The organism is Streptomyces triculaminicus (assembly GCF_017349075.1).
Taxonomy (GTDB): Bacteria; Actinomycetota; Actinomycetes; order Streptomycetales; family Streptomycetaceae; genus Streptomyces; species Streptomyces triculaminicus.
The window spans coordinates 285,625-509,380 of sequence record NZ_JAFMOF010000005.1 but is presented as its reverse complement, the minus strand read 5'-3'; the positions used below and the strand labels follow the sequence as shown (position 1 = coordinate 509,380).

General features: G+C 72.7%; 215 protein-coding genes, 4 tRNA genes, 1 other RNA gene and 9 pseudogenes (2 of these 229 running past the window's edge). 128 read left to right on the top strand and 101 right to left on the bottom strand.

Annotated features, from left to right (window positions below; all coding sequences use genetic code 11):
* Positions 1-255: pseudogene (locus J1792_RS30715) on the bottom strand (NADH-ubiquinone oxidoreductase-F iron-sulfur binding region domain-containing protein) (it extends 1,256 nt beyond the left edge of the window).
* A gap of 1,017 nt (positions 256-1,272) precedes the next feature.
* Here J1792_RS30715 and leuS point away from each other — a divergent pair.
* From leuS to J1792_RS34715, 6 genes and pseudogenes are all read left to right on the top strand, one after another.
* Positions 1,273-4,155 carry a leucine--tRNA ligase gene (gene leuS, locus J1792_RS30710; RefSeq protein ID WP_086570330.1) on the top strand — a complete coding sequence of 961 codons (2,883 nt, stop codon included), beginning with the start codon at positions 1,273-1,275 and terminating at the stop codon, positions 4,153-4,155.
* Between the two features lie 123 nt (positions 4,156-4,278).
* Positions 4,279-5,028 carry a hypothetical protein gene (locus tag J1792_RS30705; protein WP_086570332.1) on the top strand — a complete coding sequence of 250 codons (750 nt, stop codon included), beginning with the start codon at positions 4,279-4,281 and terminating at the stop codon, positions 5,026-5,028.
* A gap of 174 nt (positions 5,029-5,202) precedes the next feature.
* Positions 5,203-6,048 carry a DegV family protein gene (locus J1792_RS30700; protein ID WP_086570334.1) on the top strand — a complete coding sequence of 282 codons (846 nt, stop codon included), beginning with the start codon at positions 5,203-5,205 and terminating at the stop codon, positions 6,046-6,048.
* A gap of 201 nt (positions 6,049-6,249) precedes the next feature.
* Positions 6,250-7,041: a ComEA family DNA-binding protein gene (locus J1792_RS30695; protein WP_307843129.1), complete on the top strand. Its 792-nt coding sequence runs from the start codon at positions 6,250-6,252 to the stop codon at positions 7,039-7,041.
* The gene (locus tag J1792_RS30690; RefSeq protein WP_207248641.1) at positions 7,038-9,770 is read left to right on the top strand and encodes a ComEC/Rec2 family competence protein; all 2,733 of its coding nucleotides are present in this window, start codon (positions 7,038-7,040) and stop codon (positions 9,768-9,770) included. The genes J1792_RS30695 and J1792_RS30690 overlap by 4 nt, the downstream gene beginning before the upstream one ends.
* A pseudogene (locus J1792_RS34715) lies at positions 9,659-10,333 on the top strand (arylamine N-acetyltransferase family protein); the annotation flags it as partial. The gene J1792_RS30690 and the pseudogene J1792_RS34715, both read left to right, overlap by 112 nt.
* Before the next feature lie 86 nt (positions 10,334-10,419).
* Here J1792_RS34715 and J1792_RS30685 read toward each other — a convergent pair.
* Positions 10,420-10,695, bottom strand: a complete 276-nt coding sequence (locus J1792_RS30685) for a hypothetical protein (RefSeq protein ID WP_086570339.1) — start codon at positions 10,693-10,695, stop codon at positions 10,420-10,422.
* Between the two features lie 86 nt (positions 10,696-10,781).
* Between J1792_RS30685 and holA the strand changes: the two genes are divergently transcribed.
* Positions 10,782-11,768, top strand: a complete 987-nt coding sequence (gene holA / locus J1792_RS30680) for a DNA polymerase III subunit delta (RefSeq protein WP_086570348.1) — start codon at positions 10,782-10,784, stop codon at positions 11,766-11,768.
* A 284-nt stretch (positions 11,769-12,052) separates the two neighbouring features.
* On the opposite strand, the gene rpsT is transcribed toward holA, so the two are convergent.
* Positions 12,053-12,319: a 30S ribosomal protein S20 gene (gene rpsT / locus J1792_RS30675; protein ID WP_086570341.1), complete on the bottom strand. Its 267-nt coding sequence runs from the start codon at positions 12,317-12,319 to the stop codon at positions 12,053-12,055.
* Positions 12,320-12,528: 209 nt separating this feature from the next.
* On the opposite strand from rpsT, the gene lepA reads away from it, so the two are divergent.
* The 5 genes and pseudogenes from lepA to J1792_RS30650 all read left to right on the top strand — a co-directional run bounded on the left by lepA (position 12,529) and on the right by J1792_RS30650 (position 20,594).
* Entirely contained in the window at positions 12,529-14,397 is a 1,869-nt protein-coding gene (gene lepA / locus J1792_RS30670) for a translation elongation factor 4 (protein WP_086570343.1), read from the top strand.
* 256 nt (positions 14,398-14,653) lie between these two features.
* Complete coding sequence (locus tag J1792_RS30665; RefSeq protein ID WP_086570344.1) at positions 14,654-16,543, top strand: AMP-dependent synthetase/ligase; 1,890 nt, start codon at positions 14,654-14,656, stop codon at positions 16,541-16,543.
* A gap of 350 nt (positions 16,544-16,893) precedes the next feature.
* A pseudogene (locus J1792_RS30660) lies at positions 16,894-18,649 on the top strand (SpoIIE family protein phosphatase).
* Between the two features lie 53 nt (positions 18,650-18,702).
* Positions 18,703-19,935 carry a radical SAM family heme chaperone HemW gene (gene hemW, locus J1792_RS30655; RefSeq protein ID WP_207248640.1) on the top strand — a complete coding sequence of 411 codons (1,233 nt, stop codon included), beginning with the start codon at positions 18,703-18,705 and terminating at the stop codon, positions 19,933-19,935.
* Positions 19,936-20,036: 101 nt separating this feature from the next.
* Positions 20,037-20,594, top strand: a complete 558-nt coding sequence (locus tag J1792_RS30650; protein ID WP_207248639.1) for a Uma2 family endonuclease — start codon at positions 20,037-20,039, stop codon at positions 20,592-20,594.
* Here J1792_RS30650 and J1792_RS30645 read toward each other — a convergent pair.
* Together J1792_RS30645 and J1792_RS30640 are read right to left on the bottom strand one after the other, a co-directional pair.
* Positions 20,591-21,418: a DUF3097 domain-containing protein gene (locus J1792_RS30645; RefSeq protein ID WP_086571579.1), complete on the bottom strand. Its 828-nt coding sequence runs from the start codon at positions 21,416-21,418 to the stop codon at positions 20,591-20,593. The two genes, J1792_RS30650 and J1792_RS30645, sit on opposite strands and share 4 nt — an antisense overlap.
* 15 nt (positions 21,419-21,433) lie before the next feature.
* Complete coding sequence (locus J1792_RS30640; RefSeq protein ID WP_207248638.1) at positions 21,434-22,183, bottom strand: MBL fold metallo-hydrolase; 750 nt, start codon at positions 22,181-22,183, stop codon at positions 21,434-21,436.
* A 275-nt stretch (positions 22,184-22,458) separates the two neighbouring features.
* Here J1792_RS30640 and hrcA point away from each other — a divergent pair, with 275 nt between their 5' ends.
* The 10 genes from hrcA to J1792_RS34705 all read left to right on the top strand — a co-directional run bounded on the left by hrcA (position 22,459) and on the right by J1792_RS34705 (position 33,814).
* Positions 22,459-23,475 carry a heat-inducible transcriptional repressor HrcA gene (hrcA, locus tag J1792_RS30635; protein ID WP_086571577.1) on the top strand — a complete coding sequence of 339 codons (1,017 nt, stop codon included), beginning with the start codon at positions 22,459-22,461 and terminating at the stop codon, positions 23,473-23,475.
* Positions 23,475-24,614 carry a molecular chaperone DnaJ gene (gene dnaJ, locus J1792_RS30630; protein WP_086571571.1) on the top strand — a complete coding sequence of 380 codons (1,140 nt, stop codon included), beginning with the start codon at positions 23,475-23,477 and terminating at the stop codon, positions 24,612-24,614. The genes hrcA and dnaJ overlap by 1 nt, the downstream gene beginning before the upstream one ends.
* A gap of 159 nt (positions 24,615-24,773) precedes the next feature.
* Positions 24,774-25,868: a nitronate monooxygenase gene (locus J1792_RS30625; RefSeq protein ID WP_086571569.1), complete on the top strand. Its 1,095-nt coding sequence runs from the start codon at positions 24,774-24,776 to the stop codon at positions 25,866-25,868.
* 94 nt (positions 25,869-25,962) lie between these two features.
* A complete protein-coding gene (locus J1792_RS30620) occupies positions 25,963-26,712 on the top strand; it encodes a 16S rRNA (uracil(1498)-N(3))-methyltransferase (protein WP_086571567.1) in 750 nt (249 codons plus the stop codon).
* 75 nt (positions 26,713-26,787) lie between these two features.
* Positions 26,788-27,555, top strand: coding sequence for a helix-turn-helix transcriptional regulator (locus J1792_RS34710; protein WP_086571565.1), 768 nt, complete (start codon positions 26,788-26,790; stop codon positions 27,553-27,555).
* Between the two features lie 127 nt (positions 27,556-27,682).
* Positions 27,683-28,507 carry a helix-turn-helix transcriptional regulator gene (locus J1792_RS30610; RefSeq protein WP_207248637.1) on the top strand — a complete coding sequence of 275 codons (825 nt, stop codon included), beginning with the start codon at positions 27,683-27,685 and terminating at the stop codon, positions 28,505-28,507.
* 252 nt (positions 28,508-28,759) lie between these two features.
* Positions 28,760-32,392: a DUF6531 domain-containing protein gene (locus tag J1792_RS30605; RefSeq protein ID WP_207248636.1), complete on the top strand. Its 3,633-nt coding sequence runs from the start codon at positions 28,760-28,762 to the stop codon at positions 32,390-32,392.
* Entirely contained in the window at positions 32,389-32,625 is a 237-nt protein-coding gene (locus tag J1792_RS30600; RefSeq protein ID WP_143587716.1) for a hypothetical protein, read from the top strand. Before J1792_RS30605 ends, J1792_RS30600 begins: the two co-directional genes overlap by 4 nt.
* Positions 32,626-32,810: 185 nt before the next feature.
* Entirely contained in the window at positions 32,811-32,933 is a 123-nt protein-coding gene (locus J1792_RS35200; protein ID WP_278186455.1) for a hypothetical protein, read from the top strand.
* Positions 32,934-32,950: 17 nt separating this feature from the next.
* Positions 32,951-33,814 carry a hypothetical protein gene (locus J1792_RS34705; RefSeq protein ID WP_242646819.1) on the top strand — a complete coding sequence of 288 codons (864 nt, stop codon included), beginning with the start codon at positions 32,951-32,953 and terminating at the stop codon, positions 33,812-33,814.
* 55 nt (positions 33,815-33,869) lie between these two features.
* On the opposite strand, the gene J1792_RS30590 is transcribed toward J1792_RS34705, so the two are convergent.
* On the bottom strand, positions 33,870-34,754 hold the full coding sequence (locus J1792_RS30590; RefSeq protein WP_207248635.1) for an MBL fold metallo-hydrolase: 885 nt from the start codon (positions 34,752-34,754) through the stop codon (positions 33,870-33,872).
* A gap of 132 nt (positions 34,755-34,886) precedes the next feature.
* Between J1792_RS30590 and J1792_RS30585 the strand changes: the two genes are divergently transcribed.
* Positions 34,887-35,315, top strand: a complete 429-nt coding sequence (locus J1792_RS30585; protein WP_086572916.1) for a MarR family winged helix-turn-helix transcriptional regulator — start codon at positions 34,887-34,889, stop codon at positions 35,313-35,315.
* Between the two features lie 58 nt (positions 35,316-35,373).
* On the opposite strand, the gene J1792_RS30580 is transcribed toward J1792_RS30585, so the two are convergent.
* On the bottom strand, positions 35,374-35,646 hold the full coding sequence (locus J1792_RS30580) for an RNA recognition motif domain-containing protein (protein ID WP_207248634.1): 273 nt from the start codon (positions 35,644-35,646) through the stop codon (positions 35,374-35,376).
* A gap of 180 nt (positions 35,647-35,826) precedes the next feature.
* On the opposite strand from J1792_RS30580, the gene J1792_RS30575 reads away from it, so the two are divergent.
* On the top strand, positions 35,827-36,135 hold the full coding sequence (locus tag J1792_RS30575) for a cupin domain-containing protein (protein ID WP_242705051.1): 309 nt from the start codon (positions 35,827-35,829) through the stop codon (positions 36,133-36,135).
* Between the two features lie 29 nt (positions 36,136-36,164).
* Here the strand turns inward: J1792_RS30575 and J1792_RS30570 are convergent, their stop codons facing one another.
* The gene (locus tag J1792_RS30570) at positions 36,165-36,881 is read right to left on the bottom strand and encodes a TetR/AcrR family transcriptional regulator (protein ID WP_086572913.1); all 717 of its coding nucleotides are present in this window, start codon (positions 36,879-36,881) and stop codon (positions 36,165-36,167) included.
* Positions 36,882-37,030: 149 nt separating this feature from the next.
* Here J1792_RS30570 and J1792_RS30565 point away from each other — a divergent pair, with 149 nt between their 5' ends.
* A complete protein-coding gene (locus J1792_RS30565) occupies positions 37,031-37,732 on the top strand; it encodes an NAD(P)-dependent oxidoreductase (protein ID WP_207248633.1) in 702 nt (233 codons plus the stop codon).
* 775 nt (positions 37,733-38,507) lie between these two features.
* Here J1792_RS30565 and J1792_RS30560 read toward each other — a convergent pair.
* Entirely contained in the window at positions 38,508-38,972 is a 465-nt protein-coding gene (locus tag J1792_RS30560; RefSeq protein WP_242646818.1) for an MBL fold metallo-hydrolase, read from the bottom strand.
* 271 nt (positions 38,973-39,243) lie between these two features.
* Between J1792_RS30560 and J1792_RS34700 the strand changes: the two genes are divergently transcribed.
* Positions 39,244-39,666 (top strand): winged helix-turn-helix transcriptional regulator, encoded by a 423-nt coding sequence (locus tag J1792_RS34700; protein WP_086573849.1) that lies wholly within the window; start codon positions 39,244-39,246, stop codon positions 39,664-39,666.
* 39 nt (positions 39,667-39,705) lie between these two features.
* Entirely contained in the window at positions 39,706-40,134 is a 429-nt protein-coding gene (locus J1792_RS30550) for a GNAT family N-acetyltransferase (protein WP_207248632.1), read from the top strand.
* Between the two features lie 88 nt (positions 40,135-40,222).
* On the opposite strand, the gene J1792_RS30545 is transcribed toward J1792_RS30550, so the two are convergent.
* Together J1792_RS30545 and J1792_RS30540 are read right to left on the bottom strand one after the other, a co-directional pair.
* A complete protein-coding gene (locus J1792_RS30545) occupies positions 40,223-40,405 on the bottom strand; it encodes a hypothetical protein (protein WP_207248631.1) in 183 nt (60 codons plus the stop codon).
* 109 nt (positions 40,406-40,514) lie between these two features.
* On the bottom strand, positions 40,515-41,252 hold the full coding sequence (locus J1792_RS30540; RefSeq protein ID WP_086573836.1) for a hypothetical protein: 738 nt from the start codon (positions 41,250-41,252) through the stop codon (positions 40,515-40,517).
* A gap of 415 nt (positions 41,253-41,667) precedes the next feature.
* On the opposite strand from J1792_RS30540, the gene J1792_RS30535 reads away from it, so the two are divergent.
* The gene (locus J1792_RS30535) at positions 41,668-41,886 is read left to right on the top strand and encodes a hypothetical protein (protein ID WP_086573837.1); all 219 of its coding nucleotides are present in this window, start codon (positions 41,668-41,670) and stop codon (positions 41,884-41,886) included.
* A 9-nt stretch (positions 41,887-41,895) separates the two neighbouring features.
* Here J1792_RS30535 and J1792_RS30530 read toward each other — a convergent pair whose 3' ends face one another.
* A complete protein-coding gene (locus tag J1792_RS30530) occupies positions 41,896-42,168 on the bottom strand; it encodes a DUF397 domain-containing protein (RefSeq protein WP_086573839.1) in 273 nt (90 codons plus the stop codon).
* An 11-nt stretch (positions 42,169-42,179) separates the two neighbouring features.
* Complete coding sequence (locus tag J1792_RS30525) at positions 42,180-43,031, bottom strand: helix-turn-helix domain-containing protein (protein ID WP_207248630.1); 852 nt, start codon at positions 43,029-43,031, stop codon at positions 42,180-42,182.
* A 149-nt stretch (positions 43,032-43,180) separates the two neighbouring features.
* On the opposite strand from J1792_RS30525, the gene J1792_RS30520 reads away from it, so the two are divergent.
* Both J1792_RS30520 and J1792_RS30515 read left to right on the top strand, forming a co-directional pair.
* A complete protein-coding gene (locus tag J1792_RS30520; protein ID WP_107431196.1) occupies positions 43,181-43,747 on the top strand; it encodes an ATP-binding protein in 567 nt (188 codons plus the stop codon).
* Complete coding sequence (locus J1792_RS30515) at positions 43,744-43,944, top strand: DUF6255 family natural product biosynthesis protein (protein ID WP_143587823.1); 201 nt, start codon at positions 43,744-43,746, stop codon at positions 43,942-43,944. The genes J1792_RS30520 and J1792_RS30515 overlap by 4 nt, the downstream gene beginning before the upstream one ends.
* On the opposite strand, the gene J1792_RS35530 is transcribed toward J1792_RS30515, so the two are convergent.
* The 5 genes and pseudogenes from J1792_RS35530 to J1792_RS30490 form a co-directional block, all read right to left on the bottom strand.
* Entirely contained in the window at positions 43,922-45,100 is a 1,179-nt protein-coding gene (locus tag J1792_RS35530) for a DUF1266 domain-containing protein (protein ID WP_143587824.1), read from the bottom strand. The genes J1792_RS30515 and J1792_RS35530 overlap by 23 nt on opposite strands.
* 32 nt (positions 45,101-45,132) lie before the next feature.
* Positions 45,133-47,565 (bottom strand): galactose oxidase early set domain-containing protein, encoded by a 2,433-nt coding sequence (locus J1792_RS30505; RefSeq protein ID WP_207248629.1) that lies wholly within the window; start codon positions 47,563-47,565, stop codon positions 45,133-45,135.
* 4 nt (positions 47,566-47,569) lie between these two features.
* A pseudogene (locus J1792_RS30500) lies at positions 47,570-48,121 on the bottom strand (GtrA family protein); the annotation flags it as partial.
* A gap of 77 nt (positions 48,122-48,198) precedes the next feature.
* Positions 48,199-49,821 (bottom strand): ArnT family glycosyltransferase, encoded by a 1,623-nt coding sequence (locus J1792_RS30495; protein WP_207248628.1) that lies wholly within the window; start codon positions 49,819-49,821, stop codon positions 48,199-48,201.
* Positions 49,818-51,074: a glycosyltransferase gene (locus J1792_RS30490; RefSeq protein ID WP_207248627.1), complete on the bottom strand. Its 1,257-nt coding sequence runs from the start codon at positions 51,072-51,074 to the stop codon at positions 49,818-49,820. Before J1792_RS30490 ends, J1792_RS30495 begins: the two co-directional genes overlap by 4 nt.
* Positions 51,075-51,315: 241 nt before the next feature.
* On the opposite strand from J1792_RS30490, the gene J1792_RS30485 reads away from it, so the two are divergent.
* The 4 genes from J1792_RS30485 (at position 51,316) to J1792_RS30470 (ending at position 54,163) form a co-directional block, all read left to right on the top strand.
* Positions 51,316-51,867, top strand: a complete 552-nt coding sequence (locus J1792_RS30485; protein WP_086572817.1) for a hypothetical protein — start codon at positions 51,316-51,318, stop codon at positions 51,865-51,867.
* Between the two features lie 80 nt (positions 51,868-51,947).
* Positions 51,948-52,304, top strand: coding sequence for a histidine triad nucleotide-binding protein (locus J1792_RS30480; RefSeq protein ID WP_086572819.1), 357 nt, complete (start codon positions 51,948-51,950; stop codon positions 52,302-52,304).
* A gap of 4 nt (positions 52,305-52,308) precedes the next feature.
* Complete coding sequence (locus J1792_RS30475) at positions 52,309-53,217, top strand: ribonuclease Z (protein ID WP_086572820.1); 909 nt, start codon at positions 52,309-52,311, stop codon at positions 53,215-53,217.
* A 67-nt stretch (positions 53,218-53,284) separates the two neighbouring features.
* Positions 53,285-54,163: a hypothetical protein gene (locus J1792_RS30470; protein ID WP_207248626.1), complete on the top strand. Its 879-nt coding sequence runs from the start codon at positions 53,285-53,287 to the stop codon at positions 54,161-54,163.
* A gap of 48 nt (positions 54,164-54,211) precedes the next feature.
* Here J1792_RS30470 and J1792_RS30465 read toward each other — a convergent pair whose 3' ends face one another.
* On the bottom strand, positions 54,212-55,012 hold the full coding sequence (locus J1792_RS30465; RefSeq protein WP_207248625.1) for an HAD family acid phosphatase: 801 nt from the start codon (positions 55,010-55,012) through the stop codon (positions 54,212-54,214).
* 151 nt (positions 55,013-55,163) lie between these two features.
* On the opposite strand from J1792_RS30465, the gene J1792_RS30460 reads away from it, so the two are divergent.
* Positions 55,164-56,249 (top strand): S-(hydroxymethyl)mycothiol dehydrogenase, encoded by a 1,086-nt coding sequence (locus J1792_RS30460; protein ID WP_207248624.1) that lies wholly within the window; start codon positions 55,164-55,166, stop codon positions 56,247-56,249.
* Between the two features lie 37 nt (positions 56,250-56,286).
* On the opposite strand, the gene J1792_RS36005 is transcribed toward J1792_RS30460, so the two are convergent.
* Positions 56,287-56,577, bottom strand: coding sequence for a DUF6255 family natural product biosynthesis protein (locus J1792_RS36005; RefSeq protein WP_372446206.1), 291 nt, complete (start codon positions 56,575-56,577; stop codon positions 56,287-56,289).
* Entirely contained in the window at positions 56,577-56,903 is a 327-nt protein-coding gene (locus tag J1792_RS30455) for a hypothetical protein (RefSeq protein WP_207248711.1), read from the bottom strand. Before J1792_RS30455 ends, J1792_RS36005 begins: the two co-directional genes overlap by 1 nt.
* Before the next feature lie 155 nt (positions 56,904-57,058).
* Here J1792_RS30455 and J1792_RS30450 point away from each other — a divergent pair, with 155 nt between their 5' ends.
* The 3 genes from J1792_RS30450 (at position 57,059) to cyaB (ending at position 58,753) form a co-directional block, all read left to right on the top strand.
* A complete protein-coding gene (locus J1792_RS30450; protein ID WP_307843128.1) occupies positions 57,059-57,838 on the top strand; it encodes a helix-turn-helix domain-containing protein in 780 nt (259 codons plus the stop codon).
* Positions 57,835-58,029 (top strand): DUF397 domain-containing protein, encoded by a 195-nt coding sequence (locus tag J1792_RS30445; protein WP_207248622.1) that lies wholly within the window; start codon positions 57,835-57,837, stop codon positions 58,027-58,029. The genes J1792_RS30450 and J1792_RS30445 overlap by 4 nt, the downstream gene beginning before the upstream one ends.
* Before the next feature lie 151 nt (positions 58,030-58,180).
* On the top strand, positions 58,181-58,753 hold the full coding sequence (gene cyaB / locus J1792_RS30440) for a class IV adenylate cyclase (RefSeq protein WP_207248621.1): 573 nt from the start codon (positions 58,181-58,183) through the stop codon (positions 58,751-58,753).
* A 3-nt stretch (positions 58,754-58,756) separates the two neighbouring features.
* Here the strand turns inward: cyaB and J1792_RS30435 are convergent, their stop codons facing one another.
* From J1792_RS30435 to J1792_RS30415, 5 genes are all read right to left on the bottom strand, one after another.
* Complete coding sequence (locus J1792_RS30435) at positions 58,757-59,164, bottom strand: DoxX family protein (protein ID WP_207248620.1); 408 nt, start codon at positions 59,162-59,164, stop codon at positions 58,757-58,759.
* Positions 59,165-59,223: 59 nt separating this feature from the next.
* Positions 59,224-60,525 carry a hemolysin family protein gene (locus J1792_RS30430; RefSeq protein ID WP_086572828.1) on the bottom strand — a complete coding sequence of 434 codons (1,302 nt, stop codon included), beginning with the start codon at positions 60,523-60,525 and terminating at the stop codon, positions 59,224-59,226.
* Positions 60,522-61,019 (bottom strand): rRNA maturation RNase YbeY, encoded by a 498-nt coding sequence (gene ybeY, locus J1792_RS30425; protein WP_086572829.1) that lies wholly within the window; start codon positions 61,017-61,019, stop codon positions 60,522-60,524. The genes J1792_RS30430 and ybeY overlap by 4 nt, the downstream gene beginning before the upstream one ends.
* A gap of 12 nt (positions 61,020-61,031) precedes the next feature.
* Entirely contained in the window at positions 61,032-62,024 is a 993-nt protein-coding gene (locus J1792_RS30420; RefSeq protein WP_086572831.1) for a PhoH family protein, read from the bottom strand.
* A gap of 105 nt (positions 62,025-62,129) precedes the next feature.
* Positions 62,130-63,299 (bottom strand): carbohydrate kinase family protein, encoded by a 1,170-nt coding sequence (locus J1792_RS30415; RefSeq protein ID WP_207248619.1) that lies wholly within the window; start codon positions 63,297-63,299, stop codon positions 62,130-62,132.
* Positions 63,300-63,376: 77 nt separating this feature from the next.
* Between J1792_RS30415 and J1792_RS30410 the strand changes: the two genes are divergently transcribed.
* Positions 63,377-64,723, top strand: a complete 1,347-nt coding sequence (locus J1792_RS30410) for a 6-phospho-beta-glucosidase (RefSeq protein ID WP_207248618.1) — start codon at positions 63,377-63,379, stop codon at positions 64,721-64,723.
* An 86-nt stretch (positions 64,724-64,809) separates the two neighbouring features.
* On the opposite strand, the gene J1792_RS30405 is transcribed toward J1792_RS30410, so the two are convergent.
* Positions 64,810-66,264, bottom strand: a complete 1,455-nt coding sequence (locus J1792_RS30405; RefSeq protein WP_207248617.1) for an MFS transporter — start codon at positions 66,262-66,264, stop codon at positions 64,810-64,812.
* 153 nt (positions 66,265-66,417) lie between these two features.
* Here J1792_RS30405 and J1792_RS30400 point away from each other — a divergent pair, with 153 nt between their 5' ends.
* The 4 genes from J1792_RS30400 (at position 66,418) to era (ending at position 69,051) form a co-directional block, all read left to right on the top strand.
* Positions 66,418-67,251, top strand: a complete 834-nt coding sequence (locus J1792_RS30400) for a helix-turn-helix transcriptional regulator (RefSeq protein WP_086572864.1) — start codon at positions 66,418-66,420, stop codon at positions 67,249-67,251.
* Positions 67,252-67,299: 48 nt separating this feature from the next.
* Positions 67,300-67,647, top strand: a complete 348-nt coding sequence (locus J1792_RS30395) for a cytidine deaminase-like protein (protein ID WP_207248616.1) — start codon at positions 67,300-67,302, stop codon at positions 67,645-67,647.
* Between the two features lie 3 nt (positions 67,648-67,650).
* Positions 67,651-68,037, top strand: coding sequence for a hypothetical protein (locus J1792_RS30390; RefSeq protein ID WP_207248615.1), 387 nt, complete (start codon positions 67,651-67,653; stop codon positions 68,035-68,037).
* A 72-nt stretch (positions 68,038-68,109) separates the two neighbouring features.
* Positions 68,110-69,051 carry a GTPase Era gene (gene era, locus J1792_RS30385; RefSeq protein ID WP_086572838.1) on the top strand — a complete coding sequence of 314 codons (942 nt, stop codon included), beginning with the start codon at positions 68,110-68,112 and terminating at the stop codon, positions 69,049-69,051.
* A gap of 3 nt (positions 69,052-69,054) precedes the next feature.
* Here era and J1792_RS30380 read toward each other — a convergent pair whose 3' ends face one another.
* A complete protein-coding gene (locus J1792_RS30380; RefSeq protein ID WP_086572840.1) occupies positions 69,055-69,321 on the bottom strand; it encodes a protealysin inhibitor emfourin in 267 nt (88 codons plus the stop codon).
* 39 nt (positions 69,322-69,360) lie between these two features.
* Positions 69,361-70,434 (bottom strand): M4 family metallopeptidase, encoded by a 1,074-nt coding sequence (locus J1792_RS30375; protein WP_207248614.1) that lies wholly within the window; start codon positions 70,432-70,434, stop codon positions 69,361-69,363.
* Positions 70,435-70,721: 287 nt separating this feature from the next.
* Here J1792_RS30375 and leuA point away from each other — a divergent pair, with 287 nt between their 5' ends.
* The 6 genes from leuA (at position 70,722) to J1792_RS30345 (ending at position 76,712) form a co-directional block, all read left to right on the top strand.
* On the top strand, positions 70,722-72,491 hold the full coding sequence (gene leuA, locus J1792_RS30370) for a 2-isopropylmalate synthase (protein WP_086572843.1): 1,770 nt from the start codon (positions 70,722-70,724) through the stop codon (positions 72,489-72,491).
* A 199-nt stretch (positions 72,492-72,690) separates the two neighbouring features.
* Positions 72,691-73,416: a tellurite resistance TerB family protein gene (locus J1792_RS30365; RefSeq protein WP_086572845.1), complete on the top strand. Its 726-nt coding sequence runs from the start codon at positions 72,691-72,693 to the stop codon at positions 73,414-73,416.
* Positions 73,417-73,580: 164 nt separating this feature from the next.
* The gene (locus tag J1792_RS30360; protein ID WP_207248613.1) at positions 73,581-74,216 is read left to right on the top strand and encodes a DUF4956 domain-containing protein; all 636 of its coding nucleotides are present in this window, start codon (positions 73,581-73,583) and stop codon (positions 74,214-74,216) included.
* Complete coding sequence (locus tag J1792_RS30355) at positions 74,213-75,043, top strand: polyphosphate polymerase domain-containing protein (RefSeq protein WP_207248612.1); 831 nt, start codon at positions 74,213-74,215, stop codon at positions 75,041-75,043. The genes J1792_RS30360 and J1792_RS30355 overlap by 4 nt, the downstream gene beginning before the upstream one ends.
* A gap of 50 nt (positions 75,044-75,093) precedes the next feature.
* Positions 75,094-75,843, top strand: coding sequence for a DNA repair protein RecO (gene recO, locus J1792_RS30350; protein ID WP_086572849.1), 750 nt, complete (start codon positions 75,094-75,096; stop codon positions 75,841-75,843).
* Between the two features lie 38 nt (positions 75,844-75,881).
* Entirely contained in the window at positions 75,882-76,712 is an 831-nt protein-coding gene (locus J1792_RS30345) for an isoprenyl transferase (RefSeq protein WP_086572851.1), read from the top strand.
* A gap of 82 nt (positions 76,713-76,794) precedes the next feature.
* Here J1792_RS30345 and J1792_RS30340 read toward each other — a convergent pair whose 3' ends face one another.
* The 4 genes from J1792_RS30340 to J1792_RS30325 form a co-directional block, all read right to left on the bottom strand.
* Positions 76,795-77,214, bottom strand: coding sequence for a Fur family transcriptional regulator (locus J1792_RS30340; protein WP_086572852.1), 420 nt, complete (start codon positions 77,212-77,214; stop codon positions 76,795-76,797).
* 84 nt (positions 77,215-77,298) lie between these two features.
* Positions 77,299-78,198, bottom strand: coding sequence for a metal ABC transporter permease (locus J1792_RS30335; protein WP_086572854.1), 900 nt, complete (start codon positions 78,196-78,198; stop codon positions 77,299-77,301).
* Positions 78,198-78,965 carry a metal ABC transporter ATP-binding protein gene (locus J1792_RS30330; RefSeq protein WP_207248699.1) on the bottom strand — a complete coding sequence of 256 codons (768 nt, stop codon included), beginning with the start codon at positions 78,963-78,965 and terminating at the stop codon, positions 78,198-78,200. The genes J1792_RS30335 and J1792_RS30330 overlap by 1 nt, the downstream gene beginning before the upstream one ends.
* A gap of 35 nt (positions 78,966-79,000) precedes the next feature.
* On the bottom strand, positions 79,001-80,005 hold the full coding sequence (locus J1792_RS30325) for a metal ABC transporter substrate-binding protein (protein WP_242646816.1): 1,005 nt from the start codon (positions 80,003-80,005) through the stop codon (positions 79,001-79,003).
* Between the two features lie 164 nt (positions 80,006-80,169).
* On the opposite strand from J1792_RS30325, the gene J1792_RS30320 reads away from it, so the two are divergent.
* The 3 genes from J1792_RS30320 (at position 80,170) to J1792_RS30310 (ending at position 83,559) form a co-directional block, all read left to right on the top strand.
* Positions 80,170-81,552 (top strand): glycine--tRNA ligase, encoded by a 1,383-nt coding sequence (locus J1792_RS30320; RefSeq protein ID WP_086572856.1) that lies wholly within the window; start codon positions 80,170-80,172, stop codon positions 81,550-81,552.
* A gap of 166 nt (positions 81,553-81,718) precedes the next feature.
* Complete coding sequence (locus J1792_RS30315) at positions 81,719-82,927, top strand: sensor histidine kinase (RefSeq protein WP_086572857.1); 1,209 nt, start codon at positions 81,719-81,721, stop codon at positions 82,925-82,927.
* Complete coding sequence (locus J1792_RS30310) at positions 82,915-83,559, top strand: response regulator transcription factor (protein ID WP_086572858.1); 645 nt, start codon at positions 82,915-82,917, stop codon at positions 83,557-83,559. The genes J1792_RS30315 and J1792_RS30310 overlap by 13 nt, the downstream gene beginning before the upstream one ends.
* A gap of 38 nt (positions 83,560-83,597) precedes the next feature.
* Here the strand turns inward: J1792_RS30310 and J1792_RS30305 are convergent, their stop codons facing one another.
* The 3 genes from J1792_RS30305 to J1792_RS30295 form a co-directional block, all read right to left on the bottom strand.
* A complete protein-coding gene (locus J1792_RS30305) occupies positions 83,598-84,179 on the bottom strand; it encodes a TetR/AcrR family transcriptional regulator (RefSeq protein ID WP_086572859.1) in 582 nt (193 codons plus the stop codon).
* A gap of 118 nt (positions 84,180-84,297) precedes the next feature.
* Positions 84,298-85,302 (bottom strand): aldo/keto reductase, encoded by a 1,005-nt coding sequence (locus J1792_RS30300; RefSeq protein WP_207248611.1) that lies wholly within the window; start codon positions 85,300-85,302, stop codon positions 84,298-84,300.
* A 129-nt stretch (positions 85,303-85,431) separates the two neighbouring features.
* Complete coding sequence (locus tag J1792_RS30295; protein WP_372446205.1) at positions 85,432-86,901, bottom strand: MFS transporter; 1,470 nt, start codon at positions 86,899-86,901, stop codon at positions 85,432-85,434.
* A 128-nt stretch (positions 86,902-87,029) separates the two neighbouring features.
* Between J1792_RS30295 and J1792_RS30290 the strand changes: the two genes are divergently transcribed.
* The 4 genes from J1792_RS30290 to J1792_RS30275 all read left to right on the top strand — a co-directional run bounded on the left by J1792_RS30290 (position 87,030) and on the right by J1792_RS30275 (position 93,780).
* Positions 87,030-87,920 carry a helix-turn-helix transcriptional regulator gene (locus J1792_RS30290; RefSeq protein ID WP_086571149.1) on the top strand — a complete coding sequence of 297 codons (891 nt, stop codon included), beginning with the start codon at positions 87,030-87,032 and terminating at the stop codon, positions 87,918-87,920.
* A 151-nt stretch (positions 87,921-88,071) separates the two neighbouring features.
* Entirely contained in the window at positions 88,072-89,202 is a 1,131-nt protein-coding gene (dusB, locus tag J1792_RS30285) for a tRNA dihydrouridine synthase DusB (RefSeq protein ID WP_086571151.1), read from the top strand.
* A gap of 384 nt (positions 89,203-89,586) precedes the next feature.
* Positions 89,587-92,304 carry a pyruvate, phosphate dikinase gene (gene ppdK, locus J1792_RS30280; protein WP_086571153.1) on the top strand — a complete coding sequence of 906 codons (2,718 nt, stop codon included), beginning with the start codon at positions 89,587-89,589 and terminating at the stop codon, positions 92,302-92,304.
* 444 nt (positions 92,305-92,748) lie between these two features.
* A complete protein-coding gene (locus J1792_RS30275) occupies positions 92,749-93,780 on the top strand; it encodes an ArsR/SmtB family transcription factor (protein WP_086571193.1) in 1,032 nt (343 codons plus the stop codon).
* A 12-nt stretch (positions 93,781-93,792) separates the two neighbouring features.
* Here J1792_RS30275 and J1792_RS30270 read toward each other — a convergent pair whose 3' ends face one another.
* The gene (locus J1792_RS30270) at positions 93,793-95,679 is read right to left on the bottom strand and encodes an APC family permease (RefSeq protein ID WP_179198939.1); all 1,887 of its coding nucleotides are present in this window, start codon (positions 95,677-95,679) and stop codon (positions 93,793-93,795) included.
* A 275-nt stretch (positions 95,680-95,954) separates the two neighbouring features.
* Here J1792_RS30270 and J1792_RS30265 point away from each other — a divergent pair, with 275 nt between their 5' ends.
* Positions 95,955-96,536, top strand: coding sequence for a hypothetical protein (locus J1792_RS30265; RefSeq protein WP_242646815.1), 582 nt, complete (start codon positions 95,955-95,957; stop codon positions 96,534-96,536).
* Here the strand turns inward: J1792_RS30265 and J1792_RS30260 are convergent.
* Complete coding sequence (locus J1792_RS30260; RefSeq protein WP_086571158.1) at positions 96,533-97,447, bottom strand: oxidoreductase; 915 nt, start codon at positions 97,445-97,447, stop codon at positions 96,533-96,535. The two genes, J1792_RS30265 and J1792_RS30260, sit on opposite strands and share 4 nt — an antisense overlap.
* A 117-nt stretch (positions 97,448-97,564) precedes the next feature.
* Between J1792_RS30260 and J1792_RS30255 the strand changes: the two genes are divergently transcribed.
* The 3 genes from J1792_RS30255 to J1792_RS30245 all read left to right on the top strand — a co-directional run bounded on the left by J1792_RS30255 (position 97,565) and on the right by J1792_RS30245 (position 100,209).
* Positions 97,565-98,233 (top strand): maleylpyruvate isomerase mycothiol-dependent enzyme family protein, encoded by a 669-nt coding sequence (locus J1792_RS30255; RefSeq protein ID WP_207248609.1) that lies wholly within the window; start codon positions 97,565-97,567, stop codon positions 98,231-98,233.
* Between the two features lie 90 nt (positions 98,234-98,323).
* Positions 98,324-99,106 carry a sulfite exporter TauE/SafE family protein gene (locus J1792_RS30250; RefSeq protein ID WP_086571197.1) on the top strand — a complete coding sequence of 261 codons (783 nt, stop codon included), beginning with the start codon at positions 98,324-98,326 and terminating at the stop codon, positions 99,104-99,106.
* 164 nt (positions 99,107-99,270) lie between these two features.
* The gene (locus J1792_RS30245; RefSeq protein WP_242705053.1) at positions 99,271-100,209 is read left to right on the top strand and encodes a trypsin-like serine peptidase; all 939 of its coding nucleotides are present in this window, start codon (positions 99,271-99,273) and stop codon (positions 100,207-100,209) included.
* Between the two features lie 43 nt (positions 100,210-100,252).
* On the opposite strand, the gene J1792_RS30240 is transcribed toward J1792_RS30245, so the two are convergent.
* Complete coding sequence (locus tag J1792_RS30240; RefSeq protein ID WP_086571162.1) at positions 100,253-100,951, bottom strand: SanA/YdcF family protein; 699 nt, start codon at positions 100,949-100,951, stop codon at positions 100,253-100,255.
* Positions 100,952-101,055: 104 nt separating this feature from the next.
* Between J1792_RS30240 and J1792_RS30235 the strand changes: the two genes are divergently transcribed.
* From J1792_RS30235 to J1792_RS30215, 5 genes are all read left to right on the top strand, one after another.
* Positions 101,056-102,396, top strand: a complete 1,341-nt coding sequence (locus tag J1792_RS30235; RefSeq protein ID WP_086571164.1) for a deoxyguanosinetriphosphate triphosphohydrolase — start codon at positions 101,056-101,058, stop codon at positions 102,394-102,396.
* A gap of 158 nt (positions 102,397-102,554) precedes the next feature.
* Positions 102,555-103,820 (top strand): NAD(P)/FAD-dependent oxidoreductase, encoded by a 1,266-nt coding sequence (locus tag J1792_RS30230; RefSeq protein WP_086571166.1) that lies wholly within the window; start codon positions 102,555-102,557, stop codon positions 103,818-103,820.
* Entirely contained in the window at positions 103,817-104,311 is a 495-nt protein-coding gene (locus tag J1792_RS30225; protein ID WP_179198940.1) for a GNAT family N-acetyltransferase, read from the top strand. Before J1792_RS30230 ends, J1792_RS30225 begins: the two co-directional genes overlap by 4 nt.
* A 9-nt stretch (positions 104,312-104,320) precedes the next feature.
* A complete protein-coding gene (dnaG, locus tag J1792_RS30220; protein WP_086571169.1) occupies positions 104,321-106,231 on the top strand; it encodes a DNA primase in 1,911 nt (636 codons plus the stop codon).
* A 244-nt stretch (positions 106,232-106,475) separates the two neighbouring features.
* Complete coding sequence (locus J1792_RS30215; protein WP_372446201.1) at positions 106,476-107,579, top strand: RNA polymerase sigma factor; 1,104 nt, start codon at positions 106,476-106,478, stop codon at positions 107,577-107,579.
* Between the two features lie 53 nt (positions 107,580-107,632).
* Here J1792_RS30215 and J1792_RS30210 read toward each other — a convergent pair whose 3' ends face one another.
* Both J1792_RS30210 and J1792_RS30205 read right to left on the bottom strand, forming a co-directional pair.
* Positions 107,633-109,069, bottom strand: coding sequence for an FGGY family carbohydrate kinase (locus J1792_RS30210; RefSeq protein WP_207248608.1), 1,437 nt, complete (start codon positions 109,067-109,069; stop codon positions 107,633-107,635).
* Positions 109,070-109,111: 42 nt separating this feature from the next.
* Entirely contained in the window at positions 109,112-109,399 is a 288-nt protein-coding gene (locus J1792_RS30205) for a hypothetical protein (RefSeq protein WP_086571173.1), read from the bottom strand.
* Positions 109,400-109,623: 224 nt separating this feature from the next.
* On the opposite strand from J1792_RS30205, the gene J1792_RS30200 reads away from it, so the two are divergent.
* The 3 genes from J1792_RS30200 to J1792_RS30190 all read left to right on the top strand — a co-directional run bounded on the left by J1792_RS30200 (position 109,624) and on the right by J1792_RS30190 (position 110,025).
* Positions 109,624-109,696, top strand: a tRNA-Asn gene (locus tag J1792_RS30200).
* Between the two features lie 5 nt (positions 109,697-109,701).
* A tRNA-Asn gene (locus J1792_RS30195) sits at positions 109,702-109,774 on the top strand.
* Between the two features lie 177 nt (positions 109,775-109,951).
* Positions 109,952-110,025 (top strand) — tRNA-Ile (locus J1792_RS30190).
* A 97-nt stretch (positions 110,026-110,122) separates the two neighbouring features.
* On the opposite strand, the gene J1792_RS30185 is transcribed toward J1792_RS30190, so the two are convergent.
* A complete protein-coding gene (locus tag J1792_RS30185; RefSeq protein ID WP_372446200.1) occupies positions 110,123-111,898 on the bottom strand; it encodes an ABC transporter ATP-binding protein in 1,776 nt (591 codons plus the stop codon).
* Between the two features lie 3 nt (positions 111,899-111,901).
* On the opposite strand from J1792_RS30185, the gene J1792_RS30180 reads away from it, so the two are divergent.
* From J1792_RS30180 to J1792_RS30160, 5 genes are all read left to right on the top strand, one after another.
* The gene (locus J1792_RS30180; RefSeq protein ID WP_278251530.1) at positions 111,902-112,069 is read left to right on the top strand and encodes a hypothetical protein; all 168 of its coding nucleotides are present in this window, start codon (positions 111,902-111,904) and stop codon (positions 112,067-112,069) included.
* Positions 112,066-113,514, top strand: coding sequence for an MATE family efflux transporter (locus tag J1792_RS30175; protein WP_086571174.1), 1,449 nt, complete (start codon positions 112,066-112,068; stop codon positions 113,512-113,514). Before J1792_RS30180 ends, J1792_RS30175 begins: the two co-directional genes overlap by 4 nt.
* 79 nt (positions 113,515-113,593) lie before the next feature.
* Positions 113,594-114,001 (top strand): thioredoxin, encoded by a 408-nt coding sequence (trxA, locus tag J1792_RS30170; RefSeq protein ID WP_086571176.1) that lies wholly within the window; start codon positions 113,594-113,596, stop codon positions 113,999-114,001.
* Positions 113,994-114,605, top strand: a complete 612-nt coding sequence (locus tag J1792_RS30165) for a histidine phosphatase family protein (protein WP_086571177.1) — start codon at positions 113,994-113,996, stop codon at positions 114,603-114,605. Before trxA ends, J1792_RS30165 begins: the two co-directional genes overlap by 8 nt.
* Before the next feature lie 79 nt (positions 114,606-114,684).
* The gene (locus J1792_RS30160; protein WP_086571179.1) at positions 114,685-115,110 is read left to right on the top strand and encodes an OsmC family protein; all 426 of its coding nucleotides are present in this window, start codon (positions 114,685-114,687) and stop codon (positions 115,108-115,110) included.
* Positions 115,111-115,146: 36 nt separating this feature from the next.
* Here the strand turns inward: J1792_RS30160 and J1792_RS30155 are convergent, their stop codons facing one another.
* The gene (locus J1792_RS30155; protein ID WP_207248606.1) at positions 115,147-115,722 is read right to left on the bottom strand and encodes a class F sortase; all 576 of its coding nucleotides are present in this window, start codon (positions 115,720-115,722) and stop codon (positions 115,147-115,149) included.
* A 104-nt stretch (positions 115,723-115,826) separates the two neighbouring features.
* Positions 115,827-116,423, bottom strand: a complete 597-nt coding sequence (locus tag J1792_RS30150) for a hypothetical protein (RefSeq protein WP_086571183.1) — start codon at positions 116,421-116,423, stop codon at positions 115,827-115,829.
* 184 nt (positions 116,424-116,607) lie between these two features.
* Between J1792_RS30150 and J1792_RS30145 the strand changes: the two genes are divergently transcribed.
* The gene (locus J1792_RS30145; protein ID WP_086571185.1) at positions 116,608-117,123 is read left to right on the top strand and encodes an isochorismatase family protein; all 516 of its coding nucleotides are present in this window, start codon (positions 116,608-116,610) and stop codon (positions 117,121-117,123) included.
* A 33-nt stretch (positions 117,124-117,156) separates the two neighbouring features.
* On the opposite strand, the gene J1792_RS30140 is transcribed toward J1792_RS30145, so the two are convergent.
* Entirely contained in the window at positions 117,157-117,606 is a 450-nt protein-coding gene (locus J1792_RS30140) for a MarR family winged helix-turn-helix transcriptional regulator (RefSeq protein ID WP_086571187.1), read from the bottom strand.
* Positions 117,607-117,695: 89 nt separating this feature from the next.
* On the opposite strand from J1792_RS30140, the gene J1792_RS30135 reads away from it, so the two are divergent.
* Together J1792_RS30135 and J1792_RS30130 are read left to right on the top strand one after the other, a co-directional pair.
* On the top strand, positions 117,696-118,727 hold the full coding sequence (locus J1792_RS30135; protein WP_207248605.1) for an NADP-dependent oxidoreductase: 1,032 nt from the start codon (positions 117,696-117,698) through the stop codon (positions 118,725-118,727).
* A 103-nt stretch (positions 118,728-118,830) separates the two neighbouring features.
* A complete protein-coding gene (locus J1792_RS30130) occupies positions 118,831-119,628 on the top strand; it encodes an EI24 domain-containing protein (protein WP_086571191.1) in 798 nt (265 codons plus the stop codon).
* Positions 119,629-119,635: 7 nt separating this feature from the next.
* On the opposite strand, the gene J1792_RS30125 is transcribed toward J1792_RS30130, so the two are convergent.
* Positions 119,636-120,355 (bottom strand): carbon-nitrogen hydrolase family protein, encoded by a 720-nt coding sequence (locus J1792_RS30125; protein WP_207248604.1) that lies wholly within the window; start codon positions 120,353-120,355, stop codon positions 119,636-119,638.
* Positions 120,356-120,359: 4 nt separating this feature from the next.
* A complete protein-coding gene (locus J1792_RS30120) occupies positions 120,360-121,655 on the bottom strand; it encodes a pyroglutamyl-peptidase I (RefSeq protein WP_207248603.1) in 1,296 nt (431 codons plus the stop codon).
* Positions 121,656-121,744: 89 nt separating this feature from the next.
* Between J1792_RS30120 and J1792_RS30115 the strand changes: the two genes are divergently transcribed.
* On the top strand, positions 121,745-122,548 hold the full coding sequence (locus J1792_RS30115) for an MgtC/SapB family protein (protein WP_207248602.1): 804 nt from the start codon (positions 121,745-121,747) through the stop codon (positions 122,546-122,548).
* A gap of 242 nt (positions 122,549-122,790) precedes the next feature.
* On the opposite strand, the gene J1792_RS30110 is transcribed toward J1792_RS30115, so the two are convergent.
* Positions 122,791-123,678, bottom strand: a complete 888-nt coding sequence (locus J1792_RS30110; protein ID WP_207248601.1) for an SGNH/GDSL hydrolase family protein — start codon at positions 123,676-123,678, stop codon at positions 122,791-122,793.
* A 315-nt stretch (positions 123,679-123,993) separates the two neighbouring features.
* On the opposite strand from J1792_RS30110, the gene J1792_RS30105 reads away from it, so the two are divergent.
* Positions 123,994-124,488 (top strand): DUF3145 domain-containing protein, encoded by a 495-nt coding sequence (locus tag J1792_RS30105; protein ID WP_207248600.1) that lies wholly within the window; start codon positions 123,994-123,996, stop codon positions 124,486-124,488.
* 63 nt (positions 124,489-124,551) lie between these two features.
* Positions 124,552-125,457 carry an NAD(P)-dependent oxidoreductase gene (locus J1792_RS30100; protein WP_086568843.1) on the top strand — a complete coding sequence of 302 codons (906 nt, stop codon included), beginning with the start codon at positions 124,552-124,554 and terminating at the stop codon, positions 125,455-125,457.
* Positions 125,458-125,546: 89 nt separating this feature from the next.
* Here the strand turns inward: J1792_RS30100 and fabF are convergent, their stop codons facing one another.
* The 5 genes from fabF to J1792_RS30075 all read right to left on the bottom strand — a co-directional run bounded on the left by fabF (position 125,547) and on the right by J1792_RS30075 (position 130,465).
* The gene (fabF, locus tag J1792_RS30095) at positions 125,547-126,809 is read right to left on the bottom strand and encodes a beta-ketoacyl-ACP synthase II (RefSeq protein WP_086568845.1); all 1,263 of its coding nucleotides are present in this window, start codon (positions 126,807-126,809) and stop codon (positions 125,547-125,549) included.
* Between the two features lie 64 nt (positions 126,810-126,873).
* Entirely contained in the window at positions 126,874-127,122 is a 249-nt protein-coding gene (locus J1792_RS30090) for an acyl carrier protein (protein ID WP_086568847.1), read from the bottom strand.
* A 100-nt stretch (positions 127,123-127,222) separates the two neighbouring features.
* Positions 127,223-128,227 (bottom strand): ketoacyl-ACP synthase III, encoded by a 1,005-nt coding sequence (locus J1792_RS30085; RefSeq protein WP_086568849.1) that lies wholly within the window; start codon positions 128,225-128,227, stop codon positions 127,223-127,225.
* 13 nt (positions 128,228-128,240) lie between these two features.
* Positions 128,241-129,197 (bottom strand): ACP S-malonyltransferase, encoded by a 957-nt coding sequence (locus J1792_RS30080; protein WP_086568850.1) that lies wholly within the window; start codon positions 129,195-129,197, stop codon positions 128,241-128,243.
* A gap of 92 nt (positions 129,198-129,289) precedes the next feature.
* Positions 129,290-130,465 carry a PucR family transcriptional regulator gene (locus J1792_RS30075; protein ID WP_086568900.1) on the bottom strand — a complete coding sequence of 392 codons (1,176 nt, stop codon included), beginning with the start codon at positions 130,463-130,465 and terminating at the stop codon, positions 129,290-129,292.
* Positions 130,466-130,548: 83 nt separating this feature from the next.
* On the opposite strand from J1792_RS30075, the gene J1792_RS30070 reads away from it, so the two are divergent.
* On the top strand, positions 130,549-131,220 hold the full coding sequence (locus tag J1792_RS30070) for a pirin family protein (RefSeq protein ID WP_086568852.1): 672 nt from the start codon (positions 130,549-130,551) through the stop codon (positions 131,218-131,220).
* On the opposite strand, the gene J1792_RS30065 is transcribed toward J1792_RS30070, so the two are convergent.
* A complete protein-coding gene (locus tag J1792_RS30065; RefSeq protein ID WP_086568853.1) occupies positions 131,221-132,039 on the bottom strand; it encodes a serine hydrolase domain-containing protein in 819 nt (272 codons plus the stop codon). It abuts the gene before it with no gap.
* 119 nt (positions 132,040-132,158) lie between these two features.
* Between J1792_RS30065 and J1792_RS30060 the strand changes: the two genes are divergently transcribed.
* Both J1792_RS30060 and J1792_RS30055 read left to right on the top strand, forming a co-directional pair.
* Positions 132,159-132,608 (top strand): MerR family transcriptional regulator, encoded by a 450-nt coding sequence (locus J1792_RS30060; RefSeq protein WP_242646902.1) that lies wholly within the window; start codon positions 132,159-132,161, stop codon positions 132,606-132,608.
* 5 nt (positions 132,609-132,613) lie between these two features.
* Positions 132,614-133,630 (top strand): aldo/keto reductase, encoded by a 1,017-nt coding sequence (locus J1792_RS30055; RefSeq protein WP_086568856.1) that lies wholly within the window; start codon positions 132,614-132,616, stop codon positions 133,628-133,630.
* 24 nt (positions 133,631-133,654) lie between these two features.
* Here the strand turns inward: J1792_RS30055 and J1792_RS30050 are convergent, their stop codons facing one another.
* The 5 genes from J1792_RS30050 to J1792_RS30030 all read right to left on the bottom strand — a co-directional run bounded on the left by J1792_RS30050 (position 133,655) and on the right by J1792_RS30030 (position 138,592).
* Positions 133,655-134,326: a response regulator gene (locus tag J1792_RS30050; RefSeq protein WP_086568858.1), complete on the bottom strand. Its 672-nt coding sequence runs from the start codon at positions 134,324-134,326 to the stop codon at positions 133,655-133,657.
* Entirely contained in the window at positions 134,323-135,603 is a 1,281-nt protein-coding gene (locus tag J1792_RS30045; RefSeq protein WP_207248599.1) for a sensor histidine kinase, read from the bottom strand. The genes J1792_RS30050 and J1792_RS30045 overlap by 4 nt, the downstream gene beginning before the upstream one ends.
* Positions 135,604-135,692: 89 nt before the next feature.
* Complete coding sequence (locus J1792_RS30040) at positions 135,693-136,553, bottom strand: DUF4429 domain-containing protein (protein ID WP_086568902.1); 861 nt, start codon at positions 136,551-136,553, stop codon at positions 135,693-135,695.
* A 56-nt stretch (positions 136,554-136,609) separates the two neighbouring features.
* Positions 136,610-137,854, bottom strand: coding sequence for an alpha/beta hydrolase (locus tag J1792_RS30035; protein ID WP_179198850.1), 1,245 nt, complete (start codon positions 137,852-137,854; stop codon positions 136,610-136,612).
* 99 nt (positions 137,855-137,953) lie between these two features.
* On the bottom strand, positions 137,954-138,592 hold the full coding sequence (locus J1792_RS30030; protein WP_086568861.1) for a TetR/AcrR family transcriptional regulator: 639 nt from the start codon (positions 138,590-138,592) through the stop codon (positions 137,954-137,956).
* A 113-nt stretch (positions 138,593-138,705) separates the two neighbouring features.
* On the opposite strand from J1792_RS30030, the gene J1792_RS30025 reads away from it, so the two are divergent.
* Both J1792_RS30025 and J1792_RS30020 read left to right on the top strand, forming a co-directional pair.
* Complete coding sequence (locus tag J1792_RS30025; protein ID WP_086568863.1) at positions 138,706-140,298, top strand: DHA2 family efflux MFS transporter permease subunit; 1,593 nt, start codon at positions 138,706-138,708, stop codon at positions 140,296-140,298.
* 151 nt (positions 140,299-140,449) lie between these two features.
* Positions 140,450-140,854: a peptidase inhibitor family I36 protein gene (locus J1792_RS30020; RefSeq protein ID WP_086568865.1), complete on the top strand. Its 405-nt coding sequence runs from the start codon at positions 140,450-140,452 to the stop codon at positions 140,852-140,854.
* A 126-nt stretch (positions 140,855-140,980) separates the two neighbouring features.
* Here the strand turns inward: J1792_RS30020 and aceE are convergent, their stop codons facing one another.
* The gene (gene aceE / locus J1792_RS30015) at positions 140,981-143,713 is read right to left on the bottom strand and encodes a pyruvate dehydrogenase (acetyl-transferring), homodimeric type (protein WP_086568866.1); all 2,733 of its coding nucleotides are present in this window, start codon (positions 143,711-143,713) and stop codon (positions 140,981-140,983) included.
* Positions 143,714-144,197: 484 nt separating this feature from the next.
* On the opposite strand from aceE, the gene J1792_RS30010 reads away from it, so the two are divergent.
* From J1792_RS30010 to J1792_RS29985, 6 genes are all read left to right on the top strand, one after another.
* Positions 144,198-144,620, top strand: a complete 423-nt coding sequence (locus J1792_RS30010) for a DUF3052 domain-containing protein (RefSeq protein ID WP_086568869.1) — start codon at positions 144,198-144,200, stop codon at positions 144,618-144,620.
* Between the two features lie 179 nt (positions 144,621-144,799).
* Entirely contained in the window at positions 144,800-145,258 is a 459-nt protein-coding gene (locus tag J1792_RS30005; protein ID WP_086568871.1) for a peroxiredoxin, read from the top strand.
* Between the two features lie 171 nt (positions 145,259-145,429).
* Entirely contained in the window at positions 145,430-146,005 is a 576-nt protein-coding gene (locus tag J1792_RS30000; RefSeq protein WP_086568873.1) for a TerD family protein, read from the top strand.
* 165 nt (positions 146,006-146,170) lie between these two features.
* Positions 146,171-146,746 (top strand): TerD family protein, encoded by a 576-nt coding sequence (locus tag J1792_RS29995; RefSeq protein ID WP_086568875.1) that lies wholly within the window; start codon positions 146,171-146,173, stop codon positions 146,744-146,746.
* 47 nt (positions 146,747-146,793) lie between these two features.
* Positions 146,794-147,933: a DUF475 domain-containing protein gene (locus tag J1792_RS29990; protein WP_086568877.1), complete on the top strand. Its 1,140-nt coding sequence runs from the start codon at positions 146,794-146,796 to the stop codon at positions 147,931-147,933.
* 100 nt (positions 147,934-148,033) lie between these two features.
* Positions 148,034-148,786, top strand: a complete 753-nt coding sequence (locus J1792_RS29985; RefSeq protein WP_086568879.1) for a TerD family protein — start codon at positions 148,034-148,036, stop codon at positions 148,784-148,786.
* 103 nt (positions 148,787-148,889) lie between these two features.
* Here J1792_RS29985 and J1792_RS29980 read toward each other — a convergent pair.
* Positions 148,890-149,797 (bottom strand): annotated as a pseudogene (locus J1792_RS29980) (TerD family protein).
* A 206-nt stretch (positions 149,798-150,003) separates the two neighbouring features.
* On the opposite strand from J1792_RS29980, the gene J1792_RS29975 reads away from it, so the two are divergent.
* The 4 genes from J1792_RS29975 to J1792_RS29960 all read left to right on the top strand — a co-directional run bounded on the left by J1792_RS29975 (position 150,004) and on the right by J1792_RS29960 (position 155,183).
* Complete coding sequence (locus J1792_RS29975) at positions 150,004-151,167, top strand: HpcH/HpaI aldolase/citrate lyase family protein (protein WP_086568883.1); 1,164 nt, start codon at positions 150,004-150,006, stop codon at positions 151,165-151,167.
* Positions 151,164-153,617 carry a phosphoribosyltransferase gene (locus J1792_RS29970; RefSeq protein WP_086568885.1) on the top strand — a complete coding sequence of 818 codons (2,454 nt, stop codon included), beginning with the start codon at positions 151,164-151,166 and terminating at the stop codon, positions 153,615-153,617. Before J1792_RS29975 ends, J1792_RS29970 begins: the two co-directional genes overlap by 4 nt.
* Before the next feature lie 77 nt (positions 153,618-153,694).
* Complete coding sequence (locus J1792_RS29965; protein WP_242646897.1) at positions 153,695-154,447, top strand: HAD family hydrolase; 753 nt, start codon at positions 153,695-153,697, stop codon at positions 154,445-154,447.
* 70 nt (positions 154,448-154,517) lie between these two features.
* Positions 154,518-155,183 carry an O-methyltransferase gene (locus tag J1792_RS29960; protein ID WP_086568887.1) on the top strand — a complete coding sequence of 222 codons (666 nt, stop codon included), beginning with the start codon at positions 154,518-154,520 and terminating at the stop codon, positions 155,181-155,183.
* Between the two features lie 31 nt (positions 155,184-155,214).
* On the opposite strand, the gene J1792_RS29955 is transcribed toward J1792_RS29960, so the two are convergent.
* Positions 155,215-156,618 (bottom strand): coiled-coil domain-containing protein, encoded by a 1,404-nt coding sequence (locus J1792_RS29955; protein ID WP_242646812.1) that lies wholly within the window; start codon positions 156,616-156,618, stop codon positions 155,215-155,217.
* Positions 156,619-156,652: 34 nt separating this feature from the next.
* Complete coding sequence (locus tag J1792_RS29950) at positions 156,653-157,429, bottom strand: DUF4097 family beta strand repeat-containing protein (protein WP_207248598.1); 777 nt, start codon at positions 157,427-157,429, stop codon at positions 156,653-156,655.
* Positions 157,430-157,620: 191 nt separating this feature from the next.
* Here J1792_RS29950 and J1792_RS29945 point away from each other — a divergent pair.
* A tRNA-Val gene (locus J1792_RS29945) sits at positions 157,621-157,695 on the top strand.
* A gap of 126 nt (positions 157,696-157,821) precedes the next feature.
* Here J1792_RS29945 and J1792_RS29940 read toward each other — a convergent pair.
* From J1792_RS29940 to J1792_RS29925, 4 genes are all read right to left on the bottom strand, one after another.
* Positions 157,822-158,028: a hypothetical protein gene (locus J1792_RS29940; RefSeq protein WP_086568892.1), complete on the bottom strand. Its 207-nt coding sequence runs from the start codon at positions 158,026-158,028 to the stop codon at positions 157,822-157,824.
* A gap of 147 nt (positions 158,029-158,175) precedes the next feature.
* On the bottom strand, positions 158,176-158,562 hold the full coding sequence (locus J1792_RS29935) for a VOC family protein (RefSeq protein ID WP_086568894.1): 387 nt from the start codon (positions 158,560-158,562) through the stop codon (positions 158,176-158,178).
* A 57-nt stretch (positions 158,563-158,619) separates the two neighbouring features.
* Entirely contained in the window at positions 158,620-159,201 is a 582-nt protein-coding gene (locus J1792_RS29930) for a TMEM165/GDT1 family protein (protein ID WP_086568896.1), read from the bottom strand.
* Positions 159,202-159,409: 208 nt separating this feature from the next.
* Positions 159,410-160,132 (bottom strand): ABC transporter permease, encoded by a 723-nt coding sequence (locus J1792_RS29925; protein ID WP_086568909.1) that lies wholly within the window; start codon positions 160,130-160,132, stop codon positions 159,410-159,412.
* Between the two features lie 394 nt (positions 160,133-160,526).
* On the opposite strand from J1792_RS29925, the gene J1792_RS29920 reads away from it, so the two are divergent.
* From J1792_RS29920 to J1792_RS29910, 3 genes are all read left to right on the top strand, one after another.
* Positions 160,527-161,195, top strand: a complete 669-nt coding sequence (locus J1792_RS29920; RefSeq protein ID WP_207248597.1) for an HNH endonuclease family protein — start codon at positions 160,527-160,529, stop codon at positions 161,193-161,195.
* A gap of 297 nt (positions 161,196-161,492) precedes the next feature.
* Complete coding sequence (locus J1792_RS29915) at positions 161,493-161,873, top strand: DoxX family protein (protein WP_207248696.1); 381 nt, start codon at positions 161,493-161,495, stop codon at positions 161,871-161,873.
* Positions 161,874-162,043: 170 nt separating this feature from the next.
* Entirely contained in the window at positions 162,044-162,694 is a 651-nt protein-coding gene (locus tag J1792_RS29910) for a DedA family protein (protein WP_086572204.1), read from the top strand.
* Positions 162,695-162,842: 148 nt separating this feature from the next.
* On the opposite strand, the gene snpA is transcribed toward J1792_RS29910, so the two are convergent.
* Positions 162,843-163,505 carry a snapalysin gene (snpA, locus tag J1792_RS29905; RefSeq protein WP_207248596.1) on the bottom strand — a complete coding sequence of 221 codons (663 nt, stop codon included), beginning with the start codon at positions 163,503-163,505 and terminating at the stop codon, positions 162,843-162,845.
* 240 nt (positions 163,506-163,745) lie between these two features.
* Between snpA and J1792_RS29900 the strand changes: the two genes are divergently transcribed.
* Entirely contained in the window at positions 163,746-164,729 is a 984-nt protein-coding gene (locus J1792_RS29900; protein WP_086572208.1) for a LysR family transcriptional regulator, read from the top strand.
* Positions 164,730-164,783: 54 nt separating this feature from the next.
* Here the strand turns inward: J1792_RS29900 and J1792_RS29895 are convergent, their stop codons facing one another.
* On the bottom strand, positions 164,784-165,467 hold the full coding sequence (locus J1792_RS29895; protein WP_086572210.1) for a hypothetical protein: 684 nt from the start codon (positions 165,465-165,467) through the stop codon (positions 164,784-164,786).
* A gap of 140 nt (positions 165,468-165,607) precedes the next feature.
* Here J1792_RS29895 and J1792_RS29890 point away from each other — a divergent pair, with 140 nt between their 5' ends.
* Entirely contained in the window at positions 165,608-167,131 is a 1,524-nt protein-coding gene (locus J1792_RS29890; RefSeq protein WP_086572212.1) for a glycoside hydrolase domain-containing protein, read from the top strand.
* A gap of 5 nt (positions 167,132-167,136) precedes the next feature.
* Positions 167,137-167,832: a hypothetical protein gene (locus J1792_RS29885; protein ID WP_086572226.1), complete on the top strand. Its 696-nt coding sequence runs from the start codon at positions 167,137-167,139 to the stop codon at positions 167,830-167,832.
* On the opposite strand, the gene J1792_RS29880 is transcribed toward J1792_RS29885, so the two are convergent.
* Positions 167,821-168,468: a hypothetical protein gene (locus J1792_RS29880; RefSeq protein WP_207248595.1), complete on the bottom strand. Its 648-nt coding sequence runs from the start codon at positions 168,466-168,468 to the stop codon at positions 167,821-167,823. The genes J1792_RS29885 and J1792_RS29880 overlap by 12 nt on opposite strands.
* Positions 168,469-168,825: 357 nt before the next feature.
* On the opposite strand from J1792_RS29880, the gene J1792_RS29875 reads away from it, so the two are divergent.
* A complete protein-coding gene (locus J1792_RS29875) occupies positions 168,826-169,323 on the top strand; it encodes a GNAT family N-acetyltransferase (RefSeq protein WP_242705055.1) in 498 nt (165 codons plus the stop codon).
* Positions 169,324-169,370: 47 nt separating this feature from the next.
* Here J1792_RS29875 and J1792_RS36000 read toward each other — a convergent pair whose 3' ends face one another.
* Both J1792_RS36000 and J1792_RS29870 read right to left on the bottom strand, forming a co-directional pair.
* Positions 169,371-169,616 carry a DUF6255 family natural product biosynthesis protein gene (locus J1792_RS36000; RefSeq protein ID WP_372446204.1) on the bottom strand — a complete coding sequence of 82 codons (246 nt, stop codon included), beginning with the start codon at positions 169,614-169,616 and terminating at the stop codon, positions 169,371-169,373.
* Positions 169,617-169,654: 38 nt separating this feature from the next.
* Complete coding sequence (locus J1792_RS29870) at positions 169,655-169,828, bottom strand: hypothetical protein (protein WP_179198985.1); 174 nt, start codon at positions 169,826-169,828, stop codon at positions 169,655-169,657.
* 203 nt (positions 169,829-170,031) lie between these two features.
* Here J1792_RS29870 and J1792_RS29865 point away from each other — a divergent pair, with 203 nt between their 5' ends.
* The 3 genes from J1792_RS29865 (at position 170,032) to J1792_RS29855 (ending at position 172,650) form a co-directional block, all read left to right on the top strand.
* Positions 170,032-170,340, top strand: coding sequence for a putative quinol monooxygenase (locus tag J1792_RS29865; protein ID WP_242705056.1), 309 nt, complete (start codon positions 170,032-170,034; stop codon positions 170,338-170,340).
* A gap of 8 nt (positions 170,341-170,348) precedes the next feature.
* On the top strand, positions 170,349-171,584 hold the full coding sequence (locus tag J1792_RS29860) for a helix-turn-helix domain-containing protein (protein WP_207248594.1): 1,236 nt from the start codon (positions 170,349-170,351) through the stop codon (positions 171,582-171,584).
* A gap of 208 nt (positions 171,585-171,792) precedes the next feature.
* Positions 171,793-172,650, top strand: a complete 858-nt coding sequence (locus J1792_RS29855) for an oxidoreductase (RefSeq protein WP_086572217.1) — start codon at positions 171,793-171,795, stop codon at positions 172,648-172,650.
* Positions 172,651-172,663: 13 nt separating this feature from the next.
* On the opposite strand, the gene J1792_RS35525 is transcribed toward J1792_RS29855, so the two are convergent.
* Positions 172,664-172,933, bottom strand: a complete 270-nt coding sequence (locus J1792_RS35525) for a GNAT family N-acetyltransferase (protein ID WP_086572219.1) — start codon at positions 172,931-172,933, stop codon at positions 172,664-172,666.
* A gap of 30 nt (positions 172,934-172,963) precedes the next feature.
* Positions 172,964-173,263, bottom strand: coding sequence for a hypothetical protein (locus J1792_RS35520; protein WP_086572221.1), 300 nt, complete (start codon positions 173,261-173,263; stop codon positions 172,964-172,966).
* A gap of 106 nt (positions 173,264-173,369) precedes the next feature.
* Between J1792_RS35520 and J1792_RS29845 the strand changes: the two genes are divergently transcribed.
* Entirely contained in the window at positions 173,370-173,735 is a 366-nt protein-coding gene (locus J1792_RS29845) for a cupin domain-containing protein (RefSeq protein WP_086572230.1), read from the top strand.
* A gap of 80 nt (positions 173,736-173,815) precedes the next feature.
* Here the strand turns inward: J1792_RS29845 and J1792_RS29840 are convergent, their stop codons facing one another.
* Positions 173,816-174,478 (bottom strand): HAD-IA family hydrolase, encoded by a 663-nt coding sequence (locus J1792_RS29840; RefSeq protein WP_207248593.1) that lies wholly within the window; start codon positions 174,476-174,478, stop codon positions 173,816-173,818.
* A gap of 313 nt (positions 174,479-174,791) precedes the next feature.
* Here J1792_RS29840 and J1792_RS29835 point away from each other — a divergent pair, with 313 nt between their 5' ends.
* A complete protein-coding gene (locus J1792_RS29835; RefSeq protein WP_207248592.1) occupies positions 174,792-176,870 on the top strand; it encodes an MFS transporter in 2,079 nt (692 codons plus the stop codon).
* A gap of 232 nt (positions 176,871-177,102) precedes the next feature.
* Here J1792_RS29835 and J1792_RS29830 read toward each other — a convergent pair whose 3' ends face one another.
* Together J1792_RS29830 and J1792_RS29825 are read right to left on the bottom strand one after the other, a co-directional pair.
* Positions 177,103-177,621, bottom strand: a complete 519-nt coding sequence (locus J1792_RS29830; RefSeq protein ID WP_207248591.1) for a GNAT family N-acetyltransferase — start codon at positions 177,619-177,621, stop codon at positions 177,103-177,105.
* A gap of 53 nt (positions 177,622-177,674) precedes the next feature.
* Positions 177,675-178,001 (bottom strand): antibiotic biosynthesis monooxygenase family protein, encoded by a 327-nt coding sequence (locus tag J1792_RS29825; protein WP_207248590.1) that lies wholly within the window; start codon positions 177,999-178,001, stop codon positions 177,675-177,677.
* Between the two features lie 301 nt (positions 178,002-178,302).
* Here J1792_RS29825 and J1792_RS29820 point away from each other — a divergent pair, with 301 nt between their 5' ends.
* On the top strand, positions 178,303-180,282 hold the full coding sequence (locus J1792_RS29820; RefSeq protein WP_372446199.1) for a bifunctional glycosyltransferase 87/phosphatase PAP2 family protein: 1,980 nt from the start codon (positions 178,303-178,305) through the stop codon (positions 180,280-180,282).
* Here the strand turns inward: J1792_RS29820 and J1792_RS29815 are convergent.
* The 4 genes from J1792_RS29815 to J1792_RS29800 form a co-directional block, all read right to left on the bottom strand.
* A complete protein-coding gene (locus J1792_RS29815) occupies positions 180,272-180,964 on the bottom strand; it encodes a hypothetical protein (protein WP_207248589.1) in 693 nt (230 codons plus the stop codon). The genes J1792_RS29820 and J1792_RS29815 overlap by 11 nt on opposite strands.
* Positions 180,961-181,431 carry a DUF6114 domain-containing protein gene (locus J1792_RS29810; protein WP_307843127.1) on the bottom strand — a complete coding sequence of 157 codons (471 nt, stop codon included), beginning with the start codon at positions 181,429-181,431 and terminating at the stop codon, positions 180,961-180,963. The genes J1792_RS29815 and J1792_RS29810 overlap by 4 nt, the downstream gene beginning before the upstream one ends.
* A gap of 1 nt (position 181,432) precedes the next feature.
* Positions 181,433-182,053 (bottom strand): DUF6230 family protein, encoded by a 621-nt coding sequence (locus tag J1792_RS29805; RefSeq protein ID WP_086571754.1) that lies wholly within the window; start codon positions 182,051-182,053, stop codon positions 181,433-181,435.
* Positions 182,054-182,259: 206 nt separating this feature from the next.
* Complete coding sequence (locus tag J1792_RS29800) at positions 182,260-183,498, bottom strand: cytochrome P450 (protein WP_086571774.1); 1,239 nt, start codon at positions 183,496-183,498, stop codon at positions 182,260-182,262.
* A 255-nt stretch (positions 183,499-183,753) separates the two neighbouring features.
* Here J1792_RS29800 and J1792_RS29795 point away from each other — a divergent pair, with 255 nt between their 5' ends.
* Positions 183,754-184,923: a steroid 3-ketoacyl-CoA thiolase gene (locus J1792_RS29795; protein ID WP_086571756.1), complete on the top strand. Its 1,170-nt coding sequence runs from the start codon at positions 183,754-183,756 to the stop codon at positions 184,921-184,923.
* Between the two features lie 51 nt (positions 184,924-184,974).
* Here the strand turns inward: J1792_RS29795 and J1792_RS29790 are convergent, their stop codons facing one another.
* The 5 genes and pseudogenes from J1792_RS29790 to J1792_RS29770 all read right to left on the bottom strand — a co-directional run bounded on the left by J1792_RS29790 (position 184,975) and on the right by J1792_RS29770 (position 190,597).
* Positions 184,975-185,859, bottom strand: coding sequence for an ECF transporter S component (locus J1792_RS29790; protein WP_242705479.1), 885 nt, complete (start codon positions 185,857-185,859; stop codon positions 184,975-184,977).
* Complete coding sequence (locus J1792_RS29785) at positions 185,856-187,478, bottom strand: ABC transporter ATP-binding protein (protein ID WP_086571759.1); 1,623 nt, start codon at positions 187,476-187,478, stop codon at positions 185,856-185,858. The genes J1792_RS29790 and J1792_RS29785 overlap by 4 nt, the downstream gene beginning before the upstream one ends.
* Before the next feature lie 97 nt (positions 187,479-187,575).
* Positions 187,576-188,661, bottom strand: a pseudogene (locus tag J1792_RS29780) (CbiQ family ECF transporter T component); the annotation flags it as partial.
* A complete protein-coding gene (locus J1792_RS29775) occupies positions 188,658-189,347 on the bottom strand; it encodes an SCO2322 family protein (protein WP_086571763.1) in 690 nt (229 codons plus the stop codon). The pseudogene J1792_RS29780 and the gene J1792_RS29775, both read right to left, overlap by 4 nt.
* Complete coding sequence (locus J1792_RS29770; RefSeq protein WP_086571764.1) at positions 189,344-190,597, bottom strand: SCO2321 family membrane protein; 1,254 nt, start codon at positions 190,595-190,597, stop codon at positions 189,344-189,346. The genes J1792_RS29775 and J1792_RS29770 overlap by 4 nt, the downstream gene beginning before the upstream one ends.
* 228 nt (positions 190,598-190,825) lie before the next feature.
* Between J1792_RS29770 and J1792_RS29765 the strand changes: the two genes are divergently transcribed.
* From J1792_RS29765 to J1792_RS34685, 6 genes and pseudogenes are all read left to right on the top strand, one after another.
* The gene (locus J1792_RS29765) at positions 190,826-192,286 is read left to right on the top strand and encodes an aldehyde dehydrogenase (RefSeq protein WP_086571766.1); all 1,461 of its coding nucleotides are present in this window, start codon (positions 190,826-190,828) and stop codon (positions 192,284-192,286) included.
* Positions 192,287-192,412: 126 nt separating this feature from the next.
* Positions 192,413-195,055: a class III lanthionine synthetase LanKC gene (lanKC, locus tag J1792_RS29760; protein WP_086571768.1), complete on the top strand. Its 2,643-nt coding sequence runs from the start codon at positions 192,413-192,415 to the stop codon at positions 195,053-195,055.
* Positions 195,056-195,099: 44 nt separating this feature from the next.
* On the top strand, positions 195,100-195,225 hold the full coding sequence (locus tag J1792_RS29755; RefSeq protein WP_086571770.1) for a SapB/AmfS family lanthipeptide: 126 nt from the start codon (positions 195,100-195,102) through the stop codon (positions 195,223-195,225).
* 106 nt (positions 195,226-195,331) lie between these two features.
* A complete protein-coding gene (locus J1792_RS29750) occupies positions 195,332-197,050 on the top strand; it encodes an ATP-binding cassette domain-containing protein (RefSeq protein WP_086571772.1) in 1,719 nt (572 codons plus the stop codon).
* Positions 197,051-197,102: 52 nt separating this feature from the next.
* A complete protein-coding gene (locus J1792_RS34690; protein ID WP_242646810.1) occupies positions 197,103-198,152 on the top strand; it encodes an ABC transporter ATP-binding protein in 1,050 nt (349 codons plus the stop codon).
* A pseudogene (locus J1792_RS34685) lies at positions 198,134-198,502 on the top strand (ATP-binding cassette domain-containing protein); the annotation flags it as partial. The gene J1792_RS34690 and the pseudogene J1792_RS34685, both read left to right, overlap by 19 nt.
* 267 nt (positions 198,503-198,769) lie before the next feature.
* Here the strand turns inward: J1792_RS34685 and J1792_RS29740 are convergent.
* Together J1792_RS29740 and J1792_RS29735 are read right to left on the bottom strand one after the other, a co-directional pair.
* Complete coding sequence (locus tag J1792_RS29740; RefSeq protein WP_207248588.1) at positions 198,770-199,387, bottom strand: response regulator transcription factor; 618 nt, start codon at positions 199,385-199,387, stop codon at positions 198,770-198,772.
* Between the two features lie 200 nt (positions 199,388-199,587).
* Positions 199,588-200,253 carry a TetR family transcriptional regulator gene (locus J1792_RS29735; RefSeq protein WP_086574868.1) on the bottom strand — a complete coding sequence of 222 codons (666 nt, stop codon included), beginning with the start codon at positions 200,251-200,253 and terminating at the stop codon, positions 199,588-199,590.
* A 229-nt stretch (positions 200,254-200,482) separates the two neighbouring features.
* Between J1792_RS29735 and J1792_RS29730 the strand changes: the two genes are divergently transcribed.
* From J1792_RS29730 to J1792_RS29715, 4 genes are all read left to right on the top strand, one after another.
* Positions 200,483-201,853 (top strand): glycosyltransferase family 4 protein, encoded by a 1,371-nt coding sequence (locus J1792_RS29730; RefSeq protein WP_207248587.1) that lies wholly within the window; start codon positions 200,483-200,485, stop codon positions 201,851-201,853.
* A 106-nt stretch (positions 201,854-201,959) separates the two neighbouring features.
* A complete protein-coding gene (locus tag J1792_RS29725; RefSeq protein ID WP_086574864.1) occupies positions 201,960-202,694 on the top strand; it encodes a class I SAM-dependent methyltransferase in 735 nt (244 codons plus the stop codon).
* Positions 202,691-203,818 (top strand): prenyltransferase/squalene oxidase repeat-containing protein, encoded by a 1,128-nt coding sequence (locus J1792_RS29720; RefSeq protein ID WP_207248586.1) that lies wholly within the window; start codon positions 202,691-202,693, stop codon positions 203,816-203,818. The genes J1792_RS29725 and J1792_RS29720 overlap by 4 nt, the downstream gene beginning before the upstream one ends.
* A gap of 119 nt (positions 203,819-203,937) precedes the next feature.
* Positions 203,938-204,726 carry a maleylpyruvate isomerase family mycothiol-dependent enzyme gene (locus J1792_RS29715; protein WP_207248585.1) on the top strand — a complete coding sequence of 263 codons (789 nt, stop codon included), beginning with the start codon at positions 203,938-203,940 and terminating at the stop codon, positions 204,724-204,726.
* 21 nt (positions 204,727-204,747) lie between these two features.
* On the opposite strand, the gene J1792_RS29710 is transcribed toward J1792_RS29715, so the two are convergent.
* From J1792_RS29710 to J1792_RS29685, 6 genes and pseudogenes are all read right to left on the bottom strand, one after another.
* On the bottom strand, positions 204,748-205,758 hold the full coding sequence (locus tag J1792_RS29710; protein WP_207248584.1) for an LLM class F420-dependent oxidoreductase: 1,011 nt from the start codon (positions 205,756-205,758) through the stop codon (positions 204,748-204,750).
* A 158-nt stretch (positions 205,759-205,916) separates the two neighbouring features.
* Positions 205,917-206,790, bottom strand: a pseudogene (locus J1792_RS29705) (DUF5336 domain-containing protein).
* A 172-nt stretch (positions 206,791-206,962) separates the two neighbouring features.
* Positions 206,963-207,913, bottom strand: coding sequence for an N-acetylmuramoyl-L-alanine amidase (locus J1792_RS29700; RefSeq protein ID WP_443742781.1), 951 nt, complete (start codon positions 207,911-207,913; stop codon positions 206,963-206,965).
* 23 nt (positions 207,914-207,936) lie between these two features.
* Positions 207,937-208,581 (bottom strand): class I SAM-dependent methyltransferase, encoded by a 645-nt coding sequence (locus tag J1792_RS29695; RefSeq protein WP_207248583.1) that lies wholly within the window; start codon positions 208,579-208,581, stop codon positions 207,937-207,939.
* A gap of 128 nt (positions 208,582-208,709) precedes the next feature.
* Positions 208,710-209,315, bottom strand: a complete 606-nt coding sequence (locus J1792_RS29690) for a response regulator transcription factor (RefSeq protein WP_086569120.1) — start codon at positions 209,313-209,315, stop codon at positions 208,710-208,712.
* Entirely contained in the window at positions 209,312-210,505 is a 1,194-nt protein-coding gene (locus J1792_RS29685) for a sensor histidine kinase (protein ID WP_086569106.1), read from the bottom strand. The genes J1792_RS29690 and J1792_RS29685 overlap by 4 nt, the downstream gene beginning before the upstream one ends.
* Before the next feature lie 152 nt (positions 210,506-210,657).
* On the opposite strand from J1792_RS29685, the gene J1792_RS29680 reads away from it, so the two are divergent.
* From J1792_RS29680 to J1792_RS29670, 3 genes are read left to right on the top strand one after another with little or no spacing between them, the layout of a single operon-like run.
* Positions 210,658-211,533 (top strand): MaoC/PaaZ C-terminal domain-containing protein, encoded by an 876-nt coding sequence (locus J1792_RS29680; RefSeq protein ID WP_086569107.1) that lies wholly within the window; start codon positions 210,658-210,660, stop codon positions 211,531-211,533.
* A gap of 32 nt (positions 211,534-211,565) precedes the next feature.
* Positions 211,566-212,651 (top strand): Zn-dependent alcohol dehydrogenase, encoded by a 1,086-nt coding sequence (locus J1792_RS29675; RefSeq protein ID WP_086569109.1) that lies wholly within the window; start codon positions 211,566-211,568, stop codon positions 212,649-212,651.
* Positions 212,648-213,625, top strand: coding sequence for a 3-oxoacyl-ACP reductase (locus tag J1792_RS29670; RefSeq protein ID WP_207248582.1), 978 nt, complete (start codon positions 212,648-212,650; stop codon positions 213,623-213,625). The genes J1792_RS29675 and J1792_RS29670 overlap by 4 nt, the downstream gene beginning before the upstream one ends.
* 31 nt (positions 213,626-213,656) lie before the next feature.
* Here the strand turns inward: J1792_RS29670 and J1792_RS29665 are convergent, their stop codons facing one another.
* Positions 213,657-213,812 (bottom strand): hypothetical protein, encoded by a 156-nt coding sequence (locus tag J1792_RS29665; protein WP_179198861.1) that lies wholly within the window; start codon positions 213,810-213,812, stop codon positions 213,657-213,659.
* Positions 213,813-214,047: 235 nt separating this feature from the next.
* The gene (locus J1792_RS29660) at positions 214,048-215,154 is read right to left on the bottom strand and encodes a hypothetical protein (RefSeq protein ID WP_086569111.1); all 1,107 of its coding nucleotides are present in this window, start codon (positions 215,152-215,154) and stop codon (positions 214,048-214,050) included.
* A 327-nt stretch (positions 215,155-215,481) separates the two neighbouring features.
* Here J1792_RS29660 and J1792_RS29655 point away from each other — a divergent pair, with 327 nt between their 5' ends.
* The 4 genes from J1792_RS29655 to J1792_RS29640 all read left to right on the top strand — a co-directional run bounded on the left by J1792_RS29655 (position 215,482) and on the right by J1792_RS29640 (position 219,389).
* Positions 215,482-216,519, top strand: a complete 1,038-nt coding sequence (locus J1792_RS29655) for an ABC transporter substrate-binding protein (protein ID WP_207248581.1) — start codon at positions 215,482-215,484, stop codon at positions 216,517-216,519.
* Positions 216,520-216,619: 100 nt separating this feature from the next.
* Positions 216,620-217,462 (top strand): Nif3-like dinuclear metal center hexameric protein, encoded by an 843-nt coding sequence (locus tag J1792_RS29650; protein WP_086569115.1) that lies wholly within the window; start codon positions 216,620-216,622, stop codon positions 217,460-217,462.
* Between the two features lie 13 nt (positions 217,463-217,475).
* Positions 217,476-218,219: a zinc ribbon domain-containing protein gene (locus J1792_RS35515; protein WP_086569117.1), complete on the top strand. Its 744-nt coding sequence runs from the start codon at positions 217,476-217,478 to the stop codon at positions 218,217-218,219.
* 6 nt (positions 218,220-218,225) lie between these two features.
* Positions 218,226-219,389: a bifunctional RNase H/acid phosphatase gene (locus J1792_RS29640; RefSeq protein WP_086569118.1), complete on the top strand. Its 1,164-nt coding sequence runs from the start codon at positions 218,226-218,228 to the stop codon at positions 219,387-219,389.
* A 110-nt stretch (positions 219,390-219,499) separates the two neighbouring features.
* On the opposite strand, the gene J1792_RS34670 is transcribed toward J1792_RS29640, so the two are convergent.
* Both J1792_RS34670 and yaaA read right to left on the bottom strand, forming a co-directional pair.
* Positions 219,500-219,808 carry a hypothetical protein gene (locus tag J1792_RS34670; RefSeq protein WP_242646807.1) on the bottom strand — a complete coding sequence of 103 codons (309 nt, stop codon included), beginning with the start codon at positions 219,806-219,808 and terminating at the stop codon, positions 219,500-219,502.
* Between the two features lie 322 nt (positions 219,809-220,130).
* On the bottom strand, positions 220,131-220,931 hold the full coding sequence (gene yaaA, locus J1792_RS29630) for a peroxide stress protein YaaA (RefSeq protein ID WP_086569122.1): 801 nt from the start codon (positions 220,929-220,931) through the stop codon (positions 220,131-220,133).
* Between the two features lie 173 nt (positions 220,932-221,104).
* Here yaaA and J1792_RS29625 point away from each other — a divergent pair.
* Positions 221,105-222,571 (top strand): annotated as a pseudogene (locus J1792_RS29625) (RNB domain-containing ribonuclease).
* A gap of 29 nt (positions 222,572-222,600) precedes the next feature.
* Positions 222,601-223,010, top strand: an RNA gene (rnpB, locus tag J1792_RS29620) — RNase P RNA component class A.
* 99 nt (positions 223,011-223,109) lie between these two features.
* Here rnpB and J1792_RS29615 read toward each other — a convergent pair.
* The 3 genes from J1792_RS29615 to J1792_RS29605 form a co-directional block, all read right to left on the bottom strand.
* On the bottom strand, positions 223,110-223,265 hold the full coding sequence (locus tag J1792_RS29615) for a hypothetical protein (RefSeq protein ID WP_179199173.1): 156 nt from the start codon (positions 223,263-223,265) through the stop codon (positions 223,110-223,112).
* Positions 223,266-223,458: 193 nt separating this feature from the next.
* Positions 223,459-223,716: a type II toxin-antitoxin system RelE family toxin gene (locus tag J1792_RS29610; RefSeq protein ID WP_086575473.1), complete on the bottom strand. Its 258-nt coding sequence runs from the start codon at positions 223,714-223,716 to the stop codon at positions 223,459-223,461.
* Positions 223,713-223,756, bottom strand: partial view of a hypothetical protein gene (locus tag J1792_RS29605; RefSeq protein WP_086575475.1) — the end only. It continues 277 nt past the right edge of the window; 44 of the gene's 321 nt are visible here — the last part of the coding sequence; its start codon lies off the right edge, out of view — the gene reads right to left on this strand; its stop codon occupies positions 223,713-223,715. Before J1792_RS29605 ends, J1792_RS29610 begins: the two co-directional genes overlap by 4 nt.

Genomic DNA, 223,756 nt, shown 5'->3' with positions numbered 1-223,756 from the left:
CACCACGGCGGGCCGCTCCCCGCGCCGCCGGGCCGCCGTGCCCGTCGCGCGCAGCTTGCGGGCGAAGGGGAAGCCCGCGCCGCCGCGTCCCCGCAGGGCGACGGCCTCGGCCAGCCGGGTCAGCTCGTCCTCGGTGAGCCGGGGCGCCGTGCCGTGCACCGCCAGATGGGCCCGGCGGTCCAGCCGTTCGGCCGTCTCGAAGCCGGCCGTCAGGCGGGGCAGCCCGAGGGTGAGGACATGGGGCAGCTCGGGCAGGGAGCGGTCATGAGGGCCGTCCGGAGGTGATCCCGGCCCGCTCGGCGTCCGGGATCCGGGCGCCGGGGCGGCCCCCGGGTACGGGCAGGGGGCGGGGCGGGGGCTCCTTGCCCGCCGCGTGCGCCCCTGCCGGGCGCGGACGCACTGGGGGAGGCGCAGAAAGGACCGCAAGGGCCTGCGGGCCCGCCGTATCAGCAGCGCCGCGGCCACCGCGGCGAGGCTCAGCGCGTAGCACGCGGTGACCCAACCGGCGGCCGGGCGGCCCGCGTTCAGCCCGTGCAGGACGGCGGCGCACCAGGCGGCGTACGCGCAGCCGTGCAGCGCGTGCCAGCGCCGGGCGGCGCGAGCGTGCCCGGCGAAGACGCTGCGCAGGGTGCCGGTCGCGGCGGCCAGCACCATCAGGTGGGCGGCGAGCGAGCCCAGCCCGACGAGACCGCCGGCTCCCCGCACCCCGCCGGCGAACGGCAGCAGGGCGGCGAGGACGGTGGCGTGCGCCTCGGCGGTCTTGACGGTGATGTGCACGAGCAGGAAGCCGAGCGCGCCGACGGCGGTGGCCCGGTGCACGGCCTGGGCGAGCAGCCGGCCGCGCGGCCCGAGCACCGTGCGGCCGGTGGCGACGAGCCCCCAGACGACGGTCGCGGTGAGGGAGACCAGGGTCAGCACGCCCGCCGTCTGGTCGGTGAAGCGTTGGAGGTCCATGCTCCGGCACGCTAGGCAGCTGTTCGAGTGCCGCGGTCCGGTTCGCGCAACCCCGGTGCGCGGCGGTGCCCCGCTGCTAGCGTCTGCAGGGCCCCTGCCTCTGTGCGGTACCTTCCGCCGCTGCGGTAATCTGACCCCATGCGTGCCGTACGCCTCCTGCTTAGCGAGCCGCGCTGATCAGCACCGACCGGTGACGTCCGGTCGGCATCGGCGCGGCTGTCCCCTCCTGTGCGAGGGGCTTTTTCATTTCTGAAGGACTCAGAAATCCGGAATATCGCAGCGCAGGCAGAGACGACGATCGATGGAGCTTAGAGGACGATGAGCGAGACCCCCACCGCCGCCGAGGTGGCCGCACCGCACCGCTACACGGCCGCTCTGGCCGCCGACATCGAGGCGCGCTGGCAGGACGTCTGGGACGCCGAGGGCACGTACGAGGCGCCCAACCCCAGCGGTGAGCTCGAGGGCGACGCCGAGGTCGTCGCCCGGCCCAAGAAGTTCGTCATGGACATGTTCCCGTACCCCTCGGGTGCGGGCCTCCACGTCGGCCACCCGCTGGGCTACATCGCCACCGACGTCTACGCGCGCTACCACCGCATGACGGGCCACAACGTCCTGCACACCCTCGGCTTCGACGCCTTCGGCCTGCCCGCCGAGCAGTACGCCGTGCAGACCGGCACCCACCCCCGGGTGTCCACCGAGGCCAACATCGACAACATGAAGGCGCAGCTGCGCCGTCTGGGCCTGGGCCACGACAAGCGCCGGTCGTTCGCCACGATCGACCCCGAGTACTACAAGTGGACCCAGTGGATCTTCCTGCAGATCTTCAACTCCTGGTACGACCAGGACGCGAAGAAGGCCCGGCCGATCAGTGAGCTGATCGCCCAGTTCGAGAGCGGGCAGCGCGAGGTTCCGGGCACGCGCGCGTGGAGCGAGCTGACCTCCGCCGAGCGCGAGGAGATCCTGGGCGGCCACCGCCTGGCCTACGCCTCCGACTCGCCCGTCAACTGGTGCCCCGGCCTGGGCACCGTGCTGGCCAACGAGGAGGTCACCTCCGACGGCCGGTCCGAGCGCGGCAACTTCCCCGTCTTCAAGTCCAAGCTGCGCCAGTGGAACATGCGCATCACCGCCTACGCGGACCGCCTGCTCGACGACCTGGACGCCCTGGACTGGCCCGAGGCCATCAAGCTGCAGCAGCGCAACTGGATCGGCCGCAGCGAGGGCGCCCGCGTCGACTTCGCCATCGACGGGCACCCCGACGCCAAGGCCACCGTCTTCACCACCCGCCAGGACACCCTCTTCGGCGCGACCTACCTGGTCCTGGCGCCCGAGCACCCGCTGGTCGTCACCGAGGACCACGGCGTCGTCCCCGCCGCCTGGCCCGAGGGCACCCACGAGGACTGGACGGGCGGCCACGCCACCCCCGCCGAGGCCGTCGCCGCCTACCGCAAGGAGGCCGCCGCCAAGTCCGACGTCGAGCGGCAGGCCGACGCCAAGGAGAAGACCGGCGTCTTCACCGGCGCGTACGCCGTCAACCCGGTCAGCGGCGAGAAGCTCCCCGTCTTCGTCGCCGACTACGTCCTGATGGGCTACGGCACCGGCGCCATCATGGCCGTCCCCGCCCACGACAGCCGCGACTTCGCCTTCGCGCGCGCCTTCGACCTGCCGATGCGCTGCGTCGTCCGGCCGTCCGACGAGCGCGGCACCGACCCGGCCGAGTGGGCGGACTCGTTCGACTCGTACGACGCCGAGATCATCAACTCGTCCGGCGAGGGCGTCTCCCTGGACGGCCTGCCGGTCCCCGAGGCCAAGACCCGCATGGCCGAGTGGCTGACCGAGCGCGGCATCGGCGAGGCGACCGTCAACTTCCGCCTGCGCGACTGGCTGTTCAGCCGCCAGCGCTACTGGGGCGAGCCCTTCCCGATCGTCTACGACGAGGACGGCGTCGCCCACGCGCTGCCGGAGTCGATGCTCCCGCTGGAGCTGCCCGAGGTCGAGGACTACTCGCCGCGCACCTTCGAGCCCAACGACGCCGACACCTCCCCCGAGACCCCCCTGTCCCGCAACGAGGACTGGGTCAACGTGGAGCTGGACCTCGGCGACGGCCCCAAGACGTACCGACGCGAGACCAACACCATGCCCAACTGGGCCGGCTCCTGCTGGTACGAGCTGCGCTACCTGGACCCGCACAACGGCGAGCGGCTGGTATCCGCCGACGCCGAGCGGTACTGGATGGGCCCGCGCGAGGGGCAGCCGCACGGCGGCGTCGACCTGTACGTCGGCGGTGCCGAGCACGCCGTGCTGCACCTGCTGTACGCCCGCTTCTGGTCGAAGATCCTCTTCGACCTGGGCCACGTCTCCTCCGCCGAGCCGTTCCACAAGCTCTACAACCAGGGCATGATCCAGGCGTTCGTCTACCGCGACGCCCGCGGCATCGCGGTGCCCGCCGCCGAGGTCGAGGAGCGCGAGGGCGCGTACTACTACCAGGGCGAGAAGGTCAGCCGGCTGCTCGGCAAGATGGGCAAGTCCCTGAAGAACGCCGTCACGCCGGACGAGATCTGCTCCGAGTACGGCGCCGACACGCTGCGCCTGTACGAGATGGCCATGGGCCCGCTGGACGTCTCCCGCCCCTGGGACACCCGCGCGGTCATCGGCCAGTACCGCCTGCTGCAGCGCCTGTGGCGCAACGTGGTCGACGAGAACACCGGCGAGGTCACGGTCGTCGACGCCGAGGCCGACGAGGCGACGCTGCGTGCCCTGCACAAGGCCATCGACGGCATTGGCCAGGACATGGCGAACCTGCGCTTCAACACCGCCATCGCCAAGGTCACCGAGCTGAACAACTTCGTGACCAAGCTGCGCGAGGTGCCGCGCGCGGTCGCCGAGCAGATGGTGCTGCTGGTCGCCCCGCTGGCCCCGCACATCGCCGAGGAGCTGTGGCGCAAGCTCGGCCACACCGACTCGGTCGTCCACCGCGACTTCCCCGTCGCCGACCCCGCGTACCTGGTCGACGAGAGCGTGACCTGCGTCGTCCAGATCAAGGGCAAGGTCAAGGCACGCCTGGAGGTCGCCCCGTCGATCTCCGACGAGGAGCTGGAGAAGGTCGCGCTGGCCGACCCGGCGGTCGTCGCCGCGCTGGGCGGCGCCGGCATCCGCAAGGTCATCGTCCGGGCGCCGAAGCTGGTGAACATCGTCCCCGCGTGACGCGCTAGGGGTTTGTCCCTACGGGCAGGTTGAGGGTTCCACAGGAACCCTCAACCTGCCCGCTTGCGTTTACGGTGGAGAGAGACGGGCGCCGCCCCGCTGACGACCTGTTGAGGAGCGCATATGGAAGCCGCCGCCGCGATCATCGCCGTGATCTGTGCGCTTGTCGTCGCGTTCGCGGTGATCGCCATGGTCAGGGCGGTACGGGCGGTCAAGCGCGGCGTGGACCGCACGGTCACGCAGGCGCGGCGCACGGTCGAGGACACCCGCCTCAAGGCCCGGCAGTACACGGCCCCCGGCGCGGCGGGCGAGGTCGCCCAGCTGCGCCTGTCGCTGCGCACGTCGATGCGCGCCACCCAGGAGGTGCTGCGGTCCGGGATGGCGGACGACTCCTCCCTGTCGGAGTCCATGGCCCTCTTCGAGCGGCTCAGCGCCCACGGCCGCGAGCTGGAGGAGGACCTGCGGAAGCTGGAGACCGAGCCCGACCGCGACCGCGTCGCCGCCCGCCTGCCGGACCTGCGCGAGCGCACGGAGCGCATCACGCACTCGGCCGACTCGCTGCGCTGGGCCGCCCAGGACCGGGCGCGGCAGTTCGCCGACGACGACCTGACGCTGCTGAGCGAGCAGATCCGCATGGAGGCGGGGGCGCTGCGGCACTGGGAGGACGAGGACGAGGCGGCGTCGCCGGAGCCGCAGCCCGGGGCGAAGCCGCAGGCGCGGGCGACGGACCGGGCCGCCACGGGCGCGCCGGGGGCGGGTCAGGGCTCCGGACCGGGCGTCGGTCCGGAGCGCCCGGCGATCAACGGCCGGAATGACCGCTGGCAGGCGGGGTACTCGTGGCAGAAGACGAAGCGGCCGGAGAGCACTGCCTGACGGGCGCGGCGGGTCGGGTGCGTCGTGGGCGCCGCGTGGTGGTCCACGCGTGGTGGTCCATGGGTGGCGGCCCCCCCCGTGTCGTGGTCCACGGGTGGCGGCCCGGCCGGAAACGGATCATGAGATTCCGGCTCGCACTGCCGTCCGCGCTGCACGGGAGGTAACCTCCGGGGCATGTCCCGCCATGTCGCGATCATCACCGATTCCACGGCCTACCTGCCGCAGCAGGAGATGGAGCGGCACGGCATCACGGCCGTGCCGCTGACGGTCGTCCTGGGCGACGAGGCGCTCGAGGAGGGCACCGAGGTCTCGGCCCGGTCGGTCGCCCAGGCCCTCCAGAAACGCAAGCCGGTGACCACCTCCCGCCCCGGCCCCGACGTCTTCGCCGCCGCCTACCGCGCCGCCGCCGCGTCAGGGGCGGAGGGCATCGTCTCGCTCCACCTGTCCGCCGAGCTCTCCGGCACCTACGACGCGGCCGTCCTCGCGGCACGCGAGGCGCCCGTGCCGGTCCGTGTCGTGGACACGGGCATGGTCGCGATGGCCCTCGGCTTCTGCGCCCTGGCCGCCGCCGAGACCGCCCGGGCGGGCGGCACCCTCGACGAGGTGGTCGCCGCCGCCGAGAAGCGCGCGCACGGCACGGCCGCCTACTTCTACGTCGACACCCTCGACTACCTGCGGCGCGGCGGCCGGATCGGCGCCGCGCGGGCCCTGCTGGGCTCGGCGCTCGCCGTCAAGCCGCTGCTCCAGCTGGACAGTGGCCGTATCGAGCCGCGCGAGAAGGTGCGCACGGCCTCGAAGGCGATCGCACGCCTGGAGGAGATCGCCACGGAGCGGGCGGGTGTCGCCCCCGTCGACGTCGCCGTCCACCACCTGGCCGCGCCCGAGCGGGCCGCCCTGCTGGCGGAGCGGCTGCGGGAGCGGGTGCCGGGGCTGGTGGACCTGCACGTCAGCGAGGTGGGCGCGGTCATCGGGGCGCACACGGGGCCCGGTCTGCTGGGCGTGGTGGTCTCGGCGCGGTAGGTCGCGGGGACAGTTTGCCGAGACGGTCTGCCGAGGGGTTTTGCTTGGGTTTGCCGCCTGGTCGGTCCCTCGGCGGGGTGACGGAGTTTTCCACAACCGGCCGGTTATCCACGGAAATCGAGGCGCTCCGGCGGGGGTGGGCGAACGCGGCTACCGTCGCATGCCATGACAGCTCCATCACTCTCCGTTACGAGCCCTGTCGTGACCGACTCCTTCGCGGCGGACCTCGGTTCGCTGCGTGACCGCGCCTCGGCTCCCGCGCCGGCGGCCGGCGCGCCCCGGCTGCCGGGGCGTTGGCGGATGGCGCTGGCGGAGCGGCTGCCGGTGTGGGTGCAGGTGCGGTGCGGCATCGAGCCGCGCACGCTCGCGGCCCTCACGGTCGTGCTGGTGGCGGCGGCGGTCCTCGCCGCGTACCACTTCTGGGCCGGGCGCCCGCAGACGGTGCGGCCGCCCGAGCGCGAGACACCGGCCATGACGGTACCGGCCGCTGACAGGCCTGCCCCTGCCCTGCCCGGCCCCTCGGCGGGTGCGTCGTCCGGCGCCGCCGCGCGGGAGGTGGTCGTCGACGTGGCGGGGAAGGTGCCGCACCCCGGTGTCCGGCGCCTGCCGGCCGGCTCCCGGGTCGCCGACGCACTGGCGGCGGCCGGGGGAGCGCGGCCGGGGGCGGACACGACCGGGCTCAACAGGGCGCGGCTGCTCATGGACGGCGAGCAGATCCTGGTGGGAGCCACCGCTCCCGGGCAGCCGGCCGCACCCCCGGCCCCTCCCGGGGCCCCGGCGGGCGCCGGCGCGGCCGCCGGCGGCCCGCTGAGCCTGAACTCCGCGACGCTCGAACAGCTCGACGGCCTGCCCGGCGTCGGCCCCGTCCTGGCCCAGCACATCCTCGACTACCGCACCCGGCACGGCGGTTTCCGCTCGGTGGCCGACCTGCGCCACGTCGACGGCATCGGCGCCCGCCGCTTCACCGACCTCAAGCCCCTGGTCCAGCCATGACCGGTCCGGCCATGTCCGGGGAAGCGGCGGCGGCGCGCCGGGAGGGTCCGGCGGACCTGCGGCTGGCCGGGCCCGCGCTCGCCGCGTGGGCGGCGGCAGCCGCCGCCCTGACGGCGGACGGAAGGACGGTCACCGTCGGCTGCGCGGCCGCCGTGCTCGCGGCCTGCCTGCTCCTGGCGGCCGTGCGCGGGGGCATGGCGGTGGTGGTCGCGGCCGCGTTGCTGTGCGGGGCGGCCGGTGCGGCCGTCGGGGCGCTGGAGGGTGCCGACACGCGCCGGGGGCCGCTGCCGGAGCTGGCCCGGCGGTACGCCCGGGTGACCCTCGAGGTGACGGTCACCGGCGACCCACCGGCCGTCCGGCCGCACGTGCGCGGGGCGGTCCGCGACCGGCCCGCCGTGGCGGTGGAGGCCGAGGCGACCCGCGTCGTCACCGGGGACGGTCCGGCGGCTCCGGCGGCGACCGCCGTCCGGACACCCGTGCTGCTGATCGCCCGTCAGTCCTGGGCGGGGCTGCTGCCGTCCACCCGTGTGCGGGCCGAGGGGAAGCTGGCCCCGCCGTCCCGGACGGGCGACCGCGTCGCGGCCGTCCTGCGCGTCGGGGACGACCAGGAGCGGCCCCACGTGATCGGCGGACCCACACGCCTGCAGCGCGCGGCGGCCCGGCTGCGGACCGGCCTGCGCGAGGCCACCGACGGCCTTGCGCCGGACGCCCGGGCGCTGCTGCCCGGACTCGTCGTCGGCGACACCTCCCGCGTGCCCCCGGACCTCGAAGCGGCCTTCCGGGCCACGGACCTGACGCACCTTCTCGCCGTGAGCGGGGGCAACTTCACCGTGCTCCTCGCGCTGCTCACCGGGCCCGCGCACCTCGCCTCGCGGGCCGAGCGGCGAGGGCTCGCCGGGCGGCTGGGCGTTCCGCTGCGGCTCACGGCGCTGCTGGGCGGCGGGCTGGCGCTGGGCTTCGTGGTGGTGTGCCGCCCCGAGCCGAGCGTGCTGCGCGCCGCCGCCTGCGGCCTGATCACGCTGCTGGCCATCGGCACGGGCCGGCGCCGGAGCCTGCTGCCCGCGCTGGCGGCGGCCGTCCTGCTGCTGGTGCTCTGGGATCCGTGGCTGGCCCGCAGTTACGGATTCCTGCTGTCCGTTCTGGCCACCGGCGCCCTGCTGACGCTCTCCCCGCGCTGGAGCGCCGCCCTGCGGCGGCGCGGGGTACCGCCCCGGATCGCGGAGGCCCTCGCGGCGGCGGGCGCGGCGCAGGCCGTGTGCGCGCCGGTGATCGTCGTGCTGGCGGCGCGGGTGAGCCTGGTGGCGGTGCCGTGCAATCTCCTCGCCGAGCCCGCGGTCGCGCCCGCCACGGTGCTGGGCTTCGCCGCCCTCGCCCTCGCGCCCGTGGCGATGCCCCTCGCCGAAGGCCTGGCCTGGGCGGCCGGATGGCCCGCGGCCTGGACGGCGGCGGTGGCCCGTGCGGGGGCGGGGCTGCCCGGCGCCGAGCTCGGCTGGCCCACGGGGCCGGCCGGCGGGCTGCTGCTGGCCGCGGTGACGGTGGCCGGGGTGTTCGCCGGGCGCCGTCTGCTCCGCGGCCCTTGGTCCCGCGCCGCCTGCGTCCTGCTTCTGCTGCTGGCGCTCGTCCGCCCGGCCCCGCTGACCCGGGTCGTCACGGGCTGGCCGCCGCCCGACTGGCGGCTGGTGGCGTGCGACGTGGGCCAGGGCGACGCGCTGGCCCTCGCGGCGGGGCCGGGCGCCGCCGTGGTCGTCGACGCCGGCCCCGAGCCGCGGGCCGTGGATCGCTGCCTGCGGGAGCTGGGGGTGGCGAGAGTGCCGCTGCTCCTGCTCACCCACTTCCACGCGGACCACGTCGACGGCCTGCCCGGGGTGCTGCGCGGCAGGGCGGTCGGGGCGATCGAGACGACGCCGTTCGACCGGCCGGCGGGGCAGGCCGCGTTCGTACGCCGAGAGGCCCGGCGGGCGGGGATCCCGGTGACCGAGGCCGTGCCGGGGGAGCGGCGGCGCCTGGGCGAGCTGTCGTGGGAGGTGCTCTGGCCGCCGCCCGCCGGGACGTCGGCCGTCGCGGAGGAGGGGCCCAACGACGCCAGCGTCGCCCTTCTCGTCCGCGCGGCGGGCCTGACGCTGCTCCTGCTGGGCGACCTCGAACCGCCCGCCCAGCGCGAGTTGCGCGAAGCCCGCCCCGACCTGCCGCCCGTGGACGTCCTCAAGGTGGCCCACCACGGCTCCGCCTACCAGGACCCGGAGCTGCTCAGCGGGCCGCGCCCCCGCCTGGCCGTGATCTCGGTGGGCGCCGGCAATCCCTACGGTCACCCGGCGGCCCGCACGCTGGCCGCGCTCAGGGCGCGGGGCGCGGTGGTGCTGCGCACGGACACCGACGGCCCGGTCGCGGTGACGGACGCAGCGGTGGCCGTCACCCGGGGCCGGGGCCGTGGGCGTAGGACCTGGGCCCGATGCCAAGGCCGCCCGCCGTGCGGGATAAATGATCTATGGATTCCACTGGCGTTGACGCCTACCTCCGCCGTATCGACACCACCCGCCCGGCCGCCCCCGATGCCCGGGCCCTGCGGGAGCTGCAGTTCCGCCACCTTGTCGCAGTGCCGTTCGAGAACCTGTCGGTCCACCGGGGGGAGGAGATCACGCTCGAGAGCGCGGCACTGGTCGACAAGATCGTGCGGGACGGACGCGGCGGCTTCTGCTACGAGCTCAACGGCGCGTTCGCGCACCTGCTGACGGCGCTCGGCTACCGGGTGAGCCTGCTGGCGGGGCGGGTGGCGGGGCCCGACGGCTCGTTCGGCATCCCGTACGACCACCTGGCCCTGCGGGTGGAAGCCGAGGGGGAGGCGGAGCCGTTCCTGGTGGACGTCGGCTTCGGCCGCAACAGCCACCACCCGCTGGTCCTGACGGGACGCGGGGAGCAGAGCGACCCGGCGGGCGTGTTCACGATCGCCGAGACGGAGGGAGGAGAACTGGACGTCATCAAGGACGGAGCGGTGCAGTACCGCCTGGAGCAGCGGCCCCGCCTGCTGCGGGACTTCGAGAGCGGATGCTGGTGGCACCGCACCTCGCCGAAGTCCCCGTTCACCCAGTCGCTGGTGTGCTCGCGGCTCACCGAGGACGGCGGCCGGATATCGATCAGCGGCCGAACGCTCCTGACCACCGGGGCGGATGGGCGGACGGAGCGCCGGGAGATGCCGGAGGACGAGGTCGTGGCCGCCTACCGGACGCACTTCGGGTTCGCCCTGGACCGGGCACCCCAGGTGCGCCAGGGATGGGTGGCGGCGCCGGGCCGGTGAGCCGCGTAAGGCCCGGGCCCTGGGGATGACTCAGCGGCTCAGGCTGCGGGTCACCCCGTCGGCCACCCCGTCGGCCACTCCGCGGGTCACTCCACCTCGAGCCAGCCCTCGTACTCCTCGGCCAGCTCGCGCAGGGCGGCGACGTCCAGCTTGCCGTCGGGGTCCTCGAGGACGACCAGCCACTGGGCGTCCTCGGCGTCGTCCTCGCCGGCGAGTGCCTCGCGCACGAGCTGGGGCTCCTGGGGCAGGCCGAAGCGCTGTCCGGCCTCCTCCGCCACCTCTTCGGCGGCGTCGCGGTCGGGGAGCACCAGCAGGTGCCGTACGGAGTCGGAGGTGTCGGGGAAGGAGGAAGCGCTGCTCACCCGCTCATTGTGCGATATGTGCCGGCGGCCGGGAGGAGGGGTCGGCGGGGAAGGGAGTGTCAGCGGGGCGTGGGATGCTGGACGCGATGGCCAGGAAGACTGCAACCGACGACCTGCTCGCCCCCGTCACGCTCGCCGTGGGACAGGAGGACCTCCTCCTCGACCGCGCCGTGCAGGAGGTGGTGGCGGCGGCCCGCGCGGCCGACGCCGACACCGACGTCCGTGACCTCACCTCCGACGCGCTCCAGCCCGGCACGCTCGCCGAGCTGACGAGCCCGTCGCTGTTCGCCGAGCGCAAGGTCGTGATCGTCCGTAACTCCCAGGACCTGTCCGCGGACACGGTCAAGGACGTCAAGGGCTACCTCGGCGCCCCCGCCGAGGAGATCACGCTCGTCCTGCTGCACGCCGGCGGCGCCAAGGGCAAGGGCCTGCTGGACGCGGCCCGCAAGGCGGGCGCCCGGGAGGTCGCCTGCCCGAAGATGACCAAGCCGGCCGACCGCCTGGCGTTCGTCCGGCAGGAGTTCCGGGCCACCGGTCGCTCCGCCACGCCGGAGGCCTGCCAGTCGCTGGTCGACGCGATCGGCAGCGACCTGCGCGAGCTGGCGAGCGCCTGCGCGCAGCTGGTCGCCGACATCGAGGGCACCATCGACGAGTCCGTCGTCGCCCGTTACTACACGGGCCGCGCCGAGGCGTCGAGCTTCACCGTCGCCGACCGTGCGGTGGAGGGCCGGGCGGCCGAGGCCCTGGAGGCCCTGCGCTGGGCCATGTCCACCGGCGTCGCGCCCGTGCTCATCACCAGCGCCCTGGCCCAGGGAGTCCGCTCCATCGGCAAGCTGGCCTCCGCCCCGCGCGGCGCCCGCCCCGGCGATCTGGCCCGTGAGCTCGGCATGCCGCCCTGGAAGATCGACCGGGTGCGGCAGCAGATGCGGGGATGGACCGCGGACGGCGTGGCCGCGGCGCTCACGGCGGTCGCCGAGGCGGACGCGGGCGTCAAGGGCGGCGGGGACGATCCGGAGTACGCCCTGGAGAAGGCCGTGGTCGCGGTGGCCCGAGCGGCTCGTAGCCGCGCCTGACCCGAGGCCGCGCCTGGGGCTGCGCCGGGACCGCGTCGATCTTGGGGGCTGAGTCGGCCTTCGGGTCCTCAGCCCCGCCCCCCTGCCCGTAAAAGCCCGAAGGCCCCGGCCGCCCTTGGGGAAAGGGCGGCCGGGGCCTTCGTAATCGTTCAGACGAGCCCAAGGGCTCACACCGCACCCGCGTGGCGAACGACCAGGCGCGGCGGGGTGCCGGGAACGGAGCGGTAGAGGGGCCGCTTCAGTCCGTTCCGGCGGGGGGCCGGGGCTCACGCCCCGGAAAGGCTTCAGCCCTGGAGGGCGGCAACCTGCTTGGCCAGCGCCGACTTCTTGTTGGCGGCAGCGTTCTTGTGCAGGACACCCTTGCTGGCGGCCTTGTCGAGCTTCTTGCCGGCGAAGGCGACGGCGGCGGTGGCCTTGACGGCGTCACCGGCGACGATGGCCTCGCGGGCCGCACGGACGGCGGTCTTGACCGAGGACTTGACGGCCTTGTTACGCAGGCGCGCCTTCTCGTTGGTCTTGATCCGCTTCATCTGGGACTTGATGTTCGCCACGAAAAGAGCCTTTTCAGGTTCGTTGGATTTCGATGTGTGTGCCGTATGCGTGTGAGAGGCACGACAGGCACAGTGGACCAGGCTACCAGTACGCCCTCCGGCCTCCCAAACCGGACCGTGGCCGCCGGTCATGGGACCATGGGGGAGTCGTATACCCGACTCCCGCCGAGACCAGCGTTCAAACGCCGAAGTCACCGAATGGATCCTGCGTGCCCGCGACCCCTACCAACGTGCCGGAGCCGAGCCGTACCGACCCGGCTCTGATCCGTAACTTCTGCATCATCGCGCACATCGACCATGGCAAGTCGACGCTCGCCGACCGGATGCTCCAGCTGACCGGCGTGGTCGACCAGCGACAGATGCGCGCGCAGTACCTCGACCGGATGGACATCGAGCGCGAGCGCGGCATCACGATCAAGTCCCAGGCGGTCCGTCTGCCCTGGGCGCCCACCGAGGGCGAGGCCGAGGGCACGACCCACATCCTCAACATGATCGACACGCCGGGCCACGTGGACTTCACCTACGAGGTCTCGCGTTCCCTCGCCGCGTGCGAGGGCTGCATCCTCCTCGTGGACGCCGCCCAGGGCATCGAGGCCCAGACCCTCGCCAACCTCTACCTGGCGATGGAGAACGACCTCACGATCATCCCGGTCCTCAACAAGATCGACCTGCCGGCCGCCCAGCCCGAGAAGTTCGCCGCCGAGCTGGCCAACCTCGTCGGCTGCGAGCCCGAGGACGTCCTGCGGGTCTCCGCGAAGACCGGCATGGGCGTCGAGGCGCTGCTGGACAAGGTCATCCGCGAGGTCCCGGCGCCCGTCGGCGTCAAGGACGCCCCGGCCCGCGCGATGATCTTCGACTCCGTCTACGACTCCTACCGCGGCGTGGTCACCTACGTCCGAGTCATCGACGGTGAGCTCAAGAAGCGTGAGCGCATCAAGATGATGTCGACCGGCGCCACCCACGAGCTGCTGGAGATCGGCACCAACTCGCCCGAGATGACCCCGGCCGACGGCCTCGGCGTCGGCGAGGTGGGCTACATCATCACCGGTGTGAAGGACGTCCGTCAGTCCAAGGTCGGTGACACGATCACCTCCCAGCAGAACGGCGCCACCGAGGCCCTGGGCGGCTACAAGGACCCGAAGCCCATGGTCTTCTCGGGCCTGTACCCGCTGGACGGCTCGGACTACCCGGAGCTGCGCGAGGCCCTCGACAAGCTCCAGCTCAACGACGCCGCCCTGGTCTACGAGCCGGAGACCTCGGCCGCCCTCGGCTTCGGCTTCCGCGTCGGCTTCCTCGGCCTCCTCCACCTCGACGTGGTCCGCGAGCGGCTCGAGCGCGAGTTCGGCCTGGACCTCATCGCCACCGCGCCCAACGTGGTCTACAACGTGCGGATGGAGGACGGCGCCGAGTTCGTCGTCACCAACCCGAGCGAGTTCCCCGAGGGCAAGATCGCCGAGGTGCACGAGCCGGTCGTCAAGGCGACCGTCCTCGCGCCCACCGAGTTCGTCGGCGCGATCATGGAGCTCTGCCAGTCCCGCCGCGGCACCATGATGGGCATGGACTACCTCTCCGAGGACCGGGTCGAGCTGCGCTACACCCTTCCCCTCGCGGAGATCGTCTTCGACTTCTTCGACCAGCTGAAGTCCAAGACCCGCGGCTACGCCTCCCTCGACTACGAGCCCACCGGCGAGCAGACCGCCGACCTGGTCAAGGTCGACATCCTGCTGCACGGCGACAAGGTCGACGCCTTCTCCGCGATCACGCACAAGGACAAGGCGTACGCCTACGGCGTGCGGCTGGTCGCCAAGCTGCGCGAGCTCATCCCCCGGCAGAACTTCGAGGTGCCGATCCAGGCCGCCATCGGCTCCCGGGTCATCGCCCGTGAGACGGTCCGCGCCATCCGCAAGGACGTCCTCGCCAAGTGCTACGGCGGTGACATCTCCCGTAAGCGGAAGCTGCTGGAGAAGCAGAAGGAAGGCAAGAAGCGGATGAAGATGGTCGGCAGCGTGGAGGTGCCGCAGGAGGCCTTCATCGCGGTGCTGTCCAGCGACGAGAGCGGCGAGAAGAGCAAGAAGTAGCCCTCGCCCGCGTGAGCCGCGAATGACGAAGCGGTTGACGAGGAAGTGCCCGTCCCCGGGAGGGGGCGGGCACTTTTCGTATCCGGTTTCGTATCCGGCTTCGCGCCTGCTGGAAAGGATGTTTCCGGCGTGGTGGGGCGCAGGGCGCACAACCGTTCACGGGGCACTTACGCAAAAGGCTCTTCGGCTCTAGTCTGATCTCTGCTCAAAGGTTACTCGCGAGTCACCAGCAACGAAGCGGGCCCCGGAGGATGCCGTGACCGACACACAGATTTTGATCGAGAGCCGGCCGCCCTCCGTGGCGAACCTCCTCGTCGAGCGGGTCGAGGCGACACCTGACGCGGAGGCCTACCGCCGCCCCGTGCCGCCCGCCTCCGGTCAGGGCCCGGACGACTGGGCCTCGGTCACCTGGCGCGAGGCCGGCGACCGGATCTTCGCGATCGCCGCCGGTCTGATCGACCTCGGCATACTCCCGCAGGAGCGGGTCGCGCTCGCCTCCGCCACCCGCCTCGAGTGGATCTTCGCGGACCTCGGCATCATGTGTTCCGGCGCCGCCACCACTCCGGTCTACCCCAGCACCAACGCCGACGAGACCGCGTTCATGCTGTCCGACGCCGAGTGCCGCATCCTCATCGCCGAGGACGCCGCCCAGCTCGCCAAGGCCCGCCTGCGCCGCTCCGAGCTGCCCGGCCTCGAGCACGTCGTGGTCGTCGAGGCCGCCGACGCGGTGGCGGCCGAGGGCGACCCGGAGGGCTGGGTGCTCTCCCTCGCCGAGCTCGAGAAGCGCGGCGCCGCCCTCCTCGAGCGCGACCCCGGCGCCGTCCGCGCGCGCATCGACGCGCTGCGCCGGGAAGACCTCGCCACGCTCATCTACACCTCCGGCACCACCGGCCGCCCCAAGGGCGTACGGCTGCGCCACGACGCCTGGTCGTACATGGGCCGTGCCATCGAGGCCACCCAGCTGATGCGCTCCGACGACCTGCAGTACCTGTGGCTGCCGCTCGCGCACGTCTTCGGCAAGGTGCTGACGGCCGGCGGCATCACCGTCGGCCACGTCACCGCCGTGGACGGGCGGGTCGACAAGATCGTGGAGAACCTGCAGGTCGTCCGGCCCACCCTGATGGCGTCCGTGCCCCGCATCTTCGAGAAGGTCTACAACGGCGTCGCCGCCAAGGCCCGGGAGGCCGGCGGGGCCAAGTACAAGATCTTCCGCTGGGCCGCCGAGGTCGCCCGCGAGTACGCCAAGGCCTCGCAGGACAGCTACCGCCGCACCGGCAACAGGACCGTGCCCTTCGCGCTCGCCGCCAAGCACCGCGTGGCCGACGCGCTCGTCTACACCAAGATCCGCGACGCCTTCGGCGGCCGGCTGCGCGCCAGCGTCTCCGGCGCCTCCGCCCTCGCCCCCGACATCGGCTACTTCTTCTCCGGCGCCGGCATCCACATCCTCGAGGGCTACGGCCTCACCGAGACCAGCGCCGCCAACTTCGTCAACCCCGGCGAGGCCTACCGCACCGGTACGGTCGGCAGGCCGCTGCCCGGCACCGAGGTCCGCATCGCCGACGACGGCGAGATCCTGCTGCGCAGCCCCGGCGTCATGGAGGGCTACCACGGCCAGCCCGAGAAGACCGCCGAAGTCCTCGAGTCCGACGGCTGGTTCCACACCGGCGACATCGGCGAGCTGTCCCCGGACGGCTACCTGCGCATCACCGACCGCAAGAAGGACCTGATCAAGACCTCCGGCGGCAAGTACGTGGCGCCCGCCGAGATCGAGGGCCGGTTCAAGGCCGTATGCCCCTACGTCTCCAACGTCCTGGTGCACGGCGCCGACCGCAACTTCTGTTCGGCGCTCATCGCCCTGGACGGCCCGTCGATCCTCGACTGGGCCAAGGAGCACGGCATGGCGGGCCGGTCGTACGCCGAGGTGGTCGCCGCCAAGGAGACCGAGGAGCTCATCGAGGGCTATGTGCGGCAGCTCAACGAGGGGCTGCAGCGCTGGCAGACGATCAAGAAGTTCCGGCTGCTGCCGCGCGACCTGGACATCGAGCACGGCGAGCTCACGCCCAGCCTCAAGCTCAAGCGGCCCGTGGTCGAGCGCGAGTACAAGGACCTGATCGAGGAGATGTACGAGGGCGCGCGCGAGGCGTGAGCGCTTTGCGCGCGTAGCGTCGCGCGTATCTCCGCTCGTATCTTCGCGTGCATCTCCGCCCGTATCTCCCCTCGTATCTCCGCTCCTCTCCACTCGTACGGCTCACTTGCCCAACTCGGCGCACCTGAGCCCAGTTGGTCTGTCACTCTGTCGGTGGTGAATTCCGCACTATGCCGTAAGCGGTCAGGAGCACCACCGTGAGGACATCACCAAGCGGCGGTAAGGATCAGGCGGTTGCCCGTGCGCCCGCCTGCGGAACGAACGCGGCCGCTGGGCCGCACGACAAGGGGCCGCCGCCCGGCACCGGGCCGGGCGCGGCGGGCGAGGGCCCGCCGACGGCCCGTACCAGCCTGCCCGGCGACGCCCGCGCGCCATCGGCCGCACGCCGCTTCGTGCGCAGCGTCCTCGCCGGCTGGAACGCCCACGACATGGTCACCGATGATGCGACGCTGCTGGTCAGCGAGCTGGTGACCAATGCCGTGGTGCACGCGGGGACGTCCGTGGACCTCGAGTGCCGGCTGGATCCCGCCCGGGGCGGCAATCTCGTCGTGGAGGTCACCGACCACCACCCCGCCCGCGAGTTCCGCGCCCGCCCGCGCCGGGGGAGGGGCGAGCGCGAGGGGGCCGCGCACGGCGGCCGGGGGCTGCGGCTCGTCGCCGAACTGGCCGAGACGTGGGGCACGGCCTACCGCCGCACCGACAAGACGGTCTGGTTCCACCTGCCCACCTGCCCGGGGGAGGACGCCTCTGGAGCCCCTGGCGTCCCTGGCGCCCTCGGCATCCCCGGTGCCCTCGCCACCCCGCTCCGCGACCCGGCCCTGCCGGACGTCCTGGGCGCCGCCGAGGTCCTCGCCCCCGGCCCGTCCCCCGCACCGCCCGCCCGCCGCGCCGCCGAGCGCGGCCACCACCGCGCCCTGTCCTTCCTCGCCGAGGCGTCCGAACTGCTGGCCGGGCAGTTCGACGAGGACATGGTCGCCTCCCTCGCCGCCCAGCTCGCCGTCCCGCGCCTGGCCGACTGGTGCGCCGTGTGGCTCGACACCGACGGCTCTCCCGGCGCCGTCCGCCCCGCCCCGCGCCTGTCCTGCGTCTGGCACGCCCGCGAACACCGTGTCGACCCCCTCCGCCTCGCCCTGCTGCGCACCCCGCCCCGCCCTGCCCGCCGCGGGCCGGGCCGTCCCCTGGCCGTACGGGCCCGACGGCGGCACGGCCCTGGCCTGCCGGCTGGTCGCGGGCGGCCGCGGCGTCGGCACCCTTCTGCTGGGCCGCGCCGGGCCGTCCGCCGTGGCCGGCGACGTCTCCGCTCTCGCCGAGGACTTCGCCCGGCGCGTGGCCCGCGCCCTCGCCTCCGCCCGCCAGTACACCCGGCAGGCCACCATCAGCCGCATTCTCCAGCGCGGCCTGCTGCCCCGGGGCGTCGCGGTGATCCCCGGCGTCGAGGCGGCCGTCGTCTACGAACCCCGGGGCGACGCCTCCGCCGGCGGCGACTTCTACGACGTCTTCGCGGCCGGCGACGGCCGCTGGTGCTTCGCCCTCGGCGACGTCTGCGGCAGCGGCCCCGAGGCCGCCGTGACCACCGGCCTCGTCCGTCCCTGGCTGCGGCTCCTGGCGAAGGAGGGGTACGGCGTCGCCGGCGTCCTCGACCGCCTCAACCGCATGCTGGGCGAGGAGGCGGCCGAGGCGGAGGCCGGCACCGGGCCGCGCTTCCTGTCCCTGCTCTACGGGGAGCTCGTCCCCCACCGCGGCGGCGTGCGCTGCACGCTCGCCAGCGCCGGGCATCCGCTGCCGCTGCTCCTGCGCCCCGACGGCTCGGTACGGCCCGTGGCCGCGCCCCAGATGCTGCTGGGCGTCGTCGAGGAGGTCGGCTACGGCAGCGAGACCTTCGACCTGGCGGCCGGGGAGACGCTGCTGTGCGTCACGGACGGCGTCACCGAGCGCAAGTCCGGGGGCCGCCTGCTCGACGACGGCGACGGCCTGGCCGCCGTCCTCGCCGACTGCGCTGGCCTGAGCGCGGAGCAGGTCGCCGCCCGCGTCCGCCACGCCGTGCACGGCTTCGCGCCGGGCCCGCCCGACGACGACATGGCGCTGCTGGTGCTGCGGGCGGAGTGACCGCTTGGTGCGAGGGCGCGGAGCAATCCGGCGCGTGCTGGACAATGGAACGCATGCCTTCCGTACTGCCCGATGGTGAACCCATGCCCGAGGACGGGGCACTGCCCCGCCACGCCCTCGACGGCTCCGGGCAGCGACCCCTCGGCTTCTACCTGCACGTTCCCTACTGCGCCACCCGCTGCGGCTACTGCGACTTCAACACCTACACCGCGAGCGAGCTGCGCGGCTCCGGCGGCGCCCTCGCCTCCCGCGACAACTACGCGGAGACGGTCGCCGAGGAGATCCGGCTGGCCCGCAAGGTGCTCGGCGACGACCCGCGCCCGGTCGAGACGGTCTTCGTGGGCGGCGGCACCCCCACCCTGCTGCCCGCCGCCGACCTGGGCCGGATGATCGCCACCATCCGCGACGAGTTCGGGCTCGCCGAGGACGCCGAGGTGAGCACCGAGGCCAACCCCGAGTCCGTCGACCCCCGCTACCTGGAAGAACTGCGGGCCGCGGGCTTCAACCGGGTCTCCTTCGGCATGCAGAGCGCCCGCCAGCACGTCCTGAAGATCCTCGACCGTACGCACACCCCGGGCCGCCCCGAGGCCTGCGTGGCCGAGGCCCGCGCGGCGGGCTTCGAACACGTCAACCTCGACCTGATCTACGGCACCCCGGGCGAGAGCGACGACGACTGGCGGGCCTCGCTGGACGCCGTGCTCGGCGCCGCCCCCGACCACGTCTCCGCGTACGCCCTGATCGTCGAGGAGGGCACGCAGCTCGCGCGGCGCATCCGGCGCGGCGAGGTGCCGATGACGGACGACGACGCGCACGCGGACCGCTATCTGATCGCCGAGGAGACGCTCTCGGCGGCGGGATTCTCCTGGTACGAGGTCTCGAACTGGGCCACGAGCGAGGCAGGCCGCTGCCGCCACAACGAGCTCTACTGGCGCGGCGCCGACTGGTGGGGCGCGGGGCCCGGCGCGCACTCCCACGTGGGGGGCGTGCGGTGGTGGAACGTCAAGCATCCGGGCGCGTATGCGCAGGCTCTGAGCGAGGGACGCTCGCCGGGGGCCGGGCGTGAGGTCCTCTCCGAGGAGGACCGGCGGGTCGAGCGGATTCTTCTCGAGCTGCGGCTCGAGGAGGGGTGTCCGCTGGCGCTGCTGAAGCCGGCCGGGGCGGCGGCTGCCGCGCGCGCCCTTGCGGACGGGTTGCTGCGGGCGGAGGCGTACGAGCAGGGGCGGGCGGCCCTCACTCTGCGGGGTCGCCTGCTGGCGGATGCGGTGGTCCGCGACCTGGTGGACTGATTACCTGTTCGAGTGAACACGCGCGCATAGACTGTGAGCCTGCCTACGCTCTTCATAGGCTGCCGCCAAATGCACTGCGGCGGATGTGGAGGGCCACGGAGATGACCGCTGTGGATGACCGGACGAAGATCGAGTTCTTCGAGAATCTTGAGGTTCCCGAAGGCTGGCGGGTCGAGCTGCTGCGGGGGGACATCGTGATGATGGCGAGCCCTGACCGAATCCATAACTGGATCGTTCAGGACGTCCAGGACCAGATCCCTCGTGACCGTTGGGACCGGCTCCAGACTCAAGACGTCGACATTCCGGGCGAACCGAGCGAGCCTGTGCCGGACCTGGTCGTGTACGAGCGCGGCATCATCACAGGGCCGGGACGCCTCATCCCCGCACCTGCCGTCACGCTGCTGCTCGAGGTCGTGTCCAGAACCAGCGCAAGCCGTGACTACACGGACAAGAGGTCGATCTATGCGGCCGGCCAGGTGCCCGCCTACCTGATCATCGACCCTTTCGAGGCGAAGTGCGTGCTGTTCACCGAGCCGATCGGGGCCGGCGCGGGTGCCGACTACAGCGTGCAGCGGACGACGAAATTCGGTGACCCCGTGCCACTCGACCTGCTCGGGGTCACGCTGGACACGTCCGGATTCCAGACGCTGGAGCGCTAACCCCCCACCGTCACGAAGTCGATCAGCTCCTCGACGCGCCCCAGCAGCGCCGGTTCGAGGTCCTTGTAGGTGCGCACCGAGCTCAGGATCCGCTGCCACGCCGCTCCCGTGTTCTCCGGCCAGCCCAGGGAGCGGCAGACGCCTGTCTTCCAGTCCTGTCCGTGCGGGATGCGGGGCCAGGCGGGGATGCCCAGGGAGGACGGCTTCACGGCTTCCCAGACGTCCACGTAGGGGTGGCCGACGACCAGGACGTCCGCGCCTGTGACGGCGGCGGCGATGCGGGACTCCTTGGAGCCCGGCACGAGGTGGTCGACCAGGACGCCGAGGCGGGCGTCCGGGCCGGGGGCGAAGGAGTCGACGATCGCGGGCAGGTCGTCGATGCCCTCGAGGTACTCGACGACCACGCCTTCGATGCGCAGGTCGTCACCCCAGACGCGCTCCACGAGCTCCGCGTCGTGGCGCCCCTCGACGTAGATGCGCCCGGCGCGCGCCACGCGGGCCCGTGCGCCGGGGACGGCGAGGGAGCCGGAGGCCGTGCGCTGCGGCCCGCGTGCGGCGGGGGCCGAGGGGCGTACGAGGGTGACGATGCGCCCCTCCAGGAGGAAGCCCCGGGGCTCCATGGGGAAGACCCGGTGCTTGCCGAAGCGGTCCTCCAGCGTCACCGTCGGCCCCTGCGCGGTCTTCTCGCAGCGGATCACCGCCCCGCAGAAGCCGGTGGTGACCTCCTCCACCACGAGGTCCACCTCGGCGGGCACCTCGGGCGCGGGCGTGCTCCGCTTCCACGGGGGCGTCAGATCGGGGTCGTACTGTCGACTGCTGCGCATGCGCGCCATTGTGGATCACGACACGCCGAACCGGGCCCGCAACGCCTCTCCCTGCCGCCGTACGAAGGCCGCGTCCACCACGGCCCCGTGCCCCGGCACGTACACCGATTCCTCGCCGCCCAGCGTGAGCAGCCGGTCCACCGCCGTCGGCCAGGCGTGCGGCAGCGCGTCCGGCCCGGCCTGGGGCTCGCCCGACTCCTCGACCACGTCGCCGCAGAAGACGACCTCGGGCGCGCCGCCCTCGCCGGGGACGAGCACCGCCAGGTCGTACGCCGTGTGCCCGGGGCCCACGTTCGCGAGGAGCACGCGCCGCCCGCCGCCCAGGTCGACGGTCAGCTCCCCGGAGACGGCGTGCTGGGGCGGTACGAGCATCTCCACGGCCTCGGCGGCGGCCTCGCGCGGGACTCCGTAGCGCACCGCGTCCCGTCGCAGCTCCTCGCGCTCGTGCTCGTGGCGCAGCAGTTCGCCGAGCCCCACCGCCCCGTACACCTGCACGCCGGAGAAGGCGGCCGTGCCCAGGATGTGATCGAAGTGGGGGTGGGTGAGTGCGATGTGCGTCACGGGGAGGCCGAAGATCTGCTGCACCTCGCGGCGGATCACGGCGCCCTCGCGCAGCGACGATCCGGTGTCCACGACGAGGACGCCGTCCGTCCCCGCGATGGCCCCGACGGTGGCGTCCCAGCCCGGCAGCCTGCGGCGTACGACGTGTGGCGCGAGCCGTTCCCAATGCGCCCCCGCGGCGCCGGATTCCCCTTGAGTCTCCATACCGCGACGCTATCCGGACGGGGGTGCCGTCGCCCGCCCGGACGCGGGTCCGGGGGCACGCGGCGGGGACTGCCCTTGCCCTGTCCGTGGTGCCCGGCCGTACACTGGCTTGAGGGTTCTGGCACTCGTGACCTTTGAGTGCCAAGGGTGGGGGTCCGGTGAGACCCCCGCGCATGCGACCCTCGTACAACAGGTACGACGTACAACGCGTACGACGTACAACAGGTACGACCCGTACGACGGCTGAACCTTTTGGACCGATGGAGGTGCGCGCGGTGCTGAGCGAACGCAGGCTCGAGGTGTTGCGCGCGATCGTCCAGGACTACGTGGGCACCGAGGAGCCCGTCGGCTCCAAGGCGCTCACCGAGCGGCACCGGCTGGGGGTGTCCCCGGCCACCGTGCGCAACGACATGGCGGCGCTGGAGGACGAGGGCTTCATCGCCCAGCCCCACACGAGCGCGGGCCGCATCCCGACCGACAAGGGCTACCGCCTCTTCGTCGACAAGCTGGCGGGCGTCAAGCCGCTGTCCTCGCCGGAGCGGCGTGCCATCCAGAACTTCCTGGACGGCGCGGTCGACCTGGACGACGTGGTGGCCCGCACGGTGCGGCTGCTGGCGCAGCTGACCCGGCAGGTCGCGGTGGTGCAGTACCCCTCGCTGAGCCGTTCGACCGTGCGTCATGTGGAGTTGCTCTCGCTCGCTCCGGCCCGGGTCATGCTCGTGCTGATCACGGACACCGGCCGGGTGGAGCAGCGCATGATCGACTGCCCGGCGCCGGTGGGCGAGAACGCCCTGGCCGACCTGCGGGCGCGGCTGAACAGCCGTGTCGTGGGGCGTCGGTTCACGGATGTGCCGCAGTTGGTGCAGGACCTTCCGGAGTCCTTCGATCAGGACGAGCGCGGAACCGTTTCGACGGTTCTCGCCACTCTGCTCGAGACCCTGGTGGAGGAGACCGAGGAACGGCTGATGATCGGCGGCACCGCCAACCTCACTCGTTTCGGTCATGACTTCCCGCTGACGATCCGGCCCGTGCTGGAGGCGTTGGAGGAGCAGGTCGTGCTGCTCAAACTGCTCGGCGAGGCCAAGGACTCGGCGATGACCGTGCGCATCGGTCATGAGATCGCCCACGAGGGTCTGAACTCCACATCGGTCGTCGCCGTCGGCTACGGTTCGGGCGACGAGGCAGTCGCCAAACTCGGCGTGGTCGGACCGACCCGCATGGACTACCCCGGAACGATGGGAGCGGTACGCGCAGTGGCACGTTACGTCGGACAGATCCTGGCGGAGTCGTAGTGGCCACGGATTACTACGCGGTCCTGGGCGTACGGCGCGATGCCTCGCAGGACGAGATCAAGAAGGCCTTCCGCCGTCTCGCGCGCGAGCTGCACCCGGACGTCAACCCGGACCCGAAGACGCAGGAGCGGTTCAAGGAGATCAACGCCGCTTACGAGGTCCTCTCCGACCCGCAGAAGAAGCAGGTCTACGACCTCGGCGGCGACCCCCTGTCCGCCTCGGGCGGCGCGGGTGCGGGCGCCGGCGGCTTCGGCGCCGGCTTCGGCAACTTCTCCGACATCATGGACGCCTTCTTCGGCCAGACCTCGCAGCGTGGACCGCGCTCGCGCACGCGCCGCGGCCAGGACGCCATGATCCGGCTCGAAGTCAGCCTGTCGGAGGCCGCCTTCGGCACCACCAAGGACATCCAGGTCGACACGGCCGTCGTCTGTACGACCTGCAGCGGCGAGGGCGCGGCCCCGGGCACGTCCGCGCAGACCTGTGACATGTGCCGCGGCCGTGGCGAGGTCTCCCAGGTCACCCGGTCCTTCCTGGGCCAGGTCATGACCTCCCGCCCGTGCCCGCAGTGCCAGGGCTTCGGCACGGTCGTGCCGACCCCGTGCCCGGAGTGCGCCGGCGACGGCCGCGTCCGGTCCCGGCGGAACCTCACCGTCAAGATCCCCGCCGGTGTCGACAACGGCACCCGCATCCAGCTCGCGGGCGAGGGCGAGGTCGGCCCCGGCGGCGGCCCCGCCGGCGACCTCTACGTGGAGATCCACGAGACCCCGCACCCGGTCTTCCAGCGTCGCGGCGACGACCTGCACTGCACGGTCACCATCCCGATGACGGCGGCCGCGCTCGGCACGAAGGTGCCGCTGGAGACGCTGGACGGCGTCGAGGAGATCGACATCCGCCCGGGCACGCAGTCCGGCCAGTCGATCCCGCTGCACCAGCGCGGCGTCACCCACCTGCGCGGCGGCGGGCGCGGCGACCTCGTCGTGCATGTCGAGGTCATCACGCCCACCAAGCTGGACCCGCAGCAGGAGGAACTGCTGCGCCAGCTGGCGAAGATGCGCGGCGAGGAGCGCCCGACGGGCGAGTTCAAGCCCGGCCAGCAGGGGCTGTTCTCGCGCCTGAAGGACGCGTTCAACGGGCGGTAGGCCCGGCGAACGTCGCCCTCGCGGGCGGCGAGCGTTCTCGCGACGGCGGACCGGGAGGGCGAACGTCCTCCCGGGCGGCGACCGACGGATCATGACCGGCCCCGGCCACGGCTTCCCCGTGGCCGGGGCCGGTTCGTCGGTTTGTGACACGATGTGGTCATGGCTCCGTTGTCCGGACTGACCAGAGTGACCAGACTGTTCGAGCACCCGATCGTGCAGGCCCCGATGGCGGGCGGCGGCTCCACTCCGGCGCTGGCCGCCGCCGTCGGCGAGGCCGGCGGCCTGGGCTTCCTCGCCGCCGGGTACAAGACGCCGGCCGCGATGCACGAGGAGATCGAGCAGCTCCGCGCCCGCACGGGCCGGCCCTTCGGCGTCAACCTCTTCCTGCCCCAACCGGCCGCCGCCGACCCGGCCGCGGTCGAGGCCTACGCCGAGCGGCTGGCCGGCGAGGCCGCCCGCTACCGGACGTCCCTCGGCGAGACGGACCAGAGTTTCGACGACGCCTACGACGCCAAGCTCGCCCTCCTCCTCGAGGCCCCCGTCCCCGTCGTCTCCTTCACTTTCGGGTGTCCTTCCCGTACGGCCGTGGACGCCTTGGCAGCGGTCGGCACGGTCACGGTGGTGACCGTGACCTCGGCCGCCGAGGCCCGTGCGGCGCGGGAGGCGGGCGCGGACGCCGTCTGCGTACAGGGCGTGGAGGCCGGCGGCCACCAGGGCACCCACCACGACGACCCGCACGCGGACGGCGCGGGCGCCGGGCTTTTGCCGCTGCTGGCCGAGGTCCGCGAGAGCGTGCCGCTGCCGGTGATCGCGACGGGCGGGCTGATGCGGGGCGAGGCGATCGCCGCGGTCCTCGCGGCGGGCGCGTGCGCGGCGCAGCTCGGCACGGCGTTCCTGCCCTGCCCGGAGTCCGGCGCCCATCCCCTGCACAAGCGGGCCCTGACCGACCCGCTGTTCGCCCGCACGGAGCTGACCCGGGCCTTCACGGGCCGCCCGGCCCGGGGGCTGGTGAACCGTTTCATCCGAGAGCACGGCCCCTACGCCCCCGCCGCCTACCCCCAGATCCACCACATGACCTCCGGCCTGCGCAGGGCCGCCGCGGCGGCGGGCGACCCGGAGGGCATGAGCCTGTGGGCGGGCCAGGGCCACCGCCTGGCCCGCGCCATGCCGGCGGGCGACCTCGTCGCCGTGCTGGCCGCCGAGCTGGCCGCGGCCCGCGCCCCGTCGGGCGCCGAGCCGATGGTGTCGGGCTGAGCCGATGCCGGGCTGAGCCGATGATGGTGTCGAGCTGAGCCGAATCCGCTGAGCCGATTTCGTTGATCAGAAAGTCCGAGAGAGCGAGTACGTCATGACAGCGCCGGTGTTCCTGGTCGAAGAGGACTCCCTGACGGGCGTCTTCCCCGGCACCGTCTTCTCCCTGAGCGGCTCCGAGGGCCGCCACGCGGTGTCCGTGCGCCGGCTGCGTGTGGGGGAGGAGATCGTCCTGACCGACGGCGAGGGCACCGGTGCCTTCGGCACCGTGGCCGCCGTCGAGGGCAAGGACCACCTCGAGGTCGCGGTGACGTCCGTACGCTCCGAGCCGCTGCCGCAGCCGCGCATCACCGTCGTCCAGGCCCTGCCCAAGGGCGACCGGGGCGAGCTGGCCGTCGAGACGATGACCGAGACGGGCGTCGACGTGATCGTCCCCTGGTCGGCCTCGCGCTGCGTCACCCAGTGGAAGGGCGAGCGGGGCCTGAAGTCGCTCGGCAAGTGGCGCGCGACGGCCCGCGAGGCGGGCAAGCAGTCCCGGCGCCTGCGCTTCCCCTCCGTGGCCGACCCCCTGACGACCCGGCAGGTCGCGGACCTGCTGGCGGGCGCCGCCCTCGCCGCGGTGCTCCACGAGGAGGGCAGCACTCCGCTGGCCACGGCCGAGCTGCCGCCGACCGGCGACATCGTGCTGGTCGTGGGCCCCGAGGGCGGCGTCTCGCCGGAGGAGCTCGCCGCGTTCGCCGAGGCCGGCGCGCACCCGTACCGCCTGGGCGCCAGCGTGCTGCGCACGTCGACGGCCGGGACGGCGGCCGCGGCCCTGCTGCTGGGGCGCACGGGACGCTGGGGCTGACGGCCGAGGGCGCGGTTTCGACGCGTTCGACGCACGAAGACGGCGAACGGGGGGAAGGGTGGGCGTGGGGGACACATGGCGCGGCTCCATGCGCGTGACTACGAGCAGATGCTCGACCTGGCCGTGGCGATCCTGGAGGACGACGCCACGGACTCGGCATGGCATCTGATCACCGGTCACCTGCTGAAGGCGATGGGGTGCGACTCGGCGACGTTCTCGGTGGTCAACGTCACGGAAGGGACGGGGGTCATCGAGGGCTGGGCGCCGGAACGGCTCAGTCCGTACGTCCGTGACCTCGTCCCGCGGCGCATGCGCCAGCACCACCCCCTGCTCTCCTACATCGCGGGCGGCGAGAGCGCCCCGGTGACCGTGAGCGCGATCTGCGACACCTGGCGCCAGTCGCAGTGGTACCAGGAGGCCCGCCGCGACTTCGGCGTCACCCAGCAGCTGGGCCTGCCCGTCTCCGGCGGCCCCGACCGCATCAGCCTGGTCCTGATGGGCCGCGACGGGGCCTTCCGCCCCCACGACCTCGCCTTCGCCGCCCGCGTGCAACCGCTGCTGGTCAGGGCGGGCAACCACGTCCAGGCGCTGCGCCGGCTGAGCGCGACGGCCCCCGCGCTCACGGCCGACCACCCCTCCGGTCACGGCCTGACGCCCCGGGAGCTGACCGTGCTGGGCCTGATGGCGGAGGGCCTCACGGCGCTGGGGATCGCGCGGCGGCTGACGATCTCCCCGCACACCGTCAACCGCCATCTCGAGAAGATCTACCGGAAACTGGGTACGAACAACCGCGTCTCCACCCTGCTGCTGGCCCAGCAGGCGGGGCTCGTACCGGCGACCTGACGTCCCCCACGCGTCCGGCGCCGGTGGAGGCGCCCCGACCGGCCCCGTAACATGCCGTGCCAGGGGGCTACCCGGCCTACCGGTCGCCGGGGTGACTGGGGGTGGGGACAAAGGGAAGGCAGCCGCCATGCCACAGCTTCATGCGCGGGACTACGAGCGCATGCTCGACATCGTCGTCGCGGTGCTGGAGAGCGAGAACCCCGGCGAGCTGCGGCATCTGATCGCGGAACACCTGCTCGATGCCCTCGACTGCGGCACGGTCATCTTCGCCCGGCTGCCCGCGGGCGACGACCGCGCGGGGCACGTCGAGGGCTGGGCGCCGCGGCGGCTGGGCGGCGATGCGATGACCGACATGGTGCAGCGGCGCATCCGCCAGCGTCACCCGCTGATCCCCTACCTCGCGGTCGGCGAGCGCGTCCCGGTGACGATGAACCAGCTCTGCGGCGACAGCCGCTGGCACAACTCGCGCTGGCGCAGCGAGGCCCACCGCGACTACGGCACCACCGACCAGCTGGCCCTCCCCATGCCCGCCGAGAACGGCGCGCTGCGCGCGATCTCGCTCGGTCGCGACGGCGCGTTCACCGAGCACGACCTCGCGTTCGCGACCCGCATCCAGCCGCTGCTGGCCACCGCCGACCGGCACGTACGCGAACTCCACCGCCTGCGCGAGGCCGTCGCCGCGACCGCTCCGGGCGTCGACCCGGGCGTCGACTTGGGCGCCGGCGCCGGCGCCGGCCGCCTCGCCGTGGCGCAGTCCCACGGCCTGACCCCGCGCGAACTGACCGTCCTGGGCCTCCTCTCCGAGGGCATCACCGCCCACGGCATCGGCCGCCGCCTGACCATCTCCCCGCACACGGTCAACCGGCATCTGGAGAAGATCTACCGCAAGCTCGGCACGAACAACCGGGTCTCCACCGTACTGCTCGCCAAGCAGGCGGGCATCGTGCCCTGACCACGGCGGCATGGGCAGTTCTTCCCATGGCGGCGGGAGCGGCCCGAACGCGAAGATTTCCCTACGGGAAAAGGGGCGGGAGCGCCGACGCCGGCCACGGGGGATTCGACGTCGGCGCTCTTCTTCTGCACTCGTCTTCACATGCTGCATGACCGTCTGTTGCTTTTACTGACCGTCATAGGATCACCGGAAGCCCATTTCTGGGCGCTCGTGTTCGGTCGTGCGGTTCGGTGAGGCGATGGGGGAGGGCCCGTGGCGGGCGGGGTCGAGGAGTACGTCGGGGACCGGAACCTCCTGAGAGGCATTCGTCCCGACCTCGTGGAGCTGCCGGGGGCCGCTCGGGTCACCGCGGGCATCCGGTGTGCGAAGGACCCGATCGACGTCGCGACCGGCGTCATACTGCTGCCCCAGACCGACGTCACCCTGCCGGGCGCCCTGCCGCTCGTCGTGGAGCGTACGCACCTGTCGTCGTACCGCGCGGGCGGCTGGTTCGGCCCGACCTGGGCGTCCACGCTCGACGAGCGGGTGCAGCTCGACGCCGAGGGCGTCGTGTTCGCCGCCGCCGACGGCATGCGGCTGGTCTATCCCGTGCCGTCCCCGGGCGAGCCCGTCCTGCCGGAGAAGGGGCCGCGCTGGCCGCTGGAGTGGGACGGGCGGCCCGACGGCCTGCTGACGGTCACCGACCCGCACAGCGGCGTCGTACGGACCTTCGGCAACCCCGCTCCCACGGACACCCCGGGCGCCGTACAGCTGCCGCTGGACAGCCTGCACGACCGTAACGGCGCCCGTATCGACATCGAACGCACCGCCACCGGCGTCCCCACCGCCATCCGTCACCACGGCGGCTACTGCATCGCCGTGGAGACACAGGGCCCGCGCGTCACCGCCCTGCGCCTGCTGGACGAGCCGTCGCAGGCGCCCGCCGGCGCGGACGGCACGCTCCTCGTCCGCTACGGCTACGACGACGCCGGCGACCTCACCGAGGTCGCCGACTCCAGTGGCGATCCGCTGCGTTTCACCTACGACGCCGAGGGACGAATAACCTCCTGGACCGACCGCAACGGAACGTCGTACGCCTACGTGTACGACGCCCAAGGCCGTGTCGTGCGCACCGAGGGCAGCGACGGCTTCCTCTCCGGGACCCTGTCCTACGACGACGAGACGCGCACGACGACGGAGACGGACTCTCTCGGGCGGCTGCGCACCTACCGTCACGACGGCGCCGGACGCGTGGTCGAGGAGACCGACCAGCTCGGCAACACGACACTCACGCAGTGGACCGCGCGCGGCGACGCACCCGTCTCCGTCACCGACCCGCTCGGCCGGACGACGCGCTACGACTACGACGACGCCGGCAACTTGACCCGGATCACGCTCCCGGACGGTACGACGGGGGAGGCGGCCTACAACGCCCTGTGCCTGCCGACGGAGGTCACCGAGCCCGGCGGTGCGACCTGGCGGCACGCGTACGACGACTGCGGCAACCTGCTGACGACGACCGACCCGGCGGGTGCCGAGACGCGGTACGCCTACGACGCGGAGACCGGTCACCTGACCGCCGTCACGGATGCCCTGGGGAATGTGCGTACGGTCGCGTGCGACGCGGCGGGACTGCCGGTGGCCGTCACCGACCCGCTGGGCCACACGACCGCCGTCCGGCGCGACGCCTTCGGCCGCGTCGCCGAGATCACGGACCCGCTGGGGCACGTCACCCGGATGTCCTGGACGACCGAGGGCAGACCCAGTCGGCGCGAGCTGCCCGACGGCACGTACGAGACGTGGACGTGGGACGGCGAAGGGAACCTCCTCACCCACACCGACCCCGCCGGCAACACCACCACCCACACCTCCACCCACTTCGACCTCCCGGCATCGCGGACGGAGCCGGACGGCGCGACGTACGCCTTCGCCTACGACACCGAACTGCGCCTGACCGGCGTGACCAACCCGCAGGGCCTGACCTGGTCGTACGACTACGACGAGGCGGGCCGGCTCGCCGCCGAGACGGACTTCGACGGGCGCCGGCTGACCTACGTGCATGACGGCGCGGGGCAGCTCCTCGCGCGTACGAACGGCGCCGGAGAAACGCTTCACTTCACGCGGGACGCCCTCGGCCGGGTCGTCGAACAGCTCGCCGACCCGGGGCAAACCACTTCCTACGCGTACGACGCCTCGGGCCGGCTCACGCGCGCCGCCACCGCGGACGCCGAGGTGACCTACGAGCGCGACGCGCTGGGCCGGGTCCTGTCCGAGACGGTCGACGGCCGCACGACGAGCTTCGCCTACGACGCCCTCGGGCGCTGCACGGAACGAACGACGCCTTCGGGCCTGAGCTCGCAGTGGACGTACGACCCGGCGGGGCGCCCCCTCGCGCTGCGCGGCGACGCCGGTTCGCTCGGCTTCGCGTACGACGCGGCGGGCCGCGAGACCGAACGCCGCCTGGGGGAGGGGGCGACGCTCACCCAGACCTGGGACGCGACGGACCGCCTCGCGTCCCAGACGGTCACGGGCCGGTTCGGTAGTGGTCCCGGGGAGGCGGCCGAGCGGCTCCTCCAGCACCGCTCCTACGCCTATCGCGCGGACGGCCACCTCACCGAGATCCGCGAACTGACCTCCGGCACCCGCCGTTTCGACCTCACCCGTGCGGGCCGCGTCACGGCCGTACGCGCTCACGGCTGGACCGAGACCTACGCCTACGACACCGCCGGCAACCTCCTCCACGCCACGGCCCCGGCCCACGAGGCCCCCGGCAAGCGCGACGCCGAGGGCACCCTCATCCGCCGGGCGGGCCGCACCACGTACGAACACGACGCCCAGGGCCGCCTGACCCGCAAGACCCGCAAGCTCCTGAACGGGCAGATCCGTACGTGGTCGTACACGTGGGACGCGGAGGACCGTCTGCGGGAGGCGGAGACGCCGGACGGCGAACGCTGGTCGTACGCGTACGACCCGCTGGGCCGCCGAATATCGAAGCGGTGTTTGTCGAACGGCGAGGAAACGTTCTTCTCCTGGGACGACACGCGCCTGGCCGAACAACTGTCCCCGGACGGCACGGTCACCACCTGGGACTACGCCCCGGGCACCCACCGCGCCGTGGCCCAGACCGATCACCGCCCGCTGGTCCGCACGGCGGGCAAGTCCCTGATCGAGGACTTCACCACCACCCCGGACGCGGGCCGGCCCCCGCGCTTCCACGCCGTCATCACCGACCCGGTCGGCACCCCGACGGAACTGGTGACGCCCTCGGCCACCGTGGCCTGGCAGCACCGCACCACCCTCTGGGGCACCCGCCTCCCCGCTCCGCCGGCCGGGCCCGATGAAACCGACTGCCCACTGCGCTTCCCGGGCCAGTACGCGGACGCCGAGACGGGGCTGCACTACAACTACTTCCGGTACTACGACCCGGAATTGGCGGGATACCTCAGTCTCGATCCTCTCGGACTGGCGCCCGCGCCGAATGCTGTCGCATACGTTCACAACCCTCTGGTTTCCTCTGATCGCCTCGGCCTGAGTCCGTGTCCGCAGGGAGACGGTCGTCCGACTGCAGCGCAAAATGACGGTGAGTTGGTGCCGTACAGCAGGGGTTTCGCTTCCCGGCAGTTGAACAATCTGCATATCCCGAAGCTGATTACACCGTCGGGACGCACATTGTCGGATCACGCGGCCGAGCGCGTGGCTGGGAGTGGTCCAGGCAGGCCGCCTACAACCCTGAACGTCGTCGATCACATCTTGGACCATGGCACGAAGGTCAAGTACGACCCCGTAAGAGATACCATTCAGGTGCGAGCGCCTGAACTTCCCGGAAAACCATACGTAGTGGTGAGCGGGAGCAACCCGAACCATGTTGTGACTGTGATGATTCCCAAGAAAGTTAACCTGCCATGACCCCTCAGGTGCGACTCCTTGAATTGATCGATCGATTTCTGGCAGGACGCGACCGGTCCATGCGACTGGTTAATGAAATCGAGGACATTCTTGTAGTGGACTTCATGGACACGGATGTTTTCGAGACTCTGACCGAGGCGGTGTCTTTGTACCGGCCCGGTGCAGGTGCGCCATATGTGAGCGAGGACGAGATGGCCGAGGTGCTTGCTTCGGCGCGTGGTCTGCTGACCTGAGCACTGGATGTGCGGGCCGAATTGTGGTTCGAGCGCGCGCGGTTGATCGTGCGTTCGGGGGCGTCGTGGGGGGGTGAGGTCACCGCTCTGGGTACCGAGGTCTGACGGCCGGCTCCGCCGCTGGGCGGAGGGGATCGTGCCGGTGGGGGACGTCCGGTCGTGGGGGCGGGTGCGACGGTCGGGGCATGAGTGATGTCGTATGGGCAGGTAAGGGCCGCCGGGTGGTGCACGCGACGCTGTGCTGGGCGGTCGTGCAGGGCGGATTCGCGGTGGGGCGTGTGGTGGGCGGGGCGCGGGGGCCTGGCTGAGCTGGTTCGTTCTTCTTGTGGCCGCGCTGGGGGCGGTCGCGGTCGTGGCCGCGCGGCGTTCGGGGGCGCGGCCCGTGGTGCGCGGCCTGTTGTGGACGGCCTGTGCGCTGTCCGCCGTCTCCGCCTTCACGCTGCTGATGGACGTCATCGGGTTGCTGGTCGGCCAGGGTGTCGACAACACGGCCGACGCCGTGCATCACGCTCTCGGGTTGGTCGGCGCGGTGCTGCTCGCCGCCACGGCCCGTTCGCTGCGGGCCGGCGCCGTCTGCGGCGGCTGCGGGCAGCGGCACACGGCGGTGATGAGGCCGGATCCGTCCGCCGCTTCCCGCCGGATGCACCTCGTCGCCTGCGCGGGGTCCGTCGCGTTCGTGCCGTTCGCGGTGATGAAGGTGATCTGGGCGACGGGCGGGACGTTCGCCGGGGTGAGCGGCGAGGAGGTGCTCGCGGCCTACGAGCGGAACGGGTCGTCCGGCGTGTGGCTCACGCTGGAGTCCTGGGGGCTCGACCCGACCGCCCTGCTGGCCGCGCTCGGCGTGTTCCTGCTGTTCGGGCTGATCCGGCCGTGGGGGCAGGTCTTCCCCCGCTGGACCTTGGTGCTCGGCGGGCGGCCGGTGCCGCGCTGGCTGCCGCTGACCCCGGCGGTCGTCGGGGCGGCGACGCTGGTGCCGTACGGGGTGCTCGGCGCCGCGTACATGGTCCTGGCCACGACCGGCGCGGTGACCGTGCGGCTCGGCGACTTCAGGTCGGAGTCGCAGGCGATCGCCGTGGGCTGGGTCGGGTTCGGCGCCTTCGCCGCCTACGGTGTCGCCCTGCTGCTGGCCGCGCGCTCGTACTGGCTGCGGACCCGGCCGGTGTGCGGGGCCGGGGCGTCCGGCAGGTGATCGCAGCGCTGGCGTCGCCTTGATCGTCCGGGCCGGCTCCGGCCTCCCCGGCCGGTCAGGCGTCCAGCGGCCGCCAGGCCGGGCCGTCCCCGTCCCGCTGGACGTGTCCGAAGACCACGTCGGCGAAGTGGACGCCGAAGCCGATCGTGCCGGGCTCCGCCAGCTCGGCGACGAGGCGGCGGCGGTGGTCGGCGGTGCGGGTGGGGTCGTGGTCGAAGCCCGCGGACCAGTCGGGGTGGTCGGCCTGGATCGGCGAGTGCATGGCGTCGCCGAAGGCGATCAGACGGCGTCCGCCCCCGGTGATGACGTACTCGGCGTGCCCGACGGTGTGGCCGGGGGTGATCCGTACGCGAACGCCGGGGAAGATCTCCTGCCCGTCCGTGACCGTACGGACGCGCGGTGCGAGGGCCGCGACCTGCTCGGTCATGCCCTGGGCCTCCAGGAGGTCGCGCCGGTCCCACTCCTGCTCGGAGATCAGGTAGTCGGAGTGGGCGAGCAGGGGCCGGTCACCGCCGGGGGCGGGGTGGCAGGCCCAGCCGAGGTGGTCGGCGTGGAGGTGGGTGAAGGCCACGGCTTCGATGTCCTCGGGGCGGCGACCGAGCTCGGCCAGGCTGTGCGGGAGCGCGCCTCCGTGGATCGCGCCGAGCGGGCCGTCCGGGGCCTCGAGCCTCTGCGGGCCGAAGCCCGCGTCGATCAGCAGGGCGCGGCCGCCGTGCTCCACCAGCAGCGCGCCGACGCTTCCCACGAGGTGGCCCTCGGCGTCCAGGTACTCCGGGTGCGCGGCCCACACCTCGTCGGTGGAGTCCTGGAGCAGTGCCAGCGGCCGGAGCCGCACGTCGCCGTCCGGCACGTACGACACCTTCGTGTCGCCCAGCTGGATCGAGCGGATGGCTGCCGGCCGGCGCAGTCGTTCGTCCTGAGCCGTCGTCAAGTCGGACATGGGTGCTCCCCTGTGGGTCGTCGTCGGGTCGTCGCCACGTTTCCCCGCGGCGGCGACGCCCACCATAAGCATCAAGCTCGAATCATTCAAGCTGTAAATGTTTGGCTTTGATGGACTTGGTAGGGTGGTGGTATGACGACGTCCCCGGAGACGCAGGCCATCGCCGAGCGACAGCTGTGCGGTCTGGTGAACGGACTGGCCCAGCGGATCGCCGAGCACGTACGGGAGCGCGCCGCCACCCTCGGCCTCACCGCGTCCCAGGCGACCGCGCTGCGGGAGATGAGCGGGCCGATGACCATGCGGGAGCTCGCCGAGCGCATGAGCTGCGAGCCCTCCAACACCACCTTCGTCGTCGACAAGCTGGAGAAGCAGAGCCTGGTCGAGCGGCACCCGCACCCCACCGACCGCCGCGCCAAGCACCTCGTCCTCACCGCCGAGGGCACCGCTCTGCGCGCACGCCTCCTCGAGCTCCTCGCCGTGGAATCCCCGCTGTCCGGCCTCAGCCCGCAGGAGCAGCGCGTCCTTCACGGCCTGCTGGAGCAGGCCCTCGTCCGTCCGTGAGCCGGCGGCCGCGTCGGCGCCGGCGCGGCGACCGGAGGCGGCCGGAGGCGTTGGCCGCCTAGTAGCCGCGGCCTCCGCCGCGGGGCTTGGCGTTGGCCACGTTGACCTTGATGCGGCGCCCCTCGAGTTCCTGCTCGTGGAGTCCGTTGATCGCCGCGTCGGCCTCGCCGGGGGAGCCCATGGTGACGAAGCCGAATCCCCTGGAGCGGCCCGTGTCGCGGTCGCGCATGACGATGGTGTCGACGACCTGGCCGTACGCCGCGAAAGCCTGCCGAAGCGCGTCGTCCGTCGTGTTCCAGCCCAAGTTGCCCACGTACAGCTTCGTCGTCATGGCGGCAACACTCCCAGGACTTCGGCGAGAGCGCCACGGTGCGTATCCGGACCCGCCGGACAGAAGGCGAACGGAACGGGACGCGCGATGAGAGGTTTTGCTTAACGGTCGACCACCTGTTGTCCCAGGCCGGATAGCTTCCTGACATCAATTGATCGCGATGTGGAGGGGAGTCATCTCGTGGGTGTGGTCAGCCTGTTCGGGACCGCGGCCGAGCTGCCGGAGGCGTGGAGATCCCGTGTGCTGGGTGAGGTGGGCGCGGCCTGCGTGAAGGTGCTGCGCATGGACGCACTGCCGCTCGAGGAGGAGGTCCACGGCACCACCGAGGTGCTGCTGGTGCTCGACGGCAGGCTGGAGCTGACGGTCGAAGGCGTCGATGCGACGGTGGGGCCGGGCGAGATGTACGTGGTGACGGCCGGCGCCCGGCATGCCGTCCGCGCCGGCAGCCAGGGCACGCTGGTGATCATGGAGGCGCGGGAGGAGGAGTGAGGGCGGGTGCGTGACCGACCGCTACGCCGTCAGGCCTTCGGTGCGATGCCCAACGACCGGACGAGTTGGGTCAGTTCTTCATGGAAGAGCTTGTCCGGGCTCATGGTCTGGGTGCCCAGATGGCCGTAGATCTCCAGTGACACCAGGCCGTGCAAGTGGCCCCAGATGCGCAGGGCGAGTGCCACGGCGGCCGGGGGGAGGTCGGGAAAGGCCGGGCGGACCTTGCCGAGGAGACCGGCGTCGAAGTCGGACCACTGGAAGTCGCTGTCCGCGTAGAGGTGTTCGGCGTGCGGCCAGGCGGCGGCCGCGAGGGCGGTGAGGCCGGTGCAGACCCGCTGCGCGGCGTCCGGGGCGGCGCCGTCCTCGGGGGCGATGTAGCCGGGTACGGGGTCGCCGTAGATGAGGCGGAAGCCTTCGGGGTTGGCCAGCGCCCAGCCACGGAAGGCATGCGCCCATGCCCGGATCCGGTCGGCCGGGTCCTTGGCGGGGGCGGCGTCCCAGGCGGCGTCGACGGCGTTGGCGAGCGAGGTGTACACGTCGTTGATGAGCGTGGTGACCAGGTCGTCGCGGGTGGCGAAGTAGCCGTAGATGGCGTTGGCGGTCATGCCCATCTCGCGCGCGATGGCGCGCAGCGTGATCGCGCCGGGGCCGCCCGAAGCCATCAACTCCAGCGCCACGCTCTTGATTTCGGCCGTCGTCTCGGCCCGCAGCCGCTCGCGCCGCCCTCTGGTCCCGGTACCTGCCATGCGGGCACTCTACAGCGCCACGGAAGTGATTGCCGTGCAGAAACTTCACGCCGTATAGTTTTCGCACGGCGTCCAGACGTACGGCGATAGTCGGCATGTCCGGGCCTGAACTACGCGCATGAACAACCGGCATGAACAAGGGGAGAACCATGCACATCGGAGTGATCGGCGCCACCGGCACCATCGGCAGCCGGGTCGTCACCGAGGCACTCGGCCGCGGGCACCACGTCACGGCACTCAGCCGCGACGCCTCGCAGATCGACGAGCGCCGCGCGAACGTCACCTGGGCCGGCGTGGACGTCCTCGACCCCGCGAGCATCGCCGCCGTCCTGCCCGGCCTGGACGTGCTGATCAGCGGGTTCCAGCCGGGCAACGCGGCCAAGGACCTCGCGGACACCGTGCGGCGCTCCATCGCCGACCCCACGGTCCACTCCACCGCCGCCCGGGCGCTGCTCAAGGCCCTGGAGAGCCACCCCAGGACCCGGCTGATCGTGATCGGCGGAGCCGGCAGCCTGGAGACCGAGCCCGGAGTGGCGCTCGCCGACGACGTCGACCGGATACACGAGACCCTCGACCAGCTCGGACTGCCCCGCGAGTACGCGGCCGCGGCACGCGGAGCCCGGGACGGCCTGAACGTTCTGCGCACGTCCAACCGGCTCTGGACCTACTTCAGTCCGGCCGAGGCCATCGCCCCCGGCGAGCGCACCGGTCGGTTCCGGATCGGCACCGACCAGGTGGTCCGGGATGCCGACGGACTCAGCCGCATCTCCGCGGAGGACGCCGCCGTCGCCCTGATCGACGAGGTGGAGCTGCCCCGCTTCGTCCAGCGCCGCTTCACGATCGGCTACTGAACACGGCCACGGCCACAGCCGCCGCCGGGACCCTCTAGCGGGTCGGTCCCCCGGCGGCTTGGGAAGCCGGTGGGGAAGTCGCTCGGGAAGCCGTCGGGCGGGCCGGTGGGGAAGTCGTCGGGCGGGCCGGTGGGGAGCGGGGGAGCGAGGGTAGCGCGGGGGTTCTGGGTGCGCCGCCGGAGACTCGGGGGACGTGGGGGACGCCGGCGGCTTCATGTCCCGGGTCTTCTCGAACATGTCCGTCATGAGGCTCGTGGTGAAGGCGAATACGCACGTCACCGCCACGCACAGCAGCGTGCCGAAGGTCAGAAAGCCCAGCGTCATGCGGAACTTGGCCTTGGTCGCGCGGTCGCCCGGCGGCAGGGCCGTCGCCAGGTCCGGCCGGCCCTGCGGGTAGCGCACGAGGACGATGTCGCCCTCGAAGACCGTCGACGGCCCGTCCTCCTCGAAGCGCAGCGTCCGGCCGTCCGGGGTCGTGAACTCGTACGCGTGGCTGATCGTGCTGTTCGTGCTCTCGTGCATGCCGCGTCGCCATGTCGCCGTGGTCACGAACGTCCGCAGGCAGCGCCCTTCGACGGTCACGCCCCGGTACCACGCCTCGTTGAGACGCCGGCGCCGTACGATCACGCGGGCCGCGGCGGCGAGCGCCCCGACCGTCATGAGCCCGGGAATGGCCGGGAGGACGTACTGGATCACGGGCACCTCGATACGCGGGACGGTGGCGCACTGGTCCGTACCAGGCCGTAAGCGATCTTGCCGTCTTATGTCGCCGCGATCAACGCATATTTCCGTGGCGCGCGCCACGCGCGCCGCGCGAGGACGACCCGCCCGCGCGGGCGGCGAGTCGGGCCAGCTCCCACGGGTCGTGGGCGCTGAAGACGGTGACCTCTTCCGCGTGGTCGCGGCGCAGGTCGCGCAGTCGGTCGCGGGCGGCGACGCGAGCCGCGACGTCGGTCTGCGCTCCCTGCTGGACCGGCTCGAGAACGGGGTGGCAGAGAGCGGGGGTGTGCTCGATCTCGCCGTGGTACAGGTACGCGTCGCCCGTGTGCAGCAGCCACCTTCCGTCGTCGTCGCGCACGGCGACACCCGCGTGTCCCGCCGAGTGACCGGGCAGCGGCACAAGCAGCAGCTCGCATGCCAGACCCTGCGGGCGCGCCACGCCCGGGAAGCCGAACCACTCCGTACGCCCGTCCACGAGTGCGGGCGTCAGCAGCGGGCCGTGGGCCCGGTGGGCCGGCATGAAGTGGCCGAGGCTGTGCCGGTGATGCGGCGCCGAGGCCGGCGTCGACCAGGACCAGCCCGTCCGAGTCCGTCTCGATGAGCAGGCAATGGCAGACGACGGCCAGTTCGCGGACGGCCGGTTCGCCGTTCGCGGCGCGGGCCGGGTGCTCTCCCCCGAGCTGTGGAATCTTCCGGAGAGAACCGCAGTTGAGGTGGTGGATGCGCATGGGTCTCCCTGGAGGGAAGCGGGCGGGCGGACGGTTCGCGACGAGACGTTAGGAGGGGCTTTCGTGGCTCACCAAACAGTTGGACACGCACGGCCCCCGGGCATCGGGCCGGGTGGCCAGGACGGTCCGCTGGCGGATTGCCCGGACAGCGCTCTCGTTCCGCCGGGCAGCGAACCTCTCTGCCCCGTCGACATCACCCTCGCCGCGCTGGGGGGCCGCTGGACGCCGCTGATCCTCCGCGAATTCCTTCGCCGCGATCAGGCCACGTACACCGAGCTGTCCGCCGCCCTGCCCGTCCTTTCGGACAAGGTCCTCTCCGACCGGCTGGCCCAGTTGACCAGCGCGGGCGTCATCGAGCGCCACCGCATCCCCGGCTGGCCCCCGCGGGTCCGCTACGTCCTGACCACGCGGGGCCGGGCACTGGAGCCGGTGGTGCACAGCATGTGGGAATGGGGAGCGGCCGTACGGGACGCCCCCGGTTATTGAATGGCGAGCGCCGCTCGGCGTGTGCGCATACTGCGGTTCATGACTGCTGTGGACAAGCGCGTGCTGACCGTCAGTGGAAAAGACGCCGAGCTCACCAAGCGGCTCGAGAACGAACTCGTCGCCTTCAACGACGTCGCCACCGGCACCGCCCCTCGCGGAGAGTTCTCGGTGAGGGTCACGGACGAGGACGGCGAGCTGATCGGCGGCCTCACCGCCTGGACCTGGGGCGGACTGTGCGGGATCGAGCTGCTGTGGGTACGGGAGGCCTCCCGCGCGGACGGCTGGGGTTCGAAGCTGTTGCGCGAGGCTGAGGCCGAGGCCGTACGACGCGGCTGCGACCGCGTCACGGTCTCATCCTTCACCTTCCAGGCGCCGGGCTTCTATCAGCGCCACGGCTACGCGGAAGTCGGGCGCGTGCCGGGCGTGCCCGGCGGGCATTCCGACGTCTACCTGTTCAAGGTGCTGTGACGGTTCGGCGGGCCGCCGGGCATGGCGGTGACCGGGGCGCGTTGATCCCACGCTCCCCGGTACCCGGAACGGCTTGCCGCGCCTCGGCTCACGACCCCCTGTGGTGAGCCTGCAGGACCAGGGCGATCCTGGACCTTATCCAGCGGAACAGCTCCTGGCCAGGAGTCGTTGCGGCCAACTGGAGCACCTTGGTGATGTAGGCATCGGTGGATTCCTGGCCGGCCATCCAGCGATGTCCTGATGTAATGATCGCCGATTCACGCTCAGGCATGACGGTTCCCCCAACTGTCTCTAGATGCGCATCGACTCGTGCGAGCCGCGAGCGGGTTCCCGCTCGGTTCCGAGCATCTTTACTGTTTTACCCTCTGCTCGAGGCTCCGTCACCCGGTCGGAGCAATTCTGAGCGCGTTTGAGGCGCCGAACAAAGATGCGAAAACCCATACGTACGTTTCCGGCACTTTGGCCCTCGTGAGATCCCCCGGATTCGGGGCGTCGACAATCAGGACCCCCTGGACTTCCTCCCCCGCCCAGGCCCCATGAGCAAGAATTGATCGATAACCGCCACCCAGGGTGAAGTTCAGTTGTGCATCAGGGTCCAGGATGTCCTTCGTGTACACCGGGACTTTCTGTTCCATCACATGCCTCAGGCGAGAGAATTTCTCGGAGCGGATCCCGATCTCGTCAGGCGTGCCGTTCGGCCCGCCGGAGGCCACTTCCTTGAGAAAACGCTCGTTCTTCGCGTCGTACGAGTAGAACGCGCACCGCACCCCGTCGCCCAGGCTCTCCGCCAGCAGCGGAGCCAGACGTTCATGAATCTGCGCCGCCTTGGCGGGGGCTTCGGACGGTTTGGTGATGCTTTCGCCGATGTAATCGATGATCGGCGCCAGGAGCGCCTCCCGGCGGGTTCGCTCCTCGATACGCGACTTCTTGTGCTGCCAGAACGCCCAGAGCGGGGGTGCCGTCGCGAGAATGGCGATAAGGGCAATCAGGGCGATCTTGGTAACGCCCTGGGCGTCCTTGGCTATCCAGGTGGCGACCACCGCCGCGCCGGCGGGCAGGACGGTGAACACGAGAATAAGCGCGTCCTGCTTTTTTGAGCCGCTCTTGAGGTCGGGCATTGCACCTTCTTCGGGGGTTTTCGATTACCTCTGATAGGGATTGACGCCGCAGGCGGCACTCATTATCCCGAACCCCTTCGAATTCCGACCGCCGTCTCCCCTCCCGGTGTGACGTGAAGGCCAGAGCTTGCAGTGACCCGGGGGCGTGTGCCTCGTCCTATGCGCCCTGCCTTGCCCCGCGTCACGGGGCGTAGCGGGCATAGGTGAGAATGTTCCCTGACGTTCATCTACCAGGAGATTCATGTACAAGCGCTCTTCCCGGTTCGCCCTCTGCGTTGCGGCTGCCGCCGTTCTGGGCACTTCGGCGTGCGACTCGTCCGACGACAGCCCTTCCGCTGCCGCTCCTTCCGCGAGTTCCGCGGCTCCCGCGAGCCCGTCTTCCAGCCCGGCGAAGGTGCGCACGCTCGACGGGGGCATGGCGAAGCTCTACGTCCGGTCCGTCCGGAAGAACTACCCGGATCTCGACCACATCAGCGACGACTCGCTCATCACCTACGGCAACGCCATTTGCGTCGCCCGCAGTACGTCCGCCAAGGCGTTCGGTGAGCAGGCCAAGAAGACCATGCAGGAGCTCGGCACCACCTCGACGCAGACGGCGCAGATCCTCGGCAGTGCGGATGCGTTTTGCCGGTAGACCGTCCGGTCAGGGGGTCGTTTGGGCTGGTGCCTGTGTCAGAGTGCCGGCCTTTATGGCGGATATGAGGGGGCGGAGTCTGGCCGGGGTGGTCGTGACGATCACGTCGGGAGCGTCGCTCTCGCGGAGGTGGATGGCTTCCGCTGGCGCGTTGGCGAGGTAGAGGCACGCGTCTCCTTCGCCGCTGAAGGACGACTTCTGCCACGTCGGGCTTGCCGCTAGATAGATGCAGGAGGATGCGGCTTCGCTGTACGAAGACTTCTGCCAGATGAGCGTTGTCACGTTCGGTCCTCTCAGGTCGCCCGGGCGATGCTGTGGATGAGTTCGCGTGATGGGCCTGGCGGAAGGGCGACCTTTTCCATCCGGTCCAACGTCAGGTGATACCTCTCGAGATGGGTTTGAGTGTCGACAAGCGCGCAGCCATGCGTGATGTCGAGAGCCACTGTGTCGAGCTGCGGGACTGGCCCGTGGAAGTAGTCCACGCCGTGGCCCGAGATGGGGAATGACGTGCCGTCGAACGGGATCACCACGACGGTCACATGGTCCCGCTCGCTCATGTCGATGACGTGGGAGAGCTGCGCTCTGGCCGTCTCGGCTCCGCCGAACTGCATTCTTAATGCGGCCTCGTGGATGATCGCGGTGTAGGGCGGCGGATCGCTGCGGAACAGGATTTCTTGCCGCTTGATCCGGTGGGAGACGCGGTACTCCACTTCGTGTGGCATCAGCGTCGGCACGAACTCGCGGAAGATCGCGCGTGCATGCTCGGGAGTCTGCAGGAGGCCCGGAATCGTGATGGCCTGTGCAACGCGCAGGCACGTGGCATGGCGCTCGGCCTCGGCCAGGTCGAGAAGACCGGCGGGAAGCGTTCCCTGATACTCCCACCACCAGCCGCGGCTGCGCTCCACTGCCATGCTTGCCAGCGCGTCCACGAGTTCCATGTGAGTGCAGCTGTAGTTGCGAGCCATCGCGCGCACGCGTTCAGCGCTGACGCCAACGCGCCCCGCCTCGATGTTGCTGATCTGGGCTTGGCTTGTGCCGAGAAGTCGACCGGCTTCAGTCGACGATACTCCGGCGCGCTCCCTGAGCTTGCGAAGTTCAACACCGAGCCGGAGCTGGCGGGCTGTTGAGTTGTTCCTGACAGGCATCCGCAGTCGCTCCTCGTTCGTACACAGTTCGCGTCAGTCGCCCATGCGGGTGCTCAAGTGAGGAATTTGGAGATCACGGCGTAGAACTTATACGGCTCGGGCTACGGTTTGAGCCATCCAACCCACCGGTAATCCGCCAGGAGACTTCCATGGCCACCGTATCGCCGTCACAGCCCTGGACGTACACCCTCGAACTCCCGCACGATCCACGTTCACCCGGCGTGGCCCGGCTCGCCCTCCGAGCCGTGCTGGACAGCCACGGCATGGGCGAAATCGCCGAGACTGCCACCTTGTTGGCCTCCGAACTCGTCACCAACGCGTACGTGCACACCAAGGGCCCCTGTTCCCTCCGCCTGCGCGGTCGGCAGGGCGAGCGGGTCCGGGTCACCGTGTGGGACACGAGTCCGGTGCTTCCCTCGGAGAGGCGCGGTGGGGCGGACCGTGAGGACGGGCGGGGGTTGTGGCTCGTGCGGGAGTGTGCCGACGACTGGGGGAATTCCACGTGCCACCGCGAGGGCAAGTCCCTCTGGTTCGAGCTGATGTGCCCGGTGGGCAAGCCCGCGTGCAGGGAGTGCGCCGCGCTGGGCGCCGCGCAGCGGCGGGCTGTGGACGAGGGGTGTCGGCGGCGGGCCGTGGACGCGACCGATGCCGTGCGGCGGCACGTACGCGACGTCCACCGCGTACCCGCGGACGCGGACACGGACGGTGAGTGGTGACCCCCGCGCGCTCCGGAACCCAGCGGTTCACCGACTACGGGTCGCTGCGCCCGCCCGGCCTGCCCTCGGTGATCACGCCGAGCCCCGCCGCCCGTCGCGCGGCGGACCGTTCGGCGGCCCGGAACGTGGCGTTCTGGGCCGCCGCGGCGGCCCGCCGCGCCCGTCAGGTCTACTTCACTGCCGCCACGGCAGCGTGAGCCAGGGGCTGTCGTCCTCGGACATCAGCAGGCGGTGCGGTTCGAGGACGCTCGTGTACCACGAGCCGAATTCCTCGGTGTCGAAGCGCATGACGCGCCCGAGCGCGTAGCCGGCCGAGAAGTCGGCCCACGAGGTGTGGTGTTCGCGGGCGAGGGCGCCCGCGCGGCGGATCGCCTCCTCTGCCGTGGCCTCGGAGCAGAGCCGGGCCCCGAGGCCCCAGCGGGCGAAGCTGACGGCGCGGCCGTAGTCGTAGGCGAGCGCGCTGCGCACGTAGCCATCCGGTTCGAGGAGGCCGTCGGCCCGGAAGCGTGCCTCGTATCGGAGGATGCGGCCTATGAGGGGCTGGATCACCGCCTCGTCGATGGCCCGTTCGTCCAGGTCGTCGAGGACCTGGGAGCAGGCGCGGCGCCAGGTGTCGGCGTCGAGGGGGGTGTCCGTGGCGCGGGAGAGTTCGCGGCGGACGCTGAGGGCGAATTCGGGTTCGGCCGGGCTGTTGCGGCCCTCCAGCAGGGCGTCCATCTGCTCCTGCCAGGCATGCGCGGTCGTGGTGGCCCATCCGTCGCGGAGGATCTCGGCGTCGCGTTCGTAGTCGTCGTAGGCGTCGCCGAGGTCGTTCCACAGCACGCCGTTGCGTACGGACAGGTGGGCTCCGCAGGCGAGCGCGTGGGCGACGGGGCCGGTGCGGTGGCCGGTGTCCTTGGTGAGGAGGGAGACGGGGCGGTCGCCCAGCAGGTGCCGCTTCGCCGTGCGCTTCCAGCGGCGGACGTCCCAGGGGCCCGAGGTCAGGAGCATGGCCGCGGGTGTGCCGGGGTTGACGTGCAGGGAGAAGCGGCGGCCGGGCCAGTCGTGGGCGAGCTCGTTGAGTGACGTGCGGACGACGGTGAACTGGGCCCGGCGCGGCAACCGTTCGCCCGCTGTGCGGACCACGACGCACCAGTTGCCCCGGCCGTCCGCGTAGGGAATCCACGGCGGTTTTCCGCCCGACGCGTCCTTGTGGTCCTTGGGGACGTACAGGAACAGGTCCGCTTGGGCGAGGACACGCAGGTAGCGTCCACGGTCGCCGGCCTTCGCCGCGTCGTGGAGGTCTCGCTCTATCCGGGTCGGCGGCGACCACGAACGGGACGCCGCCATCGCACGGGGTTTCGAAGTGCTCACGGGCGGAACCCTACGTCTCGTCCGGCACCGCCTCAGCCGCAGGCGCGGCCGTTCCTGTCCGGGTCGAGGCGCAACGGGTCGTTCCGGCCGTTGAGGCGCAGGTTCCGGTAGTCATGGGACGTCAGCCACGCGCAGCGGGCCGCCGTCGTGGGGGCGACCGACTTCGGGAAGGCCGTCGGGACGCAGACGTTCGCGGCGCCGTAGTGGCGGTCGCAGCCGGCGATCTCGACGGGGACCGGGTGGGAGGAGCGTTGCTTCTCCGGGCCCTTGGCCTCGTGGCTCATCGCTCCCGCGAAGCCGTGCACCACCGGCGCCGCCAAGGCCTCCGCGCCGCCCAGGTGGACCCAGGAGGCGACCGAGGGGACGCCGTCGGCGTCGACGGCGAAGAGCATGTACCAGCCGGGCGGCGCCAGGTTGGGGTTGCTGGTGACGTTGAGGTCGATGGTGGTGCCGTCGGAGCCGACGGTCATCGGCAGGTCGACGAAGCGCTGGTTGGGGTCGGAGGAGTGGGTGACGGCCGCCGGGCGGATCAGCTCGGCCTTGACGACGGGCCGGTCGACGGTGACGCGTTGCGTGCTCGCGTACTGCCATCTGTCGCTCGCCACCGACGTGATCTGGGGGCGGGCGCCCTTGTAGAGGTAGGGCGGGGTGTAGATCGAGACCTGGTCGTTGAAGGTGCCGTTGCCGGGGTTGTCGCCGACCGCCATCACCCGGCCGTCCGGCAGCAGGAAGGCCGAGGAGTGGTACGTGCGCGGGACGGGGTCCGTGGCGAGGCCGGGCTGGAAGGTGTCGGTCGCCGGGTTGAACATCGACGCCTCGTACACCGGGTCCGCCCGGTCGTGCAGGCCGCCGCCCGTCTCCAGCACCTTGCCGTCGGGCATCAGCACCGCCGAGACGTACATCTTGCCCTGGCCGCCCGTCTGCGGCTGGGGGCCCCGGCCCTGGTCGACCGTGCCCTGCGGGAGCAGCGGGCCGGGGGTGTAGGCGGGGCTGGGCCGCTTGAGGTCGATGAGGTCGGTCAGGCGGCTCGCCTCGGGGTTGCTGTTGACGTTGCCGCCGCCCATGGTCAGGACGCGCTGGTCCTGGGCGGGCGGCAGCAGCACGCTCATCGACTGGTCGCGGTGGTCCTTGTCCTGCAGGCCCGGCACGTCGGTGATCCTGTTGGCGGCGTAGTCGTAGACGGACGCCCCCGTTCCGGGGGTGCCGTCGCCGAAGACGTGGCTGCCGGAGTAGAAGAGCCGCCCGTCCTGCATCAGGATCATCGACGGGTACAGGCCCCAGTACGACCAGGTCTGGTTGACCTCGGTGCGCGGCAGCCACTTCTGCTGCGCCTGGGAGAACTTCTCGGCGGTGACGCTGCCCGTCGAGTCCTCCTTCAGGCCGCCGAAGCTGATGACGTCGCCGTTGCCGAGGATGGTGGCCGAGGGGTACCAGTGGCCCTCGTTCATGTCGTTCGTCCTGACGTACTTCTCGCTCGCCGGGTCGAAGATGTAGCTGTCCTTGAAGCCCTCGTAGCCGTGGCTGCCGTCGGCGGCGGGGTAGGCCTTGTTGCCGCTCATGATGAGGATCCGGCCGTCCGAGAGCTGGACGTGCCCGGCGCAGAACATGTCCACCGGGGTGGGGATCGTCTTCATGGCGCCGGTCTTCGGGTCGTGGACGGCGGAGGTGAAGGTGCCGGCCTTGAACAGGTCGGGGTCGTTGCCGGAGCCGGCGACGAGCAGCACCTTGCCGTTGTGCAGGACGACCGAGTGCATGCTGCGAACCGGGTTCCTGAACGGCATGACCGCCCAGCTGCCCTTGGTGCACGCCTCGCCCGCGGTGCAGACCGGGCCCTCGGCCGGGAGCGTGGCGTCCTGCATGTCGTAGTCGTCGCTGACGACCGTTCCCGTGCCGTGGACGGACACGCCCCAGGTGATCTGGTCGGTGCCGGGCGGGACCACGGGGGTACGGACGCTCGCCCGGGTGTACTCCGCGCTGACGGGGAGGGTCTTGAGGTCGGTCCAGTACTGCCAGCCGGCCTTCACGTCATGGCGGAAGACGGTGATGGACGCGTCCGGGGTGGTGCTCTTGTACCAGAGCGACAGGTCGTACTGGTGTGCCGAGGTCACCTGGGGCGCGCAGGAGGCGTCCTCGACCATCAGCGCCTTGCGGTCGCCGCTGACCCGGCGCGTGAGGGTGACGGACAGCGCCTTGCCGCCGCTGTGCGACTGGTCCGTGGTGGTGACGGTGGCGTCGTTGTCGCCCCAGCCGGACTTCTCCCAGCAGGTCGGCAGGGTGCCCGTGCCGCGCACGGCCTCGAAGCCGGGATTGACCACGAGGTTGGAGCCCGCCTCGGCCGGGCCGGGCGCCGCCAGCAGCAGGCCGAAGGACGCGCTCGAGGCGAGCAGGAGGGCGGCCGCGGCACGCGTGCGTCTTCCGCGCCTGCCGAGGCGGGTGCGTCTGCGGGCGGTCACGATCAATGCCATGCCATCACTTGTCCCTTCCGTCACGGCGGGGTCTGTCACGGTCGTGTCCGTCATGGCGGTGCCTTCCGCCGCCGCGGCTCCTGCGGGGGCGCGGCAGGTACACCAGCGCCTCCGTAGCGGCGTAGCGCAGTACGAAGGTGGTCAGCAGCGCCAGCGCCGTCGCCGGCAGCACGCCCAGGCCGAGGCCGCCGACCAGCAGCGCGATCAGGGGGATGCGCAGCAGGAGGTCGGCGTTGGCCAGCACGGCGACGCGGGCCAGCCGGTCCGCCCGGCTCCGGTGCGCGCGGCGGTCGCGGAAGAGCACGGCCTCGGTGAGCAGGAAGTTCCATAGGACGCCCGCCTGGTTGGCGGCGATCTCCGCCGGGAGGTAGTGCAGCCCTGCGGCGGTCAGGAGCGTGAGCCCGAGGAGGTTCGGCAGGAAGCCGGTGAGGCCGATGAGCCCGAAGACGAGCATGCGGGCGAGAGGGGACGCGGTGCCCAGGGAGGCGAGGGGTGCCGGGCGGCGGCGCGCGGCCACCGCCGGACGTAAGCCCTCCGCGCTCTCCGCCTCTCCGGCTTCGGCCGCTTCGGCTTCGGCCCCTCCGGCTTCGGCCTCGGCCCTGGTGGCCCTGGCCCCCGTGGCCCCGGCCCCCATCACCGGCCCTCCGCGCCCGTGATCCGCCGGACCTCGATCCGGTCCTCGCCCTCGCCGAAGGCGGCCACCGGCTCGGAGTTCGCCAGCGCGGCCCGTACCAGCGGCAGCGTCGCCGCGTCCCGTCGCACGGTCGGCGAGGCGAGCACGTAGTCCACGTCGCGCCATCCGCGCGGCAGCGTCTCGGCGACCGCCGGGTCGAGGTCGGCCTTGTAGAACCAGATGGCCCCCGTCCCGGGCCGGTAGCCGGCGTGCACCAGGTCCAGCCAGACGGCGTCGTCGGCGAGGACGCGCGTGCGGGAGGGGTCGGCGACGTGCTCCCGGTCGCCGAGCCAGGCGACGGCCGAGCGGTAGGAGGCGTTGGCGTCGGTGGTCAGCGCCGAGCGGTCGCCGTCGTACCACCGCGGTACGACCAGCACGGCCGCCGTCACGGCCAGCACGGCGACGGTCGAACGGCCCGCCACCCGCTGCCGCCTGCCCCGTCCGGCGCCGGTGCGCAGCAGGGCGCCGGCGGCCGAGGCGGCCACCCCGGCCAGGGCCAGCGCGAGGAAGGGCAGCACCTGGATGACGTACATGGCCGGCAGATAGCCCGAGGGGCGCAGCGCCACCAGCGCGAGGATCACGGCCGCCGCGGCGGGCCCGGCGAGCGCCCGCCCGGTGCGCGACCAGCGGGCGGCGGCGACCAGCACGACGGCCGCGGCCAGCCCGCACAGCGGCAGGACGCGGTCGTAGTACAGCCAGGAGCGCAGCACGGCGTGCGAGCCCGAGCCGGGGTCGAGCACGAAGCCGGAACCCGGGCGGCTCATCTGGTACCCGATGCCGTCGAGCAGCGACACGTGCCCGGGGCCGGGGAACAGTTCGTGGTTGAGCAGCGCGAAGAGCGGATAGGCCAGCCCGACCAGCAGGCAGGCGGTCACCGCGCCCGTCACCGCGAACTTGCGGGTGTCGCGGTGGGTGTGCCGCCACATGGTCAGCAGCAGCGCGGGCAGGACGACCAGCATCGTCTCCTTCGACAGCACGGCCACCGCCGCCGCCAGGCCCGCCCCGAAGTGGTGCCACAGATGGCGGCGGGGGGAGGCGGCCAGGCAGAAGGCCAGCAGGACCCACATCACCGCGATGTTGTCGAGGAAGATCTCCCGCTGCAGGACCACCGCCAGCGGGGACAGCCCGAACAGCGCCATGCCCAGCCCCGCCGCCCAGCGCGGCAGCCCCAGCCGGCGCCCCAGTACGTACACCAGCACCGCGCTCACCGCCGACACCAGCAGCATCGCGCAGCGCATCGGCGCCACCGACATCACGTCGGGGGAGAAGGCCGCCGGGATCCAGGTGACCAGGGCCAGTTGCAGCCAGCCCAGCGGCGGATGGTCGTACCAGTACGTGTAGTGGGCCAGCCCCTCGCCCCGCTGCACGGCCCACGCCTGCGCGAGGTACGTCCCCTCGTCGTCGCCGAGCGCCGGGAAACCGGTGATGTTCCAGCCCTGCACCAGCAGGATCGCCGCCAGCAGGCCCCCGCACACCAGCAGGTCCGGACGGGAGCGGCGCAGCCGCGCGACGGGTCTCGCGGCGGCGGGTGCGGCCGGGCGCGCGACGGGTGCGGCCGTCGCTCCGGGGAGGACGGTGGTCACGACGCGACGTCCTCTCGGGTGAGATGCGCACCGACGTGGCGGGTCAGCTCCCAGTCGCCCCGGCCCCGCTGCTCCCGCCAGACCGCGCGGACCGCGGCGCCGGCCAGGAGGAGCTGGTAGAAGGGGCCGCCGAGGACGAGCTTGAGGTAGTGGACCAGGCGTACGCGCAGCCCGTACTGCGTGCCGAAGTCGTGCAGTCCGACGATCTCGAACATGAAGGTCACGAGCATGGTGACGGCGGGCAGGAACGTCACCACGGCGACGCCGGCGGGCACGTCGAGGACGAGGGCGACGGCGACGTTCAGCGGGATGATGATGCCGGTGAACGCCTGGAAGAACGGCGTCATCAGGGTGTAGCGGGCGAGCATCCGCTGGGCGACGGTGGGCAGTTGGCGCCAGTCGCGCTTGCGGTAGACCTGCAGGAAGCCCTGGTTCCAGCGGGTGCGCTGCTTGAGCAGGCTCATCAGGGTGCCGGGGGTCTCCTCGCGGGTGACCATCTCCGAGTCGTAGGCGACGACGACGCGCTTGCCCTTGCTGGACAGCCGCACGCCGAGGTCGCAGTCCTCGGCCAGGCACTCGGGATCCCAGCCGCCGGCCTCGCGCAGGACGCCGGTCCGGACGAAGACGGTGTTTCCGCCGAGCGGAATGAAACCTTTCTCCGCGTGGAGGTGGAGGCGGCTGCGGAACCAGAAGAAGTACTCGAGGCAGTTGCGCAGGCTGTACCAGCTCGAGTGGAAGTTGATCAGCTGTACCCCGCCCTGCACCACGTCCGCCCCGGTCGCCCGGAAGGCGTGGTCGACATGGGACAGCAGCTCGGGGTGCACCTGGTCCTCGGCGTCGAAGACCCCCACGACCTCGCCCCGGCAGTGGGGGAGCGCGGTGTTGAGCGCCTTGGGCTTGTTCTTCTTCTCGTGGGTGTCCACGATCACCCGCACCCGGTCCGGCGCGGTGGCCGCCACCTTCGCGGCCACCTCGGCGGTCTCCGGGTCGTCGTGCCCGACGATGACGAGCACCTCGAAGCCGCCGTGCGTCGACTCCAGCAACCGCGTGACGGTGTGCTCCAGGACGGCCTGTTCGTGCCGGGCGGGCACCAGCAGCGAGAAGGACAGGGCGCCCTCGCCGCTGGGCTGCTCGAAGCGCGTCGCCGCGAGCGTCTCGGGCGTGCGCCAGGCGTGCATCTGCCACCAGAGCGTGAAGGCCGCCATCCAGAACAGCGCGAGCGCCACCACGCAGACGATCACGGATGTGAGCAACAGAATCCCCCAACCCCCGTCACGCGACTCCCCAGTACGCGTGTGACTCCCCTGCGGGAAGAGTAGGGGGAGAAAGTGAAACTCGGGTGCGGAAACGATAAAACCTGTGTTTCCACACGAAGTTGTGCCGATGGCGTGAAGTCGCCCCGGTCTCCCGAGCCTTTACGCGCCGCATGCCGCTCTCCGGGTATGGCCCGGAGGCGTTCTTCCCCACGGATCGGGCCGGTGGGAGACTCCCGCCATGGGCGCGTCGAAGCGCATACGTCTGTCCCGGGCGCGGTACGCGGCGTGCGCCGCCGCGCTCACCGGCGCCGCCGTCATGACCGTCACGGGCTGCGAGCCCGTCGGCGGGCTCGACGCGGTGACCGTCGCCATCACCACACAGAAGCTCGCCTCCGGCGCGCTCGACCACGAGGGCGTGAAGACGGCCTGGCTGAACTGCCACGGCAAGGCCGAGAACGGCGGCCCGGACGGCGGCGGCGCCACCCAGCCCGTGACCGTCGTCGGCGTCGACTGCGAGGGCCGGACGGACACCGGCAAGAAGATCATCGTCTTCGGCAGGGTCACCGGCATCACCGGCCAGTCCTGCCTGCGCGGCCTGCTCACCGCCAAGGTCGACGGACGCACGGAGTTCTCGGTGAGCGTGCTCGGCGACTGCGGCCACACGGGCGGGGGCAAGCCCCCTGACGGTCCGAAGCCGCCGGACGGCCCCAAGCCCACCTCGCCCCCGCACGGCCCGGCACCCGGACCCTCGGCGAGCTGCACCGACAAGGCGCCGGTGCAGGGCAAATGACGGGGCGGGTCACCGTGCTCGTACGGACGGACCGGTAACATCCCGACCGTACGAGCCGATGACCCGGGAGGAGCCCACCGGTGGCGGGAGAACCGCAGGCCGACTGCCTGTTCTGCAAGATCGTCTCGGGTGACGTACCCGCGACGGTCGTCAAGGAGACCGAGACGACCCTCGCGTTCCGCGACATCAATCCCCAGGCGCCCGTGCACTGCCTGGTGATCCCCAAGGTGCACTACCCCGACGCCGCCTCCCTCGCCGCCGCCGAGCCGCAGATCGCCGCCGACATACTGCGCGACGCCGGCGAGGTCGCCCTGCAGGAGAACGGCGACAAGGGCTTCCGCATCGTCTTCAACACCGGCGCCGGCGCCGGGCAGACCGTCTTCCACGCGCACGCCCACGTCCTCGGCGGCCGTGGCTTCAACTGGCCCCCGGGATAGACCCTTGTCCGTCCGCGAACTCGTCATCCTCGGCACCGCCAGCCAGGTGCCCACCCGGCACCGCAACCACAACGGCTACGTCCTGCTGTGGGACGGCGAAGGCCTGATGTTCGACCCCGGTGAGGGAACCCAGCGGCAGATGCTGCGCGCCGGCGTGGCCGCCCACGACCTCAACCGGATCCTCATCACGCACTTCCACGGCGACCACTCGCTCGGCCTCGCCGGGGTGATCCAGCGCGTCAACCTCGACCGGGTGCCGCACCCGGTCACCGCGCACTACCCCGCCGGCGGCGAGCGCTTCTTCAAGCGGCTGCGGTACGCCACGGCCTACCGCGAGACGGTCAAGCTGGTCCCGGAGCCGGTGGCGGGCACCGGCGCGGTGCTCGCCGACACGCCGTCGTACCGCCTCGAGGCCCGCCGGCTCTCCCACCCCGTGGAGTCCTACGGCTACCGCCTCGTCGAGCCCGACGGGCGCCGGATACTGCCGGAACTGCTGGCCGAGCGCGGCATCAGCGGGCCGGACGTCGGCCGGCTGCAGCGCGAGGGCGAGGTCGGCGGGGTCACGCTGGACGAGGTGAGCGAGGTACGGCGCGGGCAGCGCTTCGCCTTCGTGATGGACACCCGGCTGTGCGTCGGCGTCCGGGAACTGGCCGAGGGCTGCGACATGCTCGTCATCGAGTCGACCTTCACCGACGAGGACGAGGCCCTGGCCACCGAGCACGGCCACCTGACGGCCGGTCAGGCCGGCCGGGTCGCGGCCGAGGCGGGCGTACGCCACCTGGTGCTCACCCACTTCTCGCAGCGCTACGACGACCCCTCGCTCTTCGAGCGCCAGGCCCGGGCGGCGGGCTTCGACGGCGAGCTGACCGTGGCCCGCGACCTGATGCGCGTACCGGTGCCGAAGCGGCGCTGAACGGTCCCCGGCCCCCCGCGGGTCGTGCGGGGTTGCGGCTCCGCGCGTGGCTGCCACCATGTGCACCATGACCGAGCAGGGGGGACCGGATCCGGCCCGGGCACAGGACGCGGCCGATCTGGTGGGACTGATGCGGGAGCTGCGCCATCGTTCCGGGCTCACCTACCGCCGGCTCCAGCAGCGGGCGGCCGACCACGGCAGGGTGCTGCCGCGCAGCACCATCTCCGACGCGCTCACCCGGAGCGCGGTGCCGCGCGCCGAGGTCCTCGAGGCGTTCGTGGTGGCATGCGGCGACGAGCGGCGGCTCGGGGCGTGGCTGGAGGCCAGGGAGCGGATCGCCGGACGGGAGCGGGACGTCCCCGACGGCGACGACCCTCACGCCGGTACACCGGTGGCCACCGCCCCGGCGGCGGAACGGAGACGGTTCGGCGCTCTGGTGGCGAGGGCGCGGCCCCGGGCGACGTGGCTGCCCGTGGTGGCGGCCGTACTGGCCCTGGGCTACGGGCTGTTCGGCGTGGTGCTGCCCCGTTCCGGCGGCGACGAGCGGCCGCCCGCCAGGACTCCTGCCGCCGAGAAGGTGCGGGGTCCCGCAGGCCCGTTCAGCCTGTTCGAGGCGCGGAGCACCAAGGGCGCGACGATCGCGAGCGTGGGATACCGCTACTGGGACACCAAGGACGGGTGGTACGGCATCGAGTACGTGATGCCGCTGTCCCGGGACGACCGCGAGGCCTACGACGACGGCTGGGGCGGCCGGCTGATCATGCACTACGAGGACGGGCGCGGCAGTCACACCACCGTCCTGGTCGACAACCCCGACGGCGAGCAGGACGTCGGCCGGAACGGCGTCCGGCACGGCCTGAAGAACGTGTGGTTCGAGGTCTGCGACTCCCACGGCGGGGAGCTGCGGGGCTGCCAGCGGCTGCGCAAGGCCCGGACCCACACCTGAGGCCCGGACCCACACCTGAGGTCCGGGCCGTGCGCGGGGCCGGAGGCCTTACGGCAGGTAGTACATGGGGTTGGGCATCTTGTACGTGCGGTCGGCGTAGCCGCCCTTGAGGTCGCTGTACTGGTCGCCGAAGTTGGCGACGATGTCGAAGCCCTTGGACTCGATGTACTTGCGGGTGCCCGCCTTGTACTCGACGGTGGTGCACTTCGCGCCGCACGGGAGGTAGGCGGGCGGGGTCTGCTTGTTCTTCAGGAAGAAGTGGCTGGTGTCGGCGACGGGCTTGTAGCCGACGTTCTTGAGGTTGCGGGCGCTCCACTCGCGCTGGTGCTCGCCGCGGCCGGTGACGTAGAAGACCTCGATGCCCTGGGACTTGGCCCAGTTGACGAGCTTCGGCATGCCGAAGACGGCCGCCATGTCGGTGGACTTCAGGTACGCGTCCTGCGACTCGGGCGTGAAGTGGAAGCCCACCTGCAGCTCGTAGTTGTAGGTCAGCAGCGTGGTGTCGTCCAGGTCGAGGACGATGGCGGGCTTCTTCGCGCCCTTCTTGGCGTGGGCGCGGTTCTTGACGACCTTCTCGAGCTGGCCCTTGGCCTTCTTCTCGATGTCGGCGACCTGCTTGGCGTAGTTGCTGTCCGCCGAGGCGTAGTGCTGGCCGGAGGCGTCGACCGTGTCGCCGTAGAAGGCCTTGATCTTGTCCTGGACCTGGGTGAGGTTCGGGATCTCCTTGTCCGTACGGGGCACCGAGTGCTCGGCCGAGGCCGCGCCGGCGGTGTAGAGACCGGCGCCGACGGCCAGCGCGGCGGTGGCCGCGGCGAGGCGCACGCGGGTGGACTTGAGGGAGAGCGACACTTTAGTGACTCCTGGGTAACAAGAACGGTGCAGCGCGAAGCTAGAGCTCTTGACCTGTGCCGGTCAAGGGCCCTCTACGCGCGGAGACAGATCCTTGGGCGTACCGTGACCTTGTCGGACAGACAGCGACGAGAAGGGTGGGGCGCTGACCATGGCGCAGGAAGTTCGCGGAGTCATCGCACCGGGCAAGAACGAGCCGGTCCGGGTGGAGACGATCGTCGTACCGGACCCGGGCCCCGGCGAGGCCGTGGTGAAGATCCAGGCGTGCGGTGTGTGCCACACCGACCTGCACTACAAGCAGGGCGGCATCAACGACGACTTCCCCTTCCTCCTCGGCCACGAGGCCGCGGGCGTCGTCGAGGCCGTCGGCGAGGGAGTCTCCGAGGTCGCCCCCGGCGACTTCGTCATCCTCAACTGGCGGGCCGTCTGCGGCCAGTGCCGCGCGTGTCTGCGGGGCCGCCCGCAGTACTGCTTCGCCACCCACAACGCGAAGCAGAAGATGACGCTCACCGACGGCACCGAGCTCTCGCCCGCCCTGGGCATCGGCGCCTTCGCCGAGAAGACGCTCGTCGCCGCCGGCCAGTGCACCAAGGTCGACCCCGCCGTCTCCCCGGCCGTCGCCGGCCTGCTCGGCTGCGGCGTCATGGCGGGCATCGGCGCCGCGATCAACACCGGCGGGGTGGGGCGCGGCGACTCCGTCGCCGTCATCGGCTGCGGCGGCGTGGGCGACGCGGCGATCGCCGGCTCCCGCCTGGCGGGCGCGGCCCGCATCATCGCGGTCGACGTCGACGACCGCAAGCTCGAGATGGCACGCGGCATGGGCGCCACCCACACCGTCAACTCGCGGACGACCGACCCCGTCGAGGCGATCCGCGAGCTGACCGGCGGCTTCGGCGCGGACGTCGTCATCGAGGCGGTCGGCCGCCCCGAGACGTACGAGCAGGCCTTCTACGCCCGCGACCTGGCCGGCACCGTGGTCCTGGTCGGCGTGCCGACGCCGGAGATGAAGCTCGAGCTCCCGCTGCTGGACGTCTTCGGCCGGGGCGGCGCCCTGAAGTCCTCCTGGTACGGCGACTGCCTGCCCTCGCGGGACTTCCCCATGCTGATCGACCTCCACCAGCAGGGCCGCCTGGACCTGGGCGCGTTCGTCACCGAGACGATCGGGCTCGACGACGTCGAGAAGGCGTTCGAGCGCATGCACACGGGCGATGTGCTGCGGTCGGTGGTCGTCTTCTAACGCGGTACCACGGGGCGGGCCGCCATGCCGGCCCGCCTCAAGCCGCGCAGCGCAGCGAAGCAGCCCCGGGCGAAGCCCGGCACTCCGCCTCCGTACGCCCCCACCGAAGGCCACGCGGCAGACGGAACGCGATGTAACCCGCCGCCCTGCGATCCGCCACCCGCCGCGCGGCGGGACTCGGCGTCTTCGCCTCCGGCAACCCCGGCGGCCGCAAGGCCCCGTAGTCCGTGAACCGCCGCGTACCGCACCTCGCGCAGCTCCACACGCCCTCCTCGCCCTGCGTCCACCCAGCCTGATGCGGGCAGTCGGCCCGGGCCCCCACACCCATCACGCGTGCACCTCCCGCACATGCCGACGCACCGCGACCGTGGCCTCGACGGCCCGGCACTTCTCCCCACCGTCCACCGCCGCCCGCTGCAAGGCCCGCAGCGAAACGCACTCCGCACACCCCTCAGCGGCCGCGCGCTCCTCCCGCGTCGCCAGCCGCAACGCCTGGGGTGAAACCTCCCATTCCCGCCCGCCACCGGGCCGCCGCACCTGCACGCGCGGGCCCATCGTTCCCATCACCTGTGCCAGCCGCCCGCTGCGCGTATCGATCACGTACGCACCCTCGCGGTACGTCATCGCCTCCGGCGGGGTGGGGTTGTCGTGCATGGCGTTCCCTTCGACCTGTTCTCACTGCTCGTAGTCACAGGCTCGCGGAGCGGGACTACGCTTCGGCAGAGGGGGCCTGTTGCCTGACTGCAAGACAACAAAGGGGAGTTGAGATGGGCGAACATCCATCCGAAGACGATTGTTCTGCTCGATGGGTGCTCGCCTTCGAGCTCCGGCGCCTGCGAGAAGAGTCCGGTAAGTCGCTGGCTCAGCTGTCCGAGGACACGTCGTACGACCGCACGTACCTGCACCGTCTTGAGACGGGAGAGCGTCTTTCCCAGCTTCCCGTCATGGAAGCGCTGGACGGCGTCTACAAGACCGGTGGTCTGTTGACCCGGCTGTGGCGGCTGGCGCGGCAGGAAGTCTTCATGGACCAGTACAAGGAGTTCATGCAGTACGAGGCCAAGGCCACGATCATGCACAAATACATGCTGGCCATCCCCGGACTGCTTCAGACGGAGGACTACGCACGTGCCGTGCTGTCTTCCGCACCACCGGCAGGGAACGGCGACGTATTGGAAGACCAGGTGGCTGCCCGAATGGGAAGGCAGGAACTGCTACACCGGGAACCCCCGCCGAGTGTGCGCGTCATTCTTGACGAGGCCGCCCTGCGGCGGCCGGCCGCCGACCGGTGCGTGTGGCAGCAACAGCTCGAGCGGCTCGTGCAAGCGACGTCATCGCCGTACATGGTGGTTCAGGTCCTGCCGTTCGCGGCCGGGGTGCACGATCTCATGGGCGGGTCACTCTCCCTGCTGTGGCTTCCGGACGGGCGCTGCGTCGCCTACCTGGAAGGCAGCAAGACAGGAGATCTGGTCGATGAACTGGGCGAAGTCGCTCAGCTGCGCCTGTCCTACGATCGCGTGCGGGACCTGGCCCTCGCACCGCCGGAATCGCTGGCATTCATCCAGCACCTCATGGAGGACAACACATCATGACGACAGCCCTCGACCTTGCCACCGCGAAATGGCGTAAGAGCAGCTACAGCAACGGGGGCGATGCGAACTGTGTCGAGGTCGCGGACAACATACCCAGCGCTGTTCCTGTGCGGGACAGCAAACGTCCCCAAGGCCCCACTCTGACGCTGCCTCCGTCGAGCTGGGCCTCCTTCCTCGACACTTTGCGATAGGCGTGTGCACAGGAGGCGCGGGGCTGCGCCCGCCGCGGGCCGTCCGCCAGCGCGGCCGTAGTGCGGACCCGGCACGGTGGGCGCCTTGGGCGTGGTGCTCTCCGCGCCGGTCAACGGCGCCCACCGCACGGTCTGAAGGGGAGAACACAACGTGATCGAGGCGGAACTGAAGGCCCGGGTGCACGACCCCGAGGCGGTCATGCGGCAACTCGGCGAGCGTGCCACTGCCCGATTCGAGGTGTACAAGGACACCTACTACGACCGGCCGGACAGGGCGCTGGAGAGGGCCGGCCAGGAGCTTCGCGTCCGCACTGTGCACGGTGCCGACTCCACCCGGACCGTGCTCACCTTCAAGGACGCCGCGGTCGAGGAGGATTCCGGGTCCAAGCCCGAGCACGAGACCGAGGTGGCGGACCCCGGTGCCGTACACGCGATGTTGCTCGGCCTCGGATATCGGCCCGTGATCGCGTTCGACAAGCGATGCCGGAATTACGATGTCGAGGCCGTCGGCCGGCGCATGCTGGCCACTTTTGTTCGCGTGCCGGAGATCGACGGCATCTTCCTGGAGCTGGAGACCCTGGTGGACGAGGCCGAGGTTTCCGCCGCGCTCGATGACCTTCGTACCGTGCTGGCCGAGCTCGGCATCGGGCCCGAGGACCTGACCCGGGAGCTGTACACCGAGGCGGTCGCCGCACGCCGTGGCGCCGACCGGCAGTCCTTGTGAGGCCTACTCCCGCCGCCGCGGACGTTCCGCGGCCGCGAGCAGGAGGCCGCCCAGCATCGACATGTTCTTGAAGAAGCCGATGCGCGACTGGGCGCGCTTGCCCGGGTCGCTCTCCTTCCAGTACGCGTGAGCCGCCAGCGTCGTCGGGACGAGGCTGGCGGCCAGGGTGAGGGCGGAGAGGCGGGGCAGCCGGCCGACGGCCAGCAGGGCGCCCGCCGCCACATGGACGGCGCCGTTCAGCCGGACCAGGGCCGCCGCGTCACGGGGCAGGCCCGGGACGCGTTCGGCGATGGCCAGGGCCACCGGGGCGGCCAGGTCGGCCAGCATCTCCGGGTGCTGGATCGTCTGGACGCCGCTGGTGACGAAGGCCGACGCCAGCAACGGGCGCGCGAGAGGTGTGACCACTGCCATTTCGCGTACGTTCCCGGTCCGGGCCGGGAGGAATCCCGGCCCGGACGGGATTCGCCCGGTCAGGCGTCGTCCGCCCGCACCGGCTCGACCAGCACCGTCACGATGCGGTTCCGGCGGCCGGCCGCCGCCTCGGCGGTCAGGCGCAGGGCCGCCAGGGCGGGGTCCATGCCCCGCTCGGAGAGCGGGACCTCGGCGGTCGCGCCGGCGATCGGCACCCGGCCCAGGGACTTCGCCAGCAGGCCGCCGACCGTCTCGACGTCCTCGTCGTCGAACTCCTCCAGGCCGTAGAGCCGGCCCAGGTCGCCGAGGTCGAGCCGGGCCGTGACGCGGTAGCGGTCGTCGCCGAGCTCCTCGACGGGCGGCAGCTCGCGGTCGTACTCGTCGGTGATCTCGCCGACGATCTCCTCGAGGATGTCCTCGATGGTGACGATGCCGGCCGTGCCGCCGTACTCGTCGATGACGACCGCGCAGTGGTTGCGCTGCTGCTGCATCTCCCGCAGCAGGTCGCCGGCGTTCTTGGTGTCGGGCACGAAGACGGCGGGCCGCATGGCCGTGGAGACCAGCTCGCTCTCGGCGTCGCGGTTGATGTGGGTCTTGCGGACGAGGTCCTTCAGATAGACCACGCCCACCACGTCGTCCTCGTTCTCGCCGGTCACCGGTATGCGCGAGAAGCCCGAGCGCAGCGCGAGGGTGAGCGCCTGACGGATGGTCTTGCCGCGCTCGATGACGACGAGGTCCGTGCGCGGCACCATGACCTCGCGCACGAGGGTGTCGCCGAGCTCGAAGACGGAGTGGACCATGCGCCGCTCGTCGTCCTCGATCAGCGACTCCTTCTCCGCCAGGTCCACCATGGCCCGCAGCTCCGCCTCCGAGGCGAAGGGGCCCATGCGGAAGCCCTTGCCGGGGGTGAGGGCGTTGCCGATGAGGATCAGCAGCCGGGGCACCGGCCCCATGATCCGGGCGAGCGGCAGCAGCACGTACGCCGCCGCGGTGGCGGTGTTCAGCGGGTGCTGGCGGCCGATGGTGCGCGGGGAGACGCCGACGGCCACGTACGACACGAGGACCATCACGGCGATGGCCACGGTCAGCGCCTGCCAGGTGGTGTCGAACTCCTCCAGGCAGACGTAGGTGACGAAGACGCCCGCGGCCATCTCGCACGCGACGCGGACCAGCAGCGCCACGTTGAGATAGCGGGTGGGGTCGGCCGCCACGGCCATCAGCCGCGCGCTGCCGCGCCGCCCGGACCGTACGGCCTCCTCGGCCCGGAACCGGGTGGTCCGGGCGAGGCCGGCCTCGGCGCAGGCGGCGAGCCAGGCGACGACGATCAGCAGGACCGCGGCGGCGATCAGCCGGCCGGTCACGTGAAGGTCGGAGCCGGCGAGGGCCCCTCGATGCCGCGCTCGGCACGCCAGCCGTCGATGATCGCGGCCTGGAGGCCGAACATCTCGGCCTTCTCGTCGGGCTCCTCGTGGTCGTAGCCCAGGAGGTGCAGGACCCCGTGGACCGTCAGGAGCTGCAGCTCCTCGTCCATGGAGTGCCCGGTCGGCGCCTCCTGGCCCTGAGTCCTGGCGACCTCGGGGCACAGCACGATGTCGCCGAGGAGGCCCTGCGGCGGCTCGTCGTCGTCCTTGGCCGGCGGGCGCAGCTCGTCCATGGGGAAGGACATCACGTCGGTGGGCCCGGGCAGGTCCATCCACTGGATGTGGAGCTGCTCCATGGCTTCGGCGTCGACGACGATGACCGAGAGCTCGGAGAGCGGGTGGATACGCATCCGGCCGAGGGCGTAGCGGGCGACGTCGAGGATCGCCTGCTCGTCGACCTCAGTGCCGGATTCGTTGTTGACGTCGATTGCCATCGTGGTTGCGCTTTACTTTCCGTCGCGGCTGTCGTACTGCTCGTACGCGTCGACAATACGTCCCACGAGCTTGTGCCGGACGACGTCGTTGCTGGTGAGCATGGAGAAGTGGACGTCCTCGACGCCGTCGAGGATCTCCCGCACCTGGCGCAGGCCGCTCTTCGTACCGCCGGGAAGGTCGATCTGGGTGACGTCACCCGTGATGACGATCTTGGAGTCGAAGCCGAGCCGGGTCAGGAACATCTTCATCTGCTCGGGGCTGGTGTTCTGCGCCTCGTCCAGGATGATGAACGCGTCGTTCAGCGTCCGGCCGCGCATGTACGCCAGCGGCGCGACCTCGATCGTCCCGGCGGCCATCAGGCGCGGGATGGAGTCGGGGTCGAGCATGTCGTGCAGGGCGTCGTAGAGCGGCCGCAGATACGGGTCGATCTTCTCGTAGAGCGTGCCGGGCAGGAAGCCGAGCCGCTCGCCCGCCTCCACCGCCGGCCGGGTCAGGATGATGCGGTTGACCTGCTTGGACTGCAGCGCCTGGACCGCCTTGGCCATCGCCAGATAGGTCTTTCCGGTGCCGGCCGGGCCGATGCCGAAGACGACCGTGTGCTTGTCGATGGCGTCGACATAGCGCTTCTGGTTGAGCGTCTTGGGGCGGATGGTGCGACCGCGGCTGGAGAGGATGTTCTGGGTGAGGACCTGGGCGGGGGTCTCGGCCCCCTTCTCCTCGTTCTTGAGCATGGCGATCGAACGTTCCACCGCGTCCTCCGTCATCGGCGCCCCCGTGCGGAGCACCAGCATCATCTCGGCGAAGAGGCGCTGGACGAGAGCCACTTCCCGCTCGTCGCCCACGACGCTGACTTCATTGCCCCGTACGTGGATGTCCGCCGACGGGAAGGCGTTCTCGATCACGCGCAGGAGCGTGTCCCCGGAACCCAGGACCGTCACCATGGGGTGCTTGGCCGGGACCGTGATGCGGGCGCTCGCCTGCGGTCGTGTGGGTGTCTGAGTCATGGGCCGGCCGTGAAGGCCTGCTCATCCCCTCTTTCCTGCGTTCCGGTAGCCGAAGAACCTTGGAATACCAAGGGTACGACGGTGCCCCCGTGAGCCCGAAGGCTTTTACGGGTGCCGGAAGCCCAGCGTGGGCACGGCCCGGCGCAGCGGCCAGGGCCGGGGCGCGGCGGGCAGCAGGCCGTCGAGGAAGGCGTAGCGGCGCAGGGTGACCGCGGACTGGTCGTTGTAGGCCCGTACGTGCTGCCACCACGCGGCGATCTCCACCCAGCCGGGCGCGGACAGCGACCCCCCGAACTCCTGCACCGACAGCGCGGCGGTCAGGCCCGCGAAGGCGAGCCGGTCCGCGAGCGGCCACTCGGCGAGGGTGCCGGTGACGAATCCCGCCACGAAGACGTCCCCCGCGCCGGTCGGGTCCAGCGCCTCCACCACGATGGCCGGCACCTCGGCGCACTCGCCCGTGCGGCCGTCCACCGCGTACGCGCCCCGCTCGCCCATCGTCACCACGGCCAGGGGGACCTTGTCGGCGAGCGCGTGGGCGGCGGCCCGGGGGCAGTCGGTGCGGGTGTAGCGCATGGCCTCCTCGGCGTTGGGCAGGAAGGCCTCGCAGTGCTCGAGGTCCGCGAGGTCCGCCGGATCCCAGCGGCCGGTGTCGTCCCAGCCCACGTCCGCGAAGACGCGGCTGCCGCGCCGGGCCGCCGTCGCGATCCACTCCTCCTGCTTGCCCGGGACCAGCAGGGCCACGCACGCCCGGGCCGGCGGCGGGCACTCGGGCGCGGGCTCTTCCGGCGGCGGGGCCTCGTGCCCGTGGGAGACCATCGTCCGCTCGCCCTCGTACGCCATGGAGACCGTGACCGGGGAGTGCCAGCCGGGCACCGTGCGCGACAGGCTCAGGTCGATGCCCTCGCCGCGCGAGAGGGACTCCCAGCAGTACTCCCCGTACATGTCGTCGCCGAAGGCCGCCGCGAGCGAGGTGCGCAGGCCCAGCCGGGCCAGGGCGGTGGCCATGTTGGCGATGCCACCCGGGCTGGAGCCCATGCCGCGCGCCCAGGACTCGGTGCCGCGCACGGGGGCGGAGTCAAGCCCCGTGAGGATGATGTCGAGGAAAACGGTACCGGTCAGGTAGACGTCGGTTGCCGGATCACTGTCCGAACGCAAGGCCGCCAGCGGGTCGAGGACCGGGGTCGCGCCCTCGAGACGTTCGACGGGGGTGAACCCGCCCTGACCGGCTGCCTGCGCTGTGACACGCGGTGTCGTGTGCGGCGAATCGACCGTCATGCTCGCTCGTTGCTCCTCTCAGGGATGCACGGGTGCGGGTCCGGACAGTGTGCCCGATGCTGCGGTACGTTCCGGCCATGAGGCTGACGATTCTCGGCGGTGGCGGATTCCGGGTGCCGTTGGTGCACCGGGCCCTTCTCGACGACGCCCGGCGCGACGCGCCGGGCCGCTGTACGGAACTCGTGCTGTACGACACCGACTCGACCCGCGCCAGAGTGATCGCGTCCGTGCTGGCCGCCCAGGCCGCCGGCGTGCCGGGCGCCCCGGCCGTGCGCATCGCCGACGACCTCGACCAGGCGTTGCGGGGCACGGACTTCGTCTTCTCCGCCATCCGCGTCGGCGGCACGGCCGGCCGGGTGATGGACGAGCGCATCCCGCTCAGCGAGGGGGTGTTGGGACAGGAGACGGTCGGCGCGGGCGGCGTCCTCTACGGCCTGCGCACGGTCCTGGTGGCGCTCGACATCGCCGAACGGGTGGCGGCGGCGGCCCCGGACGCATGGGTCATCAACTTCACCAACCCCGCGGGCATGGTGACCGAGGCGATGTCCGCCGTCCTCGGCGACCGCGTCATCGGCATCTGCGACTCCCCGGTGGGCCTGGTGCGCCGCGCCACCCGCGCGGTGGGCGCCGACCCCGACCGGGTGACCTTCGACTACGTGGGCCTCAACCACCTCGGGTGGCTCAGGACGTTGGAGATGGACGGACGGGACCTGCTGCCCGGCCTGCTCGCCGACGAACAGGCGCTCGACTCCTTCGAGGAGGGCAAGCTCTTCGGCGCCGACTGGCTGCGGGCCCTGGGCGCCCTGCCCAACGAATACCTGCACTACTACTACTTCCGCCGCGAGACCCTGCGCTCCGTGCGGGAGGCCGCCAAGACCCGCGGCGAGTTCCTCGACCAGCAGCAGAGCGGCTTCTTCGAAGAGGCCGCCGCCGCCCCGCACCGCTCGCACGAACTGTGGGAGCGCACCCGGCTGCAGCGCGAGGTGACGTACATGGCCGAGAGCCGCGCCGCCAGCGGCGGCTGGCAGCGCGACACCTGCGACCTGGACGGCGGCGGCTACGACCGCGTGGCCCTGGCCCTGATGCGGGCCGTCGCGGGCGACGAGGGCGCCCGCCTGATCCTCAACGTCCGCAACGGCACGACCGTCCCGGCGCTGGACCCCGAGGCCGTCATCGAGACGGTGTGCGTCGTGGACGCCAAGGGCGCCCGCCCGCTGCCGTGCGCGCCCCTGCGGGAGGACCAGCTGGGGCTGATGCTGCAGCTCAAGGCCGTCGAACGGGCCGCCATCCAGGCCGCCGTCCACGAGGACCGCGACGCGGCCCTGCGCGCCCTGGCGCTGCACCCGCTGGTGGACTCCCCGGCGGTGGCGGCGCGCATCCTGGCCCGGGCCCAGGGCGCGAAGCCCGTGGCCACGGTGAGGTAGGAACACGCCCGCGGGCGAACGCACGGACGCCGGGTGGGCCGCTTCCGCGACCCGCCCGGCTCCCGGGCCCACCCCGCGCGGCGCCGTCAGCGCGCGGCCCGAGCCCGCGCGCCGCGCAGCCCCACCGCCGTCAGGACCGCCACCACGGTCACCACGGCCGCGTCCACGCCGAGCCCCAGCCGCACGCCCCCCAGCGTCGCGGAGGCGAACGACGAACCGCCGTCCCGCAGGGCGCTGACATGGGCCGACGCCAGAGCGCTCAGCAGCGGGATGCCGATGGTGAGGCCCACCTGCTGCGAGCTGGTGACCAGACCCGTGGCCAGGCCCTGCTCCGCGTCCTTCAGGCCCGAGGTCGCCGTCACCCCGTAGGCGACGATCGCCCACAGGTGACCGACGCAGCCCAGCGAGACGGCGACGAGCGCCAGCAGCGCGCCGGAGGACAGGCCCACACCCAGCAGGGCCGCCGTGAAGACCGCCTGGATCACCAGGCCGGTGACCAGCGTGCGGTGGGCGCCCAGCCGGGCGATGACCTTGGGAGCGGTCATGCCGGCGACGACCGCGAGGAGACCCTGGACGCCGAAGACCAGGCCCGTGCGGAAGGCGGAGAGCCCCAGCACCTCCTGCAGGTACAGGGTGAGCAGGAAGACGACCGTGCTCATCATCGCGAACGTCATCAGGCCGGCCAGATTGCCCCAGGCGACCGTGCGCCGCCGCAGCATCGCCAGGGACACCAGCGGCTCGGCCGCCCGCGACTCGACGACCACGAAGGCCACCAGCAGCAGCACCCCCGCCACCAGCGTCACGAGCACGTCCGCACCGCCGAAGCCCCGCTGCGCCGCCGTCGACAGCGCGTAGATCAGGGCCAGCAGGCCACCGGTCACGGTCACCGCGCCCGGCACGTCCAGCCGCGGCCGGTCGGGGTGCCGGGACTCGGTGAGCAGGCCGGGAGCCGCCAGCAGCACCAGCGCGCCGGCCACCGCGAGCAGCCCCATCGTCGAGCGCCATCCCAGCGCGTCGGTCATCACACCGCCGAGCACCATGCCGATGGTGAAGCCCAGCGACAGCAGCGTGCCGCTGATGCCCAGCGCCTTCTCGCGCTCCGGCCCCTCGGCGAACGTCGTGGTCAGCAGGGACATGCCGGTGGGGACGAGCACGGCCGCACCCATGCCCTGCAGGGCCCGCCCGGCCAGGAAGGACGCCGGATCCCAGGCGAGCGTGGCGAGCACCGAGGCCGAGGTGAACAGGCCCAGGCCCAGCAGGAAGAGCCGGCGCCGCCCGTACAGGTCGGCGATCCGGCCGAAGAACAGCAGGAAGCCGCCGGACGGCAGCGCGAACGCGGTCACCGCCCACTGCAGGTCGGCCTGGCCCATGCCCAGGTCCTCGCCGAGGACGGGCAGCGCCACGTTCAGGATGGAGAAGTCGAGCGCGACGATGAACTGCGCGGCGCACAGCACCAGCAGGATCAGCCTCGCGCGGCCGGACAGGACAGGGACAGGGGTGGGGGTGCGGGCTTCCGCCCGGATGGGGGTGTCGATCGCCATGACCCCACCTTCCGGCGGCCGGAACAACCATGGGGAGTGCGTGCTTATGGTGGTGGCCGCACCACCAGGCAAGGGGGAGAGTTGACCATCGCGTCGCAGGAAGCACACACCGCCGCCAAACCACGCCGCCGCCAGGAACTGCGCGACTTCCTGATGAGCCGTCGGGCCAGGGTCTCCCCGGCGGAGGCCGGCCTGCCGGACGGCGGGGGCCGCCGCCGCACACCGGGGCTGCGCCGCGAGGAGGTCGCCGTCCTGGCCGGCGTGGGCGCCTCCTGGTACCAGTGGCTCGAGCAGGGGCGCGACATCACCGTCTCGCCCCAGGTGCTCGACGCGGTCGCGCGCGTCCTGCGGCTGGACGGGCCCGAGCGCCGCCACCTGTACGTCCTGGCGGGACTCAACCCCCCGCTGCCGGAGTCCACGCACGGCTCGGACTACCTCTGCGACGGGCTCGTCCGCCTGATCGACGGCTGGCTGCCCTCACCCGCCCACATCATGGACCAGTACTGGAACATGATCTGCTTCAACGAGGCCGCCGGCCTGGTCCTCGGCTTCCGCCCCAAACAGCGGCACAACTGCCTCGTCGACTACTTCACCGACCCCGTCTACCGCTCGCGCGCCGCGAACTGGGAGCAGAACGCGCCCCGCGTCGTCGCCCAGTACCGCGCCGCCTGCTCCGAGCGCCCCGACGACGAGGGCTTCGAGGCCGTCGTCACGGAGACCGCCGCACTCAGCCCGGAGTTCGCCGAGCTGTGGGCGCGCGGCGACGTACAGCCCGGCGGCCTGCTGACCAAGGAGATCGAGCACCCGCTGGTGGGCACGATCTTCCTGGAGAGCACCCAGCTGCGCGTCCCGGCCCGCCCCGACCTCACGATCGTGCTGCACAACCCGGTCCCCGGCAGCGGCACGGCCGAGAAGGTGGCCCTGCTGAGCTCCCCCGAGGGGCGGCGCGGCGCGATGCACTCGGTGACCGGCGAGGCGGCCGGCTGACCCCGGCCGGCCGATCCGGCCCCGCGGGGCGGCTTCTATGCTCCGGGTATGACGGATGCCCTGGACCCCGAAGACCGCAAGCTCCTCACGCTCGCCCGCGCCACCCGCGCCCGCAACGCCGTCCCCGAGGGCGCGGCCGTCCGCGACGAGACCGGCCGTACGTACGTCGCCGGGACCGTCGCCCTGGACTCGCTGCGGCTGAGCGCCCTGCGCACGGCCGTGGCGATGGCCGTGGCCAGCGGGGCCACGTCCCTGGAGGCCGCGGCCGTGGTCTCCGAGGCGGACACCGTCCCCGACGCCGACCGCGCCGCCGTACGGGACCTGGGCGGCGCCGGCACCCCGGTCCTGCTCGCGGGCCCCGACGGCACCCTGCGCGACACGCTCGGCGCGGGCTGACCCATGGCACGCCCCCGGGCCTCGGCCCGCGCCGCCTGGTTCATCTGCACGGTGTCGGCCGTCCTCACGATCACCCTGGCCGTCGACTGGGCGGTGCTCGGCAAGGGCTTCAGCTGGACGACGGCCGCCCTGCTGCTCGTCCTGTGGCCGCACGCCCTGAGCGACCTGCTGCGCGTACGCGGCCACCACCGGGCCGCCGGCCGCGCCCACGCCGCAGGGGCCTGGAGCCCGTTCCTGGCCACCGCCGCCCTGTGGACCGGGCTCGTCCTGGGCTGGACGCGCGGCGAGGGCACGAACTGGTTCGTCCTCGCGGCCGCCCTGCTGATGCCCGGCGCCGGAGCCCTGTGGCTCGCCGGCACGCTGACCGGGCGGCGCCCGCGCCGGGCCTAGCCTTGTGATCGTCCCGCGCGGGCCCGGGGCCGCTGGTCGGCGGGGCGTGGACGATCGGGGAGAATGTGAGGCATGGACAACGCCTCCGCTCCCTCCCAGGCCCCCCACCGCGCGGGCTTCGCGTGCTTCGTCGGCCGCCCCAACGCGGGCAAGTCGACCCTGACCAACGCACTGGTGGGGACGAAGGTCGCGATCACCTCGAACCGCCCGCAGACCACCCGCCACACCGTGCGCGGCATCGTGCACCGCCCGGACGCCCAGCTCGTCCTCGTGGACACCCCCGGTCTGCACAAGCCGCGCACCCTGCTCGGCGAGCGGCTCAACGACGTCGTGCGGACCACGTGGGCCGAGGTCGACGTGATCGGCTTCTGCCTGCCGGCCGACCAGAAGCTCGGCCCCGGCGACCGCTTCATCGCGGGCGAGCTGGCCGCGATCAAGAAGACCCCCAAGATCGCCATCGTCACCAAGACCGACCTGGTCGACTCCAAGACGCTCGCCGAGCAGCTGATCGCCATCCATCAGCTGGGCGAGGAGCTGGGCATCAAGTGGGCGGAGATCGTCCCCGTCTCGGCGGTGGGCGACAAGCAGGTGTCGCTGCTGGCGGACCTGATCGCCCCGATGCTGCCGGAGAGCCCGCCGCTCTACCCCGAGGGCGACCTCACCGACGAGCCCGAGCAGGTCATGGTCGCCGAGCTGATCCGCGAGGCCGCCCTGGAGGGCGTCCGCGACGAGCTGCCGCACTCCATCGCCGTCGTGGTCGAGGAGATGCTGCCGCGCGAGGACCGGCCCAAGGACAAGCCGCTGCTGGACATCCACGCCAACGTCTACATCGAGCGCCCCAGCCAGAAGGGCATCATCATCGGCCCCAAGGGCGCCCGGCTGAAGGAGGTCGGCATGAAGTCCCGCAAGCACATCGAGGCGCTCCTGGGCACGCCGGTCTACCTCGACCTGCACGTCAAGGTCGCCAAGGACTGGCAGCGGGATCCCAAGCAGCTCCGGAAGCTGGGCTTCTAGCCCTCACGCCCCTTCCTTGAGGACCGTGCGGATCAGTTCGCGCTGTTCCTCGGTGAGGTGCGGGTCGGCGAGGTGGACCGAGCGGCCGTCCACGTTGATCTCGTAGTGGAAGCCGTCCGGCACCCCCCTCGCCGGCATGTCCCGGCCCGGCGCGAGCGCGCGGTGGGCCAGGGCCTCCAGATGCGTGGCGTCGGGCCGGCCGCAGGTGTCCAGCTCGGCCCGGCGCTCGATGCCGGCGAAGCCGCCGGTACGGGTGATGACGATACGCATGCTGTCACCTCTACCCCCTCGGCGGCGGTCTACCGGCCGCTAGGCCGTGGGGACGCCCACCTGGCGCCATGCCTCCAGCACGGCCTTGACCGCGTCGCCCTCGCCGTACAGGGTCCGGGCCGAGGCCACGGTCAGCCGGGCGAAGTCCGCGAACTGGGCGTCGTCCTCGAGATCGCCCCCGGTCAGCGTGGTGTACCAGATCCTTCCGGCGCGCTCCCAGGCGTTGCCGCCGAGGGCTGTGGCCAGCAGGTAGAAGGCGTGGTTGGGGATGCCGGAATTGATGTGCACGCCGCCGTTGTCCCGGCTGGTGCGGACGTAGTCGTCCATGGTGGCGGGCTGCGGGTCCTTGCCGAGGACGTCGTCGTCGTAGGCGGTGCCGGGGGCCTTCATCGAGCGCAGGGCCGTGCCCTTGTCCACGCCCGGTCCCAGCAGGCCCGCCCCGATCAGCCAGTCGGCCTGCGCGGCGGACTGCCCGAGGGCGTACTGCTTGATCAGTGAGCCGAAGACGTCCGCGAGGGATTCGTTCAGCGCGCCGGACTGGCCGTAGTACTCGAGATTCGCCGTGTGCTGGACCACGCCGTGGGTGAGTTCGTGGCCGATGACATCCACCGGAATGGTGAAGTCCAGGAAGACGTCGCCGTCGCCGTCTCCGAAGACCATCTGCTCGCCGTCCCAGAAGGCGTTGTTGTATTTCTCGCCGTAATGGACGGTGGCGTTCAGCGGCAGGCCGGCGTCGTCGATGGAATGCCGGCCGTAGACCTTCAGATAGAGGTCGAAGGTCGCCCCGAGACCGGCGTGGGCGCGGTTCACCGTGGCGTCCTTGCCCGGCGCGTCGCCCTCGGCGCGCACCTTGGTGCCCGGCAGGGTCTCGACGCAGCGCGCGTCGTAGATCGTGCGCTGGGGCGTCTCGGAAGGGGTGCCGGCCGAGGAGTCGGCGTAGACCCCGCGGCGGGCGGTGAGCCGGCGGCGGGTGCGCAGGGAGCCGTCGTGCTCCAGGGTGCGGCGGGCGGGTTCGTAGAAACGGGGGTCGTCGGTCTGGGCGAGGTGGTCGAGGACGTGCGGCGGAATGATGGTGCAGAAAACCGTCTTCTCTGACTTCTCTGATTCGGCCATGCGTGCAATCTGGCACCGGCCCCCGGCCTTGTCATTGGCCGATGCCGCGATTAACACAAAAGAGTGGCGGGGTTCCGTGTCCCGCATGCTGGAACGCCGCTGCCGCGTTCCACGGACCTCGGTTAGTGTGCTGTGCATCATGCGTGACGTGCTGCTTCTTCTTAGCTGCCGCGGCGAGGGCCTGTAGAGCTGGGCCGACCCCCTCCCCGCGGAGTTCGGCGTTGCGCAGACGCCTCGGAGAACAGACGTCGGCCGTATCCCGCGGATCACCGAGGAGCCCTCCGCAGATGTCCGAGTTCGCCCCGTCCGTCGGCCGCCCCACGCCCGTCACCGCCGCCACCGTCACCCAGCGGCCCTCCGGGATGCCGGTCCACAAGTACCGCCCCTACGAAGCCGTGGACATCGCCGGCCGCACCTGGCCCGACCAGCGCATCACCGCCGCGCCCCGCTGGCTGTCGACCGACCTGCGCGACGGCAACCAGGCGCTGATCGACCCCATGTCGCCCGCCCGCAAGCGCGAGATGTTCGACCTGCTCGTCCGCATGGGCTACAAGGAGATCGAGGTCGGCTTCCCCTCGTCCGGGGCCACGGACTTCGAGTTCGTACGCTCGATCATCGAGGACGGCGCGATCCCCGAGGACGTGACGATCTCCGTCCTGACCCAGGCGCGCGAGGAGCTGATCGAGCGCACGGTCGAGTCGCTGCGCGGCGCCCACCGCGCCACGGTCCACCTCTACAACGCCACCGCCCCGGTCTTCCGGCGGGTGGTCTTCCGCGGCTCGCGGGAGCAGGTGAAGCAGATCGCGGTGGACGGCACCCGGCTGGTGATGGAGTACGCCGAGAAGATCCTCGGCGACGAGACCGTCTTCGGGTACCAGTACAGCCCGGAGATCTTCACCGACACCGAGCTGGACTTCGCCCTGGAGGTCTGCGAGGGCGTCATGGACGTCTGGCAGCCCGAGGCCGGCCGGGAGATCATCCTGAACCTGCCGGCGACCGTCGAGCGCTCGACCCCCTCCACCCACGCCGACCGCTTCGAGTGGATGTCGCGCAACCTGTCGCGGCGCGAGTTCGTCTGCCTGTCCGCCCACCCGCACAACGACCGGGGAACCGCCGTCGCCGCCGCCGAGCTGGCGGTCATGGCCGGCGCGGACCGGGTGGAGGGCTGCCTGTTCGGCCAGGGCGAGCGCACCGGCAACGTCGACCTGGTCACCCTGGGCATGAACCTCTTCTCCCAGGGCGTCGACCCGCAGATCGACTTCTCGCAGATCGACGAGGTCCGCCGCACCGCGGAGTACTGCAGCCAGATGGAGGTCCACCCGCGCCACCCCTACGCGGGCGACCTGGTCTACACCGCCTTCTCCGGCTCCCACCAGGACGCCATCAAGAAGGGCTTCGAGGCGATGGAGGCCGACGCGGCCGCCGCCGGGAAGACCGTGGACGACATCGAGTGGGCGGTCCCCTACCTGCCCATCGACCCCAAGGACGTCGGCCGTTCGTACGAGGCCGTCATCCGCGTCAACTCGCAGTCGGGCAAGGGCGGCATCGCCTACGTCCTGAAGAACGACCACAAGCTGGACCTGCCGCGCCGGATGCAGATCGAGTTCTCGAGGATCATCCAGAGCAAGACCGACGCCGAGGGCGGCGAGGTCACCCCGCAGGAGATCTGGTCGGTCTTCCGGGACGAGTACCTGCCCACGGACGACAACCCCTGGGGCCGGATCACGCTGCGCTCCGCCCAGACCTCCACCACCAGCGAGGGCACGGACGCGCTGACCGTCGAGGCCTTCGTGGACGGGGTGGAGACGGTCCTGACGGGTACGGGCAACGGCCCGATCTCCGCGTTCTTCGACGCGCTGGCCGACACCGGCGTCGACGCCCGCCTGCTGGACTACAGCGAGCACACCATGAGCGAGGGCGCCAGCGCGCAGGCGGCCTCGTACATCGAGTGCGTGATCGACGGCACGGTGCTGTGGGGCATCGGTATCGACCCCAACACCACCCGCGCCTCGATCAAGGCCGTCGTGTCGGCGGTGAACCGGGCGTACCGCGGCTGACGGGGGCGGTCCCCGGTCGTCAGACGGTCCGGCCGTCAACGTCGCGCCGCCGAAAGCACCGCATCCGGGCGGGATCGCCGGTGCTTTCGGCCGCGAGTCGCGTCCCCGTGTGTGACGAGGTACTGACGCAGCATCACGGATGTGGCTAACATCACGTCAACGCGGCGACGAGGCCGTGGCGTTATGGAGGTGCGCCGTGATGCACGCGCAAGGCCGACACAGCCCGGACCGGTGTGTGGTGGGCGTACGCACCGTATGGCGCACCGTCGGGGACGGCGAGTTCTTCTGCCCCGGCTGCGGCGGCGACCGCAACTACCACCGCCGCACGGGCCGCCGTCGCCTCGTCGCCTTCGGGGTGCCGCTGCTGCCGCGCGGGCCGGTGGGGCCCATCGTCGAATGCACGGCCTGCCGGGGCCGGTTCGCGATGGACGTCCTGGACCACCCGACCACGACCCGCTTCTCGGCGATGCTGCGCGACGCCGTGCACACCGTGGCCCTGGCGGTGCTGGCCGCGGGCGGCACGGAGGCCCGTACGGTCCGGCGCGCGGCGGTGGGCGCGGTGCGGGCGGCCGGCTTCGCCGACTGCAGCGAGGAGCAGCTCGTCACGCTGATCGAGGCGCTCGCCGCGGACACCGGGCGGCTGCCGGGGCGGTACGCGCCGCCGCCGGACGGCGCGAGCCGCGACGGCTTCGACCCGTGCGGCACGGCCCTGGCCATCGAGCTCCACGAGTCCCTGGAGCCTCTGGCGCCCCACCTGGCTCCGGCCGGGCGGGAGTCGATCCTGCTGCAGGGGGCCCGCATCGCCCTGGCGGACGGGCCGTACCGCCCCGCCGAGCGCGAGGTGCTGGCGACGGTGGGCCGGGCGCTGCTGCTGTGTCCGGAGGACACCGACCGGCTGCTGGCGGCGGCCCGTACTCCCTCGTAGCGGTCGCGGCGCAAGAGCGCGAATCGGGACTTGATCCCTCCGGATCCGGTCAGGTGTCCCGCGCGTTCGTCAAGAATCCGCATGGTTTCCCTGAGTAACCGTCTGTGTTCATCCAGAGTTTCCCTCGAGTTCGTGATCGTTTGATCGCACAGAGAGAGGGAGCGATGGAAACCGTGCGTCATCTCGCCGCGCATCTGGGGCTCGACCTGGTCGCCGTGGGCCTGCTGACCTTCGCGATCTACTATCCGCGGCACCGGCGGCGGGACCTGGTGCCCGCGTATCTCGCGCTGAACGTCGCGCTGTTCACGGTGGTCGCGGCCCTCGCCGAGGTGGGCGGCAACGGCGGCCTCGCGCTCGGCTTCGGCCTCTTCGGAGTCCTGTCGATCATCAGGCTCCGCTCGGACGCCGTCCAGCACGAGGAGGTCGCCTACTACTTCACCACCCTCGTCCTCGGCCTGGTCTGCGGGCTGCCCCACCTCGCCGTCGGCCTCGCCGCCGCGCTCAGCGCGATCCTGCTGCTGGTGGTCTACGGCGCCGACCACCCCCGGCTGTACGCGCGCTCGCGCCGCTCGGTGATCACCCTCGACACCGTGCACGCCGACCCGGCCGCCCTGCGCGCCGACCTCGCCCGGCGGCTCGGCGAGCCGCTGCACTGGACGGTCATGGAGATCGACTACGTCCGCGACCTGACCGTCGTCGACGTCCGTTACCGCGAGCCCGAGCCCGGCACCCCGCCGCGGGCCGAGGCGGCCGAACGGCCCGTCCGCCAGGCCACGGCCCCCTCCTGGGAGACGGTGTGAGCGCCCCGGCCCCCGCCCTCGCCGCCCCGGCGGCGGCGAGAGCCGTCGAGGAGGCCGCCGGGGCCGCCCGGCCGATCGGCCTGGAGGAGGTCACCGCGCGCGCCGAGCTGCTCACCCGCTTCGACCGCAGCTATCTCGTCCCCGCCGACACGTTCGTCCGGGTCATGGCCCGTCTCACGGACCCGCACCGCCCCGGCGGCCCCTTCCGCGCCCTGACCATCGACGACCACCGCGCCTTCGGCTACCACTCCGTCTACTACGACACCCCCGCCCTGCGCTCCTTCCACGACCACCGGCAGGGCCGCCGGCTGCGCTTCAAGATCCGCGAGCGCGTCTACCGGGAATCGGGGGAGCGGCAGTTCGAGATCAAGCTCAAGGGGCGTCGCGGCAACACCGTCAAGCGCCGCCGGCCGCTGACCGGCGCGGACGCCCCGCTGGACGACCCCTGCCAGGCCTTCCTCGCCGCCACCCTGCGCGAGGCGTACGGCATCGAGGCCCCCGAGGCGCTCACCCCCTCCCTGAGCACCGACTACCGGCGGGCGACGTTCGTCGCCGACGGCGAGCGCGTCACCTGCGACGCCGGGCTGCTCTGCACCGACCTGCGCACCGGGCGGACCGTGCGCTGCGACGACGGCCTGGTGCTGGTGGAGACCAAGAGCGCCGGCCACCTGACGGAGACGGACCTGCTGCTGAACGACCACGGGGTGCGCCCCGCCGTCTTCACCAAGTACTGCGGCGCCTACGCCGCCCTGCGCCCCGCCCTGCCCGCCAACCGCTGGCGCCGCGCCGCCCACCGCGCCTTCCCCGACGGCGCCGGGCACCCCTGACCCGGGCGCCCCCGGGCCCCGACGCCCGTCGCGTACGGGACAATGCATGCATGACTCTGTTCCGCGACGACGGCATCGTGCTGCGCACCCAGAAGCTGGGAGAGGCGGACAGGATCATCACCCTGCTCACGCGCGGCCACGGCCGGGTGCGGGCCGTGGCGCGCGGCGTGCGCCGGACCAAGTCGAAGTTCGGGGCCCGGCTCGAGCCGTTCTCCCACGTCGACGTGCAGTTCTTCGCACGCGGCGGCGGCGAGCTCGTCGGGCGCGGGCTGCCGCTGTGCACCCAGAGCGAGACCATCGCCCCCTACGGCGGCGCCATCGTCACCGACTACGCCCGCTACACCGCCGGCACCGCCATGCTCGAGACCGCCGAGCGCTTCACCGACCACGAGGGCGAGCCGGCGGTGCAGCAGTACCTCCTGCTGGTCGGGGCCCTGCGCACGCTGGCCTCCGGGGAGCACGCCCCGCACCTCGTCCTCGACGCCTTCCTGCTGCGCTCGCTCGCCGTCAACGGTTACGCGCCCAGCTTCGGCGCGTGCGCGAAGTGCGGAATGCCCGGACCCAACCGGTTCTTCTCCACGGCGGCCGGCGGCGTGGTGTGCGGGGAGTGCCGGGTGCCCGGATGCGTCGTACCCTCCTCGGAGTCGATCGAGCTCCTCGGCGCGCTGCTGACCGGGGACTGGGCGACGGCGGACGCCTGCGAGGCGCGCCACGTGCGCGAGGGCAGCGGCCTGGTGGCCGCGTATCTGCAGTGGCATCTGGAGCGGGGCCTCCGCTCGCTCCGGTACGTCGAGCAATAGCGAAACGAAAAGACAGGGATCAAGGAGAAGTGGCATCCATGGCACGACGCGGGATTCTGGGCCGTTCCCGACGCGAGTACCGCACCCCCGACGCGCACCCGTCGGGCGCCCGGCCGCCGAAGATCCCCGGTGAGCTGGTGCCCCGGCACGTGGCCATCGTCATGGACGGCAACGGCCGCTGGGCCAAGGAGCGCGGCCTGCCGCGCACCGAGGGCCACAAGGTCGGCGCCGAGCGCGTGCTGGACGTCCTGCAGGGCGCCATCGAGATGGGCGTCGGCAGCATCTCCCTCTACGCCTTCTCCACCGAGAACTGGAGGCGCTCGCCCGACGAGGTGCGCTTCCTGATGAACTTCAACCGCGACTTCATCCGCAAGACCCGCGACCAGCTCGACGCGCTCGGCATCCGGGTGCGCTGGGTCGGCCGGATGCCCAAGCTGTGGAAGTCGGTCGCCAAGGAGCTCCAGATCGCCCAGGAGCAGACCAAGGACAACGACAAGCTCACGCTGTACTTCTGCATGAACTACGGCGGCCGGGCGGAGATCGCGGACGCGGCGCAGGCGATGGCGGAGGACGTGAAGGCGGGCCGCCTCGACCCCTCGAAGGTCAGCGAGAAGACCCTCCAGAAGTACATGTACTACCCGGACATGCCGGACGTGGACCTCTTCCTGCGCCCCTCCGGCGAGCAGCGCACGTCCAACTACCTGATCTGGCAGAGCGCGTACGCCGAGATGGTCTTCCAGGACGTCCTGTGGCCCGACTTCGACCGCCGCGACCTGTGGCGCGCCTGCCTGGAGTACGCACAGCGCGACCGCCGCTTCGGCGGCGCCATCCCCAACGCGGTCGAGGACGGGGAGTCCACCACCGCATGAGCGCGCGCCTGCCGCGGGTCTAGCACGGGAAACGGCGACTGCCCCGGACGTCCGAGACGTCCGGGGCAGTCGCCGTATCAGGTCAGCTCTTGGCCTGCGCCGCCGCGCAGTCGCCGCAGGTGCCGAAGATCTCGATGGTGTGGGCCACGTCGACGAAGCCGTGGTCCTCCGCGATGGAGTCGGCCCACTTCTCGACGGCCGGGCCCTCGACCTCGACCGCCTTGCCGCACAGCCGGCACACCAGGTGGTGGTGGTGCCCGCTGGAGCAGCGGCGGTAGACGGACTCGCCCTCGCTGGTGCGCAGCACGTCGACCTCGCCGGCGTCGGCGAGGGACTGCAGGGTGCGGTAGACCGTGGTCAGCCCCACCGAGGCGCCACGGTGTCTGAGCATGTCGTGGAGCTCCTGCGCGCTGCGGAACTCGTCCACCTCGTCGAGCGCGGCCGCGACCGCTGCCCGCTGCTTGGTGGCTCGCCCGCGTACCGGGGGTCCGGCGGTCGCCACAGTTGCCTCCTCAGGACGGCCAGAACATCGCACGTGTTGCCACGCCAATTGTGCCAGGCCCGGAGTGCGGGCCCGGCAGGCTCGTCAGACGCGGACGTCGTCGGCCGTCCCGGGGACGCCGGGGGCCACGGCGTCCTCGAGTGTGCAGCGCTCGGCCAGGGCCGCCTTGTCGGCCCGTTTCCTCGCCAGCGGGGCGGCCAGCAGGGTCAGGGCGATGAAGACGCCGATGGCCAGCAGCACGATCGTGGCGCCGGAGGGCACGTCCACGTAGTAGGAGGTGACGGTGCCCGAAAGGGTCACCAGCACGCCGATGGCCACGGCGAGCGCGAAGGTCGTGGCGAAGCTGCGGGTGATCTGCTGGGAGGCCGCCACGGGAATCACCATCAGGGCGCTGACCAGCAGCAGGCCGACCACGCGCATGGCGACGGTGACGGTCACGGCGGCGGTGACGGCGACCAGCAGGTTCAGCAGCCGCACCGGCAGACCGGTGACGCGGGCGAACTCCTCGTCCTGGCAGATGGCGAACAGCTGCCTGCGCAGCCCGATCGTTGTGACGATGACGAACGCGGCGAGCAGGCAGATCGCCACGATGTCCTGCTCCGAGACCGTGGTGATGGACCCGAAGAGGTACGTGGTGAGGTTGGCGTTGGAGCCGTGCGGCGAGAGCGCCATCAGCATCACGCCGCCGGCCATGCCGCCGTAGAAGAGCATGGCGAGAGCGATGTCGCCGCGCGCCTTGCCGTACGAGCGGATGAGCTCCATGACCACCGCGCCCACCACGCAGACGGCCGTGGCCACCCACACGGGGCTGGTGTTGAGGAGGAAGCCCAGGCCGACGCCGGTGAGGGCGACGTGGCCGATGCCGTCCCCCATCAGCGCCTGGCGGCGCTGGACGAGGTAGACGCCGATGGCGGGGGCGGTGACGCCGACCAGGAGGGCGGCGAGCAGCGCCCGCTGCATGAAGGCGAGTTCGAGGATGTCCATCAGGTCAGCAGCCCTGTCCGGATCGGTTCCGCGGCCGGGTCGGCGTGCGGGTGTACATGGTCGTGGCCGGGCAGCGCGTGCTGGCCCACGGCCTGGGGCGGGGGCCCGTCGTGGACGACGCAGCCGTCGCGGAGCACGACCGCGCGGTCGATGAGCGGCTCCAGCGGGCCGAGCTCGTGCAGGACCAGCAGGACCGTGGTGCCGCGGGCGACCTCCTCGCGCAGGGCGCCGGCGAGCACCTCCTGGCTGGCGAGGTCGACGCCGGCCATCGGCTCGTCCATGATCAGCAGCTCGGGCTCGACGGCCAGCGCGCGGGCGATGAGCACCCGCTGGTGCTGGCCGCCGGAGAGGGCGTCGACGGAGTCCTTGGCCCGGTCCGCCATGCCGACCAGCTCGAGGGCCTTGTGCACGGCCTCCCGGTCGGCCCTGCGAGTCGGCCCCAGCTTCGTACGGGCCAGCCGCCCGGCCGAGACGACCTCGCGGACGGTGGCGGGCACGCCGCCGGCGGCGGTGGTGCGCTGCGGTACGTAGCCGACGCGCGACCACTGGCGGAAGCGGCGGCGCGGGGTGCCGAAGAGCTCCAGCTCACCGCCGGTGAGCGGGACCTGTCCGACGATCGAGCGGACGGCCGTGGACTTGCCGGAGCCGTTGGCGCCGAGCAGCGCGACGACCTCGCCGCGTCGCACGGTCAGGTCGACGCCGCGGAGCACCGGGCGCGAGCCGAGCGAGGCGGTGGCGCCGCGCAGGGATATGACGGGCTGCTCCATGCTGATCTCCTCGTGGCTGGTCTCCTCGGATGCGCTCACTTGGTGCCGAGCGCCTTCTGCAGGGCGGTGAGGTTGGACTCCATGACGCCGAAGTAGTCGCGTCCCTTGGAGTCGTCGGTGATGCCCTCGACGGGGTCGAGCACGTCGGTCCTGAGGCCGAGGTCCTTCGCCAGGGTACGGGCGGTCTTGGGGCTGGCGAGGGTCTCGAAGAAGACCGTGCCCACGTGGTGGTCCTTGACCAGGGCGTGGAGGTCCTTCATCCGGGCGGCGCTGGGCTCGGACTCCGGGTCGAGGCCGCCGATGGCCTCCTGGTCCAGGCCGTAGCGCTCGGCGAGGTAGCCGAAGGCGGCGTGGGTGGTGACGAAGACGCCCGAGGCGCGGTTCTTCAGGCCCTCGGTGTACTTCCTGTCCAGCGCGTGGAGCCGGTCGGCCAGGGCGGCGGCGTTCTTGTCGTAGTCGCGCGCGTGGTCGGGGTCGGCCGAGCCGAGGGTCTTGGCGACGCCCTTGGCGACCTCGGCGTACTTCAGCGGGTCGAGCCATACGTGGGGGTCGGCGCCGCCCGCCTCGTGGTGCTCGTGGCCCTCGTGGGCGCCTTCCTCCCCGTGGCCGGGCTCGTCGCCCTCGACGGCGGTGCCGTGCTCTTCCAGCCGGGTGAGCGAGGCCGCGTCGGCGACGTGCTTGTTTCCGGACTGGTCGACGGCGGTGTCCACGGCGGGCTGGAGGCCCTTGAGGTAGACGATCGCCCCGGCGTCGGCGAGGGAGCCGGTCTGCCGGGGGGTGAGCTCCAGGTCGTGCGGCTCGACGCCGGGCTTGGTGAGGCCGGTGACGCTGACGTGCTCGCCGCCGATCTCCTGCGCCAGGAACTCCATCGGGTAGAACGACGCCACGACCTTCAGCTTCCCGTCCTCGGTCCGGCCGTCGGAGCTCACGGCGGAGCACGCGGAGAGGGTCACCAGGCCCAGCGTCGCGGCGAGGGCGACGGCGGCGGTGGTTATTCGACGGCGGGAGGAAGGAAAGGGGCGGATCGGACGTACGTTCATGACACTCATTTTCAACAAAAGTGGAAACGATTGTCAACAGCGGCCCGGGTCGTCCTGGTCTGGCTGGAAGGGTCAAGCCAAGGCCAGAGCCGATTTGATGAGAGGGGGTGCAGCGCCGGTAACCTGAACCATTCGCTGTTCGTCGTCGCAATGAAGAGAGCACCGTGGCCGCCGACAAGATCGACACCATCGTCAGCCTGAGCAAGCGCCGTGGCTTTGTTTTTCCGTGCAGTGAGATCTACGGCGGTCAGCGTGCCGCCTGGGATTACGGACCGCTCGGTGTGGAGCTCAAGGAGAACATCAAGCGCCAGTGGTGGCGCTACATGGTCACCTCGCGCGAGGACGTCGTCGGTATCGACTCGTCGGTGATCCTGGCCTCCGAGGTGTGGGTGGCCTCCGGCCACGTCGCCACCTTCTCAGACCCGCTGACCGAGTGCACCTCCTGCCACAAGCGCTACCGCGCGGACCACCTGGAGGAGGCGTACGAGGCCAAGCACAACAAGCTCCCCGAGAACGGCCTCGCGGACATCAACTGCCCCAACTGCGGCAACAAGGGTCAGTTCACCGAGCCCAAGCAGTTCTCCGGCCTGCTCTCGACGCACCTCGGCCCCACCCAGGACTCCGGCTCGGTCGCCTACCTGCGCCCCGAGACCGCCCAGGGCATCTTCACCAACTTCGCCCAGGTCCAGCAGACCTCGCGCCGGAAGCCGCCCTTCGGCATCGCCCAGATGGGCAAGTCCTTCCGCAACGAGATCACGCCCGGCAACTTCATCTTCCGCACTCGCGAGTTCGAGCAGATGGAGATGGAGTTCTTCGTCAAGCCGGGCGAGGACGAGACGTGGCAGGAGTACTGGATGGAGCAGCGCTGGAACTGGTACACCGGTCTCGGCCTGCGCGAGGAGAACATGCGGTGGTACGAGCACCCCGCGGAGAAGCTCTCCCACTACTCCAAGCGCACCGCTGACATCGAGTACCGCTTCCAGTTCGGCGGCAACGAGTGGGGCGAGCTCGAGGGCGTCGCCAACCGCACCGACTACGACCTGGGCGCCCACGCCAAGGCCTCCGGCCAGGACCTGTCGTTCTTCGACCAGGAAGCCGGCGAGCGCTGGACCCCGTACGTCATCGAGCCCGCCGCCGGTGTCGGCCGCACCATGCTCGCCTTCCTGCTCGACGCCTATGTCGAGGACGAGGCCCCCAACGCCAAGGGCAAGCTGGAGAAGCGCACCGTCCTGCGCCTCGACCCGCGCCTGTCCCCGGTCAAGGTCGCGGTCCTGCCGCTGTCCCGCAACCCGGAGCTGTCCCCGAAGGCCAAGGGCCTGGCCGCCGACCTGCGCCAGCACTGGAACATCGAGTTCGACGACGCCGGCGCCATCGGCCGCCGCTACCGTCGCCAGGACGAGATCGGCACGCCGTTCTGCGTCACCGTCGACTTCGACACCCTCGAGGACAACGCGGTCACCGTCCGCGAGCGCGACACCATGAAGCAGGAGCGCGTCTCGCTGGACCAGATCCAGTCCTACCTGGGCGCCCGTCTGCTGGGCTGCTGACGCGGCAGGCTGCTGCCACGGCACTCCACGGAGGCCCGGCACCCCCTCGGGGGCGCCGGGCCTCCGGCGTCGGGGGCACCGGGGAGCGGGGGTGGCACTGGCTTCACCCCCGGTCCGGTCATCACTGCCATCGACCCGCCTGACCTGCGCACATACCGTGTGACGCATGCGAAAGCCCCACCCTGTCCCGCTCCTGCGCCCCTTCGAGGGCGCGGGCCGCGCCACCGCCTTCCTCGCCGTCGGTGCGCTGATCCAGACCGCCGCGCTCCTCGTCCTCGCCGTGCCGTGGCTGAACGGCGGCCCCACGAAGGCGCTGAGCTGTGTGGTGGCGGTGCTCGCGTGCCTCACCGTGATCGGGGCGGCGTCGCCGGTGCTGACCCGGATGCAGGCGGCGCGGTTCCACTCCCGGCTCGGGGTGGGGATACCGGCGGCCGGCCGGCGCTGGTCGTGGCGGCAGGTGCGGTACCACCTGGTCGCGGGGCCGCTGATCGCCGCGGGCGGCGCCTGCGTGCTGACGCTGTGGGCGGCCTCCGCGGTGGCCGCCACCGTCTACGTCTGGATCTGGGCCCTGCCGCCGGAGACCCGGCTGGCACAGGCCGGCTACACGGTCCAGGCCGGCTACCTCACCGCCGCCGGGATCGCCGGGCTGTACGCGGCGGCCTGGCTCTCCGGGGCCCTCGTCCGGCTCGACACCCGTATCGCACCGGACCTGCTGGGGCCCAGCCCGGCCGACCGGCTGCGGCGCCGGGTGGAGGAGGTCACCGAGGCCCGGGCCGGCGTCGTGGACGCGGCGGACGCCGAACGCCGGCGCATCGAGCGCGACCTGCACGACGGCGCCCAGCAGCGGCTGGTGTCGCTCGCGGTCAACCTGGGGCTGGCCAAGGTCACGATGCCCGACCTGTCCGAGGACGCGCGCAAGGTGATCGACGAGGCGCACCGCGAGGCGAAGGAGGCCATCGCCGAACTGCAGGACCTGGTGCGCGGGCTGCACCCGGCCGTCCTGGAGGACCGGGGCCTGGACGCCGCCCTGTCCGGGCTCGCGGAACGGGCGCCGCTGCCCGTGCGGGTACGGGTGGACCTGGCGGAGCGGCCCGCCCCCGCGATCGAGGCCGTCGCCTACTTCGTCGTCTCCGAGGCGCTCGCCAACGTCGTCAAGCACGCGCGGGCGGCGGGGGCGGAGGTCCGGGTCGAACGCGCGGGCGGGATACTGATCGTCGTCGTCTCCGACGACGGCGTGGGCGGTGCCGATCCCTCGGGCGGCACGGGGCTGGCCGGGCTGGCCAAGCGGGTCGCGTCGGTCGACGGCACGTTCTCGATCAGCAGCCCCGCGGGGGGCCCGACCGTAGTGACCGTGGAGCTGCCGTGCGCGCCGTGATCGCCGAGGATTCCGTTCTGCTCCGCGTGGGCCTGGTGAGGGTCCTCCAGGCGGCCGGTTTCGAGGTGGTGGCGGAGGCCGGCGACGCGGAGGCCCTGCTGGCGGCGGTCGAGCTGCACGAACCCGACCTCGCCGTGCTCGACGTGCGGATGCCGCCGGGCTACACCGACGAGGGCGTCCGGGCCGCGCTCACGCTGCGCGCCCGGTGGCCCGCCACGGCGGTGCTGCTGCTGTCGCAGTACGTGGAGGAGCGCTATGCCACCGACCTGCTCACCGGCGACACCGCCGGCTTCGGCTACCTGCTCAAGCAACGCGTCGCGGACGTCGAGGAGTTCATCGAGGCGCTGCGGCGCGTGGCGGCCGGCGGCACGGCGCTCGATCCGCAGGTGGTCGCGCAGCTGCTGACGCGGCGGCACAGCGACCCGCTGGACCGGCTGACGGCGCGTGAGCGGGAGGTGCTCGCGTCGATGGCCGAGGGCCGGTCCAACGCGGGCATCGCCGGGCACCTGGTCATCAGCGAGAGTGCGGTGGCCAAGCACATCAACAGCATTCTGGCGAAGCTCGACCTGCCGAAGGCCGAGGCCGACCACCGGCGGGTGCTGGCGGTGCTGCGGTTCCTCGGCGTGAGCTGACGGGCCCTTTCCGCGCGTGGGGGACTCCGCGTGCGGGTCTACGCGTGCAGGCCGCGCAGGACCAGGTCGCACACCGCTTCGAACGCCGTCTCGATGCCGGGCCGCGACCACTCCGGCGCGTAGGCCGGGTCGTGGAAGCGATTGCTCGCGTCCCACACCGCGCGGGCGGCGGTCGTGGGCTCGACGGGCCGGAACTCGCCCTCGCCCACGCCGCCTTCGATGATCCGGGCGAGCTGCTCGATCATCGTTTCCATGTGCCGTTCGACGGTGGTGCTGTTCTCGCCGACCAGGACCATGTACATCGCGAACAGCTCAGGGTCGTCGCCCGCCTTGCGGCGCTTGGCCTCGAAGAGCGCCGTCAGCCACTCCCGCAGCCGTCCTTCGGCCGGACCCTGAGCGTCGGCCAGGGCCGAGAGCGCGGCGTGCGACTGGGCGAGCCAGCGCTCGGTGACCGCCTCCCGCAGCGCGGCCTTGCTGGCGAAGTGGCGGTAGACGCTGCCGTGACTGACACCGAGCGCGCGGGCCACGTCGACCACGGTGGCCTTGGCGGGGCCGTAGCGGCGCAGCACGTCCTCGGTGGCTTCGAGGATTCGGTCCGGGGTCAGCGGCTCGGGGGGCATCGGGATGCGGCGTCCCTTCGGGGTGCGGTTGGCTTGTACGACCGTACCCGCGTCGTGGCGTGAGCGGTGGCCCGGGTCGTTCCCCGGCCGCGGGGCACCCCCTTGTCCGTGCTCGCCGTCAGTGCTCGCTGTCCAGGTGGGCCATCTGCGAGGCCGGGTAGCGCTCGCCGGCCGCGGCGCCCACGGGGACGGCCTTCTCGATGGCGGCCAGGTCGTCGGCGCCGAGGGTGACGTCCAGGGCGCCGAGCGCCTCGGTGAGGCGGTCGCGGCGGCGGGCGCCGACCAGGGGGACGATGTCCTCGCCGCGCGAGAGGACCCAGGCGATGGCGGTCTGGGCGACGCTGGCGCCCTTGGCCTCGGCGACCTCGCGCAGCGCGTCGACCAGGTCGAGGTTGCGCTGGAGGTTCTCGCCCTGGAAGCGCGGGCTCATGCCGCGGAAGTCGTTGGCCGCGAGCTGCCGGTCGCGGGCGAAGTGGCCGCTGATCAGGCCGCGCGAGAGCACGCCGTAGGCCGTGACGCCGATGCCCAGCTCGCGGCAGGTGGGCAGGATCGCCTCCTCGATGCCGCGCGAGATCAGGGAGTACTCGATCTGGAGGTCGGAGATCGGGGCGACGGACGCGGCCCGGCGGATGGTGTCCGCGCCGACCTCCGACAGGCCGATGTGGCGGACGTGCCCGGCCTCGACCAGCTCGGCGATCGCGCCGACGGTCTCCTCGACCGGGACGTCGGGGTCGATGCGGGCGATGCGGTAGACGTCGATGTGGTCGACGCCCAGGCGCTGCAGGGAGTAGGCGGCGAAGTTCTTCACGGCGGCGGGGCGGCCGTCGTAGCCCGACCAGCCGCCGTCGGGGTCGCGCAGGGCGCCGAACTTGACGCTGGTGAGGGCCTTCTCGCGGTGGGCGGGCGGGGCGGAGCGCAGGGCCTCGCCGATGAGCAGTTCGTTGTGACCCATGCCGTAGAAGTCGCCGGTGTCCAGCAGGGTGACGCCGGCGTCGAGGGCGGCGTGGACGGTCGCGATCGACTCGGCGCGGTCGGCGTCGCCGTAGAGGGCGGACATGCCCATGCAGCCGAGGCCGAGGGCGGAGACCTGGGGGCCGGTGGTGCCCAGAGTGCGGTGCAGCACGGGGAACTCCTGGGGTGGGGAGGGGGAGCCTCCCGGCGGTGGGTCCGGGAGGTCGGTACACCAGAAGCGTGACACATGGACTGACAGATTTCAATATCTGTCAGTCCATGGTTGTTCTGGCCCCCCGGGTCAGCGCAGCGACCCCGGCAGTCGCAGGCTCAGCAGCACCGTCGCGACCACCACCAGCAGCTGCGCCCCGAACGTGATCAGCAGCGCCTCCCGCATGCCGGCCGACGGTGCCAGCGACAGGAACAGCGAGCCCATCGTCGCCACGCCCAGCGCCATGAACGCCTGCTGCGTCGTCACCATCACCCCGCTGCCCACGCCCGCCCGGTCCACCGGGATCTCGCTCAGCACGATCCGCAGCGTCGGCGGGATCAGCAGCCCCTGCCCCAGCCCCTGGATCGCCAGGCCCGGCCCCGGACCGGCCGCGCCCAGCCCGTCCCAGCCGAACCAGAACGTGGCGAGCACCGTCGTGAGCCCCGTCAGCTGGATCAGGGCCCCCGCCGTCACCACCCGCCGCCCGTACCGGGCCGCCAGCCGCGGCCCCGCCATCGAGCCCGCGAGGTACGCGGCGCACATCGGCAGCAGCGCCAGCCCCGCCGTCATCGGCCCCAGCCGCAGCCCCTCCTGCAGCACCACCGCCAGGACGAACATGAAGCCGCCCCAGCCGACCGAGAAGGGGGCGATCACCGCCAGCCCGCTGCGCACCGAGTGCACCCGCAGCAGCGACGGCGGCACCAGCGGCGTACGCCCGGCCCGCTCCTCGCGCAGCTCCACCGCCACGAGCGCCGCCGTCGCGAGGGGGAACACCCCCAGCAGCACCCACGACCACAGCGGCCAGCCCGTCGAGCGCCCCTCCGTCAGCGGCACCAGCAGCGACACCAGGCTCAGCGTCAGCAGCAGCGTGCCCCGCACGTCCACCCGCGCCGGGTTGGCCGACCGGGTCTCGGGCACCGAGCGCAGCGCCAGCAGCAGAGCGGCCGCCGCGATCGGAGCATTGATCAGGAAGATCGACCGCCAGCCGGTCCCGGCCAGGTCCACCGAGACCAGCACCCCGCCGAGCACCTGCCCGACCGCGCTCGCCACCCCGGCCGTACCGCTGTACAGGCTCATCGCCCTGGTCCGCCGCTCCCCGCTGGTGGTGGCCTGGATCGTCGCCAGCACCTGCGGCAACATCAGCGCAGCCGCCGCGCCCTGCGCGATGCGGGCGGCCACCAGCGACCACGCGTCCGGCGCCAGGCCGCAGGCCACGGACGTCACCCCGAACGCGGCCGTGCCCCACACGAACAGCCGTCGCCGGCCCACCATGTCGCCCAGCCGCCCGCCCAGTACGAGCAGCACCGCGTAGGCGACGCCGTAGCCGCCGACCACCATCTCCAGCAGCGCGGGACCGGCGTCCAGGTCGTCGTCGATGGTCGGCAGGGCGACGTTGACGATGAAGAAGTCGAGGAACGGCAGCGCGGCACCGATGAGCACGGTGAACAGGCCCGCGCGCGGCCGATCGCGGGGACGTGGGGAGTGGGAGGATCCGCAGGACGGGCGGGACGAGGGGCCGGAACGGGCGCCCCGGCGGGGAGGGAGGCGGTAGGGGGACAGGACGGGGTATGCGGATGTCGTTCACGGGACACGACGATGGCAGCGCCGCGAGACGGGTACCAGAGTGCCCTTATCCTGGTACCCGTACTACCTGGCAACTGGATCAGCGGTACCGCACCCTGGAGCACATGACCACGATGGTGATCGAAAGCAGGGCGGCCGCCTACGCCGCCGCCCGGCCCGACGAGGTACGGCGCCACGAACTGGCGGCCTTCCTGCGCAGCCGCCGCGAACGCATCAGCCCCGAACGGGCCGGCCTGCCGCGCGGGCCCCGCCGCCGCACCCCCGGACTGCGCCGCGAGGAGGTCGCCCAGCTCGCCGCCGTGGGCGTCACCTGGTACACGTGGCTCGAGCAGGCCCGCGACATCCAGGTCTCCGCACAGGTCCTGGACGCCGTCGCCCGCGCCCTGATGCTCGACCGCGCCGAGCGCGCCCACCTCTTCGCCCTGGCGGGCTCCGCCGACCCGCGGGCGGGAGCCGAGTGCGGGACCATCACCACCGGGATGCGCCTGATGCTGGAGCGGCTGGAGCCCTTCCCCGCCTGCCTGCAGAACGCCCGCTACGACATCCTGGCCTACAACCGCGCCTACGGGCGGCTGCTGTGCGACCTCGACGAGATCCCGCCCGAGGACCGCAACTGCCTGTGGCTGTACTTCACCCACCCCGCCTGGCGGGCCGGCACGGCCGACTGGGAGGAGGCCACCCGCGCCATGGCCGCCAAGTTCCGGGCCGCGATGGCCGACCACCTCGCCGAACCCGCCTGGAAGTGCCTCCTGAAGCGCCTGCAGGACGCCTCGCCGGAGTTCCGGCGGATCTGGGAGCGGCACGAGGTGGTCCAGCCCACCGCCCACCGCACGCGCGTCCTGCTCCAGCCGCAGGTCGGCGCGCTGCGCCTGGACTACACCAGCCTGTGGACCGGCCCCACCCCCGGCGCCCGGGTGCTGACCTTCACCCCGGCCGACGAGGAGACCCACGAGCGGCTGCTGAGGCTGGGCGAGCTGACGTCGGTCATGGCCTGAGGGGAGTCATGGCCTGAGAAGAGCCATGGCATGAGGAGAGTCATGACCTGACCGGGGAGGACGGGACCTTCGGCGGATCGTCCGTTCGCCCGGATGAGGGACAATTAACGGTCCGCCCAACCGTCCGCATGACTTCGAGGAAGCTCCCTCCATGACGCTCCAGATCGGTCCGCACCCGGTGCAGCCGCCGGTGGTCCTGGCCCCGATGGCGGGGATCACCAACGCTCCCTTCCGCACGCTGTGCCGTGAGTTCTCCGGTGGCAAGGGGCTCTTCGTCAGCGAGATGATCACCACCCGGGCGCTCGTCGAGCGGGACGCCAAGACGATGCGGCTGATCCACTTCGACGGGACCGAGAAGCCGCGCTCCATCCAGCTCTACGGCGTCGACCCGGTGACCGTCGGCAAGGCCGTCCGCATGATCGTGGACGAGGACCTGGCCGACCACGTCGACCTCAACTTCGGCTGCCCCGTCCCCAAGGTCACCCGCAAGGGCGGCGGCTCCGCCCTGCCGTACAAGCGCAACCTCCTGCGCTCGATCCTGCGCGAGGCCGTCGGCAACGCCGGCGACCTGCCGGTGACCATGAAGATGCGCAAGGGCATCGACGACGAGCACATGACCTACCTCGACGCCGGCCGGATCGCCGTCGAGGAGGGCGTCACCGCCATCGCGCTGCACGGCCGCACGGCTGCCCAGCACTACAGCGGCACCGCCGACTGGGAGGCCATCGCCCGCCTGAAGGAGGCGGTGCCCGAGATCCCGGTCCTGGGCAACGGCGACATCTGGTCCGCCGACGACGCCGTCCGCATGATGCGCGAGACGGGCTGCGACGGCGTCGTGGTCGGCCGCGGCTGCCTGGGCCGGCCCTGGCTCTTCCGCGACCTGGTCGCCGCCCTCGGGGACGGCGAGCAGGCGGCGCCCACCGCGCCGACCCTGCGCGAGGTGGCGGGCGTGATGCTGCGCCACGCCGAGCTGCTGGGGCAGTGGCTCGAGAACGAGCAGCGCGGCGTCATCGACTTCCGCAAGCACGTCGCCTGGTACACCAAGGGCTTCTCCGTCGGCTCGGAGCTCCGTAAGAAGCTGGCGATCGCCTCATCTCTGGACGAACTGGACGCTCTTTTGAGCGAGCTCGACCTGGATCAGGCCTGGCCGACGGGTGCCGACGGCCCCCGCGGCCGTACGTCCGGCCGCGACCGGGTGGTGCTTCCGGACGGATGGCTGAACGACCCGTACGACTGCGCCGTCGTGGGTGCGGACGCCGAACTCGATACTTCGGGCGGGTGAAACGTCGTCGAACACGGCGTGATTCTCGCCACCTCTGATAGGGGTCTCGCTCAGATGAGCACCTGCATCGGGGGTGCACCTTTCCAAGGGGTGGCACTGCGTGCCACCCCTTTTGGTTTCAACCTTTGATGACAGAGGGTGGAGTTTTTCGACAGCCCGTGATCGGGCGATCATTTTCGGTCATGTTGAGTTCAAGGTTTGAAGGAAGGGTGGTGAGACCTCATTTGAGCGCGCAACTTTCGATCTGCTGGCGGACGGGTGGTTGCGCCCCCAAGTTGGCGGAGTAGACCTCCTCAGATGCCTTCGATCTGGGTACGCTCCCCGCCGTCAGGGCAGTCCTCCCCCCTCAGCGTCCCGGGAGGCCCGAGTGAGGAGTCGATTCCCGTGCCGGTATCCGAAGATCGCCAGAAGTTCGTCTACGACTTCACCGAGGGCAACAAGGACCTCAAGGACCTGCTCGGCGGTAAGGGCGCCAACCTCGCCGAGATGACCAACCTCGGACTGCCCGTGCCTCCCGGCTTCACCATCACCACCGAGGCCTGCAAGGTCTACCTCGAGGGCGGCACGGAGCCGTCGTCGATGCGCGACGAGGTCACCGCCCACCTCGAGGCCCTCGAGCGGCACATGGGCAAGAAGCTCGGCCAGGCCGACGACCCGCTGCTCGTCTCGGTGCGCTCGGGCGCCAAGTTCTCCATGCCCGGCATGATGGACACCGTCCTGAACATCGGCCTGTCCGACGAGTCCGTGACCGGCCTCGCGGCCCAGGCCGGCGACGAGCGGTTCGCCTGGGACTCCTACCGCCGCCTCATCCAGATGTTCGGCAGGACCGTGCTGGGCGTCGACGGCGACCTCTTCGAGGAGGCGCTGGAGGAGGCCAAGCGGGCCAAGGGCGTCACCACCGACGTCGACCTCGACGCCGGCGACCTCAAGCACCTGGTGGAGGAGTTCAAGGCCATCGTCTCCAAGGAGACCGGCCGCGACTTCCCGCAGGCCCCCCGCGAGCAGATGGACCTCGCCATAAGGGCGGTCTTCGACTCCTGGAACGGCGACCGCGCCAAGCTCTACCGCCGCCAGGAGCGCATCCCCGGCGACCTCGGCACGGCCGTCAACATCTGCTCGATGGTCTTCGGCAACCTCGGCCCCGACTCCGGCACCGGCGTCGCCTTCACCCGCGACCCCGCCAGCGGCCACCAGGGCGTCTACGGCGACTACCTGCAGAACGCGCAGGGCGAGGACGTCGTCGCCGGCATCCGCAACACCATGCAGCTCGCCGAGCTCGAGCAGCTCGACAAGGCCTCGTACGACCAGCTGATGCAGATCATGGAGACGCTGGAGACGCACTACAAGGACCTGTGCGACATCGAGTTCACCATCGAGCGCGGCAAGCTGTGGATGCTGCAGACCCGCGTGGGCAAGCGCACCGCCGGCGCCGCGTTCCGCATCGCCACCCAGCTGGTGGACCAGGGCCTGATCGACGAGGCCGAGGCGCTGCAGCGCGTCACGGGCGCCCAGCTCGCGCAGCTGATGTTCCCGCGGTTCGACGAGAAGGCGCAGACCGAGCTGCTGGGCCGGGGCATCGCCGCCTCGCCGGGCGCTGCGGTCGGCAAGGCCGTCTTCGACTCGTACACCGCGGTGAAGTGGTCGCGCTCGGGCGAGAAGGTCATCCTGATCCGCCGTGAGACCAACCCCGACGACCTCGACGGCATGATCGCCTCCGAGGGCATCCTGACCTCGCGCGGCGGCAAGACCTCGCACGCGGCCGTCGTCGCGCGCGGCATGGGCAAGACCTGTGTGTGCGGCGCCGAGGAGCTGGAGGTCGACACCAAGCAGCGCCGGATGACCGCCCCCGGCGGCGTGGTCATCCAGGAGGGCGACGTCGTCTCCATCGACGGCTCCACCGGCAAGGTCTACCTGGGCGAGGTCCCGGTCGTGCCGTCCCCGGTCGTGGAGTACTTCGAGGGCCGCATGCACGCCGGCGCCGACGACGCGGACGAGCTGGTCCAGGCCGTGCACCGGATGATGGCCTACGCCGACCGCACCCGCCGTCTGCGCGTGCGGGCCAACGCCGACAACGCCGAGGACGCCGCGCGCGCCCGCCGCTTCGGCGCCCAGGGCATCGGCCTGTGCCGCACCGAGCACATGTTCCTCGGCGAGCGGCGCGAGATGGTCGAGCGCCTGATCCTGGCCGACACCGACGCCGAGCGCGAGGAGGCACTCGGTGCCCTTCTCCCGCTGCAGAAGGCCGACTTCGTCGAGCTGTTCGAGGCCATGGACGGGCTGCCGGTCACGGTCCGCCTCCTCGACCCGCCGCTGCACGAGTTCCTGCCCGACATCACCGAGCTGTCGGTGCGGGTCGCGCTGGCCGAGGCCCGCGAGGACGCCAACGAGAACGACCTGCGACTGCTGCAGGCCGTGCACAAGCTGCACGAGCAGAACCCGATGCTGGGCCTGCGCGGCGTGCGTCTGGGCCTGGTCATCCCCGGCCTGTTCGCCATGCAGGTGCGGGCGATCGCCGAGGCCGCGGCCGAGCGGATCGGCCGCCAGGGCGACCCGCGCGCGGAGATCATGATCCCGCTGGTGGGCACCGTCCAGGAGCTGGAGATCGTCCGCGAGGAGGCCGAGCGCGTCATCGCCGACGTCGAGGCCGCCAGCGGCACCGACCTCACGCTGCCGCTCGGCACGATGATCGAGCTGCCGCGCGCCGCCCTGACGGCCGACCAGATCGCCGAGGCCGCCGAGTTCTTCTCCTTCGGCACGAACGACCTGACCCAGACCGTGTGGGGCTTCTCCCGCGACGACGTCGAGGCCAGCTTCTTCACCGCCTACCTGGAGAAGGGCATCTTCGGGGTCAGCCCGTTCGAGACCATCGACCGGGACGGCGTGGGCTCGCTGGTCCGCGCGGCCGCCAAGGCCGGCCGGGCCACCCGCCCCGACCTCAAGCTCGGCGTGTGCGGCGAGCACGGCGGCGACCCGGAGTCGGTGCACTTCTTCCACGAGGTGGGCCTGGACTACGTCTCCTGCTCGCCCTTCCGCATCCCGGTCGCCCGCCTGGAGGCGGGCCGCGCGGCGGCTCTGAACGGCTCGTCGAGCGACAGCCGCTGAGCCGGGACCAAGCTCCGGAGCCGTATGGGATGACCTCGACCCTCAGACCCTGACGGCTCCGGCAGGAGAGGAGGGACGGCGTCCGCGCGGACGCCGTCCCTTCCTCGTTCCGGAACCCGAGATCGTTAACCTGCCCGTAACCTGATGGGCATGGCGAAGGGGCGGCGCCCGTGCGGGAGCGCCGCCCCTCTTTACTCCCCCACCGGGAGTTGTTGCCGCCCGCATCGGCTCGGGCGGCAACTCGCATACCCAGCGGCCGCTTTTTCGCTCGCCACCCCCCACGGGAACGAGCGGGGCGGCCCTGAGTGCGTGAATAGCATTTCGCTTCTGCGATGTTCGCCGCGAGTCCTTTCAACTGTGGCCAAAAGGGCGTGGTAACAGCTCGTATCGGTGTGCATACTCAGTGAGCGGGGGGTGGTCGCGGATGTCTCATGTGGGGGTTTGGTGCTGCGTGTCCATTTCACTGGACTCGATCTGGCCCGGTTGCGCCTGGCCGGAGACCCGGACGTGCTCTGGGAAACCGTATTGAGCCTGCACCGGCTTCGGGACAAACAAGGCGAGTCGATCTTCGGGGATTGGCGGTCGGAAACCCGGGCTCGGTTGAATGGTGAAACGCGGCTACTGGCGCCGCTGGTTCCGTCCCGTGGATATTTCCCGGACTTCCTGACACCGCCCGAAGGGTTAGACGGACTGGAGTCCGGCATAGCGGCGCTGCGGGCCACCCCGGCCGACCGGGTGCACGACGAACTGAGCCGGCTGCCCACCGTCCGGACCCTGCCGGCTTGGATACGATCGCTGGCCGACGGCGACGCCCGGGCGTTCGGGAAGCTGATCAGCGCCCTCCACACCTATCACCAGGCCGCCATCGCCCCGTACTGGGACCACATCCAGGCCCAGATCGAGGCGGACCGCGCCGTGCGCGGCCGGGCGCTGCTGGACGGCGGGGCGGACGCGCTGCTGTCCTCGCTGCCGCCCACCATGCGCTGGCGGGCCCCGGTGCTGGAGGTCGACTACCCCGTGGACCGCGACATGTACCTCGGCGGCCGCGGACTGCTGCTCCTGCCCTCGTTCTTCTGCCGGCGCACGCCCGTGACCCTGCAGAACACCGAGCTCACGCCCGTCCTGGTCTACCCCGCGCGGGCCATGTCCGAGACGGCGCCCGCCGTACCGGCCGCCCCGCGCTCGCTGGGCAAGCTCGTCGGGCACACCCGCTCGGCGGTCCTGGGCTCCATCGGCGGCGGCTGCACCACCAGCGAACTCGCCCGCAGGGTCGGGGTGTCGGCCGCCTCGGCCAGCCAGCACGCGGGCGTGCTGCGCGAGGCCGGGCTGGTGCTGACCCTGCGCAACGGCAGCGCGGTGATGCACACCCTCACGCCGCTGGGCGCGGCGCTGCTGCGCGGCGGGCACCGCGGACCGCAGTCCCGCGGCAGGGTCCAGTCGTCGATGCCGGAGCGCTCGACGCCCGCCACGATGTAGCGCCGCGCCCGCTCAGGCCCCGATCCGGAACCGGAGCCGGCAGATCACCGCGTCGGTGTCCCGCCGCACGGCGTGGGCGACGACCGCGCCCCGCTGGTTCTGCAGCAGCCGCTGCCAGAGGCGGGCGGGCTCCACCTCGGGGATGAGCACGGTCACCCTGGTATCGGGATGCCGGCCGGACAGCTCGCGGACCAGCTCCACGATCGGGCGGCCCAGCGAGCGTGTGGGCGCGGGCAGCTCGACCAGGTCGACGCCGGGGCGCCACAGCTCCCAGTCGCGGCGCAGCGACTCCGCCGCGCGCCGGCCCTCCGCGTCGGGGTGGGTGACGGTCACCGCCAGCACCTCGTCGCCGAGCGAGACGGCGGCGGTCAGCGCCTTGCTGGTCAGCCGGGACAGCGAGGAGACCGGGACGAGGACCAGGGAGCGGCAGCGGCGCGGGGCCTCGGGCACCCGGCCCAGCTCCAGGCGCTCGCCGATCCGCCCGTACGCCCGGTGGACGGCCTCGAAGGCCGCCACCAGCAGCGGCAGCGCGACCACGATCAGCCAGGCGCCCTCGGTGAACTTCGTCGCGGTGACCACGACGGCCGAGACGCCGGTGAGCACCGCCCCGAAGCCGTTGAGCAGGGCCTTGCCCCGCCGGCCGGCCGACCGGTCCTGCCGCCAGTGGCGGACCATGCCGACCTGGCAGAGGGTGAAGCCGACGAACACCCCGATGGCGAACAGCGGTACGAGGGTGTTGACGTCGCCGCCGGAGAAGACGAGCAGCAGCGCGGAGACGGCGGCCAGCGCCAGCACGCCGTGCCGGTGGACCTGGCGGTCGGCCTTGAGGCCGAAGACGTGCGGCAGGTAGTTGTCGCGGGCCAGCAGGCCCATCAGGACCGGCAGGCCGCCGAAGGAGGTGTTGGCGGCGAGCGCGAGCAGGACCACGGTCGCGAACTGCACGACGTAGAACGCCCCGTTGTGGCCGAGCGAGGCGTCGGCGATCTGGGCGAGGACGGTGACGCCCTCGACCGGCTGCAGGTGGAAGCGACCGATGAGCACGGACAGGCCGATCAGCATGACGCCCAGCAGCGCTCCCAGCGCGACCTCCGTGCGCTGGGCCCGGCGGGTGGCCGGGGCGCGGAAGGCCGGCACGGCGTTGGCGACGGCCTCGACGCCGGTGAGGGCCGAGCAGCCGGCGGCGAAGGCCTTGAGCAGGAGCAGCGCGCCGACGGCGGTGGCGTCGCCGGACAGCGCGGACGCGTGGCCGGCGGCCGCCTCGGTGCTCGCGGGGGCGTCCCGCAGCAGGCCGGCCACGATCATCGTCAGGATCGAGCCGACGAAGACGGCGGTGGGCAGCAGGAACGCCCGGGCGGAGTCCACGATGCCGCGCAGGTTCACGCCGGTGACCAGGGCCAGCACGCCCAGGCAGATCCACAGCCGGTGCTCGTGGAGGGAGGGGAAGGCGGAGGTGAGGGCGGCGACGCCGGCGGTGACGGAGACGGCCACGTTGAGCACGTAGTCCAGGACCAGGGAGGCCGCGGTGACCAGGCCGGTGCGCCGGCCCAGGTGCCGCTTGGCGACCGCGTACGAGCCGCCGCCGTCCGGGAAGGCCGCGATGACCTGCCGGTAGGAGGCGACGAGGACGGCCAGCAGGGCGGCGATCGCGAGGGTGACCGGCAGGGTGAAGCCGAGGCCGTGCGCCCCGGCCGCGGCCAGCACGAGGACGATCGCCTCGGGCCCGTACGCCACCGACGCCATCGCGTCGAGCGACAGGGCCGCCAGGCCCTGGGTGGCGGTGAGCCGGTGCCGGTCCTCGGCGGAGGGCCGCGCGGCGCCGGTATCGGGCGGCTCTCCCCCAGCTACCGCTGGGGGTGCCCCCACGCCGGCGCCCGCCGCGTGCTCCGAATTGGCCAGCATGGACATCTTTTGTCGTACCTCCGTTGAGTCGGAGGCTCAGCGTGCGCCCGCGCCGGCGGGAGCGTGTCGTTCCTTTGCGGCGTCTTGGCGGTTTTCGGCTGATCTCATACGGGGCCTTAACGCTCTTGAACGCTTCCGGCGGAGGGTGCGTCAGCGCTGCGCAAGGATTGGCCAAAACCACGTCAGCGGGCCGTCAACGCGACCGACGTCGGACGGCAAGCGGCCCTAGCGTCAGCGGTATGGGACGGCGACCGACATTACGGACGCGTGCGCGCGTGCGCGAGGGACGCGAGGGATACGGCCGGGGCCCGGGGGAGCGGGCGCCGGCCCGGGGCGTGCTCGCGTGGGACCGCACCTGGCGGCGCGAGGCACGCTCGGCCTGGCGGTGCGGGCTGGCCCTCGGCGGCGTGCTCCTCCTCGCCGACCTGGCCCGGGGCAGCCTCGACGCGGCCCGCGGCATCTGCTGGGCGGCGATCGGCGCCGCGCTCGTCGCCGTGCTCAGACCCGTGCGGGTCACGGCCGGCGCCGACTGGCTGGCCGCCCGCGGCCTCCTGCGCGAGCACCGCGTCCGTACCGACCTGCTCACCCAGGTGCGGCGGGCGGACGGCATCGCCCCCCGCCTCGTCCTGCGCGACGTCGGCGGCAACCGCGTGGAGCTCGACCCCGGCGTCCTCGCCGCGAACCCCCTGCTCTGGCACCAGCTCGAGACGGGCGCGCACCGCGCCCGCGAGAGGGGGCTGCTGCGGGAGGGCGCGGTGGCGATGGCCGCGCTGGCCGAGCGCATCGACGGCGAAGGGGCGCGCGCGGTGCTGCGGGCGTCGGGCCTGGAACCGGGCGAGAGGCCGGCCCGGGGCTAGTACGTCACGCCCGTCATCCGCTCCGACGCCGCCCACAGCCCCGCGGCCGCCCGGTCGTCACGCGTCCAGGAGGCGCGCGGCGAGGGGGCGGGGGAGCCGCGCCAGAACGGGATGCGGGGCCCGAAGAAGTCGTCCTGCCGGACCCCCGGCGCCGTGGCGGCGTAGAGCGAGGGCAGGGCGCCGTCCTCCGCGCTCTGCGCGACGAGCCGGTTGAGCAGCTCCGCCGCCCGCTCGGCCCACGGCCGGTCCTCCATGCGCGGCCCGGCCGTCTGCAGGTTGGTGGCCGCGTAGCCGGGGTGCGCGGCGAGGGCGACGACGTGCGAGCCCTCGGCGGTCAGGCGCCGGGCCAGCTCGTGGGTGAAGAGGAGGTTGGCGCTCTTGGAGCGGCCGTAGGCGGTCCAGCGCCGGTAGCGGTGCTCCATCTGCACGTCCCGGGGGTCGACCGTGCCCAGGTAGTGCAGCCCGCTGGAGACCGTCACCACCCGTGCCCCGGGCCCGGCCTCGCGCAGCCTGGGCAGCAGCAGGCCGGTCAGCGCGAAGTGCCCCAGGTGGTTGGTGCCCAGCTGCATCTCGAAGCCGTCGACCGTCCTGCGGTGCGGCAGCGCCATCACCCCGGCGTTGTTGACCAGCAGGTCCAGCCGGTCCTCCTTCAGGCCGGCGGCGAAGGCCCGTACCGACGACAGGTCCGCCAGGTCCAGCTCGGCCAGCCGCACGTCCGCTCCGGGCACCTGGGCCCGCATCAGCTCCTCCGCGGCCTCGCCGCGCGTGGCGTCGCGGCAGGCGAGCACCACCCGCGCCCCGCGCCGGGCGAGCTCTCTGGCGGTGACGAACCCGATCCCGCTGTTCGCCCCGGTCACCACGGCGGTACGGCCGCTCTGATCGGGGATGTCGCTCGCGTTCCAGCCGTTCATGTCCGCTGTGCTCCTCGCCACGAGTGAGTCGCCGTCCCTCGCGCCCCAGGCTACGGGGCCCCAGGCCACGAGAATATGTTCGAGCGGCCTGCCGGGGGGCGTTGGTAGCGTCGCGGCATGTCGCGTACTGATGAAGTATCCGGATCGACGAGCGGCCCGCGGGTGTCGGTCACACCCGAGGACATCGAGGACGTGGTGCGGCAGGCCGTCGCCGTACTGCGCCAGGCCCCGCCGGAGAAGTGGGCGGAGAGGGCCGGCTCGCTGGAGTGGGACTGCTGGGAGACGGTCGAGCACGTGGCGGACGACCTGTTCTGCTACGCCACCCAACTGGCGCCGCGCAGCGGACCCGTGGACGGGTACGTGCCGTTCGTGATGACCCGGCAGCGGGAGGGCGGCCCGAAGGAGACCCTGCACGCCGAGCGGGACGCGGGCGTGGAGGGACTGGTGCAGGTGCTGGAGGCGAGCGCCGGGCTGCTGGTGGCCATGGTGCGGACGAGGCCGCCGGAGGCGCGGGCGCACCACTCCTACGGCGTCTCCGACCCCGAGGGCTTCGCGGCCATGGGAGTGATCGAGACGCTGGTGCACCTCCACGACATCGCCGACGGGCTCGGCGTGGAGTGGCGGCCCGACGCCGGGCTCTGCGAGCGGGTGCTGCGCCGGCTCTTCCGTGACGTTCCCGTCGGCGACGACCCCTGGCGGACGCTGCTGTGGGCCACCGGCCGGGTCGAGCTGCCCGGGCTCGGGCGGCGCGAGTCCTGGCGCTGGAACGGCACGACCCTGGACTAGGCCGCCGGGCCAATCACCCCGCCGTCAGGGGTGATTGGCCGGACCGCGGCGGACCCGGAGGTCCGCCGTGCGCGTACGATCGCGCCGGTGATCCCCGACATATCGCTGACCACGCTGGCCGTGCTGTGCCTCACCGCGGCGGCGGCCGGATGGATCGACGCCGTGGTGGGCGGCGGCGGTCTGCTGCAGCTGCCCGCCCTGCTGGTGGGGCTGCCGCACATGGCGCCCGCGCACGTCCTGGGCACCAACAAGGCCGTCGCCATCTGGGGGACGTCCGCGGCCGCCGTCGCCTACGCCCGCAAGGCGCCCGTGGACGTCCGCACCGCCGCGCGGATCGGGCTGGCGGCGCTCGGCGGCTCGCTGGCCGGAGCCTTCTTCGCCGCGGGCATCGACAGCGCCGTGCTGCGGCCCCTGATCATGGCCGTCCTGCTCGCGGTGCTCGCGTTCGTGCTGCTGCGGCCGACGTTCGGCACCACGGTCGCGGACCCGGCCCCGCCCACCGGGCGCCGCGTGCTCGCCGCGATCCTCGTCGCGGGCCTGGTCATCGGCTTCTACGACGGGCTGATCGGCCCCGGGACCGGCACCTTCCTCGTCCTCGCGCTGGCCGGGATCCTCCATATGAACCTGGTGACGGCCTCCGGTACGGCGAAGATCGTCAACGTCTGCACCAATGTGGGCGCCCTGGTCACGTTCACGGCGCAGGGGGCCGTGCTGTGGCAGGTGGCGGCCCCGATGGCCGTCTTCAACCTCGCCGGCGGGGCGCTGGGCGCCCGGATGGCCCTCAAGCGCGGGAGCGGCTTCGTGCGGGGCGTGCTGGTCGTGGTGGTCCTGGCACTGGTGTGCAAGCTGGCCTACGACCAGTGGGGCGGGTGAGCCGGCTGCGTCCCGCGGTAAGCGGAAGCTCGCCACGGCAGGCGTACTACCGGCGTACTACCGACTATGGGCACTACCGACCATGCGCAAAATGACCATGCGGAATACAGCCCGGTGCGTGGCGTTCACCCCGGATGCGGTTAGCCTGTCGCTACCTTCCTGACGTGGTGGGGGTGCTCGTGCGTTTCTCCCGGTGGAGCCGGGCCCGGTGGGTCCGGGCGCTGTTCGCGGGGCTTTATGTCGTCGCGCTCGCGGCGGCCGTGCCCGAAGGGGCCGGCGGACACGGCCGCGACGACGGCTGGTCCAGCGAGGAGGCGCGGCGGTTCTGGGGGCCCGCGCGGATGTCCGCGGCCACCAAGGACGCCGCGGACGGCGACAAGGACGGCGGCGCCCAGCCGATCACCGGCAGCGCCCGCCACTTCGACGGGGTGCCGACGGTGGGGGTGCTCTTCTACGTCGGCGAGGACATGCGGGACCACCACTGCACCGCCAGCGTGGTGCACAGCCCCAAGGGCAATCTGATCATCTCGGCCGGCCACTGCGGCTTCGGCGACGACGCCGCCTTCGTGCCGGGCTACCGCCAGGGCGAGTCCAAGCAGCCGTACGGGGTGTGGGCGGTGGACCGTTCCTTCGTCGACCCGCGGCGCGAGGACACCGGCGACGGCTCCGACCTCGACTTCGCCTTCGCCACCGTCAAGGCCGACGGCCGGGGCCGCCAGCTCGAGCGCGTCACCGGCGCCAACCGCCTGGTCCGCACGCCCGGCTACGTCAACCGGGTCACCGTCATCGGCTACCCCAGCTCCGAGAGCGACCCCGCCGACCGGGCCATCCGCTGCACGGCCATGACCTCCCAGCTGCCCGGCCACCGGCAGATGACGATGCGCTGCGACGGCTTCTACTCCGGCACCTCGGGCAGCCCCTGGCTCGCCGACTTCGACGAGAAGACCAAGACCGGCGACCTCATCGGCGTCCTGGGCGGCCTCAACGGCGGCGGGCCCGACGGCGAGGAGAGCGACAAGGTCTCGTACAGCCCCATGAACGACGACGAGATCTTCAAGCTCTACGTCGACGCCATAAACGGACGCGAGCCCCGGCGCGACTGAGACGCCCGGCCCCGCCCGCCGCTGCTCCTCCGCTCCTCCGCCGCTATTTCCGCGCGTCCGCCAGGGCGCGCTCGACGCCCGGCTCGTGCGGGCCCAGGAACGCCGGGCTGGGCCGCACCAGCGCGTCCAGCGCCGCCTTGCCCGCGGCGAACACCTCGCGCGTGCCGCCCGCGTACCACGTCGCGTCGTGCCGGGCGGCCACCCCGACGCCGTACGCGTCGATGCCCGCGGCCCCGCACAGAGCCACCGCGCGGCGTATGTGGAAGTCCTGACTGATCAGGACCGCCTGCTTCACGCCGAAGATCCGCTCGGCGCGGGCGCAGGAGTCCCAGGTGTCGAAGCCGGCGAAGTCGCTGACGATCCGGTCGTCCGGCACGCCGTGCCGGACGAGGTACGTGCGCATCGCGTCCGGTTCGTCGTAGTCGCGGCGGCTGTTGTCGCCGGTCACCAGCACCACGCGCACCTTGCCGTCGCGGTAGAGCTCCGCCGCCGCGTCCAGACGGTGCGCCAGATACGGGGAGGGCCTGCCCTCCCAGAGCCCCGCGCCGAAGACCATCGCCACCGGCGCGGAGGGCACCTCGCCGATGTCCCGCACCCGGGGCGTCCCCGAGACGAACACCCATGTGGCGGGCAGCAGCCCCAGCACACACGCCGTCATGACGGCCCACACCAGGTGCCGTCTGCCGGTTCGTGTGGTGGGCAGCCGCAGGCGTGCCCTTCGCACCCGACCCACGATGTCCATTGGGACCTCCCCCGTTCGCGATGGATCAACGCAGGGTACGTCCGGCCGGTTCCCGCCCCCGAGGCGCGTCGCTGCTGTCACACCCTGCGGCTACCGTCGGGAGTATGAACGGCAGCACAGCGGGGACCGCGTCAGAGCAGAACGGCATCGCAGGCTACGAGGAGGCGGACCTGGAGCGCTGGGCGCCCGAGCCCGACAAGAGGCCCGGACGCACCGCCTTCCAGCGCGACCGGGCGCGGGTGCTGCACTCCGCCTCGCTGCGCCGCCTGGCCGGCAAGACCCAGGTCGTCACGCCCGGCGTGAGCTCCCAGGCCTGGGACGCCAGCCCCCGCACCCGCCTGACCCATTCGCTGGAGTGCGCGCAGGTCGGCCGCGAGCTGGGGGCGGCGCTCGGCTGCGACCCCGACCTCGTCGAGACCGCCTGCCTGGCCCACGACCTCGGCCACCCGCCCTTCGGGCACAACGGCGAGCAGGCCCTCGACGAAGTCGCCGGGCCCTGCGGCGGCTTCGAGGGCAACGCCCAGTCGCTGCGCCTGCTCACCCGGCTCGAACCCAAGCGCTTCGTGCCCGACCCGGCCACCGGGGAGCTGGTCAGCGTCGGCCTGAACCTCACCCGCGCCGCCCTGGACGCCGCGACCAAGTACCCGTGGACCCGCGGCGGCCACCCCACCGACCCGGCCTCCCGCAAGTTCGGCGTCTACGCCGACGACGCCCCCGTCTTCGCGTGGCTGCGCCAGGGCGCCCCCGGCCACCGCCAGAGCTTCGAGGCGCAGGTCATGGACTGGGCCGACGACGTGGCCTACTCCGTGCACGACGTCGAGGACGGCCTGCACGCCGGCCACCTCGACCCGGGCGTCCTGCTCGCCGAGCCCGAGCGCCGCGAGGTCTTCGCGGTCGCCGCCGGCCGCTACGCCCCCGGCGCCGCCCACGACGAGCTCGCCGAGGCCCTCGACCGCCTCCTCGAGCAGGAGTGGTGGCCGCACGGCTACGACGGCACGGCGGTCGCCCAGGCCCGGCTCAAGGACGCCACCAGCCAGCTCATCGGCCGTTTCTGCCTCGCCGCCGAGGGGGCCACCCGGGCCGCCTGGGGGCCCGGCCGGCTCACCCGCTACCGGGCCGAGCTGGTCGTTCCGCGCGCCACCCGCCTGGAGTGCGCCGTGCTCAAGGCCGTCGCCGACCGCTACGTCATGCAGCGCGAGGACCAGGAGAAGCTGCGCGCCGAACAGCGCGTGGTCATCGCCGAGCTCGGCGCCGCGCTGGCCGCCCGGGCTCCCGAGGGCCTCGACCCGCAGTTCCGCACGCTGTTCGCCGAGGCCGCCGACGACACGGGCCGGATGCGGGTGGTCGTCGACCAGATCGCGGCGCTGACCGACGGCTCCGCCCGCGGCCTGCACGCCCGGCTCGTCGGGGCCCGCAGCGAACTGCCCACCGTGCCCCAGGAGTAACCCCGTACGGCCCTTGCGGGCCGCACCCCGACCGGGGTACTCCCTCTACCGGCGCCACGCGGGGTGCGGGACTCTCGGCAGTGGCTCTTCCCGTCCGGGGACGACAACCGCGGACGCGCCGGGCGACCGGCGCACCGCGCGCAGCGAGGAGGCAGCAAGTGGTGGACGCGAACCAGACGTTCGTCATCGTCGGAGGGGGCCTGGCCGGAGCGAAGGCGGCCGAGACCCTCCGGTCCGAGGGCTTCACCGGCCGGGTGATCCTCATCTGCGACGAACGCGAGCACCCGTACGAGCGCCCGCCGCTCTCCAAGGGCTATCTGACGGGCCGCGACGCCCGCGACAGCGTCTTCGTGCACAAGCCCGACTGGTACGCCAAGGCCGACGTCGAGCTCCACCTCGGCCAGCCCGCCGTCCACCTCGACCGGGCGGGCAGGACCGTACGCCTGGGCGACGGCACCGTCGTCCACTACGACAAGCTGCTGCTGGCCACCGGCTCCGAGCCCCGCCGCCTGGACATCCCCGGCACCGGACTGGCGGGCGTCCACCACCTGCGCCGCCTCGCGCACGCCGAGCGGCTGCGCGGCGTGCTGTCCTCCCTCGGCCGCGACAACGGCCACCTCGTCATCGCCGGCGCGGGCTGGATCGGCCTGGAGGTGGCCGCCGCCGCCCGCGGCTACGGCGCCGAGGTGACCGTCGTCGAGCCCGAGCCGACCCCGCTGCACACCGTGCTGGGCCCCGAGCTGGGCCAGCTCTTCACCGACCTGCACAGCGAGCGCGGCGTCCGCTTCCACTTCGGCGCCCGCCTCACCGAGATCGTCGGCCACGACGGCATGGTCCTGGCCGCCCGCACCGACGACGGCGAGGAGCACCCCGCCCACGACGTCCTCGCCGCGATCGGCGCCGCCCCGCGCACCGCCCTGGCCGAGGCGGCGGGCCTGGCGCTGGTCGACCGCGCCGACGGCGGCGGCATCGCCGTCGACGCCTCGCTGCGCACCTCCGACCCCGACGTCTTCGCCGCCGGCGACGTCGCGGCCGCCGAGCACCCCTGGCTCGGCACCCGGCTGCGCGTCGAGCACTGGGCCAACGCCCTCCACGAGGGCCCGGCCGCCGCTCGCGCGATGCTGGGCCGGGAGGTCTCCTACGACCGGGTGCCGTACTTCTTCTCCGACCAGTACGACCTGGGCATGGAGTACTCGGGCTACGCGCCGCCGGGCTCGTACGACCAGGTGGTGTGCCGGGGAGACGTGGGCAAGCGTGAGTTCGTCGCCTTCTGGCTGTCCGAGGGGCGCGTGCTCGCCGGGATGAACGTCAATGTGTGGGACGTCACCCCGGACATCCAGCGGCTCATCCGCGCCGGCGCCCGCCCCGACCAGGACGCCCTGGCCGACCCGTCCGTCCCGCTGACCGAGCTGGCGGCGGGGTGAGCGCGATCCGTACCGCCCTGGTGCCCGTCGCGGAGGTCTTCGCGCTGCGCCACGCCGTCCTGCGCCCCGGCCTGCCCGCCGGGGCGGCGGCCTTCCCCGAGGACGCCGCCCCCGGCACGTTCCACGTCGCCGCCTACGACGAGCGGGGAGCCGTGCGCGGCTGCGTCACGTTCCTGCCCGAGCCGCTGCCCGGCACGGGCGAGCCGGCCTACCGCTTCCGCGGCATGGCCAGCGACCCGGCCGTGCGCGGCCTCGGCTACGGCGTAGCGGTCCTGCGCGCGGGCCTGGCCGAGGCCGCCTCCCGGGGCGCCGGCCTGGTGTGGTGCAACGGCCGCACCGGCGCCCGCGGCTTCTACGAACGGCACGGCTTCGAGGCGCGGGGCGAGGAGTTCACGGTGGAGGGCGTGGGCCCGCACTTCGTGTTCACGATCAAGCTCGCCCCGAGCGCGGGGGAGGGCGCGGGGGACGGGAGTGTCACCGGGTCACCGTAGAATTCACGCGTGGCAGGCAGGATCAACGATGACGACGTGAAGGCGGTCCGGGACGCGGTCCCGATCGACGCCGTCGTGTCCGAGTACCTCCAGCTGCGCAACGCGGGCGGAGGCAACCTCAAGGGCCTGTGCCCCTTCCACGACGAGAAGTCCCCGTCCTTCCAGGTCAGCCCCGCCAAGGGGCTCTTCTACTGCTTCGGCTGCCAGGAGGGCGGGGACACCGTCGACTTCATCATGAAGATCGACCACCTCTCCTTCGCCGAGACCATCGAGCGCCTCGCCTCCCAGGCCGGCATCACGCTGCGCTACGAGGAGGGCGGCTACACCCCCGGCCGCCAGCAGGGCGAGCGCATCCGCCTGGTCGAGGCCCACAAGATCGCCGCGCGGTTCTACGCCGACCAGCTCTCGAGCCCCGAGGCCGAGATCGGCCGGAAGTTCCTGGCCGGCCGCGGCTTCGACCAGGCCGCCGCCGAGCACTTCGGCGTCGGCTACAGCCCCGCCGGCTGGGACCACCTCACCCGCTTCCTGCGCGGCAAGGGCTTCAGCGACAAGGAGCTGCTGCTCTCCGGCCTCGCCCAGGACAGCCGCAGCGGCAAGCCCATCGACCGCTTCCGCGGCCGCCTGATGTGGCCCATCCGCGACATCACCGGCGAGGTCATCGGCTTCGGCGCCCGCAAGCTGCGCGACGACGACAACGGCCCCAAGTACCTCAACACCCCCGAGACGGCGATCTACAAGAAGTCGCACGTCCTCTACGGCATCGACCTCGCCAAGAAGGACATCGCCAAGTCCAACCGGGCCGTGGTCGTCGAGGGCTACACCGACGTCATGGCCTGCCACCTCGCGGGCGTCACCACCGCCATCGCCACCTGCGGCACCGCCTTCGCCGGCGACCACATCAAGATCCTGCGGCGGCTGCTGATGGACAACGCCGCCTCCGAGGTCGTCTTCACCTTCGACGGCGACGCCGCCGGCCAGAAGGCCGCCCTGCGCGCCTTCGAGGACGACCAGAAGTTCGCCGCCGAGACCTCCATCGCCATCACGCCCGGCGGCATGGACCCCTGCGACCTGCGCCTGGCCGAGGGCGACGCCGCCGTGGCCGCGCTGGTGGAGTCCCGCACCCCGCTGTTCGCCTTCGCCATCCGCCAGGTCGTCGCCCGGCACAACCTGGACACCGCCGAGGGCCGTGCCGCGGCGCTCGAGGCCGCCGCGCCCATCGTGGCGAACATCAAGAACAGCGCCATCCAGCACGAGTACGCCGTCCAGCTGGCCGGCATGCTCGGCATCCTCGACAGCCAGTTCGTCGTCCGCCGCGTCGGGCAGCTGGCCCGCTGGGCCCGCGAGCGCGGCCAGCGGCCGGACCAGGCGCGCTCCCCGCAGCGCACGGCGCCCGCCACCGCCCAGGCGGCCCCGCAGGCCCGGCCCGGCCCCGCGCTCAACCTGCGCAGCCCCGCCCAGCTCACCGAGCGCGAGCTGCTCAAGCTCGCCCTGCAGCACCCCGCGCTGGTCGCCCCCGCCTTCGACGCCTACGGCGAGGACGAGTTCACCGCCGCGCCCTACGTGCTCGTACGCCGCGCCATCGAGCAGGCCGGCGGCGTCACCCAGGCCGTCACCCAGGCCGACGCCGGCTACCTCGCCAAGGTCCGCGACGCCGCCCCCGACGACACCGTCCGCTCGCTGGTCACCGAGCTCGCCGTCGAGGCGGTCCGCGCCAAGACCGTGGACGAGGCCTACGCCGGGGTGCAGCTGGTCCAGGTCCGGCTGCGGGCGGTGGAACGCCGCGTGCAGGACGTCCAGGCGAGCATGGTCCGCCTGGGCAGCCAGGCCGACCCCGACCACCTGGCGGCCGTGGCCAACGAGCTGTGGGTGCTGGAGCAGTACGGCCGTGCCCTGAAGGACCGCGGCGCGGCCGCGCTGTAACCGCCCGGTCACCGTCCGGGCTCAGAAAGTGCCCGCACGCCCCTCGTGGCGGGCCCGCGTCGTGCCCCACACTGGTGGGCGGTGCCCGCTTCCTCGGAGCGCGGCGGTCCGGCCGGCCGGACCCGGACCCCTCCGCGACCGTGCGCGGGATCCCCGGCACGGGAGGCGGCCGGCCGCGTAGCGCTTCGAATGCTCCGCCGCATGTTCTGCCGCCTCAGCAGCGATCACCCTGGAGGTCGCCCCCGTGCAGACCCGGACCCCGACCCTGCCTCAGGCCCAGGCCGATCCGGCACCGACCGTGCCGCAGCAGGCCGAGCCGCCCGCGTCCGAGACCCTGGCCCTCGCGGAGGAGCCGGCCCCGGATCCCGCTCCCGGACCCGACCGGGAGAGCGCTCCCGGCCCCGCCCCGGAGCCGGCCGCGCGGGCCGACACCAGCGGGCCGTCCTCCGACCTCTTCCGCCAGTACCTCCGCGAGATCGGCCGCATCCCGCTGCTGTCGGCCGCCGAGGAGGTGGAGCTGGCCCGCCGCGTCGAAGCGGGCCTGTTCGCCGAGGAGAAGCTGAGCACCACTCCCGACCTCGACACCCAGCTCGCCCTCGACCTCGACCGCCTGGTCGTGCTCGGCCGGATGGCCAAGCGCCGCCTGATCGAGGCCAACCTGCGGCTCGTCGTCTCCGTCGCCAAGCGCTACATCGGCCGCGGCCTGACCATGCTCGACCTCGTCCAGGAGGGCAACCTGGGCCTGATCAGGGCCGTCGAGAAGTTCGACTACGCCCGGGGCTACAAGTTCTCCACCTACGCGACCTGGTGGATCCGCCAGGCCATGTCCCGGGCGCTGGCCGACCAGGCCCGCACGATCCGTGTCCCCGTGCACGTCGTGGAGCTGATCAACCGCGTGGTGCGGGTGCAGCGGCGCATGCTGCAGGAGCGGGGCTACGAACCCACCCCCGAGGAGGTCGCCGCCCAGCTCGACCTCTCCGGGGAACGGGTCAGCGAGGTGCTGCGCCTGGCCCAGGAACCGGTGTCGCTGCACGCCCCCGTGGGCGAGGAGGACGACGTCGCGCTGGGCGACCTCATCGAGGACGGCGACGCCACCTCACCCGTGGAGTCGGCCGCCTTCCTGCTGCTGCGCGAGCACCTCGAGGCCGTGCTCTCCACGCTCGGCGAGCGCGAACGCAAGGTCGTCCAGCTGCGCTACGGCCTGGCCGACGGCCGGCCGCGGACGCTGGAGGAGATCGGACGGATCTTCGGGGTCACCCGCGAGCGCATCCGCCAGATCGAGTCCAAGACCCTCAACAAGCTGCGCGACCACGCCTTCGCCGACCAGCTGCGCGGCTACCTGGACTGACGCGTACCTGCACTGACGCGTATCGGACCGACGCGTCCCCGGACCGGCACGCGTCAGACGGCGTCGAAGGCCCCCGGGTGGGTCTGCTCGCGCACGGTCGCGTACTGCTGCCGCACCGCCTGCCCCACCGGCAGGTCGTCGGCGGTCGGCTCGAAGACCTGGCTGGCGGCCGAGGGCCACAGCGGAGGCTGCTGCGGGGACAGCACGCCCTGCTGGACGCCCAGCGCCCAGGCGGCCTGCCGGGCCGCGCCCAGCGCCGCGTAGTCCGCCGGCTGCGGCGCGACCACCGGCACGCCGAACAGCGACGGCGCGATCGCCTGCACGGCCGGCAGCTCCGCCGCCGCGCCCAGCAGGAAGACCCGGCGCACCTCGACGCCGCGCCCGCGCAGCACGTCCAGCGCGTCCGTGAGCCCGCACAGCATGCCCTCGAAGGCCGCCCGGGCCAGGTGTTCGCGCTTCATGCTCTCGCGGCGCAGACCGGTCAGCGTGCCGGCCGCCTGCGGCAGGTGCGGGGTCCGCTCACCCTCCAGGTAGGGCAGCAGCACCATGCCGTACGAACCGGGCGAGGACAGCAGGGCCAGCTCGGACAGGCCGTGCAGGTCCGTGCCGAGCAGCTCGGCGGTGCCGCGCAGCACACGCACCGCGTTGAGGGTGTGCACCACGGGCAGGTGCATGCCGGTCGCGTCGGCGAAGGAGGTGATGGTGCCGGTGGAGTCGGCCAGCGCGGAGTGGTGCACGGCGAAGACCGAGCCGGAGGCGCCCAGCGAGACGACCGCGTCGCCCGGGCCCACGCCCAGGCCGAAGGCCGCCGCCATCGTCTCGCCCGTGCCTGCCGAGATCAGCAGCCCCTCGGGGGTGTGACCGGCCGGCTCGGCGGGGGCCAGCACGTCCGGCAGCGCCGCCTGGCGGCCCAGCGCCAGCTCCACCAGGTCCGGCCGCCAGCTGCCGGTCGCCGCGGACCAGAAGCCCGTACCGGAGGCGTCGCCGCGGTCCGTCGTACGGCGCAGCGGGCGGCCCAGCAGCTGCCAGACCAGCCAGTCGTGCGGCTGCAGCACCGCCGCCACGCGCGCGGCGGACTCGGGTTCGTTACGGGCCAGCCAGCGCAGCTTGGCCACCGCCTGGGCCGCCTGCGGCACCGCCCCGACGGCCTCGGCCCACGCGGCCCGGCCGCCCAGCGCGTCGGCCAGCTCGGTGGCCGCCGCCTGGCAGCGCTTGTCGTTGCCGAGCAGGGCGGGGCGCACGAGCACGCCGCCGGCGTCGAGCGTGAGGAGTCCGTGCTGCTGGGCGGAGACGCCGATGGCCTGCACGCCCTCCAGCAGCCCGCCCGTGGCGGCGTCGCCGAGCGACATCAGCCACGCCTGGGGATCGCCCTCCGGGACCGACGGGGGGTGGGGCGCGTACCCCTGCCGGAGCACGGTGCCCGTGTCCGCGTCACAGACGACGATGCGCGTGCTTTCCGAAGAACTGTCCAACCCGGCGACTATGCCCATGCCGAGATGATGCCAAACCCCGGGCCTCATCGGGGCATCCGGTCAGGTGTTGCTCGTGCCCCAGTCGTCCTCGTCGGCGCCGCGCTGCTCGCGCAGGGAGCGGATCCGGCCGGCGACCGAGCCCGGCAGCCGGTCCCCGATCCGGCCGGCGGCCTTGCCCGCGATGGCCCGGCCGTTCACGGCGGCGGTCTCCACGGTGTTGCGCACGGCGGGGTTCTGCGCGACCCGCTGCGCTCCCTTGCGCAGCGCCTCGTACCGTTCGCGCCCGGCCCGCGCGCCGAGCACGTAGCCGACAGCCACGCCGGTGATGAACGTCAGCCGGTAGCGCATGGCGCCCCTTCCTTCCGCTTCCCCGGGACTTCTCCCGGGACCTTCGGGGGGTTCGTCTCGGATCCGCTGTGCCCGCCGCCTACCCGGCCGGGCCGATGGTCACTCCCGGGGCAGGGGGATACCGATTGGCGGAGCACCCCCCTGCTTGCGCTAATCTATGTCTCGCAGCGAGCGCACGCCGCCCGGGAGACCGGTCAAAGGTGCATTCGAGGCAAACGCGACAATCCCCTGTAGCTCAATTGGCAGAGCAGCCGACTGTTAATCGGCAGGTTACTGGTTCGAGTCCAGTCGGGGGAGCGCGGTCCCCTGTAGCTCAATTGGCAGAGCAGCCGACTGTTAATCGGCAGGTTACTGGTTCGAGTCCAGTCGGGGGAGCAGTGAGAGAGGACCCCTCCGGGGTCCTTTTTTCATTCCGGAGGGAACCGAACCGCCGTGATCGAAGTCCTCATGGTCAGACCGATCACACGATACGGCCCCTCCGGGGCAGCAGATCGTATGAGCGGCTATGCTGCGGCAGACGGCGCGCACAGATGTGCGCGACGCGCCGTGAACGGGGCGGTAGCTCAGCCGGTTAGAGCAGCGGACTCATAATCCGTCGGCCGTGGGTTCGAGTCCCACCCGCCCCACTTCACGTTGCAGGTGCAGAAACGATGCGACCTGCGGTTTCCACGCCCCGACCGGCTCCGACCGGGCGGGGCGTCGTGCTGTCCGGGGGCGCGCGCCCTAGCGGCGCGCCGGGAGCAGACGGCCGGTGGGCCCGCTCGCGGTGACGCGGCCCGCTGCCAGGATGTGGACGGTGTCGGTGTAGGCGGCGACGAGGTCGAGCTCGTGGCTGACCAGGACGAGCGTCAGCCGGCGGGTGGCCCGCAGCCCGGTGAGGAGGTCCAGCACGGCCGCGGCGGTGCTGGGGTCGAGCGCGGAGGTCACCTCGTCGCACAGCAGGACGTCGGGGGCGCAGGCCAGGGCGCGGGCGATGGAGACGCGTTGGCGCTGCCCGCCGGAGAGCTCGTGGGGCCGGCGGCGGGCGACGCCGACGGGCAGGCCGACGTCGCCCAGGAGTTCCGCGACCCGCCCGGCGACGTCCGCCTTCGCCGTGGTCCGGTGCAGGCGGAGGGGCCGGGCGAGGGCGGCGCCGACGGTCCGGGCGGGGTTGAGCGTGCCGAGGGGGTTCTGCGGGACCAGTTGAACGCGGCGCCCGCCGCCGCGGCCGCGCTCGCGGGCCAGGGCGGGCAGGGGCCTGCCGTCGAGGGTGAGGGTGCCGGCGTCCGGCCGCCGCAGCCCGGCGAGAACGCGCAGCAGCGTCGTCTTGCCGGAACCGGACGGGCCGACGACACCGGCGGCGCTACCCGGAGCCGCCGCGAAGTCGACCCCGGCCAGCGCCCGGTGCGCGTGCCCGCGCCGGGTGAACGTCACCTCGAGGCCATGGGCGGCCAGCCCGGCCCCCGGCGTGTCACCGGGGCCGGCCCCGGCGCGGCCTCGGCGGCCCGTGGGCACGGCCGGCCGGGGCGCCGGGCGCAGGGCCGGGGCGAGCTCCACGACCTCGTCGGCGCAGCGGCCGACCAGGTCCGGGTCGTGGCAGGCGAGGACGACCGCCATGTCGCGGGTGGTGGCCAGGGACCGCAGGAGGCCGGCGATCTCGTCGCGCAGGGCCGTATCGAGCCCCGCGGTGGGTTCGTCGAGCAGGAGGACGTCGGGGCGCCGGGCGAGGGCGCGGGCCAGGGCGACCCTGCGCTGCTGGCCGCCGGAGAGGGCGCCCGGGCGGCGATCGATCAGTCCGTCGTCCAGGGGCAGGCGGCATTCGGCGAGCAGATTCCGTACGGCCCGAGGGGACGGGTCGGCGGCGGTCTCCGCGACGAGCCGGCGGACGCGCATGCGGGGGTCGAGGGCGGAGCCGGGGTCCTGGCCGACGTAGGCGACGCGGTGGCGGCGCAGGTGCCGCAGCCGGTCCGGGGGGAGGGCGAGGACGTCGTGGCCCAGGACGTCGATCCGTCCCGCCGCGACGTGGGCGCCGGCGGGCAGGTCGCCGACGAGGGCGCGCAGCAGCGTGGTCTTGCCGGAGCCGGAGGGGCCGGTGAGGGCGGTGATCCGGCCGCGCCGGAGGGTGAGGCGGGCCCCGGCGAGCAGCACCGGCCCGTCGGGCAGCCGGATCTCGAGGCCGGTGACGCTCACCACCGTAGGGGAGTTGTCGGTCATGGCCGGGGAGGTCCCTTCGCCGGGGTGAGGGCGTCGGGTCCGTGCCGTCGCCCGTGCCGGGCGGGCGCCGGGGGTGAGGGCGTCGGCGGCGAGGTTGACGCTCACGGCCAGCAGGCCGATGGCGAGGCTGGGCGCGACGACGGCCCAGGGGTTGAGGAGGGCGCCGGGGGCGTTCTCGCGGATCATCAGGGCCCAGTCGGCGGCCGGGGGCCGGGGGCCGAGCTGGAGGAGACCGCCCGCGTCGTCGCCCGCACCGGCCTGCTCATCGGCGGATCCGCCGGCGGCGTGGTGTACGAGGCGCTGCACCGCTTGCCGTCCCTGCCGCCGGACACCACGATGGTCGCGCTCGTCAACGACGGCGGGGAGAAGTACATGGACACCGTCTTCGACGACGACCGGATGCACCGCCGGAACCTCATCGACCCCGCCGTGGAGCGCGAGATCGACGAGACCCTGACCAAGCTCCGCACGAAGTGACGCCCCCGACGCGGCCCACCGCCCTCCTGCGCGACAGCCGTGCCCTCGCCGCCCTCGCCGTCCCCCTGGTGCTCACCCAGCTGGCCCAGGTGGCCCTGACCACCACCGACACGGTGATGATGGGCCTGCTGGGCACCCGGGACCTGGCGGCGGGCGGCCTGGCCCTCGTCCTCTTCAACCAGCTGCGCACCATGGGCGTGGGGCTGGTGACCTGCGTGGGCAACCGCGTCGCGGCCGCCGCCGCCCGGGCCGAGACCCCCGGCGGCGACACCGCCCGGACCCGCGAGGACGTCCGAGGAATCGTCCGCGCGGGCATGGTGGTGGCCACGCTCGCCGGCCTCGCCGGAGGCGCCGTGATGCTCCTCGTCGGCCAGGGGCTCACCGGGCTCGGCCAGGAGGCGGCCGTCGCCGGCCGCGCCCGGACGATGCTGGTGGCGCTGGCCCCCGGCCTGCTGCCGTGCCTGTGGTTCCAGGCGATCCGTCAGTTCACCGTCGGCATGCGGCGCCCGCAGGCGCTCCTGCGCATCACCCTCGCCTCCGTCGCCGTCAACGCGGGCCTCGACTGGCTGCTCATCCACGGCACCTGGGGCCTGCCCGAACTGGGCCTCCCCGGCATCGGCGTGGCCACCTCCGCCGTCCACCTCCTGTCCTTCCTCGCCCTGTACGCGTCGGCGAAGCGGGACACCGTCCTCGCCCCGCTGCTCGGCCTCGAGATGCTCAAGGCCGACGGCGCCACCGTGCGCGAACTCCTGCGCCTGGGCGTCCCCATCGCCGCGACCTACGGGTCGGAGGCCGGCTTCTTCTCGGTCACCGCCCTGATGGCCGGCTCCTTCGGCAGCGCCGCCCTGGCCGCCCACACCGCCGTCAACCAGCTCGTCTACATCGTCTTCCAGGTAGCCGTCGGCCTCTCCCACGCGGCCTCCGTCAACGTCAGCCGCGCACTCGCCCTCGGCCGCCCCGAGGCCGCCCGGCGCCTGAAGAACACCGCCCTCGCCTGCGGCGCCGCCGTCATGGCCGCCGTCGCCGTCGTCTACCTCACCCTGCCCCACCTGGTGCTGCGCCCGTTCCTGGACGCGGGCGACGCGGGCGGCGACGACCGGGCCGTGACGATCGCGACCCGGCTGCTGTTGGTCGTCGCCGTCCTGCAGTTCTTCGACTGCGCCCAGAACATCGGCGTCGGCCTCCTGCGCGGCCTCGACGACACCAGGAGCGGCTTCCGCATCACCCTCGTCGGCTACTGGGTCGTAGGACTGCCCGCCGCATGGCTCCTCGCGTACGCGGCGGACCTGCGGACCCTCGGCGTCTGGCTCGGCCTCCTCGCCGGCCTCGCCACCACCGCCGTCCTCCTCCTGCGCCACTACGGCACGGGCCTGCGCGCCCGCGCCCGCGCCATGGACCGGGAGGCCGTCGCCGCCGCGCGACGGGCGGGCTCGCGTACGGAATAGTGGGCCGTGCCGCCTCGTTACCGGTAACGTCCCCGAGCCACACTGGACGACCGAGACAACCGGAAGCGGGTAGGCGCTGATGAGCAGCAGCACGGTGGAGCTGACCAAGGACAACTTCGACGAGGTCGTGGCGGGCAGCGGGTTCGTGCTCATCGACTTCTGGGCGGAGTGGTGCGGGCCGTGCCGGCAGTTCGGGCCCGTGTTCGAGCGGGCGGCGCAGAAGCACGGCGACCTGGTGTTCGCCAAGGTCGACACCGAGTCCCAGCCGGAGCTCGCGGCGGCCTTCGAGATCACCTCGATCCCCACGCTGATGATCGTGCGGGACAACATCGCCGTCTACGCCCAGCCCGGCGCGCTGCCCGAGCCCGCGCTGGAGGACGTCATCCGGCAGGCCCGCGCGCTCGACATGGACGAGGTCAAGGCCTCCGTGGTGCAGGCGCAGGAGAAGGCCCAGGGCGAGGCGCAGGCGCCGGGCACCGATGCGTGAGCTGCTGCTGATCCGGCACGGCGAGACCGAGTGGAGCCGCGACGGGCGGCACACCAGCTACAGCGACGTGGCGCTGACCGCGCGCGGTGAACGCGAGGCGGAGGCGCTGCGGCCGTGGCTGGCGGAGCGGGACATCGCCGAGGTCCTCGTCAGCCCCATGGCCCGCGCCGCGCGCACGGCCGAGCTGGCCGGCCTGAAGAACCCCGAGACCGTGGACGACCTGCACGAATGGGACTACGGCGGGTACGAGGGCATCACCACCGCCGAGATCCGGCGCGAGCGGCCCGGCTGGTTCCTCTTCGAGGACGGGGTGGCGCCCGGCCCGCCGGGGCACCCCGGGGAGAGCCCCGCGCAGGTGGGCGAGCGCGCGGACCGGGTGCTCGCGAGCATCGGGCCCCGGCTGGGGGAGGACGGCGGAGGCGACATCGTCCTGGTCGCCCACGCCCACTTCCTGCGGGTGCTGACGGCTCGTAGGCTCGGGCTGCCGCCGTCGGCCGGGGCGCTGTTCCGGCTCGACACCGGGACCGTCAGCCGGATCGGCACCGAGCACGGCAGACCCGCGCTGGTCGCCTGGAACGGGCGTGTCGGAGCCGGGGGCCGGTAGGCGGGCGCAGGATGATCGGGACGTTGTCCTGATGGTGTGATGACCGTCCGTCATGGGATCTTTCGTGGGAGGAAACAGCGTGGCCACCAACCGCATCGCGACCACCGTCTGGGAGGGCGAGCTGCTCAAGGGCAGCGGCGTCGTCTCCTTCGACTCGTCCGGCATCGGCGAGCAGCCCGTCTCCTGGCCCTCCCGTGCCGAGCAGGCGAACGGCAAGACCAGCCCCGAGGAGCTCATCGCCGCCGCGCACTCCAGCTGCTTCTCCATGGCCCTCTCGCACGGCCTGACCGGCGCCGGCACCCCGCCCACCCGGCTGGAGACCAAGGCCGAGGTGACGTTCCAGCCCGGCGAGGGCATCACCGGCATCCACCTCACCACCCGCGGTACGGTGCCCGGCCTGGACGAGGAGGGCTTCGTCGCGGCCGCCGAGGACGCCAAGAAGAACTGCCCGGTCAGCCAGGCGCTCACCGGTACGACGATCACGCTGGACGCCGGGCTCGCCTGAGCCCGGCACGGCGTTCCGGGCGGGGGCCAGGGCCTGTCAGGGCCTGAGCGTCGCGTAGACGATCAGGTTCTCCGCCCGGTCCCCGTCGCCGGCGTGGTGCTCGCCCGCGCAGGTGACCAGGCGCAGCGCCCTCTCCTTCGTCTCCCCGTAGACCCTGCGGTCCGGGAAGGCGCCCCTGGCGGCCTTCTCGGTGCCGGTCACCGCGAAGTGCAGCACCTCGCCGTCCCCGCGCCGGATGTCGATGACGGTGCCCTCGCCGACCTTGTCCAGGTCGTGGAAGACGGCCTTGCCGCCGTGTGCGTCGCTGTGGCCCACGATGACGGCGGCGCCCGGGGCGCCGGGCTGGGCGCTGCCGGTGTACCAGCCGGCGGTCATGCCCTTCTCCGGCGGCGGAACCCGCACGGCACCGTCCTTGCCCCGGGTCAGCCGGATCAGCGGGCTGTCCACGCCGATGGACGGGATGGACACCCGCGACGGCTCCTCGGCCCGGGCGGGCCCGCCGATGGGCTTGTCGGTCCCGCCGCCCGGCGCGCAGGCGGCCGGCAGCGCGGCCGCCACGGCCGACAGCAGGCCGAGGACGGGCAGGAGGGTTCGACGGGACGCACGGGACATGGCCTCCAACCTAGGGACCGGCCCCGCGCCCCGCCTCGGCCGATCGGCCAGTTCGCCTCCCCCTGTGGTGCGAGACGGCCTCGCGGCCGGGCCGTCATGGCGCCCTACGGAACCAGCCGCTGGAAGAGGCCCCAGGTGAACTCGGCCACATACCCGCCGCGCGCCCCGGTGGCGTCGGGGGCGGTGAAGGCCAGCCGCCAGCGGGTGGGGGCCGTGCCCTCCATGGGGCGGGCCGGTGCGAAGGCCCGCGCGACCTCGTCCACCGTGCACGACCAGGGCAGCAGCTCCTCGACCGTGCGCGGCACGGCGGCGGGCGCGCCGGGGGCGCGGACCAGCCATTCGTTCCAGACCGCCCCGCCGGGCGCGGCCAGCACCTCGAAGCGCAGGTCGGGCCAGAGCGGCACCGGCCAGGTCGTCGCCTCGAAGGCGAGGTCGCCCACCCGGCGCTGGCCGACGGTCTCGGGCGGGCCGAGGACGGAGCGGTAGCGCACCCCGGCGCCACGGCGGCGCGGGGAGTGCAGCATGGCCTGCCAGCGGCGGTTGGCCTCGCGTATCTCGGCGCGTCCCACGCCCAGTTCGCGCAGGGCGTCCTCGACCAGGCCGGGCTGGTGGTCGGCCATCCGGCGCAGCAGGACGAGCTGGAACTCCAGCGGGCCGAAGGCGGCGGTGCCGCCGGGTGCGGGGTCGTGCTCCGGTCTCATGCGGGCCATCGTCGCGCACCCGGGCGTCCCGGCGCGCGACCGACCGGAGATCCGCCGGGAGTTGTGCCGCCGGCCGCGGCGTGCCGGGCGAAGCCCTTCTTTCGCGCAAGCTTTACCTCCCGGCAGTCCTGAGCCGGCCCGGAGGCCGCCCACGCCGTGGTCGCGGCCGGTACGGTCTGGAACCATGACGGAAATCGACGCCCAGCGCACCGCACTCGTCCTCGTCGATCTCATGGAACGCGTCGTGGCGTTGCCGCTCGCTCCGCGATCGGGAGACGAAGTGGCCGCTGCGGCGGCGGAGTTGGCGCGCGCCTTCCGCAAGGCGGGCGCGCCGGTCGCGCTCGTACGGGTGGAGCGGCCCGGCCTCGCCGAGCAGCCGCCCGGCAGCGGGCTGCTCGCGGGGCTGGCCGAGCCGGGCGACATCGAGATCGTCAAGCGGTCCGTGGGCGCGTTCCACGGCACGGAGCTGGACGCGCGGCTGCGCGAGCGCGGCGTGCGCACGCTCGTCCTCGCCGGCATCGCGACCAATCTCGGCGTGGAGTCGACGGCCCGGGCCGCCGTCGACCACGGCTACGAGGTGGTCTTCGTGGAGGACGCCATGAGCGCCCTGACGGCCGAGGAGCACCGCGCCTCGGTGGCGCTGGACATGCCGCGCCTGGGGACCGTGGTGACGGCCGGCGCGCTGGTCCTGCCGGAGTAGACCGGGGTGGATGGAATAGGCCGGGGCCGTCCGTCAGGGGGTCTCGCCCAGCATCCGTCGCAGCAGGTCGCGCAGCGTCGTGCGCTCCTCGGCGGAGAGCCCGGCCAGCGGCTCGCGGGCGAAGTTCAGCGACGCGCGCAGCCGGCCGGCGGTCTCCCGGCCGTCCTCGGTGGCGGCGGCGAGCTTGACGCGGCGGTCGTCGGGGTCGGGACGGCGCTCGACCAGGCCGCGGCCCTCCAGCCGGTCGACGATCCCCGTGACGTTCGAGGGCTCGCACTTGAGTTTCTGGGCGATGCGCCGCATGGGCATCGGCTCGCGCGAGAGCAGGGCGAGGACGCGCGCCTGGGCACCGGTGAGGGAGTGCTTGGCGGCGGCCTCCTCGTATTCCTCGTGGTAGCGCGCCACGACCGTCCCGACCAGTTCGACCACCTCGAGGGTCAGGGCGTCGGTGTGCGGCGTGGTCCGCGGCGTCTGAGGAGTCATACGAAACAGGCTACTCGCTTGCTTGACAATGTGAAATATCGAGGCGCATGGTTGTTTCAGTTCATGAAGCATTAGGAAGGGTTGGTTCCATGTCCGCCTCAGCCTCCGCCGCCCCCGCCACCAGCCGTGAGTGGCACCTGGTCGCCCGCCCGCAGGGCTGGCCCAAGCCCGAGGACTTCGCCCTGCGCGAGGCCCCGGTCCTCCAGCCGGGCGAGGGGCAGCTCCTGGTCCGCAACACCCACATGTCGGTCGACCCGTACATGCGCGGACGGATGAACGACGTCAAGTCCTACATTCCCCCCTTCCAGCTCGACCGGCCCATGGACGGCGGCGCGGTCGGCGAGGTCGTCGCCTCCGGCGTGGAGGGCTTCGCGCCCGGCGACCATGTGCTGCACGGCCTGGGCTGGCGCGAGTACGCCCTGGTCGAGGCCCGGCACGCCGTGAAGGTCGACCCCGACGCCGCCCCGCTGTCCGCCTACCTCGGCGTGCTGGGCATGCCCGGCATGACCGCCTACGCGGGCCTGGTCGACGTGGCCTCCTTCAAGGAGGGCGACGCCGTCTTCGTCTCCGGCGCCGCCGGCGCCGTCGGCAGCCAGGTCGGCCAGATCGCCCGGCTGAAGGGCGCCTCGCGCGTCATCGGCAGCGCGGGCTCGGACGAGAAGGTGCGCCTGCTCGTCGAGGAGTACGGCTTCGACGCCGCCTTCAACTACAAGAACGGCCCCGTCCTCGAGCAGCTGAAGAAGGCCGCCCCCGACGGCATCGACGTCTACTTCGAGAACGTCGGCGGCGAGCACCTCGAGGCCGCGATCTCGGTCCTGAACCCGCACGGCCGGATCGCCCTGTGCGGCCTGATCTCGCAGTACAACGCGACCGAGCCGGTCCCGGGCCCGAACAACTTCGCCCTCGTCCTCGGCAAGCGGCTGCGCATCCAGGGCATGATCGTCAACGACCACGAGGCGCTGCGCCCGCGGTTCGTCGAGGAGGTCGGCGGCTGGCTGCGCTCCGGCGAGCTGAAGTACCGCGAGACGGTCGTGCACGGCGTCGACAACGCGGTGGACGCCTTCCTCGGCCTGCTGCGCGGCGAGAACACCGGCAAGATGATCGTCAGCTTCGGCGACTGAGCGACCCCGCCCCCTCTTCGGCACGACCCCGGGACGGTCTCGCGACCGTCCCGGGACACGGGCGCGACGATCACCTTCCGCCAAGCCGCTACGCTTTCCCGCCATGCGAGATCTTGTTGCGGGCATGACGTACCTGGCCCAGGGCCAGCGCTGGGTGGGGCGTAACCGCCGGCAGTGGGGGTTCGGGCTGCTGCCCGGGCTGATCACGCTGGTCGGTTACGCGGCGGCGGCCGTCGTGCTCGCCTTCTGGGCGGACGACTTCGTCGCCTGGGCCACGCCCTTCGCCGACGACTGGGGCTCGCCGTGGGTCGGGCTCTTCCGCGGCGCCCTGATGACGGTGTTCTTCGGCGCCGTGCTGATGCTGTCGACGATCACGTTCACCGCCGTGACCCTGCTGGTCGGGCAGCCCTTCTACGAGGCGCTGTCCGAGCGGGTCGACCTGGCCGAGGGCGGCGGCGCCGCCGAGTCCGGGCTGCCGCTGTGGCGGGAGCTGTGGATCTCGGCCCGCGAGAGCCTCGCCGTGCTGGTGCGGGTCGCCGTGTGGGGCGTACTGCTGTTCGCGCTCGGCTTCGTGCCCGTCATCGGGCAGACCGTCATTCCCGTCCTCGGCTTCCTGGTCTCCGGCTTCTTCCTCGCGGAGGAGCTCACCGCCGTCGCGCTGCAGCGGCGCGGGGTGCCGCTGCGCGAGCGGCTGCGCCTGCTGCGCTCGCGCAAGCTGCTGACGCTGGGCTTCGGCGTGCCGCTGGCGCTGCTGTTCCTGGTGCCCTTCGTGGCCGTCTTCGTGATGCCGGGCGCGGTGGCCGGGGCCACGCTGCTGGTGCGCAACCTGATGGGGGAGGAGACGCCCGAGCCGTCCGGGGAGCCGGAGCAGGGCGTTCCGCAGCCCCCCGCCTACTGGTAGGGGCCGGCTACACCTCGGCCGTCACCAGCGCCGCCCCCTCCTCCGGACCTTCGGCCACGGCGCTTCCGTCCGGCCCCCACACCCCGCTGCCGCCACAGGTGTCGTACGGGCCGCAGGGCCCCACGTGGTTGGCCAGCAGGACGTGCAGGCCGTGGTCCTTCGCCAACGCCGGGAAGATCTCCCGGCGTTCGGCCTGTCCGGGGCCCCGGCCGTACAGGGAGCTCGCCAGCAGCACCCGGCAGCCGTCCGCCGCGGCGCGGGCGGCCACGTCCGGGAAGTGGGCGTCGTAGCAGATGGCGAGGCCGAAGGACACGCCGTTCAGGGCGAACCGCCCGTCCGCCGTGCCCGCCGCGAAGCCGGCCGCCAGCTCGTCCGGCGTCGGGTGCACCTTGTCGTAACGGGTCAGCGGCGCGCCGTCCGGGCCGTACACGAACGAGGAGATCGCCGGTCCGTCCGGCAGCAGGCCCGCGCAGTTCACCACCGCCGCGACGCCCGCCGCCCGGCAGGCCTCGCGGAGCGGGGCGAGCCGGGCGTCGTCCGGGGCCATGGTCAGCCGGCCGGGGTCGGCGGCTATCGCCTCGAGCTCGTAGCCGGTGACGGCCAGTTCGGCGAAGACGACGAGTGCCGCCCCCCGCCCGCCGGCCTCGGCGACGAGCGAGGCCATGGCCTCGACGTTGGCCGCGATGCCGAGCGGGCGGGTGGGGAACTGCGCTGTTGCGATGATCATCGGGTCATGATGGCCGGTCGGCGCCGCCCACCGCCACCGCCAGCACCGACCGGATCTGCGCGGTGATCGCCAGCCGGTCGCGTACGAACGCCGGGTCGGTGACCTGCCCCGTCGCCGGGTCGGTGTTGCCGGCGCCGAAGTTGAGCACGGGCGTGTGCAGGTGGCCGCCCGGCACGCGCAGCCGCACCGCGTCGCGCAGCAGGGTGGCGCGGTAGGCGATCTCGTTGGAGAGGTAGTCGCCCCCGCCGCCCGCACGGGCCGTCGAGCCCGGCGTCGGACCGTCCGCCCGGTCCACCTCCTCCGTGCCGCCCGCCGGGATCTCGGTGACGGCGGTGTTGTCGTGCACCGGGTAGGGGCCGGTGTGCGCGGCCGTGATCGCGGCGTACGGCAGCGAGGTCGTCGTCCACTGCGGCTGCGGGGTCACCGTGGGCAGCCCCGGCGGCACAGGCACGGTCTCCGTGCGGGAGACGTTCGCGTTGTCGGGGTAGCCGCCGCGCCAGGCGCCGTTGGTGCGCTCGACGTCGAAGCGGCCGGGCCGGCCCTGGCTGATGGTCGTGAAGAGGTCCACCCGCCGGGGCCCGGGCCGGAAATGGGGCAGCAGGGTGCGCTCGACGGTGCCGTCGGCGAAGTCGGCCCAGCGCACCGGGAAGACGGCCGCCTCGACGCGCGTGGGGCCCGCCGGGGTGTCGACGACGGTGCCGTCCAGCGCGAGCGCCGCGGCGCCCGAGGGGTTGGAGCGGCGGGCGTCGGAGTCGAGCTGGAACGGGTCGAAGCCGGTGATCAGCACCCGCTTGACCTTCGTCCCCGCCGGCAGGTCGATGGAGTCCTGGCCGCGCGAGGAGCGCTCCACCGCCGCCAGCAGGGCCGCGCGGCCCCGCTCGTCGAGGGCGAACGCCGGCCGCCACTCGCGCAGCGCGCGCGTCATGCCCAGCCGCGCCCAGTACAGCGGCCGGTCGTCGTCCCTGCTCAGGTCCCCGCCGTCCGGCCCCCGGCCCTGCGCGCGATCCACGGCGCGCCGCCACAGCCGCCGCCCCTCCGCCGTCGCCAGCCGCTCGGCCTGCGCGAGGCCGGACGTGCCGGCCAGGGCGCGGGCGAAGCCGGGCGCCACGTCGTCGAAGCCGCTGCGCCGCAGGATCTCCTGCGGCACGGCGCCGGTGAGCCGCTGTTCCTCGACCGTGAGGGCGGGGGCGGCGCCGGCCGGGGTGGGCAGGGCGAGCGGGAGGCAGGCGAGGAGGACAGCGCCCAGGGCGCCCAGCGGGGCGGTCCGGACCCGCCGCCGGGTTATCTCTGTGGGTCTCATGAGACGGAAGGAAATCACCGGGCCGCGATCGGCGGTAGAGGGCTGTCAACTCTCTTCGTAGAGAGGCGATTTCAGGCCACAATGGCGAGATGGTCATAGTGCAGCTCTTCGCCGACCCGCTCATATCCGCCGGCCGGTCCGTCGCAGCCGAACTGTTCGACCCCAGAGCGGGCCAAGGAGCCCGCCAGATGGCCGAGTTGGCCCTCGCCCTGCTGCTCTCCTCGCTCGTCGGCCTCGAGCGCGAGCTGCAGCAGAAGAGCGCGGGGCTGCGCACCCACACCCTGGTGGGCGTGGGCAGCGCGCTGTTCATGGAGGTCTCGATCCACGGCTTCGGCGCCCTGGGGGACCTGACGGGCACCCGTCTGGACGGTTCGCGGGTGGCCGCGCAGATCGTCTCGGGCATCGGATTCATCGGTGGCGGCCTCATCTTCGTCCGCCGCGACGCGGTGCGCGGCCTGACGACGGCCGCGACCATCTGGCTGACCTGCGCCGTCGGCATGGCCTGCGGCGGCGGGCTGCCGCTGCTCGGCGGCGCCGCGACCGTCGTGCACTTCCTGGTGGTGCGCGGCTTCCCGGTGTTCACCCGGCGGCTGGCGGTGGTGCGGGCCACCGAACGGGTCGAGCTGCGGCTGTCCTATCGCACCCGCAGGGGGGTCCTGGGCAGGGTGCTGGAGCTGTGCACCAAGAGCGGCTTCCAGGTCACGGACGTCCACGTCGACGCCGAGGTGGTCGCGCCGGAGGGCTCGGACAAGGGGAAGGGCAAGGCCAAGGAGGCGGGTGTGGTGCTGAGCCTGGAGGGCAAGGGCTCCGCGCATCCGCTGGTGGAGGAGCTGACGGACTGGGACGGCGTCCTCGGTGTCGGCCTGCGCGCCCACCGCGACAGCACCGAATGAAGGTCGCCGTCCCCGGTGCGGGTGAACTCGCTTAGGAGATGGGCGGGTTCATCGGATAGCGTGCGGGCAGAGGGCGGCCGCGGCTTCCGCGCCCGCCTTCGGCCACGGCCCGCGCCGGTTCGCGCGGGCCCGCGCGGCACCGGCCGTCCGGGGCGAGGGTACGGAGGCCGGGGCCGCGCCCCGTGGGCGAGGGGTGGGGCCACCTGACAGGCCCCGCCCCTTTCCCGCCCCTCTCCCGTCCGTCAGGCGCCCGGCTGCCGCACGGCCGTGATCGTCCGGTAGGCGAGGCCCGCCAGCTCCCCCTGGCCCTGCTTGCTGGGGTGGAACCAGTCCCACTTGCTCAGCTGCTGCCCGGTGAAGTCGTAGCTGTTGACCGCACCGTCGTAGCGGCACAGGACGTCGCGCGAACAGACGTCCTTCAGCACGGCGTTGTACTCCCCGACGCGCTTGACCACCTGGGCCCGGCGGCTCTGCGCCTCCTCGTCCATCAGCTCGGCGTCGCGCAGCATGGACGGGCAGATGGAGCCCAGCTTCCAGACCTGACGGCCCAGCATGTTCTTGCGGCCCTCGGACCACAGCCGCTGGAGGTCGGGGATGCTGGCGACGTAGACCTGCGAGGTGGGCAGGGCCGTGCGCAGCTGCTTGAGGGAGGACTCGAAGTCGGCGCGGAAGGAGTCCACGGTGGTCATATCGGCCACATTCGCGCGGCAGGCGTCATTGGCGCCCAGGAGCACGGTCACCAGCTGCGGCTTGTGGGCGACGGCCGCGCGCATCTGGCCGGGCAGGTCCGCCATCCGGGCGCCGGTGCGGGCGTAGTTCCAGCTGCTGGTCTGCGGCGATGTCAGCAGGCGGCGGGCGAGGCTGTCGACGGCGGTGCCGGTGGCCCAGGAGACCTCGGGGCAGTCCTCGAACACCGAGCAGGCGTCGAAGCCGCGGGTGATGGAGTCGCCCAGGGAGGCGATCGAGGTGGGGCGGGGGTTCCACGCCGGGCGGGTGGGGCTCGGCTTCGCGACGGCGGCCTTGCTCTCGGCGTCGCCGTCGTCGCAGCCGGTGACCAGCAGCGCGGCCGCGAGCAGCGCCACCGCCGCCCGTACCGCCGCGGACGGCTTCCACCTCGTGCTGGCGCCCATCGTCGTTCCCCCTCCGGCCGGGTGATATCTGTCCGGGACCGACGGTACGTCACCCCCGGCGCGCCGCCGCACGGTAGCTTTTCCCCGGGTGATCGGGTCCGCCCGGCATCTTTCGTACTGCGGCGCCACCGCACCACAACACGTCACATCCTGTCCCTTTTCAGGAGAAATGCTCCCGATGGTGTTTACTGTTGGTAACCTCGCGGGCTGGTGCGGGAGTGGCCATTGGGGCAGACTGTCTGCTGCCCCGGGCGGGACCGGTACGGGTGCGAGGCCGCTGGGGAAGGCGAACCTCGAACCGCACGGGAGGTCCCGGTGACGACACGTGGAGTTCTGTACGTCCACTCCGCGCCGCGCGCGCTGTGCCCACACGTCGAATGGGCCGTGGCGGGCGTCCTCGGGGTGCGCGTCACCCTCGACTGGGTCCGCCAGCCGGCGGCCGCCGGCACCTGGCGCTCGGAATTCTCCTGGCAGGGCAGACCCGGCACCGCCTCCCAGCTCGCCTCCGCGCTGCGCGGCTGGCATCTGCTCCGCTTCGAGGTGACCGCCGAGCCCAGCGCCACCGCCGAGGGCGAGCGCTACAGCTCCACCCCCGACCTGGGCATCTTCCACGCCGTCACCGGCGTCCACGGCGACATCCTCGTCCCCGAGGACCGGCTGCGGGCCGCGCTCGCCCGCGCCGGCCGGGGCGAGAGCGACCTCCAGGAGGAGGTCGCCAAACTCCTCGGCAAGCCCTGGGACGACGAACTCGAAGCCTTCCGCTACGCCGGCGAGGGCGCGCCCGTGCGCTGGCTGCACCAGGTGGTCTGACCCGGCCGGCGCGACGGCCGGTCGCCTTGCGCTGGAGTGCACTCCAACACCTAGCGTGCAGCCATGTCCGACACCACGTCAGCAGCCGTCCTCGGTACCGGAACCATGGGTGCGCCCATGGCCCGCAACCTCGCCCGCGCAGGCCTGTCCGTACGCGCCTGGAACCGCAGCCGCGCCAAGGCAGAGCCCCTCGCCGCGCACGGCGTGACCGTCACCGATACTCCCGCCGAAGCCGTCCGGGACGCCGACGTCGTCCTGACCATGCTCCACGACGGGCCCGCCGCCCTCGAGGTGATGCGCGCCGCCGCCCCGGGCCTGCGCCCCGGCACGCTGTGGGCGCAGGTCTCCACCGCCGGCCTCGAGGGGCTCGGGGAACTGGCCGGCTTCGCCCGCGAGTACGACCTCGTCCTGGTCGACGCCCCGGTGCTCGGCACCAGGCAGCCCGCTGAAGAGGGGCAGCTCACGGTGCTGGCCGCGGGGCCGGAGGACGTGCGCGACCGCCTCGCCCCCGTCTTCGACGCCATCGGCACCCGTACGGTCTGGGTCGGCGACGACGGCACCGCCGGTGCCGCCACCCGCCTCAAACTCGTCCTCAACAGCTGGGTGCTCGCCGTCACGCACGGCACCGCGGAGGCGCTGGCCCTGGCCGAGGGGCTGGGCGTGGACCCCGCGGACTTCCTCGACGCGGTGGCGGGCGGGCCGCTGGACATGGGCTATCTCCGGGCCAAGTCCGCCCTGCTGCTCGAGGGCGCTCTCACACCGCCGAGCTTCGCGACCGCGACGGCCGAGAAGGACGCGCGGCTGATCGTCGCGGCGGGGGAGTCGGCCGGGGTCCGGCTGGACGTCGCGGCGGCGGGAGCGCAGCGGTTCCGTCGGGCGGTCGAGCAGGGGCACGGCGAGGAGGACATGATCGCGTCGTATTTCGCCAGCTTCGACGGCTCCGACGGCCGGGGGGCCGAGGAGCACTGAAGCCGGACCGGCGCCAGGACGCGGAAGGGCCCGGCCCGGTCACCGAAGTGACCGGGCCGGGCCCTCTTTCGCCGGAGGTGCGCCGGGGATCAGACCGTGCGCAGGGCGAGCACCACGTTGTGGCCGCCGAAGCCGAACGAGTTGTTGATCGCCGCGATGGAACCCTCGGGGAGGGCACGCGGCTCGTCGCGGACGATGTCCGCGTCGATGTCCTCGTCCAGCTCGTCGACGTTGATCGTCGGCGGGGCCGTGCGGTGGTGCAGGGCGAGGACGGTGGCGACCGTCTCGATGCCGCCGGCGCCGCCGAGCAGGTGGCCCGTCATCGACTTGGTCGCGGACACCGCGACGTGGTCGAGGTCGTCGCCCAGGATCTTGCGCAGCGCCTTGATCTCGGCCGCGTCACCCTGCGGGGTGGAGGTGGCGTGGGCGTTGAGGTGCACGACCTCCGACGGCTTGAGGTCGCTGGTGTCGAGCAGGTTCTGCAGCGCGGCCGCGATGCCGCGGCCGGTGGGCTCGGGCTGGGCGATGTGGTGGCTGTCCGCGGACAGACCCTGGCCCAGCACCTCGCAGTAGACCCGGGCGCCGCGCCGGGCGGCGTGCTCGGCCGACTCCAGGATCACGATGCCGGCGCCCTCGCCGAGGACGAAGCCGTCGCGGGCCTTGTCGTAGGGGCGGGAGGCCTTGGTGGGCTCGTCGTTGTTCTTGGACATCGCCATCATGCTGGCGAAGGCCGCGACGGGCAGCGGGTGGATGGCCGCCTCGGTGCCGCCGGCGACGACGATGTCGGCACGGCCGGAGCGGATCATCTCGTAGGCGTAGCCGATGGCCTCGGCGCCCGACGCGCAGGCGCTGACCGGGGTGTGCACGCCCGCCTGGGCGTTCACCTCCAGGCCGACGTTGGCGGAGGGGCTGTTGGGCATCAGCATCGGCACGGTGTGCGGGGAGACGCGGCGGGCGCCCTTCTCCCGGAGCACGTCGTACTGGTCGAGCAGGGTGGTCACGCCGCCGATGCCGGAGGCCACGACGGTGCCCAGGCGCTCGGGGGCGACGGAGGGGTCCTCGCCGGCCTTGGCGGTGAAGCCCGCGTCGGCCCACGCCTCGCGCGCGGCGATCAGCGCCAGCTGGGCCGAACGGTCCAGCCTGCGCAGCATCGGGCGGGGCAGGACGTCGGCGGGGTCGACGGCCACGCGGGCCGCGATGCGGACGGGCAGCTCGGCGAACCGCTCACCCTCCAGGGGTTTGACGCCGGAACGCCCGGCGAGCAGCCCTTCCCAGGTCGTTGCGCTGTCGCCACCCAGCGGTGTGGTTGCGCCGATACCGGTGACGACCACGGTGCGATTGGTCGGATTCACAGGAATTGTCTCCACGTGTAGAGGTGCTGGAACCGCCACCGCCGGGGTGGCGACGAACGCTTGATCAGGCCTGGTGCTTCAGGATGTAGTCGGCAGCGTCGCCGACGGTCTTGAGGCCCTTGACGTCCTCGTCGGGGATCTTCACGTCGAAGCGCTCCTCGGCGGCGACGACGACCTCGACCATGGACAGCGAGTCGACGTCCAGGTCGTCGGTGAAGGACTTGTCCAGCTGGACGTCCTCGACGGGGATGCCGGCGATCTCGTTGACGATCTCGGCGAGACCCTCGAGGATCTGCTCCTGGGTGGCGGCCATGTGGCGCTCCTTCTATCGATAGTGCGGTGTGCTGCTAAGGAAACTGCTGAGGCGTTGAGCCCCGCCGGCGCCCGGGAGGGGCCGGAACCGTGGATCTCGCCTAGGGGAGGGTAACGACCGTGGCGGCGTACACGAGACCCGCCCCGAAGCCGATGAGGAGCGCGGTGTCCCCGCTCTTCGCCGCTCCGGTCGCCAGGAGGCGCTCCATGGCCAGCGGGATGGAGGCCGCCGAGGTGTTGCCGGTGGTCTCCACGTCGCGGGCGACCGTCACACTGTCGGGCAGCTTGAGGGTCTTGACCATCGAATCGATGATCCGCATGTTCGCCTGGTGCGGGATGAAGACGTCCAGGTCCTCGGGGGCGACCCCGGCCTCGTCCAGCGCCCGCTGGGCGATCTTCGCCATCTCGAAGACGGCCCAGCGGAACACCGCCTGACCCTCCTGGGTGATGGCGGGGAAGCGGACGTCGGTCTCCTCGCGGTAGACGTCCCAGGCCACGGTCTGCTTGATGGTCTCGGCCTTGTCGCCCTCCGAGCCCCACACCACGGGGCCGATCGCCGGCTCCTTGGAGGGGCCCACGACCACGGCGCCCGCGCCGTCGCCGAACAGGAAGGCCGTCGCACGGTCCTCCAGGTCGGTCAGGTCGGACAGCCGCTCGACGCCGATGACCAGGACGTACTCCGCGGAGCCGCCGGTCACCATGTCCTTGGCCATGGTCAGGCCGTAGCCGAAGCCCGCGCAGCCGGCCGAGATGTCGAAGGCGGCGGGCCTGCCCGCACCCACCTTGTGCGCGATCTCGGTCGCGACGGCCGGGGTCTGCTTGAAGTGCGAGACCGTCGAGACGATCACGGCGTCGATCTGCTCGGGGGCGATGCCGGAGTCGGCGATCGCCTTGCCGGCGGCCTCCAGCGACATGGCGGTCACGGTCTCGTCCGGGCCGGCCCAGTGACGGGTGGCGATGCCCGAGCGCGAGCGGATCCACTCGTCCGAGGAGTCGATGTGCTTGAGGATCTCCTCGTTCGGCACCACCCGGACGGGACGGTAGCCGCCCACGCCCATGATGCGCGCGTATGCGGCGCCCTTGGCGGGCTTGATCTTCGCGGTCATGCTCTCGGGCTCCTTATTCGGCCGTGGACCCGGCGGCGGCGTGCTCGGCGATGAGCGCGCGGGCGGCCTCGAGGTCGTCCGGGGTCTTGAGCGCGAGCGTCTTCACACCGGGCAGGGCGCGCTTGGCCAGGCCCACGAGCGTGCCGCCGGGGGCCACCTCGATGATCGCGGTGGCGCCCAGCTCCTTGAAGGTCTCCATGCACAGGTCCCAGCGGACCGGGTTGGCCACCTGGCCCACCAGACGCTCGACGACCTCCCGGCCGCTCGCGACGACGTGTCCGTCCTTGTTGGAGACATAACGCGTGTGCGGATCGGCGGCTTCCACCCGGGCGACCGCGTCCTGGAGGACGGAGACGGCCGGCGCCATGTGGTGGGTGTGGAACGCGCCCGCCACCTTCAGCGCGACGACGCGGCGGGTGCCCTCGGGCTTGTCCGCCTCCAGCGCCGCCAGCTGCTCGGCGGTTCCGGCGGCCACGATCTGGCCCGCGCCGTTGACGTTGGCGGGGGTCAGGCCCAGCTTCTCCAGGTGTGGGAGCACGACGTCGGGCTCACCGCCCAGCAGCGCGGACATGCCGGTCTCGGTGATCGCGGCGGCCTCGGCCATGGCCAGGCCGCGCTTGCGCACGAGCTCCATGGCGGCCCGCTCGGACAGCACACCGGTCAGCGCGGCGGCGGCGAGCTCGCCGACGCTGTGGCCGGCCGCGGCGCCCACGAGGCGGGCGAAGTCGTCCGGGGAGGCGAACAGCTGCCCGGCGGAGACCAGGGCGGACGCGACGAGCAGTGGCTGGGCCACGGAGGTGTCACGGATCTCGTCGGCGTCGGCGTTCGTGCCGTAGTGGACGAGGTCCAGATCGATGGCAGCCGACCATTCCCGCAGGCGGTCTTCAACACCGGGAAGGTCGAGCCAGGGGGTCAGGAAGCCGGGCGTCTGAGCGCCCTGGCCGGGAGCGACGAGTACGAGCACCCTCACACTCTCTCTCGTGGACGGTATCGCTCACCCGTGAGGACAGGGACGAAGAACCGTCAGGGGAATTGTGGATAGTCAACAAAAGCCTACGCGTGTCATTCGGCGTCGGCCAGGCGCCCCAGGATCAGTGCGATTCGCAGCGTAAACGCTGACCGGACATCGGAGGGTGACCAGCCGGTGACGTCCGTCACACGTCGGAGGCGGTATCGCACGGTGTTGGGGTGGACGAACAACATGCGTGCCGCCCCCTCCAGGCTGCTCGCCTGCTCCAGGTAGACGCTCAGCGTCTCCAGCAGGGCCGAGCCCGCCTCCTCCAGCGGTCTGTAGATCTCCTCCACCAGCTGCTCCCGCGCGGCCGGGTCGCCGGCCATCGCGCGCTCGGGCAGCAGGTCGTCGGCGAGCACCGGACGGGGGGCGTCCGGCCAGGCCGCGCACGCCTTGAGCCCGGCCGCCGCGGCCTGTGCCGAGCGGGTCGCGGCCAGCAGGTCGCCCACCACCGGCCCGGCCACCACGGGGCCGGCCGCGAACGGGCCGATCAGCGCCTTGGCGGCCTGCAGCGGGTTCTCCGCGCCGCCCACGATCACCACCAGCCGGTCGCCCAGCACCCCGGTGAGGACCTGCACCTTCACATGCCGCGCGGCCCTGCGGATGGCCTCCACGGTCAGCTCGCTGTCCCCGTCGGGAGCCGTGCCCAGCACCACCGAGACGTTCGAGGGTCCGCTCCAGCCCAGCGCCGCCGCCCGCGACAGCGCCCCCTCGTCGGCCTCGCCCGACAGCACCGCGTTGACCACCAGCGACTCCAGCCGGGCGTCCCACGCGCCGCGCGCCTCGGCGGCCTGCGCGTAGACCTGGGCGGTGGCGAAGGCGATCTCCCGGGCGTACACCAGCAGCGCCTCGCGCAGCGCCGACTCGTCGCCGGGCGCGGCCACCTCGTCGATGGCCGACTCCATGACCTCGATGGTCGTGCGGACCATCTCCACGGTCTGGCGCAGCGTGATCGCCCGGGTCAGCTCGCGAGGGGCGGTGCCGAAGACGTCCGTGCTGATGGCCTGGGGGGTCTCCGGATGCCGGAACCACTCGGTGAACGCGGCGATGCCGGCCTGGGCGACCAGGCCGATCCAGGACCGGTTCTCCGGGGGCATCGCCCGGTACCACGACAGCTGGGCGTCCATCCGGGTGATGGCCGCGGCGGCCAGCGTCCCTGAGGACTTCTCCAGGTTGCGCAGGGTGGCGCTGTGCGGGTGCGGGGTGTCAGCAACTGGTTCGGGCACGGGCACAAGCCTGCCTTATTCGGGTGGGGTCCGGAGCCGCCGGGCCCCCGCAGCGTCCTTCGCGGGGCTACGGTGGGCCGGTGATGTACGTGCAACGAGCGGCCGAACGCTTCCTCGGCGGGGATCCGGCGGCCGGCATCGAGACCTGGCACGCCTTCTCGTTCTCGGGCTTCTACGACCCCGACAACGTGCGCTTCGGACCGCTCGCGGCCTGCAACGAGGAGCGCCTCGCGGGCGGCGCCGGCTTCCCGGAGCACCCCCATCGCGATGTCGAGATCGTTACCTGGGTGGTGGAGGGCGAGCTCGCGCACGAGGACTCCACGGGGCACGTCGAAACGGTTCGCCCCGGCGACGTCCAGCGACTCAGCGCGGGCTCGGGCGTGCGTCACAGCGAGCGCAACGCCGGGAGCGCCCCGCTGCGGTTCGTGCAGATGTGGCTCACGCCGTCCGAGGGCGACGAGGAGCCGTCGTACGAGGTGGTGCGGGGCATCGCCGACGGCACGCCGTACGCCCTGACGCGCGCCGAGGCCGTGCTGCACGTCCGGCGCCTGCGGGCCGGTGAGCGCACCGCCCTGCCGGACGCGCCCTGGCTGTACGTGCACGTGGTGCGCGGCGCCGTCCGGCTGGGCGGGGAGGTGCTGCGGGAGGGCGACGCCGCGCGCGTCCTGGACGCCGAGGACCTGACGGCCGAGGCCGCCGGCTGTGCCGCCGAGCTGCTGGCGTGGGAGATGCACGCCGAGCCGCACTTCGGCTGATCAGGCCCGGCCGAGCTCGGCCAGGACCGCGTCCGTCAGCAGCGGCCACACCTCGATGGCCCAGGGGCCGAAGGCACGGTCGGCCAGCGCCACGCAGGCCGCGCCCGCCTCCGGGTCGACCCACAGGAACGTGCCCGCCTGGCCGAAGTGCCCGTAGGTGCGGGGCGAGGACGAGGTGCCCGTCCAGTGCTGCGACTTCCGGTCGCGGATCTCGAAGCCCAGGCCCCAGTCGTTGGGACGCTGGTTGCCGTAGCCGGGCAGCACGCCCGCCAGGCCCGGGAAGGCCACCGACGTGGCCTCGGCCACCGTCTGGGGCGCCAGCAGCCGCGGGCGCTGCAGCTCCGCCACGAAGCGCGCCAGGTCCTCCACCGTCGAGACGCCGTCCTTGGCGGGCGACCCGGTAAGGTCCGTCGACGTCATCCCCAGCGGCTCCAGCACCGCCTGCCGCAGGTACTCCGCGAAGGGGATGTCCGTCGCCTTGGCGATGTGGTCGCCCAGCGCCTCGAAGCCCGCGTTGGAGTACAGGCGGCGGGTGCCCGGCTCGGCCATGGGACGGTGCTCGTCGAAGGCCAGGCCCGAGGTGTGCGCCAGCAGGTGGCGGACCGTCGAGCCCACCGGGCCCGCCGGCTCGTCCAGCTCGACCGCGCCCTCCTCGACGGCGACCAGTGCCGCGTACGCGGTCAGCGGCTTGGTCACGGACGCCAGCGCGAACCGGTGCCCGGTCGGGCCGTGCGAACCGGCCAGGGTGCCGTCGGCCCGTACGACGGCCGCCGCCGCGGTCGGTACCGGCCAGTTCTCGATCATGCGCAGGCTCTCCATGGCAAGGAGCCTAACGCGGGCCGCGGATCATGCCGGATCTCGCTTGCTTCGAGTGCACTCCAACTCTTTAGCGTGGGGCACGACGCACGGTTCGCGAGGGGGAGACGGCAATGACAGTGATGGACAGCCCGCCGGTGGAGCTTCCGGCGTGCCTGGAACTCGACCGGCAGCGCCGCCGCCGGCCCGAGGGCAGGGACCGGTTCACCATCAGCGAGGTCTCGGAGTACACCGGGCTCACCGCGCACACCCTGCGCTGGTACGAGCGCATCGGCCTGATGCCGCACATCGACCGCTCCCACACCGGTCAGCGCCGTTACACCTGCCGCGACCTGGACTGGCTGGACTTCGTGGGCCGGCTGCGGCTGACCGGCATGCCGGTGGCCGACATGGTGCGCTACGCCGAGCTGGTCCGCCAGGGCGAGGAGACCTTCGCCGAACGCGAGCGGCTGCTGAGCGCCCACCGCGACGACGTCCGCAGGCGGATCGCCGAGCTGCGCAGCACCCTGGACGTACTGGACTACAAGATCGACATCTACTCCGACGCCCGCCGGGCGTCCGAAAGGGCATGAGGGACATGAGCAACGAGACGATCGCCCGCGTCACCCTCGGCGACGGCGGCCCCGAGGCCGGAGTCCAGGGACTCGGCTGCATGGGCATGAGCTTCGCCTACGGGCCCACGGACCAGACCGAGGCCCGGGCGACGCTGGAGCGGGCGCTGGAACTGGGCGTCACGCTCTTCGACACCGCCGACATGTACGGCAACGGGGAGAACGAGAAGTTCATCGCGCCCTTCATCCGGGCCCACCGCGACGAGGTCGTCCTGGCCACCAAGTTCGCGATCGACGCCAACCCCGAGAACCCCGCGGACCGGGTCGTCCGCAACGACCCGCCCTACATCCGCAAGGCCGTCGAGGCCAGCCTGCGGCGGCTGGGCGTCGACGAGATCGACCTCTACTACATGCACCGCCGCAACCCCGACGTCCCGCTCGAGGAGTCCGTCGGCGCGATGGCCGAGCTGGTGGCCCAGGGCAAGGTCAAGCACCTGGGGCTCAGCGAGGTGACCGGCAGCGAGCTGCGCCAGGCGCACGCCGTCCACCCGATCGCCGCCGTGCAGTCGGAGTGGTCGCTCTTCAGCCGGGACATCGAGGACAACGTCGTGCCCACGGTCCGCGAGCTCGGCGTCGCCCTCGTGCCCTACTCGCCGCTCGGGCGCGGCTTCCTCACGGGCGCCTTCACCGACGCCGGCAAGGAGCTGTCCGGCGACGACTGGCGGCGCACCCTGCCCCGTATGACCGGCGAGAACGCCCAGGCGAACGCGGCCCTGCTCGAGCCGGTACGGGCCATCGCCGCCGCCCGCGGCGTCACGCTCGCCCAGGTCGCGCTGGCCTGGGTCCAGCAGCGGGCCCAGGTCCACGGCCTGACGGTCGTTCCGATCCCGGGCACCCGCAAGCGCAGCCGCCTGGAGGAGAACGTGGGCGCCACCCGCCTCGAGCTGACGGCGGACGAGCTGGCGGCGCTGGAGCCGGTCGCCTCCAAGGTCGCCGGGCCCCGCTACGCGGACATGTCCTTCACCTCGGCGGACCGCGACTAGCTCTTGGCGCAGGCGCACCGGCGGTCACTCGCCCGGGGTCACCAGCCCCGACTCGTAGGCGAAGATGACCGCCTGTGCGCGGTCGCGCAGGCTCAGCTTGGACAGCACCCGCCCGATGTGCGTCTTGACCGTCTGCTCCGCCAGCACCAGCTCCGCCGCGATCTCCTGGTTCGACAGGCCCCGGGCGATCAGCTCCAGGACCTCCGTCTCACGCGGCGTCAGCCCGTTCAGCCGCACCGCCCCCTTGCGCCGGGGCGCCGGCCGGGCGGCGAAGTCGGCGATCAGACGGCGCGTCACCGAGGGCGCCAGCAGGGCCTCTCCGGCGGCCACGACCCGTACCGCCGAGATCAGGTCGGCGGGCGGGGCGTCCTTCAGCAGGAAGCCGGACGCGCCCGCGCGCAGCGCCTCGTAGACGTAGTCGTCGACGTCGAACGTCGTCAGCATCAGCACCTTCGGGCGGTGCACCACCCCCGGCGGAGGGTCCAGGAGCCGCCGCGCGGCCTCCAGGCCGTCCATCTCCGGCATGCGGACGTCCATCAGCACCACGTCCGGGTGGGCGCGCCGGCTCAGCTCGACGCCCTGCCGCCCGTCCGCGGCGTCGCCGACGACGTCGATGTCGCTCTGCGCGGCCAGCAGCGCGGCGAACCCCGCGCGCACCATGGCCTGGTCGTCGACGATGATCACTTTGATGGTCATGCGGGGGAGGATTCCTCTTCTGTGGTGAACGGGAGCCGGGCCGCCACCCGGAAGCCGCCGTCGGGCAGCGGACCGGTGTCGAGCGTGCCGCCGACCAGCCGGACCCGCTCCCGCATGCCGACCAGGCCGTGGCCCGTGCCGCCGGCCTCCAGCGGTGCGCCGCCCGGCTCGGCCGGGGCGGCGTTGACGACCAGGAGCGTCAGGCTCCGGCGGTCCTCGCCGAGGGAGACCGAGACCCGGGTGGCCGCGCCCGGGGCGTGCCGGACGACGTTGGACAGGGCCTCCTGGGTGATGCGGTAGGCGGACAGGTCCACCGCCTGCGGCAGCGCGGCCGGCACCGGCTCCGGCATCGACAGCTCCACCGGCACCCCGGCCCGTACCGTCGCCTCGACCAGCTGCGGGATCCGCTCCACGCCCGGCTGCGGTGCCCGCTCGGGGCCGCCGGCCGGGCCGGTGCCGTCCTCGCTGCGCAGCACGCCCAGCAGGCGGCGCATCTCGGTCAGCGACTCCCGTGCGGTGGCGGCGATGGTGGTGAACTCCTCGCGGGCCGCGTCCGGCAGGTCCGTGATGCGGTACGGGGCGCTGTCGGCCTGCACGGTGATGACGGACATGTGGTGGGCGACCACGTCGTGCAGCTCGCGGGCGATGCGGGCGCGCTCCTCCAGCAGGGTGCGGCGGGCCCGTTCGGCCTCGCTGATGGTCTCCTGCTCGGCCAGCGCCCGCCGGGCCAGGCCGCGTTCGCGCAGCAGGGAGGTCACCACGAGCAGGATGCCGCCGAGGATGACGGGGAGCGGCCAGGAGCCGTTGCTGCGGCCGGGGTCGAGGCTCTCGAAGAGGATGCCGGCCGCCCCCATCAGCGCCCAGACCGCGACCAGGACGCGGGGCCGCTCGCGCAGGCCGAGGGCCAGCATGAACAGCAGCATGCCGACGATGCCCCCGGGCGTCCACGGCCAGGCCCAGCCCTTAGCCACCGGCACGGCGAGCAGGGCCGCCGCGCACGCGACGTGGCCGGTGAAGGCCACCGCCCAGGCGGCCAGGGGGCGGCGCACGGCGAGCAGCAGCGGCGCGGTCTGCACGAGGCAGAGCAGGAGCGCCAGATCGGAGTTCAGCCCGTACTCGTCGCCGAGCACCATGGTGCCGGACGGCAGGAGGATGGCGATGAACAGCGCCGCGACGAGGTACGGCAGGCGGCGCACGAAGCGGCTGCGGGAGTGGCCGAGGAGCGGCTCGGCGGGGGCGAGGGCCGCGCGGACACGGCGGAGCGGTGACGAAGGCATGACGTGATCAGCGTAGGGGGGGCCGACCAGCGAAAACGTCACCCCGAGGTGCCGACCCGGATGTCATACCCCGGTATCACCCCGGGACTTCACAGCTCCGCCAGCAGCTCGGCCTTCTTCGCGCTGAACTCGTCGTCCGTCAGCAGTCCCGCGTCGTGCAGCTCCCCGAGGTGGCGGATGCGCTCGGCGATGCCGCCGGGGTCGGGCCGGGCCGCGGGCACCGTCCCGGAGGGCGGCACGGGCGCCTTGGCCCGTACGGCCGCCAGCACCGCGGCCGCGAAGGGCAGCGACTCGTGGACGAGGCCGTAGCCCCTGCCGAAGACCACGGCCGCCGGGTCCTGGTCCGCGGCGCCCGGCCGCGGGCCGTCCGTGCCGCGCCGCAGCAGCCGCAGGTGTCCGCCCGGGGCCTCGGGGGAGCTCCAGTGCACCCCGGTCAGCTCCTCGACGGCGAACCGCTGGTCGCCCGCCTTCCACTTGGCGGAGGAGGCGCCGCTCCAGAACCAGCGGAAGGAGACGGCCCGGCCGTCGAAGGAGGCCTTGCCGTCGTAGCCCTTGAAGGACAGCGGCGGCACCGGTGCCGCCACCAGGTGGCGCTCGGCCGGCTCGCCCGCGTCCGGGCCGAGCTCGGCCCGTATCCGTTCGGCGTAGTACTCCGCGAGCAGCTCGCGCTCGGCGGGGAGCACCAGGCGGTAGGGGTCGCAGCCGTCCCTGAGCCGGCCGTCGGCCGCGTCGGCCAGCGGGTCGGCGCCGGGTCTGGGCATGGCGCGCAGCACCACCGTGCCATGTCTTCCCGGGGTCTTCTCGACCCCGGCGAGCGCCTCGTAGGGGATGCGCCGCTCGCCGAGCGCCTGGAGCAGCTTCGGTGTGCGGATCCCCCGTTCGAAGCGGATGAGCACGGAGTCGGTGTCGAACTCCCAGACGGTGTGGAAACCGGCCAGCACATCACCCATGCCGCTCATCGTATGCGGCGCCCGTCCGCCCGTCTCCTCTCGCGACGCTACGCGCGTCATGCGGCGGGGACGACTCGATCCTGGTCCAGACCGGTGGTGCAGTCACTGGCGTCACCCGCGCACCGGACGGAGGCGGCGGCTCCGACTCCGATGCCGGCGAAGTTGGCGAGGCTGGTGGTGCCGGGCTCGAAGTAGCCGGTGTGGCCACGGGCCCCGGAGGCCGACAGCCTCCGCGCCCCGAAGCCCGTGGAGACCGGGTCGGCGCCATGACCCAGACCGCCGACCTCCATGTGGGGCACGTCCTGAATCCAGTCGTCCTGATCGCGCATCGCCCAGATCCGGGCGCTGGTGCCCAGGTCGGAGACGCGCTCGGCGCGCATGCCGGGGGAGCCCGCCACCGCCACGTCGCTGACGCGGGCGGGAAGCTCGCGGGCGGCGACCCCGCACACCACCGAGCCGTAGCTGTGGCAGAACAGCGAGACCTCGGAGTCGCCCGGCAGCGTCCGCACCAGCTTGCGCAGCCGCAGCGCGCCCTCGGCGGCGAGCTTGCCGGTCGCCGCGTCCATGCCGACGCCGATGGGGGAGGTGTAGTCGGCCCAGGCGATGACGGCCGTCCTGGTGCCGGGGCTCGCCTTCCCCTCGGCGGCGTAGAGGGACCGGGCCATGCCGACGGGGGCGCTGTAGGCGCGCTGGGACTTCTCGAACGTGAGCACGTTGGTGTCGACGCCCGGGACGACCACCGAGACGCGCTCGGCGCGGTCGAGGTCGCCGAAGACCTCCGCGACGCGCCCGGCGCCGCTCGCGTCGAAGGCGAGGACCTGGCGGCCGTCGGCGATCAGCGACTCGAAGCGGTGCATCCGCCGGGTCGCCTCATAGCGGCCGGCCGGGGTGAGGGCGCTGTCGTGGGTGCGGTGCTCCTCGGTCGTACGGGCCTTGGCCAGCGCGATCCGGTTGGCGCGGTAGCGCAGCTTCACGGGGGCGCCGTCGAGGTTGCCCACGACGAGCGGGTAGCGCTCGGCGAGCTGCTCGCGCTGGCCGGCGGTGAGCGAGCCGAAGAAGCGCCCCAGCGTGCCGGCGTCCGCCCCGGGGGAGGGGAGCGGCCGGCCGCCTATGGAGCCGTGCAGCCATTCCCCGAGCGCCGTCGTGCGCGGGTCGGCTGTCGCCTTGTGGCCCCTCACGGCGGTCCAGCCGGTCGTGGCGAGCATGACGAACACGACGGCCAGCGCGAGGAGTGCGCGCCAGACCGTGGTCGCGTTCGTCCAGGGGATGGAGGGGGAGCCGAGCTCCGGGAAAGAAGTCACCGCGAACCACAGTAGGAGAATTCCGCTTGCGTCCGGGAAGTCGGTGAGCTATCTCACGTTTGGGTCATCGGCGATTGGGCGCAGAAGAACGCCTTCCGATCAAGAACGCCAGTTTTCCGCCAGGGCCGGGCCGATCTGGTCCAGATAGGCCGCCGTGGTACCGCGGAGCTCCGCCATGTCGCCCCCCGCGACATCGGCCCACAGTTTGCTCGTCTCTCGCATCACCCCGCTGAACGCGGCGACCAGGATGCGCGGCCGGGGATCCTGCGCGGGCAGGCCCTCCCGGCGGGCGATCTCCGCCGCCAGCCGGTCCTCCAGCTCGGCCTGCCGGCGCAGATGCGCGGCCAGCAGCTGCGGCGTCTCCTGGATCATCCGGTACGTGCGCACATGCAGCTCCAGCGGCACGACCGCCTCGATGGCCTCCTCGATGCCGTCCCAGGAGGCGAGCACGGCGGTGCGCAGCGCGGTGAGCGGCGACTCGGCGGCGGGGCGCTCGAGGACGGCGGCCAGGAAGCGCGACTCCGCCATGTCCTGGACGGAGAGGGCGACCTCTTCCTTGTTGGTGAAGTAGCGGAAGAAGGTGCGCTGGGAGACGTCCGCGGCGGCGGCGATCTCGTCGACGGTGGTGCCCTCGTAGCCCTTGAGGGAGAACAGCTCCAGGGCCGACCGGATCAGCGCGTCCCGGGTCCGCCGCTTCTTGCGCTCACGCAGCCCGGGGGGACCCTCGATCGCCTGCATGGTCGCCTCTTCTCGCCGTGTTCGCGCTGCTCAGGATAGCTGTGGCCGAACTGACAGATCATGACGGTTGAAATCGATGGTCAAGTGGCAGCGACTGACATAATCTCGTCGGCATGACTCGGACCACCGTCGCCGAGGCGACGCCGGACCTCGGGCCCAGCGGCACAGGACTGCGGGGCCACCCCTGGCTGACTCTCATATCCGTCGCGATCGGCGTGATGATGGTCGCCCTGGACGGCACGATCGTCGCCATCGCCAATCCCGCCATCCAGAAGGATCTCGGCGCCTCGCTCGCCGACGTCCAGTGGATCACCAACGCCTATCTCCTCGCCCTCGCCGTCGCCCTGATCACCGCCGGCAAGCTCGGCGACCGCTTCGGCCACCGCCTGATCTTCCTTATCGGTACCACCGGATTCGCCCTGTCCTCCGGACTCATCGCCCTGTCGGGCAGCGTGTCGGCGGTCGTCGCCTTCCGCGTGCTGCAGGGCCTGTGCGGCGCGCTGCTGATGCCCGCGGCGCTCGCCCTGCTGCGCGCCACCTTCCCCGCCGAGCGGCTCAACATGGCCATCGGCCTGTGGGGCATGGTCATCGGCGCCTCCACGGCCGGCGGCCCGATCGTCGGCGGGCTGCTCGTCGAACACGTCAACTGGCAGTCGGTGTTCTTCATCAACGTGCCGGTCGGCGCCGCCGCGCTCGCCCTCGGCGCGGTCATCCTCAAGGAGAACCGCGCCGAACGCTCGCCCAAGTCCTTCGACGTCCTGGGCATCGTGCTGCTGTCCGGCGCGATGTTCTGCCTGATCTGGGCGCTGATCAAGGCCACCGACTGGTCGTGGGGGGACACCCGGACGCTGGGCTTCCTCGGCGTCTCCCTGATCTGCTTCGTCCTCTTCACCGTCTGGCAACTCAGGTCGCGCGAGCCGCTCCTGCCGCTCGGCCTCTTCCGGTCCGTGGCCCTCTCCGCCGGCACCGTCCTGATGCTGCTGATGGCGTTCGCCTTCATGGGCGGCGTCTTCTTCGTCACCTTCTATCTCCAGAACGTGCACGGGATGACCCCCGTCGACAGCGGCCTGCACCTGCTGCCGCTCACCGGAATGATGATCGTGGCCGCTCCGGCGGCGGGCGCGGTCATCACCAAGGCCGGGCCGCGCATCCCGCTGGTCGTCGGCATGCTCTGCACGGCCGTCGCCTGCTTCGGGATGTCCACGCTCGAGCCCGGCACCGGCACGGGCGAGATGTCCGTGTGGTTCGCGCTGCTGGGCCTCGGCCTGTCCCCGGTCATGGTCGGGGCCACCGACGTCATCGTCGGCAACGCCCCGCTGGAGCACGCCGGCGTGGCCGGCGGCCTCCAGCAGGCCGCCATGCAGGTCGGCGGCTCGCTCGGCACGGCCGTGCTGGGCGCCGTCGTCGCCACCCGGGTGGACCACCTGCTGCCGGGGAAGTGGGCGGACGCCGGGCTGCCGGCGGCCACGCCCGAGCAGCTGTCCCAGGCCGCCGACGCCGTCCAGGTCGGTGTGGCGCCGGTGCCGCCGAACGCGTCACCGGAGGCCGCGGTGCGGATTTCGGCCGTCGCGCATGACACCTTCGTGGCAGGAATGAACGTTGCCTTCACCGTCGCCGGTTGCGTGGCGGTGTTCGCGGCGCTCGTCGCGTTCCTCACCAAGCGGGGCGAGAACGCGGACTCCGCGCCCGGCGCGGCGCACATCTGAGGCCGCGGGGCGGGGGCGGTACCTCGGTACCACCCCCGCCGTCGGTCGTCTTCCCCTATCAGGGCATGGCCTGCCCGGCGCTCTTGGCAGCGGTGATCACCGCTCGGAAGACTCCTCTCCGTTCGGACAACCGACAGGGGGAGGAACCCATATGCGTACGCGCATCAGCACCGTGGCCGTCACCGTCACCGCCGTCGCCGCCGCGCTCCTTGTGAGCGTGCCCGGCGCCAGCGCGAAGCCGGGCGGTGCCGGGGGCACCAGGGGTGCCAGGGGCACCGGGGGCGCATGCTCGGCTGGACAGTTGTGCCTGTGGCCGAAGACGGAATTCCGGGGGCAGCGGCAGGTGAGTGAGCTGGCCGGGATCGAGATCGAGAGCTGTGTGGCGCTGCCGGGGGGTGTGACGGCGGCGTCGCTGGTCAACCGGACGGGCAGGCCCGTCACCACGTATCAGAGTGCGACGTGTGGTGAGACCGGTGAGTTCGATACGTATCCGTCGGGGAGCTGGGTGCCCGAGTCGCCGTACGTCGTGCGGGCGTACAAGGTGTGGGAGCGGTAGCTCGCCGTTGACGTCTGCGGGTCGCTTGTGCCCACCCGTTCCGCCGTGCGGAACGATTGCCCACAAGCGGCGCGGGCCCCCGACCAGCACTGCTGGTCGGGGGCCCGCTCTGTTCAGACGTGACGCTTACGCGTCACCACCGGCCGCGCCCGGGTCGGCCGCGGCCACGTCCAGGAGCTGGTAGCGGTCGATGGCCTGCTTCAGGGCCGAGCGGTCGATCTTGCCTTCCTTGGCGAGCTCGGTGAGCACCGCCAGGACGACCGACTGCGCGTCGATGTGGAAGAAGCGACGGGCCGCGCCACGCGTGTCCGCGAAGCCGAAGCCGTCCGCGCCCAGGGACTGGTACGTGCCGGGCACCCAGCGCGAGATCTGGTCCGGAACCGCCCGCATCCAGTCGGACACGGCCACCTTCGGGCCCTCGGCGCCGGCGAGCTTGCTCGTCACGTACGGGACGCGCTGGTCCTCCTCGGGGTGGAGGAGGTTGTGCTCCTCCACCGCGATGGCGTCGCGGCGCAGCTCGTTCCAGGAGGTCGCCGACCAGACGTCCGCCTTGACGTTCCACTCCTCGGCGAGGATGCGCTGGGCCTCGATGGCCCACGGCACGGCCACACCGGAGGCGAGGATCTGCGCCGGGATGGCGCCCGCCTCGCCCTGCTTGAAGCGGTACAGACCCTTGAGGATGCCCTCGGCGTCCACGTTCTCCGGCTCGGCCGGGTGCTGGATCGGCTCGTTGTAGACGGTGAGGTAGTAGAAGATGTCTTCCGCGTTCTCGCCGTACATACGACGCAGACCGTCCTGGACGATGTGCGCGATCTCGAAGCCGAACGCCGGGTCGTACGCGACGACGCCCGGGTTGGTCGAGGCCAGCAGGTGCGAGTGGCCGTCGGCGTGCTGCAGGCCCTCACCGGTCAGGGTGGTGCGACCGGCGGTGGCGCCGAGGACGAAGCCTCGGGCCAGCTGGTCGGCCATCTGCCAGAACTGGTCGCCGGTGCGCTGGAACCCGAACATCGAGTAGAAGACGTAGATCGGGATCAGCGGCTCGCCGTGTGTGGCGTAGGCGGAGCCGGCGGCGATCAGCGAGGCGGTGCAGCCCGCCTCGGAGATGCCGTCGTGCAGCATCTGACCGGTCGGGGACTCCTTGTACGCCAGCAGCAGCTCGCGGTCCACGGCCTCGTACTGCTGGCCCAGCGGGTTGTAGATCTTCGCCGACGGGAACAGCGAGTCCATGCCGAAGGTGCGGTACTCGTCGGGGGCGATCGGCACGAAGCGCTTGCCGATCTCCTTGTCCCGCATGAGGTCCTTGAGCAGGCGGACGAAGGCCATGGTGGTGGCGATCGACTGCTGGCCGGAGCCCTTCTTGGTGGGCGCGTAGGCCTTCTCGCCCGGCAGGACGAGCGGCTTGGAGCGGTCCACACGGGTCGGTACGTAGCCGCCCAGCGACTTGCGCCGGTCGTGCATGTACTGGATCTCCTCCGAGTCGCGACCCGGGTGGTAGTACGGCGGCAGGCCGGACTCCAGCTCCTTGTCGGCGACCGGGATGTGGAGACGGTCACGGAAGCGCTTGAGGTCCTCGACCGTGAGCTTCTTCATCTGGTGGGTCGCGTTGCGGCCCTCGAAGTTCGGGCCGAGCGTCCAGCCCTTGACCGTCTGGGCCAGGATCACGGTCGGCTGGCCCTTGTGGGCCTTGGCCGCCGCGTAGGCCGCGAAGATCTTCTTGTGGTCGTGACCGCCACGGCCCAGGTGCAGGATCTGGTCGTCGGTCATGTTCTCGACCATCTTCCGCAGACGCTGGTCGTCGCCGAAGAAGTGGTCACGGATGTACGCACCGGTCTCGGTGGCGTACGTCTGGAACTGACCGTCGGGGGTGCTGTTGAGCTTGTTGACCAGGATGCCGTCGCGGTCCTGGGCCAGCAGCGGGTCCCAGGAGCGGTCCCACACCAGCTTGATCACGTTCCAGCCGGCGCCGCGGAACTGCGACTCCAGCTCCTGCATGATCTTGCCGTTGCCGCGGACCGGGCCGTCGAGGCGCTGCAGGTTGCAGTTGACGACGAAGGTCAGGTTGTCCAGACCCTCGCGAGCGGCCAGGGACAGCTGGCCGAGCGACTCGGGCTCGTCCATCTCGCCGTCGCCCAGGAACGCCCAAACGTGGGACTTGGAGGTGTCGGCGATGCCGCGCGCCTCCATGTAGCGGTTCATGCGGGCCTGGTAGATCGCGCCGAGGGGGCCGAGGCCCATCGAGACGGTCGGGAACTCCCAGAAGTCCGGCATCAGGCGCGGGTGCGGGTAGCTGGACAGGCCGTAGGGCGCCTTGGACTTCTCCTGGCGGAAGGCGTCCAGCTGCTGCTCGGACAGTCGGTCGAGCAGGAACGCACGGGCGTACACACCGGGGGAGGCGTGGCCCTGGAAGAAGATCTGGTCGCCGCCGTCGCCCTCGTCCTTGCCCCGGAAGAAGTGGTTGAAGCCCACGTCGTACAGGGAGGCGGAGGAGGCGAAGGTGGCGATGTGGCCGCCGACGCCGATGCCCGGGCGCTGCGCGCGCGAGACCATGACGGCCGCGTTCCACCGGGTCGCGTTAAGGATCTTGCGCTCGATCTCCTCGTTGCCGGGGAAGAACGGCTCGTCCTTGGTCGCGATGGTGTTGACGTAGTCCGTGCTGCGCATCTCGGGCACGGCCACGCGCTTCTCGCGAGCCCGCTCGATCAGGCGAAGCATGAGGTAGCGGGCACGTTCCCGGCCTCGCTCATCGACGGCTGCGTCGAGCGAGTCGAGCCATTCCTGGGTCTCTTCGGGATCGAAGTCCGGGACCTGGCTGGGAAGGCCGCCAATGATGATCGGGTTGCGATCGGATCCGGAAGCCACGCTGTTCCTTCGCTGTTCGGGGCGTGTCGTGCTCTGCACGCGGGTCATGCTGCGCACGCGGGTCAATTACTTCTCTGCTGTTATGTCGCGCCGGCTCCCATCGTGGACCGCGGCGGCGGAAACGTCATCTCTACTGAGCGGTAACCACCACTCACGAGACGAAGCGTCGAAGGTAGGCCGTTGGGGGCGGCCAAATCGCAACCTTACGCCCCCATAGAGGGTCCCTCGCGTACGGCCGTTCGGGCCCGGTTCCCGTAATCGCACGGAGTAACTTCGCAAACCCGACGGAACGCTGTGTCGTGAATCACTTGGGCCTGCTGCCTGATGGTTGGAGTTGCCATGAGACGTCCGCGTCCGTCAACGTTTCGGCGGGCCCGATGGCCGGGTACTTGCGCGATCGGTCCGTCACGTGTGGACTACGCCCAATGCCTCGCGCACGCGGGGACCACAAGAACATTTCTCGAAAGATGACAGGAGGCAATCCGTGAGCGCGACCGCGGGCCACGCGGAGGAGCGGACCAACCCTGCCGCCAGGCTGGGTTTCCAGCCCGGGCAGGTGGTCCAGGAGATCGGCTACGACGACGATGTCGATCAGGAGCTCCGCGAGGCCATTGAGGAGATCACCGGCCAGGACCTCGTCGACGAGGACTACGACGACGTCGCAGACGCCGTGGTGCTCTGGTTCCGCGACGAGGACGGCGACCTGACGGACGCGCTGGTGGACGCCATCGGTCTGCTCGAGGACGGCGGCGTCATCTGGCTGCTGATCCCCAAGACCGGCCGTGACGGCTACGTCGAGCCGAGCGACGTCAGCGAGGCGGCGCAGACCGCCGGGCTGAGCCAGACCAAGAGCGTCAGCGTGGCCAAGGACTGGTCCGGCGCCCGTCTGGTCGCCCCCAAGCGCTGACCGACGGCGGCCCCACGCCGCAGCCGAAAACCGCCTCCGCGCCCCCCGCAGTCCGACTGCCGGGGGGCGCGGTGCGTTGCGCGCCGGGCGCAGTGACACACTGGGCGCCTACCCGCGCCGGCGGGCGGGGCCGTACGCGCCCCCGGGCGCCGGCTCCCGTCGAGAGAGGGATGCGAACCATGGCAATCGTCGTAGGCGACAAGGCTCCGGACTTCGAGCTGAAGAACCAGCACGGCGAGACCGTACGGCTCTCGGACTTCCACGGTGAGAAGAACGTCGTTCTGCTCTTCTACCCCTTCGCCTTCACCGGTGTGTGCACCGGCGAGCTCTGCGCCCTGCGCGACGAGCTGCCGCAGTTCGCCAACGACGACGTCCAGCTGCTGGCCGTCTCCAGCGACTCGCCCTTCTCCCTGCGCGTCTTCGCCGAGCAGGAGGGCCTCGAGTACCCGCTGCTGTCGGACTTCTGGCCGCACGGCGAGGCCGGCCGCGCCTACGGCGTCTTCGACGAGGAGAAGGGCTGCTCGGTCCGCGGCACCTTCATCATCGACAAGGAGGGCGTCGTCCGCTGGACGATCGTCAACGGTCTGCCCGACGCGCGTGACCTGAACGAGTACACCAAGGCGCTGGCCGCTCTCTGAGCGACTCGCGGGGCGCCCGGGGTACGCAACCCCGGCGGGCGCCGCGGACGTCCTTCGCGCAAGAGCCTGTAATCGGTGGGAACCGGTCACTAGGATCAAAACGTTGATCGGATGCCATCGCACAACCGGGGGCACGGGTCCGGCCTGGCCCCTCGAACCAATGGAGGACTCGTGGGAGTCAGTCTCAGCAAGGGCGGCAACGTCTCGCTGACCAAGGCGGCCCCGAACCTGACCGCGGTCGTCGTCGGTCTCGGCTGGGACGCCCGTACCACCACCGGTACGGACTTCGACCTGGACGCCAGCGCCCTGCTGACGAACGACCAGGGGAAGGTCGCCAACGACCAGAACTTCGTCTTCTTCAACAACCTCAAGAGCCCCGACGGCTCCGTCGAGCACCAGGGTGACAACCTCACCGGTGAGGGCGAGGGCGACGACGAGGTCATCAAGGTCAACCTGGCCGGTGTCCCGGCGGACGTCCACAAGATCGTGTTCCCGGTCTCCATCTACGAGGCCGAGTCCCGTCAGCAGAGCTTCGGCCAGGTCCGCAACGCCTACATCCGCGTCGTGAACCAGGCCGACAACACCGAGCTGGCCCGCTACGACCTCAGCGAGGACGCCTCGACCGAGACCGCCATGGTCTTCGGCGAGCTGTACCGCAACGGCGCCGAGTGGAAGTTCCGCGCCATCGGCCAGGGCTACGCCTCGGGCCTGCGCGGCATCGCGCAGGACTTCGGCGTCAACGTCTGACGGCCTGAGACGGTCTGAGACGTCTGAGAGGCGTCAACGTCCGACGGTCCGACAATCGTCCGACCGTCGCACGCGAGCTGTTCGTCCGGCGCCGCACACCCTTCGGGGAGTGCGGCGCCGGACGCGCACGGGCGAATCGTCTGAACTCGGGGAGGAAGCAAGATCATGGGTGTCACGCTCGCCAAGGGAGGCAATGTCTCCCTCTCCAAAGCCGCGCCGAACCTCACCAACGTGACCGTGGGCCTCGGCTGGGACGCGCGCTCCACCACGGGAGCCCCCTTCGACCTGGACGCCAGCGCGCTGTTGTGCGCCGCGGGCCGGGTGCTGGGAGACGAGTACTTCGTCTTCTACAACAACCTCAAGAGTCCCGAGGGCTCCGTCGAACACACGGGTGACAATCTCACCGGTGAGGGGGACGGCGACGACGAGTCGATCCTGGTGGACCTCGGCAAGGTGCCCGCCGTGTGCGACAAGATCGTATTCCCGGTCTCCATTCACGAGGCCGATGTGCGCGGGCAGAGCTTCGGCCAGGTCAGCAACGCCTACATCCGTGTGGTCAACCAGGCCGACGGCAGTGAACTGGCCCGCTACGACCTGAGCGAGGACGCCTCCAGCGAGACCGCGATGATCTTCGGCGAGGTCTACCGGTACGGGGGCGAGTGGAAGTTCCGCGCGGTCGGTCAGGGGTACGCGTCGGGCTTGCGGGGCATCGCCCTAGACTTCGGGGTCAACGTTTCGTAAAGCCGCGTCCGCGCGGTCATCCCGAACAGCGAAGGATTGGGTAGCCAGTGCTCCTGAAAACCTTTGGTTGGTCGTTCGCCATCACGGCGGCCGGTCTGGCCTTGGCCGGCGTTCTCTGGGGGTGGCAGGGGCTGGCGATCGTCGCGATCCTCTCCGTCCTGGAGATCTCGCTCTCGTTCGACAATGCGGTGATCAACGCCGGAATCCTCCGGAAGATGAACGCCTTCTGGCAGAAGATCTTTCTGACGGTCGGTATTCTCATCGCCGTCTTCGGCATGCGGCTGGTCTTCCCCATTGTCATCGTCGCGATCACGGCGAAGCTCGGCCCGCTCGAGGCCGTCGATCTCGCGATCAACGACAAGGCGCGCTACGAGGAACTGGTCACCGCCGCCCACCCGGCCATCGCCGCCTTCGGTGGAATGTTCCTGCTGATGATCTTCCTGGACTTCATCTTCGAGGACCGGGACATCAAGTGGCTGGCGTGGCTGGAGAAGCCGCTGGCCCGGCTGGGCAAGCTCGAGACGCTCTCCACGGTCGTCGCGCTGGTCGTCCTGCTCATCACCGCCACCACCCTCGCCACGGCCGTTCCGGTCCACGACGGCGTGGGCACGGTCGACAAGGCCACCACGGTGCTGCTGGCCGGCATCGGCGGCCTGGTGACCTACCTGATCGTCGGCGGCATCTCCGGCTTCTTCGAGGACCGTCTGGAGCAGGAGGAGGAAGAGGCCGAGGAGGAGGCCGAGAAGGCGTCCGCCAAGGGCGGCCCCTCGGTCGTCGGACTGGCGGGCAAGGCCGCGTTCTTCCTGTTCCTCTACCTCGAGGTCATCGACGCGTCCTTCTCCTTCGACGGCGTCATCGGCGCCTTCGCCATCACCAACGACATCTTCGTCATGGCGCTGGGCCTGGGCATCGGCGCGATGTACATCCGTTCGCTGACGGTCTTCCTGGTCCGCAAGGGGACCCTGGACGACTACGTCTACCTCGAGCACGGCGCGCACTACGCCATCGGCGCGCTGGCCGTCATCCTGCTGATCACCATCAAGCACGAGATCAGCGAGGTCGTCACCGGTCTGATCGGTGTTGTGCTGATCGGTCTGTCGTTCTGGTCCTCCGTGGTGCGCAACCGCAAGGAGGCGGGCCCGGGCGACGGCTCCGGCGCGAAGGCCGAGGTCTCCTCCGGGGTGTGACCCCGGCACATTTGAGGAACGCTCTCACCGGGGCGGTCGCGAGGATCAACCTCACGGCCGCCCCGTGGCATGTGTGCTGCTCATGTGGGGGTTTTCGGCAATGTCGGTATGGGAGAAGCTCTTCGGCAACTGGGGAGGCGCCGCCGCGCGCCAGTTCGACGCCGGCGGTTCCAACGGCTCGGTCGAGCTGACCAGGCGGCATCCCACGTTCTCGCTGACCAAGCAGGGTGCCGCCACCGGGAACCTGCGGGTCAACCTGTCCTGGCGGATGCGCACCTCGGACTTCGGCGAGCGGCCCTCCGGCGGCTCGGGCCTGTCCGCGCTGCGGCACCCGCTGCGCAAGTTCACGCCGCAGGTGGTGCAGGCGCAGGGGCCGGCCATGGTCGACGTCGACCTGGACCTCGCCTGTATGTACGAGCTGCAGGACGGGTCCAAGGGCGTAGTCCAGCCGCTCGGCAACATACTGGGCAGCGTCAACTCGCCGCCGTATGTTCAGCTCAGCGGCGACGACCGGTTCGGCTCGGGGTCGGGCGAGACGATCTACATCAACATGGACCACCGCGACGACTTCAAGCGGTTGCTGATCTTCGTCTACATCTACGACGGCACACCGGCGTTCGACCGTACACACGCGACGGTGACGCTCTATCCCGGCAACGGCCCCCGGCTCGAGGTCGCGCTGCACGAGCGCGCCCCCGAGGCGCGGTCGTGCGCCGTGGTGCTGATCGAGAACGTCAAGGGCGAGATCCTCGTGCGGCGGGAGATGAAGTACGTCTACGGCTTCCAGTCCGAGCTGGACCGGCTCTACGGCTGGGGGCTGCAGTGGGGGCGTGGGTACAAGACGAAGGTCTGACCCGCGGCCGTGAGTCCGGGCCCGGGCGGCCGATGGGCTCAGCGGCCTACGGGCCCGGGCGGCCGCCGGACTCGGCGGTCGCCGGGCTCAGCGGCTGACGGGCTCAGCGGTCGGGCTGGAACTGCGGGCCCTGCGGGGGCAGCCGGAAGGCCGGGTCGGGCACGGGTCGCTGCGGCGGGTAGCCGTAGGAGGGCTGGGGCGTGCCGTGCTGGGGGTAGCCGTACGACGGCTGGGCCGCAGGGACCGCCGGGGCCGGCGGGTACTGCGGCGGGTAGCCGTACGACGGCTGCGGCGGGACCGTGGGCGGTGCCGGGGGCGGCGGCGGATAGGCGTAGCCGGGCGCGGGCGCGGTGGCCGGGGAGCGGCCTCGGGCAGCGGATCGGCGGCGGGCTCCGGGATGGCCGAGGGAGTGCCGGACGCCGGCGTGGAGGCGCCCGCGCCGGCGCCCTCCTCCGACTCGTCCACCGAGATCCCGAACTCCGTGGCCAGCCCGACCAGCCCGGAGGCGTACCCCTGGCCCAGCGCGCGGAACTTCCAGGCGTCGCCGCGCCGGTAGAGCTCGCCGCAGAGCATGGCCGTCTCGTCGCCGGTCTCCGCGGTGACGTCGAAGCGGGCGACGGGGGCGACGTCCGTCGTCCCGGCGGCCGTCCGCGCGGCGTCGTACAGCAGCACGCACAGGTCCCTGACCTGCCCGAAGGAGCCGCCGTCGGCCGAGGCGGCCAGCACCACGCGCGCCACGGAGGGGGCCAGCGCCGTCAGGTCGGCCTCGAGCGAGTCCGTGGCCCCCTCGACCAGCCGCTTCTTGGGCAGGTGCCGGACCAGGCCGGAGGGGTGCCGGGGCTGGTTGTAGAAGACGAAGTCCTCGTCCGAGCGCACGCGGCCGTCGTCGCCGAGCAGCAGGGCGGAGGCGTCCACGTCCGGGACGCCCGGGCCGGGGGTCCAGCGCAGTACGGCCCGTACGGTGGGGGCCTCCAGCGGGATGTTCGACCCCTTCAGCATGGCGTGCGTCATGTCGGCAATCCTGCCCCCTCGTGCGGCCGGCGGACAACGCAGGGCCCCCGGACCTCCTCCGCTTACCGGACGGATCCACGCCCGTCATGAGTTTTTCACGTCCTTGGGGAACTCTTGACCCTCCTCCGGACGTACGATAATCGGCCACACTTCGTGCCGGCCGGCCCGGTGGGAAGGCGTCCAGGCCGCGGCATCCGGGGAGAGCGATGAGGCATTTCGGGCACCTTGCGTCTGCGGTGCGGAATGGGTTGTTCCATAGGGAGCCCGGCGAGTTCACCGCCGACTCCCCCGCCCCCACGCTCGCCGTCGCCCTCGGCGCCACGCTCTACAGCCCCGCCACCCGCCTCACCCTCGCCCGGGACATACACAAACAGGCGCGGCGCGGGGTGGTCTCCATGGTGCTGTGCCTCGAGGACTCCATCGGCGACGCGGACGTCGCCGGCGCGGAGGAGAACCTCGTCCGGCAGTTCACGGAGCTGGCCGCCGCCGGCGACGACCTGCCGCTGCTGTTCGTCCGGGTCCGCGAACCCGCCCAGATCACCGACCTCGTACGGCGTCTGGGCCCCGCCGGGCGGCTGTTGTCCGGATTCGTCCTGCCCAAGTTCACCGAGGAACGCGGCCTTCCCTTCCTCGAGGCGCTCGCCGAGGCCGAAGCCCGGGGCGGCCGACGGCTGTTCGCCATGCCCGTCCTCGAGTCCCCCGAGCTCCTGCACCTGGAGACCCGCACCAACACCCTGACCGGCATCGCCCGCGCCGTCGACAAGTACCGCGACCGGGTGCTGGCGCTACGGCTCGGCGTGACCGACTTCTGCTCGGCGTACGGGCTGCGCCGGGCGCCCGACATGACCGCCTACGACGTCAAGCTCGTCGCCTCCGTCATCGCCGACGTCGTCAACGTGCTGGGCCGCGCCGACGGCAGCGGCTTCACCATCAGCGGCCCGGTCTGGGAGTACTTCCCCCAGCCCGAGCGGATGTTCAAGCCCCAGCTGCGCCGCAGCCCCTTCGCCGGCCCCGCCGAGGCCCTGCGCACCGCGCTCATCGAGCACGACATGGACGGCCTGCTGCGCGAGATCCAGCTCGACCGCGCCAACGGCCTGCAGGGCAAGACCTGCATCCACCCCACGCACGTCGCCCCCGTGCACGCGCTCTCCGTCGTCAGCCACGAGGAGTTCAGCGACGCGCAGGACATCCTGCGGCCGGAACGCGACGGTGGTGGAGTGGTGCGCTCCGCCTACACGAACAAGATGAACGAAGTGAAACCGCACCGGGCCTGGGCCGAGCGGACCATGCGGCGCGCCGAGGTCTTCGGCGTCGCGCGCGAGGACGTCAGCTTCGTCGAGCTGCTGGCGGCGGGATTGCAGGACGTATGAGCGAGGAGAGTTCGCACGTGGTGTGGTCGGGACAGTGGGTCGCGGACCGGCTGGGCGTAGGGCTGGAAGGCGACGCCCGCCTCCCGGAGCTGCTGGGCCTGGCCCTGCGGCGCAATCCGAAACGAGCGCACCTGCTCGTCTCCAACGTGCTGGGCAAGCACGTGCCGGCGTCCCCCGAGACGGTGTACGAGGCCGGCGCCGGCCTCGGCCGCCGCGTACGGGCCCTGCTCGGCGACGCCGACGCCGCACGGGCGGTGGTGCTCGGCTACGCCGAGACGGCCACGGGCCTGGGCCACGCGGTGGCCGACGGCATCGGCCTCGCCCCCTACCTGCACTCGACCCGGCGGGCCGTGCCCGGCGTGCCGTCCGTCGGCGGGTTCGAGGAGGAGCACAGCCACGCCACGTCGCACCTGCTGCTGCCGGAGGACCCGGACTTCTTCGCGGGCGACGGCCCGCTGGTGCTCGTCGACGACGAGTTCTCGACGGGGCGGACGGTACTGAACACGATCGCGGCGCTCCACGCGCGGTTCCCACGGGGGCGGTACGTGGTCGTGGCGCTGGTGGACATGCGGTCCGCCCGGGACCGGGCGGGGCTGGACGAGTTCGCGGCCGGGCTGGGTGCGCGGGTCGATCTGGTCGCGCTGGCGTCCGGCACGGTGTCCTTGCCGGACGGGGTGCTGGAGCGGGGGCAGGAGCTGGTGGCCGAGGCGTCGTCGCCGGCTGCGGGTGCGCTGGTGCCCACCCTCCCCCAGCTACCGCCGGGAGGTGCCCCCATCGCCCTGCGGCACGATTGCCCACCAGCGCGGCGGGTTGAGCTCGGGTGGCCGGTCGGCCTGCCGGATGGCGGCCGCCATGGTTTCACGCCGGAGCACCGGGTGCGGCTGGAGACGGAGTTGCCGGACATGGCGGCCCGTATCCTCTCCGCCCTCCGGCCGGGGGCCCGGCGCGTCCTCCTCCTCGGCACCGAAGAGCTGATGTACGCCCCCCTGCGCCTGGCTCAGGCGCTGCAGGACGCACTTGGCGAGGCGGCCCAGGTTCGTTTCTCCACCACCACTCGCTCCCCCGTGCTGCCCGTCGACGACCCCGGCTACGCCATTCGTTCGCGGATCGCCTTCCCCGCCCCGGAGGGGGCCGGTGAGCGGTATGCCTACAACGTCGCCGGTGCCGGCTTCGACACCGTCGTCGTGGTGACCGACTCCACCGCCGACACCCCCGAACTGCACGTTCCCGGCGGTCTGCTGGACCAGCTGGCCGCGCACGCCCGAAAGGTGCTGCTCGCCGTGATTCCCTCCCACCGTGCCGGAGGCGAACCGCTGCGCGGCCCCGCCTTCTCCTCCTACGCCCCGGACGAGGTCGGCTGGCTGCTGCAGGACCTGTCCGCCGTGGACCTCGAGGCGCCCACCGAGGAGCGGGAGGAGGCGATCCAGAGCGGCGGCGCGCACTACGCCGAGTCGCTGCCGGTGGAGTACCAGCCCAGCGAGCGCTACCAGGCGGCCTACCACGCGGCCCTCGAGGCGTCGGCCGACCGCATGGCGCGCGCGGTGGGTGTCGTCACCGAGACGGTGCTCGCCGAGCGATCGCCCCGCCCGGTCCTGGTCTCGCTCGCCCGCGCCGGGACGCCCGTAGGCGTGCTGATGCGCCGCTGGGCGCGGCACGCGCACGGCCTGGACCTGCCGCACTACGCCGTGTCCATCGTGCGCGGCCGCGGCATCGACCCCAACGCCCTGCGCTGGATCGCCGCCCACCACGACCCGGCCGACGTCGTCTTCGTCGACGGCTGGACCGGCAAGGGCGCCATCACCCGCGAGCTGGCCCAGGCCTTCGAGGGCGCCGGCGCGCCCGCCGGGTTCGACCCGCGGCTGGCGGTCCTCGCCGACCCCGGGCACTGCGTGGACACCTACGGCACCCGCGACGACTTCCTCATCCCCTCGGCCTGCCTGAACTCCACCGTCTCCGGCCTCGTCTCGCGCACGGTCCTGCGCGCCGACCTCGTCGGGCCGCGCGACTTCCACGGCGCGAAGTTCTACCGCGAGCTGGCCGGCGCCGACGTCTCCCGAACCTTCCTCGACACCGTCTCGGCGCGCTTCGGCGAGGCCGAGGAGGCCGTCGCCCGCGAGGCCAAGGAGCTCGCCGCCGCCGACCGCACGCCCACGTGGGCGGGCTGGGCGGCCGTCGAGCGGATCAGCGCGGAGTACGGCATCGACGACGTCAACCTCGTCAAGCCGGGCGTGGGGGAGACCACGCGCGTCCTGCTGCGGCGCATCCCCTGGAAGATCCTCGCCCGGCGCGGCACCGGCGCCGACCTGGACCACGTCCGCCTGCTCGCGGAGCAGCGAGGCGTCCCCGTCGAGGAGGTGGACGGCCTGCCCTACAGCTGCGTCGGCCTGATCCACCCCCGCTACACCCGCGGTGCCACCGGCACCGACGGCAAGGCGGTGGCCGCCAAGTGACCACGGCCTCCCGTGTCCTGGTCGCCAGCGACCTCGACCGCACCCTGATCTACTCCACCGCCGCGCTGGCCCTGTCCATGCCGGACGGCCAGGCGCCCCGCCTGCTCTGCGTCGAGACCTACGAGCAGAAGCCGCTCTCCTACATGACGGAGGACGCGGCCGCCGCGCTCGCCGAACTGGCCGGCGCGGTGACGTTCGTCCCCACCACCACCCGCACGCGCGAGCAGTACGAACGCATCCGGCTGCCCGGGCCCGCGCCCGAGTTCGCCATCTGCGCCAACGGCGGCGAGCTGTTGGTGCGCGGCGAGCCCGACGCCGGCTGGCGGGAGCGGGTGCGGCGCACGCTGGCCGCCGAGTGCGCCGGCCTCGACGAGGTCCACGCGCGCATGGTGCGCACCGCCGACCCCCGGTGGCTGCTCAAGGCGCGTACGGCGGCGGACCTCTTCTCCTACCTCGTCGTCGACCGGCCGCTGCTGCCGGAGGGATGGGTGACGGAGCTGACGGAGTGGGCCGCAGAGCGCGGCTGGACGGTCTCGCTGCAGGGCCGCAAGATCTACGCCGTGCCGGGCCCGCTGACGAAGAGCGCGGCGGTCGCCGAGGTGGCCCGCCGCACGGGCGCCGACGAGGTCCTGGCCGCCGGCGACTCGCTGCTGGACGCCGACCTGCTCCTGGCCGCCGGCCGGGGCTGGCGCCCGGGCCACGGCGAGCTGGCGGACGCGGGCTGGAACGCACCGCACGTCACCGCGCTCACGACGCGCGGGGTGGCGGCGGGGGAGGAGATCGTCCGGGCCTTCGCCCGCGCGGCGGGGGTCGCGGCAGAGGTCTCGTAAACCCGCGCCCGGGGCCCGTAGGCTCGTCGACCGGTAGCCGCATCCGGTGCTGACAGACCCAGGAGACCCCGTGGCCGAGACCAAGAGCGCTCCGCTCACCCCCGAGCTGTACGCGTACGTCCTCGCGCACAACCCCCCGCTCGACCCGGTGCGGCGCGCCCTGGTCGAGTCCACCCACACCCTCTTCCCCCGCGACGCGCTCAAGCAGGTGGCCGAGGAGCAGGCGCCGCTGCTGGCCTTCCTCGTACGCCTCACCGGCGCCCGGCACGTCGTGGAGGTCGGCACCTTCACCGGCCTGTCGGCGCTGTCCATGGCCCAGGCGCTGCCCGAGGACGGGCGGCTGATCACCCTCGACATCTCCGAGGAGTGGACGGCCCACGCCCGCGCGGCGTGGGCCGAGGCCGGCGTCGCCGACCGTATCGACCTGCGCATCGCGCCCGCCCTGGACTCGCTGCGCGCCCTGCCCGCCGAGCCGCACATCGATCTGGCCTTCATCGACGCCAACAAGGACGGCTACATCGACTACTGGGAGGAGATCGTGCCCCGGCTGCGGCCGGGCGGGCTGATCGTCGTGGACAACGTCCTGTTCATGGGCCAGGTCGTCGACCCGGCCGTCACCGGCGGCCCGGGCGCCCACATCAGGGAGTTCAACGCGCACGTGGCGGCGGACCGGCGCACGGAGGCGGTCATGCTCACCGTCGCGGACGGCCTGACACTGGCCCGCCGGACCGGCTGAGCCCCCCGCACGGTCGGCGCGGCCGGCGCTCTCAGCGCGCCGCGCCGCCGCGCTCCTCGCGGATCTCGCGCACGACGTCCGCGACGGCCCGCCGGACCGCCTCGGTCTCCGTCAGGAAGTGCCACCAGTCCGGATGACGCCCCTCCAGGGCGCCTACCGCCCGCTCCAGGCGGGCCACCGAGTCGTCGAGCGGGCGGGCGTGCCGGGGATCGGGCGTGCTGCGCCCGGCCATCGCCAGGCGCTGGGCGTCGCGGAGGGCGAAGCGGGTGCGCTCGACCTCCTTCTCGTGGTCGAACGACACCTCGTCCAGCCGCCGCAGCCGGTCGCCGGCCGCCGAGACGGCCTCGTCGGTGGTGTTGAGCAGCGCCCGTACGGTGGCCAGGAGGGCCGTGGCGTCCGGCCAGCGCTGCTCGTCGCGGGCCGTGCGGGCCTCGCCCAGCTTCTCCTCCGCCCGGGCGACGGCCCGCTCCGCCTCCTGCGGCACCTGCTGCAGGTCCTGCCAGCAGGCGGCGCTGTAGCGGCGGCGCAGCTCGCTGAGGACCGGGGCCACGCCCGCGGCCCGGGTGGCCAGCGCCTGGGCGCGGGTGCGCAGCGAGACGAGCCGCTTGTCGATCTCCGCCGCGCGCTTGGGCAGCTGTTCGGCCTCGCCGCGGATCGCCTCGGCCTCCCGCTGCACTCTTTCAGCACGCTGGACGGTCTCCCGTACGCCGTGCTGTCCGGCGCCCTGGTTGAGCTTGGTCAGGTCGGGGGCGAGCGCCGCGAGCCGGGCGGCCAGGTCGTCGGCGCGCAGTCCGCCCGACCGGGCCGCGTCCAGCGCCTCAGTGGCCGCGAGCAGCCCCTGCCGGGCGCGCTCCACGGCGGGCGCGAGCTGCGCCAGCTGGTTCTCGGCCCGGGTCAGCAGCGAGCCCAGGCTCTGCGCGAACCGGTCGAGTTCGGCCTTGACCTTCTGGAGCTCCTCCCGAGCCCGGGTCAGCTCCGTACGGGCCCGCTGGGCGGCCGAGGCCTCGAGGCCGTCACGGTCCAGGTCGAGGGAGTCGACGGCGCCGATGTACGTCGCGGAGACCTCGTCTATGCGCCGCCCGAGCGCCTCGAAGTCGGCGGCCGCCTTGCGGGCGGCGGGCGAGGAGTCGGCGGCCGTGATCGTCTCGATGGAGATCCGCAGGTCACGCTGGGCGGTGTCCAGCTCGTAGAACGCCGCCGCGGCCGCGTCCTTGGCGGCCTGCGCCTCCGCACGCTGGCTCTCGCCGCGTCCCCAGCCCCAGCGGCGGGTGCCGCCCCCGGGGAAGGCGGCGGGCGCGGCGGCCGCCGCGACGGCCAGCAGGGGCAGGGGCAGCAGGACGAGCGCGAGGGCCTCGCGGGCCGCAGTCGTCACCGTACGTGCGAACGTCGCCGTCACCTTGCCCACTCCCGATGGATCACCCAGGCCGGGTGCCATTCTCCCATCCACCGGGGGCGGACACACGGGCCGGTCAGCCCGCGGTGCGCACCTCGATGGCGCCGTTGCCGCTGTGCGCGATCACCTCGTGGCGGCTGGCGTCGTCACGGGGGACGTCCACGCTCACGCTGCCGTTGCCCGCCTTGGCGTCGACCTTGTAGGGGGCGCGGGGGAGGGTGATGCGGGTGGCGCCGTTGCTCGCGGTGGTGCGCACCTCGTCGGGCACCCGGTCCAGCCCGATGCGGACCTGGCCGTTGGAGGTGCTGGCCTTCACCTTCGACGCCCGCAGCCCCTCGGCGGTGATCGCCCCGTTGGAAGTCCTCAGCTCCACCGCGCCCTTGGCGTCGCGGACGTCGACGGCGCCGTTGCTCGTACGGACCGTGAGGGCCGTCTCGAAGCCCCGGGCCTTGATCTCGCCGTTGCCGCCCTTGACGGTCACCGCGACGCCCCGCGGCACCTCGATCTTGTGCTTGGCCTCGCAGTCCACGCTCAGGCCCCGGCACTTCATCCGCAGCTTCAGCATGTCGCCGCCCTCCATCTCCCAGCTCACCCCGGTCTCGCCGCCCACCGACCAGCCGTCGAACCACCGGGTGACCTGCACGTCCTTGCCGTTCCCGGAGGCCGGTACGAGCTCGATGGCGGAGTTGTCGGTGTCCACGGTCAGCTCACGGCCGGCGAGGGCGAACGCCTTGTGCTCGGGGGTCGCCTCGTCGGCGTCGGCCGTACCGCATCCGGTGAGGGCGACGGCGGCGACCAGGACCCCGCCGGCGAGGGCTGACAGGCGGGCGACGCGGCGGGCGCGGGGAAGCATGAAGGTCTCCGTTTCGGCTGGTGGCGCGGGCAGCGACTGCCTGCGCGGCGAGCCTATGCGCGGCGGTGGCCGCTCCGGGATCCCACCTGCTACCGCTTCTGGGGTGGGGTTAACCCCCGTACCGGGCGGTCAGGGCCTTTCCTGGTTTGCCGGGACCTGGGGAGGGCCATGTAGGCTGTGCTGTCGTGCCGGGGCGCATAGCTCAGCGGTAGAGCGCCGCTCTTACAAAGCGGATGTCGGCGGTTCAAATCCGTCTGTGCCCACCAGTACGAAGGCCCCCAGTCGATCGCGGCTGGGGGCCTTCGGCGTTCGCGGGCGGTGTGTCCATGCGGAAGGTCCCTTCGCCGGGTGGCGGAGGGGCCTTCCGTGCCCGTCGGATGGGCCGGCGTCGCTTATGAGCGGGCCGGGGCCGTGCGTCTGCGCTGGAGCTGCCAGAGGCCGCCGGTGATGGAGAAGAGGATCACCGACAGGGCGATGAGTACGGCCCGGGGGCCGGTGCGGTCGTGGAGGACGACCGCGCCGGTCGCCGTCACCAGTCCGGTTAGGGCCGCGATCGCGGCCAGTAGGGAACGGCCGCCCGTCGACGCGCGCTGTTCCATGTGCACCCTCCCTGCTCCGGCTGTCGCCGGCCCGTCTGCTCTCGCACGGCTGGGCCGGCTCCGTCCGGTGTTCCCGGGCGGGAGGCCCAGCCGGTTGACCATCATATGTTCCTGACGGTACGCCAGTTGCCCGGTGGGGCGGGGGAGTCAGCGTGGCTCGAGGAGGTCCCAGCGGTTGCCGTAGAGGTCCTGGAAGACGGCGACGGTGCCGTAGGGCTCGTGGCGGGGCTGCTCAATGAAGTGGACGCCTGCGGTCCGCATTCGGGCGTGGTCGCGCGCGAAGTCGTCCGTGTACAGGAAGAACCCGACCCGGCCGCCGGTCTGGTCGCCGACGCGGGCCTCCTGCGCGGCGTCCGCGGCACGGGCCAGCAGCATGCCCGACTCGCGCGATCCCGGTGGGGCGATCACGACCCAGCGCTTTCCGTCGCCCAGGGGAGTGTCCTCCCGGAGCTCGAAGCCGACGGCGTCCACGTAGAAGGCGATGGCCTCGTCGTAGTCGCGCACGACGAGGGTCACCAGGGCGAGATGTGGCATGTGCGGATCATCCCGCATCGGCGCCGGCCCTGCCCCAGCGGCCCCCGCCGGTCCGCGTCAGCCCGCGACGGCCTCGTACAGGCTGAAGCCGGCCAGCGCCAGCATCACCAGCGCCGCCACCTTCGTGATCAGCTTCAGCGGTACGTACCGCATGAGCGTCTTCCCGCCCACGATGCCCAGGGCCGCCACCGCCCACAGGGCCAGCACGGCGCCCACGCCGACGGAGACGGGGTCGTCGTAGCGGGCGGCGAGGTTGGCGGTCATGATCTGGGTGAGGTCGCCGAACTCGGCGACCAGGATCAGCATGAAGCCGGCGCCGGAGACCTTCCAGAAGGACTGGTCGGCGGGCTTCCTCGGCTCCTCCTCGTCGTCGTCCTTCTTCAGCAGCAGCATCGCCGCGCCCGCGAGGAAGAGCACGCCGACCACGGCCTGGACGAGCCGGTGGGGCAGGAGGGTCAGCACGCTGCCGGCCGCGATGGCGAGGGAGACGTGGACGAGGAAGGCCGCCGCGACGCCGGCGAAGACGTAGGAGGCGCGGTAGCGGGTGCCGAGCATCAGGCCGGCCAGGGCCGTCTTGTCGGGCAGCTCGGCCAGGAAGACGACGCCGAAGACCAGGGCGGCGACGGTGAGACTGAACACGGGGTGGATTCCTCTGTCGGTGGGGACGGCCGCACCGAAACAGTGACCTGTTGAATCAGGGGTCGCTTCGGCACGGCAGCGTCGTGGACACTGCGGCCGAAGGTCTCGCTGGCCCCGGCGCGGTGTCCGAGGCCTCCGGGCGCCGGCTGAGACGGAACTCAGCAGTATGTCGACGGTCCGGCGAAGAGCTACTCCCCTTCTGCTCCCCTCAGGATACGGGACGGTCCCCGCGGTACAGCAGGCCGCGGGCGACCAGCTCCAGCACGACCGCCACCGCCACCGCCTGCACCATCAGCAGCGCGACCAGCACGAACAGCTGCACCACGCCCGCCTGCACGGGGGTGGCGCCGCCCAGCAGCATCCCCACGAACGCCCCGGGCAGCGTGACCAGCCCCACAGTCCGGGTCTGGTCCAGCCCCGGCAGCAGCGCGTCGGAGGCGGCCGGACGGGCGATCTCCAGGCGGGCGTCGCGGGGCGGGAACCCCAGCGCCAGGCCGGCCTCCACCTCGCCGTGGCGCGTGTTCAGCTCGTCGAGGGCGCGGCGGCCGCCCAGGACGGTCGCGGTGAGCGCCCCGCCGATGAGGATGCCGGTCACGGGGATCAGGGCGACGCCCCTGAGCGGTACGAGCCCGGTCAGCAGCAGCGCGAGGACCGTCGGCAGGACGCCCGCGGCGATCGGCGCCGCCGCCCACCACCAGGTGCGGTTGGGCGTGACGCGGCGTCCCGCCGTGCGCACGGCGACGGCGTACATCAGCAGCAGGAAGCCCAGCAGCGCGGGCACCGACCCCACCACCCAGCCGATGAGCGCCGACACCGCGGCCAGCTGGACCGCGGCGCGCAGACCGGCCAGCGCGATCTGGCGGGCGTAGCCGCGCTCGCGGCCGTCGGCGAGGCGGGCGACGGCCGCGACCGCCACCGCGACCGCGAACATGACGGCGAGGACCGCCCCGAGGGTGGCGTCGGCGGGCAGCAGGACGTCGGCGGCGAGCACGCGGCCACCCTACGGGCCGGCCGGCCGACCCCGGTCGAGGCGCTCGGCCTCCGTGACGGCCTCCGTGGTGGGCGGCCGGGCGATCGGGTGGTCGGGTGATCGGCGGCGGGGTGAACACCCGTACGGGGGCGTCCGGCTGGCGCTGTATCAGGAATGGATAGCTCCGGTTCGACCGGAATGGATCCCTCCGAGGCATCTCACGTCGCAGAACCCTTGCCTTGACATGACCGCGTCGTCATCCTGACACGTGGCGACCACCCCCTGTATACCCGTCGCCGTGATGCTGGCCGCACCTTTCGCGGCTCTACCCCCTCCACCCTCAAGGGAGTTCCTCATGTCCGCACTGCGCGCTCCTTCGGCCTCGCGCGGCGTCTACGCGCGTCGTACGGCCGTCGCCGCGGGCCTCGCCGCCCTCGTCGGGACGCTCGTGCTCAACGGCCCGGCCGCCCACGCCGCCCCGCCCACCCCGCCGGACGCCGCCACCGCGCGCACGGAGCTGGGCCAGCTGACGGTCAAGTCCGAGGGGTCGATGGACGGCTACAGCCGGTCGAAGTTCCCGCACTGGATCACCCAGCACGGCCAGTGCAACACCCGTGAGGTCGTGCTGCAGCGCGACGGCGAGAACGTCGAGCAGGACGCGAAGTGTGCGGCCGTGTCCGGCACCTGGTTCTCCCCGTACGACGGGGCCACCTGGAAGGACGCCCAGGACATCGACATCGACCACGTCGTGCCCCTGGCGCAGGCGTGGCGGTCGGGCGCCAACACCTGGACCACCGCCCAGCGCCAGGCCTTCGCCAACGACCTCTCCCGCCCGCAGCTGATCGCGGTCACCGACCGCGTCAACCAGGCCAAGGGCGACAAGGACCCGGCGCAGTGGCTGCCGCCGCTGCAGTCGTACCGCTGCACGTACGCCCGCATGTGGGTCTCCGTGAAGTACGACTACAAGCTGACCGTGGACTCCGCCGAGAAGGCCGCCCTGGAGGGCATCCTCAACGGCTGCTGAGCGACCACGACCGCCGGGCTCCCTTCCGCGAGGCTTCATCGCGGGAGGGGGCCCGGCGGTCGTATGCGGAGGTCAGGGAGGGTGCGTGGCGGCATCCACACCCAGAAACTTGAACTTGCAAGTATTCATAAGGTGTGCCTAACTTGTGGTCGTCCTTGTTCCTGTCCCCGATACGAGGAGCCGACCCATGCCCCCACCACCACCGCGGCCGCGCCCTCCCCGTCCGGCGAGCGCACCGCCCCGGCCGCCCCCGCCTCCCCGCTCGTCGAGCGCCTCGACGCGGCCCGGCCCTACGTCCTGTCGGTCTTCCGGATCGTCGTCGGCCTGCTCTTCGCCTGCCACGGTGCGGCCTCGCTCTTCGGCGTGCTCGGCGGCGCGGTCGGCTCCAACGGCGGCACCATCGCGGCCGGCACCTGGCCCGGCTGGTACGCGGCCGTGATCCAGCTGGTCGGCGGCGCGCTGGTCCTGCTGGGCGTCGGCACCCGCAGCGCGGCCTTCATCGCCTCCGGCTCGATGGCCTACGCCTACTTCGACGTGCACCAGGCCGGCGGCCTCTTCCCGATGCAGAACGGCGGCGAGGCCTCCGCGATGTTCGCCTGGGCCTTCCTGCTGCTGGTCTTCACCGGCCCCGGCGCGCTGGCGCTGGACCGCGTCTTCGCCCGCGGCAAGCAGGGCTGACGCCCTCGGCGCGCGGGGCCGGCGCCCGCGGCGGGGACGTGATTCGAACAACATCACGGACCCTGCGCTCATCCCCCAGCAGCTCCAGGCGTACGCTGTACGGTTGTCAAGGCCGCCCCTGCCGCTCCCCTGCGACGTCGCGGCGGGGGACCGTACCGGGAGATCAGGACGTGCTGGAGTTGTTGGGGGCCTTGGCCGAGACCCCATGGATATATGTGATCGTCGGGGTGTCCGTACTCCTCGACGTCTTCCTGCCGGTGCTGCCGAGCGGCGTCCTCGTGATCACCGCCGCCACCGCGGCCGCCGGCTCGGCCGCGGGCGCGGTGGGTGAGGCCACCCAGGGCCACGCCGGCTTCGCCGACATGTTCGCGCTCGTGATGTGCGCCGCCACCGCCTCCGTGCTGGGCGACATGGTCGCCTACCGGCTCGCCTGGCGCGGCGGCGACCGCTTCGACCGCGCCATCGCCCGCTCCCGGCGGCTGACCGCCGCCCAGGCCAGGCTCGGTACGGCCCTGCTGCGCGGCGGCGGCCCGCTCGTCGTCCTGGCCCGCTTCGCGCCCGCCGGGCGCTCGGTGGTCAGCCTCGGCGCGGGCGTGATGCACCGCCGGGTGGCGGAGTTCCTGCCGTGGTCCGCGCTGGCCGGCCTGACCTGGGCCGCCTACAGCGTGAGCCTCGGCTACTTCGGCGGCCAGTGGCTGGGTGCCTCGTGGCTGAGCACGGCGGTCTCGGTCTTCGCGCTCTTCGCGGCGGGCGCGGGGGCAGGGTTCCTCATGCGCCGGCCGACGGAGCCGGAGGCGGAGGCGCAGGCCCAGGCCTGCTAGACGTGTTGAGCATGAGCGTCGCGTGATCCACGCGAGACGGCCCGGTTCCGAGAGGAACCGGGCCATTTTGTGTGCGGTGCGGTGCTGCGCCGGGTGTGCGGGCGGGCCGGCCCCGGCGGGCTGCCGGGGCGGGCCCGCGCCGGAGGGGCTAGTGGACCTTGGTGAAGGGCGCCTTGTCGAAGGCCTTCAGGCCGTTGGCCCAGAGCTGGTTGACGCGGCTCTTCTCGGCCGAGTTCGGGTTGGGGTTGGTGCAGGACGGGCCGGGGCCGCCGCCGGACATCAGCTCGCTGCACGGGCCGGAGTAGTGGTCCGGCAGACCCAGGACGTGACCGGTCTCGTGCGCGGTGACGCGGGTGGAGTCGTACTGCTCGTTCTGCCGGTAGTCGAGGAAGATGTAGCCGCGGCCGTGGCCGTCGGTGCTGGCGTACGAGCCGCGGGAGTCGTTGCCCTCGTAGTACCGGAAGTCGGCGTTCGAGCCGGCGCGCAGCTGGATGTTACGGACCGAGCTGTTCCATATCTGCGCGCTTCTCGCTATCTCCGTCGAGAAGCTCGGCGCCTGGCTGGCGTCGTAGGTGACGGTGACGGCGCGGAGGCCCGGCGACGCGGCCTGCTTGGCCTTCGCGGACTTCATGACGGCGTCGAAGAAGGCCTTGTTGTTCGCCTCTTCGGACTTGGAGCCGACGTACGAGGACTGGGTGTACTGCGGCGCCGCGTTCCCGTCCGCCGTCGTGGCGGAAGCGGGCACGACGGTCATCGTGGCTGCCAGCCCGAGGCCGAGGGCGGCCGACAGCACCATCGCGGAGCGATTCATGTGGGGGACTCCATTCGTGCCGAGAGCCTCTTCGGCCGGGTGCGGTGGGACACGCGGCCGGGGCTCACCGGGTGAACTCCTGTTCCCCATGAGTCTCTGACGAGTTATCAATGGTGCGGATGATGCCAGTTGGCCATAGCGCCATCCAATCGCCTATCCTGCGCCACCTGCTGTCCAGTCGGCCGTCCAACTGCCCGTTCTCGTCCGGCATGTGTCTGGTGTGGCGTACGGGGCGCGGATATGCTCGCTCGCGTGGAGCTTGAGGTCAGGCACCTCCGTGCACTTTGCGCCATCGCAGACACCGGCAGCGTGCGGAAGGCCGCGGTGCAGCTGGGCATGACCCAGCCCTCACTGACCACTCAGCTCCGGCGCATCGAGAGCACCGTCGGCGGGCTCCTCTTCACCCGGAGCCAGCACGGCAGTCACCCCACCCCCCTCGGCCACTCCGTCCTCTCCCGCGCCCGGCCGATCATCGCCGAGATGGCGGCGCTGGTGGCGGCCGCCCGGGACGCGGCCGTCGGCGTCGGCGGCCTGCGGCTGCGCATCGGCAGCATCGGCAGCCGCGCCGTCACCGGCTGGCTGCGCCGCATCCACCGGCGCCTTCCGGACACGGACACCACCATCCACATAGAGGTGTCCTCCAACACCCTTCTCCAGCTCCTGGCGACCAACCAGCTCGACGTGGCCTTCGTCCACGAGACGGCCGGCTTCCCCCTGAACGTCCCCGAGGGCGTCGAGCGCCGCGTCCTCATCGCCGCCGAGCCGCGCTTCGTCTCCCTGTCCGCCACCCACGCCGCGGCGGCCCGCCCCGTGATCCCGCTCGCCGACCTGGCCGGCGACCCCTGGATCGTCGACCCCACGGCGGACGACGAGGCCACGGCCCTGCGCCGCGCGTTCATGGCGGCGGGCCTCGACCCCCGCCTCCTCCACGTCCGCGACAACACCACCGCTGCCGAGCTCGTCGCCTGCGGCGAGGCCGTACGCCCGGCGGCGCCGACCGCCGACCCCGTGCCCGGGACGGTGATCCGCCCCCTGTCCGGCGACCCCCTCACCACCCAGCTCTCCCTGGCTTCCCGGCGCGGCTCCTTACCCCTGCGCGAACTGGACGCGCTCTACGCCGACTTAACGGCCGCGTACGTGGACGTGGCCGGGGCCAGCGCCGCGTACCGGTCCTGGCTGGACCGTAAGGGCAGCCCGCTGCTGCCGTCAGCGGGGAGCCGCTGAGCCCGCCCAGGTCGCTGCCGGGGTAGCGGTCGGGATCGCCGTCGGGGTCGCCGTCTAAAGCCCCGGGTCCGTGCCCGGTATGAGGGGCGCGGGGACGACGGCGCCGGGGAGTCCGCCGAGGGGCGCGAGGGCCAGCAGGAACAGCACGCCGGCCACCGGCAGCAGATCCAGATCGCCCGCCGCGAGCACGATGCCCGCCACCACGACGACCGGACGCCAGGCGGCTATGGCGCGCAGCGCCGCCAGCTGGGTCATGAGCAGCACCAGCCCGACGTAGAAGAGCAGCGGCCCCACCGTATAGAAGACGGGCTTCACGCCCGCATGGCTCTGGACGCGCTCGAAGAGCTCGTTCATCGTCGCCCGGTCCACGGAGCAGAATCCGACGAACAGATCGATCAGCACCTGACCCGTCACGGCCAGGACGCCCAGCAGGCCGATCCCCGCCCCGGCGTCCGCGAACCACCGGCGGACGCGCCCCCGCCCGGGCGCCGCCGCCCGGCGCAGTCCCAGGAACACCGGCACGAACAGCAGCACCCCGGCCAGCAGGGCGAGGTGCCCCAGCGACCAGTCGGGGCCGGGGCCGTGCCGGTCGTCGATCAGGCGGGTGAGTCCGTACGCGGTCATGCAGACCGGGGCGGCGGCGAAGGCCGACCGCCGCCAGGTCGTCGCCGCCGCATCGACGGGTGCCGTCGCCGCCGTCCCGGTCTGCGGTGCCCGTGTCCCGTTGCCGCTCGTCATGTAGTGATCATGTCCCTGGGGGCACCGCGCCGACCTCGGGGAACGCCCTGAGGGCACCCCGAGACGCCCCTGAGAGGGGCGCGCGGACGTTGGCCGTACTCCGCCTTTGTCCGGACCAGAGGCCGGTGCGAGCATGCGACATGGCCGATGAGATGGTGCGCAAGGCGCAGAGGCTCTACAACGCCACATACGCCGGCATCAGCGGCATGCCGACGCTGGAGGAGAACGGCAGGACGTCGTGGGACGTCATGTTCGCCCTGACCCGGGCCCTGCAGTACGAGCTCGGCGTCTCCCCGCAGTCCAACAACTTCGGGCCCGCGACCCTGGCCGCGCTGCAGTCGAAATACCCGGTCATCGACCGCGGCAGCGGCTCCGCGGACATCAACCGGCTGGTGCAGTCGGCGCTTTACTGCAAGGGGTACGACGGAGGCGACATCGACGGCGTGTACGGCGGCCGGGTCGCCGCGGCCGTCGGCAGGCTGAAGCAGAACATGGGCGTCGCGGACGCGTTCCCGGGAGACGGCGTCACGCCGAAAGTCTTCAAGGCACTGCTGACCATGGATTCGTATGTCACGACGGACGGCGGCAGCGATGCGGTCCGCTCCATTCAGCAGTGGCTGAACGGCCGCCATGTGAACCGCCGGAACTTCTTCGTCGTGCCCTGCGACGGTCACTTCTCGCGCGATGTGCAAAAGGCGCTGGTGTTCGCCGTGCAATACCAGCTGGGCATGAACGACGACGTGGCCACCGGGGCGTTCGGGCCGGCGACCAAGGAGGGTCTGAAGAAGAACACGCTCACGGTCGGATCCAGCGGGCCGTTCGTCCAGCTCTTCTCCGCCGCCATGGTCTTCAACAGGCGGGGCGGGGTGTCCTTCTCCGACACCTTCACGAGCGAACTCTCCGCCGCCGTACGCGGTTTCCAGGAATTCGTGAAGCTGCCGGTGACCGGGGCCGGCGACTTCCCGACCTGGGCCTCGCTGCTCGTCTCCTGCGGCGACAACACCCGGCGCGGAACGGCCTTCGACTGCGTCACCGAGATCACCCCGGCCCGCGCCGACGCGCTGCGCGAGGCGGGATATCTGGTCGCCGGCCGCTATCTGACCAACGCCCCGGGCTCGACGTTCGACAAGAAGATCCAGCCGGGCGAGCTGGAGGTCATCGCGACCAAGGGCCTGCGGGTCTTCCCCATCTACCAGACCTATGGCGGCTCGGCGTCCTACTTCAACGAGAACCAGGGCATCGCGGACGCCCAGGCGGCGTACGACGCGGCCCGCGGATACGGCTTCAAAAGCGATACGTGGATCTACTTCGCCGTGGATTTCGACGTCCTCGACCACCAGGTCGCCGACAACGTCATTCCGCACTTCCGCGGCATCGACCGGAAGATGGGCGAGCTGGGCGGCAGGTACCGGATCGGCGTCTACGGGCCCCGCAACGCGTGTTCGCGCGTCGCGGCGGCGGGTTTCGCCACAGCAGCTTTCGTGGCCGACATGTCGACGGGATTCTCCGGAAATCTCGGCTGTCCGATGCCGGAGAACTGGGCCTTCGACCAGATCGCCACGATGAGCGTGGGCGGCGGCGACGGAAAGATCGAGATCGACAACGACATCGCCTCCGGGCTGGACATGGGCCAGAACGAATTCGACACGACCGGTGTGAGGTGAGGGACATGGCGTCCGGAATTTCGCGTCGCGGGGTGCTGACGGGCGCGGGCGCGGTGGCGCTGAGCGCGGCCGTGCCCGTACGGGTGGCCGCTGCCGCGCCCGTACCGGAGGCCGCCGCGCCCCTGGGGGCGTTGAGCGCGAACGGCTGGCGGATGGAGAGGACCGTCGGCGGCGGAGGCCCGGTCGAGGGCATCGGCGTCACCGTGGCGCTGCGCGCCGGGGACGTGGAGACGGTGCTGGTGCACGTGGTGCGTCGGTTCCACTACGAGATCGCCGAGTTGGGGGAGGGACAGGTCGTCGGGCATCTGGCCCCCGGCCGGGTGCCGCTCGCGCGAGCGGGGCTGCCGCAGCCGCCGGAGAGCAACCATGCCTCCGGCACGGCGGTGGCCATACGCCCCGACTGGTACCCCAAGGGTGGCCGGGGCGGGTTCTTCCCGCTCGAGATGCTGGCGCTGCGCGACGTTCTCGCCGAGTGCGAGGGGGTGGTCAGGTGGGGCGGGGACGCCCACGAGCGGCCGTACGAGGCCCTGTTCTTCCTCGACGTACCGCCGGGCGACGCCCGTCTTGCGCGGGTCGCGGCCAAGATCCGCGGTGGCGGCGCGGTGAGACCGGGGGCGGGTCCGGTGGACGTGCTGGCGCCCGGGCGGCGGGCGGCCGCCCTGCGGCTCGAGCGCCGGCAGCGGTCGGGGTCAGAGGGGTGAGGCGTCCAGCAGGTTGGTGATCAGCTTGCGCAGCCGGCCCGTGACGACCGGCTCGACGCCGTGCACGAGCTGGGCGCCGTAGACGACGGCGGTTCCGGTGGGCGGCGCGCTGGTCCAGCGGGTGCGGGGGACGGCGCGCAGCGCGGCGAGGGCCTCGGGCCCGGCATGATGCGAGATCTCGCGGGCGAAGCGGGTGCCGGGCACGAAGCCGCTGCCCGGCTCCGCCGTGCGATCGGTCCACAGCGCCTCGGAGGAGGCGGTGTCCACGAAGAACTCGCCACCGCACTCCGCCTCCTGGAGGTGGAAGGCGACGCGCGCGACCCGCCGGGGGCGCGTGTGCGGGTCGTCCACGCCGTGCAGGTGCGGCGGTATCCCGTCCCCGGGCCCGAGATCGTGGTAGTCCCACGGTGTGACGCCGGCGACGGACGGGAACAACTGCCGGATCGCCGGCAGCGCCCGCTCGACGGCTTCCCCCAGGATCTCCTGAACGGCGTCCGGCGGAACCATGCCGTCACTGGGCCGCGCGGGCACCCAGCCGGTCGCGTCGAGATGCTCGTCCAGCACCTTGATGACCTGGGATGTCTCGTCGGGGGTGAGGAAACCCTCGATGGTGTGGATGGCCAGGGTCTCGGTCATGTGAATCACGCGGTACTCACACCTCTCGCGTCGCGGTGGTCGGTGTGGAGCGTCTTCGTGAGCCGTACTTCCTCGCGCATTCCATCGGAGCGCGGAGGGGGGGCGGCAAGCGCCGGAACGCGCCGTACGGAAGCGCGGCGGCGCGTACGCGGGCGTGCCGGAGGGCGCGAAATGCGTTGCCCGGCCCTGGAGGGCCTTGCTAGCGTCCCGCAGGCGCGAGGAGCGCGTGATCACTTCGGACCCGTGACGAGGGAGGTTGATGAATATGGCCGCCGCCGGCCTTCTTCAGCATGCCCTTTTCCGGACTGCGCCGACACCGGCGCACGGCCCGGGCCGTTCCCACGACCGGAGTGTCACGTGTCTTCCTTTCGTACCCCGACCCCGCATGATCTGACCACCGACCGCCTCGTCCTGCGTCCCTGGACCCGGGCCGAGGCCGCCGCCGTCCTCGACGGCGCCCGTCAGCCGCACTGGGCCGACGACTTCCCCGCCGAAGGCGACGGCGTCGTCGCCGGGCTCTTCGAGGGCTTCCCCGCCTGGCTGGACACCTACGGCCATCGCCTGATCATCGAGCGCGACAGCGGTCTGGTGGTCGGCTCGACGGGCCTGTTCTGGCCCCCCGCCGACGGAACCCTCGAGATCGGCTACGGCATCGTGCCGTCGCGGCGCGGCCGCGGCTACGCGCCCGAAGCAGCCCGCGCGCTGGCGGAGTTCGCCCTCACCTCGACGGACGTGCGGACGGTGTCCGCCACCGTGGAACTGTCCAATCCGCCGTCCATCCGCGTGCTGGAGAAGGCGGGCTTCGAGTGGTACGAGGCCGATGGCGACCTGCTGAGGTTCCGCTTCACTGAGTGAGACGAGGGGGTGCCGGGGGCGGCAGCGCTCCCGGCGCCCGAAGCGCCTCAGGACCTGCCCCGCGCACTCCGCCGGTTCGCTTCGTGGATTCTGTGCCGGAGCTCGGAATACCTCTGCTTCCGCTCTCCTGCGGGAGCGACGGCCGGCGCGTCGTGGTGCGTCCACTCCGGCAGGTCCGGGGCCCGTCCGAGCGCCCGGTAGTCGGTCACCCGCCGGGTGCCGCATGCGGTGCACGCCTTCATGCCCGGGTCGGAGATCGCCCATGCGTTCTCCGGGTGGGGGCAATTCCGCATCGCCCACCGCATGCGGTACGGCACCGCCTGCCCGGCGCTCACGAGTGGGCCGCCCGCAGGTGGCGGCCCATGGTCGCGGTCATCGCCTCGGCGGTGCCGATGTCGCCCTGACGGGCGGCTTCGTCGTGCGTCGCTTTGATCTGTCTGCACCGGGCGCAGGCACTTCCAGGGGCGTGGCCGTGCGCGGCCTCAGGCTGATCGTCCTTGTGCATCGAACCTCCTGCTCGGATCAGGGGGAGATGCCTCGGGCGCGATCGAGCCTGCCCCGCATGCCGCCTGAGTCGCAGTCAGCAGCAGTATGGATGCGAAGCTACTCGCAGTTTTTCTGCGAGTCAAGAAAATCTGCGACTATCTCCGTCATCGGGCTTCTGGGAACCTTCTGGGACGCCCGCTGCCACTTGAGAGGAGAGCGAACGTGCCCGCAGGCTTTGGCCTGGTCGTGCGCTTCACGTTGCGCGACGCGGAAGCAGCCGAAGGCTTCGACGAGTTGGTGTCCCGCACCCTGGAGGGGATCCGGCGGCAGGAACACGGCACGGTGGTCTATGTGAACCATTCCGTGCCGGGTGAGCCGAACGTACGACTCTTCTACGAGCTGTACGAAGACCGCGCCGCGTTCGACGCGCACGAGCAGCAGCCCCATGTCCGACGCTTCCTCGAGGAGCGGGAGAAGTTCGTCAGCCGTACCGATGTGACCTTCCTGGAGCACATCGACGGAAAGGTGTGAAGAGACCGGTGATCCCCGAAGGGCGGCGTGCGTTCGGTGCACGGGTCGCGGAACTGCGTGCGGAGCGCGGCCTGACCCAGAGGGAGCTCGCCGCTGAGATCGGCCGCACGACGAGCTGGCTGTCCCAGGTGGAGCGCGGTGTCCAGCCCGTCAACCGGCTGGACGTGCTGCGGCTGCTCGCCGATGCCCTCGGCGTTGCTCTCCACGCGCTGCGCCCGGACGCGCCCCGGCCCGTGGAGCCGGCCGAGGCCGCGCCCGAGCCGAACGACCTCGACCAGGTGCGGCTCCTGCTCTCGGGGCATCCGGCCCTGGAGGTCGTACTCGACCCGAGGACGTGGAACACGAGGCCTTCCCTCGCCGACCTCCGGAGGGCCGTCGACCACGCATGGTCGCTCGCCCACGGCGATCGGTTCTCCGAGCTGACCGCGTCGCTGAGTTCGCTCATACCGACCTTGGAGCGCGTGGTGCGCACGGTCGGTGAGCGTGAGCGACCGGAGGCCTACAGCCTGCTCGCCCGCACTTACCAGGCCATGTCGGCCGTCTTTGCGCGCCAGAACGAGGCGGATGCCGCCTGGGTGGCCGCCGACCGGTCCATCGCGGCCGCCGAGTTGTCCGGCCGGCTGCCGGATGTCATCGCGGGCACGTTTCGGCTTGCGCACGCGTGCGTTCGGCTGAAGCGGTACGACCAGGCGGAGCATGTCGCGCAGTCCGCTGTGAACGCCCTCGGACGTCACATGGACCACGTCGGCGTGTCACCGGAGATGCTCTCCCTGCTGGGATCCCTGCACCTGGCGCTCGCTCTGGTGCACGCACGGTGCCGGAGTCGCGCCGAAGCCCGGCGCGAGATGGAGCTCGCACGCCATGTGGCGGCACAACTGGGCGAGGACCGCAACGACTTCAACCTCGAGTTCGGTCCGACGAACGTCGAGATCCAGGCCGTATCCGTCGCTGTCGACCTCGGCGACGCGGGCGAAGCCCTGCATGTCGGCGGCCAGGTGGACGCGTCCGGCCTTTCCGTCGAGCGCCGGGCCAGGCTCGCTCTGGACCTGGGTAGGGCGCATGCGCAGCTGAGGAACGTGGAGAGCGCGCTGCGGTGCTTCACGGAGGCCGAGACGCTGGCACCCGAGATGGTGCGGTCCCACACCGCCGCACGTGCGGCCGTCCGGGACCTGATGCTCGTGGCCGGCCGCTCGGCCTCTCCCGAACTGCGCGCCCTCGCCCAGCGCACGGATGCGATGTCCTGACCCGGGGGTACCCAGGCAGTACTCCCGACGGCGTACGCCGTTTCCTCGAGGTCGGCCAGTACGAGGCCCGGAAGGTCGACAACGGGACGAAGGCCACCGGCGGAAAGCGCCGGCGGGCGCGGTGCCGGCGAAAAATCGTTCCGCGCGAGCGCCAGTCGATCTTTAGAGTGCGGGTGTACGAGCCACGGGACGACAGAGGGACGGCATCATGAGCGGGCGGCAGGGCGAGGGGACCGGCGAGGGCCGGGTCTGGTTCGTCACCGGGACGAGTTCCGGGTTCGGGCGGGAGATCGCGCGGGCCGTCATCGCCCATGGCGACCGCGTGGTGGCCACCGCCCGGGACGTCGCCGCCGTCGAGGACCTGGTGGCGCTCGCGCCCGGCCGGGTACGGGCCGTCGCGCTGGACGTGACCGACGACGCGTCGATCCGCCGCGCCGTGGCCGAGGCCGAGACGGGCTTCGGCCGGATCGACGTCCTGGTGAACAACGCCGGGGCCGGGCTGCTCGGCGCGTTCGAGGAGCTGAGCGACAGCGAGCTGCGCCGTAACTTCGAGACCAACCTCTTCGGCGCGATGGCGGTCACCCGCGCCGTCCTGCCGGTCATGCGGCACCAACGCGCGGGCCGCATCGTGCAGATGTCGTCGGTGATCGGTGTGATCGCGGGGCCGGGCGGCACCGCGTACGCCGGGACGAAGTTCGCGCTGGAAGGCATGTCCGAGGCGCTCGCGGCCGAGGTCGCCCACCTCGGCATTCGCGTCACCATCGTGGAACCCGGCCCGTTCCGTACGGACTTCGGCGGGCGGTCGCTGCGGTGGGGTACGCCGATGGAGGACTACGCGGAGCTCATGGGCCCGGCGCGCGCGGCGCTCGAGGCGTCGCACGGTTCCCAGTCGGGCGACCCGTACCGCGGGGCCGAGGCCATCATCGCCGCTGTCGGCCTCGAGGAGCCGCCGCTGCGGCTGCCGCTGGGGGCGGAGGCCTTCGCCTGGATCCGCGCCCATCTGCGCGCGCGGCTCGAGCAGCTGGACGCGGTGGAGGAGATCGGGGCGGACACCGCGTTCCGGTGACGCCCGAGAGGGATCAGAGTGGGGTGAGGATCATGAGGACCTCGTCCCGGGTGTCGTCGGGGGCGAGGCGGAGGGCCTCGGGCCAGCGGCCGATCTCGCGCCAGCCGAGCCGCCCGTAGAAGTCCTCCAGTCCCTGGCCTCCCCGCGCGGCGAGATGCAGCTGCTCGAGCCCCAGCTCGTCGCGGGCGATCCGCCGCAGCTCGCGGACGAGGGCGGAGCCGACGCCGCGCCCCCGGAAGCCGGGGTGGGTCTGAAGGTGATGGATCGTGCCCCAGTGACTCACGAGCCGGTAGGAGTCGCGTTTGAGGACGACTCAGCCGGCCAGGGCCTCGCCGGACCGTGCGATGACGAGGCGGCTGTTCCGCGCGTCGAGACGGCCGAGGAGCCCGTCCGCCACGGGCGCGACGTCGTCGTCCCCGACCGGGGGAAACGGGAACCCGGCCGCACCGCCCGCATTGGTGACCGCGATCCAGCAGTCGATCAGCTGTCGCCGGAGCCCGGGCGTGACGTCCCGAGGATCGGATATCTGGGCGAGGGATATCCGGGCGGGGGCGAGCGGGGCGCCGGGCCGGGCGTCGTGGGCGCTCTCGAGCGTGTCGTCCTGCTGGGGCATGGGAGCAGCATGTCAGCCGGGTCTGACATTCCCGCCTGGAGGCCCCGCGCCCGCCTGCCTATCGTGAGGAATGAGGCACCAGCTCCGGATCCGGAGGGAGACGGTCATGACCTCGACAACGCACGACGACACGCCGGTCACCATCGCGGGTGAGGGCCTCGAGGCGCGGACGCGGGAGATGGGCGGCGGCATGAGCGTGCTCTGGGTGCGCGCGGCCAAAGGGACCGACCTCGGCCCGGCCCTCAAGGGGCTGCCCGACGACCTCTGCCAGTGCCCGCACTGGGGGTTCCTGACCAAGGGCAGGATCAAGCTGCGTACGGCCGAGGGCGAGGAGACGTACGAGGCGGGGCAGCTGTACTACTGGCCGCCCGGCCACGCCCCCGAGGCGCTCGAGGACAGCGAATTCGCGGAGTTCTGCCCGACGAAGGAGCTCGAGGAGGTCATCGCGCACGTCAAGGCGCAGATGACGTGAGGCGATCCTGTGACGTGAGGTGATCCCGGCCGCCCGCGGGCCTGGGGCCCGCAAGCCGGCCGCCCGCGGGCCGCGGGACCTCAGCCCTCCGTGATCGTCAGCAGGATGCCGCCGTCCGGCGCCGCCTGCACCCGGACCCGCGTCAGGTCCGCGACCGCCACGTCGGGGGCGTGCGCCGCCGCGCGGGGGCCCACGCCCACCACGCGCATGCCGGCGGCCTTGCCGGCCGTGATGCCCGCCTCGGAGTCCTCGAAGACGACGCAGTCCCGGGCGTCGAAGCCCAGCTCGGCCGCGCCCTTGAGGAAGCCCTCCGGGTCCGGCTTGCTGGCGCCGACCGACTCGGCCGTCACGCGTACCGCCGGCATCGGCAGGCCGGCCGCGCCCATGCGGGCGTCGGACAGGGCGCGGTCGGCGGAGGTGACCAGGGCGTGCGGGAGGCCGGCCAGGGCGGCCATGAAGGCGGGGGCCCCGGGGACCGGGACGACGCCGTCGATGTCGGCGGTCTCGGCCTCGAGCATGCGCCGGTTGTCCTCGTGGTTGAGCTCCATGGGGCGGTCCGGGAGGAGGACGGCCATGGTGGCGTAGCCCTGGCGGCCGTGGACCACCTTCAGGGCCTCGTCGGCGTCCAGACCGTGCTCCTCCGCCCAGCGGCGCCAGCAGCGCTCGACGACCGCGTCGGAGTTGACGATCGTCCCGTCCATGTCGAGGAGCAGGGCGCGGGCCGTGAGCGTGGTCGTGGTCATCGGAAGGACTCCAAGCGCGCGGAGAAAAAAGACAAGCGGCTCCACCCGCCGGTCAGGGAGTGCGGGCGGAGCCACTTTGTTTCTCCACGATACAAAAAGGTGCAGGGAAAACGCCAACGCCCCTGGTCGGCGTACCCCAGCGGGCCGGAACCGCCCCTCCGGCGGACGATGGAAACCGAGCCGAGCACGCGCCGACCCGAGCCGAGCCCGCGCCGACCCGGGCGGACCCGAGCGGACCCGAGCGACCCGTGCCGGCCCGGGCCGGCCCCGGGCCGAAGCGAGCGGAATCCCACCCCGCACTCAGGAGCTGCCCATGGGCCAGGACACCCCGGGCCCCGGCCCGGGCCCCGCGGTGGCCGCGGCCACCCCGCCCGTACCCGGCGAGGGGCGGACGCGGCGCGGCGTCCGCGTGGCGATCGGCGCGCTGCTGCTGGGCATGCTGCTGGCCGCGCTCGACCAGACCATCGTCTCCACCGCCCTGCCGACCATCGTCAGCGACCTCGGCGGCCTCGAGCACCTGTCCTGGGTGGTCACCGCCTATATGCTCGCCTCCACCGCCGCCACCCCGCTGTGGGGCAAGCTCGGCGACCAGTACGGGCGCAAGAAGCTCTTCCAGACCGCGATCGTGATCTTCCTGATCGGCTCCGCGCTGTGCGGGCTCGCCCGGAACATGCCCGAGCTGATCGGGTTCCGCGCCCTGCAGGGCCTGGGCGGCGGCGGCCTGATGGTGCTGTCGATGGCGATCGTCGGCGACATCGTGCCGCCCCGCGACCGGGGCCGCTACCAGGGGCTGTTCGGCGCGGTCTTCGGCGGCTCGAGCGTGCTCGGTCCGCTGCTCGGCGGCCTGTTCGTGGACCACCTCAGCTGGCGCTGGGTGTTCTACGTCAACCTGCCCATCGGCGTCGTCGCGCTCGGAGTCATCGCCGCCGTGCTGCACATCCCCGCCCACCGCACCCGGCACCGCATCGACTACCTCGGCACCGCCCTCATCGCGGCCGTCGCCACCTGCCTGGTCCTGATGACCTCGCTGGGCGGCACCACCTACCCCTGGGTGTCGTGGCAGATCATCGGCCTGGGGGTGCTCGGGGTGGCGCTGGTGGTCCCGTTCGTCCTCGTCGAGCGCCGGGCGGAGGAGCCCGTACTGCCGCTCGGGCTCTTCCGGATCCGTACGTTCTCGCTCTGCTCGGTCATCGGCTTCGTCGTCGGCTTCGCGATGTTCGGCTCCATGACCTACCTGCCCACCTTCCTGCAGGTCGTCCAGGGCGTCTCGCCCACCCTGTCCGGCGTGCACATGCTGCCGATGGTCGCCGGCATGCTGATCTCCTCGGTCGGCTCCGGCCAGATCGTCAGCCGCACCGGCCGCTACAAGGCCTTCCCCATCGCCGGCACCGCCGTCATGACCATCGGCCTGCTCCTGCTCCACCGGCTCACACCCACGATCAGCGCCACCGAGACGGGCCTGTACTTCTTCGTCTTCGGCTTCGGACTCGGCCTGGTCATGCAGGTGCTGGTGCTGATCGTGCAGAACGCCGTGGCCTACGAGAACCTCGGCGTCGCCACCTCCGGCGCCACCTTCTTCCGCTCCATCGGCGCCTCGTTCGGCGTGTCCGTCTTCGGCACGATCTTCGCCAACAGCCTCGGCCCCCGCATCACCGACGCCCTCGCAGGCACCCCCCTGCCGCCCGGCGTCACCCCCGGCGGCCTCCAGGCCGACCCGCGGGCCGTGAACCGGCTGCCCCCCGCGCAGCGCGCCGGAGTCCTCGACGCGTACTCCGCCTCCATCACCGACGTCTTCCTCTACGCCGTGCCGCCCGCCCTCGTCGCCTTCGCCCTGGCCTGGCTGCTCAAGGAGCAGCCGCTGCGCGGCAGCGTCACCGCGCCCGACACCAGCGAGGTCCTCTCCAGCAACCCCGTCGAGCGCTCCTCGCGCGACGAGTGCGCCCGCGCGCTCTCCCTGCTCGGCAGCCGGGAGGGGCGGCGCAGGGTCTACGAGAAGATCACCGAACGGGCCGGGCTCGACCTCCAGCCCGCCGCCAGCTGGATGATGCTGCGCATCCACCGCGACGGCCACGCCGAGCCGTCCCTGCTCGCCGAGCGGATGGACATACCGCTACGGGTGATCACGGGAGCCGCCCGCCAGCTGGAGGAAAGGGGGCTGGCCGACCGCCTGGGGATCCCGCTCGTGCTGACCGAGGAGGGGCGGCGGCAGGCGGGCCTGCTGTTCGCGGTGCGCGAGGAGATGCTCGCGGAGCTGCTGGGGGACTGGTGGACGGCCAAGGACCGGCCCCACGACCTCGTGGCGCTCGTCCACGAGCTCAACAGGGAGCTCTGCGGCTCCGACGCCGAGCAGCCGCACGACGGCGACATGCGGCCCGACCACCGCCTGCCGTAGGGCCTGCGGCCCGGCCCGGCGGTTCCGACGGCGCCCCTCGGCGTCCACGGCCGGTGCGTGCCCTGCGGCCTCTACGGCCGCTGCGTTCCCTCCGGCCCCAGCGACCCCTACGGCCACTGCATCCCCTGCGGCCGCCGTATCCCCTACGACCCCTGTGGTTCCGGCGGCCCCTTCCGGCCTCTACGGCCCAGCGGCCGCGCCGGCCAGCGAGCGGCCGGGCGCCCTGCGGCCCCTATGCCCCCAGTTCCTTGCCCAGCCACACCTCGGCGAACGGGTCCTCCTCCAGCGGCTTGTACGGCTCGATCGCGGTGAAGCCGTGCCGGGCGTACAGCGCCCGCGCCTCCACCAGGTCCCGCCGCGTGTTCAGCACGAGGCGCCGCGCACCCCAGCCCCGGGCCGTCTCCTCGGCCGCCGCCATCAGCCGGGGCGCCCCGCCGAGTCCGCGCCTGTCCTCCCGGACGAACACCTTCGTCACCTCCGCCGTCCACGCGTCGCGGCGCAGCAGCCCCGCGCACCCGGCCGGCTCCCCGCCGTACCGGGCGACCAGCAGCACGCCGTGCGGCGGGGCGAGGTCGTCGGCGGCCATCTCCGCCAGATGACGCTCGATCTCCTCGGGTGTCACGCCGCGGTCGTGGTGCAGCCGGTACCAGCGGTCGGCGATGTCGACGAGGTACGCGCGCAGCAGCGCGGCCGACTCGGGCGAGCCGGCCGGCTGCGGGGCGATGGTCCAGGAGGGCGCGTCGGCGATCATGGCGCGGATGGTCGCACGCGGCCGGGCGCCCGGTCACCTGGTTTCGGGGCGGCTCAGCCCTTCTTCGGCGCGGCCTGCTGGACGACGTCGAAGGACCACACCGTCGAACCCGAGGCGGCGGGCCGCTGCTTGGGGGCGCCCTCGCCGCCGCCCTGGTGGGCGGCCTTCATCGGGCCCTCCATCCACGCCTGGAAGTCCTCCTCGCTGCGCCAGCGGGTGTAGACGAGGTAGTCGTCGGTGCCCTCGACGGGGCGCAGCAGTTCGAACCACTCGAAGCCGTCGGAGCTCTCCACGGCCCCGGCGCGGGAGGCGAAGCGCTGCTCGAGGACCTCGCGCTGCTCGGCGGGGACGGTCAGGACGTTGATCTTCACGATGCTCATGCGCCCATCCTGCCCCAGGGCACCCTCCCCGCAGCAGCCCCCACGGCGCGCCGGGCGACCCCATGGGCGCAAAGCTCCGCACCCTAATGGCCTTTGGAGCGTTGGATTCAGGCCACCTGTAGGAGGTTGTCGGGCGCCCTGCGGGGCTGACCGACCTGGGCGGACCGGAGGAGCGGCGGAGCGTGGCGGATGCGGAGCAGGGCGGGCCGGCCGGGCCGCCGAGGGCGGGGCGCGGGCCGGGACGGTCCTGGGGGCGCTGTGGCTGCTCGCCGGGCTGCTGGCCGTCCGTCAGGCGGCGGCGGTGCTGCGGCTTCCCCCGGAGCGGCGGTTCACCGGCCTCGGGTCGTGGACCGGAGGGGACGGTGTCCTGCGGGTGCGGGGCTCCCTCTACGGCGCGGACGGCTTCACCGGCACCCCCTTCGCGGGTCTCGTCCTCAGACCCCTGAGCCGGGCCGCCGAGCAGAGCCTCGGCGTGGTCTGGACCGTGGGAACCCTGCTGCTCGTCGTCGCCGTGGCGCTGCTCGCCGCCCGTGCGCTGCCCGGGCGCGGCGACGACGGTGGCCCGCCGGGCCGGCGCGTCGCGCTGCCGGCGGCGGCCCCGGTCGCCGTGATCCTGGCCGTGGCCTCGCTGCCCGTACGCAACACCTTCACCCTGGGCCAGACCAGCATCATCCCGGTGCTGCTGGTGCTCCTGGGCTGCTGCGTGCCGCGGTTCGCCCAGGGCTCCGGCCGGGCCACCGGCGTCCTCACCGGTCTCGCCGCGGCCCTGCAGCCGGTCGTGCTGCTCTTCGCCGCGTTGCTGTGGCTGACCGGGCGGCGCCGTGCGGCGGTCACCGCCGGTGTCACCTTCGCGGCCGCCACGGCACTGGCGTGGGTGACCCTGCCGGACGACTCGTGGACGTACTGGGCGCACCACATCGCCGGGGCCGGCCTCGGCGAGGCGCCCGACGGCGTCGCCAACCAGTCGCTGCACGGACTGCTGCTGCGCGTGGGGCTGCGCGGACCGCTGGAGCTGGCGCTGTACGCGTCGCTCGCCGCGGCCGTCGCCGTCGTCGGCCTGCGCCGCGCCGTGCGCTACGCCGAGGACGGGCAGGCGCTGCTCGCCACGGCCGTCACCGGCTGCGTGGCCGTCGTGGTCGCCCCGACCGCCTGGCAGCACCAGCAGCTGTGGATCCTGCTCGCGGTCGCCGGGCGGGTGGGCCGGCGCCGCGCCGACCGGTTCGTGTGGCCCGTACTCGTCGTGCTCGTCATGACGCTCACCAGTACGGTCCTGGTCCCGCCGAACCTCGTGGCGCTCGGCCGGCACGCCCCGCTGCTGGCCGCCCTGGCGGCCGCCTGCGCGGTGCCGTTCCTGACGCGCTCGTCCGAGGTGTGGGACCGGCCGGTGCCGACGCCGGTCGCCGAGCCGCAGCGCGGCCGCTTCGCCTGGGTGCCGCTGCTGCGCTTCTTCAAGCGCGCGCTCAACCGCCCGAACCTGTTGCTGGAGCTGATGCTGATACGGGTCGGCTACTGGGTCTACTCCTACATCCGCGCCCAGGCGCCCGACTCGCGCACGCTCGCGGAGTCCCACGGCCGGCAGATCCTCGGCGTCGAGGAGTTCCTGCTCATGGACGTCGAACACGCCTTCAACCACTTCGTGGCGGGCGTCGGCTGGCTCAAGGACGGCATGAACTACTACTACGGCACCTTCCACTTCCTGGTGCCGCTGTCCGTGCTGGGGTACCTGTACGCGCGCCGCCCGGCCACCTACCGCTGGGCGCGCACCGCGCTGGGCTTCGCGACGCTGGTGGCGCTCGTCGGCTTCTGGCTCTACCCGCTGGCACCGCCGCGGCTGATGCCGGGCCTCGGCTTCATCGACACCGTCAACGGCCCGCAGGACCTGGCCCACCCCGACTTCGGGGCGCTGACGGAGCTGGCCAACCAGTACGCGGCGATGCCCTCGCTACACATCGGGTGGTCGCTGTGGTGCGGCGTCGTGATCGCGGTGGTGGCGCCGAGGGCGTGGACGAGGTGGCTGGGCATGCTGTACCCGCTGCTGACCTTCTCGGTCATCGTCGGCACGGCCAACCACTACGTCCTCGACGCGGCGGGCGGCGCGCTGGTGGTCGCGTCCGGGTTCGCCATCCAGTACGCGCTGACCGGCCCGGGCCGGGTGGCGCTGGCGGCGATTCCCGGCGCCCGCAGGGGGGACGAGGCGCGGGCCGCCGCGCCGCGCGAGACCGTGCGGGCCGGGAGCCGACCCGGCCCGCCGGGGCGGCGGCCACCGGCCGCTAGCCGCTGACGACGATCTGAGAGTTCGGGTCCGTCACGTCGGTGATGTCGTACGTGGCGTTGAACACCGCCGTCCGGGCGGTCGTCGGGCAGCCGAAGCCGCCCTCCACCGTCACCGGCACCGACACGTCGGTGACCGTGATCTGGGACGGCGTGCCGTTGGCGAAGGCGGCCGGTATGACCGCCGGGGCGTCGGGGGCGGCGGTCACGGTGCAGCTGGCCAGGCCGCTGCTCTTGAGCACCATGCCCCGGGCGGGGGCGGTGAGGGAGGCGGTGCTCGGCGTGCCGTGCTGCATGGAGATGTCCCAGTCGCCGGAGGTGGCGATGGTGATGTCCACGCCGGGCAGGCTGGCGCTGCAGCCGGAGTAGGTGGGCGCGTTGGCCTTGCTGACGACGGGGCCCGCCGGGTTGGTGTTGCCGGGGGCGGCGGGCACGTGGTTGTTGCCGCTGCCGTCGGACGGCGCGGAACTGGAGGCCGTACACGTCACGGTGAGCGAGCCGGCGCGGAAGCTGACCTCGCCGTTGAGGGTCGCGGTGAAGGCGTGGCCCGCCGGGGTGACGGTGGTCGGCCCCGCGTCGTCGGTGGCGGGGGCGGCGGACGCGGTGCCCGTGCCGGCGGCGAGGGCGAGGGCGGCGGTGACGGCGAGACCGGCGGCGAGCGTGTGCCCGCGCCTGGGGGTGTGGGGGCTCATGAGGTCTCCTTGGGTGGGAGGTGGGGCTGGGGCTCGGGTTCGGCCTCGGGCTCGGCGGAGTACTCGGGCTCCGGCTCCGGTGCCAGCGGCTGCCAGGCGAAGACGAGGCCGCCGCCGACGACGCCGACGACGGTGCCGAACAGGAAGCCGCCGAGGTTGGACATGACCAGCGCGGCCGTGGCGACGACGACGGTGAGGACCCCGGCGAGCGCCCGGAACTGGGGGGCGAACCACGCGCTCAGGCCCATCACGATCATCACCAGGCCCATGAGGACCGAGGGGATGCCCGCGATCCCCTGCTCGAGCATGATCTTCAGCGGTGCCAGCGGAAGGGCGCAGATCTCCGCGCCCGCGACGACGGCGGCCAGGCCGCCCCAGAAGGGCCGCCCCTTGCGCCACCGTCGCCACGCCGCCCACCACGAGCGGCGCGGTGACGGTGCGGGGGCGGACCCGGTGCCGCCCGCCACGTCAGAAGCATTCCTGCTTGCCGAACCCGATCTTCATGTTGAGCCCGTTGAGCTTGAACGTACCGGCGTTGGTCGCCCAGGCGACCTGGCGCACGTTGGTCATCACGACCTTGTCCGCCTGCTGGCCGAAGGCGTCCTGCAGCCCCTGGGCGGAGGCCGGGCCCTTGTTGAGGGTCGAGGCGTCGCGCCCGATCTCGATGTTCTTGAAGGTGGCGTCGCCGCCGAGCTGGGTGGCGTCGATGAAGAGGTTCTCCGCCTCCACGGGCTTGCCGCCCGCGCCCGCGGTGAGCCGGAGCGAGATGTCGCCGAGCCCCGGCAGGGTGGTGACCACGGACTGGCACAGGTCGTCGAGCTTGGCCTTCTTGATGGCGGTGACGGCGACGGGCAGCAGCTTGCCGCGCGCGTTGCGGTCGATGCCGCCGTACTGCGCGAAGCCTTCGCCCTCCAGGCTCTGCGCGGACACTTTGAACTCCTGCCCGGACACCGCGAACGACGCCGCCAGGGCCCCCTGGGCGAGCGCGACGGCCAGCGCGGCGGTGGCCGCGAATCCGGGCACGGCGAGTACGGCGAACCGGCGCCACCTGACGCGGCCGGTCACCTGTCTTCCGTGAGCGTCCTTCATGCGGTGTCCCCTCGGGAAACTGTGGACAGCGCCGACCGCGCTGTCGCGGTGCGTGGGGTGCTGGGTACCGGCGCGGCGTAGCGCGCACGCGCCGTCTCAGAAGGTGTACTCGAGAGTAAGTCCGCCGCCTGTACCTGACAAGGGTTCAGGTATGGACAATTCCCTTTTGAATAAGGGGAGTTGGGTCGTGGCGTGGCCGCCGGGGGCTACGGGCCGTAGGTCACCCGCAGCTCCTTGATGCCGTTGAGCCAGGCCGAGCGCAGCCGCCGGGGCTCGCCGGCCTGCCGGATGCCGGGCGCGGCGTCGGCGATGGCGTCGAAGACGAGGCCGATCTCCAGCACGGCGAGGGACTTGCCCAGGCAGAAGTGCGGCCCGCCGCCGCCGAAGCCGAGGTGGGGGTTGGGGTCGCGGGTGATGTCGAAGGTGCCGGGGTCCTCGAAGACCTCGGGGTCGTGGTTGGCGGAGGCGTAGAAGAGCCCGACGCGGTGGCCCTTGGCGATGCGGACGCCTCCCAGCTCGGTGTCGCACGTCGCCGTGCGCTGGAAGGAGACGACGGGCGTGGCCCAGCGGACGATCTCCTCGGCCGCCGTCGCCGGTCGCTCGCGCCGGTAGAGCTCCCACTGCTCGGGGTGGGTGAGGAAGGCGTGCATGCCGTGGCTGATGGCGTTGCGGGTGGTCTCGTTGCCCGCGACGGCCAGCATCAGGACGAAGAAGCCGAACTCGTCGGAGCGGAGGTTGCCCTCCCCCTCGGCGGCCACGAGCCGGCTGACGATGTCCGCGGCCGGGCGTGCGCCGCGTGCGGCGGCCAGGTCCATGGCGTAGGCGATGAGTTCGGCCGCCGAGCGGGTGCCGGTCTCCTCGGTGACGGCCAGCTCGGGATCGTCGTAGGCGATCATCTTGTTGGTCCAGTCGAAGATCCGCGCCCGGTCGTGCTGGGGGATGCCGATGAGCTCGGCGATGGCCTGCAGCGGCAGCTCGCAGGCGATGTCGGCGACGAAGTCGCCGCTGCCGCGCTCGCGGGCCGCGGCCACGATGGCGCGGGCGCGGGCGCGCAGGGCCCCCTCGAGGGAGCGGACGGCGCGGGGGGTGAAGCCGCGCTGGACGATCTGGCGGACCCGGGTGTGCTCCGGAGGGTCCATGTTGAGCATCATCAGCTTCTGGGCGTCGATCTGCTCGCCGCGGATGCTCGGGTGGAAGCGGATGACGGAGGTGTTCAGGGCGGAGGAGAAGACCTCCGGCCGGGCCGAGACCCACCGGACGTCGGCGTGCCGGGTGACCGCCCAGTAGCCGTCGTCGGCGAAGCCCGCGAGGCCGTGCGGCTGGGGGATCCACGACACCGGCGCGGTCCGCCGCAGCAGGGCGAACTCCGGGAGCGGGACGCGGTGGGCGTAGAGATCGGGATCGGTGAGGTCGAAGCCGTCGGGCAGCGCCGGACAGGACGTCATGGCCACCACCACTTCCTTTGCCGTATCCGATGACTGACGGTTCGTCAGAAGGGTGTCGGCCGACGGTAGTGAGGGGGTCTTGAACCGGCAAGGCCGGTGACGCCATCTGTTGCGCGGGCGGGGGGTGCGCGACCCTTGCGTACCGGGGGTAAGGCTCGCAAGACTGCGCACGGAACCACAGAACTAGAACGTGTACCAGTTCTGGGCCGGGGGCGCCGGGACGCCCTGCGGACGCGAGGAGAGGACGACTTGGCCATGCCCGCGGAACCTGTCATCGTCGAAGCCGTACGCACCCCCATCGGCAAGCGCGGCGGCGCGCTCGCCAACCTCCACCCCGCCTACCTGCTGGGCGAGACCTACCGCGAGGTCCTCGCCCGCACCGGCATCCAGCCGGACTGCGTCGAGCAGATCGTCGGCGGTACGGTCACCCACGCCGGCGAACAGTCCATGAACCCCGCACGCACCGCCTGGCTCGCCATGGGCCTGCCCTACGAGACGGCGGCCACCACGGTCGACTGCCAGTGCGGCTCCTCCCAGCAGGCCAACCACCTCGTGGCCAACATGATCGCGAGCGGTGTCATCGACGTGGGCATCGGCTGCGGCGTGGAGGCCATGTCCCGCGTCCCGCTCGGCAGCGGCTCCAAGCACGGCCCCGGCAAGCCCTTCCCCGACGAGTGGAACGTCGACCTGCCCAACCAGTTCGAGGCCGCCGAGCGCATCGCCCGCCGGCGCGGCCTGACCCGCGAACGCGTCGACACCCTCGGCCTGCTCTCCCAGCAACGAGCCGCCCGCGCCTGGGCGGAGGAACGTTTCAAGCGGGAGACCTTCGCCGTCCAGGTGCCCACCACCGAGGACGAGCAGCTCGCCGGCCAGGGCATGTGGCGCCTGGTCGACCGCGACGAGGGATTACGCGACACGAGCATGGCGGCGCTGGCCGGGCTCAAGCCCGTCATGCCCACCGCCGTGCACACCGCGGGCAACGCCTCGCAGATATCCGACGGCGCCGCGGTGCTGATGTGGGCCTCCAAGCGCATGGCCCGCGCCCTGCGGCTGCGCCCGCGCGCCCGGATCGTGGCCCAGGCGCTGGTCGGCGCCGACCCCCACTTCCATCTCGACGGGCCCGTCGACGCCACCCGGGCCGTCCTCGGCAAGGCGGGCATGTCGCTGCGCGACATCGACATCGTCGAGGTCAACGAGGCCTTCGCGGCGGTCGTGTTGTCGTGGGCGCAGGTCTTCGAACAGGACCTGGAGAAGGTCAACGTCAACGGCGGCGCGATCGCCCTCGGCCACCCGGTCGGCGCGACCGGGGCCCGGCTGATCACCACCGCGCTGCACGAGCTCGAGCGGCGCGACGGCGAGTTCGCGCTGATCACGATGTGCGCGGGCGGGGCGCAGGCGACGGGAACGATCATTCAGCGCCTGTGACGCAGGGAGGCCGGAGAGGCCAGAGCGGCTTGAGCCGCCGCGCCCCCCGCGTCAGGCGTCCTCGAAGCCCGCCCGGGCGTCGAAGGCGGCCCGGCGGGTGGCCCGGCGCAGGGCCTTGAGGACCGTGGGTCCCAGCGTGAGGGTGGCCACCACCGTCACCAGGGCGCGGGGCAGGTCCCAGCCCAGGGAGGTGGCCAGGCAGTACGCCGCGAAGCGGGCGAGGTTGTCGGCCACCGGGTCGCCCGGTACGAAGGCCACGCCTGAGACGAGCGAGCCGATGTAGGGCCAGCCCTGGAGGTTCATGACCGTCCCGTACGCCACCGACGCCACCGCCCCGTACACCGCGAGCATGCCCAGCTCCCGCCGCCCGCGCAGCCGGTCCGGGCCCGGCAGCAGGCCCGCGCCCATCGACACCCACCCCATGGCCAGCATCTGGAACGGCATCCACGGCCCGACGCCGCCGGTGAGCAGCGCGGACGCGAACATCGACAGCGAGCCGAGCACGAACCCGAAGCCGGGACCCAGCACCCGGCCGGACAGCACCATCAGGAAGAACATCGGCTCGATGCCCGCCGTCCCCGCGCCCAGCGGGCGCAGCGCGGCCCCGGCCGCCGCCAGCACGCCCAGCATGGCGACGGCCTTGGCGTCCAGCCCGGTGTCGGCGATCGTCGCCACCACGACGGCGAGCAGCAGCGGCAGCAGCGCCGCGAACAGCCATGGCGCGTCCTGCGAGTGGGCGAGCCCGGACCCCCGGGAGGCGAGCAGGGGCCATCCGAAGGCGGCGACGCCTATGGCGCTCACGAGGGCCAGGGCGATCACGGAGCGGGGACCGAGGCGGATGGCCCGTGTGCGCGGGGCGCGGGTCGGCCTCTCGCCGTCGCCGGGTCGTGCCCGCTCCTTCTTCTCTGCGGAACGATCGTCCACTACGGAGCTCACGACGCCTCCTCCCGCAGAGCGTCCCGCACCTGGGTCACCGTCAGCCATGGCTGGGGTGCGAGGATCTTCGCCACCTGGGGGGCGAAGGCGGGGGAGGAGACGACGACGTCCTCCGCCGGGCCGTCGGCGACGATCTCGCCCTCGGCGATGATCACCACCCGGTGGGCCAGCTCCGCCGCCAGCTCCACGTCGTGGGTGGCCAGGACGATGGCGTGGCCCTGACCGGCCAGGTCGCGCAGGACCTCGACGAGGCGGGCCTTGGCCGCGTAGTCCAGGCCGCGGGTCGGCTCGTCCAGGAGGATCAGCGGCGGGCGGGCGGTGAGGACCACGGCCAGCGCCAGCGCCAGGCGCTGGCCCTCCGACAGGTCGCGCGGGTGGGTGGTGTCGGGTACGTCCGGCAGCAGCGTGGACACCAGCGCGCGGCAGGTGCCGGGCGCGGCGTCGGCGTCGCGGTCGGCCGCCGCGCACTCGGCGGCGACCGTGTCGGCGTAGAGGAGGTCGCGCGGGTCCTGGGGGACGAGGCCGACGTGCCGCAGCAGGTCGCGCGGCCGCGTGCGGTGCGGCGCCACGCCGCCGACGCGCACCGTGCCGCGCGCGGGTTCGTGCATGCCGACGAGCGTGCGCAGCAGTGTGGACTTGCCGGCGCCGTTGCGGCCCATCAGCGCCACGGTCTCCCCGGCCCGCACGGACAGCTCCACGTCGTGGAGCGCCACCGTGTGGCCGTGCCGGACGCCGAGGCCCGACACCGAGGCGGCCGGCTCGCCGTCGCCGGGCGGTACGTCCTGCCGGGCCGGGGGGACCGCCGGCGCCAGCCGCTCCCGCAGCGGCGCCGCCTTGCGGCGGGCGTCGCGCACCGACAGCGGCAGCGGCGACCAGCCCGCCAGCCGGCCCAGCGCCACGACGGGCGGATGGACGGGCGAGGCCGCCATGACCTCGGCGGGGGCGCCGGCCACGGGGGCGGCACCCGGGCCCGGCAGGAGGATGACCTGGTCCGCGTACTGCACCACCCGCTCCAGCCGGTGCTCGGCGAGCAGCACGGTGGTGCCCAGGTCGTGCACCAGGCGCTGCAGCACGGCCAGCACCTCCTCGGCCGCGGCCGGGTCCAGCGCGGACGTCGGCTCGTCGAGGACCAGCACCTTGGGGTGCGCGGTCAGCACGGACCCGATGGCGACGCGCTGGCGCTGGCCGCCGGAGAGCGTGGTGATGGGCCGGTCGCGCAGGCCGGCCAGGCCCAGCAGGTCCAAGGTCTCCTCGACGCGGCGGCGCATGGTGGCGGGCGGGATGCCGAGGGACTCCATGCCGTAGGCGAGTTCGTCCTCGACGGTGTCGGTGACGAAGTGGGCGAGCGGGTCCTGGCCCACGGTCCCGACGACGTCGGCCAGTTCGCGCGGCCGGTGGGTGCGGGTGTCGCGCCCGTCGACGGTGACGCGGCCGCGCAGGGTGCCGCCGGTGAAGTGGGGGACGAGCCCGCTGACGGTGCCCAGCAGGGTCGACTTGCCGACACCGGACGGGCCGACGAGGAGGCACAGCTCGCCCTCGGGCACGGTGAGGTCGACGCCGGCGAGGGCGGGGTGCGCGGCGCCGTCGTAGGAGACGGAGACCTGCTCGAAACGGATCACTGCGCGGTCTCCTCGCTGCGGGGGTGGGCCGGGATGCGGGGCGGGCGCCCGCGGCCGGCCGCGGGTGGGCGTCGCGCCGGGCGGAACGCTCGCCGGGAAGCATGGCCGGTGCCAGGCCGACGAGGATCGCGGCGGCCGGCCACAGCGGCAGGGTGGGAGCGGTCAGCGGCACCGCCGGCGGGTGCAGGGCCTGGGGTGCGGAGGTGCCCGCCCAGATCATCAGGGCCGCCACCGCCACGCCCGAGGCGGAGACCAGCCAGGCCCGCGCGCCCCAGGGGTCGGGGCGGTAGCGGGTGCGGACCGAGCGCCGGCCGCCCAGGCGGAGCCCGGCCAGCGCGAGGAGGAGGCCGGCGGCCAGCAGCGGCAGGCCGTAGCCCGCGCCCGCGTCGCCGAGCAGGCCGTAGGTGCCCGCGCAGGCGCCGAGCAGGCCGCCGAGTGTCAGGGCGCTCGTGGTGCGCCGGACGGCGGCGGGGACCTGGGCCGTGCGGCCGTAGCCGCGCGCGTCCATGGCCGCCGCCAGGGCCACCGAGCGCTCGAGCGCGCCCTCCAGCACCGGGAGCCCCACCTGCAGCAGGGCCTTGAGGCCGCGGTCGGGCCGGCCGCGCAGGCGGCGTGCCGCGCGCAGCCGCTGGACGTCCGCGACGAGGTGGGGCGCGAAGGTCATCGCGACGACGACCGCCACGCCTGCCTCGTACAGCGCCCCCGGAAGGGACTTCAGTAGCCGGGCCGGACTGGCCAGGGCGTTGGCCGCGCCCACGCAGACGAGCAGGGTGGCCAGCTTCAGCCCGTCGCAGAAGGCGAAGTACAGGGCCTCGGCGCTCACCCGGCCGCCGATCCGTACGCCCCGCGCCCAGTCCGGAAGCGGCACTTCCGGCAGGGTGACGAGGATGTGCGTGCCGGGGATGGGCGAGCCGAGGACGACGGCGAAGACGAGCCGGATGCCGATGACCGCGAGCCCCAGCTTGAGGAACGCGCCGTACGAGCGGGCCCACGGCGCGTCCGTGCGGCGCGCCGCGACGACGTATCCGGCGACGCCGGTCAGCAGCGCCAGCAGCAGCGGGTTGGTCGTGCGCGAGGCGGCGGTCGCCAGCCCCAGGGCCCATATCCACCAGGCGCCGGCGTGCAGGGCGAAGGCCCGTTCGCCCGGCCGTATCTCCCGGTTCATCCGGTTCTCCCGGCTCATCCGCGACGACGCCGCCGGGTCTGCCACACCGTGGCGCCCCCGAGGACGGCCAGGACCGCGATGCCGCCGATCAGGCCGGCGGACGGGCCGCCGTCGTCACCCGAGGCGTCCGCCTTCTCCCCGTCCCGCTCGCCGGACGGCGACGCGGTGGCGGTGCGTGCCCCGCCCCCGTCGGCCTTCTCGCCGCAGCCGGACTTGGGGTACCCGGAGATGCCGCACAGCAGCGCGGCGGAGTTGTACCGCAGCGGCTTGGCGACCGCCGCCACCGCCTCGCCGGCGCTGGCGTCCGTGGCGACCTGGGCGCAGGCCGTGCGGCCGGCGGGCGGCCGCTCGCCGGCGGGGGCGTCGGCGGGGGTGCCGAAGTCGAGCACCACGGCCACGCGCTTGGTGCCGTCCTTGGCGGGCGTACGGTCGCACACGGCGCCGAAGCCGGCCTCGCCGCGCGGCTTCGCGGCGTCGGCGGAGTCCTTGCTCACGGCGAAGCGGAACCCGACGACGTCCCCGTCGGCGGGCCGCAGGGTGGCGGGCCCCTGCGTGGCGTACGCCCAGTCGGCGGCCTGCGCGCCGCGCTGCCAGAAGGACCAGTAGCGGTATCCGTCGGCGTGCGCGGGCGCGGCGCCGAGCACGGCCGTCAGCGCGGCCAGGAGCAGGGCTCCGGCCGCGCGGCGTGCGACGGCCCTCGTCACAGCTGGTTCTTCTTGCGGTTGCTGAGCAGGAAGCCGACGCCGACGCTGGCGACGAAGAAGACGCCGACGAACCACCAGACGCCGAAGCTGTTGTCGCCGTCCTTCTTCTTGTCCTTCTTCTCGTCCTTCTTCTGCGGGGACTCGGACGACTCCGGCGTGGGGCCGGTCTCGTTCAGCGCCTGGACGAAGTCGGTGCCGGCGAAGGAGCGAGGGTCGCCGCCCGCGGCGTGCACGGCGAGGATGATCTTGGCGAGGCGGCCGGGGTTGCCCTTGGCCCACGCGGCGGTGCCGCTCTTGTCCGCCTGGAGCCACTTCACCGTCTTGCCGGCGGCCTCGGTGTGGCCGCCGGCCGCGAGGGCGAGGGCGGCGTCGGCGGTGGTGGCGGTGTCCGGGCCCTCGGGCGCGCCGGGCATGGAGGACTTCAGGAAGCCGCCGTTGGCCTCGAGCTTCCTCGCCAGGTGCGCGGCCACGGCCTCGGCCGAGGCGGGCGCGTCCTTGGGCCTGGCGGACTCGTCGTCGGCGCACTCCAGCGCCTTGACCGGCTTGGCGTCGTCCTTCGCGGCCGGGGCGACGAGGTAGCCCTTGCCCAGGACGCCCAGCGCGGCGGCGGCCGAGGCGAGGTCGTTGGGGGCGAAGCCGCCGCGCTCGTCCTCCTTCTTGTCGCAGCCCGCCTGGAGGGTCAGCAGCGCGTCGTACGGGCTCTTGCCGCCCTTGGCCGTGACCTTCGCGGGGTCCTGACGGGCCGCGGCGAAGGCGCCGACGGCGGTGGAGGTGGAGTTGGCGTCGCTGGGGGAGCCCGGAGTCATGCCCCAGCCGCCGTCCTCGTTCTGGTGGGCCTTGAGCCAGCCCAGGCCCTTGTCGACCTCCTTGTCGCGGTGCCCGCCGCCGACCGCGGCCAGCGCCTGCACGGCGGCGCCGGTCGCGTCCGTGAACTCGCCGGCCTTGGCGTCGCACGCCGTGCCCGTGTCGGCCCGGAACGCGGCGAAGCCGCCGTCGGCGCACTGCTGGCCCGCCAGCCAGGCGACGGCCCGCGGGGCGGGGTCGACGCCGGTGGCGTCCTGCGCGAGGAGGGCGAGCGACTGCCGGAAGACACCGTCGAACTTCGGGTCGCCCGAGCCGAACAGCCCCGGGACCGCCGGGGACGGCGAGCCGTCGGCGACGGCGGCGGGGGCCGCGGCCGTGCCGAGGACGGCGGCGGCGGCCAGCGTCGCGGCGGCGCGACGCGCGTGGACGGCGAAGGAGGGAGCCATGGAGTGGTGCCTCTCGGTGGTGCCGGTGGTCGACCGACGTCGCTTTGTGGGGGGCCGGACAACTTTATCCGGCCCTTTACCGGGCCCTGATACCGCCACGGAGGGCGGCGGAATCCGGTCATGGCCACGGCTGCCCGGGCGGCGCCCGGCATTGCCCCCGGCGCGGGGAGCTGCTATCCAACGGCTGGCTCTTCTGATGCAGCGTCAGCTTTGACGGAGGCGATCGCGATGGCCGGACCCATCGAACACGGACAGCTCTTCATCGGCGGCACCCTCACCGACCCGGCCGCCGGCCCCGGCGGCGACGTCATCGACGTCGTCTCGCCCCACACCGAGGCCGTCATCGGCCGCGTCCCGCACGCCTCGCGCGCCGACGTCGACCGGGCCGTGGCCGCCGCCCGGACCTCCTTCGACTCGGGCGTGTGGGCCGGCCTGCCGCCGGCCGAGCGGATCGAGGTGGTCACCCGCATCAAGGACGGGATCCTCGCCCGCCACGAGGAGATCGCCCGGATGATCTCCGCGCAGAACGGCTCCCCCTACTCCTGGAGCGTCCTCGCCCAGGCGCTCGGCGCGGTGATGGTGTGGGACAGCGCCATCGCCGTCGCCCGCGGCTTCCACGCCGAGGAACGGCGGGCCGGCGTCCTCGGCCCGCTGATCGTGCGCCGGGAGCCGGTGGGCGTCGTCGCGGCCGTGGTGCCGTGGAACGTCCCGCAGTTCGTGGCCGCGGCCAAGCTCGCGCCGGCGCTGCTGGCGGGCTGCTCGGTGGTCCTCAAGCCCTCCCCGGAGACGCCGCTGGACTCCTACGTGCTCGCCGAGATCGCGGCCGCGGCCGGGCTGCCGGAGGGCGTGCTGTCGATCCTGCCCGCCGGCCCGGAGACCGGTGAGTACCTGGTCGGCCACCCCGGCGTCGACAAGATCTCCTTCACCGGCTCCGTCGCGGCCGGCAAGCGTGTCATGGAGGTCGCCGCCCGCCACCTCGCCCGCGTCACCCTGGAGCTGGGGGGCAAGTCCGCCGCCATCGTCCTGCCCGACGCCGACCTCGACGCGGCCGTCGCCGGCATCGTGCCGAGCGCGTGGATGAACAACGGCCAGGCGTGCGTCGCCCAGACCCGCGTCCTGGTCCCCCGCGCCCGCTACGCCGAGCTCGCCGAGCGCCTCACGGCGGCCGCCGGCGCGCTCACCGTCGGCGACCCGCTCGACCCCGCCACCCGCGTCGGACCGCTGGTGACCCGCCGCCGGCGCGAGCGGACGCTGGAGTACATCGCGATCGGGCAGCGCGAGGGCGCCAAGGTGCTGACCGGCGGCGGCCGGCCCGCCGGCCTGCCCACGGGCTGGTACGTGGAGCCCACGCTCTTCGGCGAGGTCACCAACGACATGCGCGTCGCCCGCGAGGAGATCTTCGGGCCCGTGGTCTGCCTGCTGTCCTACGAGGACGAGGAGCAGGCCGTGGCGATCGCCGACGACTCCGCCTACGGGCTGTCCGGCAGCGTCTGGACCGGCGACGTCGAGCACGGCCTCGCCATCGCGCGCCGGGTGCGCACCGGCACGTACTCGGTGAACACCTTCAGCCTGGACATGTTCGGGCCCTTCGGCGGCTACAAGGACTCCGGCATGGGCAGAGAGGGCGGACCCGAGGGCTACGCCGAGTACTTCGAGCAGAAGACGATCCACCTGCCGCCCGCCGGATGACCGGCGTCCGGCCTGGTCCGGACATATATTTACGCATGCGTTCCGCACGGGATGTTCATGACATGCGTGACTGTCCCGTCCCTCCGCCGCGTGGAAATCTCTTCCCGTCGCAGCAGAGGGGGACCGATGGAGAAGCGGTACGAGGTGTACTGCCTGGCCGACACGCACTTCTACGAGATCCCGGACCGGCTGTCCGCCACGGCGGGCGGCCGGCGGCGGACCGGGCTCTACGAGACGGCCCAGCGCCCCGTGCCCGACGGCTGGAAGAGCACCCGCAGCGGAGACTGGCTCAACCTCACGCCCGTGGACGCCGACGGCACCCCGCGCCCGGGACGGCCCGCCCAGGGCTGGAAGATCCACGTCTCCGCCACCGCCGCGAGCGCCGAGAAGACCGCGGCCGCCGTCTGGGACCACTGCGTCCCCCGGGGCATACCGTTCAAGTTCGTCCCCGCCCCGCACCTGCTGCACCTGCGCAACGGCAAGTACGCGCCCCGCGACGGCGGCGGCAAGTTCGTCACCGTCTACCCGGCCGACGAGGACGAGCTGCACACCGTCCTCACCGAGCTCCACGAGATCGTGGGCGGCGCCCCCGGCCCGTACGTCCTCACCGACCTGCGCTGGCACGAGGGCCCGCTCTACGTGCGCTACGGAGCCTTCGCCCCCCGCTACTGCACCGACGCCGAGGGCACCCTCGTGCCCGCCCTCGAGGACGCGAGCGGCACCCTCGTGCCCGACCGGCGCGACCCCACCTTCCGGGTGCCCGAGTGGGTCACCCTGCCCGCCTTCCTCGAGCCCCACCTGGCCGCCCGCAACGCCACCACCGTCGGCGAGCTGCCCTACCGCATCGAGAAGGCCCTGCACTTCTCCAACGGCGGCGGCGTCTACCGCGGCACCGACACCCGCGACGGCTCCGCCGTCGTCCTCAAGGAGGGCCGCCCGCACGCGGGGCTCGCCGCCGACGGCGCCGACGCCATCGCCCGCCTGGAGCGCGAGCGGGACGCGCTGGAGAAGCTCGCCGGGCTCGGCGTCGCCCCCGCCCCGCGCGACTGGTTCGCCGTCGGCGACCACCGCTTCCTCGTCATGGACTTCGTCGAGGGCCGCCCGCTCAACTCCTTCTTCGCCGAACGCCATCCGCTGCTCGTCCCCGAGCCCGACCCCGCCGCGCTGGCCGACTACACCGCGTGGGCGCTGCGCGTCCACCGGGCCGTCGAAGAGGCGGTCGAGGCGGTGCACGCCCGGGGCGTGGTCTTCAACGACCTGCACATGTTCAACATCCTCGTCGCACCGGACGAGCGGTCCGTGACGCTCATCGACTTCGAGGCCGCCGCGCCCGTCACCGAGGCCGGCCGGCAGATCGTCGCCCACCCCGGCTTCGTCGCCCCGCCCGACCGCACCGGCACCGACGTCGACCGCTACGCCCTCGCCTGCCTGCGCCTCGCGCTGTTCCTGCCCGTCACCACGCTCTTCGGCATCGACCGCGCCAAGGCCGGCCACCTGGCCGGCATCATCGCCGAACACTTCCCCGTACCCCGGGAGTTCCTCGACGAGGCGGTCGCCGAGATCACCCGGGACGCCGCCCCGGCCACGCCCGAGAAGCGGCTCCCCGGCGCCGGCCCCGCCGGCCTGCCCGACCCGGGCGACTGGCCCGCCGCCCGCGACTCCATGGTCCGCGCCATCCTGGCCTCCGCCACACCCGACCGCGACGACCGGCTCTTCCCCGGCGACATCGCGCAGTTCACCGACGGCGGCGGACTGGGACTCGCGCACGGCGCCGCCGGAGTGCTGCACGCCCTCGCCGAGACCGGCGCCGAACGCTACGAACAGGGCGAGCGCTGGCTGCTCGAGCACACCGACCCCGTACCGCACGGCACCCCGCTCGGCCTCTACGACGGCCTCGCCGGCATCGCCCACACCCTGCACCGCCTCGGCCACACCCAGCGCGCCCTCGACCTCGCCGGCTCGCTGCTCGCCGAGAACTGGCGGCGCCTGGGCCCCGGCCTCCACGGCGGCCTCGCCGGCGTCGGCCTGGCCCTCGACGACCTCGCCGAGGCCACCGGCGAGAAGGCCCTGCGCGACGCCGCCCTCGAGGCCGCCCGGCTGCTCGCCGACCGGCTCGTCACCGACGCCGCGACGCCCGGCGGACGCCGCCGCGCCGGACTGATGCGCGGCACCACCGGCCCCGCGCTGCTCTTCCTCAGGCTTCACGAACGCACCGGCGCACCCGGCCTCCTGGACCTCGCGGGCGCCGCCCTGCGCGACGACCTCGGCCGGTGCGTGCGCACCCCCATCGGCTCCCTCGACGTCGACGAGGGCTGGCGCACCATGCCCTACCTCGGCGACGGCAGCGTCGGCATCGGCGCGGTGCTCGACGACTACCTCGCCCACCGACCCGACGGCGCCGACGACCTCACCGAGGCCCGCGACCGCATCCTCACCGCCGCCCGGTCCCGCTTCTACGCCCAGCCCGGCCTCCTCCAGGGCCGCGCCGGGATGATCTGGCACCTCGCCCGCACCACGGCACCGGGCGTCACCCGCGAGGACATCGACCGGCAGGTCTCCGCCCTGTCCTGGTACGCCATGCCCTACCGCGGCGAACTGGCCTTCCCCGGCCACCAGATGATGCGGCTGTCGATGGACCTCGCCACCGGAACGGCCGGCGTGCTGCTCGCGCTCGGCGCCGCCCTCGGCGGCGACCGGCCGGCCCCGCTGCCCTTCCTGCCGCCCCTACGGGCGCCCCAGAGCCGGCTCCACCACGTCGTGGAGTCGTGACCAGCACCACCAACGTTCCATCCGTCCCCACGAAAGGAAGAACCATGGCGCTTCTCGACCTGCAGAGCCTGGAGTCCGACGAGCTGTCCCACGGCGGCGGCGGTGGCGGCGGCAGCAACGCCAGCCTCCTGCTGTGCTGGAGCACGGCCAGCGTCGCGCTCTGCCTGTGACCGACTGACCGTCGCTCGCGGGTGACCGCTCCCGGTGGGCCCTTCGTCGGCGGAGGGCCCACCGGCACGCCCGCCCCGCATCCGAGACGAGGAAGGGGTGTGCCGCATGGCCGCCACGGTCCCCCGCCACGCGGCGCCCAGCGCGCGGGACGGCGACGGGATCCTGCGCGCCGCCCTCCGCCACAGCGCCGGCCGCACCCTGGCCCTGGCCGCCGTCACCACCGCGAGCACCGGCGCCGCCCTCCTCCTGCCCGCCGTGCTCGGCCACACCCTCGACCTGCTGCTCGCCCGCCGCGGCGACACCGGCCGGTGGCTGCTGCTGAGCTGCGCCCTGATCTGCGTCCCCGCCGTGCTGGACGCGCTCGACGAACTCCTCACCGCCACCACCACGGCCCGCACCACGGCATGGCTGCGGCACCGCGCCCTCGGCGACATCCTCGCGGCGGGCCCCCGGGCGACCGCCAGGATCCGCGCCGGCGACCTCGTCACCCGGCTCGTCGGCAACACCGCCCACGCCGCGACCGCCCCCGCCACCCTCGCCGGAACCGCGGCCGCCGTCGCCGGGCCGCTGGGCGGCATCGTCGCCCTCGGCGTCATCGACCCCTGGCTCGCCGCGGCCTTCCTCGCCGGGGCACCCCTGCTCGCCCTGCTGCTCCGGGCGTTCGCCCGCGCCTCCACCGACGCCCTCACCGCCTACCAGCGGCTCCAGGGCGACATCGCCGGCCGCCTGCTCGAGGCGCTGCGCGGCGCCCGCACCATCGCCGCCGCCGGCACCGCCGGCCGCGAACGCGAGCGGATCCTGCGACCGCTGCCCGACCTCTCCCGGCACGGCCACCGCGTATGGCACGTCCAGGGCCGCTCCACCGCCCAGGCCGCAACCCTGGTGCCGCTGCTGCAGATCACCGTCCTCGCCGTCGCCGGACTCCAGCTCTCCCGGGGCCGGCTGAGCGTCGGCGACCTGCTCGCCGCCTCCCGCTACGCCGCGCTCGCCACCGGCGTCGGCATGCTCGTCGGCCACCTCAACGCCCTGGTCCACAGCCGCACCGCCGCCCGCCGCCTGGCCGAGGTCCGGGCCCTGCCCCCCGTGCGCCACGGCACCCGGCGCCTGCCCGCCGACGGGTTCGGCACCCTCCGGCTGCGCGGCGTGCGCGCCGAGCGCGGCGGGCGGGCCGTGCTGCGCGGCGTCGACCTCGACCTGCCGGGCGGCACCACGCTGGCCGTCGTCGGCCGCTCGGGCAGCGGCAAGTCCGTGCTCGCCGAACTCGCCGGGCGCCTCGCCGACCCCGACGACGGCGAGATCACCCTCGACGGCGTCCCCCTGCGCGACCTCACCCGCGAACAGCTGCGGCGCGCCGTCGGCTACGCCTTCGCCCGGCCCGCGCCGCTCGGCGGCACGGTCGGCGGCACGATCGCCTTCGGCTCCTTCACGCCCTCGCCGGCCGCCGTCAGAGCGGCGGCGCGGGCCGCGTGCGCGGACGACTTCCTGCGCAAGCTGCCCGCCGGCTACGCCACCGCGTGCGCCGACGCGCCGCTCTCGGGCGGGGAGTCCCAACGCCTGGGCCTGGCCCGGGCCTTCGCCCACGCCGGCCGGCTGCTGATCCTGGACGACGCGACGTCCAGCCTCGACTCGGTGACCGAACGCCGGGTCGCCGAAGCCCTGCTGGCGGATGTCGCCGCCCCCACCCGCCTGATCGTCGCCCACCGTCCCGCGACGGCCGCGCGGGCGGACCGGGTGGCGTGGCTGGAGGAGGGCCGGGTACGGGCGGTGGGCCCGCACGCCGCGCTGTGGCGGGAGCGGGCGTACCGGGAGGTGTTCGGGGAGTGAGGAGGAGGACGGCGTACCCGGCGGTGCCGAACCCACGGAAGGAACCGGCGCGATGATCCTCCGGCAAGGCGCCGCCTTCCTGCGCAGGCGCCCGCACCGCGGCGCCCTCGCGCGCCTGGCCGCCTGGTCCGTCGTCGAGGCCGCCCAGACGTTCACCACGGGCTACGCCCTCGCCCGCGCCCTGGACGACGGCTTCCTCGCCGGGCGCCCCGCCGCGGGCCTCGCCTGGCTCGCGGCCGCCGCGGTGGCGGTGGCGGCCGGGGCGTACGGCACCGGTCGTACGTACCACGGCGTCGCCGGCCTCGCCGAGCCCCTGCGCGACGCGCTCGTCCGGCGGGTGGTCACCCGCGCCCTGCAGGACGCGGACGGCGCGGCCGTGTCCCGCCTCACCCACCAGGTGGAGATCGCCCGGGACGCCTTCGCGGGCCTGCTGATGGTGGCGCGTTCCTTCGTCTTCACCGCCGCCGGCGCGCTGGCGGGGCTCTTCCTGCTGGCGCCCGTGCTGCTGGCGGTCGTCGTGCCGCCGCTCGTCCTCGGCCTCGCGCTGTTCGTGCTCACGCTGCGGCCGCTGGCCCGCCGGCAGGAGGGGTACCTGGCGGCCGACGAGGCGCTGTCGCAGTCGGCGGACGCCGTCTGCGCGGGCCTGCGGGACGTCGCCGCGGGCGGCGCCGAGCACGTCGTGGCGGCGGAGACGGGCGCGACCGTGGAGGAGGGGCTGCGCACCGCGAACGCCCTGGCCCGCTGGTCGGTCACGCGCGTCGTGGCCCTGGCCGTCGCCGGCCGCCTGCCGGTCGTACCGCTGCTGGTGGCCACGCCGTGGCTGCTGGACCACGGCGTCACACCCGGCGCGCTGGTGGGCGCCCTCGCCTATCTGACGCAGTCGCTGCTGCCCGCCCTGCAGAGCCTGGTGCACGGGCTGGGCACGAGCGGTGCGCGACTGGCGGTGGTCCTCCGCCGCCTGACGGCCCCGGCGCCGGCGGCGGACGCGCCCCGCCGCCCGCCCCCTCCCCGCCGCCCGCCCGCGGCCCGGCCGTCGAGCTGCGGGGCGTCACCTTCGGGTACGGGCGGCACGCCGAGCCCGTCGTGCACGGCCTCGACCTGAGGCTGCCCCGCGGCGGCCGGCTGGCGGTCGTGGGGCCGAGCGGCGTGGGCAAGTCGACGCTGGCCGCCCTGATCGCGGGCCTGGTGGAGCCGTGGGCGGGCGAGGTGCGGGTGGGCGGCGCGCCGGCCCGGGCCCCGGGGGCGGCGGCGCGGCGGGTGCTCATCCCGCAGGAGGCGTACGTCTTCTCCGGCACCGTCGGCGAGAACCTGTGCTACCTGCGCGACGACCCGGTGGACGACCGCGAGGTGCTGGCGGCGGCCGACGCCGTCGGCGCGGCCGCCCTGCTGCGCCGGCTGGGCGGGCTGACGGCCCCGCTCGTGCCGGACGCGCTCTCGGCGGGGGAGCGGCAACTGGTCGCGCTGGTGCGCGCGTACCTCTCGCCGGCGCCCGTGGTGCTCCTCGACGAGGCGGCCTGTCATCTCGATCCGGCGGCCGAGGCGCGCGCGGAGCGCGCGTTCGCGGCGCGCCCCGGCGGCAGCCTGGTGGTCGTCGCCCACCGCGCGGGGTCGGCGCGGCGCGCGGACCGGGTGCTGGTGATGGACGGCCCCGGCACGGCGGCGGGTACGCACGAGGAGCTGCTGGCGGGCTCGGCGCTGTACCGGGACCTGATGGGCGGCTCAGACCCAGCCGGCGCACTGGGAGATGCGGATGGCGTCGACGCGGTTGCGGGCCCCGGTCTTGCGGGTGATGGCGGCCATGTAGTTGCGTACGGTGCCGTTCGACAGGTGCAGACTGCGGGCGATCTCGCCGACGGAGGCGCCGCCGGCGGCCAGTGACAGCACGCTCAGCTCGCGGCGGGTCAGCGGGATCTCGGCGGCCTCGAGGAAGCCGAAGCCGAGGGTCTCGTCGATGTAACGCTCGCCCTTCGCCACCCGCCGTATGCCCTCGACCAAGCGGTCGGGCGAAGCGTTTTTGCTCAGGTACCCCAAGGCCCCCATCTCATAGGCCCGACGCAGCGGCCCCGGCCGTCCGGCGGTCGCCAGGGCCAGCATCGCCCCCCAGGGGTCCCCGCCGGTACATCGCTCGCCGGCCGGCCCCCTGGCGTCCTCCCACCCCGCGCCCGCGTCGGGGCTGTCCATGTCGGCCACGCACACGTCCGGCCGCAGGGCCCGTGAGGTGGCGACGGCGCCCTTCCACGACGCCGAGGACACCTCGAGTTCCGGCTCTCTGCCGATCCAGGCCGCAAGGGCCGTGCGCAGCAGACAGGTGTCGTGTATCAGAAGAACGCGTGTCACGTTGCCTCTCCCGCTCCGTGTGCGAACCGCTCGTGCACGTCGGTAAATTCATACCGGCGGATTCGCCGCCGCGGGTGCTGTTACCCGCTACGCGGGGGGCGTAAGGGCGTGGCGGGGAGACCGGATCCGCCCCGGCCGGGCGCCACGAGCGGGGCGGGGCCGCTTCGGGCGGGCACGAGCGGCGCGCGAGCGCCGTATGGCTAGCGGCCGTCCGCGCCGGGCGGCGGGCATGCCGTGGGGCCGATGAGCCGGCACACCGTCTCGATGTCGATCTTCACCTGGGCGATGGACGCCCGTCCCGACAGCCAGGTGATCAGCGCCGAGTGCCAGGTGTGCTCGATGACCCGCACCGCGGACAGCTGCTCCGGCCCGGCCGGCCCGGGCAGGCCCATCGCGTCGAGGATGATGGCCGTGGTCAGGCGGGAGACCAGGTCGACCTCGGCGCTCACCGAGCGGTCGGCGAAGGTGAGGGCCCGCACCATCGCGTCGGCCAGGTGGGGCTCGCGCTGCATCGCGCGGAACGCCCGCATCAGGGTCTGGGCGACGCGTGCGGCCGGGTCCGGCTCGGTGGGCGGGCGCTTGCACAGGGTCGCGTGCAGCTGCCCCAGCTGGTCCTGCATGGTGGCCACCAGCAGATGGACCTTCGAGGGGAAGTAGCGGTAGAGCGTGCCGAGCGCGACGCCCGAGGTCTCGGCCACCTCGCGCATCTGCACCGCGTCGAAGCCGCCGCGGCTCGCCAGCCGGGTCGTCGCCTGCAGGATCCGGCGCCGCCTCGCCTCTTGACGTTCCGTCAGGGGAGCGCCGGACGCGGGGGTGGACGCCATCGACGCGACAGACGTCATGGCCGACTTGGATTCCGTCGTCATATGTCCCGTTCCATGGCGTTTCGTGAGACTCCATCCGGCGCCGGCTGCGCGGCCCGGTGACGGCACAGCATGGCAGGGGTCGGGCCGTGGCGCGAATCACCTGGCAGGGTTCTTTCCCCTCCCTGACATCCCGGTAGATTCAAGCTTCCGACGACCCAGTCTGAAACTTGTTCTAGATTAGCGCGACCCGTTACGCTCCGGCGGAACAGCCAGCGAGAAGGAGGCCGGAGTGACCGCTGAGGCCACGGAGGCATCGCTCACGCGAGACCGCAGCCTCCGGGACGAGGGCGGCAGCGGCGACGGCGACCGTCCCCTGCGCATCGCGTTGCTCACCTACAAGGGCAACCCCTTCTGCGGCGGTCAGGGCGTCTACGTACGCCACCTCTCGCGCGAACTCGCCCGGCTCGGCCACAGCGTCGAGGTCATCGGCGCCCAGCCCTACCCGGTGCTGGACGACGACGCCGACGCCGCCCCCGGCTCGCTGCGCCTGACCGAGCTGCCCAGCCTCGACCTCTACCGCCAGCCCGACCCCTTCCGCACGCCCCGGCGCGAGGAGTTCCGCGACTGGATCGACGCGCTGGAGGTCGGCACCATGTGGGCCGGCCGCTTCCCCGAGCCGCTGACCTTCAGCCTGCGCGCCCGCCGCCATCTGGCCGCGCGCCGGGGACAGTTCGACGTCATCCACGACAACCAGACCCTCGGCTACGGCCTCCTCGGCGGCCCCGGCGTCCTCGGCGCCCCGCTGGTCACCACCATCCACCACCCCATCACCGTCGACCGGCAGCTGGAGCTCGACGCCGCCGAGGACTGGAAGCGCCGCGCCGCCGTGCGCCGCTGGTACGCGTTCACCACGATGCAGAAACGTGTCGCCCGGCGGCTGCCGTCCGTGCTGACCGTCTCCGGCTCCTCCCGCCAGGAGATCGCCGAACACCTCGGGGTGCGGCAGAGCCGCATCCACGTCGTCCACATCGGCGCCGACACCGGCCTCTTCTCGCCGGATCCGGCCGTCCCGGAGAAGCCGGGCCGCATCGTCACCACCTCCAGCGCCGACGTGCCGCTCAAGGGCCTGGTGCACCTCGTCGACGCGCTCGCCAAGGTCCGCGCCGACAGCCCCGACGCCCACCTGGTCGTCGTCGGCAAGCGCGCCGAGGACGGCCCGGTCGCCTCGGCGATCCGGCGCCACGGCCTCGAGGGCGCCGTCGAGTTCGTCAAGGGCATCAGCGACGCCGAGCTCGTCGACCTCGTCCGCTCGGCCCAGGTCGCCTGCGTGCCGTCCCTGTACGAGGGCTTCTCCCTGCCGGCCGCCGAGGCCATGGCCACGGGCACGCCGCTGGTGGCCACCACCGGCGGCGCCATCCCCGAGGTCGCCGGCCCCGACGGCGAGACCTGCCTGGCCGTCCCCCCGGGCGACCCCGACGCGCTGGCCGCCGCCCTGGGCCGGCTGCTGGGCGACCCCGGCCTGCGGCGCCGCCTGGGAGCGGCGGGGCGTGAGCGCGTACTGGCCAGGTTCACCTGGCGGCAGGCGGCGATCGGGACGGTGGAGCACTACCGCCGGGCGGTCGCCCACCGGGCAGCGGGCCGGCTGGGCACCGCCGGATGACGCCGCTGGGGGCCGCTCGCCGTCGAGCCGGACGGCACGGGCGGTACCGAACCGGCCGTAACCCGAACCGCATCCGCATCCCGAACCCGGACGAAAGTAAAAACCCGTGCTGACCGTCGATTTCTCCCGCTTCCCGCTCGCCGCCGGCGACCGTGTCCTCGATCTGGGGTGCGGCGCGGGGCGGCACGCCTTCGAGTGCTACCGGCGCGGCGCCCGGGTCGTCGCCCTCGACCGCAACGCCGAGGAGATCCGCGAGGTCGCCAAGTGGTTCGCCGCCATGAAGGAGGCCGGCGAGGCCCCCGAGGGGGCCACCGCCACGGCCATGGAGGGTGACGCCCTCGCCCTGCCGTTCCCCGACGACAGCTTCGACGTCGTCATCATCTCCGAGGTCATGGAGCACATCCCGGACGACAAGGGCGTGCTCGCCGAGATGGTGCGCGTCCTCAAGCCCGGCGGCCGCATAGCGATCACCGTCCCGCGCTACGGCCCGGAGAAGATCTGCTGGGCGCTCAGCGACGCCTACCACGAGGTCGAGGGCGGCCACATCCGCATCTACAAGGCCGACGAGCTGCTGGGGAAGATGGCGGAGGCCGGCCTCAAGCCCTACGGCACCCACCACGCGCACGGCCTGCACAGCCCGTACTGGTGGCTGAAGTGCGCGTTCGGCGTCGACAACGACAAGTCGCTGCCGGTGCGCGCGTACCACAAGCTGCTGGTCTGGGACATCATGAAGAAGCCCGCAGCCACCCGCGTCGCCGAGCAGCTCCTCAACCCCGTCATCGGCAAGAGCTTCGTGGCCTACGCCACCAAGCCGCACCTGCCCGCGGGCGCCGCCGAATGACCGCGTCCAGCCGGGGCCCCGGCCGCACCGAACGCCTCGTCCTGGCCGGCGTCCTCACCGCCGAGCAGGCCGCCGGCACCGTGGCCGGCATCGCCGCCGTCCAGCGCCCGGACGGCGCCATCCCGTGGTTCCGGGGCCACCACCTCGACCCCTGGGACCACGTCGAGGCCGCCATGGCCCTCGACGCCGCCGGCGAACACGCCCGCGCCGAGGCCGCCTACCGCTGGCTCGCCGACCACCAGAACCCGGACGGCTCGTGGTACGCCGCGTACGCCGACGGCGACGCCGACGAGCCCACCGACCTCTCCCGCGAGACCAACTTCGTCGCCTACGTCGCCGTCGGCGTCTGGCACCACTACCTCTCCACCGGCGACGACGCCTTCCTGGACCGCATGTGGCCGACCGTCTACGCGGCCGTCGAGTTCGTCCTCGCGCTCCAGCAGCCCGGCGGCCAGATCGGCTGGAAGCGGGAGTCGCCCGAGGACGGCGGCCGCGACGTCGCCGACGCCCTGCTGACCGGCTCCTCCTCCATCCACCAGGCCCTGCGCTGCGCCCTGGCCATCGCCGAGCACCGCGAGGAACCGCAGCCGGACTGGGAGCTGGCGGTGGGCCTGCTGGGCCACGCGATACGCCACCACCCCGAGCGGTTCCTGGACAAGAGCCGCTACTCCATGGACTGGTACTACCCCGTCCTCGGCGGCGCCCTGACCGGCCCGGCGGCCAAGGAGCGCATCGAGGAGCACTGGGACGACTTCGTCGTGCCCGGCCTCGGCGTCCGCTGCGTGCTGCCCAACCCCTGGGTGACGGGCGGCGAGAGCTGCGAACTGGCCCTCGCGCTGTGGGTGATGGGCGAGTCCGACCGGGCCGTGGAGATCCTCCAGTGGATCCAGCACCTGCGCGCCGAGAACGGCATGTACTGGACGGGCTACGTCTTCGAGGACAAGGCCGTCTGGCCGGAGGAGCTCACCACCTGGACGGCCGGCTCCCTGCTGCTGGCCGTGGCGGCGCTCGGGGGCGACGAGGCGACCACCGCCGTCTTCGGCGGCGAGCGGCTGCCGGCCGGCCTGGAGCCGGAGTGCCCGTGCGGCGGATCGGGCCAGGGGCCCTCGGCCTGCCGCCGGTGACGGACGACGACGCATCGGCCCGGTGACAGGGCACGGGGCACGGCCGCGGGGCACGGGCCGCGGGGCGGTGGGGCGTAAATCACCCGCCGCCCCGGCGGCCGTAAATCTAAGGTGACGTCATGACCCTTCTGAGCCACGAGCGTTACTGCCGAGAGATCATCGTCCAGAACGACCTGGTGCGCGCCGCGCTGCGCGGCGCGGACCTCTCCGCGACCGTCCCGACCTGCCCCGACTGGACGCTCACCCAGCTCGCGCTGCACCTGTCCGGCGCCCACCGCGGCGTCGCGGAGATCGTGCGCAACCGCGTCACCGAGTTCACCGTGCCGAACGACGTCCCCGGAACCGAGGGCGACGGGTCCTGGGACGCCGACACGCTCGACGCCTGGCTCGCCGAGGGCGCGCGGATGGTGGCGGAGGCCCTGGCCGAGGCCGGGCCGGACGTCCATGTGTGGACCTTCGGACGCGAGCAGAACACCGCGTTCTGGGCGCGCCGGATGACGCACGAGACGGCGATGCACCGGGCCGACGCCTTCGCGGCCGTCGGCGCCGACTACACGCTCGACGCGGAGGTCGCCGCCGACTGCCTCGACGAGTGGCTCGAGATCATCAGCACCCCCCAGGCCCTCGCGTTCAAGCCGGAGCTGGTCGAGATGGCGGCCCCCGGCCGCACGCTGCACCTGCACGCCACGGACACGGACGCCGGCCTGAACGCCGAGTGGCTCATCGACTCCACCACCGCCCCCCTCACCTGGCGCCGGGCGCACGAGAAGGCCGCCGTCGCCGTGCGCGGCACGATGAGCGACGTCCTGCGGGTCGTCTACCGCCGCCTGCCGGCGGACGGCCCCGGCGTCGAGGTCCTCGGCGACCGCGAGGCCCTCGACGCGTGGCTGGAGAAGGCCTCCTTCTGACGGCCGTTCACGGCCTACGCCCTACGCGTTGAGCTCGGCCAGCACGCGCAGGGTGGCGGGGTCCGGCGCCGTGACGAGGAGATCGGTGACCGGGCCCGCGCGCCACATCTCGAGGCGCTCGGCGAGGCGTTCGCGCGGGCCGACGAGGGAGATCTCGTCGGCGAAGGCGTCCGGCACGGCCTCGACGGCCTCGTCCCGGCGTCCGGCCAGGAAGAGCTCCTGGACGCGGCGCGCCTGGCTCTCGTACCCCATGCGCCCCATCAGGTCGGCGTGGAAGTTGCGGGCGGCGTGGCCCATGCCGCCGATGTAGAGGGCGAGCATCGTCTTCACCGGCCGCAGGCCCTCGGCCGGGTCCGCGCACAGGCGGGCCTGGACCATGGGGGCCACCATGAAGCCCTCGGGCGTGCCCTCCAGCGCCCGCTCGTACAGGTCCGTGCGCGTCGGCGACCAGTACAGCGGCAGCCAGCCGTCCGCGATGCGCGCGGTCTGGGCGACGTTGCGGGGGCCCTCGGCGCCGAGCAGCACGGGCAGGTCGGGGCGCAGGGGGTGGGTGATCGACCGCAGCGGCTTGCCGAGCCCGCTCGCGCCGGGTCCGTCGTAGGGCAGCGGGTGGAAGCGGCCGTCGAGGGTCACGGGCGCCTCGCGTCGCAGCACCTGGCGGACGATGTCCACGTACTCCCGGGTCGCCGTCAGCGGGCTCTGCGGGAACGGGCGTCCGTACCAGCCCTCCACGACCTGCGGGCCCGACAGGCCGAGCCCGAGCAGCAACCGGCCGCCGGAGAGGTGGTCGAGGGTGAGGGCGTGCATGGCCGTGGCGGTGGGCGAGCGGGCCGCCATCTGGGCCACCGCCGTGCCGAGCGCGATGCGGCCGGTGTGGGCGGCGATCCACGCCAGGGGGGTGAAGGCGTCGGAGCCCCAGGACTCGGAGGTCCACACGGAGTGGTAGCCGAGCCGTTCGGCCTCCCGGGCGAGGTCCAGGTGGCGGGCGTCGGGCCGGCGGCCCCAGTAGCCGAGCGCGAGACCGAGCCGCATGGCGGACCTCCCCATAGCTGACTGTGCGTCAGATGGAGGGACCGTAGGCCCGCGCTCGCCGGCCCGGCAAGAGGGCAGGAGGGCGAGGGGACCGGTGACACGACGGCGGCCCGCCGGGATGAACCCGGCGGGCCGCCGTACGGGAAGCGGGGCGTCGCTCAGCCGCGCTGGATGCCCGTGGTGTCCTGCAGGACGCCGCGGCGGCCGTCCTGCGTCTGCGCGATGAGCGCCGGACCGCGCTGGTCCACCGCCAGGTACCACGTGCCGGGCGCGAGCTCGGCGATCGGGGTGGGGGAGCCGTCCTCGGCGTAGAGGGGACGGTTCACCGGCACCGCGAACCAGAACGGCGTGAAGTCGCCGCCGGCCGCGGGCTGGGCCGAGGCCTCCGGCTGCGGGGCGGGGGCGCCGCCGTCCACCTGCGGCTGGACCTGCGTCGGGCCGGGCTGGCCCGGCTGGGCGCCGTACGGCTGGGGGCCGGCTGCGCGCCGTACGGGGACGGGGCGGCGGGCTGCTGCATGCCGGCCTGGCCGGGGTAGCCGTAGCCCTGCTGCTGCGGGGCGCCGTACGGGGACGGGGCCTGCGGGGCGGCCATCAGCGGGGCCTTGAGCGCGGGGTGCGCGGGGTGAGCACGGCGACCGCGGCCAGCACCAGGTTGGCGATCAGCGCCAGGATCTGGCCGACGCCCGGGGAGACGGCGTCGACGTCCGGGCCGCCGAAGATCGTCCACAGCGAGGACCACGCGGCCGACACGGCGAGGACGGTGCCCCACGCGTCGAGGCCGAGGCCGAGGACCTTGCGCCCCTCGGGCTGGAAGCGCGCGGCGACGATCAGCGCGGCGGCGACGATCCCGGCGAGGAAGATCGACGGCAGTACGGGGAAGAGTTCAGGCTTCCAGCCGATCGGCTCCTTGGGGCAGCCGATCGAGTTCTGCCCGCAGTCGTACGAGCGGAAGCTGAGGAACGAGGCGATGAACAGCAACACCGCTGCTCCGATCACCCCGCCGTCGCCTCGAGTGAGGGAGCGGATGTTCACCTAAAATCCTTTGTCAGTGCTGTCAGTAATCGTCGCTGTCGCCGGACGTGAGATGCCGGGGCGCGCGGGCGCGGGGGTGGCGGCCACCCATCGTACGGCGAACCTATCGCCTGGCCGCCCTGGGCGTCTTCTTCGTATCACCCTCGTGACATCGGCCGTGGCCTGCCGGTACTTACCCGTGCAGGAAGTCCGTAATGCCGTTCGCGATACCTTGCGCCGCCTTTTCGCGCCATGTCTCGTCGGTGAGCTGCGCGGCGTCCTGCGCGTCGCGCATATTGCCGCATTCGATGAAAACCTTGGGAATCGTCGAGAGATTGAGGCCGCCCAGATCACCGCGCGTGTCCAGGCCGCTGCCCTCGCCGATGTAATTGGAGGGCGCACTTCCGGTTGACTGGACGAACTTCCCCGCGACCCGCGCCCCCAACTCCTTCGACGGGCCGACGATGGACGAGGTGTCCGCCGCGCCGCCGTGCACGGATGCGGGCAGGATCACATGGAATCCGCGCTGGCCGGGAGCCGCGCCGTCCGCGTGGAGGGAGATGGCCGCGTCGCCGTGCGCCTTGTTGCCGATGTCCGCCCGCTCGGTCACGCACGGCCCGAACGGCCGGTCGCCGTCGTGCGTCAGCACGACCTTGGCGCCGCGCTCCTGAAGGATCTTGCGGAGCCGGTGCGCGAGGTCGAGGCTGAAGGCCGCCTCCGTGTAACCGGAGTTGGTCTCGGTGCCGGTGGTGTCGCACTCCTTGTGGCCGGTGCCGATGTCGACCTGACGGTTGATCTCGGCGGTGTGCTCGTTGTTACGGGAGTTGTGGCCGGGGTCGACGACGACCACCTTGCCCTTGAGCGGGCCGTCGGCGGCGGAGGAGTCCGCCGCCTCGGCCGAGGGCATGGGCGAGGCGGACGCGGACGCGGCGGCGGACGGCGACTGCGACGCCTGCTCCGGCTCCGGTCGCCGCGTACGGTCCGCGGCGCCGGCCGAGGACGCGCCGGCCGCCGGAACGCCCTTGCCGGCGGCCCGCTCCTGCGCGCCGCCGTCCGAGCAGCCCGCCAGGCCGGCGGCCAGGAGCAGCGTCGCCGCTCCGGCCGCGAGACGCCGGGACATAGGGGTACTGCTGCCGTGGGACACGCGGGCGAGCCTAGCGTCGCCGCTCAGATCCCGAGACCCGTACGCCGCAGTACGCGCAGCGAGTGCGTCACCGAGACCTCCGTGAACGCCCCGGACGCGAGCGCCCGCAGATACACGCGGTAGGGGGCCTGGCCGCCGTCGGCGGGGTCGGGGAAGACGTCGTGGACGACCAGCAGCCCGTCCGGCGCCACGTGCGGCGCCCACCCCTCGTAGTCGGAGGTGGCGTGCTCGTCGGTGTGCCCGCCGTCGATGAACACCAGCCCCAGCGGCGCCCGCCACACCGAGGCGGCCTGCGGGGAGCGCCCGACCATGGCGATGACGTGCTCCTCCAGCCCCGCCCGGTACAGCGTCCGGCGGAACGTCGGCAGCGTGTCCATCCGACCCACGCCCGGCGCGTCGTCCACGACCGACGGGTCGTGGTACTCCCACCCCGGCTGCTGCTCCTCGCTGCCGCGGTGGTGGTCGACGGTCACGGCCACGGTCCCGGCCGCGCGGGCGGCGTCGGCGAGCAGGATCGTCGAACGCCCGCAGTACGTGCCCACCTCCAGCAGCGGCAGCCCCAGCCGCCCCGCCTCCTCGGCGGCGGCGTGGAGGGCCAGGCCCTCGTCCAGCGGCATGAACCCCTTCGCCGCCTCGAAGGCGGCGAGTATCTCGGGCTTGGGCGCCATGGTCGTCCCCGTCCTGCACGTGCGTCGGCTGTGGCTTGGCAAGGACACATGCTGCCGTACGCGCTCCGGCGGGCCGTGGGCGGGGCGGCCGGGGCCGCCCCGAGCCGCACCGGCCCGTCGGGCACGCCCTACAGCCAGCCGTTCTGCCGTGCCGCGCGCACCGCCTCCATGCGGTTGCGGGTGCAGGTCTTGCCGATGGCCGCCGACAGGTAGTTGCGCACCGTCGCGGGGGAGAGGTGGACCTTCGCCGCGATGTCGGCGACGGTCGCGCCGTCCACCGCCGCGGCGAGGACGTCGCGCTCGCGCTGGGTCAGCGGGTTGGGGCCGGCGCTCAGGGCGGCGGCCGCCAGGGCCGGGTCGATGACGCGTTCGCCGGCCAGGACGCGGCGGATCGCGGCCGCCAGGTCCTCCACCGGGCCGTCCTTGACCAGGAAGCCGGAGGCGCCCGCCTCCATCGCGCGGCGCAGATAGCCGGGGCGGCCGAAGGTGGTGAGGATCAGGACGCGGCAGCCGGGCAGCCGCGAGCGCAGGTCGGCGGCGGCGTCGAGGCCGCTGCGGCCGGGGAGTTCGATGTCGAGGAGGGCGACGTCCGGGCGGACCTCGAGGGCCTTGGGCAGGATCTCGTCGCCGTCGCCCACCTGGGCGACGATCTCCAGGTCCTCCTCCAGGCCGAGCAGCAGTGCCAGCGCGCCCCGCATCATCCCCTGGTCCTCGGCCAGCAACACCCTGGTCAGTTCGCTGTGCACGCGGCTCGCCCCTCCTCGTCGTTGTCGTCCACCGGAAGCTCCGCCACGAGCCGGAACCCGCGCCGTCCGTCCGGGCCGGAGGTCAGGGAGCCGCCCGCGGCGGCCAGACGCTCCGTCAGGCCCTTGAGGCCGTTGCCCCCCGCACCGGCCGTTTCCGGTGCCGACCCTACGCCGCGGCCGTCGTCGGTGATCTCCAGATGGACGCGGTCCGTCTCGCCCCGCACCTCGATCACGCACCGCGCCGCCCCGCTGTGCCGTACGACGTTGGTGACCCCCTCGCGCACCACCCACCCCAGCAGCGTCGCCGTCTGCGGCGGCAGTACGGGCCCCGACTGGCGGATGTCCACGGTGACGCCGGACGCGTCGAGCACCGAACGGGCGCTCTCCAGCTCGGTCGTCAGGCCCCCGGCCCGGTAGCCGGTCACCGCCTCGCGTATCTCGGTCAGCGCCTGCCGGCCCACCGCCTCGATGTCGGCGGCCTGGCCCAGCGCCGCGTCCAGGTCGCGCGGCGCGAGCCGGCGCACCGCCTCCGCCTTCACCACGATCACCGACATGGTGTGGCCGAGCAGGTCGTGCAGGTCGCGGGAGAAGCGGAGCCGCTCGCGCTCGACGGCCGCCCGCGCCAGCTCCTCGCGGGTGGCGCGCAGTTCGGTGACCGTCTCGGAGAGCCGCAGGACGGCCGCGGTCACGAGGCCGGACAGGATGGTCCCGTAGCCGGTGCCCATCGAGTCCTCCCAGCTGCCGTGGAAGCCGGCGATGACCCCGGACGACCCGGCGAAGCCGAGCACGGCGAAGCCGAGCAGACGTTGGTCGCGCAGGCGTTCGCCGCGCAGGACGACGCCGGCGGCGAGCGAGAGGATGGGGAAGCACAGCAGCCAGTCGCCGCCGTAGCCGATGGTCAGGGCGTAGGTGACGACGGTGAGGCCGAGCAGGAGCAGACGGGGCGTGCGCGTCGCGAGACGGTCGCGGTCCAGGCCGAGCCAGACCGTGGCGATGTAGAGGCCGGCGAACGCGACGACCCCGGCCCCACCGAGCCATGGCAGCGGCAGCTCGCCGCACACGAGGTCCTGCACATCGCCGGTGATCATGAACAGCCAGGGCGCGAAGGCGTACTTGCCCGGTGGTCTGTAGCGTGCGACGTCGTCCTCGGCGGTTCCCCGCCCCTGCTTCTTTCCCATGCAGGAAATCCTAGGAAGCCGAACGGGGCGTGGTCAGAAGCGATTGTCCCTGGCCATCCATGACATTTGTCTTCCCCCGTCATCGGAGATCGGCTATACACGGGGCCGTAGAACGCGTTCTAGTCGCCGGTCAGACAGGAGCACACCCCTCCATGCCCATCGACCCCGCCCGGGCCGTCGCCGCCGCGCCGCGGACCGTCCCCCTCGCCTGGGACCACAAGGACGTCCTGCTCTACCACCTCGGCGTCGGCGCCGGCACCCCCGCCACCGACCCCGGCGAACTGCGCTACACCCTGGAGAGCCGGCTCCATGTGCTGCCGTCCTTCGCCACCGTCGCCGGTGGCGGGATGGCCCTGGCCGGCGGCCTGACGGCGCCCGGCATCGACGTCGACCTCGCCGCCGTGCTGCACGGCGGACAGTCCGTCACCGTCCACCGCCCCCTGCCCGTCCGCGCCACCGACGCCACCCAGACCTCGCGCGTCGCCGCCGTCTACGACAAGGGCAAGGCCGCCGTCATCGTGCTGCGCGCCGACGTCGCCGACCCCGACGGGCCGCTGTGGACGTGCGTCAGCCAGATCTTCGTCAAGGGCGAGGGCGGCTTCGGCGGCGAGCGCGGCCCCTCGGGCGGGCAGGAGCGGACGGCGACCCCCACCACACCGCCCGACGTCACCGCCGACCGCCCCCTGCGCGAGGACCAGGCCCTGCTCTACCGCCTCTCCGGCGACTGGAACCCCCTGCACGCCGACCCCGACTTCGCCCGGCGCGCCGGCTTCGACAAGCCGATCCTGCACGGCCTGTGCTCCTACGGCATCGCCCTCAAGGCGGTCGTCGACACCGTCCTCGACGGGGACGTCGCCCGCGTGCGCGCGTACTCCACCCGCTTCGCCGGCGTCGTGTATCCCGGCGAGACCCTGCGGGTGCGGATGTGGCGCGACACCCCCGGGCCCGGCCGGATCCAGCTGACCGCCACCGCCGTCGAGCGCGAGGACGCGCCGGTGCTGACCGACACGGTCGTCGAGTACGCGTAACCGTCCCAGGACCCCGCGAAGGGAGCTCCGTCATGCGCGCAGCCGTACAGCACAGGACCGGGCAGGAGGCGCTCGACGTCTTCGACGACGTCGAAGCCGTCGGCTTCGGCCCCGGCAAGGTCAGAATCCGCGTACGGGCCGCCGGACTGTGCCACTCCGACCTGTCCGCGATGTCCGGCGTCCTCCCGCAGAACGCCCCCTTCGTCCCCGGCCACGAGGGCGCGGGCGTCGTCACCGAGGCCGGCCCGGGCGTCACCGAGTCCACCGGCCTCAAACAGGGCGACCGCGTCCTCGTCTGCTGGCTGCCGCCCTGCGGAAGCTGCGCCTCCTGCCGGCGCGGCCAGGGCCAGCTCTGCCTCGCCTCGCTCCGCAACTCCGGCGTCCCCAACTTCCGGCGCCGCACCACCGACCTCTACGGCTTCGCCGGCACCGGCACCTTCGCCGAGGAGATCGTCGTCGACGCCAACTGCGCCGTGCCGATCCCCGACGACGTGCCCTACGAGGTCGCCGCCCTCATCGGCTGCGGCGTCACCACCGGCCTCGGCGCCGCCCTCAACACCGCGCGGGTGGCGCCCGGTTCCACGGTCGCGGTCATCGGCTGCGGCGGCGTCGGCGTCTCCGTCATCCAGGGCGCCCGCGTCTGCGGCGCCGCGCAGATCGTCGCCGTCGACCCCGTGGAGGCGCGCCGCGAGGCCGCCCTGCGCTTCGGGGCGACCGAGGCCGTCGCCCCGGAGGCGCTGGCCGACGCCAGACTCAAGGTCACCGGCCGGGAGGGCTTCGACTACGTCTTCGAGGTCGTCGGAAAGTCCGTCACCGCCCGCACCGCCTACGAGGCCACCCGCCGCGGCGGCACCCTGTGCATCGTGGGCGCGGGCGCCCTGGACGACCACCTGAGCCTCAACATGTTCGAGCTGTTCTTCGACGAGAAGAAGATCCTGCCGTCCCTCTACGGCGGCGGCGACGTCCTGCGCTCCTACGAACGCGCCATCGCCCTGTGGCGGGCCGGCCGCGTCGACCTCGAGGGCCTGATCACCCACCGCGTCCCGCTCGCCCGCATCAACGACGCCATCGAGCAGATGCGCACGGGCGAGGCGCTGCGCACCTGGGTGACGATGTGACGCCGCCCCCGACGCCGCCCCCGGGGGAGAGCCCCGTCTCCCTGCGCGGCAGGACCGCCGTCGTCACCGGGGCCGGGCGGGGCCTGGGGAGGGCCGAGGCCCTCGAGCTCGCCCGTCTGGGCGCCGCCGTCGTCGTCAACGACCACGGCCGGCCCGGCCGCGACGGTTCGGGCGAGGCCTCGCCCGCCCCCGCCGAGGCGGTCGTCGAGGAGATCCGGGCGGCGGGCGGCCGGGCCACCGCCCACGTCGGCGACGTCGCCGACTTCGAGCAGGCCCGCGCCCTGGTCCGTACGGCCGTCGACACGTACGGCTCCCTCGACGTCCTGGTCAACAACGCCGGCATCCTGCGCGACCGCATGGTGTTCTCCATGGCCGAGGACGAATGGGACGCGGTCATCCGTGTGCACCTCAAGGGCCACTTCAACACCACGCGTTTCGCCGCGGCGCACTGGCGGGAGCGCTCCAAGGCCGCCGGGGGAGCCCCGGTGTACGGACGGATCGTCAACACCTCCTCGGAGGCGTTCCTGGCGGGCTCGGCCGGACAGCCGAACTACGCGGCGGCCAAGGGCGGCATCGTCGGCCTCACCACCTCCACGGCGCACGCGCTGCGCAGATACGGGGTGACGGTGAACGCGATCTGCCCGCGGGCGCGGACGCGGATGACCGAGGACGTCTTCGCCGCCGTCCCCGCCGGCGGCGGGGAAGACCCGCTCGCCCCCGAGCACGTCTCCCCTCTGGTGGCCTATCTGGCGTCGCCGGCGGCGGGGGAGGTGACCGGCCAGGTCTTCGTCGCGCACGGCGGGATGGTGGCCGTCATCGGGCGGCCGACGGTGGCGGCGTGCTTCGAGGCGAAGGAGGAGCGCTTCGGCGTGGAGGAACTGGCGGCCGTCCTGACCCCTTATCACCTGGGGTGTCGGGACGAGGGCTTCGCGGCGCCGGAGGTGCTGGGGCTCAAACGCCGGACGGGCCCCTGAAGGAGCCCGTCCGGAGTGTGAGGTGCTGCGGTCAGTTCGCGTCGGCGCGGCGGTGCTTGCCGTGGGCGGGGGCGCGGTTCTCGTCCGGGGCGGCCGGACCGCGGTGCCTGCCGGCGCCGGCGGATGCGGCCTGGGCGGACGCCTCAAGGGGACGCGCCTCGGTCGTGTCGGTTCGGGCATCGGGCATGGGGAAAGTCACTCCGTGGGATGGGGATGCGTGCTCTGCGCGTCGGGGCCACGGCAGTGGCGCATGGCGTCACAGACATCACCAGACGTCAACACGCTTGCCACGCGCGACCGTTCCGCTCACCTCGGTTCACCCGGGTGCCCGTCCGGTACCGCTGCGCGACCCCCGGCCGAGTCTAACGGGACCTTGATCAACGAGCCACCCGCGCCCGATCGCGTGTCCGCCATGTCCCCCGTTATGACGTACGGGCGCAGGGCGCCTGCTGCAACGGCACCGGCCGGGGCGCCGGCACGGCCGCCGGCTCGCCCTCCTCCGGGTCCGCGGCGTCCTCGCACGCGGCGTCCTCCCCGGCCTCGCCCGGCATCACCGGGGTGCCGTCCTCCGACAGTCGCAGCCGGGCCAGACCGCAGGGGACGCCGGGCGTGACGAACGGCAGCCGCAGCTCGCCGTCCGCCGTCCACAGCCCCGCGCCCGCCAGCCACCCCGCCGGCCCCGGGAACTGCTGCAGCCGCTTCCTTCCCGGCCGCCACACCCCCACCCAGCTGCCCGCGGCCCGGTCGACCCGGAACGCCACCGAGCAGCCCTCCGGTGACAGCCCCTGGCCCGGCTGCGCGGCGAACGGCGTCAGCGAGGCGTCCGGCGGTAGCAGGCACTCCGGGAAGCGCACCGGCCGGGCCGAGCCGAGCACGCCCCACCCCAGCCGGTCGACGCCGGGCGCGTCGGACCGTACGACCAGCAGGCCGCTGTCCGGCTCGGCCAGCAGCAGCCGGTCGTTGCTCTTCTCGGTGATCTGCAGCAGCGGGCTGGTCTCCCCGCCCCGGCCCAGGTCGACGACGACGGCCTTGGTCAGGCCCTCCAGCTCCCGGTCGAGCGCCAGCAGCCGGCCGGACCGATCCAGCCACGCCCCGCCCTCGCAGTGCCCTGGCACCGTCGCCAGCAGCTCCGGCCCGCTCACCCCGCCGTGGACGCGCCAGAGCGTGGTCTGCTCCTCGCCGTGCACGAGCGCGTACGCCGACGTGCCGTCGGGGGCGGGCGGCAGGAGGGAGAGATACGGGCACTCGATGGCGCCCAGCGGCAGCTCGCCCGTGCCGGGGCCGGCGGGATAGAGCAGGGAGAGGGCGTACCGCTCGGCCACCCGGCGGCGGATCAGCACCCGGCCGTCGGACAGCGGCAGGACCTCGCTGTCCGGCTCCTCGGGCTGGCCGCCGGGCAGCGACACGGCGTAGGGCTCGGGGCCGTCGAGCGTCCAGCGCTCGGGGAACCAGCCGTCGGTGCCGTGGCCGAGGGCCAGCCAGGCGGCGTACGAGCCGTCGACAGTGACCGTGAACGCCGTACGTCTCATGTCCACCGGCGACGCGCCCCGGGAAGTGCTTTGCGGGGCGCTCTGGGTGTCATGGGGAGCACAGACCGTCATGAGAAACGTCACCTCCGGCACTGAACGTAGTTATCGCGCCTGCGGCTCAACCCTCCGACGCCCGCTGCTTCACGCGTACGGGTGGCGGTTTTCCGGTTCGGTGCGCGTGCAGGGGGCGGTTGTGCTGCGCGAGGACGGCATGTTTAAAGTGCGACTAAGGCAAGGCGAACCTAAGTAGCGCGAGATGTGGCTGACCGGCGCTCTTGACGTCGCCTTGACCACCACCCCACCTCTGCACCACTCCCAGGAGTCCCGATGACCCTCCGCCGCCGCGGCACCGCCGCCGCAGCCCTGTCCCTGGCCGCCGCGCTCGCTCTCACGGCGTGCGGCTCGTCCGGCGACGCGGACGACACGGCCGGCAAGGACGGCGGCGCGGGGTCGAAGTCCGTGGCGCAGGGCGGCAAGGACTTCGGCAAGGCGGCCGAGGCGACCGCGAAGCTGGGCACCGACGCCAAGCCGGGCCAGTTCCCGCGCACCATCACCCACGCGCTCGGCAGGACGGAGATCAAGGCAGCGCCCAAGCGCGTCGTCGTCCTCGACGTCGGCGAGCTCGACAACGTCGTCTCCCTCGGCATCAAGCCCGTCGGCTGGGCCCCCAGCGAGGGCAGCCAGGACATCCCCGAGTACCTCAAGAAGGACGTCGGCGAGCCCAAGAGCGTCGGCACCATCAACAACCTCAACCTCGAGGCCGTCAACGAGCTCAAGCCCGACCTGATCCTGGGCAGCAAGCTGCGCGCGGAGAAGAACTACAAGGACCTCTCCAAGATCGCCCCGACCGTCTTCTCCATCCGCCCCGGCTTCACGTGGAAGGAGAACTACCTCCTCAACGCCGCCGCTCTGGACAAGACCGCCGAGGCCAAGAAGCAGCTCGAGGCCTACGAGACCAAGGCGAGGAAGCTCGGCGCCGACCTCGGCGCGAAGAAGCCCACCATCAGCATGGTGCGCTACCTGCCGCAGTTCACACGCCTGTACGCCCGGCAGTCCTTCATCGGCACCATCCTCGAGGACGCCGGCCTGCCCCGCCCGAAGATCCAGCAGGCCGACAAGCTCGCCGTCGAGATCAGCCCGGAGAACATCGACAAGGCCGACGGCGACTGGATCTTCACCGGCGTCTACGGCGACCCGGACAAGACCAAGCGGAACGCCGCCGAGGACAACCCGCTGTGGAAGAACCTCCAGGCGGTCAAGGACGGCCACGCCAAGCCCGTCAAGGACGAGACCTGGTACCTCGGCCTCGGCGTCACGGCCGCCAACAGCGTCCTGGACGACCTCCGCGGCTTCCTGGTGAAGTGACACGCGCGAAGCGACCGGCGGACGTCCCGGAAGCAAACCCCTGAAGTAGGGCAGCAAGCGTCAGCGAACGGCGGGCACGGAGGAAGGTAGCCTTTCCTCCGTGCCCGTACTGTCTGAAGTCATCGCCGCCCTCGAAGCCCTCTGGCCCCCGGAGCGGGCCGAGCAGTGGGACGCCGTCGGTACGGTCTGCGGCGAACCCGAGGCCGAGATCGGCCGGGTCCTGTTCGCCGTCGACCCCGTGCAGGAAGTCGTCGACGAGGCCGTACAGCTCGGCGCCGACCTGCTCGTCACCCATCACCCCCTCTACCTGCGCGGGACGACGACGGTCTCGGCCGGCACCTTCAAGGGCCGCGCCGTGCACACCCTCATCAAGAACGACATCGCCCTGCACGTCGCGCACACCAACGCCGACAGCGCCGACCCCGGCGTCTCCGACGCCCTCGCCGGCGCCCTCGACCTGCGCGTCACCGGCCCCCTCGTGCCCGACCCGGCCGACCCCTCCGGCCGCCGCGGCCTGGGCCGGCTGTGCGAACTCGACCCGCCCATGAGCCTGGGCGAGTTCGCCGAGCGCGCCGCCAAGCGGCTGCCCGCCACCGCCCAGGGCATCCGCGTCGCCGGCGACCCCGAGCGCACCATCCGCACGGTCGCCGTCTGCGGCGGCTCCGGCGACTCCCTCTTCGACCAGGTGCGCGCCGCCGGCGTCGACGCCTACGTCACCGCCGACCTGCGCCACCACCCCGCCTCCGAGGCGCGGGCGCACAGCCCGCTCGCGCTGGTCGACGCCGCCCACTGGGCCACCGAGTGGCCCTGGACCGAGCAGGCCGCCGCCCAGCTCGACGAGATTTCCGACCGCCACGGCTGGGGCCTGCGCACCCACGTCTCGCGCACGGTCACCGACCCCTGGACCGCCCACGCGGCGTCGTCCGCCCCCAACCACCACTAATCAGGAGCCTCCACTGAACGCCGCGCCCGCCGACCAGATCCGTCTTCTCGATCTCCAGGCCCTCGACGTCCGCCTGACGCAGCTCGCCCACAAGCGGAAGAGCCTGCCCGAGCACGCCGAGATCACCTCCCTCGAGGGCGACCTCACCCAGCACCGCGACCTGCTCGTCGCCGCGCAGACCGAGGAGAGCGACTGCGCCCGCGAGCAGACCAAGGCCGAGCAGGACGTCGACCAGGTCCGCCAGCGCGCCGCCCGCGACCAGCAGCGCCTGGACTCCGGCGCCGGCATGTCCCCCAAGGACCTGGAGAACCTCCAGCACGAGGTCGCCTCCCTCGCCAAGCGCCAGGGCGACCTGGAGGACGTCGTCCTCGAGGTCATGGAGCGCCGCGAGGCCGCCCAGGAGCGCGTGACCGAGCTGACCGGCCGCGTCTCCTCCGTGCAGGCCAAGGTCGACGACGCCGTCACGCGCCGCGACGCCGCCACCGCCGAGATCGACGCCGAGATCGCCGGCGTCACCAAGGAGCGCGAGATCGTCGCCGCCTCCATCCCGGCCGACCTCATCAAGCTCTACGACAAGCTGCGCACCCAGTCCGGCGGCGTCGGCGCCGCCCGCCTCTACCAGCGCCGCTGCGAGGGCTGCCGCCTGGAGCTGAACATCACCGAGCTGAACGAGGTGCGCGCGGCCGCCGCGGACACCGTGGTGCGCTGCGAGAACTGCCGCCGCATCCTGGTCCGTACGCCCGAGTCGGGCCTCTAGACAGCGATGGCGAATCGCTTCATCGTCGAGGCGGACGGCGGCTCCCGGGGCAACCCGGGGCCCGCCGGCTACGGCGCGGTGGTCCTCGACGCCGCGACGGGCGAGGCGCTGGCCGAGGCGGCCGCCTTCATCGGCACGGCCACCAACAACGTCGCCGAGTACAAGGGCCTCATCGCCGGGCTCGAGGCCGCCAAGGCCCTCGACCCGGACGCCGTCGTCCAGGTCCGCATGGACTCCAAGCTCGTCGTCGAGCAGATGTCCGGACGCTGGAAGATCAAGCACCCGGACATGAAGCCGCTGGCCGCACGGGCCCAGCGCGTCTACCCGGCCGACCAGGTCTCGTACGAGTGGATCCCGCGCGAGAAGAACAAGCACGCGGACCGGCTGGCCAACGAGGCGATGGACGCCGGCAAGGCGGGCCGGCAGTGGGAGCCGGGCGGCTCGGCCGCGGGCCTCGCCGTCGCGGCGCAGGCCGCCGTCCCGGCCGCCGAGCCGCTGGAGGAGCCGAAGGCCGTTCCCGTCGGCTGGGGAGCCGCGGCCGACCTCGGCGCGCCCACGACCTTCGTCCTGCTGCGCCACGGCGAGACCGCGCTGACGCCGCAGAAGCGTTTCTCTGGCAGCGGGGGCACGGACCCCGAGCTGTCGGAGGCCGGCCGTCGCCAGGCCGAGGCCGTCGCGGCGGCACTGGCCGCGCGCGGCACCATCCAGGCGATCGTCAGCTCGCCCATGCGCCGCACCCGGCAGACCGCCGAGGCCGTGGCCAAGGCCCTCGGCCTCGAGGTCCGCGTCGACGAGGGCCTGCGCGAGGCCGACTTCGGCGCCTGGGAAGGCCTGACCTTCGCCGAGGTCAAGGAGCGTCACCCCGCCGACCTGGACGCCTGGCTGGCCTCCTCCAAGGCCGCGCCCACCGGCGGCGGCGAGAGCTTCGCGACCGTGGCACGGCGCATGGCCGTCGCCCGCGACCGGCTGCTGACCCGGTACGCGGGCCGCACGGTGCTGCTGGTCACGCATGTGACCCCGGTCAAGACGCTGGTCCGGCTCGCGCTGGGCGCGCCGCCGGAGTCGCTGTTCCGCATGGAGCTGTCGGCGGCGTCGCTGTCGGCGGTGGCCTACTACGCGGACGGCAACGCCTCGGTGCGGCTGCTGAACGACACGTCCCACCTGCGCTAGCACCCGCCGCCCGGCCTGCCCGGGCGGACGTTCGAGGGGCCCCCGTCGTCCACGACGGGGGCCCTCGGCGTACGTACGTGCTGCTCGCGAGCGTCAGCGGTCGGTGAACGTCAGCGGTCGGTGGTGGAGGCGACCCACTCGCAGCCGGGGCACTCCCAGCGGTCCGGGTCGCCGATGCGCGGCGGCGTCATGTCGATGTCGCAGTGCGGGCACCGCACCACGATCGGCTCCACATGCCCGCACGTGCCGCACACCCACAGCGGGCCCTCGGAGTCGTGCTGGCGCCACGCCGTGCGCAGGCAGCGCCGGCAGCCGCTGGTGACGATCCCGGCCCCCCGGCTTATGACCGGCGGCTCGGGCGTGGTGTCGGCGTACTCGATGATCTGTGCCCTGATCCGGCCGTCGGTCGTATTGGCCATCCGGAGCAGATGTGCGACTCGCGAGCGTGCTTCGTCAACGAAATCGTTCATGGCGAGCAGCACGTTATCGCCCCGCCGGTCACCGGCGTTCACATCCGATCGGCGAACCGCCGGTCGGTGTTCGTCCAGGCCACGGCCACGGCACGGGCCGCCGCCGGTCCGGCCCCGCGCGGCGTGCCGCACGATCCCCCCGTACGGGTGACCGGCTCTCCGCCGCGACTGTTCCCAGTGCGGTACCCGCGCCCCGTAAGGGGCGCGGGGAACTGCGCGACCTGCCCCCACCGGCCCGCGGACGAACGCGAACGCACTCCCAGCGGAGCGCTCAGAGCTCGGTGACGACGACGTCGAGGGCGTACGGCTTTCCGGCCTTCGCCGGGGCGGCGTCCCCCTCGACGGCATAGCCCAGCGCGCGCAGCGCCTCCGCGAGCTCGGCCGGCGACGCGGGCTCGTACCCGGCGCTCAGCAGGTCCCGCACGAGCCGGCCCTTCGTCGCCTTGTTGAAGTGGCTGACGACCGACCGCTTCTCCACGCCCTGCACGATCCTCGACTGCAGCACCCGCACGGTCGCCGTGCGCTCCGCGAGCTCGCCCTTCGGCTTCCAGGCCGTGGCGTAGGCCGCCGACCGCAGGTCCAGGACCAGTCCGTCGCCCGCCGCCTCGGGCAGGGCCTCGGCCATGGGACCGCGCCAGTACGCGCCGAGCGCCCCCAGACCCGGCAGCCGGACCCCCATCGAGCAGCGGTAGGAGGGGATCGCGTCGTCGACCCGCACGGCACCCCACAGGCCGGAGAAGACGAGCAGCGACCGCCGCGCCGCCTCCCGCGCCGCCGGGGTCAGGGTGGCGAGGTCCAGTGCGTCGTAGAGGACGCCGGTGTAGATCTCCCCGGCGGGGCGGGTGGGCGCCGTCCGCAGCCCGGCGTTCTTCGCGATCTCGCCGCGCAGGCCCGGGCTCAGGCCCAGGACCTCGGCAGCCTTGTCCTCGTCCCCTGAGCACAGCTCCACGAGCTCGGCCAGCACCGTCTCCCGCGCCGGGCCCAGCCCCCGCAGGGACAGCGACCCGGCCTCGAGGGCCGGCCCGGTCCCACCGGCGGCCTTCCCCTCGGACGGCGGCAACAGCACGAGCACGTCGTTCTCCTTCACTACCGGGCTCACCACCCGGTTCACCACCCGCGGACACCGCTCACCGGTCCCGCCGCACGATCACGGCCGGAGCGGCGCACGCCCGGCCTCCGTGCACCCTAACGCCGTCCGCCACACTCGCCGTGCCGCGCGCCCGCACCGCCCATACGCTCGGTGCCATGCCCCGGCGCCCCCTGCACGTGACGGACACCGCACACGCCCCGCTGGTGTCCGCCCTGCGCGAGCTGCGCGAGCGGACCCACGCGCCCCGGTCCTTCCCGCCCGCCGTGCTCGCCGAGGCCAAGCGGGCCGCGCGACGCCCCCGCATGCCCGCCTACGACGCGACGGACGTACCGCTGTTCACCATCGACCCACCGGGGGCGATGGACCTGGACCAGGCCATGTACCTGACCCGGCGGGAGGCGGGCGGCTTCCGCGTGTACTACGCCATCGCCGACATCGCCGCCTTCGTCACCCCCGGCGGCGCACTGGACCAGGAGACCCACGCCCGGGTCGTCACCCTCTACTACCCCGACACCCGCATCCCCCTCCACCCCCGCGTACTCGGCGAGGACGCGGCCAGCCTCCTGCCCGACCACGACCGGCCCGCCGTGCTCTGGCGCCTCGACCTCGACACCGACGGCAACGTCGTCGCCACCGACGTACGGCGCGCGATCGTCCGCAGCCGGGCACGGCTGGACTACGCCGCGGTCCAGCGGGCCCTCGACACCGGCACGGCGGAGGAGCCGCTGTCCCTGCTGCGCGACATCGGCCTGCGACGCGAGGAACTCGAGCGCACCCGCGGCGGCATCTCCCTGAACGTGCCGGAACAGGAGGTCGTCCGGCGCGACGACAGCCACTACGAGCTCTCCTACCGCGCCCGCCTGCCGGCGGAGGCCTGGAACGCCCAGATCTCCCTCATGACCGGCATGGCCGCCGCCCAGCTGATGCTCGCCGCCGGCAACGGCATCCTGCGCGCCCTCCCCGCCGCCCCCGAGAACGCCGTCGCCCGACTGCGACGCGTGGCGCGGGCCCTCGGCGTGACCTGGCCCGAAACCATGCCGTACGCCGTCGTCGTCCGCGCCCTGAACCCCAAGGACACCCAGCAAGCCGCCTTCCTGCAGGAATGCACCACCCTGCTGCGCGGCGCGGGCTACACCGTCTTCGACCGCGAACGCCCCTCCCTCCACCCCCTGCCCCCGACCCCGGCCACGCCGCCGTCGCCGCCCCCTACACCCACTGCACCGCACCCCCTGCGCCGCCTCGTCGACCGCTACACGAGCGAACTCTGCCTGGCCGCGTCCGCCGGACTCGACGCCCCCGAATGGGTACGGGCCGCCCTCGACACCCTCCCCGCCGAAATGGAGCGCGGCGCCCGCCGGGCGGCCGAGGCCGAACGCGCGTGCGTGGACCTCGTCGAGGCGGCACTGCTGCGCGACCGGATCGGCGAGGTCTTCGACGCCTACGTCGTGGACGTCCTCGACGCCCGCCCGACGGCCGGCACCGTCCACCTCTACGACCCGGCCGTCGTCGGCCACGTCGAGGGCGACGGCGACGGGCCCGCGCTGCCGCTGGGCAAGCGCCTGCAGGTCCGGGTCATCCAGGCGAACCCCGGACGCGAGAAGGTGTGGTTCGCCCCCGCGTGAGCGGCCGGTAACATGGTCGTCACGGCGGACGAGCCGGCCGGGCGGCCGCGAGGGACCTTCACCGGTCCTTCGAGGAACGTCCGGGCTCCACACGGCAGGGTGGTGGGTAACGCCCACCCGGGGTGACCCGCGGGACAGTGCCACAGAAAACAGACCGCCGGGGATCTTCGGATTCCCGGTAAGGGTGAAACGGTGGTGTAAGAGACCACCAGCGTCCGAGGTGACTCGGACGGCTAGGTAAACCCCACCCGGAGCAAGGTCAAGAGGGGCGGTCGCTTCACGGCGACAACCCTGCGCGGACGATCGAGGGCTGCCCGCCCGAGTCCGCGGGTAGACCGCACGAGCCTGTCGGCAACGGCAGGCCTAGATGGATGGCCGCCTCCCCGGCCCCCGCGAGGGGACCGGGAGACAGAACCCGGCGTACAGGCCGACTCGTCCGTCGATCGACTGAGGGAAGGCCCTCTGACCAGCTGAAATGCGGGTCAGAGGGTCTTTTCCATGCCCTGGCGCCATCGGGGAGTCGATGCCCAGCCGTCGCTCACTCGCCGACCGCCCGACGGGCGGCCGCCTTGATATCGGCCGCCTCACGCGCGGCGGAGCGCATGGTCTCCTCGTCCGTGGCCGTCCGGACGGCACGCTCGGCTTCATGGAGCCGACGGGCCACCCCGGGGTGACGCTCGATCTCCACCGTCACCGCCCAGCACCTCGTCCCGTTCGGACTCCATCAGCGGCAGCTTCGACGGGGCCACGCGGGCAAGGGCTTGTCTGAGCGCGGAGATGCTTCTGTCCGGACGTTCGATGACCGGCTCGTCACCGTGTTCCACCGGGTGCGCGCTCATGTGGGCTCCCTTGCGTGAGCGATTCCGTGACAGGCGCCTACTGCCGGATCATCGGACCGGGGTGTTGCCGATCATCAGCACCGTCACGGACACTTTGCTGTCGCTGATTTCGTACAGGGCCCGGTACTTCCCGATGTGCAGTCGATAGGAGGTCGTCCCGCCCATGCGCACAGCGGCCGACGGGCGGGGGTCGCGGACGAGGCCGTTGATGGCGTCGTGGAACGGCTTGACCGCATTCCCGTCGCGCTGACGCAGTTCCCGCAGCTTGCGGGCGGTGTCGTTGGCCCAGATCAGCGTGTACCTCACGACACCTGCGTCTGCTCGTAGACGGCCATGGCCTCATCGT

What these genes read in the sequence shown, in the direction of transcription:
- leuS (WP_086570330.1), top strand. Translation starts at nt 1,273, where the DNA reads ATGAGCGAGACCCCCACCGCCGCCGAGGTGGCCGCACCGCACCGCTAC.
- J1792_RS30705 (WP_086570332.1), top strand. Translation starts at nt 4,279, where the DNA reads ATGGAAGCCGCCGCCGCGATCATCGCCGTGATCTGTGCGCTTGTCGTC.
- J1792_RS30700 (WP_086570334.1), top strand. Translation starts at nt 5,203, where the DNA reads ATGTCCCGCCATGTCGCGATCATCACCGATTCCACGGCCTACCTGCCG.
- J1792_RS30690 (WP_207248641.1), top strand. Translation starts at nt 7,038, where the DNA reads ATGACCGGTCCGGCCATGTCCGGGGAAGCGGCGGCGGCGCGCCGGGAG.
- holA (WP_086570348.1), top strand. Translation starts at nt 10,782, where the DNA reads ATGGCCAGGAAGACTGCAACCGACGACCTGCTCGCCCCCGTCACGCTC.
- hemW (WP_207248640.1), top strand. Translation starts at nt 18,703, where the DNA reads ATGCCTTCCGTACTGCCCGATGGTGAACCCATGCCCGAGGACGGGGCA.
- J1792_RS30650 (WP_207248639.1), top strand. Translation starts at nt 20,037, where the DNA reads ATGACCGCTGTGGATGACCGGACGAAGATCGAGTTCTTCGAGAATCTT.
- J1792_RS30645 (WP_086571579.1), bottom strand. Translation starts at nt 21,418, where the DNA reads ATGCGCAGCAGTCGACAGTACGACCCCGATCTGACGCCCCCGTGGAAG.
- J1792_RS30640 (WP_207248638.1), bottom strand. Translation starts at nt 22,183, where the DNA reads ATGGAGACTCAAGGGGAATCCGGCGCCGCGGGGGCGCATTGGGAACGG.
- J1792_RS30625 (WP_086571569.1), top strand. Translation starts at nt 24,774, where the DNA reads ATGGCTCCGTTGTCCGGACTGACCAGAGTGACCAGACTGTTCGAGCAC.
- J1792_RS30620 (WP_086571567.1), top strand. Translation starts at nt 25,963, where the DNA reads ATGACAGCGCCGGTGTTCCTGGTCGAAGAGGACTCCCTGACGGGCGTC.
- J1792_RS34710 (WP_086571565.1), top strand. Translation starts at nt 26,788, where the DNA reads ATGGCGCGGCTCCATGCGCGTGACTACGAGCAGATGCTCGACCTGGCC.
- J1792_RS30610 (WP_207248637.1), top strand. Translation starts at nt 27,683, where the DNA reads ATGCCACAGCTTCATGCGCGGGACTACGAGCGCATGCTCGACATCGTC.
- J1792_RS30600 (WP_143587716.1), top strand. Translation starts at nt 32,389, where the DNA reads ATGACCCCTCAGGTGCGACTCCTTGAATTGATCGATCGATTTCTGGCA.
- J1792_RS35200 (WP_278186455.1), top strand. Translation starts at nt 32,811, where the DNA reads ATGAGTGATGTCGTATGGGCAGGTAAGGGCCGCCGGGTGGTGCACGCG.
- J1792_RS30590 (WP_207248635.1), bottom strand. Translation starts at nt 34,754, where the DNA reads ATGTCCGACTTGACGACGGCTCAGGACGAACGACTGCGCCGGCCGGCA.
- J1792_RS30585 (WP_086572916.1), top strand. Translation starts at nt 34,887, where the DNA reads ATGACGACGTCCCCGGAGACGCAGGCCATCGCCGAGCGACAGCTGTGC.
- J1792_RS30580 (WP_207248634.1), bottom strand. Translation starts at nt 35,646, where the DNA reads ATGACGACGAAGCTGTACGTGGGCAACTTGGGCTGGAACACGACGGAC.
- J1792_RS30570 (WP_086572913.1), bottom strand. Translation starts at nt 36,881, where the DNA reads ATGGCAGGTACCGGGACCAGAGGGCGGCGCGAGCGGCTGCGGGCCGAG.
- J1792_RS30565 (WP_207248633.1), top strand. Translation starts at nt 37,031, where the DNA reads ATGCACATCGGAGTGATCGGCGCCACCGGCACCATCGGCAGCCGGGTC.
- J1792_RS30560 (WP_242646818.1), bottom strand. Translation starts at nt 38,972, where the DNA reads ATGCCGGCCCACCGGGCCCACGGCCCGCTGCTGACGCCCGCACTCGTG.
- J1792_RS30550 (WP_207248632.1), top strand. Translation starts at nt 39,706, where the DNA reads ATGACTGCTGTGGACAAGCGCGTGCTGACCGTCAGTGGAAAAGACGCC.
- J1792_RS30545 (WP_207248631.1), bottom strand. Translation starts at nt 40,405, where the DNA reads ATGCCTGAGCGTGAATCGGCGATCATTACATCAGGACATCGCTGGATG.
- J1792_RS30540 (WP_086573836.1), bottom strand. Translation starts at nt 41,252, where the DNA reads ATGCCCGACCTCAAGAGCGGCTCAAAAAAGCAGGACGCGCTTATTCTC.
- J1792_RS30535 (WP_086573837.1), top strand. Translation starts at nt 41,668, where the DNA reads ATGGCGAAGCTCTACGTCCGGTCCGTCCGGAAGAACTACCCGGATCTC.
- J1792_RS30525 (WP_207248630.1), bottom strand. Translation starts at nt 43,031, where the DNA reads ATGCCTGTCAGGAACAACTCAACAGCCCGCCAGCTCCGGCTCGGTGTT.
- J1792_RS30520 (WP_107431196.1), top strand. Translation starts at nt 43,181, where the DNA reads ATGGCCACCGTATCGCCGTCACAGCCCTGGACGTACACCCTCGAACTC.
- J1792_RS30505 (WP_207248629.1), bottom strand. Translation starts at nt 47,565, where the DNA reads ATGGCATTGATCGTGACCGCCCGCAGACGCACCCGCCTCGGCAGGCGC.
- J1792_RS30485 (WP_086572817.1), top strand. Translation starts at nt 51,316, where the DNA reads ATGGGCGCGTCGAAGCGCATACGTCTGTCCCGGGCGCGGTACGCGGCG.
- J1792_RS30470 (WP_207248626.1), top strand. Translation starts at nt 53,285, where the DNA reads ATGACCGAGCAGGGGGGACCGGATCCGGCCCGGGCACAGGACGCGGCC.
- J1792_RS30460 (WP_207248624.1), top strand. Translation starts at nt 55,164, where the DNA reads ATGGCGCAGGAAGTTCGCGGAGTCATCGCACCGGGCAAGAACGAGCCG.
- J1792_RS36005 (WP_372446206.1), bottom strand. Translation starts at nt 56,577, where the DNA reads ATGGGTGTGGGGGCCCGGGCCGACTGCCCGCATCAGGCTGGGTGGACG.
- J1792_RS30455 (WP_207248711.1), bottom strand. Translation starts at nt 56,903, where the DNA reads ATGCACGACAACCCCACCCCGCCGGAGGCGATGACGTACCGCGAGGGT.
- J1792_RS30445 (WP_207248622.1), top strand. Translation starts at nt 57,835, where the DNA reads ATGACGACAGCCCTCGACCTTGCCACCGCGAAATGGCGTAAGAGCAGC.
- J1792_RS30435 (WP_207248620.1), bottom strand. Translation starts at nt 59,164, where the DNA reads ATGGCAGTGGTCACACCTCTCGCGCGCCCGTTGCTGGCGTCGGCCTTC.
- ybeY (WP_086572829.1), bottom strand. Translation starts at nt 61,019, where the DNA reads ATGGCAATCGACGTCAACAACGAATCCGGCACTGAGGTCGACGAGCAG.
- J1792_RS30420 (WP_086572831.1), bottom strand. Translation starts at nt 62,024, where the DNA reads ATGACTCAGACACCCACACGACCGCAGGCGAGCGCCCGCATCACGGTC.
- J1792_RS30415 (WP_207248619.1), bottom strand. Translation starts at nt 63,299, where the DNA reads ATGACGGTCGATTCGCCGCACACGACACCGCGTGTCACAGCGCAGGCA.
- J1792_RS30410 (WP_207248618.1), top strand. Translation starts at nt 63,377, where the DNA reads ATGAGGCTGACGATTCTCGGCGGTGGCGGATTCCGGGTGCCGTTGGTG.
- J1792_RS30405 (WP_207248617.1), bottom strand. Translation starts at nt 66,264, where the DNA reads ATGGCGATCGACACCCCCATCCGGGCGGAAGCCCGCACCCCCACCCCT.
- J1792_RS30400 (WP_086572864.1), top strand. Translation starts at nt 66,418, where the DNA reads ATGAGCCGTCGGGCCAGGGTCTCCCCGGCGGAGGCCGGCCTGCCGGAC.
- J1792_RS30395 (WP_207248616.1), top strand. Translation starts at nt 67,300, where the DNA reads ATGACGGATGCCCTGGACCCCGAAGACCGCAAGCTCCTCACGCTCGCC.
- J1792_RS30390 (WP_207248615.1), top strand. Translation starts at nt 67,651, where the DNA reads ATGGCACGCCCCCGGGCCTCGGCCCGCGCCGCCTGGTTCATCTGCACG.
- era (WP_086572838.1), top strand. Translation starts at nt 68,110, where the DNA reads ATGGACAACGCCTCCGCTCCCTCCCAGGCCCCCCACCGCGCGGGCTTC.
- J1792_RS30380 (WP_086572840.1), bottom strand. Translation starts at nt 69,321, where the DNA reads ATGCGTATCGTCATCACCCGTACCGGCGGCTTCGCCGGCATCGAGCGC.
- J1792_RS30375 (WP_207248614.1), bottom strand. Translation starts at nt 70,434, where the DNA reads ATGGCCGAATCAGAGAAGTCAGAGAAGACGGTTTTCTGCACCATCATT.
- leuA (WP_086572843.1), top strand. Translation starts at nt 70,722, where the DNA reads ATGTCCGAGTTCGCCCCGTCCGTCGGCCGCCCCACGCCCGTCACCGCC.
- J1792_RS30365 (WP_086572845.1), top strand. Translation starts at nt 72,691, where the DNA reads ATGCACGCGCAAGGCCGACACAGCCCGGACCGGTGTGTGGTGGGCGTA.
- J1792_RS30360 (WP_207248613.1), top strand. Translation starts at nt 73,581, where the DNA reads ATGGAAACCGTGCGTCATCTCGCCGCGCATCTGGGGCTCGACCTGGTC.
- recO (WP_086572849.1), top strand. Translation starts at nt 75,094, where the DNA reads ATGACTCTGTTCCGCGACGACGGCATCGTGCTGCGCACCCAGAAGCTG.
- J1792_RS30345 (WP_086572851.1), top strand. Translation starts at nt 75,882, where the DNA reads ATGGCACGACGCGGGATTCTGGGCCGTTCCCGACGCGAGTACCGCACC.
- J1792_RS30335 (WP_086572854.1), bottom strand. Translation starts at nt 78,198, where the DNA reads ATGGACATCCTCGAACTCGCCTTCATGCAGCGGGCGCTGCTCGCCGCC.
- J1792_RS30330 (WP_207248699.1), bottom strand. Translation starts at nt 78,965, where the DNA reads ATGGAGCAGCCCGTCATATCCCTGCGCGGCGCCACCGCCTCGCTCGGC.
- J1792_RS30325 (WP_242646816.1), bottom strand. Translation starts at nt 80,005, where the DNA reads ATGAACGTACGTCCGATCCGCCCCTTTCCTTCCTCCCGCCGTCGAATA.
- J1792_RS30315 (WP_086572857.1), top strand. Translation starts at nt 81,719, where the DNA reads ATGCGAAAGCCCCACCCTGTCCCGCTCCTGCGCCCCTTCGAGGGCGCG.
- J1792_RS30305 (WP_086572859.1), bottom strand. Translation starts at nt 84,179, where the DNA reads ATGCCCCCCGAGCCGCTGACCCCGGACCGAATCCTCGAAGCCACCGAG.
- J1792_RS30290 (WP_086571149.1), top strand. Translation starts at nt 87,030, where the DNA reads ATGACCACGATGGTGATCGAAAGCAGGGCGGCCGCCTACGCCGCCGCC.
- dusB (WP_086571151.1), top strand. Translation starts at nt 88,072, where the DNA reads ATGACGCTCCAGATCGGTCCGCACCCGGTGCAGCCGCCGGTGGTCCTG.
- J1792_RS30270 (WP_179198939.1), bottom strand. Translation starts at nt 95,679, where the DNA reads ATGCTGGCCAATTCGGAGCACGCGGCGGGCGCCGGCGTGGGGGCACCC.
- J1792_RS30260 (WP_086571158.1), bottom strand. Translation starts at nt 97,447, where the DNA reads ATGAACGGCTGGAACGCGAGCGACATCCCCGATCAGAGCGGCCGTACC.
- J1792_RS30255 (WP_207248609.1), top strand. Translation starts at nt 97,565, where the DNA reads ATGTCGCGTACTGATGAAGTATCCGGATCGACGAGCGGCCCGCGGGTG.
- J1792_RS30240 (WP_086571162.1), bottom strand. Translation starts at nt 100,951, where the DNA reads ATGGACATCGTGGGTCGGGTGCGAAGGGCACGCCTGCGGCTGCCCACC.
- J1792_RS30235 (WP_086571164.1), top strand. Translation starts at nt 101,056, where the DNA reads ATGAACGGCAGCACAGCGGGGACCGCGTCAGAGCAGAACGGCATCGCA.
- J1792_RS30210 (WP_207248608.1), bottom strand. Translation starts at nt 109,069, where the DNA reads ATGGGCATAGTCGCCGGGTTGGACAGTTCTTCGGAAAGCACGCGCATC.
- J1792_RS30205 (WP_086571173.1), bottom strand. Translation starts at nt 109,399, where the DNA reads ATGCGCTACCGGCTGACGTTCATCACCGGCGTGGCTGTCGGCTACGTG.
- trxA (WP_086571176.1), top strand. Translation starts at nt 113,594, where the DNA reads ATGAGCAGCAGCACGGTGGAGCTGACCAAGGACAACTTCGACGAGGTC.
- J1792_RS30165 (WP_086571177.1), top strand. Translation starts at nt 113,994, where the DNA reads ATGCGTGAGCTGCTGCTGATCCGGCACGGCGAGACCGAGTGGAGCCGC.
- J1792_RS30155 (WP_207248606.1), bottom strand. Translation starts at nt 115,722, where the DNA reads ATGTCCCGTGCGTCCCGTCGAACCCTCCTGCCCGTCCTCGGCCTGCTG.
- J1792_RS30150 (WP_086571183.1), bottom strand. Translation starts at nt 116,423, where the DNA reads ATGAGACCGGAGCACGACCCCGCACCCGGCGGCACCGCCGCCTTCGGC.
- J1792_RS30145 (WP_086571185.1), top strand. Translation starts at nt 116,608, where the DNA reads ATGACGGAAATCGACGCCCAGCGCACCGCACTCGTCCTCGTCGATCTC.
- J1792_RS30140 (WP_086571187.1), bottom strand. Translation starts at nt 117,606, where the DNA reads ATGACTCCTCAGACGCCGCGGACCACGCCGCACACCGACGCCCTGACC.
- J1792_RS30135 (WP_207248605.1), top strand. Translation starts at nt 117,696, where the DNA reads ATGTCCGCCTCAGCCTCCGCCGCCCCCGCCACCAGCCGTGAGTGGCAC.
- J1792_RS30130 (WP_086571191.1), top strand. Translation starts at nt 118,831, where the DNA reads ATGCGAGATCTTGTTGCGGGCATGACGTACCTGGCCCAGGGCCAGCGC.
- J1792_RS30125 (WP_207248604.1), bottom strand. Translation starts at nt 120,355, where the DNA reads ATGATCATCGCAACAGCGCAGTTCCCCACCCGCCCGCTCGGCATCGCG.
- J1792_RS30120 (WP_207248603.1), bottom strand. Translation starts at nt 121,655, where the DNA reads ATGAGACCCACAGAGATAACCCGGCGGCGGGTCCGGACCGCCCCGCTG.
- J1792_RS30115 (WP_207248602.1), top strand. Translation starts at nt 121,745, where the DNA reads ATGGTCATAGTGCAGCTCTTCGCCGACCCGCTCATATCCGCCGGCCGG.
- J1792_RS30110 (WP_207248601.1), bottom strand. Translation starts at nt 123,678, where the DNA reads ATGGGCGCCAGCACGAGGTGGAAGCCGTCCGCGGCGGTACGGGCGGCG.
- J1792_RS30100 (WP_086568843.1), top strand. Translation starts at nt 124,552, where the DNA reads ATGTCCGACACCACGTCAGCAGCCGTCCTCGGTACCGGAACCATGGGT.
- J1792_RS30090 (WP_086568847.1), bottom strand. Translation starts at nt 127,122, where the DNA reads ATGGCCGCCACCCAGGAGCAGATCCTCGAGGGTCTCGCCGAGATCGTC.
- J1792_RS30085 (WP_086568849.1), bottom strand. Translation starts at nt 128,227, where the DNA reads ATGACCGCGAAGATCAAGCCCGCCAAGGGCGCCGCATACGCGCGCATC.
- J1792_RS30070 (WP_086568852.1), top strand. Translation starts at nt 130,549, where the DNA reads ATGTACGTGCAACGAGCGGCCGAACGCTTCCTCGGCGGGGATCCGGCG.
- J1792_RS30065 (WP_086568853.1), bottom strand. Translation starts at nt 132,039, where the DNA reads ATGGAGAGCCTGCGCATGATCGAGAACTGGCCGGTACCGACCGCGGCG.
- J1792_RS30060 (WP_242646902.1), top strand. Translation starts at nt 132,159, where the DNA reads ATGGACAGCCCGCCGGTGGAGCTTCCGGCGTGCCTGGAACTCGACCGG.
- J1792_RS30055 (WP_086568856.1), top strand. Translation starts at nt 132,614, where the DNA reads ATGAGCAACGAGACGATCGCCCGCGTCACCCTCGGCGACGGCGGCCCC.
- J1792_RS30050 (WP_086568858.1), bottom strand. Translation starts at nt 134,326, where the DNA reads ATGACCATCAAAGTGATCATCGTCGACGACCAGGCCATGGTGCGCGCG.
- J1792_RS30045 (WP_207248599.1), bottom strand. Translation starts at nt 135,603, where the DNA reads ATGCCTTCGTCACCGCTCCGCCGTGTCCGCGCGGCCCTCGCCCCCGCC.
- J1792_RS30040 (WP_086568902.1), bottom strand. Translation starts at nt 136,553, where the DNA reads ATGGGTGATGTGCTGGCCGGTTTCCACACCGTCTGGGAGTTCGACACC.
- J1792_RS30030 (WP_086568861.1), bottom strand. Translation starts at nt 138,592, where the DNA reads ATGCAGGCGATCGAGGGTCCCCCCGGGCTGCGTGAGCGCAAGAAGCGG.
- J1792_RS30025 (WP_086568863.1), top strand. Translation starts at nt 138,706, where the DNA reads ATGACTCGGACCACCGTCGCCGAGGCGACGCCGGACCTCGGGCCCAGC.
- J1792_RS30020 (WP_086568865.1), top strand. Translation starts at nt 140,450, where the DNA reads ATGCGTACGCGCATCAGCACCGTGGCCGTCACCGTCACCGCCGTCGCC.
- J1792_RS30005 (WP_086568871.1), top strand. Translation starts at nt 144,800, where the DNA reads ATGGCAATCGTCGTAGGCGACAAGGCTCCGGACTTCGAGCTGAAGAAC.
- J1792_RS29995 (WP_086568875.1), top strand. Translation starts at nt 146,171, where the DNA reads ATGGGTGTCACGCTCGCCAAGGGAGGCAATGTCTCCCTCTCCAAAGCC.
- J1792_RS29985 (WP_086568879.1), top strand. Translation starts at nt 148,034, where the DNA reads ATGTCGGTATGGGAGAAGCTCTTCGGCAACTGGGGAGGCGCCGCCGCG.
- J1792_RS29975 (WP_086568883.1), top strand. Translation starts at nt 150,004, where the DNA reads ATGAGGCATTTCGGGCACCTTGCGTCTGCGGTGCGGAATGGGTTGTTC.
- J1792_RS29970 (WP_086568885.1), top strand. Translation starts at nt 151,164, where the DNA reads ATGAGCGAGGAGAGTTCGCACGTGGTGTGGTCGGGACAGTGGGTCGCG.
- J1792_RS29965 (WP_242646897.1), top strand. Translation starts at nt 153,695, where the DNA reads ATGCCGGACGGCCAGGCGCCCCGCCTGCTCTGCGTCGAGACCTACGAG.
- J1792_RS29955 (WP_242646812.1), bottom strand. Translation starts at nt 156,618, where the DNA reads ATGGCACCCGGCCTGGGTGATCCATCGGGAGTGGGCAAGGTGACGGCG.
- J1792_RS29950 (WP_207248598.1), bottom strand. Translation starts at nt 157,429, where the DNA reads ATGCTTCCCCGCGCCCGCCGCGTCGCCCGCCTGTCAGCCCTCGCCGGC.
- J1792_RS29940 (WP_086568892.1), bottom strand. Translation starts at nt 158,028, where the DNA reads ATGGAACAGCGCGCGTCGACGGGCGGCCGTTCCCTACTGGCCGCGATC.
- J1792_RS29935 (WP_086568894.1), bottom strand. Translation starts at nt 158,562, where the DNA reads ATGCCACATCTCGCCCTGGTGACCCTCGTCGTGCGCGACTACGACGAG.
- J1792_RS29925 (WP_086568909.1), bottom strand. Translation starts at nt 160,132, where the DNA reads ATGTTCGCGGTCGCGGTGGCGGTCGCGGCCGTCGCCCGCCTCGCCGAC.
- J1792_RS29920 (WP_207248597.1), top strand. Translation starts at nt 160,527, where the DNA reads ATGTCCGCACTGCGCGCTCCTTCGGCCTCGCGCGGCGTCTACGCGCGT.
- snpA (WP_207248596.1), bottom strand. Translation starts at nt 163,505, where the DNA reads ATGAATCGCTCCGCGATGGTGCTGTCGGCCGCCCTCGGCCTCGGGCTG.
- J1792_RS29900 (WP_086572208.1), top strand. Translation starts at nt 163,746, where the DNA reads ATGCTCGCTCGCGTGGAGCTTGAGGTCAGGCACCTCCGTGCACTTTGC.
- J1792_RS29895 (WP_086572210.1), bottom strand. Translation starts at nt 165,467, where the DNA reads ATGACGAGCGGCAACGGGACACGGGCACCGCAGACCGGGACGGCGGCG.
- J1792_RS29890 (WP_086572212.1), top strand. Translation starts at nt 165,608, where the DNA reads ATGGCCGATGAGATGGTGCGCAAGGCGCAGAGGCTCTACAACGCCACA.
- J1792_RS29885 (WP_086572226.1), top strand. Translation starts at nt 167,137, where the DNA reads ATGGCGTCCGGAATTTCGCGTCGCGGGGTGCTGACGGGCGCGGGCGCG.
- J1792_RS29880 (WP_207248595.1), bottom strand. Translation starts at nt 168,468, where the DNA reads ATGACCGAGACCCTGGCCATCCACACCATCGAGGGTTTCCTCACCCCC.
- J1792_RS36000 (WP_372446204.1), bottom strand. Translation starts at nt 169,616, where the DNA reads ATGCGGAATTGCCCCCACCCGGAGAACGCATGGGCGATCTCCGACCCG.
- J1792_RS29870 (WP_179198985.1), bottom strand. Translation starts at nt 169,828, where the DNA reads ATGCACAAGGACGATCAGCCTGAGGCCGCGCACGGCCACGCCCCTGGA.
- J1792_RS29855 (WP_086572217.1), top strand. Translation starts at nt 171,793, where the DNA reads ATGAGCGGGCGGCAGGGCGAGGGGACCGGCGAGGGCCGGGTCTGGTTC.
- J1792_RS35520 (WP_086572221.1), bottom strand. Translation starts at nt 173,263, where the DNA reads ATGCCCCAGCAGGACGACACGCTCGAGAGCGCCCACGACGCCCGGCCC.
- J1792_RS29845 (WP_086572230.1), top strand. Translation starts at nt 173,370, where the DNA reads ATGACCTCGACAACGCACGACGACACGCCGGTCACCATCGCGGGTGAG.
- J1792_RS29840 (WP_207248593.1), bottom strand. Translation starts at nt 174,478, where the DNA reads ATGACCACGACCACGCTCACGGCCCGCGCCCTGCTCCTCGACATGGAC.
- J1792_RS29835 (WP_207248592.1), top strand. Translation starts at nt 174,792, where the DNA reads ATGGGCCAGGACACCCCGGGCCCCGGCCCGGGCCCCGCGGTGGCCGCG.
- J1792_RS29830 (WP_207248591.1), bottom strand. Translation starts at nt 177,621, where the DNA reads ATGATCGCCGACGCGCCCTCCTGGACCATCGCCCCGCAGCCGGCCGGC.
- J1792_RS29825 (WP_207248590.1), bottom strand. Translation starts at nt 178,001, where the DNA reads ATGAGCATCGTGAAGATCAACGTCCTGACCGTCCCCGCCGAGCAGCGC.
- J1792_RS29815 (WP_207248589.1), bottom strand. Translation starts at nt 180,964, where the DNA reads ATGAGCCCCCACACCCCCAGGCGCGGGCACACGCTCGCCGCCGGTCTC.
- J1792_RS29805 (WP_086571754.1), bottom strand. Translation starts at nt 182,053, where the DNA reads ATGAAGGACGCTCACGGAAGACAGGTGACCGGCCGCGTCAGGTGGCGC.
- J1792_RS29800 (WP_086571774.1), bottom strand. Translation starts at nt 183,498, where the DNA reads ATGACGTCCTGTCCGGCGCTGCCCGACGGCTTCGACCTCACCGATCCC.
- J1792_RS29795 (WP_086571756.1), top strand. Translation starts at nt 183,754, where the DNA reads ATGCCCGCGGAACCTGTCATCGTCGAAGCCGTACGCACCCCCATCGGC.
- J1792_RS29770 (WP_086571764.1), bottom strand. Translation starts at nt 190,597, where the DNA reads ATGGCTCCCTCCTTCGCCGTCCACGCGCGTCGCGCCGCCGCGACGCTG.
- J1792_RS29765 (WP_086571766.1), top strand. Translation starts at nt 190,826, where the DNA reads ATGGCCGGACCCATCGAACACGGACAGCTCTTCATCGGCGGCACCCTC.
- lanKC (WP_086571768.1), top strand. Translation starts at nt 192,413, where the DNA reads ATGGAGAAGCGGTACGAGGTGTACTGCCTGGCCGACACGCACTTCTAC.
- J1792_RS29755 (WP_086571770.1), top strand. Translation starts at nt 195,100, where the DNA reads ATGGCGCTTCTCGACCTGCAGAGCCTGGAGTCCGACGAGCTGTCCCAC.
- J1792_RS29750 (WP_086571772.1), top strand. Translation starts at nt 195,332, where the DNA reads ATGGCCGCCACGGTCCCCCGCCACGCGGCGCCCAGCGCGCGGGACGGC.
- J1792_RS34690 (WP_242646810.1), top strand. Translation starts at nt 197,103, where the DNA reads ATGATCCTCCGGCAAGGCGCCGCCTTCCTGCGCAGGCGCCCGCACCGC.
- J1792_RS29735 (WP_086574868.1), bottom strand. Translation starts at nt 200,253, where the DNA reads ATGACGACGGAATCCAAGTCGGCCATGACGTCTGTCGCGTCGATGGCG.
- J1792_RS29720 (WP_207248586.1), top strand. Translation starts at nt 202,691, where the DNA reads ATGACCGCGTCCAGCCGGGGCCCCGGCCGCACCGAACGCCTCGTCCTG.
- J1792_RS29715 (WP_207248585.1), top strand. Translation starts at nt 203,938, where the DNA reads ATGACCCTTCTGAGCCACGAGCGTTACTGCCGAGAGATCATCGTCCAG.
- J1792_RS29710 (WP_207248584.1), bottom strand. Translation starts at nt 205,758, where the DNA reads ATGCGGCTCGGTCTCGCGCTCGGCTACTGGGGCCGCCGGCCCGACGCC.
- J1792_RS29695 (WP_207248583.1), bottom strand. Translation starts at nt 208,581, where the DNA reads ATGGCGCCCAAGCCCGAGATACTCGCCGCCTTCGAGGCGGCGAAGGGG.
- J1792_RS29685 (WP_086569106.1), bottom strand. Translation starts at nt 210,505, where the DNA reads ATGGGAAAGAAGCAGGGGCGGGGAACCGCCGAGGACGACGTCGCACGC.
- J1792_RS29680 (WP_086569107.1), top strand. Translation starts at nt 210,658, where the DNA reads ATGCCCATCGACCCCGCCCGGGCCGTCGCCGCCGCGCCGCGGACCGTC.
- J1792_RS29675 (WP_086569109.1), top strand. Translation starts at nt 211,566, where the DNA reads ATGCGCGCAGCCGTACAGCACAGGACCGGGCAGGAGGCGCTCGACGTC.
- J1792_RS29665 (WP_179198861.1), bottom strand. Translation starts at nt 213,812, where the DNA reads ATGCCCGATGCCCGAACCGACACGACCGAGGCGCGTCCCCTTGAGGCG.
- J1792_RS29660 (WP_086569111.1), bottom strand. Translation starts at nt 215,154, where the DNA reads ATGAGACGTACGGCGTTCACGGTCACTGTCGACGGCTCGTACGCCGCC.
- J1792_RS29655 (WP_207248581.1), top strand. Translation starts at nt 215,482, where the DNA reads ATGACCCTCCGCCGCCGCGGCACCGCCGCCGCAGCCCTGTCCCTGGCC.
- J1792_RS29640 (WP_086569118.1), top strand. Translation starts at nt 218,226, where the DNA reads ATGGCGAATCGCTTCATCGTCGAGGCGGACGGCGGCTCCCGGGGCAAC.
- J1792_RS34670 (WP_242646807.1), bottom strand. Translation starts at nt 219,808, where the DNA reads ATGGCCAATACGACCGACGGCCGGATCAGGGCACAGATCATCGAGTAC.